General features: G+C 42.6%; 193 protein-coding genes, 6 tRNA genes, 9 pseudogenes and 3 CRISPR repeat arrays (2 of these 211 running past the window's edge). Of the genes and pseudogenes, 88 read left to right on the top strand and 120 right to left on the bottom strand.

Annotation, left to right across the window (positions count from 1 at the left end):
• Positions 1-412 carry the beginning of a type VI secretion system Vgr family protein gene (locus tag B0X70_RS09760; protein ID WP_217471399.1) on the bottom strand. It extends 1,565 nt beyond the left edge of the window, so 412 of the gene's 1,977 nt are visible here — the first part of the coding sequence; the start codon lies at positions 410-412; its stop codon lies beyond the left edge, outside the window.
• Positions 413-1,023: 611 nt separating this feature from the next.
• On the opposite strand from B0X70_RS09760, the gene B0X70_RS09755 reads away from it, so the two are divergent.
• Positions 1,024-1,287: a hypothetical protein gene (locus tag B0X70_RS09755; protein ID WP_241509783.1), complete on the top strand. Its 264-nt coding sequence runs from the start codon at positions 1,024-1,026 to the stop codon at positions 1,285-1,287.
• Positions 1,288-1,440: 153 nt separating this feature from the next.
• Here the strand turns inward: B0X70_RS09755 and flgL are convergent, their stop codons facing one another.
• From flgL to flgB, 11 genes are all read right to left on the bottom strand, one after another.
• Positions 1,441-2,406 carry a flagellar hook-associated protein FlgL gene (gene flgL / locus B0X70_RS09750; RefSeq protein WP_036807445.1) on the bottom strand — a complete coding sequence of 322 codons (966 nt, stop codon included), beginning with the start codon at positions 2,404-2,406 and terminating at the stop codon, positions 1,441-1,443.
• Positions 2,407-2,480: 74 nt separating this feature from the next.
• On the bottom strand, positions 2,481-4,124 hold the full coding sequence (gene flgK, locus B0X70_RS09745; RefSeq protein WP_217471398.1) for a flagellar hook-associated protein FlgK: 1,644 nt from the start codon (positions 4,122-4,124) through the stop codon (positions 2,481-2,483).
• 126 nt (positions 4,125-4,250) lie between these two features.
• Positions 4,251-5,192, bottom strand: a complete 942-nt coding sequence (gene flgJ / locus B0X70_RS09740; protein WP_418889056.1) for a flagellar assembly peptidoglycan hydrolase FlgJ — start codon at positions 5,190-5,192, stop codon at positions 4,251-4,253.
• Positions 5,192-6,301, bottom strand: coding sequence for a flagellar basal body P-ring protein FlgI (locus B0X70_RS09735; protein ID WP_046395434.1), 1,110 nt, complete (start codon positions 6,299-6,301; stop codon positions 5,192-5,194). Before B0X70_RS09735 ends, flgJ begins: the two co-directional genes overlap by 1 nt.
• 12 nt (positions 6,302-6,313) lie before the next feature.
• Positions 6,314-7,066 (bottom strand): flagellar basal body L-ring protein FlgH, encoded by a 753-nt coding sequence (locus tag B0X70_RS09730; protein WP_246593483.1) that lies wholly within the window; start codon positions 7,064-7,066, stop codon positions 6,314-6,316.
• Between the two features lie 74 nt (positions 7,067-7,140).
• Complete coding sequence (gene flgG / locus B0X70_RS09725; protein WP_036807432.1) at positions 7,141-7,923, bottom strand: flagellar basal-body rod protein FlgG; 783 nt, start codon at positions 7,921-7,923, stop codon at positions 7,141-7,143.
• A 23-nt stretch (positions 7,924-7,946) separates the two neighbouring features.
• Positions 7,947-8,702, bottom strand: a complete 756-nt coding sequence (locus B0X70_RS09720) for a flagellar basal-body rod protein FlgF (protein WP_036807430.1) — start codon at positions 8,700-8,702, stop codon at positions 7,947-7,949.
• An 18-nt stretch (positions 8,703-8,720) separates the two neighbouring features.
• Complete coding sequence (gene flgE, locus B0X70_RS09715) at positions 8,721-9,935, bottom strand: flagellar hook protein FlgE (RefSeq protein ID WP_105395760.1); 1,215 nt, start codon at positions 9,933-9,935, stop codon at positions 8,721-8,723.
• 27 nt (positions 9,936-9,962) lie between these two features.
• Positions 9,963-10,652 (bottom strand): flagellar hook assembly protein FlgD, encoded by a 690-nt coding sequence (gene flgD, locus B0X70_RS09710; protein ID WP_217471396.1) that lies wholly within the window; start codon positions 10,650-10,652, stop codon positions 9,963-9,965.
• Between the two features lie 12 nt (positions 10,653-10,664).
• Positions 10,665-11,069, bottom strand: a complete 405-nt coding sequence (gene flgC, locus B0X70_RS09705) for a flagellar basal body rod protein FlgC (RefSeq protein ID WP_036771447.1) — start codon at positions 11,067-11,069, stop codon at positions 10,665-10,667.
• 5 nt (positions 11,070-11,074) lie between these two features.
• Complete coding sequence (gene flgB / locus B0X70_RS09700) at positions 11,075-11,488, bottom strand: flagellar basal body rod protein FlgB (protein WP_036775736.1); 414 nt, start codon at positions 11,486-11,488, stop codon at positions 11,075-11,077.
• A 238-nt stretch (positions 11,489-11,726) separates the two neighbouring features.
• Between flgB and flgA the strand changes: the two genes are divergently transcribed.
• The 6 genes and pseudogenes from flgA to B0X70_RS09670 all read left to right on the top strand — a co-directional run bounded on the left by flgA (position 11,727) and on the right by B0X70_RS09670 (position 16,001).
• Positions 11,727-12,386 carry a flagellar basal body P-ring formation chaperone FlgA gene (gene flgA / locus B0X70_RS09695; protein ID WP_214038951.1) on the top strand — a complete coding sequence of 220 codons (660 nt, stop codon included), beginning with the start codon at positions 11,727-11,729 and terminating at the stop codon, positions 12,384-12,386.
• Between the two features lie 125 nt (positions 12,387-12,511).
• Positions 12,512-12,814, top strand: a complete 303-nt coding sequence (flgM, locus tag B0X70_RS09690; protein WP_036807414.1) for a flagellar biosynthesis anti-sigma factor FlgM — start codon at positions 12,512-12,514, stop codon at positions 12,812-12,814.
• 11 nt (positions 12,815-12,825) lie between these two features.
• Positions 12,826-13,266, top strand: a complete 441-nt coding sequence (locus B0X70_RS09685; protein WP_036807411.1) for a flagellar protein FlgN — start codon at positions 12,826-12,828, stop codon at positions 13,264-13,266.
• A gap of 338 nt (positions 13,267-13,604) precedes the next feature.
• Positions 13,605-14,735, top strand: coding sequence for a hypothetical protein (locus B0X70_RS09680; RefSeq protein ID WP_217471395.1), 1,131 nt, complete (start codon positions 13,605-13,607; stop codon positions 14,733-14,735).
• 52 nt (positions 14,736-14,787) lie between these two features.
• Positions 14,788-14,925, top strand: a pseudogene (locus B0X70_RS09675) (IS630 family transposase); the annotation flags it as partial.
• A gap of 359 nt (positions 14,926-15,284) precedes the next feature.
• Complete coding sequence (locus B0X70_RS09670) at positions 15,285-16,001, top strand: YrpD family protein (RefSeq protein WP_052739623.1); 717 nt, start codon at positions 15,285-15,287, stop codon at positions 15,999-16,001.
• Positions 16,002-16,296: 295 nt separating this feature from the next.
• Here B0X70_RS09670 and B0X70_RS09665 read toward each other — a convergent pair.
• A pseudogene (locus B0X70_RS09665) lies at positions 16,297-17,311 on the bottom strand (hypothetical protein); the annotation flags it as partial.
• 387 nt (positions 17,312-17,698) lie between these two features.
• Between B0X70_RS09665 and B0X70_RS09660 the strand changes: the two are divergent.
• Positions 17,699-19,024 (top strand): hypothetical protein, encoded by a 1,326-nt coding sequence (locus tag B0X70_RS09660; RefSeq protein WP_052739674.1) that lies wholly within the window; start codon positions 17,699-17,701, stop codon positions 19,022-19,024.
• A 518-nt stretch (positions 19,025-19,542) separates the two neighbouring features.
• Here B0X70_RS09660 and B0X70_RS09655 read toward each other — a convergent pair.
• The 15 genes from B0X70_RS09655 to flhB form a co-directional block, all read right to left on the bottom strand.
• Entirely contained in the window at positions 19,543-21,033 is a 1,491-nt protein-coding gene (locus B0X70_RS09655) for a hypothetical protein (RefSeq protein WP_217471394.1), read from the bottom strand.
• 48 nt (positions 21,034-21,081) lie between these two features.
• Entirely contained in the window at positions 21,082-22,578 is a 1,497-nt protein-coding gene (locus tag B0X70_RS09650; protein WP_217471393.1) for a hypothetical protein, read from the bottom strand.
• A gap of 68 nt (positions 22,579-22,646) precedes the next feature.
• Entirely contained in the window at positions 22,647-24,128 is a 1,482-nt protein-coding gene (locus B0X70_RS09645; RefSeq protein WP_217471392.1) for a hypothetical protein, read from the bottom strand.
• A 1,041-nt stretch (positions 24,129-25,169) separates the two neighbouring features.
• Positions 25,170-26,645, bottom strand: a complete 1,476-nt coding sequence (locus B0X70_RS09640; protein WP_217471391.1) for a hypothetical protein — start codon at positions 26,643-26,645, stop codon at positions 25,170-25,172.
• A 54-nt stretch (positions 26,646-26,699) separates the two neighbouring features.
• A complete protein-coding gene (locus B0X70_RS09635; RefSeq protein ID WP_110087455.1) occupies positions 26,700-28,163 on the bottom strand; it encodes a hypothetical protein in 1,464 nt (487 codons plus the stop codon).
• 48 nt (positions 28,164-28,211) lie between these two features.
• Positions 28,212-29,687 (bottom strand): WD40 repeat domain-containing protein, encoded by a 1,476-nt coding sequence (locus B0X70_RS09630; RefSeq protein ID WP_040152413.1) that lies wholly within the window; start codon positions 29,685-29,687, stop codon positions 28,212-28,214.
• Positions 29,688-29,759: 72 nt separating this feature from the next.
• The gene (locus B0X70_RS09625) at positions 29,760-31,253 is read right to left on the bottom strand and encodes a hypothetical protein (protein ID WP_217471390.1); all 1,494 of its coding nucleotides are present in this window, start codon (positions 31,251-31,253) and stop codon (positions 29,760-29,762) included.
• Between the two features lie 68 nt (positions 31,254-31,321).
• Positions 31,322-32,785 carry a hypothetical protein gene (locus tag B0X70_RS09620; protein ID WP_181150200.1) on the bottom strand — a complete coding sequence of 488 codons (1,464 nt, stop codon included), beginning with the start codon at positions 32,783-32,785 and terminating at the stop codon, positions 31,322-31,324.
• Between the two features lie 32 nt (positions 32,786-32,817).
• Positions 32,818-33,261, bottom strand: coding sequence for a hypothetical protein (locus B0X70_RS09615; RefSeq protein WP_217471389.1), 444 nt, complete (start codon positions 33,259-33,261; stop codon positions 32,818-32,820).
• 18 nt (positions 33,262-33,279) lie between these two features.
• Positions 33,280-34,848, bottom strand: coding sequence for a WD40 repeat domain-containing protein (locus B0X70_RS09610; RefSeq protein WP_217471388.1), 1,569 nt, complete (start codon positions 34,846-34,848; stop codon positions 33,280-33,282).
• A gap of 180 nt (positions 34,849-35,028) precedes the next feature.
• The gene (locus B0X70_RS09605) at positions 35,029-35,472 is read right to left on the bottom strand and encodes a hypothetical protein (RefSeq protein WP_217471387.1); all 444 of its coding nucleotides are present in this window, start codon (positions 35,470-35,472) and stop codon (positions 35,029-35,031) included.
• A gap of 820 nt (positions 35,473-36,292) precedes the next feature.
• On the bottom strand, positions 36,293-36,712 hold the full coding sequence (locus B0X70_RS09600; protein WP_105399066.1) for a hypothetical protein: 420 nt from the start codon (positions 36,710-36,712) through the stop codon (positions 36,293-36,295).
• Between the two features lie 375 nt (positions 36,713-37,087).
• The gene (locus tag B0X70_RS09595) at positions 37,088-37,453 is read right to left on the bottom strand and encodes a hypothetical protein (protein ID WP_040152400.1); all 366 of its coding nucleotides are present in this window, start codon (positions 37,451-37,453) and stop codon (positions 37,088-37,090) included.
• Between the two features lie 368 nt (positions 37,454-37,821).
• Entirely contained in the window at positions 37,822-39,903 is a 2,082-nt protein-coding gene (gene flhA / locus B0X70_RS09590) for a flagellar biosynthesis protein FlhA (protein WP_217471386.1), read from the bottom strand.
• Positions 39,896-41,047, bottom strand: coding sequence for a flagellar biosynthesis protein FlhB (gene flhB, locus B0X70_RS09585; protein WP_036807372.1), 1,152 nt, complete (start codon positions 41,045-41,047; stop codon positions 39,896-39,898). The genes flhA and flhB overlap by 8 nt, the downstream gene beginning before the upstream one ends.
• A 305-nt stretch (positions 41,048-41,352) precedes the next feature.
• Between flhB and B0X70_RS09580 the strand changes: the two genes are divergently transcribed.
• The 3 genes from B0X70_RS09580 to B0X70_RS09570 all read left to right on the top strand — a co-directional run bounded on the left by B0X70_RS09580 (position 41,353) and on the right by B0X70_RS09570 (position 44,050).
• On the top strand, positions 41,353-43,020 hold the full coding sequence (locus B0X70_RS09580) for an S-type pyocin domain-containing protein (protein ID WP_217471385.1): 1,668 nt from the start codon (positions 41,353-41,355) through the stop codon (positions 43,018-43,020).
• Positions 43,017-43,484, top strand: a complete 468-nt coding sequence (locus B0X70_RS09575) for a DUF6392 family protein (RefSeq protein WP_046397165.1) — start codon at positions 43,017-43,019, stop codon at positions 43,482-43,484. The genes B0X70_RS09580 and B0X70_RS09575 overlap by 4 nt, the downstream gene beginning before the upstream one ends.
• 107 nt (positions 43,485-43,591) lie before the next feature.
• Entirely contained in the window at positions 43,592-44,050 is a 459-nt protein-coding gene (locus tag B0X70_RS09570; protein WP_046397163.1) for a DUF6392 family protein, read from the top strand.
• 266 nt (positions 44,051-44,316) lie between these two features.
• Here the strand turns inward: B0X70_RS09570 and B0X70_RS09565 are convergent, their stop codons facing one another.
• Positions 44,317-44,568 carry a DUF2442 domain-containing protein gene (locus B0X70_RS09565; RefSeq protein ID WP_046397162.1) on the bottom strand — a complete coding sequence of 84 codons (252 nt, stop codon included), beginning with the start codon at positions 44,566-44,568 and terminating at the stop codon, positions 44,317-44,319.
• Between the two features lie 5 nt (positions 44,569-44,573).
• Positions 44,574-44,741: pseudogene (locus B0X70_RS09560) on the bottom strand (DUF4160 domain-containing protein); the annotation flags it as partial.
• A gap of 87 nt (positions 44,742-44,828) precedes the next feature.
• Between B0X70_RS09560 and B0X70_RS25105 the strand changes: the two are divergent.
• A pseudogene (locus B0X70_RS25105) lies at positions 44,829-45,000 on the top strand (IS982 family transposase); the annotation flags it as partial.
• Positions 45,001-45,390: 390 nt separating this feature from the next.
• On the opposite strand, the gene B0X70_RS09555 reads toward B0X70_RS25105, so the two are convergent.
• The 4 genes from B0X70_RS09555 to B0X70_RS09540 form a co-directional block, all read right to left on the bottom strand.
• The gene (locus B0X70_RS09555; protein ID WP_217471383.1) at positions 45,391-45,813 is read right to left on the bottom strand and encodes a cupin domain-containing protein; all 423 of its coding nucleotides are present in this window, start codon (positions 45,811-45,813) and stop codon (positions 45,391-45,393) included.
• Positions 45,814-46,434: 621 nt separating this feature from the next.
• Entirely contained in the window at positions 46,435-48,285 is a 1,851-nt protein-coding gene (locus B0X70_RS09550; protein WP_217471382.1) for a type I polyketide synthase, read from the bottom strand.
• Positions 48,278-49,840 carry a biotin/lipoyl-containing protein gene (locus tag B0X70_RS09545; protein WP_217471381.1) on the bottom strand — a complete coding sequence of 521 codons (1,563 nt, stop codon included), beginning with the start codon at positions 49,838-49,840 and terminating at the stop codon, positions 48,278-48,280. The genes B0X70_RS09550 and B0X70_RS09545 overlap by 8 nt, the downstream gene beginning before the upstream one ends.
• A gap of 9 nt (positions 49,841-49,849) precedes the next feature.
• On the bottom strand, positions 49,850-51,847 hold the full coding sequence (locus tag B0X70_RS09540; RefSeq protein WP_217471380.1) for a dehydrogenase E1 component subunit alpha/beta: 1,998 nt from the start codon (positions 51,845-51,847) through the stop codon (positions 49,850-49,852).
• Between the two features lie 1,462 nt (positions 51,848-53,309).
• Between B0X70_RS09540 and B0X70_RS09535 the strand changes: the two genes are divergently transcribed.
• A complete protein-coding gene (locus tag B0X70_RS09535; protein WP_217471379.1) occupies positions 53,310-54,716 on the top strand; it encodes a carbohydrate porin in 1,407 nt (468 codons plus the stop codon).
• An 80-nt stretch (positions 54,717-54,796) separates the two neighbouring features.
• Positions 54,797-55,096, top strand: a complete 300-nt coding sequence (locus tag B0X70_RS09530; protein ID WP_217471378.1) for a type II toxin-antitoxin system RelB family anti-toxin — start codon at positions 54,797-54,799, stop codon at positions 55,094-55,096.
• 76 nt (positions 55,097-55,172) lie between these two features.
• Here the strand turns inward: B0X70_RS09530 and B0X70_RS25945 are convergent.
• Positions 55,173-55,429: pseudogene (locus tag B0X70_RS25945) on the bottom strand (IS982 family transposase); the annotation flags it as partial.
• Positions 55,430-56,221: 792 nt separating this feature from the next.
• Here B0X70_RS25945 and B0X70_RS09525 point away from each other — a divergent pair.
• The 6 genes from B0X70_RS09525 (at position 56,222) to B0X70_RS09500 (ending at position 74,961) form a co-directional block, all read left to right on the top strand.
• Positions 56,222-56,392, top strand: coding sequence for a hypothetical protein (locus tag B0X70_RS09525; RefSeq protein ID WP_160297016.1), 171 nt, complete (start codon positions 56,222-56,224; stop codon positions 56,390-56,392).
• A gap of 294 nt (positions 56,393-56,686) precedes the next feature.
• The gene (locus B0X70_RS09520) at positions 56,687-57,505 is read left to right on the top strand and encodes a 2OG-Fe dioxygenase family protein (protein ID WP_217471377.1); all 819 of its coding nucleotides are present in this window, start codon (positions 56,687-56,689) and stop codon (positions 57,503-57,505) included.
• Positions 57,506-57,598: 93 nt separating this feature from the next.
• A complete protein-coding gene (locus B0X70_RS09515; RefSeq protein WP_246593481.1) occupies positions 57,599-70,063 on the top strand; it encodes a hybrid non-ribosomal peptide synthetase/type I polyketide synthase in 12,465 nt (4,154 codons plus the stop codon).
• Positions 70,060-71,325, top strand: a complete 1,266-nt coding sequence (locus B0X70_RS09510; protein WP_046396348.1) for an MFS transporter — start codon at positions 70,060-70,062, stop codon at positions 71,323-71,325. Before B0X70_RS09515 ends, B0X70_RS09510 begins: the two co-directional genes overlap by 4 nt.
• 28 nt (positions 71,326-71,353) lie before the next feature.
• Positions 71,354-74,548 (top strand): non-ribosomal peptide synthetase, encoded by a 3,195-nt coding sequence (locus tag B0X70_RS09505; protein ID WP_217471376.1) that lies wholly within the window; start codon positions 71,354-71,356, stop codon positions 74,546-74,548.
• Between the two features lie 50 nt (positions 74,549-74,598).
• On the top strand, positions 74,599-74,961 hold the full coding sequence (locus tag B0X70_RS09500) for a nuclear transport factor 2 family protein (RefSeq protein ID WP_228999632.1): 363 nt from the start codon (positions 74,599-74,601) through the stop codon (positions 74,959-74,961).
• Positions 74,962-75,095: 134 nt separating this feature from the next.
• Here the strand turns inward: B0X70_RS09500 and B0X70_RS09495 are convergent, their stop codons facing one another.
• Entirely contained in the window at positions 75,096-75,263 is a 168-nt protein-coding gene (locus tag B0X70_RS09495) for a hypothetical protein (protein ID WP_217471375.1), read from the bottom strand.
• Positions 75,264-75,318: 55 nt separating this feature from the next.
• Complete coding sequence (locus B0X70_RS09490) at positions 75,319-76,104, bottom strand: class I SAM-dependent methyltransferase (RefSeq protein ID WP_217471374.1); 786 nt, start codon at positions 76,102-76,104, stop codon at positions 75,319-75,321.
• 267 nt (positions 76,105-76,371) lie between these two features.
• Here B0X70_RS09490 and B0X70_RS09485 point away from each other — a divergent pair, with 267 nt between their 5' ends.
• Positions 76,372-76,533: a hypothetical protein gene (locus tag B0X70_RS09485; protein WP_165603293.1), complete on the top strand. Its 162-nt coding sequence runs from the start codon at positions 76,372-76,374 to the stop codon at positions 76,531-76,533.
• A gap of 34 nt (positions 76,534-76,567) precedes the next feature.
• Here the strand turns inward: B0X70_RS09485 and cheZ are convergent, their stop codons facing one another.
• From cheZ to flhD, 12 genes are all read right to left on the bottom strand, one after another.
• Positions 76,568-77,218, bottom strand: a complete 651-nt coding sequence (gene cheZ, locus B0X70_RS09480; protein ID WP_036807333.1) for a protein phosphatase CheZ — start codon at positions 77,216-77,218, stop codon at positions 76,568-76,570.
• Positions 77,219-77,227: 9 nt separating this feature from the next.
• Positions 77,228-77,617, bottom strand: coding sequence for a chemotaxis response regulator CheY (gene cheY, locus B0X70_RS09475; RefSeq protein WP_036807331.1), 390 nt, complete (start codon positions 77,615-77,617; stop codon positions 77,228-77,230).
• 69 nt (positions 77,618-77,686) lie between these two features.
• Positions 77,687-78,739, bottom strand: coding sequence for a protein-glutamate methylesterase/protein-glutamine glutaminase (locus B0X70_RS09470; protein ID WP_036807330.1), 1,053 nt, complete (start codon positions 78,737-78,739; stop codon positions 77,687-77,689).
• Positions 78,732-79,628: a protein-glutamate O-methyltransferase CheR gene (gene cheR / locus B0X70_RS09465; protein WP_217471373.1), complete on the bottom strand. Its 897-nt coding sequence runs from the start codon at positions 79,626-79,628 to the stop codon at positions 78,732-78,734. The genes B0X70_RS09470 and cheR overlap by 8 nt, the downstream gene beginning before the upstream one ends.
• Before the next feature lie 6 nt (positions 79,629-79,634).
• Complete coding sequence (locus tag B0X70_RS09460; protein ID WP_217471372.1) at positions 79,635-81,269, bottom strand: methyl-accepting chemotaxis protein; 1,635 nt, start codon at positions 81,267-81,269, stop codon at positions 79,635-79,637.
• A gap of 53 nt (positions 81,270-81,322) precedes the next feature.
• A complete protein-coding gene (locus B0X70_RS09455) occupies positions 81,323-83,017 on the bottom strand; it encodes a methyl-accepting chemotaxis protein (protein WP_217471371.1) in 1,695 nt (564 codons plus the stop codon).
• A 167-nt stretch (positions 83,018-83,184) separates the two neighbouring features.
• On the bottom strand, positions 83,185-83,682 hold the full coding sequence (gene cheW / locus B0X70_RS09450) for a chemotaxis protein CheW (RefSeq protein ID WP_036775781.1): 498 nt from the start codon (positions 83,680-83,682) through the stop codon (positions 83,185-83,187).
• 59 nt (positions 83,683-83,741) lie between these two features.
• The gene (gene cheA / locus B0X70_RS09445; protein ID WP_036807318.1) at positions 83,742-85,769 is read right to left on the bottom strand and encodes a chemotaxis protein CheA; all 2,028 of its coding nucleotides are present in this window, start codon (positions 85,767-85,769) and stop codon (positions 83,742-83,744) included.
• A gap of 15 nt (positions 85,770-85,784) precedes the next feature.
• A complete protein-coding gene (gene motB / locus B0X70_RS09440; protein WP_036775783.1) occupies positions 85,785-86,768 on the bottom strand; it encodes a flagellar motor protein MotB in 984 nt (327 codons plus the stop codon).
• Positions 86,765-87,652 carry a flagellar motor stator protein MotA gene (gene motA / locus B0X70_RS09435; RefSeq protein WP_036807312.1) on the bottom strand — a complete coding sequence of 296 codons (888 nt, stop codon included), beginning with the start codon at positions 87,650-87,652 and terminating at the stop codon, positions 86,765-86,767. The genes motB and motA overlap by 4 nt, the downstream gene beginning before the upstream one ends.
• Before the next feature lie 136 nt (positions 87,653-87,788).
• A complete protein-coding gene (flhC, locus tag B0X70_RS09430) occupies positions 87,789-88,370 on the bottom strand; it encodes a flagellar transcriptional regulator FlhC (RefSeq protein WP_036807309.1) in 582 nt (193 codons plus the stop codon).
• Between the two features lie 3 nt (positions 88,371-88,373).
• Complete coding sequence (gene flhD, locus B0X70_RS09425) at positions 88,374-88,724, bottom strand: flagellar transcriptional regulator FlhD (RefSeq protein ID WP_036775787.1); 351 nt, start codon at positions 88,722-88,724, stop codon at positions 88,374-88,376.
• Between the two features lie 2,955 nt (positions 88,725-91,679).
• On the opposite strand from flhD, the gene B0X70_RS09420 reads away from it, so the two are divergent.
• Complete coding sequence (locus B0X70_RS09420; RefSeq protein ID WP_157297572.1) at positions 91,680-91,817, top strand: hypothetical protein; 138 nt, start codon at positions 91,680-91,682, stop codon at positions 91,815-91,817.
• Between the two features lie 461 nt (positions 91,818-92,278).
• Here B0X70_RS09420 and B0X70_RS09415 read toward each other — a convergent pair whose 3' ends face one another.
• Together B0X70_RS09415 and cspE are read right to left on the bottom strand one after the other, a co-directional pair.
• Positions 92,279-92,977, bottom strand: a complete 699-nt coding sequence (locus B0X70_RS09415; protein ID WP_036807306.1) for an MgtC family protein — start codon at positions 92,975-92,977, stop codon at positions 92,279-92,281.
• Positions 92,978-93,428: 451 nt separating this feature from the next.
• Positions 93,429-93,641, bottom strand: a complete 213-nt coding sequence (gene cspE / locus B0X70_RS09410) for a transcription antiterminator/RNA stability regulator CspE (RefSeq protein ID WP_010847246.1) — start codon at positions 93,639-93,641, stop codon at positions 93,429-93,431.
• Positions 93,642-94,124: 483 nt separating this feature from the next.
• Here cspE and B0X70_RS09405 point away from each other — a divergent pair, with 483 nt between their 5' ends.
• Positions 94,125-94,631: a YlaC family protein gene (locus B0X70_RS09405; protein ID WP_036807788.1), complete on the top strand. Its 507-nt coding sequence runs from the start codon at positions 94,125-94,127 to the stop codon at positions 94,629-94,631.
• A 144-nt stretch (positions 94,632-94,775) separates the two neighbouring features.
• A tRNA-Asn gene (locus B0X70_RS09400) sits at positions 94,776-94,851 on the top strand.
• A gap of 138 nt (positions 94,852-94,989) precedes the next feature.
• On the opposite strand, the gene B0X70_RS09395 is transcribed toward B0X70_RS09400, so the two are convergent.
• A complete protein-coding gene (locus B0X70_RS09395) occupies positions 94,990-96,066 on the bottom strand; it encodes a hypothetical protein (RefSeq protein WP_036775791.1) in 1,077 nt (358 codons plus the stop codon).
• A gap of 696 nt (positions 96,067-96,762) precedes the next feature.
• Between B0X70_RS09395 and B0X70_RS09390 the strand changes: the two genes are divergently transcribed.
• The 7 genes from B0X70_RS09390 (at position 96,763) to B0X70_RS09360 (ending at position 100,344) form a co-directional block, all read left to right on the top strand.
• Positions 96,763-96,838: transfer RNA gene (locus B0X70_RS09390), tRNA-Asn, on the top strand.
• A gap of 243 nt (positions 96,839-97,081) precedes the next feature.
• Positions 97,082-97,157: transfer RNA gene (locus B0X70_RS09385), tRNA-Asn, on the top strand.
• Positions 97,158-97,400: 243 nt separating this feature from the next.
• Positions 97,401-97,476: transfer RNA gene (locus tag B0X70_RS09380), tRNA-Asn, on the top strand.
• Positions 97,477-97,735: 259 nt separating this feature from the next.
• Positions 97,736-97,811: transfer RNA gene (locus B0X70_RS09375), tRNA-Asn, on the top strand.
• 219 nt (positions 97,812-98,030) lie between these two features.
• Positions 98,031-99,083, top strand: coding sequence for a dihydroorotase (pyrC, locus tag B0X70_RS09370; protein ID WP_217471370.1), 1,053 nt, complete (start codon positions 98,031-98,033; stop codon positions 99,081-99,083).
• Between the two features lie 200 nt (positions 99,084-99,283).
• Positions 99,284-99,538: a biofilm formation regulator BssS gene (gene bssS, locus B0X70_RS09365; RefSeq protein ID WP_036775794.1), complete on the top strand. Its 255-nt coding sequence runs from the start codon at positions 99,284-99,286 to the stop codon at positions 99,536-99,538.
• A gap of 203 nt (positions 99,539-99,741) precedes the next feature.
• A complete protein-coding gene (locus tag B0X70_RS09360; RefSeq protein ID WP_110090313.1) occupies positions 99,742-100,344 on the top strand; it encodes a response regulator transcription factor in 603 nt (200 codons plus the stop codon).
• A gap of 62 nt (positions 100,345-100,406) precedes the next feature.
• Here B0X70_RS09360 and trhO read toward each other — a convergent pair whose 3' ends face one another.
• Positions 100,407-101,465 carry an oxygen-dependent tRNA uridine(34) hydroxylase TrhO gene (gene trhO / locus B0X70_RS09355; RefSeq protein ID WP_110086826.1) on the bottom strand — a complete coding sequence of 353 codons (1,059 nt, stop codon included), beginning with the start codon at positions 101,463-101,465 and terminating at the stop codon, positions 100,407-100,409.
• 252 nt (positions 101,466-101,717) lie between these two features.
• Positions 101,718-101,954, bottom strand: coding sequence for a DinI family protein (locus tag B0X70_RS09350; protein ID WP_036807294.1), 237 nt, complete (start codon positions 101,952-101,954; stop codon positions 101,718-101,720).
• 283 nt (positions 101,955-102,237) lie between these two features.
• Here B0X70_RS09350 and B0X70_RS09345 point away from each other — a divergent pair, with 283 nt between their 5' ends.
• Together B0X70_RS09345 and B0X70_RS09340 are read left to right on the top strand one after the other, a co-directional pair.
• On the top strand, positions 102,238-103,179 hold the full coding sequence (locus B0X70_RS09345) for a Kdo(2)-lipid IV(A) acyltransferase (protein WP_217471369.1): 942 nt from the start codon (positions 102,238-102,240) through the stop codon (positions 103,177-103,179).
• A gap of 724 nt (positions 103,180-103,903) precedes the next feature.
• The gene (locus tag B0X70_RS09340) at positions 103,904-105,442 is read left to right on the top strand and encodes a peptide MFS transporter (RefSeq protein ID WP_214038930.1); all 1,539 of its coding nucleotides are present in this window, start codon (positions 103,904-103,906) and stop codon (positions 105,440-105,442) included.
• Positions 105,443-105,507: 65 nt separating this feature from the next.
• Here the strand turns inward: B0X70_RS09340 and B0X70_RS09335 are convergent, their stop codons facing one another.
• From B0X70_RS09335 to B0X70_RS09310, 6 genes are all read right to left on the bottom strand, one after another.
• Positions 105,508-105,831 (bottom strand): HigA family addiction module antitoxin, encoded by a 324-nt coding sequence (locus B0X70_RS09335; RefSeq protein WP_046394395.1) that lies wholly within the window; start codon positions 105,829-105,831, stop codon positions 105,508-105,510.
• Between the two features lie 16 nt (positions 105,832-105,847).
• Positions 105,848-106,135, bottom strand: a complete 288-nt coding sequence (locus B0X70_RS09330) for a type II toxin-antitoxin system RelE/ParE family toxin (RefSeq protein ID WP_046394394.1) — start codon at positions 106,133-106,135, stop codon at positions 105,848-105,850.
• Positions 106,136-106,202: 67 nt separating this feature from the next.
• Complete coding sequence (locus tag B0X70_RS09325; RefSeq protein WP_214038929.1) at positions 106,203-106,910, bottom strand: helix-turn-helix domain-containing protein; 708 nt, start codon at positions 106,908-106,910, stop codon at positions 106,203-106,205.
• 56 nt (positions 106,911-106,966) lie between these two features.
• A complete protein-coding gene (locus tag B0X70_RS09320) occupies positions 106,967-107,302 on the bottom strand; it encodes a tRNA-binding protein (RefSeq protein WP_040152347.1) in 336 nt (111 codons plus the stop codon).
• 144 nt (positions 107,303-107,446) lie between these two features.
• Complete coding sequence (locus B0X70_RS09315) at positions 107,447-107,803, bottom strand: hypothetical protein (protein WP_214038928.1); 357 nt, start codon at positions 107,801-107,803, stop codon at positions 107,447-107,449.
• A gap of 210 nt (positions 107,804-108,013) precedes the next feature.
• Positions 108,014-108,847, bottom strand: coding sequence for a MurR/RpiR family transcriptional regulator (locus B0X70_RS09310; RefSeq protein ID WP_036775810.1), 834 nt, complete (start codon positions 108,845-108,847; stop codon positions 108,014-108,016).
• A 303-nt stretch (positions 108,848-109,150) separates the two neighbouring features.
• Here B0X70_RS09310 and B0X70_RS09305 point away from each other — a divergent pair, with 303 nt between their 5' ends.
• The 9 genes from B0X70_RS09305 (at position 109,151) to B0X70_RS09265 (ending at position 122,562) form a co-directional block, all read left to right on the top strand.
• The gene (locus tag B0X70_RS09305) at positions 109,151-110,662 is read left to right on the top strand and encodes a CoA-acylating methylmalonate-semialdehyde dehydrogenase (RefSeq protein ID WP_110090317.1); all 1,512 of its coding nucleotides are present in this window, start codon (positions 109,151-109,153) and stop codon (positions 110,660-110,662) included.
• 16 nt (positions 110,663-110,678) lie between these two features.
• Positions 110,679-112,613, top strand: coding sequence for a 3D-(3,5/4)-trihydroxycyclohexane-1,2-dione acylhydrolase (decyclizing) (gene iolD / locus B0X70_RS09300; protein WP_246593480.1), 1,935 nt, complete (start codon positions 110,679-110,681; stop codon positions 112,611-112,613).
• 363 nt (positions 112,614-112,976) lie between these two features.
• Entirely contained in the window at positions 112,977-113,963 is a 987-nt protein-coding gene (iolG, locus tag B0X70_RS09295) for an inositol 2-dehydrogenase (RefSeq protein ID WP_217471367.1), read from the top strand.
• A 125-nt stretch (positions 113,964-114,088) separates the two neighbouring features.
• On the top strand, positions 114,089-115,798 hold the full coding sequence (locus B0X70_RS09290; RefSeq protein WP_217471366.1) for a solute:sodium symporter family transporter: 1,710 nt from the start codon (positions 114,089-114,091) through the stop codon (positions 115,796-115,798).
• A gap of 404 nt (positions 115,799-116,202) precedes the next feature.
• Positions 116,203-117,336 (top strand): Gfo/Idh/MocA family protein, encoded by a 1,134-nt coding sequence (locus B0X70_RS09285; protein WP_217471365.1) that lies wholly within the window; start codon positions 116,203-116,205, stop codon positions 117,334-117,336.
• A 75-nt stretch (positions 117,337-117,411) separates the two neighbouring features.
• Complete coding sequence (locus B0X70_RS09280; protein WP_214066672.1) at positions 117,412-119,316, top strand: bifunctional 5-dehydro-2-deoxygluconokinase/5-dehydro-2-deoxyphosphogluconate aldolase; 1,905 nt, start codon at positions 117,412-117,414, stop codon at positions 119,314-119,316.
• A gap of 43 nt (positions 119,317-119,359) precedes the next feature.
• A complete protein-coding gene (gene iolE, locus B0X70_RS09275; protein ID WP_217471364.1) occupies positions 119,360-120,250 on the top strand; it encodes a myo-inosose-2 dehydratase in 891 nt (296 codons plus the stop codon).
• A gap of 47 nt (positions 120,251-120,297) precedes the next feature.
• Positions 120,298-121,125: a 5-deoxy-glucuronate isomerase gene (iolB, locus tag B0X70_RS09270; RefSeq protein ID WP_217471363.1), complete on the top strand. Its 828-nt coding sequence runs from the start codon at positions 120,298-120,300 to the stop codon at positions 121,123-121,125.
• A gap of 639 nt (positions 121,126-121,764) precedes the next feature.
• Entirely contained in the window at positions 121,765-122,562 is a 798-nt protein-coding gene (locus tag B0X70_RS09265) for a PhzF family protein (protein WP_217471362.1), read from the top strand.
• A gap of 80 nt (positions 122,563-122,642) precedes the next feature.
• A CRISPR array of direct repeats spans positions 122,643-123,151; the repeat unit is 28 nt; unit sequence TTTCTAAGCTGCCTGTGCGGCAGTGAAC.
• A gap of 129 nt (positions 123,152-123,280) precedes the next feature.
• Here B0X70_RS09265 and cas6f read toward each other — a convergent pair.
• The 8 genes from cas6f to B0X70_RS09225 form a co-directional block, all read right to left on the bottom strand.
• Positions 123,281-123,835, bottom strand: a complete 555-nt coding sequence (gene cas6f / locus B0X70_RS09260) for a type I-F CRISPR-associated endoribonuclease Cas6/Csy4 (protein WP_217471361.1) — start codon at positions 123,833-123,835, stop codon at positions 123,281-123,283.
• A gap of 9 nt (positions 123,836-123,844) precedes the next feature.
• On the bottom strand, positions 123,845-124,855 hold the full coding sequence (gene csy3 / locus B0X70_RS09255; RefSeq protein WP_217471360.1) for a type I-F CRISPR-associated protein Csy3: 1,011 nt from the start codon (positions 124,853-124,855) through the stop codon (positions 123,845-123,847).
• Positions 124,856-124,878: 23 nt separating this feature from the next.
• On the bottom strand, positions 124,879-125,847 hold the full coding sequence (gene csy2 / locus B0X70_RS09250) for a type I-F CRISPR-associated protein Csy2 (RefSeq protein WP_217471359.1): 969 nt from the start codon (positions 125,845-125,847) through the stop codon (positions 124,879-124,881).
• Positions 125,844-127,181 (bottom strand): type I-F CRISPR-associated protein Csy1, encoded by a 1,338-nt coding sequence (gene csy1 / locus B0X70_RS09245; protein WP_217471358.1) that lies wholly within the window; start codon positions 127,179-127,181, stop codon positions 125,844-125,846. The genes csy2 and csy1 overlap by 4 nt, the downstream gene beginning before the upstream one ends.
• 476 nt (positions 127,182-127,657) lie before the next feature.
• Positions 127,658-130,945 carry a type I-F CRISPR-associated helicase Cas3f gene (cas3f, locus tag B0X70_RS09240; protein ID WP_217471357.1) on the bottom strand — a complete coding sequence of 1,096 codons (3,288 nt, stop codon included), beginning with the start codon at positions 130,943-130,945 and terminating at the stop codon, positions 127,658-127,660.
• The gene (gene cas1f / locus B0X70_RS09235; protein ID WP_214066664.1) at positions 130,942-131,922 is read right to left on the bottom strand and encodes a type I-F CRISPR-associated endonuclease Cas1f; all 981 of its coding nucleotides are present in this window, start codon (positions 131,920-131,922) and stop codon (positions 130,942-130,944) included. The genes cas3f and cas1f overlap by 4 nt, the downstream gene beginning before the upstream one ends.
• A gap of 209 nt (positions 131,923-132,131) precedes the next feature.
• Positions 132,132-133,179: direct repeats of the CRISPR family, unit length 28 nt; unit sequence TTTCTAAGCTGCCTGTACGGCAGTGCAC.
• A gap of 101 nt (positions 133,180-133,280) precedes the next feature.
• Positions 133,281-134,888 carry a transposase gene (locus B0X70_RS09230; RefSeq protein WP_217471356.1) on the bottom strand — a complete coding sequence of 536 codons (1,608 nt, stop codon included), beginning with the start codon at positions 134,886-134,888 and terminating at the stop codon, positions 133,281-133,283.
• On the bottom strand, positions 134,885-135,301 hold the full coding sequence (locus B0X70_RS09225) for a transposase (protein ID WP_256448187.1): 417 nt from the start codon (positions 135,299-135,301) through the stop codon (positions 134,885-134,887). Before B0X70_RS09225 ends, B0X70_RS09230 begins: the two co-directional genes overlap by 4 nt.
• Before the next feature lie 80 nt (positions 135,302-135,381).
• Between B0X70_RS09225 and tnpA the strand changes: the two genes are divergently transcribed.
• Entirely contained in the window at positions 135,382-135,810 is a 429-nt protein-coding gene (gene tnpA / locus B0X70_RS09220) for an IS200/IS605 family transposase (RefSeq protein WP_217471354.1), read from the top strand.
• 46 nt (positions 135,811-135,856) lie between these two features.
• Here tnpA and B0X70_RS09215 read toward each other — a convergent pair whose 3' ends face one another.
• The 13 genes and pseudogenes from B0X70_RS09215 to B0X70_RS09160 all read right to left on the bottom strand — a co-directional run bounded on the left by B0X70_RS09215 (position 135,857) and on the right by B0X70_RS09160 (position 146,923).
• Positions 135,857-137,056, bottom strand: a complete 1,200-nt coding sequence (locus B0X70_RS09215; protein WP_217471353.1) for a transposase — start codon at positions 137,054-137,056, stop codon at positions 135,857-135,859.
• A 90-nt stretch (positions 137,057-137,146) separates the two neighbouring features.
• A complete protein-coding gene (locus B0X70_RS09210) occupies positions 137,147-138,316 on the bottom strand; it encodes an RNA-guided endonuclease InsQ/TnpB family protein (protein ID WP_217471707.1) in 1,170 nt (389 codons plus the stop codon).
• Between the two features lie 768 nt (positions 138,317-139,084).
• Entirely contained in the window at positions 139,085-139,516 is a 432-nt protein-coding gene (locus tag B0X70_RS09205; RefSeq protein WP_217471352.1) for a hypothetical protein, read from the bottom strand.
• Positions 139,517-140,841: 1,325 nt separating this feature from the next.
• Complete coding sequence (locus B0X70_RS09200) at positions 140,842-141,738, bottom strand: phage tail protein (RefSeq protein ID WP_217471351.1); 897 nt, start codon at positions 141,736-141,738, stop codon at positions 140,842-140,844.
• Positions 141,739-142,043: 305 nt separating this feature from the next.
• Positions 142,044-142,280 (bottom strand): tail fiber assembly protein, encoded by a 237-nt coding sequence (locus B0X70_RS09195; protein ID WP_415186272.1) that lies wholly within the window; start codon positions 142,278-142,280, stop codon positions 142,044-142,046.
• A gap of 219 nt (positions 142,281-142,499) precedes the next feature.
• Positions 142,500-143,060, bottom strand: a complete 561-nt coding sequence (locus B0X70_RS09190) for a tail fiber assembly protein (protein ID WP_246593479.1) — start codon at positions 143,058-143,060, stop codon at positions 142,500-142,502.
• Positions 143,014-143,286 (bottom strand): annotated as a pseudogene (locus B0X70_RS25100) (ExeA family protein); the annotation flags it as partial. The pseudogene B0X70_RS25100 and the gene B0X70_RS09190, both read right to left, overlap by 47 nt.
• A gap of 271 nt (positions 143,287-143,557) precedes the next feature.
• On the bottom strand, positions 143,558-143,926 hold the full coding sequence (locus tag B0X70_RS25095; protein WP_246593478.1) for an AsmA family protein: 369 nt from the start codon (positions 143,924-143,926) through the stop codon (positions 143,558-143,560).
• Entirely contained in the window at positions 143,910-144,383 is a 474-nt protein-coding gene (locus tag B0X70_RS09175) for a recombinase family protein (protein ID WP_217471350.1), read from the bottom strand. Before B0X70_RS09175 ends, B0X70_RS25095 begins: the two co-directional genes overlap by 17 nt.
• A gap of 338 nt (positions 144,384-144,721) precedes the next feature.
• A complete protein-coding gene (locus B0X70_RS09170) occupies positions 144,722-145,783 on the bottom strand; it encodes a DUF6528 family protein (protein ID WP_110090328.1) in 1,062 nt (353 codons plus the stop codon).
• Positions 145,784-145,918: 135 nt separating this feature from the next.
• Positions 145,919-146,128 (bottom strand): annotated as a pseudogene (locus B0X70_RS25090) (glycoside hydrolase family protein); the annotation flags it as partial.
• The gene (locus B0X70_RS09165; protein ID WP_036807224.1) at positions 146,109-146,312 is read right to left on the bottom strand and encodes a phage holin family protein; all 204 of its coding nucleotides are present in this window, start codon (positions 146,310-146,312) and stop codon (positions 146,109-146,111) included. The gene B0X70_RS09165 and the pseudogene B0X70_RS25090, both read right to left, overlap by 20 nt.
• 227 nt (positions 146,313-146,539) lie before the next feature.
• Positions 146,540-146,923, bottom strand: a complete 384-nt coding sequence (locus B0X70_RS09160) for a hypothetical protein (protein WP_214066654.1) — start codon at positions 146,921-146,923, stop codon at positions 146,540-146,542.
• 132 nt (positions 146,924-147,055) lie between these two features.
• Here B0X70_RS09160 and B0X70_RS09155 point away from each other — a divergent pair.
• The 3 genes and pseudogenes from B0X70_RS09155 to B0X70_RS09145 form a co-directional block, all read left to right on the top strand.
• A pseudogene (locus B0X70_RS09155) lies at positions 147,056-147,181 on the top strand (RNA-guided endonuclease TnpB family protein); the annotation flags it as partial.
• Positions 147,182-147,518: 337 nt separating this feature from the next.
• Positions 147,519-147,779 (top strand): type II toxin-antitoxin system RelE family toxin, encoded by a 261-nt coding sequence (locus tag B0X70_RS09150; protein WP_036807218.1) that lies wholly within the window; start codon positions 147,519-147,521, stop codon positions 147,777-147,779.
• 68 nt (positions 147,780-147,847) lie between these two features.
• A complete protein-coding gene (locus B0X70_RS09145; RefSeq protein ID WP_046396441.1) occupies positions 147,848-148,207 on the top strand; it encodes a helix-turn-helix domain-containing protein in 360 nt (119 codons plus the stop codon).
• A gap of 220 nt (positions 148,208-148,427) precedes the next feature.
• On the opposite strand, the gene B0X70_RS09140 is transcribed toward B0X70_RS09145, so the two are convergent.
• The 6 genes from B0X70_RS09140 to B0X70_RS09115 form a co-directional block, all read right to left on the bottom strand.
• Positions 148,428-149,192: an antitermination protein Q gene (locus B0X70_RS09140; protein WP_217471349.1), complete on the bottom strand. Its 765-nt coding sequence runs from the start codon at positions 149,190-149,192 to the stop codon at positions 148,428-148,430.
• Positions 149,192-150,166 (bottom strand): DUF7146 domain-containing protein, encoded by a 975-nt coding sequence (locus B0X70_RS09135; RefSeq protein ID WP_105397266.1) that lies wholly within the window; start codon positions 150,164-150,166, stop codon positions 149,192-149,194. Before B0X70_RS09135 ends, B0X70_RS09140 begins: the two co-directional genes overlap by 1 nt.
• Entirely contained in the window at positions 150,166-151,404 is a 1,239-nt protein-coding gene (locus tag B0X70_RS09130) for a DEAD/DEAH box helicase (RefSeq protein ID WP_217471348.1), read from the bottom strand. Before B0X70_RS09130 ends, B0X70_RS09135 begins: the two co-directional genes overlap by 1 nt.
• Positions 151,404-152,183 carry a hypothetical protein gene (locus B0X70_RS09125; protein ID WP_246593477.1) on the bottom strand — a complete coding sequence of 260 codons (780 nt, stop codon included), beginning with the start codon at positions 152,181-152,183 and terminating at the stop codon, positions 151,404-151,406. Before B0X70_RS09125 ends, B0X70_RS09130 begins: the two co-directional genes overlap by 1 nt.
• A gap of 250 nt (positions 152,184-152,433) precedes the next feature.
• Positions 152,434-152,673, bottom strand: coding sequence for a hypothetical protein (locus B0X70_RS09120; protein WP_246593476.1), 240 nt, complete (start codon positions 152,671-152,673; stop codon positions 152,434-152,436).
• Between the two features lie 77 nt (positions 152,674-152,750).
• Positions 152,751-152,978 (bottom strand): helix-turn-helix domain-containing protein, encoded by a 228-nt coding sequence (locus B0X70_RS09115; protein ID WP_036807203.1) that lies wholly within the window; start codon positions 152,976-152,978, stop codon positions 152,751-152,753.
• Positions 152,979-153,104: 126 nt separating this feature from the next.
• Between B0X70_RS09115 and B0X70_RS09110 the strand changes: the two genes are divergently transcribed.
• The 17 genes from B0X70_RS09110 (at position 153,105) to B0X70_RS09030 (ending at position 160,023) form a co-directional block, all read left to right on the top strand.
• Positions 153,105-153,707 carry a helix-turn-helix domain-containing protein gene (locus B0X70_RS09110; protein ID WP_036807200.1) on the top strand — a complete coding sequence of 201 codons (603 nt, stop codon included), beginning with the start codon at positions 153,105-153,107 and terminating at the stop codon, positions 153,705-153,707.
• Between the two features lie 399 nt (positions 153,708-154,106).
• Positions 154,107-154,310 (top strand): hypothetical protein, encoded by a 204-nt coding sequence (locus B0X70_RS09105; protein WP_036807197.1) that lies wholly within the window; start codon positions 154,107-154,109, stop codon positions 154,308-154,310.
• 82 nt (positions 154,311-154,392) lie between these two features.
• On the top strand, positions 154,393-154,584 hold the full coding sequence (locus B0X70_RS09100) for a hypothetical protein (RefSeq protein ID WP_036807194.1): 192 nt from the start codon (positions 154,393-154,395) through the stop codon (positions 154,582-154,584).
• A complete protein-coding gene (locus B0X70_RS09095) occupies positions 154,577-155,299 on the top strand; it encodes a hypothetical protein (RefSeq protein ID WP_040150849.1) in 723 nt (240 codons plus the stop codon). Before B0X70_RS09100 ends, B0X70_RS09095 begins: the two co-directional genes overlap by 8 nt.
• A complete protein-coding gene (locus B0X70_RS09090; protein ID WP_052105719.1) occupies positions 155,300-155,722 on the top strand; it encodes a hypothetical protein in 423 nt (140 codons plus the stop codon).
• Between the two features lie 15 nt (positions 155,723-155,737).
• Positions 155,738-155,929, top strand: a complete 192-nt coding sequence (locus tag B0X70_RS09085; protein WP_052105718.1) for a hypothetical protein — start codon at positions 155,738-155,740, stop codon at positions 155,927-155,929.
• A gap of 19 nt (positions 155,930-155,948) precedes the next feature.
• On the top strand, positions 155,949-156,317 hold the full coding sequence (locus tag B0X70_RS09080; protein WP_046393844.1) for a hypothetical protein: 369 nt from the start codon (positions 155,949-155,951) through the stop codon (positions 156,315-156,317).
• Positions 156,318-156,450: 133 nt separating this feature from the next.
• On the top strand, positions 156,451-156,816 hold the full coding sequence (locus B0X70_RS09075) for a hypothetical protein (RefSeq protein ID WP_044467095.1): 366 nt from the start codon (positions 156,451-156,453) through the stop codon (positions 156,814-156,816).
• A 13-nt stretch (positions 156,817-156,829) separates the two neighbouring features.
• Complete coding sequence (locus B0X70_RS09070; RefSeq protein ID WP_036807182.1) at positions 156,830-157,075, top strand: ANR family transcriptional regulator; 246 nt, start codon at positions 156,830-156,832, stop codon at positions 157,073-157,075.
• Between the two features lie 39 nt (positions 157,076-157,114).
• Positions 157,115-157,336 carry a hypothetical protein gene (locus B0X70_RS09065; RefSeq protein ID WP_040150845.1) on the top strand — a complete coding sequence of 74 codons (222 nt, stop codon included), beginning with the start codon at positions 157,115-157,117 and terminating at the stop codon, positions 157,334-157,336.
• Positions 157,333-158,085 (top strand): ORF6N domain-containing protein, encoded by a 753-nt coding sequence (locus B0X70_RS09060; protein WP_040150843.1) that lies wholly within the window; start codon positions 157,333-157,335, stop codon positions 158,083-158,085. The genes B0X70_RS09065 and B0X70_RS09060 overlap by 4 nt, the downstream gene beginning before the upstream one ends.
• A complete protein-coding gene (locus B0X70_RS09055; protein WP_052739605.1) occupies positions 158,085-158,726 on the top strand; it encodes a hypothetical protein in 642 nt (213 codons plus the stop codon). Before B0X70_RS09060 ends, B0X70_RS09055 begins: the two co-directional genes overlap by 1 nt.
• 67 nt (positions 158,727-158,793) lie before the next feature.
• On the top strand, positions 158,794-159,015 hold the full coding sequence (locus tag B0X70_RS09050; protein ID WP_036807767.1) for a hypothetical protein: 222 nt from the start codon (positions 158,794-158,796) through the stop codon (positions 159,013-159,015).
• Positions 159,012-159,323 (top strand): hypothetical protein, encoded by a 312-nt coding sequence (locus tag B0X70_RS09045; RefSeq protein ID WP_052739470.1) that lies wholly within the window; start codon positions 159,012-159,014, stop codon positions 159,321-159,323. Before B0X70_RS09050 ends, B0X70_RS09045 begins: the two co-directional genes overlap by 4 nt.
• Positions 159,313-159,495: a hypothetical protein gene (locus tag B0X70_RS09040; protein ID WP_036807169.1), complete on the top strand. Its 183-nt coding sequence runs from the start codon at positions 159,313-159,315 to the stop codon at positions 159,493-159,495. The genes B0X70_RS09045 and B0X70_RS09040 overlap by 11 nt, the downstream gene beginning before the upstream one ends.
• Positions 159,492-159,827, top strand: a complete 336-nt coding sequence (locus B0X70_RS09035; protein WP_105397256.1) for a hypothetical protein — start codon at positions 159,492-159,494, stop codon at positions 159,825-159,827. The genes B0X70_RS09040 and B0X70_RS09035 overlap by 4 nt, the downstream gene beginning before the upstream one ends.
• Positions 159,817-160,023, top strand: coding sequence for a helix-turn-helix transcriptional regulator (locus B0X70_RS09030; RefSeq protein WP_036807163.1), 207 nt, complete (start codon positions 159,817-159,819; stop codon positions 160,021-160,023). The genes B0X70_RS09035 and B0X70_RS09030 overlap by 11 nt, the downstream gene beginning before the upstream one ends.
• On the opposite strand, the gene B0X70_RS09025 is transcribed toward B0X70_RS09030, so the two are convergent.
• Positions 160,024-161,235 (bottom strand): tyrosine-type recombinase/integrase, encoded by a 1,212-nt coding sequence (locus B0X70_RS09025; protein WP_217471705.1) that lies wholly within the window; start codon positions 161,233-161,235, stop codon positions 160,024-160,026.
• 173 nt (positions 161,236-161,408) lie between these two features.
• Positions 161,409-161,496: transfer RNA gene (locus B0X70_RS09020), tRNA-Ser, on the bottom strand.
• A gap of 184 nt (positions 161,497-161,680) precedes the next feature.
• Between B0X70_RS09020 and tusE the strand changes: the two genes are divergently transcribed.
• Positions 161,681-162,010, top strand: coding sequence for a sulfurtransferase TusE (gene tusE, locus B0X70_RS09015; RefSeq protein WP_036807764.1), 330 nt, complete (start codon positions 161,681-161,683; stop codon positions 162,008-162,010).
• A gap of 13 nt (positions 162,011-162,023) precedes the next feature.
• On the opposite strand, the gene yccX is transcribed toward tusE, so the two are convergent.
• Positions 162,024-162,302 (bottom strand): acylphosphatase, encoded by a 279-nt coding sequence (gene yccX, locus B0X70_RS09010; protein ID WP_036807158.1) that lies wholly within the window; start codon positions 162,300-162,302, stop codon positions 162,024-162,026.
• Between the two features lie 220 nt (positions 162,303-162,522).
• Between yccX and hspQ the strand changes: the two genes are divergently transcribed.
• Positions 162,523-162,843 carry a heat shock protein HspQ gene (gene hspQ / locus B0X70_RS09005; RefSeq protein WP_036807155.1) on the top strand — a complete coding sequence of 107 codons (321 nt, stop codon included), beginning with the start codon at positions 162,523-162,525 and terminating at the stop codon, positions 162,841-162,843.
• 39 nt (positions 162,844-162,882) lie between these two features.
• Positions 162,883-164,471: direct repeats of the CRISPR family, unit length 28 nt; unit sequence TTTCTAAGCTGCCTGTACGGCAGTGCAC.
• Between the two features lie 422 nt (positions 164,472-164,893).
• On the opposite strand, the gene B0X70_RS09000 is transcribed toward hspQ, so the two are convergent.
• Positions 164,894-165,307 (bottom strand): CoA-binding protein, encoded by a 414-nt coding sequence (locus tag B0X70_RS09000; protein WP_036778840.1) that lies wholly within the window; start codon positions 165,305-165,307, stop codon positions 164,894-164,896.
• A 121-nt stretch (positions 165,308-165,428) separates the two neighbouring features.
• On the opposite strand from B0X70_RS09000, the gene B0X70_RS08995 reads away from it, so the two are divergent.
• Complete coding sequence (locus B0X70_RS08995) at positions 165,429-165,887, top strand: methylglyoxal synthase (RefSeq protein WP_217471346.1); 459 nt, start codon at positions 165,429-165,431, stop codon at positions 165,885-165,887.
• Positions 165,888-166,010: 123 nt separating this feature from the next.
• On the opposite strand, the gene helD is transcribed toward B0X70_RS08995, so the two are convergent.
• A complete protein-coding gene (gene helD / locus B0X70_RS08990) occupies positions 166,011-168,065 on the bottom strand; it encodes a DNA helicase IV (protein WP_217471345.1) in 2,055 nt (684 codons plus the stop codon).
• Positions 168,066-168,279: 214 nt separating this feature from the next.
• Here helD and B0X70_RS08985 point away from each other — a divergent pair.
• Positions 168,280-168,999, top strand: a pseudogene (locus tag B0X70_RS08985) (YccS family putative transporter); the annotation flags it as partial.
• Between the two features lie 59 nt (positions 169,000-169,058).
• Here B0X70_RS08985 and B0X70_RS08980 read toward each other — a convergent pair.
• Positions 169,059-169,661, bottom strand: a complete 603-nt coding sequence (locus tag B0X70_RS08980; RefSeq protein ID WP_036778848.1) for a TfoX/Sxy family DNA transformation protein — start codon at positions 169,659-169,661, stop codon at positions 169,059-169,061.
• Between the two features lie 247 nt (positions 169,662-169,908).
• On the opposite strand from B0X70_RS08980, the gene sulA reads away from it, so the two are divergent.
• Positions 169,909-170,490 carry an SOS-induced cell division inhibitor SulA gene (gene sulA / locus B0X70_RS08975; RefSeq protein ID WP_217471344.1) on the top strand — a complete coding sequence of 194 codons (582 nt, stop codon included), beginning with the start codon at positions 169,909-169,911 and terminating at the stop codon, positions 170,488-170,490.
• A 562-nt stretch (positions 170,491-171,052) separates the two neighbouring features.
• The gene (ompA, locus tag B0X70_RS08970) at positions 171,053-172,153 is read left to right on the top strand and encodes a porin OmpA (protein ID WP_040152877.1); all 1,101 of its coding nucleotides are present in this window, start codon (positions 171,053-171,055) and stop codon (positions 172,151-172,153) included.
• Between the two features lie 127 nt (positions 172,154-172,280).
• Here ompA and matP read toward each other — a convergent pair whose 3' ends face one another.
• Entirely contained in the window at positions 172,281-172,736 is a 456-nt protein-coding gene (gene matP / locus B0X70_RS08965; protein ID WP_040152875.1) for a macrodomain Ter protein MatP, read from the bottom strand.
• Between the two features lie 207 nt (positions 172,737-172,943).
• Between matP and B0X70_RS08960 the strand changes: the two genes are divergently transcribed.
• Together B0X70_RS08960 and fabA are read left to right on the top strand one after the other, a co-directional pair.
• Complete coding sequence (locus B0X70_RS08960; RefSeq protein ID WP_217471343.1) at positions 172,944-174,674, top strand: AAA family ATPase; 1,731 nt, start codon at positions 172,944-172,946, stop codon at positions 174,672-174,674.
• Between the two features lie 84 nt (positions 174,675-174,758).
• On the top strand, positions 174,759-175,277 hold the full coding sequence (gene fabA / locus B0X70_RS08955) for a bifunctional 3-hydroxydecanoyl-ACP dehydratase/trans-2-decenoyl-ACP isomerase (RefSeq protein WP_036807145.1): 519 nt from the start codon (positions 174,759-174,761) through the stop codon (positions 175,275-175,277).
• Positions 175,278-176,402: 1,125 nt separating this feature from the next.
• Here the strand turns inward: fabA and rmf are convergent.
• The 6 genes from rmf to rlmKL all read right to left on the bottom strand — a co-directional run bounded on the left by rmf (position 176,403) and on the right by rlmKL (position 184,422).
• Complete coding sequence (rmf, locus tag B0X70_RS08950) at positions 176,403-176,570, bottom strand: ribosome modulation factor (RefSeq protein WP_071647033.1); 168 nt, start codon at positions 176,568-176,570, stop codon at positions 176,403-176,405.
• A gap of 243 nt (positions 176,571-176,813) precedes the next feature.
• On the bottom strand, positions 176,814-177,386 hold the full coding sequence (pqiC, locus tag B0X70_RS08945; RefSeq protein ID WP_217471342.1) for a membrane integrity-associated transporter subunit PqiC: 573 nt from the start codon (positions 177,384-177,386) through the stop codon (positions 176,814-176,816).
• The gene (pqiB, locus tag B0X70_RS08940; protein ID WP_217471341.1) at positions 177,383-179,032 is read right to left on the bottom strand and encodes an intermembrane transport protein PqiB; all 1,650 of its coding nucleotides are present in this window, start codon (positions 179,030-179,032) and stop codon (positions 177,383-177,385) included. The genes pqiC and pqiB overlap by 4 nt, the downstream gene beginning before the upstream one ends.
• Positions 179,033-179,052: 20 nt before the next feature.
• Positions 179,053-180,300 carry a membrane integrity-associated transporter subunit PqiA gene (gene pqiA, locus B0X70_RS08935; protein WP_217471340.1) on the bottom strand — a complete coding sequence of 416 codons (1,248 nt, stop codon included), beginning with the start codon at positions 180,298-180,300 and terminating at the stop codon, positions 179,053-179,055.
• A gap of 85 nt (positions 180,301-180,385) precedes the next feature.
• Positions 180,386-182,299: an ABC transporter ATP-binding protein gene (locus B0X70_RS08930; RefSeq protein WP_105397248.1), complete on the bottom strand. Its 1,914-nt coding sequence runs from the start codon at positions 182,297-182,299 to the stop codon at positions 180,386-180,388.
• A gap of 5 nt (positions 182,300-182,304) precedes the next feature.
• Entirely contained in the window at positions 182,305-184,422 is a 2,118-nt protein-coding gene (rlmKL, locus tag B0X70_RS08925; protein WP_217471339.1) for a bifunctional 23S rRNA (guanine(2069)-N(7))-methyltransferase RlmK/23S rRNA (guanine(2445)-N(2))-methyltransferase RlmL, read from the bottom strand.
• A 100-nt stretch (positions 184,423-184,522) separates the two neighbouring features.
• On the opposite strand from rlmKL, the gene B0X70_RS08920 reads away from it, so the two are divergent.
• The 3 genes from B0X70_RS08920 (at position 184,523) to B0X70_RS08910 (ending at position 188,732) form a co-directional block, all read left to right on the top strand.
• The gene (locus tag B0X70_RS08920) at positions 184,523-185,638 is read left to right on the top strand and encodes a YcbX family protein (protein ID WP_217471338.1); all 1,116 of its coding nucleotides are present in this window, start codon (positions 184,523-184,525) and stop codon (positions 185,636-185,638) included.
• A 273-nt stretch (positions 185,639-185,911) separates the two neighbouring features.
• On the top strand, positions 185,912-187,195 hold the full coding sequence (locus B0X70_RS08915) for a glycosyltransferase (protein WP_082300974.1): 1,284 nt from the start codon (positions 185,912-185,914) through the stop codon (positions 187,193-187,195).
• A 241-nt stretch (positions 187,196-187,436) separates the two neighbouring features.
• The gene (locus B0X70_RS08910; RefSeq protein ID WP_217471337.1) at positions 187,437-188,732 is read left to right on the top strand and encodes a glycosyltransferase; all 1,296 of its coding nucleotides are present in this window, start codon (positions 187,437-187,439) and stop codon (positions 188,730-188,732) included.
• Between the two features lie 386 nt (positions 188,733-189,118).
• On the opposite strand, the gene B0X70_RS08905 is transcribed toward B0X70_RS08910, so the two are convergent.
• The 4 genes from B0X70_RS08905 to pepN all read right to left on the bottom strand — a co-directional run bounded on the left by B0X70_RS08905 (position 189,119) and on the right by pepN (position 194,322).
• The gene (locus B0X70_RS08905; protein WP_036778877.1) at positions 189,119-189,664 is read right to left on the bottom strand and encodes a cell division protein ZapC; all 546 of its coding nucleotides are present in this window, start codon (positions 189,662-189,664) and stop codon (positions 189,119-189,121) included.
• A 191-nt stretch (positions 189,665-189,855) separates the two neighbouring features.
• A complete protein-coding gene (gene pyrD / locus B0X70_RS08900; RefSeq protein WP_040152856.1) occupies positions 189,856-190,866 on the bottom strand; it encodes a quinone-dependent dihydroorotate dehydrogenase in 1,011 nt (336 codons plus the stop codon).
• A gap of 368 nt (positions 190,867-191,234) precedes the next feature.
• Positions 191,235-191,504 (bottom strand): CCDC90 family protein, encoded by a 270-nt coding sequence (locus B0X70_RS08895; protein ID WP_040152855.1) that lies wholly within the window; start codon positions 191,502-191,504, stop codon positions 191,235-191,237.
• A 205-nt stretch (positions 191,505-191,709) separates the two neighbouring features.
• The gene (gene pepN, locus B0X70_RS08890) at positions 191,710-194,322 is read right to left on the bottom strand and encodes an aminopeptidase N (protein WP_217471336.1); all 2,613 of its coding nucleotides are present in this window, start codon (positions 194,320-194,322) and stop codon (positions 191,710-191,712) included.
• Positions 194,323-194,668: 346 nt separating this feature from the next.
• On the opposite strand from pepN, the gene pncB reads away from it, so the two are divergent.
• The 5 genes from pncB (at position 194,669) to B0X70_RS08865 (ending at position 202,068) form a co-directional block, all read left to right on the top strand.
• The gene (gene pncB / locus B0X70_RS08885) at positions 194,669-195,883 is read left to right on the top strand and encodes a nicotinate phosphoribosyltransferase (protein WP_217471335.1); all 1,215 of its coding nucleotides are present in this window, start codon (positions 194,669-194,671) and stop codon (positions 195,881-195,883) included.
• Between the two features lie 207 nt (positions 195,884-196,090).
• On the top strand, positions 196,091-197,491 hold the full coding sequence (gene asnS / locus B0X70_RS08880) for an asparagine--tRNA ligase (protein WP_217471334.1): 1,401 nt from the start codon (positions 196,091-196,093) through the stop codon (positions 197,489-197,491).
• 337 nt (positions 197,492-197,828) lie between these two features.
• Positions 197,829-198,974 (top strand): porin, encoded by a 1,146-nt coding sequence (locus B0X70_RS08875; RefSeq protein WP_040152848.1) that lies wholly within the window; start codon positions 197,829-197,831, stop codon positions 198,972-198,974.
• Positions 198,975-199,479: 505 nt separating this feature from the next.
• A complete protein-coding gene (gene ompC, locus B0X70_RS08870) occupies positions 199,480-200,655 on the top strand; it encodes a porin OmpC (RefSeq protein WP_269468760.1) in 1,176 nt (391 codons plus the stop codon).
• A 222-nt stretch (positions 200,656-200,877) separates the two neighbouring features.
• On the top strand, positions 200,878-202,068 hold the full coding sequence (locus B0X70_RS08865) for an amino acid aminotransferase (protein ID WP_217471333.1): 1,191 nt from the start codon (positions 200,878-200,880) through the stop codon (positions 202,066-202,068).
• Positions 202,069-202,214: 146 nt separating this feature from the next.
• Here the strand turns inward: B0X70_RS08865 and B0X70_RS08860 are convergent, their stop codons facing one another.
• From B0X70_RS08860 to B0X70_RS08845, 4 genes are all read right to left on the bottom strand, one after another.
• A complete protein-coding gene (locus B0X70_RS08860; protein ID WP_036807099.1) occupies positions 202,215-202,862 on the bottom strand; it encodes an MBL fold metallo-hydrolase in 648 nt (215 codons plus the stop codon).
• Between the two features lie 45 nt (positions 202,863-202,907).
• Complete coding sequence (mepK, locus tag B0X70_RS08855) at positions 202,908-203,456, bottom strand: peptidoglycan L,D-endopeptidase MepK (RefSeq protein WP_217471332.1); 549 nt, start codon at positions 203,454-203,456, stop codon at positions 202,908-202,910.
• 113 nt (positions 203,457-203,569) lie between these two features.
• Positions 203,570-205,318 carry a L,D-transpeptidase LdtD gene (gene ldtD / locus B0X70_RS08850; protein WP_217471331.1) on the bottom strand — a complete coding sequence of 583 codons (1,749 nt, stop codon included), beginning with the start codon at positions 205,316-205,318 and terminating at the stop codon, positions 203,570-203,572.
• A 333-nt stretch (positions 205,319-205,651) separates the two neighbouring features.
• A complete protein-coding gene (locus B0X70_RS08845; RefSeq protein WP_110086808.1) occupies positions 205,652-206,326 on the bottom strand; it encodes a TetR/AcrR family transcriptional regulator in 675 nt (224 codons plus the stop codon).
• A gap of 153 nt (positions 206,327-206,479) precedes the next feature.
• Between B0X70_RS08845 and B0X70_RS08840 the strand changes: the two genes are divergently transcribed.
• Complete coding sequence (locus B0X70_RS08840) at positions 206,480-207,793, top strand: FAD-dependent oxidoreductase (protein WP_036778908.1); 1,314 nt, start codon at positions 206,480-206,482, stop codon at positions 207,791-207,793.
• Positions 207,794-208,476: 683 nt separating this feature from the next.
• Here the strand turns inward: B0X70_RS08840 and B0X70_RS08835 are convergent.
• From B0X70_RS08835 to B0X70_RS08780, 12 genes are all read right to left on the bottom strand, one after another.
• Positions 208,477-209,592, bottom strand: a complete 1,116-nt coding sequence (locus tag B0X70_RS08835; RefSeq protein ID WP_217471330.1) for an ATPase, T2SS/T4P/T4SS family — start codon at positions 209,590-209,592, stop codon at positions 208,477-208,479.
• 13 nt (positions 209,593-209,605) lie between these two features.
• Positions 209,606-210,703, bottom strand: a complete 1,098-nt coding sequence (locus tag B0X70_RS08830; protein WP_036778911.1) for a type II secretion system F family protein — start codon at positions 210,701-210,703, stop codon at positions 209,606-209,608.
• Positions 210,704-210,709: 6 nt separating this feature from the next.
• Entirely contained in the window at positions 210,710-212,266 is a 1,557-nt protein-coding gene (locus B0X70_RS08825) for a GspE/PulE family protein (protein ID WP_217471329.1), read from the bottom strand.
• A 22-nt stretch (positions 212,267-212,288) separates the two neighbouring features.
• Positions 212,289-212,831, bottom strand: a complete 543-nt coding sequence (gene pilP, locus B0X70_RS08820; protein WP_044467156.1) for a type IV pilus biogenesis protein PilP — start codon at positions 212,829-212,831, stop codon at positions 212,289-212,291.
• Positions 212,818-214,086 (bottom strand): type 4b pilus protein PilO2, encoded by a 1,269-nt coding sequence (pilO2, locus tag B0X70_RS08815; RefSeq protein ID WP_246593475.1) that lies wholly within the window; start codon positions 214,084-214,086, stop codon positions 212,818-212,820. Before pilO2 ends, pilP begins: the two co-directional genes overlap by 14 nt.
• A gap of 51 nt (positions 214,087-214,137) precedes the next feature.
• Positions 214,138-215,748, bottom strand: coding sequence for a PilN family type IVB pilus formation outer membrane protein (gene pilN, locus B0X70_RS08810; protein ID WP_040152836.1), 1,611 nt, complete (start codon positions 215,746-215,748; stop codon positions 214,138-214,140).
• 4 nt (positions 215,749-215,752) lie between these two features.
• On the bottom strand, positions 215,753-216,094 hold the full coding sequence (locus B0X70_RS08805) for a toxin co-regulated pilus biosynthesis Q family protein (RefSeq protein WP_036778921.1): 342 nt from the start codon (positions 216,092-216,094) through the stop codon (positions 215,753-215,755).
• A gap of 102 nt (positions 216,095-216,196) precedes the next feature.
• The gene (locus B0X70_RS08800; RefSeq protein WP_105395977.1) at positions 216,197-216,721 is read right to left on the bottom strand and encodes a hypothetical protein; all 525 of its coding nucleotides are present in this window, start codon (positions 216,719-216,721) and stop codon (positions 216,197-216,199) included.
• Between the two features lie 67 nt (positions 216,722-216,788).
• Positions 216,789-218,375 (bottom strand): prepilin-type N-terminal cleavage/methylation domain-containing protein, encoded by a 1,587-nt coding sequence (locus B0X70_RS08795; RefSeq protein WP_040152834.1) that lies wholly within the window; start codon positions 218,373-218,375, stop codon positions 216,789-216,791.
• A 108-nt stretch (positions 218,376-218,483) separates the two neighbouring features.
• Positions 218,484-219,281, bottom strand: coding sequence for a prepilin peptidase (locus tag B0X70_RS08790; RefSeq protein WP_217471327.1), 798 nt, complete (start codon positions 219,279-219,281; stop codon positions 218,484-218,486).
• A gap of 174 nt (positions 219,282-219,455) precedes the next feature.
• Positions 219,456-220,022, bottom strand: a complete 567-nt coding sequence (locus B0X70_RS08785) for a type 4 pilus major pilin (RefSeq protein ID WP_217471326.1) — start codon at positions 220,020-220,022, stop codon at positions 219,456-219,458.
• A gap of 677 nt (positions 220,023-220,699) precedes the next feature.
• On the bottom strand, positions 220,700-222,508 hold the full coding sequence (locus B0X70_RS08780) for a Hint domain-containing protein (RefSeq protein WP_217471325.1): 1,809 nt from the start codon (positions 222,506-222,508) through the stop codon (positions 220,700-220,702).
• Between the two features lie 1,319 nt (positions 222,509-223,827).
• On the opposite strand from B0X70_RS08780, the gene B0X70_RS08775 reads away from it, so the two are divergent.
• The 8 genes from B0X70_RS08775 to B0X70_RS08740 form a co-directional block, all read left to right on the top strand.
• Complete coding sequence (locus tag B0X70_RS08775; RefSeq protein WP_036807066.1) at positions 223,828-224,277, top strand: contractile injection system inner tube protein; 450 nt, start codon at positions 223,828-223,830, stop codon at positions 224,275-224,277.
• A 188-nt stretch (positions 224,278-224,465) separates the two neighbouring features.
• The gene (locus tag B0X70_RS08770) at positions 224,466-225,551 is read left to right on the top strand and encodes a phage tail sheath family protein (RefSeq protein ID WP_036807064.1); all 1,086 of its coding nucleotides are present in this window, start codon (positions 224,466-224,468) and stop codon (positions 225,549-225,551) included.
• A 12-nt stretch (positions 225,552-225,563) separates the two neighbouring features.
• Positions 225,564-227,030 (top strand): phage tail sheath family protein, encoded by a 1,467-nt coding sequence (locus B0X70_RS08765; RefSeq protein ID WP_217471324.1) that lies wholly within the window; start codon positions 225,564-225,566, stop codon positions 227,028-227,030.
• Positions 227,031-227,089: 59 nt separating this feature from the next.
• A complete protein-coding gene (locus tag B0X70_RS08760) occupies positions 227,090-228,271 on the top strand; it encodes a phage tail sheath family protein (RefSeq protein ID WP_036807746.1) in 1,182 nt (393 codons plus the stop codon).
• 13 nt (positions 228,272-228,284) lie between these two features.
• Positions 228,285-228,743 carry a phage tail protein gene (locus tag B0X70_RS08755; protein WP_036807057.1) on the top strand — a complete coding sequence of 153 codons (459 nt, stop codon included), beginning with the start codon at positions 228,285-228,287 and terminating at the stop codon, positions 228,741-228,743.
• Positions 228,740-228,919 carry a DUF5908 family protein gene (locus B0X70_RS08750; RefSeq protein ID WP_217471323.1) on the top strand — a complete coding sequence of 60 codons (180 nt, stop codon included), beginning with the start codon at positions 228,740-228,742 and terminating at the stop codon, positions 228,917-228,919. Before B0X70_RS08755 ends, B0X70_RS08750 begins: the two co-directional genes overlap by 4 nt.
• On the top strand, positions 228,906-229,589 hold the full coding sequence (locus B0X70_RS08745) for a CIS tube protein (RefSeq protein WP_217471322.1): 684 nt from the start codon (positions 228,906-228,908) through the stop codon (positions 229,587-229,589). Before B0X70_RS08750 ends, B0X70_RS08745 begins: the two co-directional genes overlap by 14 nt.
• Positions 229,586-230,686, top strand: partial view of a phage baseplate assembly protein V gene (locus tag B0X70_RS08740; RefSeq protein WP_036807050.1) — the 5' portion only. 501 nt of this gene lie beyond the right edge of the window; the window shows 1,101 of its 1,602 coding nt (coding positions 1-1,101); its start codon is at positions 229,586-229,588; the stop codon falls past the right edge of the window. The genes B0X70_RS08745 and B0X70_RS08740 overlap by 4 nt, the downstream gene beginning before the upstream one ends.

The following is a 230,686-nucleotide window of genomic DNA, read 5'->3' as shown; positions in this document are numbered from 1 at the left end:
ATCGCAATTTATAATAGAATTCTCTGATACCATTTTCTTTCAATAATATTTCAATAATCTCGGTAACAGATTGATGCTGAAAAATACGGGAATTAACTCGTAATCCCGCACGCCATAAAGCAGGTTGAATGGTCAAGGCATAATAACTGCGATGACGACCTGTCCTGCTTTGTTCAAACTGAGTCACAATTCCAGTTATACTGCGTTCTGGTTTTCCATCGCGATAAACAGTCAATGTCGCAACATTATCCAGAACATCAGCGAAATTAATATCCGGATCAGCGCTGGTTAATGTCGCCTTCAGACAAAATAACTCTGACAGCGCTTCATCTAGAGTAAACTCCACCACAGCAAAAGTTTTCTCCGGAAGAGAGCCAACAGTAAGTGTAAAAATCAATCCTGAATCTGCCATTACATTCCTCCTGATCCCGTGAGGTTGAGGCTCTGGGAATTAAATAGATCATGTAAAACAACCATAATTTCACCCTCTTTTACTTAAATGATTACCGAACATATTCACCGGCAGATTCATTAACCAAACTTTTCCCTGTTCAACATATGAACGGGAGGGTAGGAAATGGAAGAAATAATCAACTTATTTTTTTGAAAAAACGACATTTTATTCTAATAAAAAGAAGGGGTTTTGGTATAAAATTTCAATATATTGAATGGGTTACGTTAAAATGAATTATAATGATTTTATTAACCAAAATTGCTGGCCTGAATCAGTAACAAAAATAAAAGAGAAAACAAAATTAGCGTAATATTTCAAACAACAATATATTTTTTTATTTATTAGATTGGAATTCAAATACGATAAATTCATTTATCTTATTCCTTTTACATCACTGATAAATTTCAATATTTAACTGTTATGGGAAAGTGTTAAGTTAAATTTCGCAGATAAGATTATCTGTACTATATGTAACATAATAATCGTCATGATAAGGAAACAATAAAATGAGACTGATATATATAAACCCTAATCAAACTTTTGAGCTTTATACTGGTGGGAATATAATAATGCCTACTACTCATCATCCTAGTTTCAATATAGAAAATAGAGGTCCCGCACCAATTAGAGCCGTAAATTACTGGGCGCCTCCATTCGGAGATTACAATCAGTATGCTTTTATCGATATTCAACCCGGTGAAACTAAATTTTTCCGCAGAGTACCTAATGCGGTTTACTTCTACAAAGTTGTAGTTATTAATCTCAGTAACTACCAACACGCAGAAGCGGTAATTACTCAGTTTCTCCCCGTTCATCCATTGGCGGAAGTTTAAATTTCAACAATATATTTTTAATATGAAAATTTCTATTTCATTATCTATTTAACTGAAAATATGTAGGATATTTAATTGTCACAATTAAATACATTCAATTGGAAAAATCGCTGGCCTGAAAACCAGCGATTAATATAAATGAGGAAAACCGAATTAACGAAATATTTCAAACAACGACATGCCTTTCATATCGGTAAATGTCTTATACGATGCTTGAAGTACGGCTTGTTGTTGATAATAATTCGAAATCGCTGAGTTCCATTCTACGTCAACCAGTTGGCTCAAACGGCTTTTATTCGCCAGGCTGCGTTCCGCCCCCAAGCTATCTAAGTCTTCTATTTCTCTCAGTTGTAAACCCAATACCGATTCCACCGAAGAGATATTATTCAACGCGTTGCGAGCGCCGCGGTTAGCCTTATTCAACAATTCCAGCGCATCATCACGACTCTTTTGATCTGCTTCGACAAATGGTGTTTTTAATGACTGAATCGCCATGTCTATGGTTTTAAATATATCAGATTCACTCGGGCTGCCATCCGGCTCTTTGATCGGATTACTGGTAGACGAGAGAAAGACTTGCTCTCCGGTATGTCCAATAATCATAGAGCGGTTGCTATCCACTTTCTGCGTCATTTCCTCAGAACCGCCTCGATAGCTAACTGTACCGCTGGTACTCTCATCAAAAGGTTTCACATCCGTTTTATAACCGGCAAAAATATAGCGGCCATTACCATCGGTGGTGTTACCCAAATTCACCAGTTGTTCTTTAAACCCGGTCAGTTGAATAGCCAACGAGTTACGATCTTCATCACTCAATACGCCGTTTACTGTGGCGACCAAACTTTCATGAATATTTTGCACCACCCCGACAGCTTTGGATACCACACTCAATTGCATGGAAATCGCGTTCTTAGCAAACGAGCGAGCCGTTATATATTGCTGGTTCTGAGATTCAGCTTGAGCGACCATGACCCCCTGAGATGCCGCCATCGGATCATCGGATGGATTTATCACCCGCTGACCACTGGATAGCTGCGCTCCCTGCTGCATCCATTTCGACTGAGCTGTAGTGATATTCGTCATTTTCTGATCGTATAATATATTGGTACTTACGCGCACAATTTCATTCCTTTTAAATATTCAGCTAAATGCCTAAGATATCTCAGGCTATTTTTTATTAAATGGCACGTTTATTAGCGACGGAGATCCAAAATGGCATTAAATAACGTTGTGGCAGTCTGGATAACTTGAGCATTCGCCAGATAATATTGCTGTAAGTTTTGTAATGCGCCATATTCTTCATCTACGTTGACGCCGGAAACCGCCTGCTGTTCAGCGTAAAGTTGTTTAGTAATATTATTCTGAGTTTCTAAATCAACATTCGCCGTGCTGGTCTGGTTACCAATGGTGCTGACCATCGAAGCATAAGCACCAGAAAATGATGCTTTCCCCTCTACTAATTTTTTGTTCTGCAATTCAATGAGTTTTTTGGCATTGACGTTATCACTCGCCCCACCATCTTTAGCACCGGCAGCCGCCAATTGCGACGCGTCTTTAATATTAACCGCCATACTGCCAATAACACCGTTGACCGCTTTCAATGTATATCGGTCATGCTCTTTTGCATTGGTTGGATCAATTTCAACTTTTAATCCATCAAATTCCAGTGTATTACCTGTTACTTTGGCGGCAATATCCGCCTTATCAGAGGCACGCTGAATTTTCCAATTAGCCCCATCGTAACTAATATGGTAATCACTGGCTTTTATCGCTGAGGTATCTGTATATTCCACTTTAAAATCAGCAGAACCTTTATTTCTACTATTGGCAACCACGTCCGGGTTATTAAATGTGAAGAAATCTTCACCCGGTTTGCCTTTTAAATCAAAACCAGCACGGTGAACCTGATTAAATTGATCGCCCAATACCAACGCTAATTGGTTTAACTGGTTACGGGAATTATCCAGCACTTCACTACGCGCCCGTAATGTGCCGCTTAATTGCCCTTTATCAATGAATTTTTCATCAATTTCAACAACATCGCCAAAACCACGATCATAACCTAATGTAATGCGACTGCTATCCGCATTAGATGAAATCGCTTCTACTCGGTAAGCAGTTGTTCCCTGAACCAGGGTCAATCCCCCCGCAAAAGAGACATTGTAAGAATCGCTATCCTGCTGAATCACACTCACGCCAACCAGTTTATTCAGTTCATTGACCAATTGATCACGCTGATCCAATAATGCATTCGGCTCAGCACTGCCACCGCCTCTCATACGGGTAATTTCACCATTGAGTTTAGCAATTTGCTGCGCATAGTTATTAATAGATTCAGCCGAATTAGCTATTCCCCGATTAATGTTATTTTCCATTTTACGCAGGAAGGCATCCGCACTTTGCAACTGGTTTACCAGCCCCTTTGATTTACCAATTGCTGTCGTTCTGGCTGCATCATCTTCCGCATTACTGACAACATTTTGTAAACTGGTAAAGAAGTCGTCAATGGTGTTTGACAGGTTATTCGCTTTGTCTGCCAGCAAATTATCAATCTGGGAAATTTGCTGAGAATAAGTGGTTAATGTACCTTGTTTCGCCTGAGCCTCAGACAGTTGTTGATTAATGAATTCATTATATTGACGGTTAATACTGGTGACAGTAACACCATTTCCGATATAGCCAACGGACGTCATCGTGCCGCCGTTTTGATTGACAACTGTCGATTGCCGGTTATAACCAGGAACTTTGGAATTTGCGAGGTTATTACTCACGGTTCCCAGAGCAATTTGAGCCGCTTGAAGGCCACTCATCGCAGTATTAATAAGACTGTTGGACATCAGAAGATCCTTTTACGTTTTATTTATGTCTCCGCTGGTGGCGGCAAACAATCTTTCAGCTAAAAACAAAGTCTGAACTGCTTTAATTTATCGGCTGAACTCAATAAAACTTGAGCAAAATAGCGATCAGAATAGTTTACTCAAATCGTAGGTATAGGCTTTCACCGCCCGCTCTCCGGCACCTTTTAGCTGTTGAATAACTGAGACCAGTTTTTTCGCATATCCGGGATCGGTCGCATAACCTGCCTGTTGTAAGGAATAAGCCCCTTGCTCCGGGGTAACAGAGCGGGCAACGTTGGCGTAACGGGGACTTTCTGTCAGTAATTTGACGTAATCCTCAATCGCTTCCACGTAAGAGCCATAAACACGGAAGTTATCCTTCATTTTCTGAGGCTCGCCGTTGATATATTCTGTGGTCAGGATATTAGTTACCGGCCCTTTCCAACCTTTACCCGCTTTAATACCAAACAGATTATGACTTGGCTTGCCATCAGCGGTCAGAATCTCTCTTTGCCCCCAACCAGACTCTAATGCGGCCTGAGCAATAATCAGTAAATGAGGAATACCACTACGTTGGCTAGCTATCCGGGCTGGGGTCGAGAGTGTAGAGACAAAATTCGTACTGTTCAGCGGCAGCGGTTTAGGCGTCGTCTCGGGTTTTGGTACCGTTCGACGGATAAATTGCTCAAGCGCCTGCCTTGGCAAGGTTTGCAAAACTTCGTTATCCAGCGTCATGGGTATCTTACCCGCCATTTCGCCAGGAGTAGTTTTAGCGCTAGAAAGTTGCTTGAGCATCATATCGGCAAAACCTACCCCCTTCTGAGCAATATTCTGCGCGATTTGCTGATCGTATATCGAAGTATAGAGACGGGTCTGTTCACTGCTCAACATGCCATCTTTAGGCAGAGCTGAACGCATGCTTTTCAGCATCATCTGAACAAAAAGCCCTTCCATTTGTTGGGCTACTTGCCGTAGCCCCTGTTGTGGATCTTTTGCCAGATTGGATTTTAACGTGTTAACCGACTGGACATCATAAGCCGCACCGGGCAGAGTTAATAAATCATTCATCAAATGATCTCCAGTTTCGCCCGCAGACAGCCTGCGCTTTCCATTGCCTGTAAGATTGACATTAAATCATTCGGGGTCGCACCCAATGCATTCAATGCTTGAATAACATGGCTCAAACTTGCACTGGCGTTAACCTGCTGCAACGCGCCATTTTGTTCACGGACAGCAACAGCGGGATTACGGGTGACAACGGTACTGCCACCGGCTAACGGTGTATTTGGCTGACTAACAACCACCTGATTATCAACAATGACAGAAAGATTCCCTTGAGCAACCGCGCAGCTATCCAGCATGACATTGCGGTTCATCACGACAGAGCCGGTGCGAGAGTTGATAATTACTTTGGCATCACCGACATCAACGCGAAGGGTCAAGTTCTGCACATGAGAAAGGAATTTGACCTGCTCACTTTTATCTCTCGGCATACGCAATTGTACTGTGCGGGCATCCAGCGGCGTTGCTGTTCCCGCTCCGCCCATACGATTGATGGTATCGCTGATTTGCTGCGCCAGTGAGAAGTCTTCGTTATTTAATTGAAGATTCAGTATGCCATTTTCACCAAACTGCGTAGGCAATTCGCGTTCAATCACTGCACCGTTACTAATCCGACCACCCGCGAGCTGATTGACTTTTACACTGCTTCCCCCTGCGCTGGCGCCGGCGCCGCCAACCAAAATATTCCCCTGCGCCAGAGCATAGACCTGATTATCGACACCTTTTAACGGTGTCATCAGCAAGGTACCGCCACGTAAGCTTTTAGCGTTCCCCAGCGAGGAAACCACTACGTCAATATTCTGTCCGGCACGGCCAAACGGCGGTAATTTCGCGGTGACCATCACGGCAGCCACGTTTTTCAACTGCATATTGGTTCCCGGAGGAACGGTAATCCCCAATTGGGATAACATGTTGCTTAAACTTTGGGTGGTAAATGGCGTCTGAGTCGTCTGGTCACCGGTTCCATCCAATCCAACCACTAATCCATAACCAATCAACGCATTTTCCCGTACTCCTTGTACCGTGGTGAGATCACGGATACGTTCTGCTGATGCCGTCGTTGTCACCAGAGTCAGCAATACAAGAAGAAGGCTGACAGCAAATTGTTTTATCATAACCATCCCCTGTTAAAATGGTGCGACATTCAGGAAGAAACGCTGTAACCACCCCATGTGCTGCGCTTCATTAATATAGCCGTTTCCTACATATTCAATGCGGGCATCCGCGACCTGATTGGAACTGACGGTGTTATTAGCATTAATTGTCCGTGGGTTAACGACACCGGAGAAACGAATAAACTCGGTTCCCTGATTGATAGCAATCTGCTTTTCACCGACCACATGTAAGTTACCGTTTGCCAGTAACTGATCGACCGTTACGGTAATCGTTCCTCGGAAGGTGTTATTCGCATTAGCGCCGCCTTTCCCACCGAAAGTATTATCGGCTTCCATATCCAGATCGGTTTTATCTCCACCAATTAACCCACTAAGAAAACGGGGAGTCAGTGCTGCGGAAAACGTGTTTTTTCCATTACGGCTGGCGTTGGCCGAAGAGTTCTTACTGGCGCTGACATTTTCCTGCAATGTAATCGTCAGGGTATCGCCAATATTTCGGGGTCGGCGATCTTCAAATAGCGGCTGATAACCATAATAAACCGGCTGTACTACTTGAAAAATAGCGCCATTAGGGACTGGCGCGGTTGCCGCAGAAGGTGCTGCGGTGGTTGCTCCCTCAACCAGGGGTTTTTGCGGTATATACGCACAGCCCGTTAGTGACAATACCGCCAATGCTATACTACAACGCCATTTATGCGCCACATTTTTCCGTAAATGGCGGAACTGACAAACAGCGCTGGTCTCGGCAACAGCCATTGTATCCATCTTCGATACTCTTTATTTATCCCTGAATAACGGGGAAACTGAGTGTTTCCCCGCGGTTCTGATTGACGATTAGGTTATAACTGAGTCAGTTTTTGTAGCATCTGATCAGACGTCGACACCGCTTTAGTGTTAACTTCATAAGCACGCTGAGTCTGAATCATGTTGACCAATTCTTCTGCGATATTGACGTTAGATGTTTCGACATATTTATGCTGGAGCAACCCGGCGCCATTGATTCCCGGTGTATTTTCAATCGGTACGCCAGAGCTGCTAGTCTCTACATAAAGGTTTTCACCAATACTTTCTAACCCACTGTCATTGATAAAGGTTGTCAGGGTAAATTGACCTATTTGCTGAGATGCGGATTGCCCCTGCACTTTCACACTGACAATACCATCACTGCTAATGGTGAGGTCCGTCGCATTATCAGGAATGGTAATGGTAGGGAAGATCAAAAAACCGCTAGCGGTCGTCAACTGCCCGTTTTGATCTTCCTGAAATGAACCGTCACGGGTATAGGCGCTGGTACCATCAGGTAACTGAACCTGAAAGAAACCCTTTCCTCTAATGGCAACATTATGGCTGTTATTAGTTTCAGATAAGTTTCCCTGACTATGTATACGTTCTGTTGCTACCGGGCGCACCCCAGTACCTATCTGTAAACCAGAAGGTAAGCGGGTTTGCTCCGATGACATCGCCCCTGGTTGACGAATGTTCTGGTAAAGCAGATCTTCAAAAATGGCACGCTGGCGTTTAAAACCATTGGTGCTGACGTTCGCCAAGTTGTTGGCAATCACATCCATATTAGTTTGCTGAGCATCCAGCCCAGTTTTAGCAATCCATAATGATCGGATCATCGGTTTTATCCTCTGTGTCTAAATCAACTTATTGCTAATAGCTGATTAGCACGTTGTGCATTTTCATCTGAGCTATGGATGACTTTCATCTGCATTTCAAAACGGCGGGCATTGGCAATCATACTCACCATGCTTTCCATTGGGTTGACGTTACTCCCTTCAAGCACACCGGGCATTAATTTCACCTCATCACTGGCTGGCAAGGCATCACCCTGTAACCCTTGCGCCTGTTCCGTCATGTGAAAGAGACCATCATCACCGCGGACTAGCTGATCGCTCTCCGGTTTCACCATTTTCAGTCTGCCAATTTGCCCCAACTGTGTTGGCGGATCACCAGGAATCAGTGCAGATAGAGAACCATCCGTCGCCAGGGTTAACTCAGCCTGCGGCGGAATATTTATCGGGCCGTTGTCCCCCATCAACAAGTTACCTTGAACAGTTAACTGACCTTCCGCTGAAATCTGAATACTGCCGTTACGCGTGTAAGCCTCAGTACCATCTTCAAGCTGAACCGCCAGATATCCCCCCTGTCCAATCGCCACATCCAACGGACGAGAGGTATAGTTCATCGGCCCCTGACGATTGTCAGAACCGGGCGTTGAAGCCACAACCAAAGTTCGGGTGTTAAAGGCGGCCCCTTCAACAGGCACCGCCCGCAAAGCAGCCAGTTGCGCCTTAAAACCCGGCGTCGATGCATTCGCCAGATTATTTGCCGTCACCGCCTGATGCTCTAGTGTCTGACGAGCGCCGCCCATTGCGGTATAAATGACATGATCCATAATGCTATCCTGAAACTATTAGCGCATACTGACCAGCGTTTGCAGGATCTGATCTTGGGTTTTAATGGTTTGCGCACTGGATTGGTAGTTGCGCTGCGCCACGATCATATTAACCAGTTCCTGGCTCATATCGACGTTGGATGCTTCCAGCGAACCACTGAGCAATTTGCCAAAACCGCCAGAATCCGCAATGCCGACAACCGGGTTGCCAGAAGCCCCCGTCTCTACCCAAACGTTGTCTCCCTGCGCTGACATCCCCTCCGGGTTAGCAAAATTAGCCAGAACGATCTGACCCAATAACTGGGATTGTTTATTGGAATAGGTGCCGACAACGCTACCATCTGACTCAATACGGTAGCCACTGAATTCACCTGCGGTATAACCGTCTGTCTTGAGTGTCGATATGCTATCAGCATCAATTTTCTGCTGCTTACTGCCATTAAAATCAATAGTGATATCAGCAGCATTAGAACCATTCAGAGAGGGAACATTAAATGTAAACTGATTATTGTCACCAATTAGTTTACCGTTGCCATCAAATTTCAACGTCCCCAACGAAGCGGCTTTAGCGCCCTCTACCGCACTATCCTGAGCATGAACCTGCCATTCATTATCGTTCGTTTTCACAAAGAAAACCTTGATATTATGTGGGTTGCCCAGGCTATCAAAGGTGGTGACACTGGCAGGATAGTTATAGGAATCCTTATTTTCTGGCGAGAAAGCATCTGTCGGTTTTTTATGCATCGAATTAAGGTTGGTTGTCATCGTAACCTTAGTTGTCGCCTTAGCCGCCAACATACCTTGAGGTATTGTAATCGGCTCTGGATTAGCCCCTTTCTGAATCTCCGGCGCGCCGCCATTGATACTGGCTGCGGGATAGCCGGTCAATTTCATGCCTTGCATGTTGATAATATTACGGTTCTCATCCATCTTGAATTGACCATTACGGGAATAGTAGATCTTACCATCACCGCCTTGCATACGGAAAAAACCGCTTTGAGTGATCGCCAAATCAAGTGGGCGATTGGTCGTCGTCGGCGTACCATCTTTAAAATTCTGATTAACACCCGATATTTTTACCCCCAGCCCCACCTGAGAACCGGCAAAAATGTCAGAAAAAGCAACCGTGCTGGATTTAAAACCATATGTCGCCGCGTTAGCGATATTATTACCAATAACATCCAAATTACCTGCCGCAGCATTCAAACCACTTACTGCTTGTGAAAAAGCCATATTATTCTCCGTTAAAATTCTTGCTGGTTAAAGAATCTGACGTATCTGATCCATTGTGACGGCCCCGATCCGCCCTAAATCTAACTTAGCGCCATCCGCGTCACGAGTAACCCCCTTCACCTCCGCGTGCCTCAGTTGCTGAAATACGCTCGGACTGCCTTGATAGCTGGCTGTAATGGTGAATTTATAAGCGGATTCCTCAGCTACAGCGCCATCTTCTTTTATGCCATCCCAAGTGAAATTATGAACACCCGCTTCCAACGCGCCGAGATCAATTTGGCGTACAACCCCGCCTTGCTTATCAGTGATGGTGACTTTTACACTATCCGCCGGTCTTGCCAGCTCAATACCATATTGTGACGTGCTGACGCTGCCATTTTCCTTTGAACCCACCAGGATGGTATCCCCAGGGATCATCACGCCTCGCCCAATCAGAGCCGATGCCTGTACAGGCTGATTATTATTTATCTGACCGACAATAGACCCCAGTGTGGTATTCAGCTTTTCGATTCCTTCTAGTGTGTTAATCTGCGCCAAATGGGAAGTCAGCTCATTGTTCTTCATCGGGTTAGTTGGGTCTTGATTTTTCATTTGCGCGATCAGCAATTTCATGAAGTTGCTATTCAGCTCTTCGCTATTCTTTTTCTTGCTGGTGGATGCTGACTCCCCAACAATCATGTTATCCAGAGATCCATTTACTGAACCGGTAATGGCCATGAGCTGCTCCTGTTATTGACCTAACGTCAATGTTTTCAACATTATCGATTTAGTTGTATTAAGCACTTCAACGTTGGCTTGATAACTACGGGAAGCGGAAATGGTGTTAATCATTTCTCCGACCACATCAACGTTTGGCATCCGCACATACCCCTTCTCATCGGCCAACGGGTGTCCCGGCTGATACTCAAGGCGAAAAGGAGTGGGATCATCAACAATTTCACTGACTCTGACGCCGCCGGTTTCCTGCCCTGCCGGTGCGGCAACACGGAAAACCACCTGTTTAGCCCGATATGGCTGACCATCAGGCCCCGCAACGCTATCGGCATTTGCCATATTGCTGGCGCTGACATTTAATCGTTGGGATTGAGCTGATAATGCCGAGCCGGCAATATCAAAAACACTGAGTAAAGACATTACCCTTATCCTTGCTGTAAGACTGACATCATGCTTTTAACCTGAGAGCTGGTCGCAGTCAGTTCAGCCTGATATTTCAAGCTGTTATCCATAAAATTGCTGCGTTCCATATCCATATCTACCGTGTTGCCATCCATCGCTGGCTGATAAGGCACCCGATACAGTAAGTCCATTTCCATTCTCTTCTGAGGCTGAATAGGAATATGCCGATCGGATGTCAGCGTCAGCCCGATCCCGTTTCCGGTGACCCGACCGTGTGCAATGGTTTTTTTCAGTTGTGTGGCGAAATCAATATCCCGCGCTTGATAACCGGGCGTATCCGCATTAGCGATATTAGCGGACAATATTTCTTGCCGCCGAGATCGCAATGACAGGGCTTCCTGCTGAAAATGAAAGGCTGCATCTAATTTATCGAGCATATTCCTCCCTCTGATGTGACTGACCTGTGTTGTGAACTTTTAATCGCGCTTTTCACGATCGCGAAATTCGCAGTAAACAGAATAAACGCAGAAGGAAAAGCCTATCGGGTGAATAGACGCTAATTGGATTGCTATTTATCCCATTGACTGATATTCGATGCAGGTACACTTACACGCGACTAAATATACGCGACTAAACAGCAGCGTATTGACCGACAGAAATAATGAGAGCGAGAAGATGCACGCTATAAACATTATCGGGCTGTTCGCATTTTTCTTTATCACTTCGATGGCATGGGGCAATAATTTACCCCAAGCTATAGAGCACTATTTCCAGCAGATACATAAGGATAATCATCACAAAGTTTCTGTTAACATCAGAACCCCTGAACAACAATGGCCCCAGTGTGAACGGCCAGAAATTCAACCCGCTATCGGTGGTCAAAACTGGGGAAATCTCTCCTTACCTGTTATCTGCCATCAACAACGCAAATTCATTCAAGTCGCTGTCAGTGTGACAGGAAATTATCTGGTTACCCGCCGAACCATCTCACGTAATGATGTTTTATCAGAGGACGATTTTCAGGTCAGAAGCGGATTACTGGAAAAATTACCCCATGATCTGGTTATTAACAAAAATGAAATAAAAAACAGCATTACAATACGTAACATCCCGGCAGGACAAGTCATTACACGTAATATGTTACGCCGTCCGTGGACGGTACGGTCAGGCCAGAGTGTGGTGGTGATCATTCAGGGGAATGGCTTTCAGATACGGAATGAAGGGAAAGCTATTAATAACGCCGCCATTTCTGATAAAGTCAGGGTTCGAATGAATTCAGGGCATGTTATAACCGGCCAGGCATTAGAAAACGGCAGTGTAAAAATCATGTTATAAGTTACTAAAGTTTTCTTTCACTGTGCCGATATAACCAGCAGAGCACGATTTGCAGGTATGCAAATGGCATGTAACCTGCTCCGATCCATAGGTGAACCTATGCCTGGCCATAAAGGATAATAATTATGAGTATCGAACGCACTCACCCCTTATTAGCTATCGCTGCCGTTCAACAGCGACCAACTAATGAAAGCGCCCAGGGCACCCGCAAAACCTCCGGCGTTACCTTACAAAGCAGCGATGCACAAGTAAAACTGAGCGAAGCACAAACAAAACTGGTTCAACCGAGCAGCCAAGATATCAATATCCAAAAGGTGCAAAAGTTGAAAGAAGCTATTGCTCAAGGAACCTTAAAAATGAACAGCGGTAAAATCGCAGATGCCTTGCTCAAAGAAGCCGCCGAAAACTTTCAGTACGACAAGAAATAATTGAACCCGCTATGGAAGCACTACAACAATTACTCGAACAGCAAGTGACCTATTTGACTTCGCTGACCCAAACTATGGCAGAAGAACAGCGTATTCTGTGCGAGGGTTTTATTGAAGCACGAGATTTGCACCAGATAACAGAACGAAAAAATTTTTTGTTATCTGCGCTTAGCCATTCAGAACAGCAACGTCTTAATTTGAGCAAAGCATTAAACATCATTGCGCCTTATGACAAGCAACCTTTGCTTGCCACATTATGGCAACAGATCGGCAAAGCGGTTACCCAGGTTCGTGATTTAAATACCCATAACGGCCTGCTATTAACCCAACATCTTGAACTAAATAGCCAAGCTATCGCTTTTCTAAAAAGCCACCATAGCCCTTCGCTTTATGGCTCAGACGGCCAAGCTGCCCGTCACTCTGCGCTTTCCGGCCATAGAGCTCAGGTTTAATTCAGCGCATTACCGCCCATTGCGGTAGTGCCGCTTTTTATTGTTGATAGTACTTGTAAGCGCCGCTTTCCTGTTTAATCCGAACTCCTTAACTGCTCACGGAATGGAATCCTCCAGCATAAATAACTCAGACGAAATGTATTGTGAAACTGTTGTTACAGTCGGGTAAGAAAAGATTAGCAAAAATCACCATTTGTAAGTCAATGTAATAATTGAACAACTATAATGTTTTGCGTGTTACAAAAATATATTGCAGAATAGGGATAAACGACAACGGGTATTGACAATATAATTTTTAACTACGCAATATACGAGTTTCAACTTCAGGAACAATATTGATGCACAAGCAGCTAAAAAAAAGAAAATCGAGCGGACAACAGATACCAAAAACACCTCAGCAACAATTCAAAGCTTACTGGAAGTCCATCGAAAAATACCAATTGAAGATCGCCAAACTACAACAGCAGCAAGATGCGTTGTTCATCCGCTTTCAACAGGAGGTTTTACCGATAGAGCATCAATATATACAATCTAAATATGATAAAACGGCACGGTTGCTTTCATTTGCCGATAAAAAATCGCTGGGGAAAAACCAACGGGGAGAATTATTTTTCTGGATAGAAGAAGAACTTGATGAATTATGTCATTACCCCTTTAACGAAAACCTTGATCTCAATAAGTTGACCGATTACTTTTCCAATCTTAACGCATTAAAAGAACACGAAACTCCGACGCCAGAACAGATGGCTGATATCCGGCAGACTTTTGGTGAATATTTTGATTTTAATGAAGAAATATCTGATGAAGAATTACTTGATATGATAAAAAATCCCGAAAAAATGCGTGCCACCATAGAACAGCGTTTTCAACGGGAATCAGAACATTTCTACGATGAATATGATGCAGAAGAGACCTCTGACTTCGACCCTGCGGCAGAAGACCAGAAAAAACTGGATTCTTTGTTTAAATCGCAGGAAGTGAGCCAAATGTATAGAAAAATAGCCAAGTTACTGCATCCGGATCGTGAACAGGATTTAGATGAGAAAAAGAAAAAAAACCAATTGATGGTACAGTTATCACAAGCCAAGAAAGATAATGATGTCTGGACGATAATAAACATGTACCACACGTACATTGATCCAACTTTCAGTTTTAACAGCCGAGATATATCCGACATTAATAAATTGCTCAAAGCACGTATAGACATATTAGCCAATGAGCTTAATCAGCTAAAAAAATCTGATTCGTTACCGGGCATAGTTTGGAGCACGCTGGGAGGTAACACATCGAAGATAATAGAAAATAACCTCCGCGAACACTGCAAAAAATTGCGACAAAATATAGAAAACGAAACCCAACAGCGCGAAAGCCTGCGCTCACTTACTGTACTAAAAAGCCACCTTGCGGAACGACGTGATGCCTTTGAACTTCAGCAGGAGATTATCGATTATTTTTTCAAACAATATTGAATCCGCTGAGTCTGACAGAAATTTCGACTGGCGTGCCACATATAGGCTCAACGCGGAACAGCAACGGGCCTTTATGGAAACCTACGGGAAACTGAAGCAGGAAACCGGAAACAATGAGTCCATTCTGTTCACTGATGGCGTCCATCCCACGCAAGGGACGAAACTCGCTTATGGCTGGATGTGCAAAGGCTATAACGCATTTTCCTGTGGCGGGAAAGATGCCTATTATAACAACTGACCGCCTCTCTGAAAAATTGCACTTGTTAGTCTAATCCGCCAATTTTATATTTTTCTTCAATCTTCTAATCTGAAATAAATTTAAAACACTTATTATTGTTAAGCTATATTGTCCCCAATAGAAAAAAACGTTCCATCGGTTTTTTATTAAATTTATATCAATAAAAAAACCATTAAACTTAAATCTAGAGTTCAAATTAACTACTATTTTGAAGATTTATAATGTAGAGTTATACGTGTAGTGTAAAAATATATAGAAAAGCATTTTTTCTTTTCTCATTTCATTTAATTTTAGTAATATAGGAGTCTTTCATGACAAATGAAAAATCTCTTTCAGAGATTAATACACATGAAGAGGACGTATCTGAAATATCTGAATTTGATACTACCGAAACCCAACCCATATATCTTCGTGAGGAAACTATAGTAGGTATCGGAGGAAGAGCTAATCTTAATAGTAATGGAAATATTTTAACAACGAAAATTACTCTACCCGTGATGAAAACTCAGTATGCGTTTTACGTATATGACGGAACACCATATATCTATGCCAGTTTCTCAGGAGAGATTGAATCAAATATTGGTTTTGAATATAACCCTACATATGATGTTTGGCAGCCAATTATGTCCGTAGAAGGGTTTGGAAGTGGATCTTTTACTGAAGGCTCAGAAGAGTTTAGTGATATAAATGGTTTTTTACCCGGCAAGGAAGTACAATTGACGGTATATAGATATTTAAATGGCGCAACCAGAGCAATATATCAGGGTTCCTCCAATATAGGCTATATCGGTAGGGCTATTTTAGAGATTCCCAAGACTAATATAAATTCGAAACAAATAAATAATTGGAAGTTATTCTCTACTGTCACTGGTAATAGAATTAAAGTTGATAGACAATATCAGGTTAAATTTAGTGATATTGTGATAGATAATACCGTTCTTAAACCTGTGATTTATGCAACAAAGCAAGCGTCGGTTTATGTAACCCACGGTAAAGCGACAATTACAATTCAAAAATCAAAAGTATGATAGTGTCATGATTAATCTTTAATTTAAGCCAGTTCCTAGTGCATTAAGGAACTGGCTATTTTGGGTTTTTACCGACATTGTGAAGAAAATATACTTACAACGCCCTATTCCTCCCAATTACACTGCCGCAGGATTTCTCTGATTATACCCCTGTCATGTTTGATTAATTTATCTTAGATATTATCATGCACTTATTTTCCATATTTGAAGGTGAAAAGCGAAATAATTACTAGATCCCCATATTCTGTTGTGTGCCACCGATAGAAAATAATATCCAGTTTAGTGATTATAGTTATCATTTAACATTTTCAAAAACATAAACTGCACCGGTTTCGGACTCAGAACCAAGCTTGATTGGACCTGCGCCAACAACCAAACTCGTCCCCGCCTTATTCAGGCCGACAGCCCCACCAAAACCACTTAAATTGTCGGAAGGGTCCAAAATCTCCATAGGTGTTTCCATATTCCACTTATTATTTAGGCAGGTATATACATACACCCTGGAATACGCCCCCACTACCAAGCGATCTCCTGCATCATTCAGTTCGAGAGCACGGCCAAAATACGTTACGTCACTTGCAGGAGCCGAAAACTTAATAGGATTTTCTTTATCCCAGATCCCATTCGTGCGCTTATACAAATAAACCTCCCCATCTGTGGAGTTATAAAACTCTATCCCCACCGCTAAGCGATCTCCTTCTGCATTCAGGCTAAAAGCCCTACCCACTGATAGGTTATTTTCAGGGACCTTGAACTTAATGGGGTTTTCTCCATCCCAGATCCCATTTGTGCGTGTATACACATAAATCATGGGAGCGTAATCACGCACTGCCAGACAGTTTCCCGCAGCACTTAGGTGGGCAATCCAGCCAAACTCATAAGAATCCGAAGGGATCGGAAGCTGAATGGGGTTTTTTGTATCCCAGACGCCCTTCCTGCGCGTATACACACAAACCCGCCCTCGGTTATCAGCGAGATACGGCGACATGTTTCCCAACGCTAGGGTATCTCCCGCCGCATCCAGACAGACATCCCATGAAGATCTTTGATATTCATCTTCAAAAGCTTCAAACACAATCGGCTTACTTATATTCCACTCACCACTCTTCCGGCGCGTATACACACAGACTTGATTATTCGTCCCAACCGCTAAACAGTCTCCTGCCGCGTTCAGGCTAACAGAAATGCCAAAACGCTCATTCTCTTTCGGGAAAGGAGAAACAATTCGCGTCATCATGGTGCGTCTCTAAACCCAACAACTGTGCGATCTCTATCCACTCCCGCCTCGATAAACTGAAAAAATCTGTAAAACAAAGCAGTACAGGGAGCGTCATAAAATACTAAAATCGACACTTTTCATATGATGGTCTGACATCAACTTGGTATACAACCAAACAACAGGTCAGTACCAGAGCAAAAATTTCATTTGCAATTATTGCAAGCCCGGACTGATGGAATGCGAGTCGTTACAACTTGTGTATTTGGCATACCTTAATTTATTCTCAACTAAATAGAATAGTATTACGCATCAACTATAACATGATAATAGTTTTATTAACTATAATATTACATCTTTAATTATTTAAAATGTTATTAAAAGATATTTAAAATAATATACAAGAAAGTAGCTATTGATTTTAATTCAATAATCGCGTTCTTTAACAAAAATACACTTTAAATTTATCAAAAGGTTTTTTATGTCTAATTTTAATTTCGGCCCTGTTATTCCCCTTGGCAGTGTTTTTCCTCCGGGAAGTACGATCAATCATGGAAATGGCTGGACAACAACGACAACCCCCGTTTTTCCTGGGGTTCCGGGTGGCGGGCATAGCATTACTCATTATACAGGTATCTATAATAAACCAACACAGCCTCCAACCTATAATTGGACACCACCCATTAATAGACCCTGGGGACAACCTGGAACTCCTTATAAAGACGTAGACCATTACTTTAGAGAAAACGATCTTGAAGTTATTGATAAAAAATTAACCAATGTAACAAAAGAATTAGAAGATTCTGAGAAAAACGTTTCTTATGATTTTGACGACTCTCTTCTAAAAGCGGAAATGTTGTTGGTCATATTAAATAAATTAGCTCCTAAGAACTCCTCCGAAGCACTAAAGAAAAATGTTGCTGATTTCAAGTTATTGATTGAGCAAAAGAATAATTTAAAAAAATATATTAAAAATCAAGAGTCTTTTAGACAAGAAAAAATAAAAGATCTGGCTATTAAAAAGATATCTTTTAATGGTCATAATATGGGAAACTTTCTAAAATATGCAAACTCTAATAAGAAACATATTTTTACAATTGCATTCATTGAAAGTGCAAAAGCCGTGCTTGGATATCAGGGAGATTGGATCGGGGTTTGGAATGAATACGTTGTAGCACCAGCGATGGATTTATATAATGCAAAACATGAACTCATTAATGTATTAAACAAAATAACACCGGCAAAAGAAGAGATCAAAACAAATACTAAAAAATTATTGACTACAGATAATAGCATGAGTGGGTTGGGAATGTTTTTTCATTTTACAGGAAAATCAGGTCGAGAACTCACGCTCTCTGAAATCGGTGTGCATGATAGAATTCGTATATTAATGCAGAAGCCAAATGCATTTGGAAGAACAGAAGGGAGTATTCAATCTCGTTTTATTTCACAAATCCAGAATGGTGAACGAATTGATTTTAAAAATGGTTATGATTTTGCTAAGGAATCAAAAATACCAGGTATCGACCCTCTGTGGGCTATTGGAGGTGCAACGATTAGTGGAAATTTGATAAATATTAAGGCAGAAAACGCAGGTGATAAATATAATATATCCGGTGTAATAAATTATAAACTATATGATAATTTTACTGATCCATATGATACATTTAACTGGAAGACGGAAGATATCAATTGGGGTGGAGAGCCATTTGAAATTACTGGAGAATGGCAGGAAAATGTAAATTTTCAGATCGAAAAAAATATTTATGAAAATAAAATCAAACCATTAATTAAACAGAATAAATAATAATATTCTTATGTTCGCGCATTAAGTGCGCGACCTTATGCCAAATACCCAATTAAAAAAGGTACTGATAGATAACCTGAGGAAAAACGTGACTGAATATTGCAATAATAGTCATTAATAATGATATCAATATAGTTTTTTTGAAATCTCTTCCTAGTATAAAAAAATAATTAACCAACATAGATAGCATAAAAAAAATAACAAATATCGACAAAAAAAGAGCAACCAGCATTTTATATATACTCAGTTTAAAAATTTTCTGTAATATTATCATAAATGAGATTTATTATCAGTGCTGAGAACATGGTCAATTGTAAATATTCAATAAATGTGAGATTTATCGCAAAAAAGTGGGATTTGAGTTGAAAGCCTGCCTCTTAAAGATTTATTTGCTGTTATGAATGATCCGATTTCTGACTCATTAGCCAGTTCTTCGCAAAAAACGCGATAACAACGGGAATGGTGCATGCGTGATCAGGCACATCCAACTTAGAACTTAGTATTAGCAATTATGGGCATCATTTGACATTTTCAAAAACATAAACTGCACTGGCTCTGGACGCAGAACCAATCTTCCTTGAAATTACACCAATAGCCAAACTCGTCCCCGCCTTATTTAGGCCGACAGCCCCTCCAAAACTATTTAAATTGTCTGAATTGCCTGAAGGATCCAAAATCTCGATAGGTGTTTCTATATTCCACTGATCATTCAGGCAGGTATACACATACCCCCTGGAAGCCGCTCCCACTGCCAGGCGATCTCCCGCATCATTCAGCTCGATAGCGCGGCCAAAATACGTTACATCACTTGCAGGAGCCGAAAACTTAACGGGATTTTCTTTATCCCAGATCCCATTCCTGCGTTTATACAGATAAACCTCCTCATCGGTGGTTTTATAAAACTGCGTACCCACCACCAGACGATCTCCCTCTGCATTCAGGCTAAAAACTCTGCTGAAACTAGATGATTGACCTTTAGGGTGAGTGAACTTAATGGGATTTTCTCCATCCCAGATCCCATTTGTGCGTGTATACACAAAAATCGTGCTTATTGTGGGACCAGAAGAAGAATCGAAGCAATGCACCGCCAGACAGTTTCCCGCTGCACTCAGGTGGGCCATTCCGCCAAACTCATAAAAATCCGTAGGGATCGGAAGCTGAATGGGGTTTTCTGTATCCCAGATCCCATTCCTGCGCATAAATATACAGAACGGAGAGTAGAATTGGCCCCCTGCCACCAGACAGTCTCCTGCGGCGCTCAAGCTGACATTCATACCAAAGTATTGAGCAACCCGCGGAAACACAATGGGATGTTTTGTATCCCAGACGCCATTCGTGCGCGTATATACACGAACCACAGAGAGCGAACTGTTTCCCAACGCCAAGCAATCTCCCACCGCATCCAAACTGACATCCCATGAAGATCTATGAGATTCATCTTCAAAAGCCTCAAACACAATCGGCTTACTTATATTCCACTCACCGCTCTTCCGGCGCGTATACACACAGACTTTATCGTTCATCCCAACCGCTAAGCAGTCTCCCGCTGAGTTCAGGCTAACAGAAGTGCCAAAGTATCCATCCTCTTTGGAGGAAGGAGAAACAATTCGCGTTATCATAGTACGTTTCAAACCCAACACCTGCGTGATCTCCATCCGTGCGCCCCGCGATAAACTGAAAAAATCCGCAAACTGAATCTGCCGAGCGGCATCCAATTTCAGATATCCTCCCCCATCAAACGAGAGTCCCCCTTCTGGTTTCAGTGATAGCGCCAAAGCGTCTTGATTAGAATTTAACCCGCTAGAATGCTGGGTGTTGAGGGTCAGTTTTCCTTTGCCATCTCGTTTCAGTCCTGTGGTTGGGCCATCACCCTGAGCGCCATCAATGATTTCATATGCTTTATATGCTTCATCAATCAAATGGGAAAAGGCTTCCGGCATAAGCCGAACGCCAGACTTAAAACTCGCTTTCAATGAGTCAACGGTATTAATTTCTTTATCAGTCATCATATTTCCTCAAAAGCCACATTAGACAGTCACCTGTCTTCTATACGGTCATCATTTGATATTCTCAAAAACATAAACTGCACCGGCTTTGGGCTTAGAATCGACACTCTCTATCGTTGCACCAACAGCCAAACTCGTCCCCGCCTTATTCAGGCTAACAGGTCCACCAAAACCATTTAAATTGTTTGAAGGGTTCAAAATCTCCATAGGTGTTTCCATATTCCACTTATTATTCAAACAGGTATACAGATATACCCTGTAAGACGCTCCTACTGCCAGACGATCTCCCGCATCATTCAGTTCGAGAGAGCTACCAAAATATACGCCACTTGCAGGGGCCGAAAACTTAATGGGATTTTCTCTATTCCAGATCCCATTTGTGCGCGTATACAGATAAACCTCCCCATCCGTGGATTTATAAAACTCTGTACCCACCACCAGACGATCTCCCTCTGCATTCAGACTAAAAGTCTGGCTAAAACTAGATGATCCACCTTCTGGGTGACTGAACTTAATGGGGTTTTCTCCATCCCAGATCCCATTTGTGCGTGTATACACAAAAATCGTGCTTATTGTGGGACCAGAAGAAGAATCGTGACAATGCACCGCCAGACAGTTTCCCGCGGCACTCAGGTGTGCAATCCAGCCAAACTCATAAAAATTCGGAGGGAGCGGAAGCCTACTGGGGTTTTCTGTATCCCAGATCCCATTCCGACGCATAAATATACGGAACGGAGAGTAGTGTCTGGCCCCACCCACCAGACAGTCTCCTGCGGCGCTCAAGCTGACATTCACACCAAAGTATTCACTTCCAGTCGGAAACACAACGGGATGTTTTGTATCCCAGACGCCATTCGTGCGCGTATACACGCAAACCTTCCCGCGGTTATAAGTGGGATACGGCAACATGTTTCCCAACGCCAGGGTATCGCCAGCCTCATCCAGACAGACATCCCATGAAGATCTATGATATTCATCTTCATAAGCTTCAAGCACAATCGGCTTGCTTATATTCCACTCACCACTCTTCCGGCGCGTATATACATAGACTTTATTAATCATCCCAACCGCTAAGCAGTCTCCCGCCGCGTTCAGGCTAACAGAGTGACCAAAGTTCTCATTCTCTTTAGGGAAGGGAGAAACAATTCGCGTTATCATAGTACGTTTCAAACCCAACACCTGCGTGATCTCCATCCGCTCTCGCCGCGATAAACTGAAAAAATCCGCAAATTGAACCTGCCGATCGGCATCCAATTTCAGGTATCCTCCCCCATCAAAAGAGAGTCCACCTTCTGGTTTCAGTGATAGAGCCAAAGCGCCTTGATTAGAGTGTAACCCGCCAGAATGATGAGTGTTGAGTGTCAGTTTTCCTTTGCCATCTCGTTTCAACCCTGTGGTTGGGCCATCACCCTGAGCGCTATCAATGATTTCATATGCCTTATATGCCTCATCAATCACATGAGAAAAGGCTTCAGGCATAAGCCGAACACCAGACTTAAAACCCGCTTTCAATGAGTCAACAGAACTAATTTCTTTATCAGTCATCATATTTCCTCAAAAGCCACATTAGACAGTCACCGTCACCTGTCTTCTGTTTTCTGTCTTCTGTATGGGCATCAATTGATATTTTCAAAGATATAAACCGCACCGGCTTTGGATTTAGAATCAACACTTTCTGACGTTGCCCCAACAACCAAACTCGTTCCCGCCTTATTCAGGCCAACAGGTCCACCAAAACCATTTAAATTGTCTGAATTGCCTGAAGGGTTCAAAATCTCCATAGGTGTTTCCATATTCCACTTATTATTCAGACAGGTATACACATACACCCGGGAAACCGCTCCCACTGCCAGACGATCTCCCGCGTCATTCAGTTCGAGAGAACCGCCAAAATATACGCTATTTGCCGGGGCCGAAAACTTAATGGGATTTTCTGTATCCCAGAGCCCATTTGTGCGCTTATACAAATAAACCTCCCCATCTGTGGATTTATAAAACTCTATCCCCACCGCTAAGCGATCTCCTTCTGCATTCAGGCTAAAAGCCCTACCCACGAATAGGTTATTTTCAGGGACCTTGAACTTAATGGGGTTTTCTCCATCCCAGATCCCATTTGTGCGTGTATACACATAAATCATGGGAGCGTAATCACGCACCGCCAGACAGTTTCCCGCAGCACTTAGGTGGGCAATCCAGCCAAACTCATAAGAATCCGAAGGGATCGGAATCGGAATGGGTTTTTTTGTATCCCAGATCCCATTCCGGCGCATAAATATACGGAACGGAGGGTAGGGTTTGCCCCCACCCACCAGACAGTCTCCCGCAGCGCTCAAGCTGACATTCACACCAAAGTATTCAGGTCCTATCGGAAACACAACGGGATGTTTTGTATCCCAAAAGCCCTTCGTACGCGTATACACACAAACCCGCCCTTGGTTATAAGTGGGATACGGCGACATGTTTCCCAACGCCAGGGTATCGCCAGCCGCATCCAGACTGACATCCCATGAAGATTTATAATATTCATCTTCATAAGCCTCAAACACAATAGGTTTGCTTATATTCCACTCACCACTCTTCCGGCGCGTATACACACAGACTTGATTATTCATCCCAACTGCTAAACAGTCTCCCGCTGCGTTCAGGCTAACAGAAGCGCCAAAACGCTCATCTTCTTTAGGGAAGGTAGAAACAATGCGCGTTATCATGGTGCGTTTCAAACCCAACAACTGCGTGATCTCCATCCGTGCTCCCCGCGATAAACTGAAAAAATCCGTAAACTGAATCTGCCGAGCGGCATCCAATTTCAGATATCCTCCCCCAGCAAAAGAGAGTCCCCCCTCTGGTTTCAGTGATAAGGCCAAAGCGCCTTGATTAAAATTCAACCCGCCAGAATGCTGGGTGTTTAGGGTCAGTTTTCCTTTGCCATCTCGTTTCAGTCCTGTGGTTAGGTTATCACCCTGAGCGCCATCAATAATTTCATATGCCTTATATGCCTCATCAATCAAATGGGAAAAGGCTTCAGGCATGAGCCGTACACCAGACTTAAAACTCGCTTTCAATGAGTCAACGGTATTAATTTCTTTATCAGTCATCATATGTCCTCAAAAGCCGTATTAGGCCGTCACTGCCATCGGTTTCTGTTAATGTTTTATCCACTTCGTTAAAGTCGATGGAATTAAGTGACGGCACTGACTACGAAATACACCACAATTAATGCCTTCACACCTTTTAGCTCGATATCCTGAGGTTTGGCGCTACTTAACTTCACTGACTACCTCAGGTATGTTGCTATCTTCTAAAAACACATCCCAGATAACACTGATTTGATATTTAAGTTGAATATGTCATTAACTTTTCGTATAGCACAATCTGATATTATTAAGCATTATAGAAATGTAAGTTTTTGCCAGTTATTTAATAAAAAATTAATTGTTCCTATAAAATTTCACATGAAAATATATCGCTTAAATAACAATTCAAGAACTATAATTACCGCAACAACCATAAAGTTAATTAGATTAAAATCAATCCATTAAAAAATACACCAAAAAAAACAACAAAATAATCAATAACATAATAAAGCATATTTATTTAAAGATAATCTTTTTATTATCATTCAATAAATGTATTTCATTTTAATTTTCAAAGAAAACTTAGCACATATTCAAACAATATCAAAATCATAATTACCCATGTTAAATAATTCTCAATCGCAAATAAAACCAATATAAAGACAAGAATAATGGTTAATAAATAAATTTAAAACTCCTCATAAACACAATTACCACTAAATTAAAACAATATAAAATCACCCGAAATGATAACACCACATCCTTTTAAAACATGTCCCTGTTATGTTTAATTAATTTTTATTAGATGTTATCATGTGTTTATTTTCCATGTTTGAGGTAAAAAAACAAAATAATTGTTAGATTGTTCTGTTCCATCAATAACTCTACAAAAAACTAAATAAGAGAACAATTGAATTAATTAATCATGATGCTAACACATTCTTTTAACGAAAAACGCCGTAAACCTTCATCTAATGCGGACGGGAATATAAGGCGGAAAGTCCAAGGACTTTAAAAAGCAATCCGACATCTCCGAATTAATATCCAGTTTAGTGATTATAGTTATCATTTGACATTCTCAAAAACATAAACTGCACCGGCTTTGGATTTAGAATCAACATCTTCTGACGTTGCCCCAACAACCAAACTCGTCCCCGTCTTATTTAGGCCGACAGCCCCACCAAAACCACTTAAATTGTCTGAAGGATTCAAAATCTCCATAGGTGTTTCCATATTCCACTTATCATTTAGGCAGGTATACACATATACCCTAGAATACGCCCCCACTACCAAGCGATCTCCTGCATCATTCAGTTCGAGAGCGCGGCCAAAATACGTTACGTCACTTGCAGGAGCCGAAAACTTGATGGGATTTTCTTTATCCCAGATCCCATTCGTGCGCTTATACAAATAAACCTCCCCATCAGTGGAGTTATAAAACTCTATCCCCACCGCTAAGCGATCTCCTTCTGCATTCAGGCCAAAAGCCCTACCCATTGATAGGTTATTTTCAGGGACCTTGAACTTAATGGGGTTTTCTCCATCCCAGATCCCATTTGTGCGTGTATACACATAAATCATGGGAGCGTAATCACGCACCGCCAGACAGTTTCCCGCAGCATTTAGGTGGGCAATCCAGCCAAACTCATAAGAATCCGAAGGGATCGGAATCTGAATGGGGTTTTCTGTATCCCAGATCCCATTCCGGCGCATAAATATACGGAACGGAAGGTAGTGTTTGCCCCCACCCACCAGACAGTCTCCCGTGGCGCTCAAGCTGACATTCACACCAAAGTATTCAATTCCAATCGGAAACACTACGGGATTTTTTGTATCCCAGACGCCCTTCCTGCGCGTATACACACAAACCCGCCCTCGGTTATCAGCGAGATACGGCGACATGTTTCCCAACGCCAGGGTATCTCCCGTCGCATCCAGAGAGACATCCCATGAAGATCTATGATAGTCATCTTCAAAAGCCTCAAACACAATCGGCTTACTTATATTCCACTCACCACTCTTCCGGCGCATATACACATAGACTTGATTATTCGTCCCAACCGCTAAACAGTCTCCTGCTGCGTTCAGGCTAACAGAAGTGCCAAAGCGCTCATTCTCTTTGGGGAAGGGAGAAACAATTCGCGTTATCATGGTGCGCTTCAAACCCAACACCTGCGTGATCTCCATCCGCCCTCGCCGCGATAAACTGAAAAAATCCGCAAATTGAACCTGCCGATCGGCATCCAATTTCAGATATCCTCCCCCAGCAAAAGAGAGTCCCCCTTCTGGTTTCAGTGATAAGGCCAAAGCTCCCTGTTCAGGGTTTAACCCGCCAGAATGCTGAGTGTTGAGGGTCAGTTTTCCTTTGTCATCTCGTTTCAGCCCCGCGGTTGGGCCATCATCCTGAACGCCATCAATGGTTTCATATGCCTTATATGCTTCATCAATCAAATGGGAAAAGGCTTCCGGCATGAGCCGCATACCAGACTTAAAACTCGCTTTCAATGAGTCAACAGAACTAATTTCTTTATCAGTCATCATATTTCCTCAAAAGCCGTATTAGACAGTCACCGTCATCTGTCTTCTGTATGGGCATCATTTGACATTTTCAAAGATGTAGACTGCACCGGCTTCGGACTCAGAACCAAGCTTGACTGGACCTGCGCCAACAACCAAACTCGTCCCCGCCTTATTCAGGCCGACAGCCCCACCAAAACCACTTAAATTGTCTGAAGGATTCAAAATCTCCATAGGTGTTTCCATATTCCACTTATCATTTAGGCAGGTATACACATATACCCTGGAATACGCCCCCACTACCAAGCGATCTCCTGCATCATTCAGTTCGAGAGCGCGGCCAAAATACGTTACGTCACTTGCAGGAGCCGAAAACTTAATGGGATTTTCTCTATCCCAGATCCCATTCGTGCACGTATACAGATAAACCGTCCCATCAGAGAGTCCATAAAATTTCGTACCCACCGCCAAACGATCTCCCTCTGAATTCAGGCTAAAAACCCTGCTAAAATTAGATGATTCATGATCAGGGCGACGGAACTTAATGGGGTTTTCTGTATCCCAAATCCCATTTGTGCGTGTATACACATAAATCGCGGAAATGTAATCATCACACACCGCCAGACGGTTTCCCGCAGCACTCAGGTGGGCAATCGCGCCAAACTCATAAGCATCCGAAGGGGCCGGAAACAGAATGGTTTTTTTTGTATCCCAGATCCCATTCGTGCGTATAAACATACGGAACGGAGAGGAGTATTGGCCCCCAGCCACCAGACAGTCTCCTGCGGCGTTCAAGCTGACATTCTCACCAAATTTTACAGCAACCCGCGAAAACACAATGGGATGCTTTGTATCCCAAACGCCTTTCGTGCGTGTATATACATGAACCACTTCTTGCCATATCTCTCCCAACGCCAGACAATCTCCCGCCGCATCCAGACCAACACGCCATGAAGATAGAACATATCCAGGTTCAGTATCCTCAAACACAATCGGCTTGCTTATATTCCACTCACCACTCTTCCGGCGCGTATACACATAGACTTTACGATTCGACCCAACCGCTAAGCAGTCTCCCGCCGCGTTCAGGCTAACAGAGCTACCAAAGTACTCATCCTCTATGGGGGAAGGAGAAACAATGCGCGTTATCAGAGTACGTTTCAAACCCAACAACTGCGTGATCTCCATCCGTGCTCCCCGCGATAAACTGAAAAAATCCGCAAACTGAATCTGCCGAGCGGCATCCAATTTCAGATATCCTCCCCCAGCAAAAGAGAGTCCCCCCTCTGGTTTCAGTGATAAGGCCAAAGCGCCTTGATTAGAATTCAACCCGCCAGAATGCTGGGTGTTGAGGGTCAGTTTTCCTTTGCCATCTCGTTTCAGTCCTGTGGTTAGGTTATCACCCTGAGCGCCATCAATAATTTCATATGCCTTATATGCCTCATCAATCAAATGGGAAAAGGCTTCAGGCATAAGCCGCACACCAGATTTAAAATTCGCTTTCATTGAGTCAACGATATTGATTTCTTTATCAGTCATCATATTTTCCTCAAAAGCCGTATTAGACAGTCACTGTCTTCTGTATGGACATCATTTGACATTCTCAAAGATATAAACTGCACTGGCTTCAGACGCAGAGCCAACCTTCATTGAAATTACACCAACCGCCAAACTCGTCCCCGCCTTATTCAGGCCGACAACCCCGCCAAAACTATCTAAATTGTCTGAATTACCTGAAGGGTCCAAAATCTCGATAGGTGTTTCTATATTCCACTGATCATTTAGACAGGTATAAACATACACCCTGGAAGCCGCCCCCACTGCCAGACGATATCCCGCATCATTCAGTTCGATAGCGCGTCCAAAATACGTTACATCACTTGCAGGAGCCGAAAACTTAATGGGATTTTCTGTATCCCAGATCCCATTTGTGCGCGTATACAGATAAACCTTCCCATCAGTAGGGTTATAATAATCCGTATCTCCCCCCACAGCCAGACGATCTCCTTCTGCATTCAGGCTAAAAACCCTGGTAAAACCACGTAATTCACCTTCAGGGACCCTGAACCTAATAGGGTTTTCTCCATCCCAGATCCCATTCGTACGTGTATACACATAAATCGTGCTTGAATAACCATACACCGCCAGACAATTTCCCGAGGCACTCAGGCGGGCCATCCCGCCAAAATCATAAGAACCCGTAGGAATCGGAAGCTGAATGGGGTTTTCTGTATCCCAGATCCCATTCCTGCGCATAAATATAAGGAACTGAGAGTAGTATGTTCCCCCAGCCACCAGACAGTCTCCTGCGGCGCTCAAGCTGACATTCATACCAAAGTATTGGGCAACCCGCGGAAACACAATGGGATTTTTTGTATCCCAGACGCCATTCGTGCGCGTATATACACGAACCACAGAGGGCGAACTGTTTCCCAAAGCCAAACAATCTCCCTCCGCATCCAGACTGACATCCCATGAAGAGAGATAATATTCTGTCGCATAAGCCTCAAGTACAATAGGCTTGCTTGTATTCCACTCACCACTCTTTCGACGCGTATACACACAGACTTTATTGTTCATCCCAACCGCTAAACAGTCTCCTGCTGCGTTCAGGCTAACAGAAGTGCCAAAGCGCTCATTCTCTTTGGGGAAGGGAGAAACAATTCGCGTTATCATGGTGCGCTTCAAACCCAACACCTGCGTGATCTCCATCCGCCCTCGCCGCGATAAACTGAAAAAATCCGCAAATTGAACCTGCCGATCGGCATCCAATTTCAGATATCCTCCGCCATCAAAAAAGAGTCCCCCTTCTGGTTTCAGTGATAAGGCCAAAGCACCCTGATTAGAGTTTAACCCGCCAGAATGCTGAGTGTTGAGGGTCAGTTTTCCTTTGTCATCTCGTTTCAGCCCCGCGGTTGGGCCATCACCCTGAGCGCCATCAATGATTTCATATGTTTTATATGCTTCATCAATCAAATGGGAAAAGGCTTCCGGCATGAGCCGCACACCAGATTTAAAACTCGCTTTCAATGAGTCCACAGTACTAATTTCTTTATCAGTTATCATAATTTCCTCGAAAGCTGTATTAAACAGTCGCTGCCATCCGTTCTCTGTTCTCTGCTTTCTGTCCTCCGTCTTCTATTTGACATTCTCAAAGACATAGACTGCACCGGCTTCAGATACAGAACCAACCTTGGCTGAAACTGCACTAACAGCCAAACTTGTCTCCCACCTATTCAAACTGACAGCCTTACCGAAACCATTTAAATTGTCTGAATTACCTGAAGGGTCCAAAATCTCGATAGGTGTTTCCATATTCCACTGATTATTTAGACAGGTATACACATACACCCGGGAAGCCGCCCCCACGACCAGACGGTTTCCCACATCATTCAGTTTGATAGCGCTGCCAAAATACGTTACGTCACTTGCAGGAGCCGAAAACTTAATGGGACTTTTTGTATCCCAGATCCCATTCGTGCGCGTATACAGATAAACCTTCCCCTTAGTGGGGATATCATAATCTACCCCCACCGCCAGACGATCTCCCTCTGCATTTAGGCTAAAAATCCAATTAAGATTGAGTGAACGATTTTTAGAGGCAATGAGCTTAACGGGTTTTTTTGTATCCCAAACTCCATTCGTGCGGGTATACACATAAACTGTATTGACTTGAGGATAATAAGAATAATCGGCGCTATACACCGCCAGGCAGTTTCCCGAGGCACTCAGACAAACCCTGGTAAACAAGTCAGACGAGATAACCAACTTAATGAAGTTTTCTCTATCCCAGATCCCATTCGTGCGTGTGTATATATAGGCAAAAGAAGAGTCGCCCCCCACCGCCAGGCAATCTCCTGTGGTGCTCAAGCTGACATTCACACCCCCAGAGTCTCTATATTGCTCTTCCATCAGAAACACAATGGGACTTTTGGTATCCCAGACGCCATTCGTGCGCGTATACACACAAACCTTCGCTTTTCGAGCGTCAATTAAATATCCCACCGCCAGGCAATCTCCCGCCGCATTCAAACTGACATCCCATGAAAAACTACGATATTGAGCTTCATCATCCTCAAACACAGTGGGCGCACTTATATTCCACCCACCCTTCCGGCCCGTATATACACAGACTTTATTATCCATCCCAACCGCTAAGCAGTCTCCCGCCACGTTCAGGCTAATAGAAGTGCCAAAGCGTTCATTCTCTTTAGGGGAAGGAGAAACCATACGCGCCATCATGACACGTTTAAAACCCAACAACTGCGTGATCTCCATCCGCTCCCGCCGCGATAAACTGAAAAAATCGGCAAACTGAACCTGCCGATCGGCATCCAATTTCAGACGCCTTCCTCCATCAAAAGAGAATCCACCTTCTGGCTTCAGTGATAGAGCCAAAGCCCCCTGTTCAAGGTTTAACCCGCCAGAAAGGTGAGTGTTGAGAGCCAGTTTTCCTTTATCATCTCGTTTCAACCCTGCGGCTGGGCTATCCCCCTTACTGCCATCAATGATTTCGTATGCCTTATACGCCTCATCAATCAAATGGAAAAATGCTTCCGGCGCGGGCGGAACACCGGACTTAAAACTCGCTTTCAATGAGTCAACGGTACTAATTTCTTTATCAGTCATCATATTTCCTCAAAAGCCGTATTAAACAGTCGCCGTCATCTGTTCTCTGTTTTCTGTCCTCTGTCTTCCTTCTATTTGACATTCTCAAAGACATAGACTGCACCAGCTTCAGACACAGAACCAACCTCGGCTGAAACTGCACCAACCGCCAAACTCGTCTCCCACCGATTCAAACTGACAGCCTTACCGAAACCATTTAAATTGTCCGAATTGCCTGAGGGGTTCAAAATCTCGATAGGTGTTTCCATATTCCACTGATTATTTAGACAGGTATACACATACACCCTGGAAGCCGCTCCCACTACCAGATGGTTTCCTACATCATTCAGTTTTATAGCGCTGCCAAAATACGTTACGTCACTTGCAGGAGCCGAAAACTTAATGGGACTCTCTGTATCCCAGATCCCATTCGTGCGCGTATACAGATAAACCTTCCCCTTAGTGGGGACATCATAATCTACCCCCACCGCCAGACGATCTCCCTCTGCATTTAGGCTAAAAATCCGATTAAAACTGGATGAGTTATCTTTAGAGGCAATGAACTTAATGGGATTTTCTCTATCCCAAACCCCATTCGTGCGGGTATACACATAAACTATGTTGGAAATATACCCCGCCAGACAGTTTCCCGAGGCACTCAGACAAGCCGTGGTAAAGTAAGATAAATGAAAGGGGTTTTCTGTATCCCAAATCCCGTTCGTGCGGGTATATATATAGGACCTGGAGACGCCGCCCACCACCAGACAGTCTCCTGCGGCGCTCAAGCAGACATTCGCACTAATAGAGTATGCATTTTGATCTTCCATCGGAAACACTATGGGATTTTTGGTATCCCAGACGCCATTCGTGCGCGTATATACACAAGCCCTCACTTTTTTAGCATCCATGTAGTATTCCACCAGGTATCCCACCGCCAGGCAATCTCCTTCCGCATTCAAACTGACATCCCAATAACTACGAGATTGAGCTTGATCATCCTCAAACACAGCAGGAGCACTTATATTCCACTCCCCCTTCCGGCCCGTATATACACAGACTTTATTATTCATCCCAACCGCTAAGCAGTCTCCCGCCGCGTTCAGGCTCACAGAAGTGCCAAAATGTTCATTCGCTTTAGGGGAAGGAGAAACCATACGCGCCATCATCGCACGTTTAATACCCAACAACTGCGTGATCTCCATCCGCTCCCAGCGCGATAAACTGAAAAAATCCGCAAACTGAACCCGCCGTTCGGCATCCAATTTCAGACGCCTTCCTCCATCAAAAGAGAATCCACCGTTTGGCTTCAGTGATAGGGCCAAAGCCCTCAGATCAAGGTTCAACCCACCAAAATGATGCGTGTTGAGGGCCAGTTTTCCGTTGTCATCTCGTTCCAACCCTGCGGTCGGGCTATTCCCTTTACCGCCATCAATGATTTCATATGCCTTATATGCCTCATCAATCAAATGGAAAAAGGCTTCAGGCGCGGGCGGAACACCGGACTTAAAACTCGCTTTCAATGAATCAACAGAACTAATTTCTTTATCCGTCATAATATGTCCTCAAAAGCCGTATTAGACAGTCACCGTCATCTATTCTCTGTCTTCTGTTCTCTGTCATCTGTCATCTGTTTTCTACCTCCTGTGCCCGCATTCAATAACAACTTGGCAATTTGTTTCTGCGTCTCCTCAGGAAGCAATTTAAAAGCTTGGGCCGAAACCGCTACAGTCCCATCCACCGACAACACCCCAGATTTATCTAACATCAATCCCCCATCGAGCTGTAGCTTTAACGCAAGCCCTTTCGGTTCCAACGAGATGCCATCACCAACCTTAACCGCCAAACGGTTGTCGATAACCTGCAACCCAACTCCCGGATGATAAGTTTGATCACTATCCCGCCAACCAAAAAGCTGTCGCCACAACATGGCCCAGTCAATCAGTGAATAAAATGCCGCCTCAGTCGGGATCTTGCCAGGGGCGAAGTGAGCACTAAGCTGGCTAACCGTTTCATCTGTTATCTCTTTTGCCATCGTTTTTTCCTCATTCAGCTAGTCGTAAAGGTAAACTTTCCCTTCTCCACTCTTCCAGCCACTGGCGCCAATCGCTAACGTATTGCCGTCACCGCTAAGACAAATGCCGGCGCCAAATTTATGGTTTAATTCCCCATCCACTGCCAGTAATCTGCCCTGCATAATCCATTGTTCATCCTGATAGCTAAACCACCATCCTGCACCGGTTTGCACACCTGTGTTATCTTTACCAACAGGTGTTGACACCACCAGTATCTGACCGTCGCCACTTAAAGAGAGTTCGCTGCCAAACCTTTCCCCGGCAGTCACCGCTTCTCTCAGTATCCCCATAGCTTGCCATGCATTACGGTAACGCTGGTACAAATAGACCGCACCAACATTATTCTTCTCTCCCGGACACCCTACCGCTAAAATATCGCCGCTATCGCTCAGGCTAAGACTGGCGCCAAAACTGTCATTGCTGATGGTTAAAGGCGAAGTCAGCGAATTGAGTGGCGGTCGCGGCTGCCAATATTCCCCGTGACGATGAAATACCGTCACTTCACCATTACCATTACGCCCTGTTGCCGCCACTGCTAAGGTTGAACCATCGGCACTCAAGCTCAGTTTGACGCCAAACATATCGCCCTGTGCCGGAGAAGCTAAGGTCAGACGCTCACCAAGCTGTGACCATTTCTTCCCGTCATACTGATAAAGATACACTGCGCCACAATTAGTCAGTGAACCCGATCCCCAGCCATAAGCACCTACTGCTAATAGGGTGCCATCTGCGCTCAGGCTCACAGAACAACCGAAATGCTGCTGAACGTTCGCCTCACTAAGCCAAAGTTTGGCCGATTTCTCCCACGCGCCATTTGACAATTTGCGATAAATAAACACTGAACCATGCCCGCCATCACTGTTGCGGTTATCAATGCCCACCGCGAGAACATTACCGTCTCTGCTCAGGCTGAGCGCTCTGCCGCCATAACCACTAACGTAATCAGCGAATTGCTGCCGCCAACCGTTATCGGTATAAGAAAATAGATATACGGGTTCCTTTCCTTCTGCCCCACTAAGCGCGATAGTTTTCCCATCGCCGCTGACACTGACAACAGAACCAAGGTTTTTATTGTCACCGTTGGCCGGCAAGTCAAATGCGGGCAACTGCACTGTACTCGCTGCCATCTCCCCAGCATGGATCAGCCAACGGTAAAGTTCTCTTTGTTGTTCTTCCGTAAAACTCTCAAACAATTCCAGCGACAATTTAAAGTCGGGACGTAACCCCAATTCGCCATTAATAAACTGTAAGCCGCTGTTCTTATCAATATTGACAGCAATTTCACGGTCTTCTCCGATATGCACCCCATCACCGGGATTCACTAAGAGTAAATTCACTTCATCTAGATCCCGGTTAAATCCTGCCCCTGGATTATTATCGATCTGACCTGGGTCCAGCCCAGCTAAACGCCGACCTTCCGCCGCTATTTGCACCAATTGAGTATAATTTTCACTTTTCGGCATGGAATATAATTTAAACCAGGATTTAACTTCCTCTTTATCCAACAACTTATTCTCGCTGAATGTAAATATCTTGTTGTGAGCCATTAATACCTCCAATGCAGAATGACAAATAAATTAACATTGTTACACGCCGTTCTATTCTTTTATTTTCGAGATAAACAATATTCTGGCTTTATCCCCCTCTTAATGTTTCTCTTCATTCTAATTGGCCGCTTTATCGGTAAATTTTGCCGAATCGTCTGGCGTGGCGATATATTTACCCCCCTAACCGGGCATTCCTTCTCTGGGTACAAACAGCACCTCTGCGGCTTTTAACTGTTCGTAGTCTTTCTTACTCCAGAAGAGTTCTTTATCGGCAAACTTCGCCAAATCGTCGGGCGTGGCAACATGTTTAATCCCCACACCACGTATTTTCTCTGCTGGTATAAACAACACCCTCACAGCTTCCATCTGTTTGTAGGTTTTCTCATTCCAGTAACCTTCTTCATCGACAAATTTCGCCAAATTATCGGGTGTAGCGACATGTTTAACGCCCAGACCAGGTGGAGTTTCTCCCGCGGGTGTAAACAACACTTCCGCAGTTTTCATCTGTTCATAGGTTTTTTCATTCCAGAAGAGTGATTGATCGGCAAACTTCGCCAAATCACTGGGTGTGGCAACATGTATCACGACAATATCTTCTTGATATAACGGCGGTTCGGTGGACATAATGTTCCCCCTATTAATAATGTCAGACCTTGGTTATGTGTTATATACCCGTCATCTTTCAAGCTGCCTCTTTGTTGGCTGCACTCGCTCACCCCGGTCACATAGTTTGCTATGCTCCCGGGGATTCACTCCCTTGCCGTCGCGATGCAACTTGAAATCCATAGGGTATAACTGAAACTGCCCTCGGCAGACTCGCTTCCGATAACACTTATTTAATATTCAACTTGACTACGTTATTCGTTTTTCGTGTGAAACAATCAGATATATTTAAGCATTATATAAAAGTGAATTTTTGCCAGCCATTTAATAAAATTTTAATTACTTTTTTTTAAAAATCTCACATAAAAAAGTATCGTTTAAACAATATCCCACTGGTATCGCAATAACTATTTTAATTCAATTAGATTTAAACTAATCAACCAAGGATTCTATTAGAGCAAACATAATAATCAATGGCACTTATAAATGTTACATATTTATGCCAGGCTATTTCATTGCTACATAATAAAAATATTTTACAGATTAAACCAAATACAATAATTAAAACTGATTTTTTAATATAATCAACAACCCATTTAAATGGAGAAATTTATAGATAATTATAAAGAATTAAAAATATAGAGATTTAAAATTAACAAAATATAAAAATAGAGTTCATCTTCCTGATTTATATATTTGATAATAGGACTGGTAATATGAAGTCTGAGAGTTACCTGACGTTTTATTTAAGATTTTAAATCTATACCAAAACCGGTAACTCTCAATTTTTCAAGGTGCTGTATCAGCTCAAGTTGCGCTTAATACACATGAAATTAATCGATCATTTCCCAAATATCTTGGTTTTGGCTGGTATTCCATCTGAGAATTTTGTACCACCCCAATCTATCTGATTAGGCGGTATACCGAACTTTTTCCATGTCAAATTAACCGGTACTCCAAGTATACATGCAGCAATAAATCGATGTTGACCATCCATGATATGGGTAAGCCCTGTCCGACTATTATGCCAGACAACAATTGATATTGGATTTCCCTTTGTTTTGAAGTTTGCTATTTTTTCGTCAACAACTTTTTGAAAAACTTCTGCCTGAGCGGGTAGTGGTACGGAATTCCCAATATCTCTTCGTCCTACAGGGCTGCCTTTTAATATTGATGTGTCATATGTCCCCTCATTTCCTTTTAGTTGAGGTCCGTTTGCTGTTTTTCTTAATGTTACGGGATTTAACATATTTTTATACATATTTAACTCTCATCCTTTTGAATTGTTTAGGGCATCCGATATTACTGAATTTTCCTTTTTCGTCACCCAATTTTGTGTATTATTTTTTATCTTTCCTTTATCATTCTTTTATTCAACATTCGACTATTTAGCCCGTTATTTATTATTCTCACTCCGTATGATTTGATCTGTTTTTGAGCTATTTAGAAAATTTTTTAATATCAGCCAGGATATAAAATCATCATTTATTAATTTGAAGTAAAAGGCATATTGGAAATAAATAAAATATAGATTATATCCATTATTTATATCAACATAGCGTAAAACCAGCACAATTAATGCACTGGTTTAGCGATAAAGTATTTTAAATAAAATCATCAATAATAGTGAATAAAATTACTGAGCTATTCCTGTTATACGATTTTTACTGACTCTAATTTTTAAAATCTTACTTTGAGCAAAGGCGTCATAAGCAATATTATCATGTCTTACACTGGTTTTATCAATCCCTACACATCCCGAATCATCCGAGTTTAAGCTCACAAACCAATACCAATTATAACCCCAGTTATCTACAGAAAAAGCATAAACTAATTTTCCTGTATAATCACCGTCAGCAGGCAGGTATTTTAAACAAGTAAAATCGCCTGGAACAGCTTCCTGCTCTATTTTATCAGCCGATGCTTTTTCAGCTGCTACTCCTGTTCCAGCAATTAAAGATAAAAACAATCCTGCAAGAACACTCACTTTTTTATTTATCATAACAACCCCTTATTCATATTAATTAACTTTGCCAAACTTCTGCTAGATATTACCTATGCAATATCCGTTCATCTATATTAAAATAAGGAAAATACTGATAACTTAACTCAATCAGAAGGAGACCATAAAAATCAATTAATAATGATTAGAAAAGTGATAATTATCACAATGAGATTTTAGTTAATTATTTTATTAAGCCTATTTATCCACTTCTAATTTTGCCTCTGTCATAATTAAGCTAATATTAAACTAGGGGAACCCGGCATTGATATTATTCATTTTAATGATTAAAAATGACTATTAATATTGGAAGATGATTATAAGTGGGCCATTTTTTAAATGACCCACAATTAATTCTATTGATACAACTACCCGTTACCACCAATGGTCGCTGTCATACGAATTTGACGGTTATCACTGATTTCAAGATTAGATAAAACCACTAATTGAGGCAAAGTTCTACGCAAGAAACGCGACAACAGCGGGCGTAATGCATGATTAACCAACAGTACCGGAGGCGCGCCCAGCATTTCCTGACGTTGTAGTGCTTCCGTCGCCTGTCGTTGTAAGTTATCCGCCAATCCCGGTTCCAGACCTCCGCCATTTTGTAACGCCTGAATTAACAAACGTTCAAGGCCAGCATCCAATCCGATTACCTGAATTTCCTGCGCACCGGGGAACCACTGCTGAGCTATTGCTCGGCCAAGCGCGATTCTAACCAAAGATGTCAATTCATAGGGATCAGTTTGCCCTGGCGCATGTTCAGCCAAAGTTTCAATAATCGTCCGCATATCCCGGATGGGTACTTGTTCGGACAACAGATTTTGCAGCACCTTATGCAAGGTTGTCAGATTAACAACATCAGGAATAAAGTCTTCCGTCAGTTTCGGCATCTCCTGACTGACTCGCTCAAACAGTTGTTGCGCTTCCTGACGACCAAATAACTCATTCGCATATTGCGTCAACAGGTGATTCATATGGGTCGCAACCACCGTACTGGCGGCAACCACCGTGTATCCCTGAACCTGAGCTTGTTCTCTGAGGCTGTCATCAATCCAAACCGCAGACAGGCCAAAAGCGGGATCTTTCGTGATATCACCTTGCAATTCCCCTACGGCTCCACCGGGATTAATCGCCAGCCAGCGCCCCGGATGCGCTTCACCGCGACCAATTTCTACCCCTTTCATCAGAATACGGTAGCCCGCCGGAGCCAGTTCAAGGTTGTCTCGGATATGAACAACCGGCGGTAAGTATCCCATCTCTTGGGCAAATTTCTTACGAATGCCGCTGATTCGCCCCAATAACTCACCATTCTGCCGAAAATCAACCATCGGGATCAGACGATATCCCACTTCCATACCCAAAGGATCTTCAAGCTGAACATCAGACCATGAAGCCTCCGATGCCTGTTGTTGCTCTTCTATTTTTGGTTTCTCTGTATTTATCGTCGGCGTATCAGTACGGCGATATAGATACCAGCCAAGACCTGCCAACGCCACAGTAAATAACAAGAAAACAAAGTTTGGCATTCCCGGTACCATACCCAATAATCCGAGAACACCGGCACTCAACATCATTACTCTGGGATTGTTGAACAGTTGAGTCACCATCTGCTGACCAACATCCTGATCCGTTGCTACACGGGTAACAATCACACCGGCCGCAGTCGAAATAATGAGAGCCGGTAACTGGGCAACCAGACCATCACCAATGGTTAACAGGGTATACGCTTCTCCCGCATCCCCCAGACTCATACCATGTTGGGCCACACCAACAATTAAGCCGCCAACGACGTTGATAACTAAGATCATCAATCCCGCAATCGCGTCGCCGCGCACAAACTTACTGGCGCCATCCATCGAACCATAAAAATCCGATTCTTGGGTCACTTCCGCCCGGCGTTTCTTCGCTTCGTCTTCACCAATTAATCCGGCATTTAAATCGGCATCAATTGCCATTTGTTTACCTGGCATGCCATCTAGCACAAAACGGGCGCCCACTTCAGCAATTCGCCCTGCACCTTTAGTAATGACCATAAAGTTAATCAATACCAAAATGATAAATACCACAATCCCGATAGCGAAATTGCCACCAACCAGAAAGTGACCAAATGCTTCTACAACGCGCCCCGCCGCCGCAGAGCCAGTATGCCCTTCCAATAGAATGATACGGGTTGAAGCTACGTTAAGAGATAAGCGTAATAACGTGGAGAACAGCAAAATGGTCGGAAATGCGGCAAAATCCAGCGTACGCCGGGTAAACATCGCCACCAGCAATACCATGATTGATAGTGCTATGTTAAATGTAAACAGCAAATCAAGCATGAATGGCGGCAATGGCAATACCATCATCGACAAAATCAAGAGGATCAATACCGGCCCGGCAAGCATTTGCCATTGCGAGCCTTTCATATTGCCCGGTAAACGAAGTATAGAGGCCAGATTAGCCATGACGATTATTTTCTCCAGCAAAATCCAGTGCTGGCGGCACTGGCAGATTTTCAGGTTTCTTCGGCTTCAAGCCGCCTTCCCGTTTCCAACGTTTCAGTTGATAGACCCAGGCAATGACTTCCGCGACGGCTGCATAAAGTGTCGCGGGAATATGCCCGCCGACTTCACTGTGACGATAAAGTGCTCTGGCAAGCGGCGGCGCCTCAAGTAATGGAATGCGGTTCTCTGTACCTATTTCCTTAATACGTAAAGCAATTAGCCCCGCCCCTTTCGCCAATACTTTTGGCGCACTCATCGCTTTTTCGTCATATTTCAACGCAACAGCATAGTGAGTTGGGTTGGTGATAATCACATCCGCTTTCGGTACATCCGCCATCATACGCTGACGGGCAGCCGCCCGTTGTTGCTGACGGATACGCGCTTTAACATGTGGGTCCCCCTCTTGTTCTTTAAATTCATCCTTTATTTCCTGCCGGGTCATTCTCAGTTTTTTCAAATGGCTGTATATCTGGTAAACAACATCAAAAGCCACCATCGGTATCAACATGAAAACAACCACATAACCGGCGAAGATCAGCATTTGCATAGCATCATCCAGCGCCAACAGTGGCGGTTGAGCTATCAGCCTCAACATGTCGGGCCAATTCATCCAAAGAAACAGAGCGGCGCCAATGCCGACAAATCCCGCTTTAAGTAGTGCTTTGAATAATTCCGCTAACGCATTCATTGAGAAAATACGTTTCAGGCCAGAAATGGGATTTAATTTTTTCGCATCAAATTTGATGGATTTGGTACTGAACACTAATCCACCCAATAGCGCCGGGGCACTTAATGCAACTAACACTAATCCAGCAAAAACCGGCAACAAAGCCAAAACAGCCTGTTGCAGCAACCTGCCAATCTGTTGAACCATCTGTTTATCATTGCTGACCATACTGTGATCAAAGTTAAACCCTTCAAACACCATCAACGACAATTCATGCGTCATGGACTGACCACTCATCCAGAGCAAACTTAGGCCACTGGTCAACATCAATATAGAACTCAGCTCTCTGGAGCGGGCTATCTGCCCCTCTTTTCGAGCTTTTTCCCGCTTATGGGGCGTGGGTTCTTCTGTTTTCTCAAGATCGCTATCTTCGGCCACGGCTTTCCTTGTCAGATTCCTAAACGCTATCGCTCAGAAAATATGGAATCAAATAGCGGTTAGCATGACAAAAGAGAAAAAATCCGATGGCTGGAACAATGAGAAATTTGACCGGGTATTTGCGGGATAGAGCTAGCCGCAAAAAATTCGATTTTATTTTCATTAATTTCTGAACTTTTCTATATCTCTTTAACTCAAATATATTGCATTACTGATCAATTATTACCTTTTAAGTTGTAACGATACGATAATTATTTTAGTTAAACAAAAGATTAATGTGGTTAGTCAAAGGGGAAGTGAAGCAGATGGCAATAGGGTATTACCTGCTCGTTGGTGACAAAACCACCTGCGGCGGACAGATTATTACTGGTGATCACACCATGACATTTAACGGGCGAGCAACTGCGCGTGAAGGGGATAAAGTTACCTGTGGTAAACATCCCGGCACTTACACGATTGTCGGCGGCATATCCGACATGTTTGATATGGGGCAACGATTAGCCGGCACACTGGACAGTGTGAGTACCTGCCCTTGTCGGGCCAGGTTTATTAACTCGGTTATGGACAGCTACGAGAAGCAGGAACAACCTCGTCAACAACCTGCTCATATGACAGCGCAGAACTTCTCGTCACCGGTGAAGGAAGCGACAACAGTTCAGCACACGCCTCCACCGGTGACACAGGCACCTCCTCCACCGATCCCGGTATTTGCCAAATCTCGTCAGCGAGGCAAAGGCTGTACCGATGCCGGTACAGAAACAGAACCGGCAAATAATTTCGGTAGGATGGCGATATATCAGGTTCAATCATCACCCGCGCCAGTCACGGAACCAAAGCCTGAACAGCCTCCGCAAGGCAAGAAACACCCACCAGAACAGGATAAGCCGCAGGATAAAAAGTTACCTTGGTATAAACGGTGGTTTAGCGACAGCAAAGATAAGGCCGAAGCCGCTGCGACTGCTGTAGCTGCAACGACTCGCAGCGCGGTGGCGGATGGCGAAACGCTGGTGATGCGTTACATTGGCGGTGGCACTAGCAGTGCCGGGCGCTGGCTGGCGGCGCCGAATCCATTGACAGTCGGACTAATGGGGCTGTTTTATTCATCGGGACTAAATGAAGGTGAGGAGGATTACTTAAACGAATATCATCTTAGTGAAATTGCCAGTCAGTATGGTAAAGCACCGACCCGTGTCCGTTTTCGCTGGATCAGAGATGAAGAAAGCGGCAGGATGACAGTTCAGGGGTATCACGTCAGCCCGGAAAGTGGTCTGGATAAAGTGCCGGTTCATATGATGAAACTGAATCCGGCCACCGGTAATTATGAGTTCTGGGAACCAGGAGAACACCGGCCAACGATTTTATGGACACCAAACGAGCAGGAATTCAAAGTTCCACCCCATACCGGGAATGAGGAACAGCCATTTATTCCGTCGCAGATAACCGTATTGCCGATCCCGGATAAAGTCGGCAGCGATATTGAATCGTTGCCAATGCCGGAAGAGAAGGATTTTCGGGATTATATTCTGATACTCCCCATCCCAAATATGCCACCGGTGTATGTGTATTTGAGTAAGCCGCCGGTGAAATTGTTTGAAGTGGATTTATATAGAAACTTTACTGGGAGACTAAGGAATGGAACACATGCAGATCATATGCCTTCGGCTGCTGCGGTTCAGGCTTACTGGAAAAACCTTTATCCAGAACTGAAACCCAAGCAACTGGAAAGATTATCAAAAAATGTAGCAGCCATAATTATTCCTGCTGATGTCCATAGAAAACTCAGTGCGACCTATGGGGGACGTAATACCCCTGAGCAAATACGACAGGATGCCAGTGACTTACGGGGAGCTGTCGATCGAGATTTTAATACGATAATGCCAGCATTACAGGAATATGGTGCAACAGAACGTCAACTCGAAGAAGCTAGAGTAAAAATGCATAAACTAAATCAGGAACAGAGGTTATACAAATGACAGTAAATATAGAATCATTAATAAACAGTTTGGGGAAAACGTATCAGGAAGTCTTTGATGCGGGACTCATTCCCTATAAAACCAAGCCAACAGGAAATTTTGGCACTGAATATATATCTCTAGATATGGTTAAAGAAGGTGTTTATCTTGCTTTTAAACGGAAGGATAAAATTTTATTTGATGTGACACTTACTCTACTAGATAGTGATAAACCATCATATACATTTCCAAATGAGTTACCATCACCGCTGATCTCACATATGTCACGTCAGTGGATCCATGAACAATTCGGATTGCCTGAAAAGTCAAAAGAACCAAAAGTGATAATGAAAGAAGAGTTTGGATGGGTTGATTTGTACACGATACTAGATTTTCGTATACCAACTAACATGCAAGTTGATTATGATCTATTAGAGCGCGTTAAAGAAGTGACATTTCTACCCACCTCAGAAGTACGTTGGTAATCAATAAAAGAAGTGGTTTTTCTTGAAGAGCCAATTCATTAATCAACAACTTAAAAGGTTAAATTGAAGATGAATTGGCTTAATTAAGAAAAGAGGTTATATAAATAATGGCGATTAACATTGAAGCATTAATTAATAGTTTAGGTAGAACTTATCAGGAAATCTATAGTGAAGGATTAATTCCTTATAAGAATAAGCCGAGTAGTTTTCCAGGTGATCCTGATATTCATATTGATATGGTGAAAGAGGGGATTTTCTTATCATTTGAACGGAGTAGTAAGATACTAAATGAAATTACATTAAGGCTACTTAGAGAAGATAAAACTTCTTTTATATTTCCAAGTGAATTACCATCACCATTAAAACCTTCTATGGATAGAAGGTGGATTGAAAAAAATTTAGGGGCTCCGATTAAATCAATACCACCAAGGGAAATTTTAAAGAGGCAATTTGGTTGGATAGATTTATATCGTTTTACAGACAAAATCAGTATGAGAATTTCTTATGATTTACGTGAGCAAGTCAAATCAGTGACATTCCTACCTACTTCAGAAGTGTGTTGGTAGTCAATATAAAGAGGAGATTTTTCTTAAGAGTCAATGCATTAATTAATAGTTTAAAAAATTAAACTGAAAGTGAATTTGAATTGACTCAATCAAAAATGGAATAAGCAATTAAATTTTGGGCAGAAAAAAAGCACCCTCCCCTCAAACTATGCTCGCCATTTTTCATCCGCAAATTGTATTTTAGTAAGTCCATCAATACCTTCTAGAAAATAACTAAAACGCTCGCTTTTACCAATATCCAAACGCAAGCAATGCAAACAGTTCAATCATATATTCTCCCTTAAGTGGGATTTGAGCTTTTTATAGAGTGCGTCGGGCGCCAGATCAGCATCATTCGGCCAGCACACTGCGCCACACTCATCAACACGCGCTTGGGCAAAGAATTTCTGCTCTTTCAGTGGCTCGAACATGGGTCCGAACAACCGATCTGCGATGCACACTTCTCCATAGGTGCCATCATCGAACGTCACCGCCAAGGTGTATTCTGGCTTTATTTCCACTTTCGTTACTCTGCGCATGATAATCACTTCAGCGGTTCAATCTTGTTGAGAGGCTGATGCTGTTCAGCCAGTTGCCAGTCATTCAGCAGATCCTGCCTGTGCTCAACCGCCCATTCGATGACCATAGCCTTTGCTCGTTTGGGCAATGAGCCTTCCATAACCTCCAAAGTTTCAATTGAGATAATAGCCTCATATTCACCGTAGCACTGAGATTGACACTACTCAACTATTAAATACGGGATATAAATATCGAGAAAGGGAATCCCTTTAGTTGGTTCATCAATCCCCAAATACGGATACCCAATATTTCTCAGATAGAACATTCACGACACTGTAGTGTGCAAGGATTAATGTTAAATGTGTTAGAGGGACAGATAAATTATTGTCACAAAGAGAACAAAGTCACTGAATATTTCCTGCTTAGAAATGGATATGTTAGTAACGGCTTAACCAGAACTCAGGTTATTTAAGCTATTTCCCATTCCGAAACTCATTACTACCACTCATTGAAATTATTTTCCAATTTAAATATTAGATTAAAATAATTTCAATAGTCATTTCCATCTTTATCATTACAAAAAACATTATCTCTAATATATTCCTCCATTTTATTTTCAGTAAATTTCATATTTCATAGGCTAGTACCTGATCCCCTTCATGAGATGCTCATATATATTAATTGAAAAAATATTATATCATCCTTTTATCACTCAAATTACTTATCCTGATCTATAATTATCTTCATGAATATAATCTTAGATACTTTATCTCTGGCAGAATATCATGGCATTCACGCAACTCACCAAGCACTAGCACATGTTTAATTCAATTTATCCCAAGTTAAACCTTTAATTCTTCTGGGGTTCCTTCCCTATATGGCACCAGCGTCGTCCTATCTCGCGAATCAACCGCACAATGATTATTACCGACAACAAGCATAACCAAATCGCTAGTTGCTTTAATCGCGTGATCTATTTGTCCATTCACAAAATAACAAACTCCAGGCTCTATTTCATGCTTTTCACCCGCATAAATAACATAACCCGTTCCTGATAGTACAAATAAGATATGATGCCCTAAGTGAGTATGATTCTGCATCCCTTCATCTTTGCTGAAACGAATTAGATCAGCACCAAAGCCATCAAACGAAACTAATCCCTCGCCCGTTCCCATGCTGTTTACCATTTTATGACTTCTAGCCATTGTATCGACAACGAGATGTTCACCGTTCCAGTGACAAAATCTATTTTTAATAAATTCCATATTACTTTCCTTTTATCTCTATAAATAAGATTTTATTTTAAAGTAACTATCATCTCTCTTTATTAATTGAAATAACACTATCTCTCTATCAAATAAATAATATTTCCCAGTAAAATTTCAATCATCACCAAATTATATCGATAAAGAAACCAACTGGTTATTAACAATATATCAAACAGAAATATGTAATTCCATAGTAGTATTTTACAAATATTCACTTTGTGATAACAATCACTGAAAAACGATTATTTTAAATATCTTTGTAGAAGATAACCTAAGTTTAAAATAATACCAACCAAAAATTAGGTTAATTACATTATTAAGCCAGGACAATAATGAAACTAATTAAATTAACCTTAACCCTCACTAAAAATAACTATTTTAAAGATGTATAAACGCAATTTCTTTATTTTAGTACAGCAACTAAAATATTCATTATAAAAATACCCTTTAACTGCTTGAGCATCGTTTTAATTAAATACTAATTTCTTAGCCAAATCCGCCGAGGCTCCTCTTTCAATGCAAATCGGAACATAAGACAAACAAAACAAACCCCACAACCTCTTTCGAGATTGTGGGGTTTCCACTATGTTCTCTGGTTTTTCTGTTCCGCTTCACTGCCTACTGTTTTGCAACCACAGTTTCATTGTGCGGTAACCAGTAATGCCGATGTTCAAAAGCATATTTGGGCAACCGAATACGCAACGGTTTCTGCCCGGAAGGCCAACAGGTACGCCAATCTACATCCTGACCTTGTAACCATAAGAATCGAGAGTCGTCCTCTGCCATATGAAGCCATTGATCTTCTTTAGTTGACGTAGACGAAGCAAAATCCCGTAGCTGCCTCAGCAGATCCTGACGTGATGTGGCAACAAACAGCGCCCGATGGGGTAACGCTGCCCTACCAAACTGTAATGTCCAGCTAACCGCTGGCAGCTCAATGTTTTCATCGTTCTCAATAAAATCCCCTAGCATAGCCACCATTTTTTGTGACGATGCCTGGCTATTAGCCGAAATGGGATAATAATACCCCTCCAAATTGGCTTTAATCTGTTGCGGCGCTTGCGTTGGCGCCTCCTCCAGAATGACGTGGGAATTGCTGCCACCCAATCCGAAAGAGCTGAGTCCAGCGAAACGCTTTTGCCCTGCCCCTACCCGCCAAGGATTTTCCTCTGTCGCCAGTTGTAAGCGCGAATCCACACTATCAATTTCAGGGTTCAAGCGCTGAAACGCGGCACAAGGCACAATGGATTTATGCTGCAACATTAATAAAACTTTAACGATACCTGCTAACCCCGCAGCACCTTCTAAATGCCCAATGTTGGCTTTTACTGAGCCGATATAACAAGGTTGTAGCGTTTCTCTTGATTCATCGCGATTAAAGATCTCATTAAGCGCATTGAACTCTATGGGATCACCCAATGAGGTTCCTGTTCCATGTGCTTCAAGGTAACTGATTTGCTCCGCAGAGACGCCAGCCTGTTGCAAGCAATCCTTGACCAACGCAATTTGCTGTTCAGGATTAGGTGAAGTCAGTGAATTAGCACGCCCGCCATGATTGACCGCCGATGCCCGAACGTATCCATAAATAGGATCTCGATCCTCTAATGCCTGTTTTTGCGTTTTCAAGAACAGACACACGGCCCCTTCACCACGGACAAAACCATTAGCATCTGCGTCAAAAACCCTGCAACAACCATCTTTAGATAACATTCCCGCCCGGTAATAAGCAGCCATGTTGAATGTGTTGCTCAATAGGTTAACACTGCCAACTATCGCCTGTTGGCACTCCCCAGAACGCAATGAATTCACCGCGAGCGTCAGTGCTGTCAATCCACTTGAACACGCAGTATCAATTTGTAAACTCGGACCAATAAAGTTGTAATAAAATGACAATCTGTTAGCCAGCAGGCAATTCAGTGTCCCTGGCGTTGCATAAGCATTTGCCATCGCCATATCAGCCGCAACCAGTTCACGATAATCATTACTGCACGAGCCAATAAAAACACCCGTCTTTGATCCTGAATAGCCAAGCGGATTAGCACCACTATCTTCGATCGCTTGCCAGGTCAGCTCCAACAGCATTCTCTGTTGCGGGTCCATCATAGCCGCGACTCGTGGGGAAATGCCAAAGAATGGCGCATCAAAACCATCAATACTCTCAAGCAACCCGGCTTTTAAGGCTTTTTTCGGCAATGGAATGACGTAAGGTTTTCCAGATGCAAACCGCTGCTCTGGAATCTCTTTTATTACACTGTGTCCGGCTCTTAAGATCTCCCACATTTGTTCCGGTGAATCTTCCGCCCCAGGAAGTCGGAAAGCCATGCCCACAATAGCAACAGGCATCTGTTTCGTATCACCCACACTACTTACTGAGGGAGTAATGGAACTTAAATGTTCCAACAAGGCAGATTTAGCTATCCGTTGTTCATCCGGGCTAAGCGAATGATATATGTGGTGCAAATTATCCATGCTTTCCTCCTTCTATGAGGCGCTGTAACCTTAATGCTGCTTCGCCATCAAGACCTCGCATTGCATTAATAAAGTCATCTAAGGAATGTTTATTCTCAGTCAGTTCAGTTTTGGCTGTGTCAAGATATTCAATCAATCGATGTGGCGAGCTATAACGCCAGAACAGCGTTGGCGATAATTTTCGACGAAAATGCACTGACATCCGCTCTGCAAGTTTGACTGCCTTGAGCGAATCAATACCTAAATCAGCCCAAGTGCGCTGCATCATTGATTCAGTAAAATCTTCATCCCAATTTAGGAAATCCGCCAGCAGCGTACGTAACTGCCCGGCAATCGATTTAACCGGTTTAACTTCTATCTGATGCGCAACCGATCGTGATCCAGACAGAGTACGAACCTGAGCAATAATCTCAGTCAGAAACTCAGACGCCTCTACCCCATTAAGCAGATAGTGATTAAATGCCAGAACGAGGTTCATCTCTTTGTTGTGAGGAGCGCCAATGAACAATGTTGACTGGGAAGGCGGCACAATAACCGGTACGGCAAAGGTGGCGCCATCGTTGCCGGTATATGAGACCATCATAGGAACATCAACATCGACAGGCAGTTTTTCCGCATCTGGATCAAGTACGCTATTTAGATGCTGTCTGAACTCAAAAAAGTCCATTGTCTGTGTTTTCGGTACCTTTAATGAACTCAAATCGCCTTTTTCATCCAGAAAAGCAATACCCAGGTTGATATCCGTATAAGTGTGATAGCGCTCTTGATCAAGCGGTCTTGAACGCAACATTGGGAATTTTTTCAATGCCTGAGAAATCGCATAAGTGATGACCTGAAATGGCGTTATCCACTCTTGCTGCCCGGAAGTCTCCGTTAAATGATGAATGGCGTTATCAACAAGTTCAATCGATAAGGGTTTAGCTGCCCAGCACGGCTGTACGGCAGCACTATTCAGCCGTATTGCACGATTAAGACGCTGCTGATCTCTTGACAGAAAACCGACATTGCTATCTTCTGCATTGCTTTTTTCTGATGGCCTGGTTTCTTCTGATATCTTAGTTTCGCGGTGCTGTTGAAGGTAATCATCTATATGGCTTGGCAATAATGTGCCATATTTTTCCGCCAGTTGATTAAGAATGCGCGGCTCAATTTGGTGTTCTTGTGCGTATTGACGGGTTTTTGGCGGAATACGCGCAGGAGGAGCAGATACCTCAGGAACAGCCTCTACTTGCTCTACTTTTTCTACTTCCTCCACTCTCTCCACTTTCTCCGGCGGAGGCGTTAACTCTTCACTGACCGGGGAAGGCTCTGCCGCCTCACCGACGGCCCTGATGACTGCAATAGGCGCTCCAACAGGGATAATATCATTTTCCGCAGCCAACCATTTTTCCAAGATCCCTTCAACATCAGACTCAATGGTAAAGGCAGCCTTATCCGTCTCCATTTCATAAACAGGCTCATCACGCTTGACATGATCTCCCACCTGCTTAAGTAACTGGATGATGACGACTTCCGTGGTTCCTTCTCCCATCGGGGGAATAAACAACTGTGCCATAAGTTCTCCTTAGCTCATTACCGCATAGACGGAAGCTAAAATGTCATCCGTGCCGGGTAAAACAGCTTTCTCTAAACAAGGATTAAAAGGAATATGAATATCTTCACGCGTCACCAGGCGCGGAGGGGCCAGTAAAGAGAAGAAATTGTCATTCTCATCCAAAAGATCAGCAATAATAGATGCCCCAACACTGGCCGTCCGGGTATCCTCTTGCACAACGATAAGCCGCCCGGTTTTGCGCAAAGATTCCGCAATCCGTTGTTTATCCCAAGGTACCAGACTACGCAATTCAATCACTTCAATGTCAATATTGTCTTTTTCCGCTTGAAGAGCCGCCATCGTCGCAAGCTGAATAGTATTTCCCCAAGCAACCAGTGTAATATCCTTTCCTGCCCTGACGATATTTGCCTGCCCAAGCGACACAGGCGTCACCAACCGACGCTCATGGCGCTCTCTCATAAGGTGTTTAGGAATCAAGATCAGACTCGGCATGTCCAGACTTAACGCGGTACGGAACAATGCGACGGTATCAGCCGGTGTCGTTGGCACCATAACATTAATACCGGGAATATGCGCCAGGATACCGTCCGAGCTTTGGCTGTGCCATATACCGCCTCCTGGGAGATAAGCGCCATAAGGCGCATATATCACCACCGGACAGCGCCATTTTCCTACCGTTCTCCAACTTAAAGTGCCAAGTTGCGACTGTAACTGATTGAGACCTAACCCAACAAAGTCAATAAATTGCAGTTCGACAATCGGACGCCAACCACAGGCGGATAACCCAACAGATGAGCCAATAATCGTGGCTTCTGAAAGGGGAGCATTCATAACGCGATCAGGATAGCGAGTGGATAAGCCACGGGTGAAACCAAAAACACCCCCTTTAGGGTCTTCAATATCCTCACCAAATATCAGCACTTTCGGATTCTGGCTCAACGCCTCGTCCAAGACCTGATTCACCGCTTTAAACTGCGTCTCTTCGGCTTCCATCTCAGCATATACAACAGGAGCGCTTTCACGATTACACAAATAGGTACTGACACTTGCCGGATCAGGCTCTTCCTCGTGATAAACACGCTCAAATATTTCCGCGACATCAGCTCTAATGCGCTCTTTTTGTTCAGCCAACGCTTGCTCAGTAATCGCCCCCTTTTCTTTTAAATAGGCGACATAATTTTCAATAGGGTCCTGTAGTGTTTCCAGTTCATCTTGGGTACGGTACAGTTTGTGAGAATCTGAATTGGAATGAGAATCCAACCGATCCATACGACAAACCAATATGCAAGGCGTTCGCTCAAATCGCGCCTTATTGAATACCTCTTGTGCGACAGGAAACAAAGTTTCCGGCTTGCGGGCATCAACACGGCGAATCCAACACTCGTTAAATATTCCCAATCGATACGGAGCCATCTTCTCCGTTGAGGTACTAATACCCAATTTATTATCGGAAACCACAAAAACGACTGGCAAACGCCTTTCAACCGCAAAGCTGACCGCTTCATAAAATTCTCCCTGCCGGGTCGCCGCATCGCCGACACCGCACACGACAAGCCCATTTTTATTGTCCAACGCGCTTGCCCAAGCAGCGCCAGCCGCAGGAATACATTGGGTTCCCGTCAGGCTGACTACCGAGAAGATATTATGCTCTTTGGAACAAAAATGATTCGACATGGTGCGGCCGGCTGAGTGAGAAGTGCCCTTTCCCATCAGCTCCCTTGTCATTTCAGTAATAGACATACCACGCGCTAATACTAATGCCCGATCACGATAGTAAGGAACCAGCACATCATTCTTTTCCATAAGCTGCGGCAGTACTGCCAGCCCTTCATGTCCAGCAGCCGATACATGGAACCAAGCTCGGCCTTGTCGTGTGACTATCGCACTACGATTATCAAATTCCCGTGACAGCAGCATGTCATAAAGTAACTTTTGTTCATCCAGACAGTTATCCATTGAAGGGCTGTGTTCCTTAAGAGGTACTTCATTGATCTGTACGTCTATCACTCTCTTTTTCCTCACAAATAGTTAACGTGGTAGTTGTCGTTATTGCGCTTAATGCTTGATAAAAAAGCGAACACGGGGTAGTCCCGTTCATGATTACTTGAGAGACTATAGATCCCGATAAAAGAAGCGAACGTAGGGTTATTGCCTACACGAATTGCAAAAGATAGAGGTATACGGTCACAATTTTTAATTACGTTTATACCCGTCATCTTTCAAGTTGCCTCTTTGTTGGCTGCATTCACTCACCCCGGTCACATAGTTTGCTATGCTCCCGGGGATTCGCTCCCTTGCCGTCGCGATGCATCTTGAAATCCATAGGGTATATACACCTAACATGGGGGGAAAAATTATCTCCATAACCATAAATGGTTCCGGCTGTCATGGTATTCCCTAAATTTTTAGCATTGTCCTGAACATAATGTGACACCATTTAAAAAACTCCAACCGATGAACAACAGCCATTCGTTAAGAGCAGGGCCAACAAACATCGGCATTTCCATGATTACAATACAGTTAATACAATACAACTAATACAATTAAAAAACAGGCTCTTACCAGTTCTTTAAAACCCTGTCTTTAAATCCTGCAATGATAAGACATAGGAATAATTCATTACTTTGCTAAATTATTTTAGTGATCAGATTTTTTCGACAAGCTCTTCATTAGGTATTTTTATGTTTAACCAAGACATAGCCTCAATAATAACACGTATTATATCAATCGAACTTGAGACTTTATGTTCACATTAGAATTCATTATGTTTTGTGATGAATATCAATAATGACCTCCTCATATCAAACAATAGATAAAGCTGAATTGACGAAATCATCCAGCATCAATCCTGATATTTTATTAAAATTTAGCTTATTATCTCCTATGTTTTATCATAAAAAAAATTGTAGTAATGCGGGAATGATCACAAAAAGGGCACCAAAAAATTTAACTATATGATTATTATGAATTTATCATCCCAAACAGCGCTGATATTATAATGCAATTAGTAGGATATCAACATATAAAAATATATTTCATAACCCTTTGAATATATTATCAATCATTCAAATAATAAATTAAAAAAATGATAATAAAGAAATATCATTTTCACACTTTGTAAAATGATTAATTCATGGGATTATTTCCACGTCAAAAACTCTTTCTCATTTTTAAATAACAACAACTTTGATGGTCCTCTTGTTTAACATAGATAAACAACTCCACCACTTTCACCATGCCAATCATTCCTGTCGATCTTGCAAACTCAAACCAGAACCCACAGTGGTGAACATTCATCCCACCGTTACTTATCTTTCTACCGAATTTGCGTATTCGATCACAATAGCTTTATCCGGTAAGTAGACTTGATTGCGATCTGCTAACCAACTCAATTATCTTCTAATCTAGAAAACCAGCTTGATAATTTAACTACGATATAATAACCAATATCCTAAAAGAACAGAATATCATGAAAAATCTTCGCTATTTGATTGTCACACCAGGATTGATGTTTGCAACTTCTGCCCTTGCTTCACCTGCTAATAGCATCGAAGCACGCCTTGATGCGCTTGAGCAGCGATTACAACAAGCAGAACAACGAGCCGCCCAAGCGGAAGCACGAGCTACAATCGCAGAGCAACGCGCACAGCGACTGGAACAGCACGCTATCGAGACCAAACAACAGGCTACTCAAGTAGCACAAAGTACCACTTCGCTGGAAAATAAAGCTTCATCAACCAGCAACTTGAAACTGAATGATTTTGGCGATCTAAAATTGTACGGCGATGTGGAATTTAATCTCGACGGCGCCAGCCGAACCGGTCAGCTTACCTCACTTAAAACCAACGGTAATAAAGACTGGAAACCTGGCGACAAAGAACGTTGGAATGTTAATGGCCGCATTTTGGTCGGACTGGACGGTTACCGCCGCGATCAAAACAACAATTTTGCCGGCTTTCGAGTGCAACCGTTGGCAGACATGACCGGCAAAATGAATCTCGACGACGCCGCTTTCTTCTTCGGCAATGAGAAAAACTGGCAGGTAAAAATCGGGCGTTTCGAAGCTTACGATATGTTCCCACTCAACCAAGACACTTTTATTCAGTATTCTGGTAATACCGCCAACGATTTGTATGCCGATGGTTTCGGCTATATCTACATGATGAAGGAAGGACGTGGCCGCAGTAACAGCGGCGGCAACTTGATGTTGAGCAAATATGTCGGCAATTGGTATTTCGAACTCAATACTTTACTTGAAGATGGCACTTCGCTATTCCGAGATAGCACCTACCACGGCAAGACACTGGAAAATAAAAAAAATGTCGCCTATTTGCGCCCGGTAGCAGCCTGGAAAAAAGATCAATTTAGTGCAGCCGTAGCAATGGAAAGTAATATCGTCAATAACGCCTATGGCTACCAGAATAACCAAGGGCAATGGGTCGATCAATCCAGACGCAATGGTTACGGCCTGACACTCAGTTGGAACGGTCTGGAAACCAATCCTGATGATGGCATTGTCGCTAACCTGAATACCGCCTATCTGGATGCCTCAGATGAACACAATTTCACGACCGGAATTAATGTGATGTGGCATCGTTTCGAACTGGGTTATATCTATGCCCACAACAATATTGAAACGTTCAATACCGACAATATGACCGCGCGTATTAATCATCCATTCAGCGAACCGGGTAAATACGATATAAATACCATCCATATGTCATATCAGATTCCTAGTATTATGAATATGAAGAACTTTAATCTCTATCTTGGCGCCTATGTCTCCATGCTGGAGGCGAATGATAACAACAAAATTGCCAACAGTAATAATGACCGACGCTACGGCGCACGCGCCAGATTTAAATATTTCTTCTAAGTTAATGATTATCAAGAGCCAAGTTGTTAGTTTTATCTTTCCGAGTACCGTAAACATCTTGCGAAACGGGAGAAATAATCATGGCTACTTACAGAGAACTGTTGGCTAAAGAAAGTCCTGAAATGCAGGCACGAGTCGCGGAACGGGTTGAAGAAGCCAGTATCCAGATCGCCCTTAGCCAACTGCGTGATGAGCTAAAAATTTCACAAACAGAATTAGCCGCTGTTATGGGTGTCAAACAGCCTTCCGTTGCTCGGATGGAACAAGCTGACAATGATCCAAGGCTACCAACACTTAAGCGCTATGTGAAAGCATTGGGCGGTGAATTAAGCCTTGAGGTGACTCTTCCAACAGGTAAGCGCATAGCTTTCCACCTTTAAGGAAGAAAGCTCGCTCTGCGGACTTTCTTCAGTTTATTGACAAAGTGCTGGTCTTTTATCCAGCACTTTAGTTTAATTAATCTCGGTTTCGTTTAAAAATAGCGATATCACAATCCCATAAATTCGAGCTCAGTTTTTTAGGTTGGAATGTATAAGCAATTAGTCCGGCGACAATTTCCAATAAAAAACCCAGAGAGATAACGCTTTTGCCTTCATATTACTACGGACATGAGTGATTAATGTTATTCCTTCTACTCTCAGCTCATCGCACAAGGCTTGTGACAAATCCTTATTTCCTTAGGTCAACTTAACCGCCAAAAGTTCACCACAATCAAAAGACACATCAATAATATATTACATTCTTCACCTTGATTATATATTTTAGCATTATATTTAATCTAAAAAAATAAAAGCAAATAACATAGAAACATATTTACCATTAATTAACTTATTGAAAAAGTTAATAATTATAATATAAATATGTTTAAAATATATTATCTGTAATTAAACATACAAATTTCAGTATTATTACTCAAATTTTCATTATAATTACTCATATGTCTTAAAGCCCTATTTTGATCCATGCTGAGTACCAATATTAAGACTAAAACTCGTAAAACAGATAAATGGAAGATAAAATTTAACGAGTACCGTTCCTACAAGGATAATCAGACAAAGCTCGTATTAATAGAAATCAAATCCACGTTTTCTTTTGAAGATAGCAAGAAGCGATTGATATTTGAAAAATTGGCAATCTATTTATATTCAAACAATATAAATAGCAGAATTTTATTACTAACAAACTTTTACCAACTAAACTGGCACTGGATAGTCCATTAATTTCTTGAGTTGATGATATACCAGATTTAAAATCAATTAAAAATAATATAACATTCTAATACCTCTTTATATGTAAATTTTTTTTGCCAAATTAAAATAAAAACCCAAGTTGACATTGTATACTTTGCGATCTATTTTCTAATTAAATTTTAGTGAAAATATTTTTATTGTTGGGCTGTTTATGTGATTGGCAGAAGCTACAGTGAAGGCGTTTTACCCACGAAAAAATGGTTAAAATAATGATGTTTAATAATGGGTTATAATTTGCGAGTCATGAAATGATCGGTGAAGAATTTAGATAAAAAAATTGACTTTACTAATCCTTATGCGCTGCTAGCTAGGGATGATAAAGGAAAGATGAATGTCAAAGTATTGTCGGAGGATGCTATTGTTTCACCCGGCAAGAAAGACAATACTATTGAGGTCATTAATTCACTCAAAAAACAGTTATTATAATTAGTAGGTTTGTCTAATGGCCTATTTATTTAAAATTATCTCTCTCATTTATCTAGTAATATTCTTTACTATCTGATTTGTCAGAAATTGATTAATTGATTTTGTAGATCGAAAAAAAGCATGGCAATGTTGTTGTACTTAACTATGCGGAACTTCGATATTCTTATTTATAGGTGTTTTTTCAAATCATAAAATATAACTAAATAATTTTTTGATGTAACTGGTTCTTCCTAAGATATCGTAATTAATTCAATACGATGTCATTTTAGTTTACCCTAATAAAGAGATATTACAATGGGCTGGAATATATTTACTAATGCACCAGATAGTTACCATCTTACCTCCGCACATATCCGCAATAGCTTGCACCAACAAGGTTTTGCTACTTTCAATGCTGCCGATCTTGACCTTTCTGACAGTGAAAAAATCGATCTTATCTCTCTCTGTGAATTATCGAAGTCACTGCCGTTAGATCGATTTGGTGAAGGCGGTCGTCACCGCAGTTATTGCGAAGGAGTGTGGAGCTGGGAAACAGAATCTATTGATTGGAAAACAGGTTATCCGCAGCCCGATGGCAGCGTAGAGATTGATTATCATCAGGGAAGTGAATATCAGCCTGAATTTGGCGGTGTAGTACGCAAATTTCTGCGCATGTCTGACGAGATACTTAATAAAGGACTACTTAATAAACTCATTTGGCACGATCTGAGTCTAACCGGCATGGCAGAGCATTATTCCCGTTTGCTATGTGGTGTACATCTGATCCGAATGCAGGCGCTACCGGGTAAACCGGCAAAAATTACACCTAACTGTTTCCACCGTGATGGTCAACCGTTCACCGCTGTACATTTGATTGAACGTTGCAATGTCGAAGGCGGTGCAACACATATCGCGCCCCCTTATTATGCTAATTGCCAGCTTGAAGCAGTACCTGCTCACGAAATAACTCGCTTTCTCCTTAATGATCCCCTTGATAGCTACATCATCGATGATGCGGCGATTTGTCACTACATCAATCCCGTAATTTGCGATGAAAACGCCAGTGTTGGAGTCCGTACTATCATTCTGATTGATTTCACCCCACTCGAACAGAGTGACAGGTGTCCCCAGTAGCGCTTTTGCTATGAAAGTGGCTGGCAATCAAGGGTGATAGTTTTTACGGCAATCATTAAGCTGCAAGAATCTTTTTATCTTAGGAAAAATTTTGTGAGTAATTATTCAAACACCTTATCAAATGTTCCATTCTTATTACCAACACCAGCTCAACGCAGGCTATGGCTTATTAGCCAAGGAAATATGGACTCAGCATTATATAACGTGCCATTTTCGCTACGTTTACGTGGTACGTTAGATAGAGAAGCGCTTGAACAAACTATTATTTTTATGATTGAGCGTCATCCGGCATTGCGTTCACAATTTCATGTTCTCAATGGTGAATTGCAGATAACATTAAATCCGCAGTGGCCTGAATTACGTACCAGTGATCTCAGCGATTATTCCCAAGAAGAGCGCGAAACCAAAATACAGTCAATCTGTGATAGTGAAGCCAGACATTGTTTTAATCTCAGCAGTGATTTGCCTTTTCGTTGTTTATTGCTTCGTCGGCAAGAAAACGATCATCAGTTGATATTTACTCTTCACCATATTGTATTTGATGATTGGTCTACTCACGTTTTTCTTAATGATTTTAGCCATGCCTATAACCGCTATAAAGTAAGTCAACAGCCTAAGTTGGCGACGATCATCTACCCACATGTCAATGATTCTGTAACAGATATTCATATGAATAGCGCTCGTCGGCAACGCTTACGCAGCTATTGGGGAAAACAGCTAACAGAATTGCCTGAACTACATAAATTACCTACAGATCGGCCACGGCTATTAGAACAACGAGGACGTGGCGCGGTATATCAGAAGTCACTTCCTTTATCTCTCGTTGGACGTATTTCTAAAATCTGCCAACGTTATGGATTGACGCCTTATATGGTGGCGATTTCCGCTTTTGCAGTATTACTGAATCGTTATTCACACGATGAAGACATCGTTATTGGTAGTCCATTTGCGAATCGTCACAATATTGATGAACATGTCCGTCTTGGCTTTTTTATCAATTTATTACCGTTGCGTTTTCGTTTTAACGAAGGGATAAGTTTCAGTGATCTTTTGGTTCAAGCGCGCGATACATTGCTTGATGCCTATGAAAATGCTGATTTGCCATTTGATGAGATTGTCGATGTGGTACAGCCCCTGCGTTCTCTGAGCCATCCCCCTGTTTTTCAGATTATGTTTGATTATTTGAAAAGTCCGGGACAAGCATTACAACTAGATGGGTTAGCAACAGAAGTACAATTTATCCATTCTAGCACCGCTAAATATGATTTAACGTTATCGATAGAAGAATCCCCAAATTCACTACTTTGTCTGGTTGAATTTGACACCGATTTGTTTGATAACCTCACCATTACTCGCATGGTGAATCACTATGAGAAATTGTTAGATTCCTTGTTAAGTGAACCTGAGCGTTCTGTCGCCAGATGTAGCATGTTGCCGCCAGAAGAGCTGGAGACATTGGCTCTCTTCTCCCGGCCGGCAGAACCTCTACCTGTATTGGAATTTATTTCAGTGGCTGAACGCATCAAGTCACAGGTACGCAATAATCCAGATGCACCAGCTATTGTTTGGCATGATCAACACTTCACCTATGCTCAACTGGACGAATACGCGCAATGCCTGCTCGCGAAGATGCGCCAGTGCGGCGTTGAACCGGGTAGCCGGGTTGCAGTATTTATGAGCTACCGGCCAGAAATTGTCATCTCTTTTTACACTATTCTCTCTGCCGGTGCGGTTTATGTGCCGTTATCCCCCTCTGATCCTCGCTTCGCCGATAAGATAAATGATGCACAACCGGTATTGATCCTCTCCAGTGAACAGGATGCTGTTGGTTTGCTTGATTTTCGTGCCATCGTGCTGGAAGTTGACGGGCTGTTTCGTCAACCAGCGCCGCCGGATGTACAGCCAATCTGGCCAGTTCAGGAGAGTGATTCCGCCTATGTTATCTACACTTCTGGTTCAACCGGTAATCCAAAAGGGGTGGAGGTAAGCCACGGGAGTCTGCATGCATCGTACCATGCCTGGCGTCACGACTATCGTTTCACCCAACCCGGTGAGCCGGTATCGCTACAACTTGCCGCACCGATTTTCGATCTCAGTATAGGGGATTTCAGTCGCACTCTGGGCTGCGGTGGATGCTTGGTGATGTGTCCGCGTGAGTGGTTGCTAGATGCCCCTGAAATGCACCGCTTGATGATGAGCGAAGGCGTGACCTTCGGTGATTTTCCTCCTGTGGTACTGCGTCAATTAATTCAATTCTGTCAGGATAATGGGAAACGTCTGGATGGATTATCAACACTGGTGTGTGGAGCTGATGTCTGGTTCGGTCATGAGCTGCATGCAGCACAAGCGCTGTGCCGCCCGGATACGCGTATTCTAGGTTCTTACGGTGTGACGGAAGCAACCATTGATAGCACTGTTTTTGATCCGGAAACACATCCATTGGAAACCGGGCGAGTCATTCCATTAGGCAGGCCGCTGGCTAGCTGTGAGCTGTTCATTGTTGATAAACACCTGCAACAGGCGCCAATCGGCGTTAGTGGTGAATTGTTGATTGCTGGCGTCACCGTAGCGAAAGGATATCTCAATAATCCTCAACTCACGGCAGAGAAATTTATTACCGGCAAATTCGATAGCCAGGGCCGTTTTGTGGTAGATGCTAGTGGTACGCGTTTTTATCGCACCTCAGATGTTTGCTGTTTCCTAGCTGACGGCACTATTGATTTCATGGGACGCAGTGATCATCAGATTAAAATTCGCGGTTTTCGCGTCGAATTAGGCGAGGTGGAGAGCGCATTATTGGAACACGCAGATGTGCGCCAGTGTGCGGTTGTCGCCAGTAATGACAGTACAAATAATAAAATGTTGGTCGCCTATGTTGTGTCATCGGCTGATACTGACACGTTACGTGGTTATTTGTCCCTACGGCTACCCGGCCATATGATGCCGCGTGCCTTCGTGTTTCTCGATAAATTACCAACCACCCCCAACGGGAAGGTTGATCGTAAGCGCTTGCAGGTTCCAGATTTTTCGCTGCCAGAAAATCAGGAATCTATGACAGAACCAGCTAACGCCCGCGAAGAACAATTGCTGGCATTATGGAGAACGGCGTTAGGGGTTCAGGTCATCGGTACGGAAGATAATTTCTTCTATTGTGGCGGCAATTCATTAATTGCTGCCAATCTGATTACACAGATCAATAAGACATTTGATGTTCAGCTTAAGCTTTCCGCTATTTTTAATCATCCGACTATCGTCGAGTTGGCCTCGTTACTGGACAGTGTTGAAAAGGATAGCTCGGAACAACATGTTACTGTACAGCACGTTTCGCAGGTCAGTGATTTACTCTCATTCGGTCAGCGCAGTTTGTGGTTGATTGCGATGCAACAGCCGGATGATTGCAGTTACAACGTGCCTTTTACATTGCGTCTGCATGGTAATCTGCATTTTAGTGCGTTAACGCAGGCATTGAATGACGTAGTGCAACGTCATGATGTATTGCGTACCACATTCTCCAGTCAAGTCAGCAAAGTAAGCGGGCCAGATGGAACATCCAGTTTTGAACCCAGTTATCAGGTTGCGTCTGAATTAACGCTACCTCTGCGCCAACAAAATATCTCCGGCGGCGAGTCTGCGCTGGCATCGAAGTTACGAGAAGAAATGATGGCAAGTTTCGATCTCGCCAATGGGCCACTCATCCGAGCGGTACTGTTTACGCTGTCCCCGCAAGAGCACGTGCTTTGTATTACTCTGCATCACATTATTTCCGATGGTCGTTCGCTGGCAATACTTTTTGATGAGTTACGGCACTGCTATCAGGCACGTCTGGCAAGTAAAGCCCCCACTCTGCCCGTGTTAGAAGCAAACTATGGGCATTTCATTACCTGGCAACGCACTCGACTGACTGAACCGGCGGTACAACAACAGCTTCATTTCTGGCGTCAACAATTGGCGGATGCGCCAGCGACTCTGATACTGAATGATATGGTTGCACCAACCGACGAAGCGGCGGCAATAAGTTGTGTTATTCCCCATGTGTATGTTGAAGGTGTAGAGAAACTGGCTCGCGAGCAAAACTGTACACCGTTTATGGTCTGGTTGAGTCTGTTTGCACTCCTGTTGCGTCAGCAAAGTGGTAAGCGGGATCTTATAGTCGGCACACCGGTGTCGCTGCGCACCATACCTGCATGGGATGCGCTGATTGGCTACTTTGCTAATACTTTGCCGGTACGTATCAATAGCCGTGAGTTGCAAACTTTTCAGCAACTACTGATGCACACGCGACAGGTTAGTCTCGACATTCTTGAAAATCGTGATTTGCCGTTCGATTATTTGGTACAAACACTTAATTTGCCTCGTGTGGCGGGTAAGAATCCTGTTTTCCAAACTATTTTTTCCTGTGAATTGGATCAACCCAATAATGCAACATTGGGAGACATGAAAGTTTCAGATGTCGAGTTGGGGGATTATCGCGCCAAAATTGATTTGGAACTGGCTATTAACCGTGTAAATGGTCAGGTTTACGCACACTTTATGGCAATGCCGGGGGGGTTATCTGCCGTTACTCTGGGACGGATGAGTGAGCATTTGCTGGCTATGTTGCCGCAAATCATTGAAAAACCAGATACGACATTGGCTGATTTGTTGACGGTTAATGCTGGCAGTAGTGCTCAACCAGAGCTCATTGTTGATAAGCCACAGGGACTGTTTCAGTTGTTCCAGCAAAGCCTACCCCAGTATGGCGGGCATGTGGCGCTGGAAAGTGATGAATTGAGTCTGAGTTATCAGCAGCTTGATATATTAACGACATATGTGGCGCAGCAACTACAACAAGCAGGTGCAGGCCGTGGCGATCGAGTTGGCATTTTGATGGGGCACCATCCACATAATGTCACGGCAATGCTGGCAATTAACCGGATCGGTGCGGTGTTTGTACCACTGGCTCCTGACAATGCCGAACCAGCAAATCGGTATGTAATTGATAATGCAGAAATAAAAGCGATATTGTGCCGAAATGAAACCGCGCCTCTGTGCCAGCGTCTTGGTCTGGCGGCAATTAATATCGATGAGTTAGATATAGCCAATGCACCTTATATGACTAACGCACCTTATACAACTACGGCGGCTATCTGTCAGCCGGATGATTGCGCTTACGTTATTTACACTTCGGGATCGACGGGTAAACCGAAAGGTGTTGCTGTCTCCCACCGTAGTGTCTGCCATAACATTCTGGCAATCCGCGATGAGCTGAGGCTTGAACCTTCTTCTCGCATAGTGCAGTACTCTTCCCCCGTGTTTGATGTGATGTTGGGAGAAATTTTTCCGGCGCTTGCAACAGGCGCTTGCGTGGTCTTCGGTAATAAACAGCAACTGTTGCCTGGCAGTGAGCTGACAGAGTGGCTGGCGCATAAACAGATTACGCATATGTGGATTGTACCTTCCGCGTTGGCGATAGTGCCGTTAGTACCGCTGCCCAATCTCCAGGTGCTTATCGTAACTGGTGAGCCTTGTATGCCCGAAGTCGCCCAGCGCTGGTCTGTAGGGCGCAGGCTGATGAATGGATACGGCCCTACTGAATGTGCGATTGTGGTATCCCTTACCGATTATCATGCCGCAGGACAAAATCTGGTGCTGCGTCCAATGGGCGATGTTCGCTTCTATCTGCTTGATGAACAGAGAAAACCTGTGGCACCGGGGGAATTGGGTGAACTTTATTTAGCGGGAACCTGTGTTGCACAGGGCTATCTGGGGATGGATGAAAAAACCGCTGAGGTGTTTTTACCCGATAGTTTTGCACCACAATTAAAGGCTCGCATGTATCGTACCGGCGACATTGTGCGCCAACGCATGGATGGTGCGCTGGAGTTTGTTGGTCGAGTTGACCGTCAGGTAAAAATCCGTGGTCATCGAATTGAACTGAATGCTGTACGGGCCGTCCTAAGTGCGTTACCGGGTGTACGTCAGGCCGAAGCGCTGGCGATCACCGATAGCCAAGGCAATAAAGAGTTGGCGGGATACATTGTTGGCGAAACCAGCCGTAGCGAGATCCTGAGCGCATTACGCCGACAAGTTAGTGAAGTGATAGTGCCGACAGCGCTGTTCTTTCTTGATGCACTGCCTACCGGCATTACGGGCAAAGTCGATTTGAAAGCGTTGGCTGAAATGAAACTGACGCGTGCCGGTCAGCATCAATCTTCCCCTTTGCCAGCCAAAGTTGTGTCATCACTTAGTCGCGTTGAGGCTATCTGGCGTGAACTGCTGGAGAGAGATGAGATCGATTATGACGAAAACTTTTTCGATGCCGGCGGCCACTCACTACGGGTTATGGCGCTATTCCAGCAATTGAATGAGGCGTTTGGCAGCGGCTTATCCGTAACCGATATTTTCGCTCATCCCACCATTCGACAACAAGCTCAACTACTGGACACGCTATCGCAACAAAAAACACCTGTCGCAGTCACACCATTGATAGTCACTGAAAAGACAACAACACCAACGTTGGATGTTTCGACTCAGGATAACAATGCTATTGCGATTATTGGTATGACTGGCCGTTTCCCACAAGCGCCGGATCTCGACACTTTTTGGCAGCGGTTGTTGGCGGGTTATGATGCCAGTGTGGCGTTATCTGACGAGGAATTGTTACAACGTGGTGTCGATCCAGCGCTATTAAATCACCCACAGTTTGTCAGACGCGCACGTTTACTAGAAGGTTGTGCCGAGTTTGATGCACGCTTCTTTGGTTATTCATCACGTGAAGCACAGGTGATGGACCCACAACAGCGGTTGTTTCTTGAGATGGCATGGGAAACGTTGGAATTATCCGGCTATGGCAATGATAGTACACCGCGTTCGGTGGGGGTCTTTGGTAGTAGTGGCTTCAACTATTACCTGCTGGAAAACGTCATGCCAAATAAAGACCGGATGCACCTCGATCCCGGTCAGTGGCAAATAGGTAATGATAAGGATTTTATCGCCACACGTGCTGCTTACAAACTGAACCTTAGCGGACCGGCTGTCAGTATCGGCACCGCCTGTTCGTCATCACTCACCGCTATTCACTTAGCCTGCGAAAGCTTACGGCGCGATGAATGTGATATGGCGTTGGCTGGTGCTGTAGCGCTGGACCCGCAACAAGTTGGCTTTGTCCATGTCAGTGGTGGAATTATGTCGCCAGACGGCCTTTGCCGGCCATTTGACGCTGCGGCCAATGGTACAGCCAGCGGCAGTGGCGGTGGAATGATATTACTAAAACGTCTGTCCGCTGCTTTGGCAGATGGCGATACCATCCATGCGGTAATTAAAGGTTCTGCTGTCAATAATGATGGTGCACAAAAGGTGAGTTACACAGCACCAAGTATTGACGGCCAATCCTCAGTGATCAAAGACGCGCTGCGTAATGCCGGGGTATCGCCTGCCAGCATCAGTTATATCGAAGCACATGGTACGGCAACCACTTTAGGCGATCCGATAGAAGTGCGTGCGCTGACTCAGGCTTTCCTGGAACTGTCTGATAGTGAAGTGTTGCCTGTAGGGAGTTGTGCAATAGGTTCTGTGAAAGGAAATATAGGACATACTGATGCGGCAGCCGGTATCGCGGGAGTCATCAAAACCGTGTTGGCGCTGCGTCACCAGACTTTGCCGCCAAGTATTCACTATCATCAACCCAATCCTGCAATCCACTTCGAACAGACCCCGTTTTCCGTGATCGATATCGCATGCCCGTGGCCGCAAACCAGTAAGCCACGTCGTGCCGGTGTAAGTTCTTTCGGCATTGGCGGCACGAATGCGCACCTTATTCTGGAAGAAGCTCCGCGTCAGCAAGATACCCGTATATTAGATGACGAGCGCTGGCATCTGCTGCCGATTTCAGCGAAAACGCCGCAAGCGTTGATTCAGCAAGGGGAACGCCTGGCAGTAGCACTGACTACCGGTAATCAGCCATTAGCGGATATTGCCGGGACTTTGCAGCAAGGACGCAGCACTTTCAGTGAGCGTGCTTTTGTGATGGGAAAAGATCGGGAGCAATTAATCAATCAACTACGCCAGCTATCGCCGCAGACGGTTAGTCGCAAACAACAGCATCGGCCGGTGATTTTTATGTTTCCGGGACAAGGCAGTCAGTCTATTGAAATGGGCCAGTCGCTCTATCTGCGTGATGGTGTATTCCGCCAGCAATTTGATCGCTGCGCCGAACTGCTACAGCCACACATCAAACTGGATATCAGGCAGTTAATTTATCCGCAATCGGAACGTGACAATGCTATCAGTCGGTTAAATGCTACACGTTATACCCAGCCTGCCCTGTTCACTGTTGAGTATGCTCTGGCCCGCCAGTTACAAGCTTGGGGTATTACACCTCAAGCAATGATTGGTCATAGCCTCGGTGAACTGGTTGCGGCCTGTGTTGGGGGTATGCTCGAGCTGGAAGATACACTGGCATTGGTAGCAAATCGGGCTGCAATCATGCAGCGTCAGCCCACAGGGGCAATGCTGGCAGTACAGGCATCATCTGCACGCATGGTTTCACTGGCGCCAGAGTGTGAATTTGCAGCGATCAACGGGCCTGAGCAGTGTGTGATAACCGGCAGCCATGACAATATCGCTGTACTGGAAGCACAGTGCGACAAGGCAGGTATTTCTTGCCGACGACTAACGACATCCCATGCATTTCACAGTTCATTGATGGATGCCGCCGCACAACAGATGCGGGAATTCAGCGCAGGCTTCACGCTACAATCCGGCACCATTCCGATGATATCCAACATCAGCGGCAGTTGGTTCAGTGAACAGGATCGCGACAATTCTGGTTATTGGGGAGATCATCTGCGTCGGCCGGTACGCTTCTATGATGGTATTCTTACGTTGCTGAACCGTTATGACAATCCAATCCTGCTTGAAGTGGGTCCGGGGAGTGCGCTGACCAGCATGCTGAAAGATCTACAGCAGACAGGCCAAGCTCAGATACTGACCACGATGCGCCGTACTCATCAGCAGAAATCGGATGAAGAGGTGCTGCTTAATGCCATCGGGCAGTTGTGGCAGCAAGGAGTCGCTATCGATTGGGCTGCATTTGGTCATCCACACAAATTACATCGGGTTATGCTGCCAGCGTACCCCTTCCAACGCCAACATCTCTGGTTGGAACACCCTGTCACTACATCAGCCGCCGTCATAAGTACACAACGGAGAAAATTACCGACTTTCACACAGTTATCGGATAGAGAGGGAGTCACACAGTTTACTTGTAAGCTAGATGATCATGTCTGGTTTATTGATGAACATCGCATCTTCGAAGGGCAAGGCGTATTACCGGGCACAGGTTGCCTGGAATTAGTGCGTCGTGCTTTTCACCAATTGCAACCCGGCGGCACGGTTACTTTCAGTGAAGTTTACTTCCCCTCGCCGTTGGTATTATCGGCAGGTGTTGAGCGTCAGATACGCATCAGCTTGACCGCCATTGATAACGGCTTTGCTTTTACGCTGGAATCTCGCGGTGATGGTGATGACATGTGGCAACTCCATGCAAACGGCAATGTTACTGCCGTATGCTCTCCACCAGCAGAGATTGTTTCACCTTATGAGTTACGTCGGAATTTGCAGCTTGAAGAAGTTGCAGAAGCATCGGAGCGTTTCAATCAAGCATTTGCTGACTATGGACCGCGCTGGCAATGCATTGCAGGTGTGTGGATGGGTGATCGCTGTGCGTTGGCGCAGTTGCGACTCAATCCGGCATTTATCGATGATTTGCCTGATATTGCATTACATCCGGCTTTACTCGATTTAGGCACGGTATTCTTACATGCCTGTCTGTTGCCGGGCGATGCTTCAATACCGTTCCATTATGGTTCGCTGACGCTGCATCAACCATTATGCGCCGAATTTTACAGTCTGGCGGTTGAGACGGCACCTCGGACTTATGACATAACGCTATTTAGTTGGGATGAGAACCAGAATTGCAAGCAGGTGCTGGTTGAAATTCACGGTTACAATTTACGTCAGATCAACTCCGCGCCACTCCAGCCAGTGCGTGAGGCGAATGTAGCACGGTGGTGTCGTTATCCTCGATGGTTGCCGAAGCCGCTGGGCGAAGCAAAGCAGAATCGTGCGCCGTGGCTGATTTTTGGCGCCCAAGCCGCTGGACTGAGTGATTTATGGGAAACAGCGACGCCCGGTAGTATTGTTGTTGAAGATGCTGATCAATTTCTGCAACAGGATACTTACCGCTTTAGTTTGCGTCAGGATCAACCCGAAGATTATCAACGACTGATAGATTGCCTGATACAGCAACAAGTGCTGCCAGAACGTATTATCTGGTGCTGGACTGCGACAGGGATTTCTCAACCAGAGGCCGCGTTTGAACAACTGGCGGCTGCGATTAAAGCACTTACCGGTCATCACAAGGTTTTTAATATTACTCTGATTTCCCGTGGCCTACAGGCAGCCAGAGTGCTGGAAGCCTGTCATGCCGCCCCCGCGCTTGGCTTGCTGGGAATATTGACAGCCGAATATCCGGGATGTTCTGCACGTCATATCGATCTGGATGATGACACTTTTGCTACATATCAATCGCTGATTGCAGAACTGTATACAGATATGCAACCGGAAGAAGCAACAGAAGGAATACCGGTTACCAGCATTACGCTTAAACAGGGTGAGCGTGAATTGCAGACATTTACTGAGCTTGATGAGATACCTCGCCGACAAATTCTGCGTGATGGCGGTGTTTATCTAATTACTGGTGGACTGGGGGGTATCGGTCAGTTACTAGCACGTCACATCAGCAATAAATGCAGCAAGGTTAAACTCGGTATTTTGAGCCGCCGGGAAACTAATGCGGCAAATGAAGCTTTACTCGATGTGTTACGGAAATCGGGTGCTGAAATCATGATGTTACGCGCTGATGTTGCTGACGGTGTGGCATTAAATGAAGCATTGGCACAGATGCGGGCAAAATTTGGCGCTATCAACGGTGTGATTCACTCCGCGGGTATTGAAGCCAGTGGATTGCTGGAGCATGGCACGTCACAGGACTGGCGCCATGTGATGGCGGCAAAGGTGAGTGGTACCCAGCAACTGATGACAGCGATTAGTCAGGACCCTCTCGACTTTGTTCTGTTGTGCTCTTCACTTGCCTCATTGGTAGGTGGCATTGGTCAGGCAGACTACGCGGCGGCGAACCGTTATCTTGATGCCGTGGCGCACTACTGGCGACAGCAGGCTATACCGGTAACGTCAGTTAACTGGGATACCTGGGCAGAAGTAGGGATGGCCGTGGATTATGCTGCCCGCCGTAAAGAAAGTGTGATTGGTCTCAGTAATCAAGAGGGCTGCGCTATTTTCGATCTGGCTATCGCCGGAATGGAAGCACAGATCATTGTCAGTAAATTTACTACTGTTCAGCACGCGCAATTACAGAATTCATCGGCGATATCTGATTCCGCCAGCCCAGAGGAAGCGGTTCGTCAATTGTGGTATGAGCTACTGGGTGAAGAGACGATTAACCTGGAAGATGATTTCTTCGAACTGGGTGGCCATTCACTGTTGGCAACACAGATGATCTCCCGTTTGCGTGATCATTTCCAACACTGTCTGACGCTGGCGGAGTTTCTCGAACAGCCGACAATGGCACGTGTTGTCCGTTCTCTATCTGACGATAAAAAGAGCCAAGCTCCTGAGAATGCCCATATCCGCTACTGTCTGGTGCCAATTAATCACGGCGGTAATGGTAATTACTCACCCCTATTTTGTGTGCCGGGTATGGGCGGCAATGTTACCCAATTTATGCCTCTGGCCGCGGCGTTACCACGAGAACTGCCATTTATCAGTATGCAATATTTGGGGCTTGATGGAAAAACTGCGCCGCATCAATCAGTGGAAGAGATAGCAACGCATTACATTGCCTGTTTGCGCTCGGTACAGAAGCAAGGGCCATATCATATCGGCGGTCATTCATTAGGTGGCAAGGTGGCTTATGAAATGGCACGGCAGCTTCATGCTGAGGGAGAAAGCATCGGTTCTCTAATACTACTCGACTCCGCCGCACCACCCTATGCACCGGTTCCATATCAGGAAGATGCTGATATCGCCAAAGTTATTCTTGGTATTTTTGCTTACTACACTGACCGACTGGAAATGATCGACAGCCTGGACGACGACGAAATGCGTGCATTACCACGTGAAGCGTTACTGAGCTATATCCAAGAGCAACTAAAACGTTTTTCGTTGATTCACGCACAGAATGATATGAGCTCGATTAGCGGATTGTTCAATGTCTATCGGGCCGCATCGGATATGTCCCCGAAATATCGTCCAATACCCGTACAGTCGCCAATTCCTATGCTGTTAATAAAAGCGATGGAACCCTTACCGAAAGGGGTTGTTGTACCAGAAATCCGGGAGACCAACGCCTGGGGTTGGGAGAAGTTCTCCAGCCTGCCCATTCGCATCGCAGAAGTGCCGGGGAATCATTATAGCTGTCTGATGGAAGAGCACGTGGCACATGTATCGCAGGCGATAATCCATCACTTTCCGTTGATCATAAAAGGGGGACAGGTATGAGCGATTCTTCCCCAACGGTTCACTTTCCTGAAAACCGACAGCATAAACGCCGATTGGCCGTCATCCTAATGACGTTGGCTGTGGATGCTCTGGGTATCGGAATTGTCCTTCCCGTTTTACCCGATCTGTTGCGGGAGATTGCCCCGCAACCACCGGAAGCGGGTGTGCCGTTAATCGGGTTATTTGTCTCACTATATGCTTTTGCACAGTTCCTTTTCGCCCCACTGTTAGGAACGCTTAGCGACGCTTGGGGACGGCGACCGGTACTGCTTGCAACACTGTTTGGAACAGCGTTGAGCTATACGCTGGTGGCAACCGCACCGTCGCTGGGATGGCTGGTGGCCGGTATATTTTTTTCGGGTTCCACTGCCGCCAGTACTTCCGCTGCATCGGCTTACGTAGCAGATGTTACGCCAGAAGCACAGCGAGCCGCACGTTTCGGTCTGGTCAGTGGTGTTCTCGGCTTCGGCATGGTCGCCGGGCCTGCCTTTGGTGGGTTATTAGGCATGATTACACCTCGCCTTCCGTTTGTAATTGCTGGCTCACTGGCAGCAGTGAACGCTATTGCCGCCATGTTTGTTCTGAACGAAAGTCTGACCAAGGAGAACCGGCGTTCGTTCGACTGGCGCCGGGCCAATCCTTTGGGCAGCTTGAAACTACTGGCGACAGATGGGGTGCTGAGACGATTGGTTTATGCTTCGGCTCTTGGCATGGTGGCTTACGGTATTTTTCTGGCCTGTTTTGTCTTACTCAATGAAATACGTTTGGGCTGGGGACCACGTGAAAACGGTCTGGCTCTCACCGGACTCGGCATCGGGATCATCATAACGCAAACTTGGTTGTTAAAAATGTTCGTGGCGCACTGTGGCGAATACCGCACAGCGATCATCGGTTACGGACTCTACATGCTGGCGTTTATCGCTTATAGCCTGGCCGTATCACCCCTTATTGTTGCGGGTGCAATTGTTTTACATGCATTGGCGTTGATCAGCGACTCAACACTTCGTGCTTTGATTTCATTGCGTGCAGGCAATGAGCGACAAGGGGAGTATCTGGGAGCGCAGAACTGTATGTTGGGTCTGGCGATCACGGCTTCACCTCTGTTGGGTGCATTCTTGCTGCATTTTTCATCTCGTCAGGGACAACCTCTCTATTTTCAAGGTCTTCCCTTTGTTATTGCTGTCATTGTTTGCTTCTGCGCCATATTGATTTTGCTACGTGGTTCTCAGGCAGACATTAAATTACGCGGTTTGTATAAATAAAAAGATCACCAGCCTGTGAGGATTAATTATGAAACAACATCAAGGAACCTATTACCCCCTGACCGCAGCACAGCAGGAAATTTGGCTAGCTGAACAATTAAATGTAAGCGCAGGAATTTATAATACGGGTTGTTATATTGATATTTCAGGCGCTATCGATATTGAGACACTTAACACGGCATTGTCCCAGTTGATAGATGAAGCTGAATGTTTACGGGTGATAGTTGTGCAACACCCACAAGGGCCACAGCAACAGATCGTTACCCATCTGCAATGGAGCTGCCCACTTATTGATCTATCTAACCATGTGGATGCGTTAACAGAAGCTGAAATCTGGATGAAAGCTGAATTGGTGCGGCCGATGGAGTTAACACAGGGGCCGTTGTTTGGCTTTGCGCTGCTAAAAATCAGTGATGAACACCACTTTTTGTTTATTCGTGTCCATCATCTGGCTAGTGATGCCTTTGGCACTACGTTGCTAATTCAACGGCTTGCTGAACTGTACACCCAGAAATTTACTGGCGCTGATGAGCTGGAAAATCCTTTCGGTCCCCTTAGCGATCTGTTGGCTTTTGATGAAGAATACCGCCGCTCGGAAAATTTTCAACATGACCGTCAATGGTGGTCACAGTATATGGCAGGCCGGAGTGAGCCACAGAGCCTTGCCGTAGGGGCAAAGCCCGGTCAGTTCGCCGACTTAGGTTCGTTTAGTTGCACCCAGTGTGAAATCCCGGCAAAGGTCAACGACATTCTGCATACTCTGAGTGAAGAGAGCGGAAGCAGTATGGCACAAATTATTATTGCTATCGTTGCTTCCTGGATTTCTCGTATGACCGATAAGCAGGATATTACTTTAGGTATGCCAGTAACCGCGCGTTCAGGGCGTGCGTTACGTAGTATTCCAGGTATGATATCTAATGTATTACCTCTGCGTCTGACAATAGATCCTGCTCATTCCATAGGCGACATTAGTAAACAGGTCAGCCAAGAAATCCGCCAGTTACTCAAACACCAGCAGTATCGTTCTGAAGATATCTATCGTGATTTACAGCGAAATGGTTCTGCCCCCCGCTTGTTTGCGCAGAATATTAATGTGATGCTGTTTAACAGCAATGTAAGCTTTGCGGGTAACTTTGGGCGTACCAAAAATTTGTCCAGTGGGCCGGTAGAAGACCTCTCTGTGACCATTTATTATCATGACGAAGGCGGCAATTTGCAGTTTACGCTCGATACCAATGATAACCTCTACACTCCCCACGATATTAACCTTCAAAAATCTCTTTTTCAGCATTTCATCACTGAATTGCTGGCAGATATATCACGCCCCATTGGTGAACTGACATTGCCAGATTGGCACCTAGGAGAGAGCCTATTACCTGTACGGCGCACAGAATCAAATAATGAGGAAACACTGACCTCACGCTTTGAACAACAAGCAATTGCAATGCCGAATAATGTGGCGCTGACTTATCAACAGGAGAATGTGAACTATACGGTATTGAACCAACGTGCTAACCAACTGGCACGCTATCTGGTATCCCGACAAATAGGCCCGGAACAGCGTGTTATGGTCTGCTTACCACGTTCTATTGAGATGATGGTGACACTACTGGCTATCATCAAGGCGGGTGCTGCTTACGTGCCAGTGGAGGCGGATTATCCGCAAAGTCGTCTTGATTTTATGATTGACGATGCTAAACCCGCTTGTGTGATCACCACCCATGAAATTGCGCAACGTCTGGCAACCCATACCCCCATATTATTACTGGATGATACCGAGTTGATCGCCCATCTGGAAATGCAGAGTGTTGCTGATCTGTCTGATAAAGAGCGCTTGCAACCGCTGATTTCAGCGCATCCCGCTTATATCATTTACACCTCTGGCTCCACCGGTGTGCCCAAGGGCGTGGTAGTGACTCATCACAATGTGATGCGTTTGCTACAAAGTACTCAACGCTGGTTTAATTTCTCTGAAACTGATTGTTGGACAATGTTTCACTCTTATGCTTTCGATTTTGCTGTCTGGGAGTGTTGGGGAGCATTGTTGAATGGCGGAAGACTGGTAATTGTTCCCTGGGAAGTTAGTCGTTCACCTACAGATTTTTTGCAGCTTTTGGTTAGCGAAAAAGTGACGGTGTTAAACCAAACGCCCTCAGCATTTCAGGCGCTGATCCATGCTGATCGCGAAGCCCCTAAGCTTGGGCGGAGTTTGGCGCTGCGCATGGTAATTTTTGGCGGAGAAGCGCTGAATGCCCATATCCTGGGGGAGTGGTATCAAAGACACGCTGATAACGCACCTCAATTGATCAACATGTATGGTATTACTGAAACCACTGTACATGTGACCTATTTCCCTCTTTCACGTGAAGTCATTGCTCAGCCTGCTTCAAGCCTTATTGGTGAACCTATTGATGATCTCAGTATCTATATTCTTGATGAGACTCAGTGTCCGGTTCCGGTAGGTTTTGTGGGTGAGATATATGTGGGCGGCGCAGGAGTAGCGCGTGGTTATCTGAATCGTCCTGAACTTACTGCTGAACGCTTCATTGCTGATCCTTTTGCCGGCACAGATGCGCGTATGTATCGCACGGGTGACCTGGCAAGATTGCGTCGGGATGGGGTATTGGACTTCCTTGGCCGCACTGACGATCAGGTTAAAATCCGCGGCTTCCGTATTGAATTGGGCGAAGTGGCGGCAGCGCTAAATGCACACCCTGATATCGTGCAGTCCGAGGTCATTGTGCGTGAAGATGAAGGTCAACAGAAGCGATTGGTGGGTTATGTCATTGCTCATCAGGGTATTACCCTTGAACCACAGCTAATACGGTCCAGTCTAGCCACACGCTTGCCCGAAGCGATGATTCCAGCAGCAATAGTGCAACTTGATCACTTCCCGTTAACCATTAATGGAAAGTTAGATCGTAAAGCGTTGCCGAAACCCATGTGGAACAGTGCAGTAGTCAATGAAAATGAATCTTCCAGTCCACAAGAACTCGCGCTTTGTCGTCTGCTTGCCGAGTTGTTGGGATTAGAAAATATCTCTCCAAAGGACAATTTCTTTGAGCTTGGCGGCGAATCTTTGGTTGCAATGCGGGTAATAGCAAGAGTGCGTAGTGACTTCGGCGTTGAAATCACGTTGCGCGATCTATTTAACGCACCGAGGGTCAGCCAACTGGTGCAACGATTGAACGTTTTGCAGCAGGAAAATGAAGTCGTCAGCTAAGCCTAAATAACACGATTATGTCGGTAAATAAATAAAACAGAGGACAAAACATGATGAACCGAATAAATGAATTAACCGCAGAACTTCTTATCTCAATGAATCAGTATGACCTTAAACGACTGGATAATATTTTTTCCGAAGATATTTCACTTTATTATCCGGGTATTCCTCCAATGGTAGGTAAAAAGATGTCGCTTATTTTTCTCAAGAAACTGTTCTCAAATTTTGAATATTTACATTTTACGCAAACTGGTTTCATTGCTAGTAATAACCAAGCTTGCGTTATTTGGGAAAATGAAGGGCGTCGTAAAAATAGTGATATTTATAGCAATATGGGCGTGACATTAATCGAAATTATGGACGATAAAATAACTCTCCTCAGCGATTACTTTAAATTTGAAGTACCTCATTAAGTAGGATATCGCTGTAATAAAAACTTGGCGCTCTCTGGATGTTGTATTTGGTTTAGATATTATCGCTACGCTTTTATTTTATTAATCTGGCTTCCAAGGAGAAGGTGAAACGGCGGCTATAAGCTGTTTCACCTTTAGTAATAGTTGCTACATGTAATGACATGGATGGCAACAACCTGATTATCATATTTAGCAATTTGCCAATAAATTAACTTCTCCATAATACTGACAGGCGTTTCATTCAGCGCTGCCGACATAAAATCAGCCACAAATGGCAGATAAACGTCTTGCAAGAGTGCCATATTTCCTTGATATCTTCCTCAGTTGGTATAGAGAAGCTGATCGCTATTTCTGACATTATTCATTTCCAGAATTAACCCGCTTAACAACCATAAACAGTTGGCTTTCATATAAAATTTCCAATTTTCCCTCAAATTGATATTTATCCACCAGCATTTTTAATCTTCCGATAAATAACTCACCGTGGGCAGCTAAAGCACGTTGCACTTGAGTCGATGAACGACTCATCCCGATAAATGCTTCGCCGGGAATAGGCATACTCCAGCGGGTATTGAGTGTAATATGGAGGGCATTTTCATGCAGGAATGCAGTATTCAATTCCTGCGCATAATCAAAATTCCGATAATGACGGCTATAGTTAGGGCCTAATTCTTCCAGAAGATTTTCATACTCATTCAAAAATTCACTATGCCGGTAATCTCGGTTATTTTGCAGGATCGCTATGATGCCATTCTCTGCCAAACTGTTTCTGACAAGATTTAACACCGTTGCCCGATCCATCCATTGAAAAGATTGTGCTGCCATGATTAAGTCAGGATTACCCACATTGGCGAGATGCTGTTCAGCACTGCCATGTAACCAATTGACCCACGGCAGTTTCTGTTTACCGGTGTCGATCATATCCTGCGAAATATCAATGGCAGTGTAGTGGTGTTGCTGACCAAGCAGATTTGCCAGCCCTTCGAGAGCAATGCCAGTTCCGGCACCAATATCGACAACAGACAATGCCCTGTCTTTAGGCAGCCAATGGCAAATTTCACGGAAAAGTACCTGCGGGTAACGAGGGCGGTAGCGATCATAACCTTTAGCCAAACCATCAAATTTTTCTTTATGCTGTGTCATATTATCCTCTGCTCCTTCTCTATTGGTGATGGATTTTCTGGCAATTGATTAAATTAAGTGTAACGCTTGTGAGAAAAATGAGAGGTTACTCCAATACTTGTACAATCGGGAACTTCCACCATATAGATTAAGAAATATTGTAAGCTGTCAATGTTATGAATAGAGGTGAAGCTATTCTTATCATCAAACAAAAATTTGCCCCCGCTCAATCTAATCGATAATACGTTATTATTTATGATCCCATTAGCTGCAAGGATTACCCATCGGATGGCGAGCGAAAACTCCCGTGGCCTGAAAGGGGGAGCAAAATTGCGGGTACATCTGCGCACTTTTGGCAGCAAATATCGTTGGACACATAACCCACCGTCTGACGATGAAAGTCATTTGACCTCTTTATATCGTGGTCAACAATTTCCAGAAAATCTTTAATCCTGAGTGGCAGGTTTACCCCTGCCACGTTTATTCAGAAACCTAAGCTATCCAGTAGATCATCAACTTGAGCCTGATTAGCGATAACACCCACGCCATTTTGATTCACCTGCGGACCATTTAGCAAACTGTCTGTCTCTTTCTTGGTTTTTATCACTTGATCAGCCGGCATGTTTTCCATTAATACCATCACTAACTGTTTTTCTATTTCCTGAATAACATCCATCATCCGCTTAATAACCTGACCGGTAAGATCCTGAAAATCTTGCGCCATCATGATCTCTAGCAGTTGAGCGTTAGTGAATGCGGTATGTTCAGGTACCGTATTGAGGTAATTCCGGGTATCCATAACCAATGAACGTGCCACAGGCATCTCAACTGGGTTTTCAAACCACTCATCCCAACGTTTTTTCAGTGATATTGCCGATGACTCTAATTCATTCTGACGAGGTTGCGCCGCTTCAACGCAATTAAGCGCCCTTTCCGCCGCCTGCGCTGTCATCTGTACAACATAGTCCAAACGTTCTCTCGCATCAGGTATTGCCTCAGCCGCCTGAGCAATAGTTTTATCCAATCCCAACTCACGTAAACTATCACGCAACATGCGCGTAAGCTGGCCGATACGGCTGATAATTTCACTGGCGCTAATGGTCTCATCCCTTGGCATGACTGGATTTACTCTCATTATCTCTCCTTAGAGGCCCAGTTTTTCAAATATTTTGTTGAGCTTTTCTTCCAGAGTAGCTGCGGTAAAAGGTTTAACAACATAACCACTGGCCCCAGCTTGTGCGGCGGCAATGATGTTTTCTTTCTTCGCTTCTGCTGTCACCATCAAAACCGGTATCTTAGCCAATTGGGCATCTTCACGAATGACTTTTAGCAACTCTAAACCATCCATATTGGGCATATTCCAATCGGAAATAATAAAGTCAAAGTGAGATGAACGAATTTTAGCCAGGGCTTCTGCCCCATCTTGAGCCTCTTCTACATTATTAAAGCCCAACTCTTTTAAAAGGTTACGAACAATGCGACGCATGGTTGAAAAATCATCAACCACCAGAAATTTCAGATCCTTATTCGCCATAAAAACTCCTTGAAATTATTTACCAGTCAGCACAGAGCCGCTAAAAAAATTAAATTTATCCGACAACCGTTAAATACGGACAGCCTGCCCTAAGCTTATTTTTGCCAGCATTTTCTTACTTATTTTGTGTATGTCCATCACCTCATCCACCGCCCCCATCTGTATTGCCGCTCTCGGCATACCAAATACCACACAACTTGCCTCATCCTGCGCCAATGTGTACGCTCCTGCTTGTTTCATCTCCAGTAAACCTGCCGCGCCATCACTGCCCATGCCGGTCAGCAACACACCGACAGCATTTCTCCCGGCAAATTTAGCCACTGATCGAAATAACACATCTACAGACGGACGATGACGATTAACAGCCGGTGCATCGGTGATTAGAATCTGGTAATCAGCACCATTACGGCACAGTTCCATATGGCGATCACCCGGAGCAATGTAAGCGTGCCCCGGCAAAATCCGTTCACCATTTTCAGCCTCTTTTACGGTAATTTGGCTAAGTTTATTCAACCGTTCAGCAAAGGAACGAGTAAAACCAGGCGGCATATGTTGAGTAATAAGCAGTGCCGGGCTGGTGACAGGTAACGGTTGCAACAAATTCTTTATTGCTTCTGTTCCGCCAGTAGAAGCACCGACTGCTATCAGTTTTTCACTGGATAACAGAGGCTTAAAACTTAAAGGCACAGAATTTATCGGTGTAGCTATTGGCACAGATAATTTAGCCTGTGCTGCTGTCCGTATTTTCTCCGCAATAAGCTCACTGTAAGCCAACATGCCTTCACGAATACCCAATTGAGGTTTGGTTACAAAATCAACAGCACCAAGTTCCAATGCCCTTAATGTGATTTCAGAACCTTTGGCTGTCAGAGAAGAGATCATAACCACAGGCATTGGCCGTAAGCGCATTAATTTTTCCAGAAAATCAATACCATCCATGCGCGGCATTTCAACATCCAGCGTGAGTACTTGTGGATTATGCTTTTTAATGAGATCACGTGCTACCAGTGGATCTGGCGCACAAGCCACTACCTCCATATCCGGGTGACTATTGATGATCTCTCGCATGATTTGACGCATAAGCGCTGAATCATCGACACAAAGAACAGTTATTTTATTCATGACCTCTCCTTGCCCGGCCTACACCGTAAACGGTCTGTCCTTGCAAGTAGAATTCCCGGCTTATTTGAGTGACATTTTCAGAATGCCCTGCAAAGAGCAATCCATCAGGTTTTAACAAAGCAACAAAATGACGCAGTATCCGTTCCTGCGTCTTTTTATCAAAATAAATCATAACATTACGGCAAAAGATGGCATCAAACTTCTCTTCAAACGGCCAATGGGGATCTAACAGGTTTAGACGCTGGAATGTCACCATGTCAGCAAGTTGGGGCCGGACACGAGCATAACCTTCATAAGATCCAACGCCTTTAAAAAAGTAACGCTTTCTCTGTTGATCAGTCAGTTGACGCAATTCATCCAATCGATAAACCCCTTTGCGGGCTTTTTCCAGTACATGGGTATCAATATCACTGGCAATAATCTTTACCCGCTGAAAACGCTCTCCCAACACATCGCTTAACGTCATTGCTATCGAATAGGGTTCTTCTCCTGTCGATGCCGCCGCACTCCATACCCGGTACGATCCACTCTTCTTACTTGCATGTTTAGCTAACAGAGGAAAATGATGAGCTTCCCTGAAAAAAGCCGTCAGGTTAGTTGTCAACGCATTGATAAATTCTTGCCACTCCTCACTCTCACTATTGATGTCGTTTTCAAGAATGAACAAGTATTGCCCAAAATCACGTATTCCAAGGGTACGCAAACGCCGAATTAAACGGTTGTAAACCATCTCCCGTTTATGTGCGGCCAGCACAATACCCGCACGTTGATATATAAGCTGGCAGATGCGCTCAAAATGCGCATCTGACATGGTATAACGCTGAATCATGTGATTCAGTGGCGAAGGTGGCAAATTACTTGTCGCTGAAGCAATTAAATTTGATTTCATCTGGCCTCAACGAGTCTGACTGACTGCCCCTTCGCTATCCGCAGACCTCAGCGTCAGTGAAAGTTCATTTTCAAGCCTATTTTCTGAATTATCTGGTAACTCAAACTGTGCCACTATTTGCACCAAAATATCTGCCTGATCTTCAAGTGCCGCCGCTGCCGCGGCTGACTGTTCAACCAATGCAGCATTCTGCTGAGTAACCTGATCCATCTGGGTAACAGCTTGTGCTACCTGATGAATACCCCGACTTTGTTCATCCGATGCCGCAGCAATTTCAGCCATCAGATCCGTGACCTGGTTTACAGAAACGACCAATTCATTCATGGTTTTTCCTGCATGGCTAACTAATTCGGAGCCTTGGCTTACCCGTTGAACGGATTCACTAATTAATGTTTTAATCTCTTTCGCTGCTTCGGCACTTCGTTGAGCAAGATCCCTCACTTCACCAGCAACAACAGAGAAACCTCGACCTTGTTCCCCTGCCCGTGCGGCTTCTACCGCTGCATTCAGCGCCAGAATGTTGGTCTGAAATGCAATGCCATCAATAACGCTGATAATAGCGCTGATTTTCTGTGAGCTATTGGCAATTGCATCCATTGTTTCCACAACATCAACGGTCAGTTCGCCGCCTTTAGAGGCTGTTTTCGATGCAGATACCGCCAATTCACTGGCCTGGCGAGCATTTTCCGCATTCTGACGTACAGTTGCTGTCAGTTGTTCCATACTGGCGGCGGTTTCTTCCAGTGATGCAGCCTGCTCCTCAGTACGGGAAGAGAGATCAGTATTACCCTGAGTAATTTCCTGAATACCGCTATACATTAAGTTAGTATTCTCTTTTACCAAAGTAATGGAATTAACCAGTGAACGTTGCATTTCGCGTAATTTTAGGAACACTTCACCAATTTCATCTTGAGTGAAAACAGAAACTTCTTTATTGAGTTTCCCTTCCGCAACATTCTGAAAGTGACTACGCATATTGGCAAAAGGTCTGAGAAGATTCTTTTTTAACCACCAATGAGCCGCCCAAGCAACAACCAGTACCATTAAGATCGCACCTGCAAACATGGCAACTGAAATTCGGTAATAAAGACGTCCATCTTGAACGGCGGTTGTAATCTCCTCGCCGATATACTGCATATAATGATTGAAATCAGACTCAAGTTGCTGCTGATACTTTTCTGTCGGCTGGTTTAAGAAAGCATCATAATTACCACTTTCTAAAAACGCCGAGAGTTCTCTAAGCGCTCTGATATATTCCTTATAACTGGTTTCTACCGAGGCCAGTAATACACTACTGCCGTCTTCTTCATTTAATTTAGGCAGCGCAATAAACTCGGCAAAATGCATCTCAGCCCTATCCAAGGTCTCCTTAACATTAACGACCATACTCTCAACATGAGCTTCAGATTGTTGCAGCGTTTTCCCTACAGCGATTCGATTAAGTGTATTACGCGATTGTAGCAAAGCTGCCCAGCTCAATCCTAAGGTATCCCTCTTCTGTGTTCCCAGATCAATTCGTTCAATATAGGATTGATCTGCGTGAATGATTCCAAGTGATAAACCACTTGAGATTATCTGCATTACACAAAACATCATCAGTAACAGATATAAACTGGTTGATATACGAAGCCTGCCTAACATGTAATCACCTCTGTTAACGGCTGCATATGCAGCCGTGGTTATCGCTTAGTGTTTTAAAATGTTTCCCAATTAGCTTGCTCTTCCACATTGTTGACTTTCTTCAACACCGGTGGATTCGATTTAGCAGGAGGAGTCTTAGCCACAGGCAAATGCTCAGCTTTTGTTTCAGACTGAGGCTTCTCGTCAAGATTCGGTAATTGGAATAGAGAAACCAGTTTCTTCAATCCAGCCGCTTGATCTTCCAGCGCAGTCGCAGCCGCAGCGGATTGCTCAACTAAAGCCGCATTTTGCTGTGTGACACGATCCATTTCGGAGATAGCCAGACCAACCTGAGTTATTCCTCTGCTTTGTTCATCGGATGCAGATGCAATTTCACCCATAATGTCAGTGACGCGGGTTACTGAACTGACAATGTTATTCATTGTTTCACCGGCGCTCTCAACCAGAACTGAACCTGTATCCGCGCGGCTTACTGAATCTTCTATTAATGCTTTGATCTCTTTTGCCGCCTCAGCACTACGCTGTGCGAGATTTCGCACCTCTCCTGCCACAACAGCAAAACCTCGGCCATGTTCACCGGCACGTGCGGCTTCCACGGCGGCATTCAACGCCAAGATGTTAGTCTGGAACGCAATAGCATCAATAACACTGGTAATATCGGAAATCTTCTGAGAGCTGCCGGCAATTTCACGCATTGTCTGTACAACATTCGCCACCACTTTCCCACCCTGGCGGGCAACTTCTGAAGCACTATCAGCCAGGTTACTTGCCTGACGAGCATTTTCTGCGTTTTGACGCACAGTTGCGGTCAATTGCTCCATACTAGCGGCGGTTTCTTCCAAAGAAGCAACCTGTTCCTCAGTACGCGAGGAGAGATCATTATTTCCAGCGGCAATTTCACTGGTTCCGTTATAAATACTTTCGCTGCTCTGACGAACACTAGTAACAGTAGTGATAAATTCTTTTTGCATATGTTTCAGACCAATGGCTAACGTACTCATCTCATTTCTGCCTGAAACAGTAATATTTTGGGTCAAATCACCGGTAGAAAGCGCCTTGATGTTCTCCAGTAATTTATTTAGCGGATTGATCAAACTATGCTTGATGCTAACCCAACTGAAAATCATGGCTGAAACCAGAATCAGCATGATAATACCCAACATAATCATCGCATTTCTGTAGGAGATATTGGCATCAAAGACAACATCAGAATAGAGATGATCGTTTTGGGTCAAATAGAAGTTATATTCTTCCTCAAAAGCACTCTGATATTTACCCGTTGGCTGGTTGAAAAATTCTACCGCCCGATCATGTTCAATCAGAACAATGAGTTCATGTAATGCTGAAATATAAACATCGTAGGATTTTTTAAGGCGATTAAGGCTTTCTGATTCATGAATAGGCAATTTAGCGGTCTGTTCGTATTGCTCAAAACGCTGTTCCGCTATAGACAAGTTACTTCTGGCATCAGTCAGTAACTGTTCTAACGTGTAGTAATTATCGACACCCTCATCTTTTTTCATCATGTAGCGAATGCCAGCACGGTTCAAACTGTTACGGGCCTGCAACAAATTAACCCAAGTGTCACTTAAAAATGTCTGCTGTTCACGCATTTTATCCAGTATTTCTAGATTTTCTTTGTTACTTTTCAACTCATGGAAGAAAAGCCCTCCGGATATAAATTGCAGAGCACCAAATAATATGATGACCGCCATCAGCCCGGTCACTATTTTCATTCGGTTAAACATGTTTTCCCTTTTTACAATAGATCAGCATGGCTCTGTTATCGGCATCACCAAAGGAAACTTTACTGGTTGAATAAAAGAAATTTGAATATTTTTTCTAATCTGGACTTAACAGGAATATAGATAGAAAGTAACTGCCATCTGTCGACGATGGCAGTCACATTTTATGATTAGTTTTTTGCTACTGAATCTACCAACGCCATCTCTTCACTATTAAGCAGTTTCTCGATATCCACTAAAATCAGCATGCGATCATCAAGTGACCCCAATCCTGTTAGATATTCGGTAGATAATGTTACTGCAAATTCAGGCGCCGGACAGATTTGCTCAGCTTTGAGCGATAAAACATCCGAAACACCATCAACTACAATACCAACCACCCGGTTTAACAGATTCAAAACAATAACAACGGTATTGTCATTATAGGTAACTGTTTCCTGAGCAAATTTAATTCTCAGGTCAATAATAGGCACAATAACGCCACGTAGATTGGTTATTCCTTTAATGAAAGCCGGAGTATTCGCAATACGAGTAACCTGATCATAGCCCCGAATCTCCTGTACTTTCAGTATTTCGATACCATACTCTTCGTCACCTAGGGTAAAAACCAGATAGCCTTCCCCGGCAGTTTCTCCCGACAATTTATTAAATGCTTCTATGGACGACATGATCTTACCTTTTACTGTGAGATTGACGATTTTCTTTGGGGATGCTCCCCATTCAGTGCTTATTTTTTAGCTTTGCTGAGCGCCAATTGGTCATGATTGAGTTGCTGCAAGGCAGAAACATCAATAATCAACGCCACACTGCCATCTCCCATAATTGTGGCAGCAGAGATCCCGGGCACTTTGCGATAGTTACTTTCGATATTTTTCACAACCACCTGATGCTGACCAACTAATTGATCAACCAGTAAGGCATAACGACGGCCGGCACTTTGTACAATCACAACAATCCCTTGAGTCGGATCTGTTTTTGCCTCAGGAATATCAAAAACACGGTATAACTTAATCAGTGGCAAATATTCTCCTCTGACATGCAGTAATTTTTCATCACCAGCCAGTGGATAAATATCTTCTTCCTGCGGTTGAAGAGAACTGACTACCGCGCTCAATGGCAAAATAAACACTTCGTCATTCACTTTCACTGACATACCGTCAAGGATTGCCAGTGTCAGAGGCAACAAAATCCGCGTCACTGTCCCTTTACCGGCCTGGAAGTTAATCTGGATTTGACCACCCATTTCCTGAATATTTCGCTTAACCACGTCCATTCCTACACCGCGGCCAGATACATCTGTCACAACCTCAGCCGTGGAAAAACCAGGCGCGAAAATCAACATGGCAACTTCCTCGTTACTCATGTTTTCACTAACTGATAGCCCTTGTGATATCGCTTTAGCCAGAATCTTTTCGCGATTTAGCCCGGCGCCGTCATCCACGACTTCAATACAGATATTTCCTCCCTGATGTTCAGCAGAAAGTGTCAAGTTGCCTGTTTCAGGTTTACCCACAGCAAGCCGAGCTTCTGGTTCTTCAATACCATGATCCAGACTGTTACGGACTAAATGAGTCAGCGGATCAATAATCCGTTCGATTAAACTCTTATCCAACTCAGTGGAACTGCCAACCAAAGTGAGATCCACTTTTTTATTCAGCTTACTAGCCAGATCCCTGACTAAACGCGGGTAACGACTGAACACATATTCCATTGGCATCATGCGGATAGACATCACAGATTCTTGCAAGTCTCTGGAGTTTCTCTGTAACTGAACCATGCAATTTAGCAAATCACCATGTGAAGTCGGTTCAAGAGCGTTACAGTGCTGAGCCAACATAGATTGGGTAATGACCAGTTCACCAACCAGGTTTATCAGTTGATCAACCTTTTCAACCGCAACCCGAATACTGGAAGATTCTGCCCGTTGACGTGGCGATCCAGCCGGTGGTGTCGGCGCAGGACGCCCGACAGGCGGTGCTGAACCTTTTTCCGACGTAGTTGTTTTAACGACTTTAGCTGTATCCTGATTTTTAACTTTGTCTTTAGGTTCAGCTACCGGCAAAAAAGTGATCTGTTCCGGTTCAATAACAAAACAGAGTACTGCGGTGATATCGTCCTCTGTGGCTGATGTTACCAATGATGCTTCAACACTATCCCTAGTCTGTTCTGCATCATAAACCTCCCCCAGATTACTCAGCTCATCAAGCATCAAAGAAACTTCACGCTCTTTCAGACCAGAAAGGTGAACCCGAACTCTACCTTGCTGGTTTTCAGTCGCAGCAGGCTCCGATTTTAATTCCGGCTCAGATTCAGGCACCTCTGGCGTCACCGCATCTATGATAGACTCAGCCCCGCTTTCATTCTCTTCCTGTACTTCCAATGCAAGCTGGCGCAAAGTCTCACAGATGTAGGTAAACGCACTTTCATCCGGCTCCTGAGAACTTTTATAGGCATCCAACTGTTGCTGCATAATATCTTTCGCTTCTAAAAACAGGTTGATAATATCAGTCGTCAGACTCATTTCATCTCGTCTGGCGCTGTCCAGCAAATTTTCCAAAACATGCGTGGTTTGCTGTAGCTTGATAAAACCAAAAGTCGCAGCGCCACCTTTTATTGAGTGAGCACTACGAAAAATAGCATTCAATTGCTCCTGATCTGGTTCATCAGGATCGAGCTGCAATAGATGCTGCTCCATATCCTCCAGCAATTCGTCTGCTTCATCAAAAAAGGTCTGATAAAACGCGGTAATATCCATTGTTACTTTGTCACCTTAATCGGTATCACGATTAGGTTCAGCATTTGGTGATGCTGGCTGAACTGATACTGTGATTTCATTGGACTGTTGTGTTGGCCTGCTTTCAGCCGAATCCTTTCCAATCACCTCGTGAATTTCCTGACTATCATTAATAATCAAGGAATCGCTGCCGGTGTTTTGCTGTTCAATCCGCTCTTCCGCTTGTTTATTGAGCACTAAAATACTGATGCGACGGTTAACCGGCGCGCTGGCATCTTCTTGTTTCAGGCGAACTGTTGAAGCCATGCCAACCACCCGCAATATCTTTCCTTCATCCAGCCCACCTACCAACAGCTCTCTCCTTGACGCATTCGCCCGATCTGCGGAAAGTTCCCAGTTACTGTAACCACGTTCTCCATTGGCATATTTCAAGTCATCGGTATGACCGGATAGGCTGATTTTATTGGGAATATCGTTCAGAATTGGTGCAATAGCCCGTAAAATGTCACTCATGTAACTTTCAACTTTTGCACTACCAACCATAAACATTGGCCGGTTTTCCCGGTCAATAATCTGGATACGCAACCCCTCATCCATCATGTCAATCAACAGATGTGGACGTAATGCTTTAAGGCGAGGATCAGTAATGATCAATTGATCAAGTTGCTCACGCAGCCTATTTAATTTGCGAGCCTCATCATTAGCTTCAACGACTTCAACCTGACGCAGAATATCGCCTTCCTGATGAAGCACATCTTCCCCCCCTCCCGGAATAGGATTGGAGCTATCACTGCTACGCTCCCCTTTATTGATTGCAACTTGTAACGGAGTACGGAAATATTCTGCAATTCGGGTCAGTTCTTGCGGGCTGGAAATTGCCAGCAGCCACATAACCAGAAAAAATGCCATCATGGCGGTCATAAAGTCAGCATAAGCAATCTTCCATGAACCACCATGATGTTTGATGCCATTTCTTTTACGTCTTTTTACTCTAATGACAGAGACGTTACGCGCCTTCATGCTTGTTCTTCAGTTTCTTGCTGGACTGGTGCTTTTACCCGGCGAACATGTTCTTCCAACTCAGTGAAAGAAGGACGATCTGTGAGGTACAGTGTTTTACGGCCAAATTCAACAGCAATTTGCGGCGCATAACCATTCAGACTGGATAACAATGTCACTTTAATACATTGCATCATTTTAATGTGTTCACCGCTGCGTTGACGCAACAATGTCGCCAGCGGAGAGATAAAACCATATGCCAGCAAAATACCAAGGAATGTCCCAACCATTGCATGAGCAATCAGCACACCAAGCTCTCCTGCCGGGCGATCTGCCGAACCCAAAGCATTAACAACCCCCATAACAGCAGCGACAATACCAAAAGCAGGAAGAGAATCTCCAACCATCGTCAAACTGGTTGCCGGGATCTCACTTTCCTGTTCATAAGTTTCAATTTCTTCATCCATCAAAGCTTCAATTTCATGAGGATTCATATTGCCACTCACAATCAACCGCATGTAGTCAGTGATAAAATCCATCAAATGCTTATCCTTAAGCAAACGCGGATACTGGGTGAAAATATCACTTTGCTGAGGATGTTCGATATCTCGCTCTAATGCTAAGACACCATGCATACGGGATTTTGCTAGCAACCGGAAAAGCAGCGCCATCAGATCCATATACATCACTTTGTTATATTTAGATCTACGCATTACCTTTGGCAAAACCCGCAATGTTGCCTTAATCGCTTTTCCGTTGTTACCCACAATAAAAGCACCGATACCAGCACCAGTGATAATTAAAAATTCAGCGGGTTGATAAAGTGCGCCTAAATGACCACCTACAATCAGGTAACCACCGATTACCGCACCAAAAACTACGATATATCCTAAAAATACTAACACGCGATATCCTTTAGCTAGGTTGGTGAGCGGATGGGAAGTTGAACAGTCTGAATCCAGAATGGTTGCGGTTTCAATACAGGTTACAGGAGAAAATGTACTAATCTGTAACCTGTAGGAATAATTTTCCCATTTAAATTCACACTGCGTGCTGAGCAAGTCCATCCAGCAGTTGTGAATTAGTATCGGCAGACTGAGAGGAAAGTTTACGTTTTTTTACTGCACGTGATGGCGGTTGGCAAAGGCTGCAAACAAAGCTATTCACAGGTTGATGAGCATGAGTAATAAAAGTTCCACCACAGGTACGGCACTGTGAAGGTTGCAACATGCCACTGTCGACAAAACGTACCAGAGTCCAGGCACGAGTCAACGCCAAAACCGGGGCGTCTCCTTCAACAGGAGGACATTGTTCAAGATAGAGTCGATACGCTTTAACAACAGCTTCTACACCTTCACAATAACCACTCTTGAGTAAAAAACGGTAGGCATTATAGAACATCGATGAATGAATATTCTGTTCCCACGTCATAAACCAATCTGTTGAAAAAGGCAGCATCCCTTTGGGCGGGGGACTCCCCCTCAATTCTTTATAAAGCTTAATTAATCGCCCTCTGCTCAATTGTGTTTCACTTTCAAGCATCTGTAACCGTGCCCCCAAAGTGATGAGTTCCATCGCCAACTGTATATCCTTAGCTTCTTGAACTATACTTTTCTCGGCCATCTCTTATGCTCTTTTTTTCACTGACGTATCGTCTTTCGAAGATAACTTCTGAAACAAATGAGTAGATAACAAAATGCCTGTATGTATTTGTTGTAAATCATCCACACGAGATTCCCTAGTAAGCTGCTGAATAGTTTCACTGTCTTCGAACCGGAAATTACAGACTAATTGATTAGTCTCAGCGAGCTTGACCAACTGAGGTAATGTCAATTCAGACAACGTATCAGCCATAGAATCGCTAATACCTAAACGGAACATCGCTGATGCTTTTTCATGGTTAATTAATCGCTGAGCTAAAAGCAAATACGATAAATTTATGTCATAAATATGTTTGAGCAATTCAACCGTACTCATTTCTCTATCCCGTCCGATTACATTAAAAAATCAGTTAAGTGTTCGAAAAACCACTCGTGACAAAATTCCTAAAATAGCTTAGGGATTAATAATCTCTTACATAACTAAAATATACTGGCTTAGTCAGAGTAGTAACCATCCTTTGTATTACTTTTGATTCATCCAACTTCAAAAATATTACGGTAGTGAGCTACAAAAGTATTATTGCGTTACCTGATATAACATTTTTCATTGGCGATTAAGAATATTCTTAATACGGAACAACTTTACTCCTGAATCATCAATTTATACAACGGAAAGAGAGCGCAATTTTAAATACTATGTGACATAACTCACAAAAACAAGGGCTTTTAATATGCATTTAATCGATGAATTGCTCATTAAACATTCAAACAATTAAATAAAATCCGAATTCTCAATTTTAATAAGTTAAATTATCTAAATAAAAATATTAGATATATTTTTTGATTTTATACGATCTATTAAACTTATAAATTTAAAATAACGATAAAAAATCCTATCCTGAGTCAAACTAACACCCAAAAAGACAGTTTTATCCTTGAGTAACAAGTGTAAACAATAATCTTATTCTGAGATCCGGTATCTCCATTTGTACGATAAAGCAGATTAATTTTATGTAAAATTTAGTTGCAAAAAAGATACTGGTATGATCACTTTTCGTTTAGATTTGTGCTTTTTTCAACCAAAAGACTTAACTAAAAATGTATACCACCACATGCAGATAACACTAACCATACAAAAATAGCATAAAATACAGTAAGATAATGAATAAAAAAACAACTATAACAACATTTTATTGATTGCATAACAATCAATATCCAGCATAGAGATAGCCAGAAAAATCGGTCTATTTCGACTCCTGACAACCCAAACAGCGACAAAAAACATTAGAAAAATTTATCAAAAATCATACCTCATAATATAATAATACGCAAAATCCTTAGATTGATTACTTTATCTTTTTTATCTTAAATCTTCGTTCTTCAAATTAATAATTAATTAAATTTACACATTATCAATATATATATTTTAAAAACATTAGGCATTTTAAACGGATTGAATGTGATTTATTACCCTTAAAATCTGCTTTAAAATTCCATAGGAGATAAAATTCCAGCAATAAAATTTTCAAATTACAAAAATATATAACTTTACTAAATATCCATCATAAATTAAATTACCACCATTTATATAATACAAGAAATGGATAGTTTACAGATTAATATTTAAATAAAACACACATACCATTTCCGAACTCACATACTCCTATAATACAAACCAAATGAAATATTAAAAGTTATTTTTTTCATCTTTCATTATTTCATGTGGCATTTACGATCACCATCCCAAAAACATTATTTTCACATATAAAAACCTAGCTAATGACGTCATTAATGTATATCACAAACATCATTTTATTGTATGATAAGAATAGATAAAATAATTAATTGACATTTATTGCAAAAATAATTATCAGAAATAGAAATAAAAGCCAATATCATTTCCAACCAAGATAATGAAATTAATAGTTATTGGTAACAGAAATACCCTGATATTTCATGAAAAAATGTAACAAATAGGATTTTGATAAGAAATTTACTTACCCATATAAATAGTAGTGATAATTTCCAAGTAATTATAATTATTCATCAAACATGACAGTTAATGCAACAACCGATTACAACCTAACCTAATCACAGAAAATACTCTCAGAATAAAGGCGCTAAACCCAATAGTTCATCAAACAAAAATGGAATATAGCGATCGAGAATCATTATCAATTATGTAATCAATAACACTGGAAATGCTCCTGTTTTTTGGACAAAACACATCCTTTATACGAGCAATATATGAACAAGAAATATTTTAGAAGGTAACAATTCAATACACTAATCTGGCAGAAATAAAACTCGACAAACAGAATTATTAACTAAAAAAATAATAAATACAAATATATATATCTATACAACCTAAAATGCCCCAAGCTAGCTCCTCCAACACTATATAATACCCAATATTTTTAATACCTCATTTATAATGTTCTCCTCAGGAACTGTTCAATCCATTTTATCCCGATATAAAAAAGCCAAGAAATATCATTCATCAGATCTTGTACTAGTAAACGAATATTTTGTACCAGAAAGAATGGAATAAAAGCTCTGCTAATCAACATTGAAAAAACATTACCAAAGTTCAAACTTGCCGTTATATTCAAGCACTTGATAATACTCGCTCTCTTCTCTTAACTACCCCCTCATTTACCCCCTTAAGTTCTTACCAAGACTGGTAATACCTATCGCTTTTTTGCACTATCTGTACCTTAGCTAACAAAAACTCCTACATCAGCTGATCTCAATACCATAACATCATTAATGTTATCATCAAGAAACCAACCGTATACCCGTTCTTTCACAACACAAGATTTTTACGATGCGCAGTTTAAATACCAATTTGATTTCATTTCTCAAGATTTCAGTAGCCATCAGCTCTGTTTGTTAGAATGCTAAAATAACTTTGAATTCTAACCCTATACCACGACAAATCCTGACACTAATAGTCGTGTTACCCTTGGTAAGAACTCTTACTACCACTCCACTCTCTCTTAATACAGAAATAACAGAAACTACTCCCATCTCTACTGGCTCAAGGAAAGTTAGTAACTCCTGTAATATCATCACTCTTTCATCACCATAAAGATGACCCGCGTTTTTACTTTATCATCGGATAAATATCGAACTATTAAATTAATGCCCTAAAATCTTGTCTGGTGGTAACCACTGGCTACTTCCATTATTTTTCCACGGCATTCTTCATCAAGCAGAATTATTATCTATTTTACTCTTATATAAGAACAAACTAAGATCATTTCTTCTACTTAACCTTTGAAAATAATTGATATTTTCACTGAAAATTCTGAGCAGTAACGAGCAACTGATGGCAAACCAAATTAAATATCAACTCATCAATTTTTCTGTACCCGCGAATGATACCTATATCAGGTTTACCACGACTAAATTCTGGCATGAGGATAGCAATGTTAACAATCCATCCAGCAACAATGACCAAGGCTAAAAATACTGCATCGAACGACTTTTACTTGGTGAAGTCATTAATCAACAATATCATCCAAAATTATTACTGGTATAAAACAAAGTTGTAATCAACCTAGCTTACGACCAAACGTAATCTGAAATCTACAGTCAACGATAGATTTAATTGTAACAATAGTAACTGTTTGACCAGGAACGGCAAAACTACAATGCAATACTGTCACCACTGTTCTAATCAAAATCTGAACAGTTTTGTGTTGTAATTTATCCTTTCCAAAATCACTAGCATATAAATAAAAGCATTACAGGCGAAATATTCACCTTAATTATTCGGAAAATAGTGCTAAATGGTTTCTTAATTACACGTTGCCTAACCGGGAAAACACACCATAGGCAACGCTTGTTTGCTTCTTATGACGAAACACCATTTGTCAATGGTGATTCTGTATCAAACTAGTGATTACTGTTTTGTACAAAAGATTTTCAGATCGGTGGTTCAGAAGCCATTTTCCAGTTTATTGAGCTAACACTCTTTTCCAGACTTATACGACAAACAATTGCTTCTATCTCTTTTTGCTCCGCCAGTGTTGCTAACACTTCAGCACGCACTTCAAATTTTCCAGGCTGAACCCTATCAGCGAAACTCAGTGATTGTAACCTCACAGCTACTCCATTGAGAGCCTGTAATACCAAAGTTCTCACCAGAATTTCGTCATCACTGTCACACACTATGTGAATTTTATAGCACTGTACCTGATCAATGGCCTGCTGCTTGGGTTGTAAATTAATACGTTGAGCGGCTTCACGTAACAATATATTTGCGCAAAGAATGATCGCAGTTGCTATCGCGGCTAGCCAATATTGCCCAAGACCACACAGCACACCAATTCCAGCCGAGCACCACAGGGTTGCTGCGGTATTTAATCCACGAATATTCATGCCTTCGCGCATAATGACACCAGCACCAAGGAAACCAATGCCTGAAACAACTTGCGCAGCAATACGACCGGCGCTATCGGGTGAAGTTGTTATTGAACTAAGGATAAAAACCGCTGCGCCGGTCGCAACTAATGCATTAGTTCTTAAACCTGCCATACGTTGGCGCCATTGGCGCTCAGCACCAATTAATGCACCAAAACACATAGCCGATAATAAATGAAAGACAAAAGGAGTTATTAACATGACATTCTCCATACAACCAAATGGATAAATAATCATGTGCATTTATTTTGCACACAGAAATGTATGCTGAATGTTTAATTCAGCCCTATTTTCTGTCCATACCTGGAGGTAACAAAGCGTAAATATATAACAGCATAATAAAAACCCAATATACTATCTTGGTTACTTAACTAAGTACCAGATAACGCTATTTTTGAGTAAGTACAGCTCAGATATTTTGAGTGGTACTGCCCGCTTTATTTGGCAAGCAGCAAATCGGAAGGGATAAACAGCTTGCCGTTTTATTGTCTATTTAACTGAAAACTTTGACTGTCCAATGGCTATCTCTCCAATAAAATTTGCACGAAGTATAATCAGGAGTAATTAATAAGTAAAGAAAGATATGACTCTAACCAACAAAAAGCCCACCGCTATAGAAAATAGCGACAGGCTTAAAAAATCATCCAAGCAATCAGATAGCTGTTACGTTTGCTGCTGCTGGACCTTTAGCACCATTTTCAATGGTGAATTCTACGTTCTGGCCTTCTGCCAAAGTTTTGAAACCGTTACCCTGAATGGCAGAGAAGTGAACGAATACGTCTTTGCTACCGTCAGCTGGGGTGATGAAACCGAAGCCTTTAGACTCGTTGAACCACTTCACTTGACCTTTCATTTTGTCAGACATTGTGACTTTCCTATATATCAAAAAAATTTTGCCACCATTGGGCATGTATTGGCCAGTTATATCAGCTATTACTTATGGAGGCACTAAGAAGGAAACGCGTCAACAAAGGCTATCTGAGGATAACACTTACACATAACTCATTAACTCAAGATGTCGTACATAAAGTAGGTCTGTTTATCAGGCCGGCTGCATTAACTCATGATAGAAAAGGAATAGCAACCTTTTTATGCATTGGTTTTTTAAAAAAAATATTTATGCTCATTATTAGAACAACAATTTAACAAATAGAGTTACTCGTTATAAATTTTTTTGATTTATTCAACCATTATCTTAATGAAAGCATTAACGTTAATCTCAGTCAATAACAGTTGGCAGATTAAAATAAGACAACTGATCTACGTAAGATTACCTGCCCCATGCTAACCTTAAAGACAAATAGTTATGAAAGCATTTCTCTTTTTCTTTGCTTTATCAGGTCAATATATGAATATCATTAAGCAGATACTGATTCAGGATCTTGAACGAATCAACATTGAAGAGCAACGTGATGGTAAACCTCGTTTTAACAGCCAGTTTATCAGTAACCATCCTTACCTTTGCCTGGCTATGCTTGTATCCTACCTGCTTCTCGCGGCACTTATCTGGTACGCCCCATATTTTAGTTTATTTTCACTGCTAGCTTTTACAGTACTCTTCATTATTATGTCAGCGGTTTTATTATTCGAAATCAAACCAGTGTATCGGTTTGATGATATCGGCGTACTTGATCTACGGGTATGTTACAACGGCGAATGGTTCGTCAGCGAAAAAATCTCAGATTGCGCAATCAAAGAGCTTTGTTCTCATCCCCATGTTCCATTAGCAATAAAAGATGAAATCAAACGTATTATACAAATGAAAGGTGAAATTCATTTTTATGATGTTTATATCATAGCATTTCCTGAACAATCACATATAACAACATCGTTACCGATCATGGGTAGTCGATAATGAACAAAGGTACTCAATTTCAGCAAAATAGCACGGTTATAAAGCAATGCGCTCATATGACAAACAAATAACAAAATAGTACGCTTTTTTGCGTTGACAATGTTTCCATTGATCGCTAATATCCGCCCCGTTCCCAAGAACGATTCCTCCATAGTTCAGTCGGTAGAACGGCGGACTGTTAATCCGTATGTCACTGGTTCAAGTCCAGTTGGAGGAGCCAAATTTAAGTCTAGAGATGCTAAAGAGGATCTCTAGTGTGCATGAAATAGCTAGAAAAAGTAGTTAACATGCAAAAAGCCCAATGTGAATTGGGCTTTTTTCTATGTAAACAGCCACACATTCGTGAGCACCAAGCCAGTTAGTCCAAAACTACCTTGTAAGTTTTCTCTTTAGATTTATGCAATATATTCGCTTCACCAACAAATGATATTTCGTAATGAATTTTCACCAGGCCATTACCTATATAATTAAAGAAATCAATTCCACCCGGTTGACTATCGGCATTTTTTTCAGGATTAATTACAGCCAATTTGAAAACATTATCTTCACTACTTTGTAAAGAATCTATCTTTAATACCAACTGCCCTGCATCCCGATCGTCAGCAGAATATCCTCTTATATGTACTGTACCTTTTTTCAATTGCTTGTCTTTAAGTTTAATATCGCTAACCGAAATATTGATGTCATACTCAATAATACTTTCACCAATTGGTCGGCCCCTACTTTCATCATACTCTTCAATGTAAGGTACTTCCAAATCGCGATGGACCTGAACCGTCTCAGAACCTTCATCAAGTTCTACAAGTACACGTTGAACAGCCGAAAATCTAGCAGTACCGCTTTCACTAATAGTATAATAAAGGCTATCATGCTTACCTTCAGTAAGGAGAGCATTTTTTACAGGCAAACTACGAATATCACCACTATTTTGTACACCAGGAACAACTTCAACATTGTTATTATCAAAAACAAATTTCAATTCATGTTTATCTAATATATTGGAATCAGTGAAAAGTACTTTAACTCCTGCTTTTATATCATCACCACTAATGACATTATCATAATGCGCTGGATATACAGGTGCTACCAATCCTACTGATTTCAATTTAAATCGATTCAGAACCGCTTTCGCTACCACACCACCACTCGCATCCGTGACTTCAGCCTCAAAACCAATTGTAGCGTTAACCTTCTGATCTGTTTTAATTTTTACTAATATTTCAAATGCTCTACTAACAGGATTGAATGCGTTATCGCTACTTACAACTTCATATTCGCCCTCATTCAAACCATTCACTACAATTTTACTTTTGTAAGTATCTAATGGTACAGAACCATCATCATCCTGTAGAACGACATATAATCGCAATGGAACGTTAAACCAATCTTTATGTGAAACCCAGTTAGCGACATCAGTATTAATTAAAAACTTCATGACTTTTCCTCATCTGTTTTATATAAATCACCAGAAAATTAGCCACTCTTTTCGGGGAGAATATTATTTGCTTATTTTATATTTAAAACTAATTTCACCTCCTCACCAACTATTTAATTTAAGATGTTTTCTGAAATAGTTTTTATTCATTTCATTTATATGTACATACAAATATATTATTAAATTGATAATATTTTAGTGCACTAGAAGTAAATGAAATTTCATTATCAATGGCAAACCCTTTAATATTCGATCTGGCGTGGATTAAATCATGATTGCCAAATCAGAGCTTAGATAACAAATTACTTTTTCAGTTAATAAGTATAAACGATAAAATCCGATAATAAATATCAAAATACAATAAGCGATCTGTTAAAACAGATAAAATAGGAAAGTTACCATTAAATATAAAAAAACCATAAATAACCCAAAAATAAAATTATCTGATATATATTTGATTATATTTTCAATGCTCATGACTAATTATTTTATAAATAGAAAATATAGATGATATTTTCACCATATAATTATCATAGACAAACATCAGTTAATTCTCATACTTCTTGAACTGAAAAATTCAATCGACTAAAAAATATCACCTTGAACACCGGTTAACCAATCAAACTCAATTTTCACTTTTCCCCTTTGACAAGCCCAAAATACCCAGATATTATTCGCCTCGTTGTCAAGGACAATTCCTCCATAGTTCAGTCGGTAGAACGGCGGACTGTTAATCCGTATGTCACTGGTTCGAGTCCAGTTGGAGGAGCCAAATTCATAAGAAGCCCGCCCAGTGCGGGCTTTTTGCATTCCTAAATTCCACCATTTTCTTACAACATAATATAATAATTCTGATCAACCTGCTTCCTATAGCATACATCTCCAGCAAATACCCCTTATTCGGCATAAAAACAGATCAATAAGTTTAGTTTGTCGGCAAACAAACCATTTTTGTTATTTTCCGCTTTGACAAAGCAAAAACATGCCGTTAATATGCACCCCGTTGTTAAGGAGTTCCTCCATAGTTCAGTCGGTAGAACGGCGGACTGTTAATCCGTATGTCACTGGTTCAAGTCCAGTTGGAGGAGCCAAATTCATAAGAAGCCCGCCCAGTGCGGGCTTTTTGCATTCCTAAATTCCACCATTTTCTTACAACATAATATAATAATTCTGATCAACCTGCTTCCTATAGCATACATCTCCAGCAAATACCCCTTATTCGGCATAAAAACAGATCAATAAGTTTAGTTTGTCGGCAAACAAACCATTTTTGTTATTTTCCGCTTTGACAAAGCAAAAACATGCCGTTAATATGCACCCCGTTGTTAAGGAGTTCCTCCATAGTTCAGTCGGTAGAACGGCGGACTGTTAATCCGTATGTCACTGGTTCAAGTCCAGTTGGAGGAGCCAAATTATGAGAATCCCGCTTAATGCGGGATTTTTGCTATTCTGACCTCTCTACTTAATTCTCCACTACTATTTACTCACAACATAAGCAAAATAATTCTATTCAACTCACGTTTTCAGAATAAAATTCCATCAATCATCAATTGATTAGCATAAAAATACAACAAAAAGTGCATTTTGACAGCAAACAAACTATTTTTATTATTTTCTACTTTGACAAAGCCGAAACATATCACTAATATACGCCTCGTTGTGAAGGAGTTCCTCCATAGTTCAGTCGGTAGAACGGCGGACTGTTAATCCGTATGTCACTGGTTCGAGTCCAGTTGGAGGAGCCAACTTCATTTCCTTTTTTACCCTCATATTTTATTTTTCCCTTTGTTATAAGAAAATCCACCTCTGATTACCCTAACCTAATTGATTTAGCTGGTAATTTCGCTAAAAATTATATTCATTAATAGCTATTCGACCATTTTAGCTTTATCATCCATTCCCGGCCTGAATATGCTGAACTCAGCATCTTTCGTTCCTATCATATATACTGGAGCCGGTTTCTCATGACCACTGAATCATACACAATAAAAATCCGCCGCCCTGATGACTGGCACATTCATTTCCGTGATGGTGAAATGCTAAAAACTGTCGTTCCCTATACCAGTCATTACTTTGGCCGAGCTATCGTCATGCCTAATCTGCTTTCGCCGATTACAGAAGTGGTCAGTGCCAAAGCCTATAGGGATAGAATATTGGCAGCCATTCCCGAAGGACATAACTTCCAACCTCTTATGACCTGTTATCTTACTGACACTACTGAAAGTTCTCAGATAGAAATAGGTTATAAAGAAGGCATTTTTACCGCCTGTAAGCTCTACCCTGCCAATGCTACAACCAATTCAAGTCACGGCGTCTCTGATATAAAGAATATTTATCCACTATTAGCAGTGATGGAAAAATTGGGGATGCCTCTGCTCGTTCACGGTGAGGTTACTGCTTCTCATATTGATATTTTTGATCGAGAAGCCCGTTTTATTGAACAAGTTATGGAACCACTACGTAACCAGTTTCCAGCATTGAAAGTTGTGTTTGAGCACATAACGACCACAGAAGCTGCACAATATGTGCTGGAAAGCGATGACAATCTGGCAGCGACATTAACTCCACAACATCTCATGTTCAATCGCAACCATATGCTGGTTGGCGGGATTCGTCCACACCTGTACTGTCTGCCTGTGCTGAAACGTAATGTGCACCAAGAGGCTTTACGGGCAGCCGTCGCCAGTGGCTGTGATCGCTTCTTCCTGGGCACAGACTCGGCACCACATGCACAACATAGAAAGGAATCCTCCTGTGGTTGTGCCGGCGTTTTTAACGCACCATCAGCGTTACCTGCTTATGCAACCGTGTTTGAAGAGATAAATGCATTACAGCATTTTGAAGCCTTCTGTTCACTTAATGGCCCTAAATTTTACGGGCTGCCTGTCAATGAAGGCTTTATCGAACTGACTCGCAAACCTTCTACCATCATTGAACATATCGATTGCAATGAAGAAAGACTTATTCCATTTTTAGCTGGCGAAGATGCCCGTTGGGATGTGAAAGTAGTAGATTGATATAACATGGGGATAGTCATTATCCCCATTAATTTACATAGTTATCAATACACCAACAAATTGACTCATAATTCCTAACAAAAAACCTTCTTACTTTCATTAAAAAGCATATACTAACTAATGACTCATTCGAGAATGAGGTAGTTTGCTCTTAGTCAATGATATTAATAAATAATGCAGTGATCTGATTAGGAGGTTTTATGGGCAGTAAAGATGAGGTTATTCAAACGCATCCTGTTGTAGGTTGGGATGTGAGTACCGTTGATACATATGATGCAATGATGCTACGCCTTCACTATTTGTCCTCCCAAGATCAAACACCAGAACATGTCATGGTAGATCGCACCTTATGGTTGACAACTGACATTGCAAAGCAATTGATATACATCCTCCAGGCAGGAATTGAAAAGATCGAATCTTCAGAATACAGCGATCTAAACCATACGAAACATTAATAATCTTAAACCCGGACACCCGTATAAATGGGTGTCCGGCTAGGAGACACATCAATTCATCTCAAAGATTTTGTCTGGAATACCATATCACTATATAATAATTTCGGATTAAGTTAACTTAACCATCACAATTGCCGAGTTGACTACTAATATATGGGGCGTTTATTGTGAGTTTGGCCAAACAGGAACAGGGATGTACAATAATGAAAATCTTAGTTGTTGAAGAGTGCTATTATACCCGTTCAGGTATCAGCGAATTTTTAAAGCAGAGCGATAATGCTGAAAATCTTGAAATCGTTGACTCGCCTTCAATCAACGAGGCTATAGATATTGTAACTCATTTTTCTCCTGATATCGTTCTGGCTAATTTGACACACTATTGCCATCATGCCAGTTACTGTTCCGATTTACAGAAATTTATTACTCTTATAGATAACACGCGTATATATATATACCTTAATAGCGCTTATCCTTATTGTGACAATCATATTGCATTGAAGGATAATGCTTTTATTCTGGCAAAGAAAAATCTTACCTATCTGCTTAATAAAATTAGCAAAACTACATTGCAGGAAATTCAGAGACATAAAGCGACAGTCGACCAATGTTGCTCTATCTTCAGTCCTCAAGAGCATAAAGTTATCGATTACTGGATGAAAGAAACGCCTAATTACAAGATATCACAAAAGTTAAAGGTCAGTAGTAGCACAGTCTATTCCCATAAAAGACACATTACTGAAAAGATGAATGTGCGTAATAGAATTGAACTCTGCTTTATTTACAATGTATTTAAATATCTCTATTAAAGTCTCCTTTAACTAAATCGAATAAGCTGGCACATTGCTCTCTGTGCCAGCGATTAATCACATTATTCAACAGACTGTATTGAAGTACTGCTCAATCCATCCTGTAGGCGATGCCGGGATTTATTAAATATTTTAGCTCCATTTTCACGACCGGCACGGCGAGAACGCTGTTCGGTTTCCGGTAACCTTATTTCTTCTCTGCACGCTTCGCTACAACAGCCTTCAAATTTAGTCGCACACTCTTGGCACTGAATAAACAACAAGTGGCAACCCTCATTCTTACAATTAGTATGACTATCGCAAGACGCACTACATTGATGGCAATGAGCAATCACCTCATCTGAAATACGCTCTCCCATCCGCTCATCAAAGACAAAGTTTTTACCAATAAAACGTACCGGTAATCCCTGTTCCCTCGCTTTACGGGCATATTCGATAATACCGCCCTCTACGTGATAGACGTTTTTAAAGCCATTGTGCAACATATAAGCACTGGCTTTTTCACAACGAATACCACCGGTGCAGTACATTACAATATTTTTATCCTTATTATCCTGCAACATTTCCACCGCCATTGGCAGTTGTTCACGGAACGTATCAGAAGGAATTTCAATTGCATTTTCAAAATGCCCGACTTCATATTCATAGTGATTGCGCATATCGACAAATAGCGTATCAGGATTATCCAGCATCTGGTTGACCTGCTCTGCTTTAAGGTACTCGCCGGTTCTTGATGGATCAAAAGTTTCATCTTCAATCCCATCAGCCACTACGCGGTCACGTACTTTCATACGCAGAACCCAGAAAGATTTCCCATCATCATCCAGAGCAATATTCAGCCTCAAATTATTCAATGCAGGATCAACGCTATACAATAACGCCTTGAATGCTTCCAAATTATGAGTTGGCAGACTTATCTGAGCATTGATCCCTTCTTTCGCAATATAAACCCGGCCAAATACTGAGAGGTCGGTAAATTGTTGATACAAGCTGTTACGAAAAGCCAGAGGATCTAAGATATTAAAATATTTGTAAAAAGAGATGGTAGTACGAGGTTGGGTCTCCGCCAACATACGTGCTTTCAGCTCTTTATTAGAAATGCGGTTGTGTAACACTGGCATGGTGTACTTTCCTGAATTTCAAGTCATAAAATAGGGATGTATAAGTGATAGCCTCCGCTATCAAGCGTAATATGATAACGAAAATGATTTTCAACGAGTAGTCATTTGTAACGCAGCGATAGGAAATCAGTGGTAAAACGGGAGGCGCCCCTCCCATTAGTCGAGCATGCAGCCCTTTGCACACAAGTAATAGGATAGATAAGTCAAACAGCCGACAGCCCGCAGGTTTAACTGGCAGTAACTTAATCCTTATCAGGGCTGGAACCAATCATCAGCGCTTTCCCATGTCTCCTGTAGAATCTCTTCAACGGCTTTCCTGTCATCAAGATTGCCGCCACGAACAGATAGCCCATCATGGCTTGCCAGCTTTACATTGGTTTTAATATCAGGCCATCGACGTCTAAGACGGTTATCCAGTTCTTCAGCAAGCGCAGGGACAGCACCTTTTGGCAGTTTTTTAGACTTATCGATAGTGACTTCTACATGCATAATTTTTCCCTCCACAAACAACACTGTTTATATAAACAGTAATATTATCTACATGAATTGTAAATAGCTCTGTAAAACTATTTTAATTTTTATTTATCAGTAAATTATGAACTATCATTCTTTCACCAATGGCAACACGGGATAATAAATAAGCACACCACCATCGACTAAAATTGAGATCATAAACATTTCACGCTTGAAAACTTCGATATCCCGTTAAAAAATGTCACAATAGAGGAACTGTTTTTTCCATCTTATTGGAACTATAAAAACCCGAGAATCCATGATACAAGCACCTTCTTTTCAACGTTCACTACTTCATCCCCGTTATTGGCCTACCTGGTTTGGTATCTGTCTGCTTTACTTACTGGTTCTGCTCCCCTATCCCGTTATTTACTGGATAGGCACTCGTCTGGGCAGGTTTTCTATGCGTTTTCTGAAAAAACGCGCCAAAGTTGCCGAAAGAAATCTTGAGCTATGCTTTCCTGATATGTCACAGGAGAAACGCAATGCGTTATTAATAAGAAACTTCGAATCCGTCGGAATGGGAATATTTGAAACGGGTATGGCCTGGTTTTGGCCTGACTGGCGGATAGAACGCTGGTTTAAAGTGACCGGGCGAGAAAATATTCAGAAAATTCAAACTACCGGGCAAGGAATTATTGTTATTGGTATCCACTTCCTGACGTTAGAACTCGGCGCCCGTATTCTCGGTTTGCTCAATCCAGGCATTGGCGTCTACCGCCCGAACGATAATCCGGTTATGGATTGGCTACAAACATGGGGACGACTGCGCTCCAACAAATACATGTTGGATAGAAAAGATGTCAAGGGCATGATCCGCTGCCTAAAAAACGGCGAAATTGTCTGGTACGCCCCCGATCATGATTACGGCCCGCGAAAAAGTGTATTTGCACCGTTATTTGCTGTTGAACATGCTGCAACAACCACCGGCACTTCAATACTTGTACGTCTCGCTGATCCGGCAATGATCCCATTTACCCCCCGTCGTCTGCCTGACGGAAAAGGTTATGAACTGATTATTCAACCGGCAGTAGCAGGATTTCCAAAAGACGATGAAGTGAAAGCGGCTGCCTTCATGAACAAAGTCGTAGAACAGGAAATTTTACAAGCACCTGATCAATACATGTGGTTACATCGTCGTTTTAAAACCCGACCCAAGGGTATGCCTTCTCTGTACGGGCAAGCTGATAAAGTCCATTAAATTCATTAACGGCTGCTTCTCAGCCCAAGAAGCAGCCATAATCGCTTTCTCATACCATACAACCCAATAATTGACTATACCCGTCATCTTTCAAGTTGCCTCTTTGTTGGCTGCACTCACTCACCCCGGTCACATAGTTTGCTATGCTCCCGGGGATTCGCTCCCTTGCCGTCGCGATGCATCTTGAAATCCATAGGGTATATCTCATTTCAACGCTGAGGTTATACTTTTTAATTTATTTCTAATTTTTATATAAAAAATAAGGAGTAATCTAATATTTCCGAATAAATACTAAGTTGACAATCAAATCACTTTACTTTTCCTACCTTTCACTATTACCGTTAATATCTAGCCCTTAAAAAGATGTCTTATATATTATAGTTATTACTTAATTTATTATTTTAAAATACTTTTTCCATAAAAATACATTGAATATAAATAGAAGTAAGTCAATAGGCTTCATCCTCATTTTAACCTATCAATTATGAGAAATGAGATTTATATCAGATTTTGCTCTGAAAAGTGGAATATAAGTAAGAGATATCCTACTTGTTAATAAAATTGACCGGAAAATATGTTAAAAATATATTAACAAGACATGACATCATTTAATGAAAACGTGGCTTTTTTGTTTGCTCTAAACCTAAATTTGAAAGAGCTTTTTAAAAGCTTTATTTGTCACACACACCGCACTCCTGGAGTGTAGTCTTATAGGAAAACTTAGATGCAATCTTCCATTGACAATACAAAAACCAGAACTTTTTTTGGGCATCCTTACCCATTGAGTTCTTTGTTCTTCACAGAAATGTGGGAACGTTTCTCTTACTACGGCATTCGTCCACTGTTGATCTTATTCATGGCTGCAACCATCTATGATGGTGGTATGGGTATTCCCCGTGAACAGGCCGCTGCCATTGTCGGTATCTTCGCAGGTAGTGTTTATCTGACCGCACTACCCGGTGGTTGGCTGGCGGATAACTGGTTGGGTCAGCGTCAAGCAGTCTGGTATGGTTCGATCATTATTGCATTAGGGCATCTGTCTATCGCTCTTTCCGCTTTCTCGAGTCATCACCTGTTTTTTATCGGTTTACTACTGATCGTATTAGGAACAGGGCTGTTTAAAACCTGTATCACCGTGATGGTCGGCACACTGTATAAAAAAGATGATCCACGCCGTGATGGGGGTTTTTCCCTATTCTACATGGGGATTAATCTCGGTTCCTTTATCTCTCCATTAATTACCGGCTTATTAATTCAAGACTATGGCTGGCATTGGGGTTTTGGTATTGGTGGGCTAGGAATGCTAGTTGCCCTACTGATATTCCGCTTCTACGCGGTTCCCCTGATGCGCCGTTACGACAAAGAGGGTGGATTGGATTCAAACTGGGATCGCCCTACAGTCAAACGTAAAAATGTCGGCAAATGGGTTTTGACCGCTATTCTCTCTATGATGGCGATCATTGCCCTACTTGCCCTCGGTATTATTCCATTTAATCCAGTGGCCGTGGCCAGCACGATGGTCTATGTCATCTCATCCTGTGTAATACTTTACTTTATCTATCTGTTCCTGTTTGCTGGTTTGAGTGGTAGTGACCGTTCCCGTCTGTTAGTTTGTTTTATTCTGTTAGTATCCTCTGCCTTCTTTTGGTCTGCATTCGAGCAAAAACCAACCTCATTTAACCTGTTTGCCAATGATTATACTAACCGCTTAGTGATGGGATTTGAGATCCCAACAGTATGGTTCCAATCAATCAACGCACTATTCATTGTCCTACTGGCCCCCATATTCAGTTGGCTCTGGCCTGCATTGGCCAAAAGTAATATTAACCCAAGCAGTATCAGTAAATTCATTATTGGTATTCTGTTCGGTGCCGGTGGTTTTGGTTTGATGATCCTAGCGGCCCAGAATGTATTAGCAACAGGTGAAACTGTTTCTCCACTCTGGCTGGTCGCAAGTATTCTGTTGCTGACACTCGGTGAACTGTGCCTTAGCCCAATTGGACTCGCAACGGTGACGATACTGGCCCCATCCCCAATGCGCGGTCAGGTCATGGGCTTATGGTTTTGTGCAAATGCTTTGGGTAATCTGGCTGCTGGCCTGATCGGCGGGCATGTACGCGCGGATCGACTGGACAGCCTGCCTGATCTGTTCTCCCGTGTATCTTTGGCTCTAGTTATTTGCGCAGTCGTATTGATGATGTTAGTTGTCCCTATTCGTCGCTTGCTTAACAATGCTGATAAATCAGAAGCAAAAGCTCAATAATATCGATAATCAGCATAAAGCCATCTTATGATTCAGATGGCTTTATGCCCTTAACAACAAATCCATCAATGCACTGCCGTTATGATTGATGGCTTAACTATCTGTTTCACATTCAATGACTCCGCTTGATATGCATGATTACGCACATCCCATAGTTCAACGGCATGCTGAATATTCAGCCAAAACTCTGCGGTGTTCCCCAAAGCCGCTGCCAATTTGATCGCCATAGGAACGGTCAGCGAACCTTTATCATGCACAATCCTACTTAATGTATTACGGTGAACACCCATAGCTTCCGCAAGCATATTAATTTCAATATTCAAAGGCGCCAGAAACTCACTCACCAATATTTCACCCACTGTCGCAGGGCGACGTTTTGTATTTCTCATTATTATTTCCCTCAGTTTAATAGTTATGAGGATCCAGATATGTATCAACTGCAATACCATCAATCCATTGAAAAATAAGCCTGTATTGCCTGTTTACTCTTATTGAGCACCATCCCCTTAAATAACCATTTAAATGTTCAAAATGGTTTCCCGGAGGGATTCTTAAATCAGCTTCTTTAACCGATGCATCCAGAATTTGTAGTTTTCTGTATAACGCACGCTGTAAAGATGCAGGTATGCATTTGTGCGGTAAATCCTGTTCGTAAAATCTTTCTAGCCATCTATCCTTGAATTCAACAGCCATAACATCCTCGTTGTTTGTATATTACGCACAATCATATTGTGCATCAAGTCATAAAATGCTGAAAATATCATTTGGCTTTACGCAACCTGGCTGGAGTACAACCATAATGTTGACTAAATGCAAAGGTAAAAGCTGACTGGGAGGCATAACCAGACAGAAAAGCAATGTCAGCCAGAGTCCTATCACTGTAAGCCAACAAGTTATAGGCAAATTCCATCCGACATGTTTTCAAATAAGCCATTGGACTCATCCCTGTCGCCATAAACAGTTTACGACGCAAGGTACTGGCAGATACTGCGCAAATATCAGCCATATCCATCACCGTCACTTTCTCATGCAGACGCCCAACAAGCCCCTGACGCAGTTTGACTATCAACGTTGAAGACGAGCCTACTTGTGGTAGTTGAGCAAGCAGCAAACGGGCAGCATCAGCGTGATTAGCGGGTGGCTGAGGGTAATCATGCAACCACTTAATAAGAGCAAGGGCAGAATCAGGTAAGGGTTGCCAGAAAGAATCACTATGTAATTGATTAAACAGTGCCGAAGGCAACTCCAGCACCAATTGCTGATTTTCACCACTAGCGAAAAAGCTGTGTTTCGCATCCGGTGGGATCATAACAACATTTCCAAAACTAACGGTACTTTGTTGTCCTTCTACGTTTAACTCAAGTTGTCCGTTATAGCCAAAAACGAACTGCCATAACCCTTGGTGGCTATGGCTAATTGTTTCAGCAGAATACTGGCGTAAATGTAATGAAGGTAATTGAACAGCCATATTTATTGTCGCTGATTAAAATACACTCCATTTATTCGACAACAAAATAGCTTGGTTTACAATAACTTATGACCATTCGGGACAGGAAGAGTAAATTCTGCGATCACCACCGCACCATTTTCATCCATACTGCCGGTTAACAACACCTCTGATTTAACACCAGCAATCCGTTTTGGTGGAAAATTGCATACACAAAGAACCTGACGGCCAATTAATTGTTCAGGTATGTAATGCACAGTTATCTGGGCGCTTGAACTTTTAACGCCCAACTCGCCAAGATCAATTTGTAATTTATAGGCAGGTTTGCTGGCTTTAGGATTCAATTCTACTGAAATAATTGTGCCAACCCGCATATCGACTTTCTCAAAGTCAGCCCACTCGATTTGTTCCATATATTCTTCTCCTTTAGTGCGAAGTGATTATATTCACATGCTATTGGAGAAAATTCTTTCGAAAGAGCGTCAATAATTGTCGACAAACTGCCTATTTTTTCCGACAGGTCATTCACTTCACTATCGAGTTGCTTTAAGTCACGGTTATTCCCGATCAAAAAAGTTATCTCTGGTCATACCGTTATTCTCTTTAATACGCGCAGCACGTTCAATATCCTGACGGATTTTCTCATTGACACGATCATTAAACTCTCGACTCTTCCGATTAGATTCATCTTCTCGTAACTGCCTTGCCAGTTCCCGTTTCTCCGCCGCTTGATTATCTGCAATGAGTTCATTCACATCCCAATGCTCGGATTTAAGATTTTCCCGTTTTTTTAAATACTCCTCAGATGGCTTATTATCAACTGGAATATCACTTTTATAATCAAAATTTGAGGCAAATGCCTGGAAAGAAATTGCAGATAAAACAGCAAAAACGTAACGCGATCCTTTAATCATCCTATTGTCCCTCTTCAAAACCATAACTTCGCACAACCATTAAATAATTATTGCCAATAGGAATCAATAGCATTTAGACACAACAAGAGGATTATCCACATCAGGTTTATATTTTATTGAAATTGAGCTTCTAGCAACCCGTTAGAATTAACCCGCCAAAATATGCGGGCTATGAGTCATTAATAAAATTAATCCAGAAATACAAGATAATTAAATCGGGTTTCCTTGCCGATAAGCCAGAGCAACTGCCAAAGATTGCACTAAACACAACGTAGCAGACTGAGAACGGAATGCATCCACCTGTGCTTCTTTAACCACAAAACAAACATCACTAAAACTAGCAAGCGGGCTAATCTGGCTATCGGTAATCACAATCTGTTTTGCCCCGGCTTTCGCCGCCCGTTCACTGACCATCAGGGTTTCTTCTGCATAAGGGGTAAAACTGATTGAAACGACAACATCTTTTTCCCCAATTAAATTAATCTGCTCCCTGAACATTCCTCCCAAACCATCCACGAGTAAAGGGCGACATTCCAAGTGGTTCAATGCATAAGAAAGATAAGCCGCCACACTAAAAGAACGGCGCAGTCCAATAATGTAAATATTCTTAGCTTGAGCCAATAAGTCTACGGCATTCCTTAAATCTTCAGGGGCCGTCCTGGCAGCTAGCTGTTGCATAGCCTGCACATTTGAACGAGCAAATTCCTGCAAAATATGCTGAGGATCTTCCGGCGGCTCCTGTTCGCCATCCAATTCCCGAAATAACCTGGCCCGGTCTGCATAACTGGCGGTTTCTTCCACCATATGCATGCGGAATAGCTGTTTCATTTCATTAAAACCACTGAAATCAAACGCATTAGCGAAACGAATTAATGTTGATGGAGGAACATCAGCTTCTTTGGCAATCACAGCAACAGTATCAAAAGCGACACTATTGGTATTATCCAGCACATATCGAGCTACTTGTTGCAGGCGTTTACTCAATTCACTATAGCGTGAACGGACTTGTTCTTGAAACTCATTCAGATTCGATGCGACAGACATAAATCCCCCATAAAATTTATCGCCAGCAATTGTAATCGTTTTGCAGTATAAGCTGAATCATATTTCATTTTTATAGTTAAAAATGAAACACATAATCCATTCATTGTAATGATTTATTATTATCACTATATTGATTAACATCTAATTAGTCACCTAATTATCGGTAATTCATAAAAACTTTACTCTGATCACACTAATTGCCTTTTATTCCAAATCATATTGAAAATAAAATAAATATTTCATATACCTATTATCAAAGTTTCTGATTCAGTACTAACATCAAATCCGCAAAAGAGGCTCAGAATGGAACAAGTACAGAATTACGTTAATGGGCAACTCATTCCTAGTCATAGCACCCGCTTTTCTCCAGTTTTTAATCCAGCGACGGGAAAACAGATACGCCAGGTAACATTAAGCACAGCCCATGAAGTTGAACAAGCAATTGAAGCCGCTCATCAGGCTTACAGTGAATGGTCTAAGGTTTCACCTCTCAAACGTGCTCGTGTCATGTTCCAGTTCAAGACATTGCTGGAAACCAATATAGACAAACTGGCGCGATTGATTTCAGAAGAACATGGAAAAATCTATTCAGATGCCATCGGTGAATTAACTCGCGGTCTGGAAGTGGTTGAGTTTGCCTGTGGCATTCCTCATCTACAAAAAGGTGAACATTCAGCTAATACCGGAACAGGTATAGACAGCCATTCATTAATGCAGCCTTTAGGCGTTTGTGCCGGCATTACCCCTTTCAACTTCCCGGCAATGGTTCCTATGTGGATGTTTCCTATCGCATTGGCGACAGGGAATACTTTCGTATTGAAGCCTTCAGAAAAAGATCCTTCTCTCGCGATTGAATTAGCAATACTACTTAAACAATCCGGTTTACCCGATGGCGTATTTAATGTTGTCAACGGCGATAAAGAAGCCGTTGATGTACTACTAACAGATCCACGTGTACAAGCTGTCAGCTTTGTTGGCTCGACTCCTGTCGCTGAATATATCTACACTACCGCCTCAGCTCACGGGAAACGCTGTCAGGCTCTGGGTGGTGCAAAAAATCACTGTATTCTGATGCCAGATGCCGACCTTGATATGGCCAGCAATGCTATTACAGGCGCGGCTTTTGGCGCAGCCGGCGAACGTTGCATGGCATTGTCTGTTGTATTGGCGGTTGGGGATGAAACGGCAGATGCATTAATTGAAAAATTACGTCAACAGATCAGCAAAATGTCTGTCGGTCCCGGTATTGTCGCAACGAAAGAAAACGATATGGGACCCGTTATCTCTGCCCAACACCAAGCTAAAATCTGTGATTACATCGATAGTGGCGAAAAACAGGGGGCTAGTCTGTTAATTGATGGCCGTCAACTCAAGGTTTCGGGTTATGAAAATGGCTATTTTATTGGCCCGACGCTGTTTGATAACGTCACGCCAGAGATGAAAATCTATCAAGAAGAGATCTTCGGCCCCGTTCTATCAATTGTCCGTGTACCCGATTATGCCACCGCATTAACATTAATTAACGTCCATCAATATGGTAATGGTACCGCGATATTCACCCGCGACGGAGAAACTGCTCGCCAGTTTAGCGAAGATGTACAAGCAGGTATGGTAGGCGTCAATATCCCCATTCCGGTACCAATGGCCTTCCACAGCTTCGGTGGCTGGAAACGCTCAATTTTTGGTCCGCTTAACGTTCACGGTAATGATGGCGTTCGCTTCTACACCCGCATGAAAACCGTTACCAGCCGCTGGCCAGCAAGTATCAGGTTAGAACATCATTCCAGCAGTTTTGTGATGCCAACAATGGAATAAAATGGAGTTCTGTAATATGAGCAAATCAACAATGACAACGGCTCAAGCATTAGTGAAGTTCTTGAACCAACAATATGTGGAAGCAGACGGAGAACAATATCCATTTATCAGAGGAATCTTTACCATTTTTGGTCACGGTAATGTTGTTGGATTAGGGCAAGCGCTGGAGCAAGATCCCGGGCACTTAACCGTTTACCAAGGATGCAATGAGCAAGGTATGGCCCATATCGCCACAGGTTTTGCTAAACAGAAAAAGCGCAAACAGATTTTTGCCGTAACTTCATCTGTTGGCCCTGGCTCCGCCAATATGGTAACCGCTGCGGCAACTGCCACTGCTAATCGCATTCCTCTGCTGTTATTCCCCGGCGATCTCTTTGCCTGCCGTCAGCCTGATCCAGTCTTACAACAGGTTGAACAGTTCCATGACTATACTATCAGCACCAATGACTGTTTCCGCCCGATTTCTCGTTATTGGGATCGTATCTCCAGACCAGAACAGCTAATGAGCGCTATGATTAATGCGATGCGAGTTCTAACCGATCCCGCTGATGCCGGCGCCGTCACAATCTGTTTGCCACAAGATGTTCAAGGGGAGATTTGGGATTTTCCTGACTATTTCTTTCAAAAACGAATTCACCGCATTGAGCGCCGCCCTGCTTCCATCGCCATGATTAACGATGCCGTGGCGCTCATAAGCCGCAAGAAAAAACCCTTGCTCATCTGCGGTGGCGGAGTGCGCTATTCAGAAGCACATAACGCTTTCCGTCAATTTGCAGAACACTTCAATATTCCTTTTGCTGAAACACAGGCAGGTAAAAGCGCCGTAATTGCCGACCATCCCCTAAATTGTGGCGGTTTAGGCACAACAGGCTGTCTTGCGGCAAACCTGATCGCCAAAGAAGCCGATTTGATTATTGGCGTTGGCACCCGGTTTAGTGATTTCACCACGGCATCCAAATCGCTATTTCAGCATCCAAAAGTCGAATTTCTTACTATCAACGTAGCGGAATTCGACGCCTGTAAGCTGGATGCAATCCCCGTTGTATCAGACGCCCAAACAGGGTTAAACGCTATTGCAAAGCAGCTTACTCAATTGCATTATCGCAGTGGCTATCAAGATGAGATTCATCAAGCGCGAGAGGCATGGCGCAAAGAGTTAAATCGTCTGTTCGATATTGAATATCAGGAAGATTTCACACCAGAAATTCCCGGCCATCTTGATGATAAATTGGAAGAGTACAGCCAGACATTACAAACCCGCCTGCCACAAACCAGAGTATTGGGATTATTAGACAAATATCTGGAGCCAGAAGCGATTATTGTTGGCGCATCAGGCTCCCTTCCTGGCGATTTACAGCGATTATGGCAACCCAAACAACCGGATACCTATCATCTTGAATATGGTTATTCCTGTATGGGCTATGAGATAGCCGCTGCTATTGGCGCTAAACTAGCCTGTCCCAACCAACCGGTTTATGCCATAGTCGGTGATGGCGCTTATATGATGCTTCATTCAGAGCTACAAACCGCAGTACAGGAAAATATCAAAATCATCGTGTTGCTGTTTGACAACGCGGGATTTGGCTGCATCAATAATCTGCAAATGAGCCAAGGGATGGGGAGTTTCGGAACAGAAAATCGTTATCGTAACCCAGAAAGCGGCAACATGGATGGCAAACTGATTAAAGTCGACTTCGCCAAAAATGCAGAAAGCTACGGCTGCAAAAGTTACCGAGTCCACGATGAGCGACAACTGCTTGACGCATTACAGAAAGCCCAAAAACAGACCGTACCGGTACTCATAGATATCAAAGTGCTGCCTAAAACGATGACGCATGATTATGAATCATGGTGGCGAATAGGCACAGCACAAGTAGCGAAAAATCCAGCTATAGAATCTGCCGCAAAGAAAATAAAGGAGATGGTTGCAACCAAAGTACGCCAATATTAAAAAGTGATGGCCTGTAAGACAGCAGGCCATTTTCCCTTTTCTAATCATTTTAATACTAGTTTTGAAATTATTATTCCAAAAACGAATGACTTTTTCTCTTCCCTCAACCTCTATGACCAAACGTAGCAACCACCTAGTCTAATGCATATTATAATTTGTTTTTAAAAGATAAATACCCCAAATCATCCAGCATAAATCTTACTTTACGTGATCTAATTAACACAAATTTAATATTGTTATTAACAAAATGCTACGCCGCACTCAAAAATATAATTTCCAAATATTTAAAAATTGAAATAAATGTTTTATTTGATATATTTTAAAGTATCTCATAAGCAGATACCTAGGTATCAAGGAGCATCCATGTTCAACATTGCATTATTTGGCGCCGGACGAATTGGGCAAGTACACGCAGTGAATATCACTCATCATAAAGAAACTTCTCTTTACTCCGTTGTCGATCCACATCAGAAAAGTGCTGAACTTTTAGTACAGAAATATCAAACAAAAAGACAAACTATTGAACAGGCAATGTCCGACCCTAAAATAGATGGCGTTCTTATCGCCTCAGCAACAGATACACATGCAGACCTGATCGAACTCGCAGCAAAACATCATAAAAAAATCTTCTGTGAAAAACCGGTTCATCTTGATATTGAACGTGTTCGTCATTGCCTTGAAACCGTTAAACAGTATCAGGTTCCCTTATTTGTTGGCTTTAACCGTCGTTACGATCCGCAATTCCGCCGAGTAAAAACACTATTTGACGCCGGCGCAATAGGAAAAGCTGAATCTCTGCTGATTATTTCCCGTGATCCCTCACCTCCTTCTGCTGAATATGTCAAAGTTTCTGGTGGTATGTTCCGGGATATGACAATACATGACTTCGATATGGCACGTTTTATTATCGGTGAGGAACCCTGTTCGATCTACGCTCAAGGCAGCAATCTGGTTGATCCAGCTATTGGGCAAGCGGGTGATATCGATACCGCCTTTATCGTTATGAAATTCCCATCAGGGGCAATGGCAACCATTACCAATAGCCGTCGTTCCGGGTATGGCTATGACCAACGGATTGAATTACATGGTGAAAAAGGGCTGCTTAGCGCAGGTAATATTAAAGAAAACAGCGTTGAACTCTGGGAAAACAGTGGTTGTTTAACAGCCAAGCCAGAGCATTTCTTCCTGCAACGTTACCGGGAAGCCTACATTGCTGAATGGGGCCATTTTGTCGATGTCATGGCTGGTCGCGCCACGCCAGAATGTAGTGGCGCCGATGGCGAACAAGCACTTTATCTGTCTGATAAAGCGCTCGAATCTCTGCAATTAGGGAAAGAAATCAAATTATAAAACAGCCCTACATCTCTAACTAAAACTAACTGACTTACATTTATTTTCATCATAAAAACGGGAAAGGCCGCTTTCCCGTCAGCATATTGCTGCCTGAAAACAGTCAATCAGGCTTGGAGGATAGTATGTTAGCTTTTCTCTCATTTATTGGTTTTACCCTATTAGTGGCTGGCTTCGCTTATTACAAAACCCATAATGCTCGTCTGACAGAATCTACTGAAGGCTATTTTCTTGGCGGACGATCTCTCACAGGTGTTTATATTGGTAGCTCTATGTTATTGATGAACCTGTCCACAGAGCATTTAATCGGTTTGAATGGATTAGCATTCCGAGCCGGATTTATCGTTATGGCTTGGGAAGTGATAGCCGCTATAACAATCGTTCTATTTGCTATTTATTTCCTGCCTAAATATCTGAAACTCGGTATTTCAACCATCCCGGAATATCTTGAACGCCGATTTGATAAAAATACGCTGCTTATTACCTCCATTCTTTTCCTGGCTATGTATATCATTTCACTACTCCCCATTGTGCTGTATACCGGCGCAATTGCATTAGAAAGTCTATTCCAGGTTTCCAATGTATTCAGTATTGATAAGACTACGGCATTATGGGTTATGGTTTGGGGCGTTGGTGGATTAGGTGCGGTTTATGCCATCTTTGGTGGTATTAAAGCCATTGCCGCCGCAGATACTATTAACGGCATTGGCTTAATCGTTGGCGGGTTAATGGTAACCATTTTTGCCCTACTCTATGTCGGCAATGGCAATGCCTGGCAAGGATTAATTGAAGTTTATCAATCTAATCCTGATAAATTTAACTCCATCGGCAATGAAGATTCTCTAGTTCCTTTCTCCACGTTATTTACCGGCCTAATTGTTTCCAATATGTTTTTCTGGTGTACCAATCAATCCATTGTTCAGAAAGCCCTTGGTGCAAAAAATCTAGCGGAAGGACAAAAAGGCGTGATGTTGTGTGCTTTACTTAAACTCATTATGCCATCTATTATTATTCTACCCGGCATTATTGCTTTCCATATTTTCAAAGGACAAATAGATAATCCAGATAACGCTTATCCAGAATTAGTCCATCTAATTCTGCCGGAAGTATTGGTTGGTTTCTTTGCCGCTGTGGTCGTTGGCGCCGTATTTTCCACATTCAGTGGCGGACTTAATTCATCCGTGACACTGTTTATCGTCAATATTTACAAACAGCGAATCAACCAAAATGCCACCGAAACTCAAACAGTCGCTATGAGTAAATATTTAGGGATCGGATTAGCGTTAATCACCATGATCGTCGCACCATTAGTCGCTAATGCACCGGATGGTCTATTCTATCTCATTCAACAATTACAGGGGATTTTTAACGCGCCAATTCTCAGCGTGGTATTAGTCGGCCTGATGACTAAACGAGTACCGCCTATTGCTGCTAAACTTGGCCTATTATTCGGTATGTCTGCCTATATTATCTGTAATTTCATTTTAAAAATTAACCTGCACTTTTTTCACTTGGTTGGCATTTTATTTGTTCTCAATGTTATTTTCATGTTGGCTATTGGCTACTTTTTTCCAGCTAAACCATTTGAAGATATTTATACCGAACAGGTAAATATTACGCCGTGGTCTATGGTGAAACCAGTTGCATGGTTAATTACACTCTGTTCAATTTCTATGTACGTATTTCTCGCACATAATGTTCCCAAGGTAATCATGATTATTTATTATTTGTTTGCTGCGTTAATACTATCTTATGCGCTATACCAGATAGGTAAAACACTATTCAGGAAACTTGTAATAAATAATACGCCCCAAAAGCCGAATAAAGATAATTAGCTAACTTTATTACCCCAACATTATTATTAGAATAACCTACAACCAGGATTTCCCTGTATCCCATATTCGCAAGAGGAAATCCTGGGAGTATAGCGATTCTTTTTGCTAACTAATTCCATATATACCAAGCCATAAATGGAACAAAAATTCTAAAATTCTATTTTTTCAGCTCTTACCTCTGAATGGTACCTAATTAATCAGAAAATTAACCCTATATAACGCGACGTTAGCTAAAAAATCCTTATCAGATCACAACTTGAAATTAATATTTTCATTTTTGTTGAAAATGAAATAAATGTTTCCTATAACAGATGTACGACAACAACCAAAGCTAACTGGCAAACACTAAAAAATTGACTGCAACAACAAACGACCTATCCGCTTCTATTTGGAGAAACAGCTATATGGAAGAGATTCGTATCGGCCTAATCGGTACTGGTTACATCGGACGGACGCATGCCATTGCTTACGCACAAGCACCTACTGTTTTCCCTCTGGTAGGCAAACTAGTTTGTGAAATGGTAGCGGAAGTTTCTGCTGAACTCGCCGCAAAACGGTCTGAACAATTAGGTTTCCGGCGCTTTACTGACAATTGGCGCGAATTAGTATCAGATCCCGATATTCATGTTGTTGATATCTGCTCACCAAATTTCCTTCATAAAGAGATGGCTCTCGAAGCAATCAAACATGGCAAGCATGTTTATTGTGAAAAACCACTGGCACTAAACTCAACTGATGCACAATTAATGGCCGCAGCCGCCAAAAAAGCCGGCGTGAAAACATTAGTCGGTTTTAACTACATAAAAAACCCCACCGCACAACTGGCTAAAGAGATCATTTCGAATGGTGAAATTGGTGAAGTCATTCACTTCTACGGCACTCATAACGAAGATTATATGGCTGATCCATTCACCCCTGTTCACTGGCACTGTTTCAAAGATAAAGCTGGATTAGGTGCATTAGGGGATCTTGCTGCTCATATCATCAATATGGCGCAGTACCTGATTGACGATATCGAAACTGTTTGCGCAGACATGGCCACTGTCATCAAACAACGCCCGAAAAAAACCGGCTCTAGCATTATGGTTGCGGTAGAAAACGAAGATCAAGCACATGCTATGGTGCGTTTCAACAGTGGGGCAATGGGTGTTATTGAAACCTCCCGTGTTGCCTGCGGCCGCAAAATGGGTTTGAGCTACACCGTTACAGGAACAAAAGGCGCTTTGAGCTTCACACAAGAAAGAATGGCCGAACTGAAACTTTACCGTCACGATGAACCGGCAAACCGCCAAGGCTTTAAAACCATTCTTATTGGACCGGAACATCCTGACTATGCGCCATTCTGTCACGGCGCAGGTCACGGCATCGGCTTCAATGATCAAAAAACAGTGGAAATCAGAGATTTGATCAATGGCATCGCCAGCAATAAAGAAATATGGCCAGATTTCACCGAAGGCTGGAAAGTCTCCCGTATTCTGGATGCCATTGCTCGTTCTTATCAAGAGCAACGTTGGGTGAATGTCACTGAAATTAATTAATTCTTCTTATCAACACTCCGTTGTCGGAGCTCATCATAGCAACACTTGATGTTGTACTTAATAAGGAATGGTTCAATGGAGCAGCAAAAAAAATTTGATGTCATCTGCATGGGACGAATCGCCGTTGACCTTTACGGCCAACAAATCGGAGCTCGTCTGGAAGACATGGGAAGTTTTGCAAAATATCTTGGCGGTTCTTCCGGTAATGTCGCCTATGGCGCCGCTCGCCAGGGGCTTAAATCCTCCATGCTAGCCAGAGTCGGTGATGAGCATATGGGACGTTTCCTTAGGGAAGAGTTACAAAGTGTTGGCTGTGATACCAGCCATCTAACTATCGATAAAGAACGCCTTACGGCACTGGTGCTGCTAGGAATCAAAGATAAGACAACGTTTCCCTTGATCTTCTATCGTGATAACTGCGCTGATATGGCAATTACCCGTGACGATTTCAGTGAAGAATACATTGCATCAGCCCGTTGTCTGGCAATCACCGGAACACATCTTTCTCATCCTAACACTCGCGATGCGGTGCTGACGGCCCTCAACTACGCCCGCCGCAACCGTGTGAAAACAGTCATGGATATTGATTACCGCCCGGTACTTTGGGGATTAACTTCTCTGGGAGACGGTGAAACACGTTATATCGCATCGGAACAGGTAACAGCTCAGTTACAGGAAGTATTATCGCTATTTGATCTCATTGTCGGCACAGAAGAAGAGTTCCATATTGCCGGTGGTTCCACAAATACCATCGAAGCACTACGCAACATTCGTAAACTCACGTCTGCTGCATTGGTTTGCAAACGAGGATCACTGGGATGCTCTGTTTTTACCGCTGAAATCCCTGATAATTTGGATGATGGCATTACCATACAGGGTGTTCGTGTCGATGTGCTTAACATACTCGGTGCAGGGGATGCTTTTATGTCCGGCTTATTACGCGGCTATCTTAATAACGAAGGTTGGGAAAAAGCCTGTACCTACGCTAATGCTTGTGGCGCATTAGTTGTTTCTCGTCATGGGTGCGCCCCGGCAATGCCAGATAAAACAGAGCTTGATAACTATCTATCACGCGCCAATCAAATCCTACGCCCTGATTTGGATGAAACACTTAACCACCTCCACCGTATCAGCGCCCGTAAAAATCAATGGGACGAACTGTGCGTAATGGCCTTTGATCATCGTATTCAATTTATCGAATTAGCCCGACAAGCGAATGCCAGTATCAAGCGTATTTCATCATTAAAACAACTTCTATTGCGCGCCAGCCGAGAAGTTGCCACAGAAGCAGGATTACAAGGAAAAATAGGCCTGTTATGTGACAGCACTTTTGGTCAGGATGTTTTAAACGAAATTACCGGTCAAGGTTGGTGGATAGGCCGCCCAATTGAGCTACCTGGCTCTCGCCCGCTTTGTCTGGAACATGGCAACATCGGTTCCCAACTTATTGACTGGCCGCTTGAACACATCGTCAAATGTCTGGTGTTTTTCCATCCAGAAGACGCTCACCCACTCCGTCTGGAACAAGAGAAAAAAGTTCGGGAAATTTATGCCGCATGTTGTAAATCTGGTCACGAACTTTTACTGGAAGTGATTCTACCTGCGGAAATGAAACACTCAGATGAGTTCTATATTCGCGCACTTAGACGCTTTTATAACCTTGGCGTTAAACCGGATTGGTGGAAACTCCCACCTCTCAGTTCTGAAAGTTGGGACAACATTAACTATCTCATCCAGCAACGAGACCCCTATTGCCGTGGCGTCGTTATTCTTGGTCTTGACGCTTCACAAGAAGAGCTGGAAATGGGCTTTAATGCCGCAGCCGGCAAATCTATCGTCAAAGGTTTTGCTGTCGGAAGAACCCTATTTGGTCAACCATCCCTAAAATGGCTAAAAAATGAGATTGATGATAACCGCTTGATCCAGAAAATAAAAACCAACTATCACAACCTGATTAGCCTATGGCGTCAGCGCGGATAGCAACATAATAAAATTATTTTATTCAATTAGTAGGAGCACCATCATGGCTGTTCAACTTGGTATCAACCCTCTAACCTGGACTAATGATGACTTACCCACTCTCGGCGCAGACACACCACTGGAAACCTGCTTAACAGAAGGTCGCCAGGCGGGTTTTACTGGTTTTGAATTGGGCAATAAATTCCCTCGTCAGGCCAACGTATTGGGTCCCATTCTTGCCGCCCATGATCTCATGCTGGTATCCGGCTGGTACTCTGGCGAATTACTCACCCGTTCAGTAGCGGAAGAGATTAAAGCGGTACAATCTCACCTGACCCTGCTACGCGAACTGGGAGCTAATGTCATGGTCTTTGCGGAAGTGACAAACTGCATTCACGGCGATCAAAATAAACCAGTCCATCTTCGCCCTCAATTTCCAGCTAACCGCTGGCAAGAATATGGTGAAAAATTGACTGAATTTGCCCGTTACACCCAAAAACAAGGTGTTCAGATTGCTTATCACCACCATATGGGAACTGTCATCGAAACTGAGAAAGATGTTGATCATCTAATGGAAAATACCGGAGATGAAGTTGGATTGTTGCTGGATACCGGTCATTTAACCTTTTCTGGCGCTGATCCACTAGCTATCGCAGAACGCTGGGCAAAACGCATTAATCATGTTCACTGTAAAGACATCCGCCCTGATGTACTTAACGATGTGAAAAACCGTAAAACCAGCTTCCTTGATGCGGTGCTGAGCGGTGTATTCACAGTACCGGGAGATGGTTGCGTTGATTATCCGGCAATTTTCCAAGTGTTGAAAAAACAGAATTATCAAGGCTGGCTGGTAGTTGAAGCAGAACAAGATCCCGCTATTGCTCACCCATTCACCTACGCAACGATGGGTTATAACAATTTACGCAAATTTGCCAGAGATGCCGGATTGTTTTAATTAATCACAACCTGATTCATGCAAAAATAGTACTGAGGGTAGATAATATGTCAAAATTATTATCAAAATATCATCCACCGGATCAAAACAAACGAACTCAACATATCACGCCGGAATCAGCAAACTGGAAGTATGTCCACTTCGATGTTTATGAATTGGCTTCGGGTGAAAAAATCACCTTACCCGCATCAGAAAATGAAACCTGTCTGGTTTTGGTGGCAGGCAAAGCCACAGTGACTACGCCACATCAACGGTTTGAGCATATTGGCGATCGCATGCAGCCATTTGAACGCAAAAAACCTTATGCCGTTTACATCACTGCGGGGGAATCTGTTGAAATTATTGCCGATACCGCTCTTGAACTTGCGGTATGCCAAGCGCCGGGTAAAGGAAGCTACCCGACTCGACTGATTACGCCACAGGATATTGACGCAGAACAACGTGGCAATGGCTACAACCGACGCTATGTTCACAACATCCTACCGGATAATAAACCTGCTAATAGCTTGTTGGTGGTTGAAGTCTTTACCAGTGAAGGCTGTACCAGCTCCTACCCTAGCCATAAACACGATACCGACAATACGCCACAGGAAACCTATTTGGAAGAAACCTATTACCATCGCCTGAACCCTTCTCAAGGGTTCTGCATGCAACGTGTCTATACCGATGACCGTTCACTGGATGAATCAATGGCTGTTTACAATAAAGATGTGGTAATGGTGCCCAAAGGCTACCACCCAGTGGCAACCATTGCCGGTTACGACAACTATTATCTCAACGTAATGGCCGGACCAACTCGTAAATGGCTATTTACCTGGGAAAAAGACCACCAATGGGTTAATAGTGAAGAATATGCACAAAAGCACAACAATTGATGCATATCGAGAAGAAAAAAGGTTGCTTTTTTAGCGCACTCAATCGAGTGCGCTGCTGCCTGTACGGCAGTGAACACAAACCAATACCGGGAGTTTTTAGCTCGTATTTTCTAAGCTGCCTGTGCGGCAGTGAACAAGAAGAATCAAGGTTTAACCCGAATGCTATCGTTTCTAAGCTGCCTGTGCGGCAGTGAATCGGAGCATTTGTCTTTACTGGGATCGTCAACATTTCTAAGCTGCCTGTGCGGCAGTGAATATAAGTTGATCGAACGGGCTATTGGCATGGTTTTTCTAAGCTGCCTGTGCGGCAGTGAATAGTTAGATACTACCTTTAATTTACTGATTATTAAAGAACATAATGATAAAAAGCAGAAAAACCCTTTTTATTAGCACAATATAATATTATATAAAAATCAACAAGTTAAAATTAACCGCAAAAAAAGGGTAAAAATAGGGTCGCATATCTGGTTAATGCAATGATATCCAATGCTTCAGAAAACCAACTAAATATCCTAAAACTGAGCTACTTACTCTTTTTACGATCACATATAGTTGTATAAAATAGCGGGCAATTTTTTTATAAAAATTAAGAAGATTGATCCCTTTTTCATGACTAATTCTATTTTAAGAGAGATACAAATGACTTCGCTACCCATTTATCATGTCGATGCATTCACCGATAGCCCATTCTCTGGTAATCCAGCCGCTGTTGTTATATTAGATAATTGGCTTCCAGATGAAACTCTATTATCTATTGCTATGGAAATAAATCTCTCTGAAACTGCTTTCCTAGTCGATAACCACCTACGTTGGTTTACACCAAAAGTTGAAGTTGATTTATGTGGGCACGCAACATTAGCGACAGCTTGCGTAATGGTTGAACATTTATCTGTTACTAATAACCCTATCGTATTTCAAACTCGCTCCGGGAATATTGCCGTTTATCATGACAACGGTACTTATACACTTGATTTACCCAGAGCTACTTACAAAGAAGAGTCCGCTCTACAAGCAGATATCGAAAATGCATTAAGTCAGAAAATATCCGAGCTTTTTGTCTCTCATAATCGCTACATTTGTTTACTCGAAACCATAGAACAAGTTTTAAATACAAAACCTAATTTTGACAAAATAGCCACTCTGCCTTTGCCAGGAGTTGTCATAACAGCACTAGGTGAACAACAAATTGACTTTGTTTCCCGATATTTCGCACCTGCTAAGGGTGTACCAGAAGATCCAGTAACCGGATCATCACATTGTGTATTAGCCCCATTTTGGAGCGACCGTTTAAATAAACAGAGATTGTATGCACGCCAATTGTCAAAACGCAGTGGAGACATTATGTGTGAATTACATGGAGATCGGGTGCATTTATCAGGCAAAGCCACATTATTTTCCTACGGGCATATCGTTCTCAATTCCCTAAATATTTCTTAAGATACACACGTCAATAAGTATTATTAATACAAAATTTTAAGGAAAAAAAGAGTTCTGCTATTAATAAAGCAAAACTCTTTTTTTTCTGGCTGCCTGTACGGCAGTGAACAACGTTACGAACGGTTTCGCGTGTGAAAAAATTTTCTAAGCTGCCTGTGCGGCAGTGAATACTCTCTATCATTTCTGCTATCCTCTCTGCGTTTTCTAAGCTGCCTGTGCGGCAGTGAACGCTGTTGTTTCTCAGCAAGAGAAAACAATTAATTTCTAAGCTGCCTGTGCGGCAGTGAACAAGCTATCAGCAACTTTACGGCTATCACGGATTTTCTAAGCTGCCTGTGCGGCAGTGAACAGCCCATCACTACAAATCCCGTCCGGTGAACATTTCTAAGCTGCCTGTGCGGCAGTGAACTCCAGCAACGGCCACTATCATGTTGCCTGAATTTTCTAAGCTGCCTGTGCGGCAGTGAACCTTTCGGTGAGAGTGAAATAATCCCTGACAACTTTCTAAGCTGCCTGTGCGGCAGTGAACCCACTATGATATTGTTAGCGAGTACCAAGTCTTTTCTAAGCTGCCTGTGCGGCAGTGAACTGTTAGATACTACCTTTAATTTACTGATTATTAAAGAACATAATGATAAAAAGCAGAAAAACCCTTTTTATTAGCAGCGGCTAATCTCTTAAATAAATCAATAAGTTATAATTAGCCGCTAAAAAAGGGTCAAAACCAAGGGATGGTAGCTGATGAACTTAATCCATACGAGCTAAAAACTCCTGATGTCGGTTTGTCTTGTATTGGCCCTTGTTTGACAAACAACAGAAAACTTTGACCTGATGACAAACTTTTGAGAAACAAGAATGGTAAATGAGTACGTTGCTCTTTGCTGATAGAAATGCGTTGTAAGGCTTGTTCCTCCGTTAACCATCCTTTTTTAATTGAACGACGACGAAGCCGCTCCACGCTACTTTTAACCTGCACTCGGCTGACACAACAGTACTTAGTTTCTTGGGGAATTGGCTGAATATCAGTCATTTCAGTGTAGTCCCGAAGTCCTTTTAACCAAGATAAAGACTGCAAATCATTCAATGCTTCATTTGCACCGTGAATTCTCAGCGTATCCCCCAGTGTTTTTCTCGCACACGGAAAACTGACCCCAATACGTCCGTTACCTACTTGCCCCAAAGCCCGATGCAGTTTAGCAAATAACGCTTCCATCAGACTTTGCTGGCTAAATTCAGGATCGGGAAGAACACGGATTTCAAAGTAATAATCCATCTGATTCCCTTATTCACCTTTTTCACCAAAAACACCGCCACGAATTAGTGTCGCCATAACATAGTGTTGTTGCTCTACTTCTGGCGCTTTTCCTTTAACGACCCAGTTATCTAACAAAGTATAAAAATCCATTTTCACTTTAGGCTGACGATAAGCCTTACCACGACTGGTGACAGAACCATAGGGTTCAACCGCTATTGGGCCAAGACCTAATTCCGTAGCGTCTGGGTACCACGTGTCAATAGTGCGGAGCGCATTACCCACTTTCTGAGAATGTAATGCAGCAATTTCATTTACCTGATACAACACTTTGCTTTTTTTACTGTTGCTATCGAGAACCAATTCTTGAGAAGGGAAAATTTCCTGCCCATGACCTAAACGAACAAATGCCTCAACATTGAAGAATGTTGATCTATCGCCTGCCAATCCTTCTTCAATTTCGACAGCAAGTTCAGCTAAATCACCTTCTACCTTACCAAATTCACGTAAGCTGAAATTTTCGCAATCAAACTCCCACCATTTACCACTCTTACCACTTGCGCGAACCTTAATTTCTTCTGCTCCAACTCGGTTACGCCACAAAAACCGTCCATTAGCCAAGTTCTCTGCATAACGTGCTGCAAGCGTTTTGAAACCATGTTCAGCGATATAGCCGTTAATCACGTTTGCCAGTTCAGCTTGATAATCCTGATCATTACATACTGATGGTATTGAAAGATTGCCTAAGACCCGTAATGTAAAGCTCACTTTCAGAGTATCAGCATCAAAAGGCAATGCGGCAACATCGACACGTTGCAGGTTTGCTTTTTGAATCTCGGCATCCAACTTAGCAGGATCACTAGTTAATGCGTTTTTCAAGCGGTTAGAAATCGTCCCTCGAACAGCTTTTTCCTGAATAGCAATAGGTTTCCATTCACCGTCAATCTGTTTCCAATTTCCAGCAAACATTAAAGCATCTGAGTTAGAAAGTTTACGTTCAAACGCCAGTACAGAAGCCGTTTTAATAGTTGATTTAGACATGTAGATATCCTTCTTTAAATTAATCAGTCGATTATTCTTACTTTCTTATTGGGTTTGGATTGACGGGAAACAGTCTGTTGATTACAACACCTGTATATACCCTCTCCCTCTTGATAGTCATAACACCAGAGTAACTGGCGAATATCATTAATACGGTGCGGGCTTTTCCATTCACCTACCCCATAGATTGCTTCTACAAAACGAAATGGAGTATTAGGATCACGAGTTTTATCTACTTTCCCGGCGGAATATAATGGTGATATCGCTTGATAACCCGTCATCAAGGGGACTAAATATCCCGAAGCAGGTTTGGGGATATATTCCCAATATGCAGGATCACCAATTTCAGGTTGCTTATCATCCTGAGTAGGAATTGCCCGCATTTTAATAGTAGAAAAATCAAGCCAGGCGTCAATCATCTCTGCTTGAGGATTATCCTGTTTTAATTCTTCGTAGTGTTTAGCTAACAATTCAGAGCGATCTAGCAAGGCAAAACCCGGTAATAAACGCCGCATTAACTTACGGGTTGCCAGTTTTTCCTGAGGAAAAGCAATAACATTGACTTTAGTAATTTCAGTGATTATACCACCCGCTAGTCGCTGAGTTGGACATATCTCCAGTAAATATTGTTCCAATTCGTTAGCTTCTGTATCGCCAGCAATTTCACCAGAACATTCTATTAATAAAGAAACTGTCATATGCATACGACCTTCTTCATTAAATGCAGCAGTTTTTGATTCCTTGGTAAGTGGATTGCGAGTTAAAGCAAAGACTTTATCCCTAATAGGATCAGACTGATGAGCATGCAGTTGGTGGTTATGACAAATAACGCCACAATTTTCCAATTTTAAATTATGACTTTGTTGTAGCTTGCGTGAAAGTGCATGAGTAAACCCAAGAAAATGGGTGATTGCCGGAAAACCATAGGTTAAGCCAGTAATCGCATTAGCATTCTCTACTCGAATGTGACGTAAAACAATTAAATAGCTCATAACGGTACCTCTGGCAATTCATCCTCAAATTCACGTAGGCGTTTTTTAAACACAGAGGCCCACTCATTACGTTCAGTCAATCCAAATTCTAACCGTTCATGACGCAATTCGTTGTTCAACCAAAGACCAAAATCGTCAGCAATTTCTTTTTTCCAGTCTCCACCTTCACGTTCAAATTTGAATATTTCATCCTGTTGACAACGATAGGGATCAAGCCAAAGCTGCTGAGAACGTTTTAATTTACAATTCGCACTCCAACCTTTAAATTCAACCTGATCCTGTACACTAGCGACATAGCTAAATAAAATATCAATAATTTCATCAATATATGCCTGACGATTCTGTCGAATTTCTTCCGTACGTTTTTGTGCACGAAATAGATATTGTCGCATCAATCTGACAGTACGATAAGATAACCGAACAAACTGACTACGCTGTTCAAAAATGGATCTGTGCCGTTCCGGCAGCTTGATATTACTTTGCCAGTTAGGAGCAGAACAAGATAAAAGCCAAGCTCGTCCACCTCGTACGCTATTAAGGTAAGAAATATTCTGCGGCTTAGTTCCACCTATATTCTGCACAGCCGTATTGGGATAAATTACTCTAGTTTCAGGATGCCAACGTTCTTCTTTCTTTGCCTTATTAATTTCTTTCGATGATTCACCAAAACGGGCTTCAGCGATACGCTGATACATCGCGTGAGCCAGAGATGACGAAAATAATGGACTTAATAAATGATACTCACCACTCTCATTATTTATCGGGAAATAAAGTTGCTTTGCCAGCTTATGTGAGGAAAGCGTTTCATCTGATAGAGCTTGACGAAACCCATTCACCCAACGTTCAAGTTGCTGATCATTTTCCGCCAATTCAGCTAATACTGAATAATCTCCGCGACTTAGGCACTCCACTAGTGAATCGCCCTGATATTCAGTTTGTAACAATTTTGCGACATCAAGAGCAGCGGCGTTACCCACTGAATCAATTACAGGTTTATACAAAGTTGCAGTAGAAAGATATTTTCCAGTTGTATTTGATGATGTGGCAAAAATACTGCTCCCTCTGGCATCACTATGAGTAAATTTCAGAGCATGTGTCACTAAACTAATCTGCTTTGCCCTGTTAGCGGCATCATCTAACCAATTCCTGACTTCATACTGTTCTTCCAATTCCTTACGCTGTTCAGCGATCTCTTCTCGAACCGACGTCATATCCTCCGAAGAGGTTAGCTTTACCAGTTTCTTTTCCGCCTCTTTATCAAAAGCCTCCAGTTTTGGCTGTTTACGGCTTTTGATATAATCGATAATAAATCGACTCAACCCATTTTCATTCATAGCCTCTTATTTCACCTTATCAATAATGACCATTAGAATGCGCTATCTCTCTAAAACAGAGAGATAGCACTACATTTATTAGTCAATCAGTCTACTGGTTAGCAGAACTTTGACTGATAGTAACAGATACCGTGATTACTTTTTGGCCCTGAACAATACTTGACTCCCTATGGAAATCAGTCACGGAAGGCAAATATATGAGTAGCATGATAACCATACTCAGCAGATTTCCTGCCTTACCGTGTTTCTTATTAGATTTTCTTTTCATCGCTATTTTCCAAATGTGTAACTTACAACCACATCTTACTCGTAGCGACCCCCAAAAATCAATACCTATGTATTCCTGTTCTTTAAAAATAAAAATGGAATTCAATTTTATGAGTATTTATTATATAAATACTACCGTGCAGGTAGCTTAGAAATATGTTTTCCTCTTCTTATAATAGAAACCAACTGCCGTACAGGCAGCGGCGCACTCAACTAGGTGCGCCAAATACCCCTAAAAACGGATGATAACACCATGCGTCTCCGCCATCTTTTTTCCTGAGGCAAATCTCACCAAAGCGTTGGCTGATATCTTTTAGTTCCATCTCATGGGTATCAGCCAGATCTTGGTAAATTGTCTCAGTATCAAGTTCAATCCAAATATTTACACCCGACGCAAACGATAACTCCTGCACATCCTTAAACTTACCATCGTCTTTTATCCCAGCAGGACCACTGTCTGGGGCCATAAATTTCGCCTTTTCACCCTCTTCTTCAAGCCACAGATAATATAATTCATCAGGTTCTGATTGACGAAATGGTTTATGGCGTTGCAATTCTGCACACCATGAAGCCTCTTCTCGCCACCAAAGAGCTGAGCAGTAACCGTGTTTATTATCAGAAACACCTTGAAGCTCTTCCCATAAACGTTGATGCTCAAGATCGACCAAATTTTCAAACGGTGAACTATCTCCAGCATTATCGCGTTCCTTTATTCTCGGCAATGCACTGATTAGTTCATATTGATAAGGTTCCAGTAATTCATGTAAATCATGACTAGCAAAAAGATAATCTTTCGATTCAAACCCTGGGCGACAATAAACCGGATGTTCTAAATTAGTCGCTTTAAGTGCGTTATAGTTTTTCGCCAGAATATGCAAATTGGGAATTCGTGGCTCTTTTTGCCGATGACGTTGAATACGGCCAGCAAGTTGTATAAGAGAGCGCATTGAACTGGGTTCGGCAATGGACCAGTCGTAATCGTGATCCCTCCCTACTTCAGCTACAGAGGTTGCTATTACCACAAAAATATGATGCTTTTCTGGTGTCTCTTCTAATGCTTTGCGAATTTCCGCCACCTGCCACAACGATTCTTCATCGTATCGTGTTAACGTTGAATCCAACCGATGTTCAAGATGAGAACGTATCGCCAAAGGATGCTGGCTGTGATAGACACAATAATGGATACGTACACCTTTAGGGGATGGTATCTGTAATAACCGCTGTGCAACAGCAACCAATGGATCAATATTTGCCATACGGATTAAACCAATAGAGACGGTTTTACCCGATGAATGAGTTTGATGATGCTCCTCACGCAACTTCAATATAGAGTGATGCATCACTTCGGCGATAGTATTAATAACATCATTAACTTCACAACTTTCAGAAATAACCGGTACAAGTTCAGCTTTACGCAATGGCACTATTTTTTTAAGCCTGCCAATACGCTTATTAACGAAAATATTATGCTGTTCCTGAAACTGATATGCATCGACCACATCCTGTTGAGTTGTTTCATATTCATCAAACCAAGCACAACAGATATTCACCGGGGCACCTGGTTGACCACATGCTAATTGATAATCTTGACGTCCAGCCCGATAAGCATTGAACAATGTCTGAATCAACGCAGGAGGTAATGTGGCCGATGAAAACAATACCCGCGAACCTAATAACCCTGCCCAGTTCACTAACCTACATAAAGCAGGCAAGTCGTTAATATCAAAATCATCCGGCTCATCCAACACCAAATCAGAAGTGAGTAACCTCAGCATGGGTGCAATTTGCTTTCCACCACGAATACCCTCAGTGGCGGGAATTAAATGGTCGATGGTTGTCACCAGCACAGGTGCGCTAAGCAATTGATTAAGTTTATTATCTTTACGTAACCAATGACTCAGACGCCCATCATCTAAGCTACCGTCATAACTAACATACTGGTGTTCAGCAAATAACTCTTCCGCGGATATACTACCCACATCAGGCTCAAGCTCCTTTTGACGAAGTTGAAGTTGATGCAACTCTTTCACTGCCTGAGAACCAATAAGCACCGCCAGATCGTCTTCTTCCAAATGCAACCTTTTACGTAATGCATCACCGGTTTGTAACGTTAACGTTCTTAACCCCAAAGCGATAGAGAAACGGCATCCTTGTTTTTCATCAGCTAATCCATACATGATGCGTGCATTAGCAAAAGTTTTACCACAACCAGTAGAAGCCATATTAATGCCAAAAAAACCCTGTTCTACTGAACGTTCACGTAAAGTACATGCAACATCGAACGCCTGATCCTGCCAACGGTATTTTTCATCTTTACTACGTTGTTTAAATCCTTTGTGGCGAGTAATCGCAGGTAGCGTTTTGCGGATATGCGGCAAGCTTCTCCCTAGTAATAAAGCATTCTGCCCAACACCAATATTGTGTTCATCTAACCGTTGTTTACACTTACCAGTGGTTTTATCGGTATTAGCAAATACGCCATAATTAATATCCTGCCAACCCAAAGTTGCAGGCAACGATGAATAATGATGATCGGCCAGCATTAAAATCAGTCGAGACATATGACTGGTGAAACGCTGGTTCAGATTGCCATATTGCGATAATGATGTTGATTGCAGCGCTCTTCGCGCAAATTTTTGTGCTTTCTGACGCCAAGTCTGACTGCGGATAGGTGTACCATTTGGGAATGTCCAGACATCACGTTTATCCTGATTACTCCAGTCCTTCTTATCCATGTTGACTGAGTTCCATGATGGTTCTAACTGCTTAGTCAACCAATTTTCAATGTATTCCAGTTGCGGCTCGTTTGAATAATCACTGTGATAGGAAGGATAAACAGGAAGACGATGATGAGAGAGGATTAGCCAAGCAACAGTGGTTGCCAATGGCGGTAAATCAGTAAAAGGGTTCGTATATTTTTTAGCAATACCATCCTTAACCAAACGGGAAAGAATCTTATCCTCATCACTAGGCTCAATCTGACTTAACGAAGTCAACCACTCCTTATCATTTTGATTATCAACAAATGCCCGAAATAACCGCAGAGATACCCATTCATGTCGATATGGTTGAAACCGCCCATCTCCTCGTAAACCTTGCTGGAACAACGCATTAGCTTTACCAAAATCATGAAATAACCCAGCAACCGCCGCCAATAAGCTTATAGCTTCTACACTATGCCAGTGATTTTCATCCTGACTTTTCAACACATCACGTTGTGTTGTATTTGTAGGTACAACTCCCCGTGAGTTAAAACGTCGCAAATTCCCGACTATCCATAACAGCTCAGTTTGACCACCACTTTTTATCCAATGGCAAGCAACCGCCGTATTACGACGTGCCGTTTTACGCAATAGCTTACGCAAAGTATTTAAACCTTCCAGTGTGATAGCCGTTTGCCAAGTTCTATCACCTTTACGTTCAGCAAATTGATCCAAAATTCGGCGGGTTTCTGTTAGCGCGCGTTTGTTGCATTGAGAGACTAAAAGAATATTCATCGTGCCACCTGACTCAGTTGTTGAGCCGTTGTTTGCAAGGCATCAATCATAGTGTCCAATGCCTCAGCTTTTTGAAACCCACTAATACAGCGTTGGCGAAATTCCTGTTCATCTTCTCCAGCCATTGCGGCAATAAATGCTTGTGGCAATACCAACGCATCTTTAATCAGATCAGCAACATCAAAAACCAAACCACCACGACGGGTTTTACCATGCAACACCGCCAGACCATGTGGTAAACCAATGACCCAAGTTGCAACAGCGGCTAATCCATAAGCCAGATAATTACCATGATCAAGAAAACGGTTTGCTAAATCGACACCACCGCCGCGTTTTGCCCGAACAAAGTCGCCGTAACTCACTGCATTTGCCGCCAGTTTGTATAACGCTTTAGTCATCACAGCTTCTTGAGCCAATAAATCTTTATTATCACGACAATTTGCAAGATTCTGCTCATAACGTGTGAGTAATGACAATAAACTCTCACGATTAAGCATAAAAGAGTTATCTCGCAACATCCGACTACTTAGCCAATGCTCACGAATTTGTGCAATACGAATTTTTTGAAAAGCAATCGCTGCCGCTAATCGTTTTTCGTCATCAAACCAGAAACTCACCCAATCTTGTAAATACTCCGTAGGGCGATATTCACTTTGTGGCGTCAGCCAAGATACATCAACTTCAACCTCATTAGCCGCAAATAGCGGTGTACCTCCACCACCACAAAAACCAACTAAAACACCCGCCTTAGCGAATTCACGCATTGCTGCCTGAGTAATAGAAGTACCCGTTCCCAACATGATAACGGTAGTATTTGCAATTGGGATATTCCAATACAGGGACTGCTTTCCTTCATCAGTGACATACTCAACACGGCCACCATTCACTAATACTCGACAATATTGCAGGTAATAAATATTCGAGCGTTTGGAATGCAAAATAGTTTTAAGGTCACTAGGAGAAAAGTTGTTATCCATAATGTAGAATTACCTAACTAATTAATTTCATTTATGGTAAATATTATGCATAAATTTTACACAAGTAAAACATCACAGAGGTAAATCAAAAAAATTTACAATTCTTTACTAATTCACAGCATAGTACCTTCCCTAAACAGGAATGATTATGCTCTAAGCTATTTGTGTAGCAGCACACTCGATAGTTTAAAGAAGAAGAAAACTTTCTATTTTTAAGCTGCCTGTACGGCAGTGCACAACAAACCGAATCTCCCCAGAGCGCATTTTATTTTCTAAGCTGCCTGTACGGCAGTGCACGCTTTCTTGATGTTGTCCTGATTCTGCCTGATTTTCTAAGCTGCCTGTACGGCAGTGCACTCTTAAGCAACGGCGCAGTGCTGTACTTCTTATTTCTAAGCTGCCTGTACGGCAGTGCACTTCAAGGGCACACTGTGTCTTGACCGGTGGATTTTCTAAGCTGCCTGTACGGCAGTGCACCTGTCGCCAACTTTTTAAGCCATGACATAACATTTCTAAGCTGCCTGTACGGCAGTGCACGATCTGTGGGAAGTCAGCCTTGTCACTTTTCCTTTCTAAGCTGCCTGTACGGCAGTGCACACGCTATATATTAGAAGATACCAAATTGGGAGTTTCTAAGCTGCCTGTACGGCAGTGCACCCGCATTAAAACTAATTTCCCAGTCTATAACATTTCTAAGCTGCCTGTACGGCAGTGCACTAAAATGACTGGCGTTCAGGACATTTTAGACATTTCTAAGCTGCCTGTACGGCAGTGCACGACCAAATCACTCTTCCAGTCGCCAACCCTACTTTCTAAGCTGCCTGTACGGCAGTGCACATAAACGATCTGACTGCCTAGCAGTCTCTGAATTTCTAAGCTGCCTGTACGGCAGTGCACTTGGCGATGAATTGCAAATAGGCCACGACCCCTTTCTAAGCTGCCTGTACGGCAGTGCACATACCTTATCCTGGCCTGAGCAGCCTAACAATTTTCTAAGCTGCCTGTACGGCAGTGCACGCATGTCTGGTTTGCAATATAACGGTCATATTTTTCTAAGCTGCCTGTACGGCAGTGCACGATAAAAGTTGAAGTATCAGGGCTGGCGGAAATTTCTAAGCTGCCTGTACGGCAGTGCACTGCGAACGGTAATAAATCCATCTTCACAATCTTTTCTAAGCTGCCTGTACGGCAGTGCACCCGGGTTTTTACGTAAGTTCAGAGCGCCAAAATTTCTAAGCTGCCTGTACGGCAGTGCACTGTTACATATTAACTTTAACATGCTGATTTTCAAAGAACATAACTACTAAAAAGTGAAAAACCCTTTTTATAAGAGATAATTAATTTACCCATAAAATCAATCAATTACAATTCCCTTCAAAAAAAGGGTAAAAATAAGGTAGCAGCAAAAATATCATCACATACTTAAGTCGTCTGTCGTGACTGCTCCCCGCCGTAAAGAGGGTGTCGCAAAAGGTTAAGGTCACTTTTTCAAGCATCAAGTTAAATTCAATCACTGACTTTGGGCAGCCTGTTATTTGTATGGATAACAGGCTAAAAATAATCCCTAATATCAGAGCCACCGCTCTTGATAAGTTATAGGCCATTGCATGCAGGGAAAACTCCAGCTTTACCGCTGACAATCCCTTACGCCGAAAGCGTTCCAGTCTCTGAATTCCCCGTAATGCCGAAAATACCGGTTCTACCAGGCTCTTCCGTTGACTCAATATCTGTTTTGACTCGGGTCGGGCCATATGCAAACGAAGCGCCTCCCTCCCTTCATCTTCCGGATAACGTTTTATTTTTCTTCCTCCTTTAGCCTTTGTGCAGCCCGCTTTCTGCGGGCATCCGGCACAATTGTCAGCGCTATAAACCCGATAGGGCCGCGTTTTTTCAGTGGCTTTCACTGTACTTTGCAGGGACAATTGGTGATGCGCAGGACAAATATAGCAATCTTGCTCAGCATCATAAGTAAATAATGATTTAGGATAGATTTTTCGTGCACGCTGTCGGTCTGAATTTTCTGCACAAAACAGCAAGATCTGATGTTTCTTCGCCTCAGCAATCACATCGTCATGGAAATAACCGGCATCCAATATCAATTTTTCCGGGTGACCGCCCGAGATAGTGAGATTCTGCGCCAATAACGCGGCCATCACTTGGGTTTCACTGGAGGGATCGACCGTGTGAGCGACGATAAGACGTCTGTTGTTGACTAAAACAGACGGTTTATAGGAAGTTGAAAATCCCCTTCCCCGCTTAAGTTTCTGGACGACGGCTTCGGGTTCTGTTGGATTGATACGCAGTTGGCTGGCATCCTTCCCTTTTTTTTCGCGATTTTCTTGTCGGCGCCGTAATACGCTGGCTCCCTGTTCCAATTGCTTTATGCGTTTTTCTGTCTGCGCTGTGGCAGGGGTGGCCGTGAGAGTATTTTTTTCACGTGAAATCGCTTCCTGAGTTAAAAGGTGGTAATGAGAACAGGCCGCCTCTATCACTGTCCCGTCACCGGCCAGGCACGAGCCGTCCGAATGACTACGGTGCAAAATGGATAAGGTCAGTGCCTTAAAAAACGAGCCCGTCAGGACGGATTGGTGCTGATAAATAAAACGCCCAAGACTGGCATGATCGGGCGTAATTCCCTGACTGACAAAAATACAGCCTAAATCTAAACGCGCAAGTCGTTCAAGTTCTCTGAGCGAGCAGTGTCCTTTCATGATCCCATAAAGCAGGATCCCTATCATGGAGCGTGGAGAATAAGGGGCTCTCCCTGTCGAAGCATAATGGCGTTCAAAAGGGCCCCAATCTTGCTCATCAAGAATGTCAGTAACAATAAATGCGCTACGCTCCCCCATTTGCCTGAGATAATCAGAAAGGGAAAGGGAGCCATCCAATACAGGTAAGTGCTGAGCTTTGACAAACTGACGTCCGGTATGAAGGGAAGGTTCCCGTTTTCGAATGAATAAGGTCATAAAAGATCTGCGCTTAAAAGAAGTACGCAGATCTTAACGGATAATACACGCCTTTTGCGACACCCTCTAAAGAGGGTGTCGCAAAAGGTTAAGGTCACTTTTTCAAGCATCAAGTTAAATTCAATCACTGACTTTGGGCAGCCTGTTATTTGTATGGATAACAGGCTAAAAATAATCCCTAATATCAGAGCCACCGCTCTTGATAAGTTATAGGCCATTGCATGCAGGGAAAACTCCAGCTTTACCGCTGACAATCCCTTACGCCGAAAGCGTTCCAGTCTCTGAATTCCCCGTAATGCCGAAAATACCGGTTCTACCAAGCTCTTTCGTTGACTCAATATCTGTTTTGACTCGGGTCGGGCCATATGCAAACGAAGCGCCTCCCTCCCTTCATCTTCCGGATAACGTTTTATTCTTCCATATGAAAGGTTAAAACCACCGACTTTAGTCGGTCAGCTTTAGCTGAGATACTGTGTTGCATGGGAGGTGCAACATGGATTACAGATACGGTAGTCACACAGTATTTCAGATTGAATACCATTTTGTGTGGGTAACGAAATACAGGCACAAAGTGCTGATAGGTGAAGTAGCAATACGGGTGCGCGAGTTAGTTCGTCAGACATGTGAAGCATTTGAAATCAGGATATTAAAAGGGGTCGTGAGCAAAGATCATGTTCACATACTGGTGAGTAGTCCCCCGACATTATCTCCCTCAGAAATCATGAGGAGACTGAAGGGAAGGACAGCGAGTAAGTTGTTTGAAGAGTTTTCGCATCTAAAGAAACGCTACTGGGGTCAGCATTTTTGGGGCAGAGGCTATTTTTGTGCGACGGTGGGTCAGTTAACGGAAGAGATGATAAAGGCTTATCTGGAGCATCATTTTGAACCAAACCCGGATGATAACTTCAGGATAGACAATTGACGCATCGTTCAGCCGATGCGTATCCGGACTTTCAGTCCGTTAATCACTAACCCACCGACTTTAGTCGGTGGTTGTTGAGTTTTCTTCCTCCTTTAGCCTTTGTGCAGCCCGCTTTCTGCGGGCATCCGGCACAATTGTCAGCGCTATAAACCCGATAGGGCCGCGTTTTTTCAGTGGCTTTCACTGTACTTTGCAGGGACAATTGGTGATGCGCAGGACAAATATAGCAATCTTGCTCAGCATCATAAGTAAATAATGATTTAGGATAGATTTTTCGTGCACGCTGTCGGTCTGAATTTTCTGCACAAAACAGCAAGATCTGATGTTTCTTCGCCTCAGCAATCACATCGTCATGGAAATAACCGGCATCCAATATCAATTTTTCCGGGTGACCGCCCGAGATAGTGAGATTCTGCGCCAATAACGCGGCCATCACTTGGGTTTCACTGGAGGGATCGACCGTGTGAGCGACGATAAGACGTCTGTTGTTGACTAAAACAGACGGTTTATAGGAAGTTGAAAATCCCCTTCCCCGCTTAAGTTTCTGGACGACGGCTTCGGGTTCTGTTGGATTGATACGCAGTTGGCTGGCATCCTTCCCTTTTTTTTCGCGATTTTCTTGTCGGCGCCGTAATACGCTGGCTCCCTGTTCCAATTGCTTTATGCGTTTTTCTGTCTGCGCTGTGGCAGGGGTGGCCGTGAGAGTATTTTTTTCACGTGAAATCGCTTCCTGAGTTAAAAGGTGGTAATGAGAACAGGCCGCCTCTATCACTGTCCCGTCACCGGCCAGGCACGAGCCGTCCGAATGACTACGGTGCAAAATGGATAAGGTCAGCGCCTTAAAAAACGAGCCCGTCAGGACGGATTGGTGCTGATAAATAAAACGCCCAAGACTGGCATGATCGGGCGTAATTCCCTGACTGACAAAAATACAGCCTAAATCTAAACGCGCAAGTCGTTCAAGTTCTCTGAGCGAGCAGTGTCCTTTCATGATCCCATAAAGCAGGATCCCTATCATGGAGCGGGGAGAATAAGGGGCTCTCCCTGTCGAAGCATAATGGCGTTCAAAAGGGCCCCAATCTTGCTCATCAAGAATGTCAGTAACAATAAATGCGCTACGCTCCCCCATTTGCCTGAGATAATCAGAAAGGGAAAGGGAGCCATCCAATACAGGTAAGTGCTGAGCTTTGACAAACTGACGTCCGGTATGAAGGGAGGGTTCCCGTTTTCGAATGAATAAGGTCATAAAAGATCTGCGCTTAAAAGAAGTACGCAGATCTTAACGGATAATACACGCCTTTTGCGACACCCTCTAAACGGCGAGGCTTCCCACTTCTCAGGCCGCCACCGTCGATGCAACGGATTTACGCTGGCCTCCGTGGGCAGAAACGACGAGTCCCGCCGCCTGTAATTCCTGTATGCCCTTGCGCTCGATGTTGAGCGCTGCGTTGATATCACGATCATGTTCGACACCACAGCAAGGACATGGCCAGCTCCGCTTATGCAGCGGCAGTTCTGGCATTTTGTGACCGCAACAGTGACAGGTTTTCGAACTGGCGAACCACTGATCCAGCTTCACCAGATGAACCCCTTTCTCTGCGGCTTTGTATTCCAGTTTCTTGATGAAGCCATGCCAGCCCGCATCGCCGATAGCCCGAGCCAGCCTGGGATTCTTCATCATGTTGGCCGATTTCAGCGTCTCAACAATTATCGCTTGGTTTTCGTCAACCATTGTTCGGGAGAGTTTGTGTTGAAAATCGGCGCGAGCATTCGCTACCCGCTCGTGTACGGCGGCAAGCCTCTGTCGTGCTTTACGGCGGTTGGCGCTGCCTTTTTGTTTCCGGGAGAGGGCCTTCTGTTTACGCCTCAGATTACGGCCGGCATTGATAAGATGACGGGGATTGGCCATCTTATCTCCGCTGGATTTGATAGCGTAGTGAGATAATCCCATATCCAAACCTGTCATCTGGGTTATCAAAGAGGGCTTCTCGGGCGCGGCCATGCCATCATCACAGAGTATCGAGGCGTAGTATTTGCCGGTGGCTGAACGACTCAGGGTCATGCTTTTCACCTCTCCGGTCATTTCACGGTGCAGACGGGCTTCTATCGGCGATAACTTGGGTATTTTTATTGCCCCGTCCAGCACTTTCACCCCGACACAATGATAGCTGGACTGCCTGCCATGCTTGCGTTTGAACGCCGGGAAGCGCGCTTTCAGCTTCGGATGAAAAAAATTGGAAAACGCCATATCGAGGTTAATCACCGCCTGCTGCAAGGCGATGGCGTCATACGCTTTAAGCCAGGCATACCGGCGGGATTTTTTCGCCACTGACAGTAAGGGCTTGAGGTCTTTACGCGGGCTAAGGTTCACCCCGTGGCGTTGATAAGCGTGCTTCTTGATGTGGAGCGCCTTGTTGTATGCGAAACGAACCGCACCGAACTGAGCATTGAGATAATCAGCCTGTTCTGGCGTCGGGTAAATACGGACTTTGGTGGCTCTTAACATCATCAGCGCTCATCGGTATAGTTGATGTATTTTAACCGCTTTTTTTGGCCGTGTCCCCCCGGGCTGCCAATGAGCGTGAGGGTTAATAACCTGAAAGCCCTACGGGCTTTTCGCCTTATATCACCGCCCGCATTGGGCGAGGGTTTACGGCGGATTTTGCTAAGATCTGTGCAGTAAGTGAGAATCGTTGCCTATAAAGCGTTCAATGATGATGAAGCCAATTCACTGAATTCGATTATCAAAAAAAATCAGTACCTCTTAATCTCGCAGCCCCTTTTCAATAGTGACATCATCCAATACGCCAACAGTTGTATTAATTTCACCATGAATTTAAATATTGAAAAGCTCAATATTACCCAATTTACCAAGTCTACAATTTATATTTTCAGCAACATAATTAGCTTGATTAGAGATATAATCTATATCACTGTCATTACGAGATTGAATATAAACATTACAGATAAAAAGTGATTATTTACCGCCACCATTTCAATTAAACCCCTCTACTCATAAATTATTTTATTTTTATTCACCTATCTTATTAGCCAATAATCCTACAATGACTCGCATCCATAACATACCACCATTCTATCAATAGCTTATATAAACCGTTTCAGCAGCCACTCCCACCATTAAATAAAAACATTAGATCGTTTTCTCATGTACTTCATATTCCATTCCATCTGAACAATGGTGGATTATTTCTATGATTAAGGAAATGCCCTGAAAATATCAGAGCATTTTTTAAGTCAAACGCATTGCTTACTATTAGCGCCGTAGTATGGTGTAAGAAAATATCATGTTACGAAGATAATCGTTGTCAACTTTATTATCCATGATTTCACCAGTCTCAAGAATCAATCGATGAGTTGGTTCTTTTGAGCAAAGAATCATGAGCCGCATTTTATCTTTTACAAGCCAGCTATCATTGCTCGCAGGACTAAGCCAGTGAGATTTTAGCAAGATATTACCCTGACTATCACAAGGCATTTCATTAAATTTTACCGTCCAGTTAGCATCAATTTCTGTTTCTTTATTAACAGGACCATTCTCACCTTTAATATCAATAGAACCATAAAATAGGAAATCACCATCAACAAGGTGAACTTTACCGGCACTCCATCTTGAATATCCTAACCCAATGTTTTTAGGGATATTTACCAACGTTTGATATTGAATACCTTTAACTGAATACATCATGTTTCAATCCCCTTTGGTATAGTTACTGTGCGAAAATAGAATTTAACTACTCCAGATTTAACCAATAAATGCAATATTATTACTCTATGAATAAATAATTTCATATCCCTTTAAATAATTCATTATTTTTTCTACTCCATGTTTTTCCTGATATTTTAAAAAGAAAATTTTAAAATATCTATATTGTTTCAGATAAAAACCATTTAAATAAATTAATTCTTCATGTAAAAATCAAATTAATCTTTTGTATTAAAAACACAATAATCTATAACGCCTTATTTTTAATTCTAAAAAACAACATGCATTCCAATTGAAAATGAATTATAAAAAGATTATTTGATATTTATCGCATATAAGGATTAATAAAGTAAACAATTATCAAGCATCAATTTGTAATCATTATCGCCAGAAAATCAAGAAAAATTCACATCCATGTGATTTTATATTGTTTCACTGAGCTATTTAAAATATCAGAGTTTATTAAAAATTATTTATTCCTAAGGGATTTTTACTAATTGTTTTGACATTTCGATACATATAACCAATAAGTATATTGTTCATGAAATTCTTTCCTGAGTTGTTTAGGTAGTCTCTTAGTCAATTTTTCTATTTCTACGCAGTAATAGCTTTCAATCTCATTAGCCATTTTTTTGGATTAGATTTAACTAATCGTTCCGTTAACTCTTTAATCTTATCTTCAACCAGCTCGTTACCGTCTCTTCCCTACCGATAAAATGAAAAAGGAGCAAGTTCTAATGGAGTGAAACTTTTAAGTTTCTCTAAATAAGATTCCAAAATAGCGCTACACCTTATACCACTCATAATTCCATGTATAACAACGGGTTGGATAAGGCTATGTGTAGCAGAATTATGAAACGCTATTTAGATCCATTTTCTCTTTTTTTAGTTCCATTTATTCTTTAATCTCAGACTCACAATGTTTACATTTAATAACGATTGGGTTAATTTTTTCAGCACAAAACGGGCAGTTTACGTAATTCTCTTGATTATCCTTTTTTCTGCTACCGAATAAAGTCATTATTAAGCCACCAAATATTATATTAGTAAGCTAATGAGTATATTTTACATCCAATTATATTTACCACACCACCTTTGCGTTATTAATAAATTCAAAAAACTAACCACTCAGAAATAAATATTAACTTTACAGATAAAACTGTTTGTAATATATCTCACCAAATAACTGCGATGATAAAAATATCATTATTAAATTACGACTATCTGAAATAAAGAAGAGGAATTATTGAATAATGGGAAAGTAAGCTGCTATCACTGTGAACAATAAGGGCCAAATGGCCCTATCATTATGCAGCCTTTACAATATAGTTAAATGCGATATTGCGAGGACGATTCTCTGAGGCTACAGGAACAACCCTTGACGCCAGGAATCCAAAGCCATATGGGGTATCCGTGTCAGAGACATTTAATGATTTGAAACTGCCATCTGAAGCTATTCCAAGAACTTGACTAGCATAAATAGCCCCTCTTGTTGCCAAATGATAGTTTGGTGCTATCATGCCGGCGAATGAACCCTCAATATTTCTGATGGCATCCCCCTGAGAAGTTAAAATTCTACGGCCACTATCAACACCTCGTTTATCATCCCAACCTCGAATAAATTCCCCTCTTAAATCGGGCAATTTACCGTCAGGATAAGCTTCTGCTAACTTTGGGTACTGTAATTTATCAAAAGCTGAACCGTTACAAGTAAAATAGCCAGTAGGTGGATGAGGCAATGGCCAAGGAATAGGAGAACCAACAGGAACTTCACTGATTGTTTCAATTCGATTATCTGTATATTCACGTAATGAATTTACTATTTCCTGAGCAAGCTTTTGTGTGACTCCCAATGTATCACTATTACCAATCACATTTGTAAGCTGAACAACACCTTTTTGTGTTAATGAAGCGTTGGGAATGTCTGTTGCAATTTTTTGTTCTAATGCTTGATTTAATTGTGCAGTAAGCTTGGCTATATCCCCATTATCCAAAACCTCAGCGCCAGATCGTTCCGCAATAAAATTAGCCACAACAGATGATATTATTGAGGATTGGCGTAATACCTTATTTAACACATGAGTAGAAACATTCTCTGGTGGAAACCCCGTCTGTAAATTCTGACTTTCTTCATATTTTTCTTGACTCACTACATTAGCATCATCACTAATAGAAAATGCTTTAAAATCATTTTTTTGGTTCATATACCTTCCTTAAATTAAATAATTCTATTTCGCAATCAATATATTTAAATCAATATAAAAACAATCACCTTGCAACTCATGCCAATCAAAGTCTAGTTTAGAAAAATAATAAAGTGTTGTTCTTATTCCTTATAAGGTTAACTAATTTTGTATAATTGATTACAATAAGCAATTCAATATCAAGAAGTTACTAATCTCTCCCTTCTTTCATTTCTTACTACAATTTTTCTATTTCAAGTTATAGGCTGAATCTCTTTCAATATCCTAAATAAAACATCAACAAAACCATTGTATGAACGACCTGTTTATTCAAGCCATCGATTGTTCCGGCTACTGAACATCAGACGCTTGCAGAACGTCAACACGAATAAATTTTTCCATTCGAATAGAGAGGCTTTCACTGTTGCTGTGGAGACGTCTAAATCAACAGAGTGCTGTAGCAATGAGAGTGTTTCATTTGCTTGTTGTAACAATGCTGCTTGCTGTTGTTTTGCATCGTTGATTTGATGAAATTTTAAGAGGTCTTTATCTTGAGGTTTTATTGTTTCAACTTATCGAGCGGAGGAGAGATTCAAATAACAACACTAATATATTGATAAATAACAATTAAATTAATAATAAAAATAAAACTATACATATTACTATACACAAAAAAATCTCATTACTAAATATGACTATCTGAAAGAGAAGAGAGAAATTATCGAACAATGGGAAAGTAAGCTGTTATCGCTATGAACAATAAGGTCCTCACGGCCCTGTTTTCACTTCGGCACTTCCGGCCACTGCACATCAGGCGCTTGATTCACATCTACACGAATCAGCAACACTCTGTACTTTTTCCATGTCAGTAAAGCGGATTTTTCTGCTTCGGTAGCGATATCTAAATCAACAGCATCTTGCAATAATGCAATGGATTCATTCGCGTGTCGTAACAGAGCTACACGCCGCTGCTCCGCTTGTTCAATCTGATTTGCTTCCAGAGCGACATTATCAGTGACCCATTTTGTACCATCCCATTTATCAAAATTGGTAGCCGGTTGCTCGAAGGTCAGAGTTTCAGGTAATTCACCCAGTTCAGTGATTTCCCGTTGAGTACGTGTTAATGTGTCGTAAGTGATTTTTCCGCGATAATCCGGGACGATTTCCCAACGGCTTTTATCTACACTGCGGCAAACAGCTTCGCCGTCAGACTTCGGTAACTCAGGAGCATCAGGATAAGCTCCTGCTGATAGACTAACTCCAAGCATGACGTATTCAATATCTGAAGCAATAAATTCTCGAAAGCACGGACTCAACCAGCTTGGCGGTGATCGGTTTTTCACCTGTCTGGTATCCTGCTTCCATCGCCAGCTTCAGATGCAATTGCACCTGCAATGGAGTCCGGAGTTTCATCGCCAGCAGGTCGACAGCCTCAGTGGTCAGGATATATTCCAGCTTACCCTTACCGGTGCTGGTTTTCAGCAGCCACTGGATGTATTCACGCTGGCTGCCGGTGATCCCGTCCAGCGTAAAAATATCGGTACGATAACCAATGTCCCTGCCTGCCGGTGTATGCGTCAGCCAGTCAACCTTCAGGGACTGCATCATATTCTGGAATACATGGCTTTTGGCCACCGGACCGTTATCGAGATACAGCATTTTCGGGCGGCCCTGGAAAGGAAAACTAGGTCTGACTTTTAGCGCCGTGGCATTAAAGAGAAAGCGCAGCGCTGACTCCGCATCTTCACCGTACACACCGGTATTCCAGGTAAGCGACACCGCTCTGGTCATCCACCACGCTGAACAGCATCAGTGTGGGTTCGCCCCGCGCAGGGTCTACCTAGTCAGGCCGCTCAATATGTTTGAGGTCGGACGGTGACATATCAAACTGCCAATTACTGTTTTCAGCCTGAAATCTTACCGCCGGAGGCTCCCGTGACAGGCGGGGCTGCTCCAGACGCCAGCGGGAAAGCCAGCGATTGACTGTCTGTTTTCGAAGTAAACCTTTGGGACTTCTGATCAATCCCTGAACAATCTCCACACCATGCTCTTCCAGCAACTGTATTGCCCGTCCGGTCGACAGATAGCGGCCAGATTTGTTAGTAGTACGTAATTTCAGTGCGGCAATCAGTTCACAGTAATGTTCCAGTTCGGACGATGGCAGAACCCGGGGCTGACCATGATCGCTAGTGCTACACCAGCTGCTCATAATTTTCCAGAGTCCGGTAGACTGACGCCCGCCCAATCCCGAGCTGGCGGGCAATTGCCGTAGCGCCCATCTTCTCAGTGGTGTACAGGCGATATACCTCAGCAGGATCTATTGAGGGCTTTCTTCCGCGATATACGCCACGGGCTTTCGCCGCTGCCGTTTGCGTGTCTACAGGCTGTTCCGTTGCCCTGAGTGTTACGCCCTGCTGATTAAGGGCATACACGATATCCTGCAGGTCCTTAATGCTGCGAGCCAAGCGATCCACGCGGGTCACCATCAACGTATCGCCGGGGCGCAGGAATTCCAGCAACAGCTGCAACTCACTCCTTCCGGTTCGGCTGCTTCCACTGGCTTTTTCTGAACGAATGATTTCACAACCAGCAGCACGGAGTGTTTGTGTTTGCAGGGTGAGATCCTGGTCGCTGGTTGAAACGCGGGCATAACCGTAAAGAGCCATAACTGAGAACTGTCTCGTTTAACTCTAGATGATAAAAACGTCACACCAGGATGAGACAAAAACAACCCAAATGAGACAGAAAAACTGTCTCACTGAGCTGTGCGTTTTGGGTGTACCTGTAAAATACAATTTAGCCAGTTCACAGGGCTAAGATATTTCAAATGCATCCTCACAGAATTTCTATCTGAGCCGTTACAATCCCCCCCTTATGTGTTTTAATTTCTGAGAGGGAAGATGCACTTCCATTAGTCTCACTATCTTCCTTCAGGAAGACAATATGTATTAACAGGATTATTTTTTCGGAGGAATGTCACTAAAATAATTCAGTGCGCCAGTATCTACAGATCGGGCATCCAGTTTTTGTCAAGCAAGCGTGCCTTATAGAAAGATACTGCTGAAGATGGGGAGAAATTTATTTTATTTTTGCCCGTAATGTCAAAGTCGATGATATCGTCCACTTTTGTTGAAAAAATAAGATGAGTTCCCTCATGAAAATAGTTATCGTCAGTGGTAAACCATGGTGCTGCATGCGCAATAGTTAAAAAATTCTCCTGATCAATAAAACCAGAGACGGCTTTTATTCCACCTTTCTTCAGAATAACTTTTTTTTCTTTCGCGGTTTTTTCGAGTCCCTGAGATATTTTACTGTCAATTTCATAGAATGGCTTGAACTCATCAAGTGTGATTTTTCCGCTAGGAACATTATCTAACTTAGTGGAATCAAATAAAAAGCACCTTTCCCCTGTCGATAAGAAGTACATTCCCGATTTTTCACCATAAACCTGATAAATATCATGAACTCCATCTTCCCAGTCGGCATTCTCGCTGCACTTGTTATAAACTTTACATCTTAAGTAGTAGTCACTTATATCATAGCTGGCCTCTTCAGTTAGTACAGGTTTTTTATCTTTCACCTGATAAGTGTATTTCTTGATAGTTGTGTAGCCACCTGCATAAAGTTTATGAGCATTTTCATCATAACTGAGAGCATGAGCATGAGCTAATTTGTACCACGGGACCTGCTCTTGTGGGATTTCAACATTGTTTCCCCCAGCGGGTAAGATGCCCAGCCATCCATATGAGTCCGCTATCACAACATTTCCATCAGGGAGTGAGTGTGCTGAATGTATGTTTGTTTGATAGCCTGTTATTTCCTTGTGAAATAACACTCTCTTCTCCTTTGAAAGTTCGAATATAATTACACCATTACTTGTCGTGGATAATATTGATTTTTTTCCGTTGTATAAGATGGGTTTTATTTCCGTCATATACTGAACGTTGGGTGATTCCCATACAACATCCTTATCAGTAAGCGTTAACTTTTCTCCACAAATATTGAGTTTATATATTTGTATTTTGTTTTTTTTCCTGTTCCCAACAAGAAGCGACATGTTATCCATATATTCTCCTAACCTCAGGTTTATTTCAGATAAACAATGGTATAAATCATACCATTCAGATTATTGACAAAGTGCTGGTCTTTTTATCCGGCACTTTGTTTTAATTAAGTTCCGTTCACTAAACGGAGTATGTGTGGCGGTTAATTTCATTCCTTTTTTGACAGGTTGACCATCAATGTGGGTTATGCCACGACAAATTGTCCAGATACCACCAGCATCTTGATATACTGATAGCCAATTGCCTTCTTTCTCGTCTAAGAACTGTGACAATATAGCCGTAGCACTCGCCCCGGAGAGCGCAAGACCAATAACGGCAGCACTTAATTTAATCTTGGTCTTTATTATTTCTGCTCTCCCGCTTTAGCTGGAATTCTTTTCGCTTGTAATGCCAATTAATTGAAAAGGTTCCAACAGTACAGATAATGCCGATAATAAGTGCCCAGTCGTTCAATGACAGCGCTCCAAGCATAGCCGTTAGCATCCCCCAACAATAAGCTGACGGACTTGTGTATTTGTCCATGAGTTTCATATTTCCACCCCCGTTGGGGATTAAGACCCCGTTAAACGGGCGTGAAAAGAAAAAGGCCGCGAATAATCGCAGCCTAGAATGAGTTATTCGAAAAAACTGGAGTACTAAATTTGAACTATATAAATCACCGGATTTAGACTATGAGTCGATAGCGTGAGTACTACAAGGTCAAGTTGGGTAATTATATAGGGGTTAAATATTCTTCAAAACTAACCGAAATCTCCACCCTATATCACCCAGCATAAATACCGATGATAAGAACACCCACAAACATAAGCACTAACATATAAAAATTGTTGTGGTGATATCACTGTCCAGCAACTGATAACAAGAGAAAGTGAATACCATATTGACACCATAAAGATCTTCTCTAGCAAAACACGGTAATGCCCTGAGGCTTGCATTTTTTTCAACAACCTATTGCCAGACACGGATGCAAGTATCGATAAGCCTGTGATTAAAAATCCTAATAGTGTTGCAGATACTTGCGCAGCAACGGTTGCGGCTGAACGAATAGTAGCGTCATCAAGACCTATAAACCAACCTTTGTACCACGTAGTAATAGTGAGGGTAAATGCGATAAATATACATATTTTTATATAATATTTCATATCTCCCCTCCACGTTAGCAAAAACCGCCGTAAACCCTTACCCAGTGCGGGCGGGGATATCAGGCGAAAAGCCCAGAGGGCCTTAGGGCTAGCGACTCCGACGTCTCCTGACTGAATGGATATCTGCCGGTAAACCGCGATATCAATGCGGCGCTCAACATCCAGCGCAAGGGCATAACAGAATTACAGGCGGCGGGACTCGTCGTTTCTGCCCACGGAGGCCAGCGCAAATCCGTCATAAAGACGGTGGCGGCCTGAGAAGTGGGAAGCCTCGCCGTTTTTTACGGCGGGGAGCAGTCACTGAGTTATATCAAAGTTCCTTAAAGTAATTCTTGATACTAAAAAGAGAGAAGCAAAAACAATCATAAAAATGCTACTGCCTTGAACACCACAACTGTATACAAATACAGCATCACCTATAGAGCAGACTGAAAAGAAGATTTTACCTATCAATAAGAAAGGCCACGCAATGCGCGACCTGAAAACAATATCGCATTTTAATCGCATTTAAATCGCATTTTATTGACACAATACGATTGAAATCGTATTATCTAATCATCCCAAGCGGATAGGCTCTTTAACAAATGAGGAAACGATGGTTACGGTTCAATGGACGAGGAAGGCACGAAAACAGTTGCTTTCAATCGATACCAGATACCGGAAAGCTATCAATGAGAAGGTTAACCAGCTTGAAACTTTCCCCGCAGTGACGTTGGACATCAAGAAGCTTCATGACCTTGATAACCAATACAGACTACGGGTTGGTGAATACAGGATAATCTTCGAAATCACTGACGGCGAGCCGGTTATCTGCTCGATAATGGCAGTCAAACGGAGAACATCGACAACGTACTAGGCGGGGTAATAACCCGCCATTTCCTCATTATTAAATTCACCGCGACTCTTGGCCACCCGGATGAATACATGAAAATGCAATACATAAATGATGAAGCAGGAAAACCTCAATATGTTGTCCTGCCAGTAGCTGAATACGAAAAACTTCTCAGCACAAAGGAAGATTGGGAGGATGTGCCATACACTCCGTCAAAATATGATGATGTGACCGTGCCTAACGGCGTCGTGTCCATTATGGTTGATCAGGATGTTTCTATTCTGGCAGCCTGGCGCATCTATCGTGGGCTGTCTCAGCATGAGGTAGCTGAAAAACTCAACACAGCTCAATCAACCGTGTCTCAATGGGAGGCTTCGGATCGACCACAGAAGCGCACACGAGAAAAACTGGCTGCATTATACAACTGTACTCCAGAACAACTAATTCCGTAACCCAACGGCCCCGCTCAGGGGCCGTTTACTTTGGCTGAAAGACAAAAAGCCATGCTATGCACAGCCATCTAGTTGTAAACCTTGAGTTTGCTACTGGTAGAAATAAAAAAACCCGCTCATCGGCGGGCCTGAATGTTCGTTAGTGAGCATAGCTACAATTTCCCACTGTTTATAGACAATAAACCAATTGCGGACAAAATGCAAACTGTCTATATGTTTTTTATTGTGTCACTTTACTGAATTCAGATGCTGCTCTACTCTCCTCAATATAGCATTTCGCCACCAGCTTTTCATAGAATGGCTTCCAGTTCCTTCTCCATGTCCTTTCGTTTAAATCGGGCAGGAGAGCCTTAATTGCTGTATATGCCACTGAGGACGGTACGCGGCTATAACCGCGACCAGAACAACGCTCACAGATTTTAATTACTGGCGCGCCCGTCGCTTTCGTCGCTTCATGATCAACGACTTTCCCGGTACCGTTACAACGACAACGGCTGGATACAATCCCTTTGCCATTACAAGGAGAGCAAAGTTCATCTACACGCTCAGTTTCTACCCGTTGCTCTATCACGTCCTTATACCCTGCGTACTTAATCACATCACGCTGAACTGATATCAGCCCGCGTCCATTGCAATGTGTGCATGTGCTGGTTGTAGCGGCTGACCGGGAATATTCCTCAAAAGCCATTTTTGCCAAGATCACCAGGCATTTTCCTAACTGGCGCCCACCCGCTTTGGTAATAAGTTTGGGTACCTGACGTTTGGCATACAAAGTCAGTTGCTCAACGGTCCGTATGGTATCTGCATTGCTGACGCCGTGTTTACCCAAGAACGCCGCCATTCCAAATGCAGCCTTAGATTCGGCCATGCCTAATGCCGCCATCACATCAGTACCGGTGATCCGGTCTGTTGATGTACATTTCGGTGAACTATTGACGACCAGTCCTTTCGGGCTGAAATGTTTTAATGCTGATTCGAGTTTCATTATTCCACCCACTTCTTAAAAGATAGCTCACGTACTTCATCACCGTTAACAAGTACGTCATTGAAATCACCATAATCAGGCCAGCGAATACTGACCGTTTCTACATCGTTTTTGGCAACGAGATTGCCCCTGGCACACTCAAATGCGGCCGCGTGCCCAGTCGCTGAATGCAGGTCCATATCAGCGAAAATAATTAAGTGCTTAACCCCACTCGGTACCCGGAACTTCCCCATGAATCCCGCGTTCATAGTTGGCCAGGTGTTGCAACCGTATATCTGTTTACATGACAAAGCCGTTTCTATGCCTTCAGTGATCCCTAATGTTGATGAAACTGGAAACATGCGGATAGCAACAGAGCCTGTGTGCTTTAAATAATCATCAGACTGTAGGGAATAGGTCTGTTTGGCGAGATCCATATTGGCTTTTTTGTCACCCTCTAATAACGTCCTGTGCAAGTAACAAAGCGCGCCTTTATCGTCCGTAGCCAGAGAATACATGGCCTGAAAAGCTTTCGTTCCCACGGGCTGATGATTGCAATACCTGACCTGCTCGACGGGTAAACAGTTAATCCCCCGGTTGCGCAAATAACTTTCGGCTGACGTTCCGCGCAGGTTCACCAGTGTGGAATACTTCCTAATCACCTTGTCACGAAGTAATGACCGGTCATCTTTATTGACAAAAGATTGAGCGCTTTCAGGCTGACGGAGATACATATTGCCAATAATTTCATCAACTTCTGCTGCCTGCGCTTTAAAATCCTTCTTCTGAGTCAGTGCAAGTAATTTCCAACCGTCACCAATATTACAGACGCAAATAAAGGTTCCGCGACCGCCTTTATCATCACAGCGATATTTTCCTTTCTGACCGCAAATCGGACACTTCCCTTTGTAATGCTTTTTCCCTGTAATGGGTGGCAAGTCGTAATATTCAAAAACTTTCGACCAATTGCCGATCACTGCATCCGTTGTTTTCATCAGTTATCTCCCTGCGTGGCTGAACTGAGTTGTTTTTCCTCCTGGCTTTTTATCCACGAAATCAGTTTCCATTTGATGAAATTGTTCACTTCCGGGGTGATCTCTACCGGATGGTCATTTAAACCATCGCGCCACTCACTGAACTTGCTTTTAAAAGTATGCGCACACCAGCCATCAGAGATAGGCTTGCCTTGGTTAGCTCGCTGGCGCTGGTAATACTTGATTTGGAACCACCAGCTTTGACGCTCTGCCTTGCTATAGACGCGATCCTTGCCGTTAAGCTCTTTCAGCCCTCGAGAACGATCCACTTCCACATCTTCACCACTCAGAGGCTTAAAACCACACTTAGGGCAAACATAAACACCTACCGGCTTCATAAAGTGACAACTGGGGCATTCCTTCGGTAGCTTTTCAGCTTTGTCGCTATCAATGCTGCGGGAGCTGTCTTTCATGCCGTCGCTTTTAGAGGACAATGCGTCATACTCAATATCATCGGGATAGCCGAGTCGGTGAACACTTCCACTGTGATCGAATATCATGCAGGTTTCTTTGCCGGGCGCAGTACGTAATCCGCGGCCAAGACATTGCACCCATCGGATTTCTGACTTGGTAGGCCGGGCATAGATGATGCACCGGACATCACTGTCAAACCCCGCAATCAGCGTACCGACACTAACTAATATTTTTGTTACACCCTGCTCAAACCGATGGATGATGATCTGTCTTTCTTCCGGGGGTGTTTCAGCAATGATGACCTCAGCATTGACACCCGCTTTATTAAATTCTACCGTGATAAAATTGGCGTGGGCCACGTTGACGCAAAAACAAATCGTCGGTCCATCGTTGCCGTTCTCCAGCCAGTTCCTGACGATATCGCCCACCAGCGTTGAATCCCCCATAATCTCGGCTAGCTGGTCCTCTTTGTAATCCTGCCCAAAATCATCACTGGCGGTCAGCTTTACGCCTTTCAGGTCCGGTTTGGTGGGGGCATAAAATTCATAGGTGCTTAGTTCGCCTTTAGCGATAAGCTCTTTCATCGTGGTGGGTTTCAAGAACTGTTGATAGTAGTTTCCCAGAAACGAAGAAACTGTATTCGCCCTTCGTAATATACTTTCCGCTTCAAGATTTCGGTCTTCCTTTATCAGCGTGATAGCGACATCAACAAGTTGGTGAGTACCACATAAGGTTGCGAATAAGTCGGTATTAGTGACATAATCTCTTTGAGATGGAATGTTCATTATTTCATCTCCTTTGCAAGAACCGAATCAAACGTGCTCGCCAAAATATCGCTGTTCGGTTTCTTGCCCCCTTTGATTTTCAGTTCTTTTTTCCACTCATTGATAATCCGCTTACTGTCCTCAGTGTGTTCACACGCAGGCATATCGTTGTATTGACGCTCATAGTTAATTTTGTGGAAATAGGGATTAATGATTACAGGCGCAACGATACCCACCGCGTGTTTGACATCTTCGTCAGTCGGTACACGGTCGAGGTATTTTTTAAAGATTAATTCTCCTGTATCCACCAGGTGGTCAGTGATTTTTTTCAGTTGCTTAACTGCGCGAAAAACCCCCTTCACGCTGTCGTTATTCGCTGACGGCATGGCTTCACCCTCGATCATCTCCCCGTCAATGAACAACGGAATACTGTCGATGAATGCCCCACGACTGAGGAATTTATTCACCTCGGCTGTCGTGATAATCGGATAGGCTTTAACTAACCCGAACAGCGTCACCGCCATTGGCTCGTCATGCCATGAACTTTTGCCTTTTCCGTTTCGGATGGCGGCAATCAATGCGTCCTGATGCTTGAGGCTCAACAGGTCATAATCACCAACTACGATGTAGTGGGTGCTCAGTGCTTCCAGATCCACCGGTTTTGCATGGCTGTTGTGGGGTTTGTGAGGTTTGTGTGTTTTCCGGGCTGGCGCGTTGGCCTTAACCATAGCAGCGGCCTCAGATTCTGACATGCCAGCAGCGACTAATTCAGCAACAGCTCGCGCAGGCTTCCGGCTCACGAGAGCACAATGTTTTTTGATAATCTTTTCTGCTTTTTCGTTTTTGATAATCATTCTCATTTGTCCTAAAAAAATAAGGGGGTACTTATTTAATACTTTTCCGTGCCTGCCACTTTTTTTGGCTTTTTACCCACTTTGATAATCATTCTCATTTGACTATTTTTCTCATGTTTAGCCCTAGTGATCCCCTAACCACCGATCCCACAGCCAGAAGACACAACCTTTTCCGTACTGCCTGATACCACTGCGATCATCCTGCCGCCTCAGATTGGGGCTGGTTCTCTGGCAGTGCTTTAAGCGGCTTCTCGGTATAACCCTGACTCACTCTTGCATATTTCCTGACAAACTCCCTTAACCAGATATTCGCATGACGCCGTGCCGTGTTATCTTTCCGATATGAAATTGGTTCCTCATCCCAAGCCGCTTGATAAACCTCGGCATACTTCACCGTGATTTTTGCCCGTGTAGCCGAATCAAGACTCAGTAACATCTCCTGTATTCACTTGCCGTCATCAAGAAAATATTGAGATGGCATTGATACTTGAGCGTAGGAATTAGGGAACATGGTTAATAATTTCCAGGTGGTGGGAATACCTTTGGCAGATCTGGGCGTAATTCGTGAGGCTGAACTTCGCCTTTTGTAAGGTCCACAATGTCAGGAACAGATGAGACAGAAACACGCTTCTTCCCATGCAACCAAGCGCTAACTAATGACTGTCTACACCCTAATGCATTGGCAAGTATCGTTTGATTACCCACAATTTTTATAGCCTTTTCTACCGCAAGATTTTTCATACTCCATCCTCTCGTTAACTCCATAGTGATATTAATATCACCAAAAAGATAAATCAATCACTATAGTGTTTTTGCAAAGATATCACTTTAGAGATAGAATTAACAAAACTTATTGAAGAGGTGGGTATGACATTCGCGAAAAGACTAAAAGAGGCAATGAGAAAGAAAGACTTCACACAGTCTTCTCTTGCCAAAGAAGTAGACATGGCTCAGTCCATGATATGGAAGTTAACCACAGGAAAAGCGCAAAGCACTACTAAAGTTGTTGAGTTGGCTAGAGTTCTCGGTGTACGCCCAGAATGGCTTAGTGATGGCAGTGGTCCCATGCACCCAGATAACTCACCCACCTCAGTTGTGGTAAAGTGCACTAAATCGTTTCCTGTAAAAATCTATGATGCCGATAGTGATACAGGGGATACAATTATGATTCCGGGATTCTTTGAATCATCTGACGCGTACAGAGCGTATAGAATCACCCAAAATACTGGCTGCGCAGAAGCTCCAGAAGGTTCTTTAGTTGTAATCGATAGATCAGAAAAAGCAGCTAACAATGATTTGGTATATGCGCGCATAGGAGAAAACTACTCTGTATATCGTTTTGTACAAGGTGGTGCTTTCGGCTTTCTATCGGTTGATGACGCTAGGGTACCATTAACTCCTATCAGTCCTGATGTTGAATTAGTGGGTGTTATTGTATACCTGTTCCGCGATATGAAACGAAGACGATAATAACCCCGTTCAATTTCGATTGTTGTAGCATAAATCCCTGGGTGCGTTCGCAATAGGTCTGGCATTCCTTCCCCTTAAGATACTGTTTAGACGCACAGTATCTTGATTTTTAACTAAATCATTACAATTATCAAGATAAAAAAACATTTTTTGTTTTTTTAAAAATTCCTTTTATTTCAATGTTATAAAATAAAAAATAACTTTTTATTACTATAGGTCTAGAATAACTAGAACTATAGTGATAGATTAAATACCACCAAGGTGATAGATTTAATCACCAGAAGAAACAGAAGTAGTTGAATGAGCAGGAACGACAATAAACACACCGAGGTATGATTATTATGTTCAAGAAGACTTTTATTTTTTCAGCAATAAAACGCTACAACATGGAGGTAGATCATGCGTAAACCAATTACTTTAGACGATGCAAAATACCGCTCAGGTTTGGCTTGTTCACTTTATGAAGTCATTACGAGTATGGCTGACAAAGAAAAATGTTCAGGCGAGTTGTGCGAACTAATTGCTCTTGTGTGTGATATTAACTATGAAGTCAATTGCTCCCTTGAATCCGCACTGGGAACAGACAAGCTTAATTTGGACTGAACTGATTTAAAGACGGCTCTGGCACCGATACCAATCAAATACCAGAGCCTGAACAGAATAAACACTTTGAGGCATGATTACTATGTTCAAAACAGATAATACCACAAAGACTTTTATTTTTGCAGTCACAAAACACGCAGATACTGAACAGCTCATTGTTAAAGTTAAATATGTGGCTGAAAGTTATCAGCAAGCCAAATATGCGTTATCTGAAATGCTATCAGGGTATTTCATTGTCTGGATGGGGCAAGTAAATGAGGTGAAGCATGCTTAATACAATATTATCTTCACCACAGACTACCAATATAACTCCAGCTAAAATTATCTGGGAAAGCTACATTGCACTCCATGATCAATTTGTAGCCGTGGTTAATAGCCAGCCAAATCTTGCTGATAATGATAATTTCTTTAATGAATTAGTTAAGCTTAAAAATATTTACGATAAATTTGATGCCTCATCGAAAAACAAAGGCAGACCGGACTGTCTTTTGCTCTTAGAAGTAATTAAACAGCTTGCCAGTTTAATTGACATTGCGAATATAGATGTAATAAATGAATCAACAAAAAAAGAGGATATTATGTTTGATTTAGAGACCTCTTTCTCAGGCGTGGAGATAAAAACAAAACAGATAGAAGTACTTCTCCAAATATGGCAAGAATCATATGGAAAAGAATGTGATGAATCTTATGCCATCGGTGCGTTACAAGATCTGGTTTTTGGGCTACTAAAAGAAACAGAAACGATGGAGACGCAGATAAAAACGATTAAAGGTCAAAAGAAACCTAAAATAGAAAATAATGAAATCAATATCAGTAAAATAAAACTTAAAGATTTATTAGATAAATCTGAACATCTTGAGGCATTAATGATACCTGTTAGTAAAGCTGTTACTGATGAGGCCAATACAGACACCGCAACATTAACAAATCTCGCTTCTAGTCTGGCAAGCGATATTGCACAAGAAATAAGAATACTGGAAGGAGCTTAAATGATGAAACTAGAAAAAATCGATTATTCCCGCTTTGATGACGATGATGGCGGTATTGATGATGCATTCAGCATACATACATTACCTGTCTATGTTGTTAGTCGTCATGGCCGTTCTTACAAGCGTCGGAGTCGTAGTAGTGCCATTAATAAGCTAGCGAATATTATGACGCAAAAAGTATTTAAACGGGCCGGACGCGAAACCAATTACCCAGCCCAGCCAATAATTGGTGAAAACAATGTAGTGAATTGGACAATAGGAGAATTACTACCTGAGTATATCTCATGTCAAAAGAGAGCGGTACGGCGAATAAGATTACTGCTTAAGCGTCGAAAAGAAATAGATGCACTACGCAAAAAATATATTAACGCTTTCTGTGAATATGAGCGATTAAGAAAAGAATTTATTAATGCTACCAAGTAGCTAATGAGATTAACCATGTTTAAGATAATCATCACAACCAAAAACTATCGCACAGGACGAGTAACAAAAGAAACCTTCCGCAACAAATATAAAACATATCGAGGAGCTGAAAAAGCTGCTCAAGGGATACGTCGGGTTTGTATGCCAGATAGCAAAACTATTATTGAAACAGTTGATGCTGAGGTCGTGGAAGTTAAACGTACTTAATTACATAGAGGGATAAATAATGTCAGAAAATAAAAAACACGTACACGCTGAATTAATGTTGCAATATGCACAAGATGCTTTGAGAACAGATAAGCCGTATGAGCTTTGGGAAATTTTTGATGCCGCAGATGGAACGTGGGAAGATATTTTTCATCATCCGCATTGGCATCCAGATTTTAAATATCGCCGCAAGCCTGAGATGATAATAGTCGGCAAAGTCAACTTTCCTAAACCTGTTGATTATGAGTTAAAGGAAGGTGACAAATATTATACAGCGACAACTTCAGAAAGAGGTGATATAAATTGGTTCACATGGTGTTCTGATAATATTGATTATTATTACTTAAATTCACGTCTTATTCACTTAACAGAAGAATCTGCTAAATAACATTGTGACGCATTAATTAAAATAAACAGGGGGGAGTTTTAAATGTAAAATATTGCCAATTATATAAGTTAGTTAAATTTTAACTACAGCTTGATTGCTGAGGACTCCTACACCCTATAAAAGGAGTAGATCTATGAGGAATCAAACATTAATTGAACGATACAGAAATCGTTTAATAGCAGCAAAACTCGATGCAATGTTAAAGAAGACCAATAGCTATTGTATCGCTGTTAGTCTTCATGATGGCTCTATGTGCACTGTTGAATTGTCGGAAGAGATATTAAAGAAAACTTTGCATGTATTTTTCGAATTTCCTGCTTATAACGAATATACACGATGTAAAGCGGATAATTATATTTTAAATAGTTACAGTGATTGTTTATCAAAACATGGTGATAGATTAACGGGTGAAGGAAATGATTTTATGCGTGCTCTTATTAAATTAATTTCAGAAAGAGCTAAACACGGCGGATTTTCACCAGAATATACCTTTCAGTAAATAAGGACTCCTAGTGAATATTACCCATTTTAATTTCTCACAAAGAGCTATTCAAAGTGAGCGTGAAGAAAAATATGAAACAGCGGCTATTTTTTGGAACAAAGTCGCTGAACACGCCAAACACCAAGTTAACCGTGAATGGGCTGAATATCGTGTTGAACTAAATTTAAAACGTCATTCATTACAAGGGCGCTATGAACAATGGCAGGAAGATTATAAACAGCGTCGCAAAAGAGAGAGAAGCGAAACAACTCGCTGATGCTCTAAAGGTCCACATTGATAAAGCGGAGGGGATGTAATGGCGAAAAGGAGAAGAAGTAAAACACAGCAAGGATTTGAAGGCATGACAATACCTCAGCTCCTTCAAATAAAAGAAGGGTCCACAGATGGGTATGTCAATTCCCAAAAGTTCATTGAATCTTATTCGACGCATAACGGAGACATATTAATGCCACTTAATCGCTCCATGCGCCGCCATGCCAAGAAAATGAAAATTGAAATTAAGGAAATGAAACAATGAAAGAATTAATCACCATCAATAAAACCCAAATGCCTGTCGTGGAATATCAAGGTCAGCGCATTGTGACGTTCTCAATGATTGATCAGGTTCACGAGCGACCAGATGGAACAGCTAAAGCCGCATTCAACAGAAACAATCAGCGCTTTGTGTGTGGAGTGGATTATCAAATCTTAGGTCAGGACGATATACGTACCAACCTCCCTGACGGGTTATTTTCCAAGTTCGCCCCCAACGGCATTGTGCTTTTTGAGTCTGGTTATCTGATGTTAACCAAGCCATTCAATGATGATATTGCGTGGCAGGTTCAACGTGAACTGGTCAACAACTATTTCCGTAAACCGCAAACGGTACTGAGCGAGACTGAAATGATTGCCAGGATCGCCAGTCATGCCGCCCAACAACAGCGCCAGATTAACCGCATTGATGAGAAGGTTGAACAGGTTCATGAAACCATTGAGCAAATCAAACACGGAGCTATTCCCGTAGGCTGGATTGGGTTCTCTCTGGCTGCGACTGAATCAGGATTAACCAATGCCAAATGCCGTACCTTGGCCGAACAGTACAACGTACCAACGGACAGCATCATCATCATGACACCAGACGGACAACCTCGCCCGATGAAAATCATATTTAAAGAGGACTTTATGAGCGCATTCCGTCTGATGATGGGTGAAGCTGAACAACGTAAATCCAAATGGTATCACCCAAAAATGGGGCTGTTCCAAGTTATCGGTTGGGAGGGTAGGTAATGAGCAAACATCACACTAAGCCAGCAGGGGTAATCATGGGCGCAATAAAGCAACACACTGAAACAGCATTTGATTACGGCAAGTATGGCGTCATTGTCATTACTGAGGCCGCGAACACCAAAGTCATGAGTTATGCGGAGGCATTGGTATCGTTGGACGCGGGTCAATATGACAATGATTTATTACTGGGCTTTGAATTGATAGTGGCTATTCTTCATGGCTGTAAAGCGGGCTTCTATGCACCAACCAGTGAACAGCGGTTAATGTTGTGGCGCTGGGTTGTGTCAGTCTCGTTTGTACAAGAGCAAATAGACGGAAACAGCACTTGTGAAGTTGATAACGGCAAGGGAGGCACTGATACCGCAGCCATCTACGATAATGGTACAGCGGCAATCACGATATACCCATTAGCAGAGCGCATGATGTTAGCAACCCATATTGAGGGGATCGCCTTTGAGAAGTCCGGTAGCGAAGACGGGGCGGATATGGCGGTCAGAATGTACATGTCTTTTATCAATATACAACCAGAGATCGGCAATCGGCTATCTGATAAAGGGCGCGAAGGGCTTTCTATCTTGCACGATGAATTAATCAAAGCGGCAGAGGCTGGCGAGTTTAACACCATGCCGATTATTCATTGACAGGAGGATCAGATGATAACGAAAAACTTTCATCTTAATGCGCTGGCAAACAATAGGAGTCATTGCGATGAAAATCGAATACTTAGACAAGGGTAACATTGCACAGATCGTCGTTGCCAGTTTCATCACTGAACGCCGCAAGCATAACCGTTGTGTCGATGCCGCCCTGTTAATGGTACCCGTTCGTGCTTCGTCTGTCGGTTTCCTATTAAGGAAAACTACTATCACTGGCAAAACAACGCACGTATTGCGGGCCTACAAAATCATTTGCAGGGAGAGCGAACAGTGACGGAAGAGCACAACCAGATAGCAGATACCGATGATGAACTGATCAGGACGACATTCCATATCGACGATGGCAGGGACTATACACAGCAGATCATCCACCGCATGAAACGTAATTTTTATATCCACGAGGGCAAATGCCCTCCTCTGACACCAGCGCCACAGGTAGTAAATGGAGAGCCGGGTACTGATATCGTTCAGTTACATTCTGGTGAATTTGTCGGCACTGGCGTTATGGTGAATTACTGCCCTTTTTGCGGACAAGATATAGATACCGTCAGTCACCAGAGGAAAAGTGATCATGAGCAATAATAAAATCACAATGGGAATAGATGAGCTTCTTGAAAATGAACAAGTATTAAATATCGTTTCCAAAAGCCTTGGATATTCAAAAGAGCAATTTATTAAAGAATTACACAAAGCTCAAGCCGATGGTCTCGACTATATCAAATTCGAGGCCGATAACACCGAGGAAAAAGCATGATCAATAACTCATTCCACTTAACCCAAGTAATAGCCTCGGCATGGGGTGATCCATCCGATATCACCGATGCTGTTTGGGATGCCGGTTACAGAAAAGCCGATAGAGCATCGGAAGAGATGGTATTACTGACACTTAAGGTCATCAAGAACTCTCATTACAGCGATATTGCATATGAGTATTGGCCCAAAGATTTAGAATCCGTACTTGCTGCTGAACTGAACTTCCTGATTGATGATCTTACCTGGAGCGATGAAACCACTCCGGCAACAGTGGCAAGGATAATTTTGGAGAACGGTTATATTAGAAAAGGGAGTGATGTATATGTCAAATAAGCTAATTAGATTAAATGAGGTTTTAAATAGAACGGGTTATAGCAAGTCATGGACTTATAAATTAATAGATAAAGGGGAGTTCCCTAAACCAGTTAAAATTGGTCCTCGTTCAATTGCCTTTATAGAGTGTGAAATCAATGAATGGATTGCGCAGCGTATTAATAAATCCCGCTGCTCAATTGAAGATAATGCGTAGTTAGTCATTTTTAAAGCGACTATTAATAATATCTTTCCCGTATTCTAGGGAATTCATAAAATCAGCGTACCATTGAAGCATCTCTCTGCGTCCATCCAGATAAAGGGCATGGTTATACGTGCCCCTGATGCTATTTTTATCAACATGAGCAAGCTGCAATTCTATCCATTCAGATGGGAAGCTATGCTCATGTAATATGGTGCTCATTGTGTGACGGAATCCATGTCCCGTAGCTCTGCCGCCATACCCCATGCGTTTCATCATAACATTTATAGCCATTTCACTAATTGGCTTTTTATAATCCGTTCGGCTAGGGAATACATGTTGATAGTCACCACTAATTGGGTGCAACTGCTGGAACAAAGTCACTACTTGATCAGATAAAGGAATACAGTGCGGCCTGCGCATTTTCATTCTTTCGGCAGAAATTTCTACCATTCGCTTTTCTAAATCCACTTCGCTCCATTCCAGATTTCTTAATTCACCAGGGCGCAATCCTGTAAGAATCAAAATTCTCAATGCATGCCTAACTACTTGGCTGCTCATATGCTTATCAATGGACTTTAAAAATTCTGGGAGTTCATCAATTTTTAAGTGAGGATAATGCTCTCTTTTATGGGGGATAAACGCACTGGCAAGATCGGGGGCTGGATTATATTCAGCTCTACCTGTAATAACGGCGTATTTCCATACCTCACCACAACGCTGACGGACTTTTTTTAACTTCTCAGTTGCCCCGCGTTTTTCCAATCTTGAAAGAACATCCAATAATTCCAGTGGTTTTATGTCTGCTATTGGCCTGTCTCCAATATAAGGAAAGACATCATTTTCAAATGCGCTCATCATGTCAGAGCGATACCCTACCGACCATCTATCTTTGCGTTTTTCGTACCACTCGCGAGTGATTTTCTCAAAAGTATTTTCTGACGTGATGATATTTTCTCGTTTTTGCCGCTTTCTGGCTTCGGAAGGATTAATTCCACCAGCAACCATTGAGCGGCATTCTGCCGTTCTTCTTCTGGCTTCCGTTAAAGGTACCTCCGGGTAAGTACCTAAAGAGATCATCTTCTGCTTATCATCAAAACGATAGCGGAATCGCCACCCTTTAGAGCCGTTCGGTTCTACCAATAGTGAAAGCCCGTTTCCATCAGACAACGTGTAAGGCTTTTCTTCCGGTTTGGCTTTCTTGATAGCCATGTTTGTTAGCTTCATCATCTCACCAATGTGTATAGGAAAATTTGTACAGGAAAAACTATACACAAAACTATACACAAATTCCTGTTGATTTTAAGAGATGCCAAGAGCCTTTAAGATACTTGTTTTTCCTATACTCTTTGATTTTATTGAAGAAAATAGACTTTAAGATATGTTAGTAGAAGTGTAATTGGCGGAGGAGGAGAGATTCGAACTCTCGGATGGTTTCCCATCGGCGGTTTTCAAGACCGCTGCCTTAAGCCGCTCGGCCACCCCTCCGCAATGGCGTGCACTATAAACAGCACCGAGAAAGATGTAAAGTCTCCTTCTGTTCGATTGCCGTAAATTTACTCTTTTTCATGGTCGTTGGCTTATTTTATCCGCATATGTGCATCCTATCCTTGGGTACGGAAGTGATTTTTGCTAAATTACGGCTACTTTTCTTTGATGGTTATTAATGATTATGTTGGTATTCGAAGGTCAAGAAATCGAAACCGATGCGCAAGGTTATCTGAAAAACAGTAGTGACTGGCAGGAAGCAATAGCTTTACTCCTCGCCGAACAAGAAGAAATCACTTTGACTGAACAGCATTGGGAAGTCATTCTTTTTATCCGGGAATTTTATAAGGAGTTTAATACATCCCCGGCTGTCCGTATGTTAGTAAAAGCAATTGCACAAAAGTATGGCGAAGAAAAAGGCAACAGTCGCTATCTTTACCGCTTGTTTCCCAAAGGACCGGCAAAGCAGGCAACTAAAATTGCCGGGCTGCCGAAACCGGTAAAATGTATCTAATCAATAATCTAGCTCAGTGGCGGACGCTAAAATCTGCAACATCCTCCACTGCGCAGGTGTGAAAGGAAAGGTTATCTATTCGTGCTCCCGGTGGACCACCCTGCTCCAACCAATGGGTTAATTTATTTAGTTGTTCACTGTCACCATAAGCTACGATTTTGACACTGCCGTCATGCAAATTACAGACATAACCTGTCAGCCTATTAAATTTCGCCCAACGAAAAGTTTGATAGCGAAACCCAACTCCCTGAACCCGGCCATAAACATAAATTGTTATTCCAGATTTAATCATAATTACCCCTATCAACCCAATCACCTTGCGGTATCGCTCACATATATAGTTAAGCACACGACTGTTGGTTGTGTTTTATATTTACTACAGCTAACCTGAAATAGATGAAGTCACACTCACAATTAAAGCAAAAAAAGGCTTCAACCACCGGGTATGCTCTTGTAATTCACCTTACTGCCCTTATATCAATCTCAATGCAAGATCTTCTTTGGAGGTGACTATGATTATCGCCAGCAAATTCGGTATCGGCCAACAAGTACGTCACAAGCTTCTTGGTTATTTAGGAGTCATCGTGGATATTGATGTGGAATACTCTCTGGAACAACCCCAAGAGGATGACATTGCATCCAATGCTACCTTGCGTTCCGCTCCCTGGTATCACGTTGTGATGGAAGATGACAACGGTCAACCTGTACATACTTATTTGGCTGAAGCGCAATTAGCCTATGAAACATCTGATGAACATCCAGAGCAACCTTCTCTAGATGAACTAGCAGAATCTATCCGCAATCAGCTACTGGCCCCAAGGCTGCGCAATTAATCTCCCATTTATACCTAAACAACCTAAGGCAGTTATCGTGTTTTAAGCTGCCTGTACGGCAGTGCATGGCCGTTTTCATCCCTAACGCGAACATGAACATTTCTAAGCTGCCTGTACGGCAGTGCACCACTATCCTTGATAATTATTAGTTTACTCAATTTTCTAAGCTGCCTGTACGGCAGTGCACACCATGACGTACTAGCAGCTAGTGCATATTTTTTTCTAAGCTGCCTGTACGGCAGTGCACTGGGCTGAGTTGAGCATGTCGAAAGCCATCCTTTTCTAAGCTGCCTGTACGGCAGTGCACGGTGTTTGGATGTACCATTTCTCAGCATCCTTTTTCTAAGCTGCCTGTACGGCAGTGCACCAGTAGTACCATAACCGTTGCTGGCACGCAGCTTTCTAAGCTGCCTGTACGGCAGTGCGCGAGCAGGTTATTATAATGATTGGTATCAAGTATTTCTAAGCTGCCTGTACGGCAGTGCACTTGATGAAAGCGCAGCAAGCCTACATTGATTTTTTCTAAGCTGCCTGTACGGCAGTGCACCATCACCGATATTCCCCACGCCAAAAATACCATTTCTAAGCTGCCTGTACGGCAGTGCACAGGATGGGATGATAGTCGGGGAGTCGATCCGGTTTCTAAGCTGCCTGTACGGCAGTGCACTTACCGTTGCCATTTAATCACCCAACAAATTTTTTCTAAGCTGCCTGTACGGCAGTGCACCGGTGGGGCAAAAGTCACTTCTGGTACATTCTTTTCTAAGCTGCCTGTACGGCAGTGCACGCTTCAAGAGAAATATCGCCCCCGGTCACTTCTTTCTAAGCTGCCTATACGGCAGTGCACAGTATGACTCGTGCTTATACTATTCCCGCTCATTTCTAAGCTGCCTGTACGGCAGTGCACATATTGCACTTGAAAATTCAGGATGCCGATAATTTCTAAGCTGCCTGTACGGCAGTGCACTCTGTGACGCTGACTGTTAGCTCCCCAAGCGTTTTCTAAGCTGCCTGTACGGCAGTGCACACTATATCTTAATGACCACCCATAGGTATTTATTTCTAAGCTGCCTGTACGGCAGTGCACAGAATCTGAATAATACGCGTACCTCCCATAGATTTCTAAGCTGCCTGTACGGCAGTGCACCACGGAACGAGATAATGCACTTGAATGTGATTTTTCTAAGCTGCCTGTACGGCAGTGCACTTATTCTTAACAATAATAGGCCACGAATCGGCTTTCTAAGCTGCCTGTACGGCAGTGCACATAAAAAACAATTTGAAACATGGGATGAAATATTTCTAAGCTGCCTGTACGGCAGTGCACTGTGACTGCTTTATCGTCGTATTTATCGAGAGTTTCTAAGCTGCCTGTACGGCAGTGCACGTATGCACCGAGCGCGGCTCGCGTCGGTCGCTTTTCTAAGCTGCCTGTACGGCAGTGCACTGTCAAAATGAAGGTAAACAATTTCTATCTCTTTTCTAAGCTGCCTGTACGGCAGTGCACAGGCCGTTTGGTCAATAGCAACTGACGATAAAGTTTCTAAGCTGCCTGTACGGCAGTGCACCGGTTTCTTCGGCGTTCGGCGCATTGCGTAATTTTCTAAGCTGCCTGTACGGCAGTGCACTGTTACATATTAACCTTAAGTTGCTGACTGTTAAAGAATATAATGATAAAAAATGAAAAAACCCTTTTTTTAGGCGATACTTAATTTTTCTTTTAAATCAATAGGTTATTTTTTAATGATAAAAAAGGGTTAAAACTGGGGTACAGCAAAAACACCTATCTTATAGCAATAAAAGTGTAGATTCTGGCAAAACTTAGCAACCATAAGAACAACCAAAATTGCCTTAAAATATTGTAATAACTGTAAAAATAGATTTTATAAGATGTCTAGAACAGTAAACTCAATATTCAACTTAAACATTATTTGAACACTTGGAACCCGGGCACCATTTCTCATCCAACGCCTTAAGTTTGTATTAGATATTGGTGCCAGGCTCCCTTCGTCCATTGATTAGAAACTAAGTAACTACAAACTGAAAAATATTATTTTTCGAGTCCCAGTCTCGGAATTTCAATTTTTGGGCAGCGATCCATAACAACTTCCAGACCTGCTTCCTCTGCTAATACTTTTGCTTGCTCATTAATAACACCAAGTTGCAACCAGAGCACTTTTGCTTTGATATCTATAGCTTCTTGCGCAATGTCATATGCAGCTTCCGCATTACGAAATACATCAACTATATCAACAGGTTGTGGAATATCTGCCAGTTGTGCATACACTCGTTGCCCAAGCAATGTTTGTCCGGCAAGCTTCGGGCTGACAGGGATCACCTGATAGCCTTGTTCCAGTAAATAAGCCATAACTTTATAACTTGGACGCGTAGTTTTTTCACTTGCTCCTACCAGAGCAATAACTTTTACTCGTTTTAGTATGTCTGCAATTTGCTGGTCACTCATTTACTCTTCCTCAAAATTCGGTGTTTTACTTTGTTTATTTATTACAATGTATATGATAAACATTGTTATCAATTGAGCTAACTACGTTCGAAAACACAATAACGATTACTAAAGGCATCTCATGGAATTGACAACTCGCACAATGGCAATCACTAAAAATATAGCGCTTATTGCACATGACCACTGTAAAATTTCGCTATTAACTTGGTCCAAAAAACATAAGAATTTACTCAAGAAACACCATTTATACGCTACCGGCACAACCGGTAATCTGATTCAGAACGAAACCGGATTACCCGTTACCAATATGCTTAGTGGCCCAATGGGTGGAGATCAACAAATTGGTTCTCTAATCTCAGAAGGGAAAATTGATGTGTTGATATTTTTCTGGGACCCGCTTAATTCCGTACCTCATGATCCTGATGTAAAAGCACTGCTGCGCCTTGCTACAGTATGGAATATCCCCGTTGCAACTAACCTGGCGTCTGCGGATTTTATTGTTAGTTCTCCTCTGTTTTCTGAATCAGTAAGTATTCAAGTGCCTGATTATCAAAATTATTTAAATGAACGTCTGAAATAAGTCTTTGCAACATATACCTACAACTACACGTTTTCTCCAAGTCAGATACTAGGAAAAAACAAGAGTGAGATTTCCAGCAAAGGTATCCCATGATAGCCCTGAATATTTCAGCCAGGCAAAACCTCAAGGTTTACGTTGAACAGGCACATTTAGCCGCTCTAATTGACGCACAAATACTGATGGATTCTTCTTATCCTGCATCAACCATACCTGCTTCTTCGCCCGTGTTAATGCAACATACAAAAGGCGACGCTCCTCCGCATCCGGAAAATCTTCCAGCGGCGGCAATAAAACCCGCTCCATCACCGATTCCCTTGCCGGTGCAGGAAAACCATCTTTCCCCTGATGCAAGCCAAGAATAATGACATAATCCGCTTGTCGTCCTTTGGATGCATGGACAGTCATAAACTCTATTTTCAATTTAGGCCAGCGAGTTGCTGCTTTTTTCAGTAATTCAGGTTTCAAATAGTGATAACGTGCTAGTAATAAAATCGTTTCCTGCTCAGTGACATAGCCACTCATTTTATTCAATAAAGATTCAAGCTGATCTTCTGGCAGAATGACAATTGATTTTTTATTATCCTTAATCAAACTATTTAGTGGCTTACTTAATTGATTTGGGTTTTGTTGCACAAACTCGTTTGCAACCTCACCAATCCTATCATTAAACCGATAAGAGATATCCAATACACATTCAGCATCTTTACCAAAATAATCAGCAAATACGGTAGTCAACATCGGTTCCGCACCACTGAAACGATATATTGCTTGCCAATCATCCCCTACGGCAAGCAGACAGCTTTGGCTGTTTTGTGCTCGCAATGCAGCGAGCAATTTGGCCCCTAATGGTGAAATATCCTGAAACTCATCCACCAGAATATGCTTCCACGGGCTGATAAACCGCCCTTTATCCAGAATATTCACCGCCTGATGGATTAACCCTGAGTAATCAACAGCACCTTCTGTTTTTAATTCAGATTTCCACGCTTTTAATAAAGGCCCCATCAGGCGAATACATTTTTGAAACCGATCCAGATACTCTTCCTGAGCTTGCTCTATCATCGCCTTCTGGCTACCACCATGTATACGCATCAAACCCAACCAACGCTCAAGCCGGTCTGACAAACGGTTAGCAAGTTGTTCATCGTGCCAAAATTCACCTTCCGGCACTTCCCATTTCAACTCTTCCGTCAGACATTCTCGCCAACCTTTGGCTTGCGCTTTCTTTTCACTGCATTGTTGTTGCCAGTGTTTAATCAAAAAATCTCTTCTTTTTTGCTCATCAGTTTCCAGCTCGCTGATTTTGGGTACTTTATTACTTCCTTGCTGAATAATATGCAACGCCAGATCATGAAACGTTTTTACTTTAATATCATTCACACCAAGACGGATATGAATCCGTTCATTCATCTCACTTACAGCCTGATTATCAAACGCTAACAATAATATCTGTTCGGGAATTACCTGTTGGCGAAGTAATAACCAACCCGCTCTCGCAACTAACACCGATGTTTTTCCACTCCCTGCGCCAGCAAGAACCAGAATTGAATTTTCACCGTTAACAACAGACAAACTCTGAGAAAGATTTAACGGAGATGTTTCTACCCGCTGAAAGAAGTCACGATGTTGCTCCAACATACGTTCTGTCCATTGCAGATTCATCTTTTCAACAAGCTTCTCGCCATTCTCAAGCCAGCTCAAACATGTTTGATACCCTTCCCGGCAATTATCAAATTGTTCCAGACGTTGTAACGGCAATGGTAAAGCCTGAAACGCTGCCTGAATCCGCTGTTGCAACTGGAATAAATCCGTTTTTTTAAACCAGCGATTCTGTTGGTCAATTCTGTTGATTTCACTAACCTGAGTTGCCAGCACATTAGCACTAATATCACTCATTTCCTGGCTCCATTTCTGCCATTCACCAAGCAGATAATGGTAAAAACGCTGAGTTTGCTGCCATTCAGTGCCATGAAGACGAACTGCTTGTCTATTGGGCAGTTCAAACTCTAACTCCCCCCAGACAATACCTCGTTTACACTGAATATTAATTAGCTGGTTAAATGGGATAAGGTATTGATGCTTTTCACCACTGACTTCAATACCCGCATTCAGCAAACGCACCCGATTATAAGGATGCTGAGCAAGACGTTGGCCAATTTGTGTTGCTTTAAGTTCCATTATTGAGCGCCATACCTAAAAAATAGTTGAATTATGTCTTATAAGCGTTTTTTATCACTAATAAACCTTTTATCATAATGTTACTTATGACCGTTATTATTACCTCAGGGGTATTTTGTGCTAACTGTTTTCCGGTCCGCACCGTTTTCTTTATAACAGTCATTTTCTCTATTATAACCGTATCGTGACTGCTCCCCGCCGTAAAAAACGGCGAGGCTTCCCACTTCTCAGGCCGCAACCGTCTTTACGACGGATTGACGCTGGCCTACGTGGGCAAATTGTTATTTCTGGCGTATTATTCTTCACCTTCCGCAATACCCAGTATGCACATGCAACTCTGTTTATCACATTACTGGTACTATTATGCTTCAACTTGTTAGCGGTAAATTTCATCTGGCAAGACTGGAAATTCCGCCAGTTATCACAAGTGATAAATCGGACGATGAACACCAATTGTCGCTACCTTGATGCCATTTTAGCTCAATATTATCAGGGAAAAGATAACGGATTGAACTATCAAATTGCCCGCCGTGATGCCCATAATAGTGACGCAGAACTGGCATCCGTTATTTCAAACATGTCTGCCGAGCCGAAAAGTGACCAGACTGTTCAAGAAAGGGCATTCCGGTTATTGTGCCTAAATCACACCATGCTAAGTTACATCTCTGCGCTGGAAGCACACCGAGATAAATTGGATAATAAAGTTATTCTGGACATTCTTAATGATGCTGTTTGTTATGTCGATACAGCATTAAAACCGGCATTAATAGATGATGATAGAATTAAGCAAATACCTGTCAACATAGTGAAAAAAATTGAGCAAGCTCCGGCAGAAAGAAATAACAAAGAGCAACTGGTATTGCAACAAACTGGTTTATTAATAGGATTGTCACCTGAAATTGTAAATATCATTAAAGAAATTAATCAATTATAACCAGATTGATATACTGGGGCAGTTGACTGCCCCTTTCATTAGCTATTCTCGATAAAGATCTAACAAGCCAGTTCCTTGTGCCAACGTAATAAATCATTACGGATCTGTACCGGTAAAACGGCTGAATGACATCCTTCAATTGCACCAGCCAAAGCAAGCAATAAATTAATATTAGATTTTCTTTTATATTGATGCAGTTTTAAATAACTGGCTTTCGCACCTAACAACCGTAAATCTTCAACTTTACATATTCCAACTTTCCATAACTGGCGTTCTAAAGACATTCCAAGATTAGGCAAATCCTTCAAGCGCTCCGGCATTTTCTTTTTACCCGCCATTTCAATAAATGAGTAGTGATAAGCCAAGTACGCATATTGAGATAACAACTCTTGATCTTGCCAAAGTGATTCAACCACTTGGTAATAACGCAAAGTTACAGGCACTCCCTTTTTCGAGTAAATATAGTTTTTCATTCCTCTGGCTTTAAATAATACTTCAGCATGTCCATTTCCTCGTAAATATAATTCTCCATCAGCAATAATAGCGAACATAATCCCATCAGATAACAGGCTGTAACCGCCAAACTGTGGCTTCCTTGTCAATGTTCCAAACGACGAAAAACCATTTTTGAGTTGAGTAAAACGTACCTCAGACAAAAACATACAGATCACTCCATGAGTTTTGTGCAAATAAATCTCTTATCCATAGATTTGACCCAGTTATTAGTAAAATAAATAACAGGAACAAGCAATTAAAAACATACGCAATTCAATTTTCCCTGCCAATGGTTAAATGAGTTTACAGCCATTTACAGTCAATATTTGCGAAGCTCTTTGAAAAAATAGACTTGATCTTAGCCTGATATGAAGATACTGTATATTAATACAGTTAATCGTGGCAAGGTTCATTATGGGCATTCAATCATCCTGGGTTTACCCTTCTAAACATCAGTCAACCAAAAAGCAGCTATCACTCTCTTCACCTACACAAGATAATTCAGCCAAAAGAGAGGGAGTAGTGAAAGAGGGTAAAGAGGGTAAAGAGGGTAAAGAGGGTATAGTGAGTGAATTGATTTATAGTGATAACCAATATAGCGATAACCAAGCTATCATTAATCGTATATTGCTACCTTTGTTACGCCAATCAGGAAATGAGGCTCGCTGGTTGCTATGGGTTAGTCCACATAAGAAACTAAGCCGTCAATGGTTAATTAACTCTGGATTACCTTTAGATAAAATTGTCCAATTAAATCGCATCAGCTCCATTACAACGGTGGAAGCAATGGAAAGAGCATTAGCGAGTGGTAATTATAGCGTGGTCCTTGGCTGGTTACCAAAGTTATCAGAAAAGGATACCGTAAAATTACAGGCTGCGGCACAAAAAGGTAACGCACTGGGCTTTATTATGCGCCCACAAGATGTAAATAAAGAAACCAACTGTGCTGAATCGCGAGCAGATTTACTAAAAATCCATTCCATTTACTATCATTGACCAAAACTAGGAATTATCGCAATATTTATAACACAAAATAACCAATCCAGACCGAAAATCACTAATCACAATTAAAATCAATTAACTAAGGCAAGATTAGTTGTAAAGAATAGTAAATTTTTTAAAAAAATTATACATTACCTTTTAAATTTTTTACTCTATTAATCAAGGGACACTTGTAACTTTTTAACTTCGTTGTAGACTTTACACCATTAAAGGTTACTGCACTTAGTACCCTTGTATTGTTTAGTCTATCGGTTTTATGAAAAAGTGCAGCATTCCTCTAACTGAGTTTTTAATCAATATGGCTCGACAGCCTATCTTAGTAGATATTAAAAGATGCTAAAATTAGTGCAAGCCATTCTTATGGATGAATAGTGAACATAGAAACGCGCAAAATTCAAAGTGTACACACAATAATGGTACCGGAGAATTTGAGCACAATTCAGTGCTCGCTTTTATTACAAAGAATGGCAAATGAAAGCCTAATGGGATAGGCAGTAAGCAAAAAGGCTTCCAAAGCCAATTGCCTATTGGGTGATGATAATAACGAGGCGTTAAAATGAAAAAGACAGCTATCGCGATAGCAGTGGCAGTGGCCGCTTTCACAACTGCAACGCAAGCAGCTCCAAAAGACAACACTTGGTATACCGGTGGTAAGTTGGGTTGGTCCCAATACCATGACGTAAACTTCTACGGCAACGGTTATACCAGTGCGATCGGTAATGGCCCTACTCATAAAAACCAATTGGGTGCGGGTGCTTTCTTAGGTTATCAAGCCAATCCATACCTGGGTTTTGAAATAGGTTATGACTGGTTAGGACGTATGTCTTACAAAGGCAGCGTCAATAATGGCGCCTTCAAAGCCCACGGTTTCCAATTGGCAACCAAACTGAGCTATCCAATTATGGATGACTTGGATATCTATACTCGCTTAGGCGGTATGGTTTGGCGGGCAGATTCCAAAGCAAATTACGGCGCAACCAATACTCATCTGAAAAATCATGACACCGGTGTTTCTCCATTGGCGGCCATCGGTGTTGAGTATGCGATAACTAAAGACTGGGCTACTCGTCTGGACTACCAGTGGGTTAACAATATCGGTGACGCAGGCTCAGTAGGCGCACGTCCTGATAACGGTCTGTTAAGCGTTGGTGTTTCTTACCGTTTCGGCCAAGATGAAGCAGCAGCCCCAGTTGTTGCTCCAGCTCCGGTTGTTGCTCCAACACCAGCTCCAGCACCCGTTGTTGAAAATAAGCGTTTTACCCTGCGTTCTGACGTGCTGTTCGAATTTGCAAGTTCTGAGCTGAAAACCGAAGGTAAACATACTCTGGATCAACTCTATACTGAGTTAGCAAACATCGACCCAAATCAGGGCAAGGTGCTGGTTTTAGGCTACACCGACCGTATCGGTAAAGACGCTTACAATCAGAAACTGTCTCAAAAACGCGCTCAAAGCGTAGTTGACTATCTGGTATCTAAAGGTATCCCTGCCGGCAGCATCAGCGCAGAAGGCCACGGTAAAGCAAATCCAGTCACCGGTTCAACCTGTGATAAGGTTCGCAAACCTAACCTAATCAACTGCCTGGCGCCAGATCGTCGCGTAGAGATCGAAATTCAGGGCATTAAAGAAGTTGTTACTCAAGCAAAATCCGCTCAATAATAGCCTTTCTTGGTTATAATTAATCATCAAAAGCGCAGAAAACCTCATTGCCAAATGGGGTTTTCTTTTACTTACAGTGAATCTACTTTAAGGAGCTTATTGCGATATCAATCTATAACAACTGAAATTATTCTTTCTTACCCAGAATAGCTTCCAAGTCGTGTTTCAAGCTAGACATCTGATTGGCATATTTTTCTTTCCGTTCAGCATCTTCAATTAACTGGATGATAGTTTCTGACAGTGTATTACCCCGTCGCTGAGAAAGCGCAGATAAGCGATTCCACACGGGAAAATCTAAATCGATGGATTTCTTACGAGTATGCTGATGTTCCGCATTAAAATGCCGTTTACGCCGAGCGCGGATAGTTTGTTTCATTCGGTTGGATAAATCAGGATTCATATGTTGCTCAATCCATTTCAGTACCCTTACCGGTTCACTCTCAAGTTCAATGAGTTTATCAACTGCTGCATGAGCCGCACTGCTTTCAATATATTTAGTAATTAGCTCGCCTTCTTGATGTTTTTTCATCAGATAAGCCCATTTCCAGCCACATTCCAAATTTTCCAGTTGTTGATATTTCATCTTACTTTCTCAGTGACAGCGTAACCAAAAATAAGCATAACAACTATTTTAGTAAATTGCTTATAGCCAAACCGATTAATCTCTGCTTTTTGATCAAATTATGTTTTACATAAAGTGTCTACAATAGCAAACATTCAAGCATGTTGGTTTATATCTTAATCTTGTATAATCGGCACTTTCCTACTTTACAATATATAGCTGATCATTTTGACCACTAACAAACTAGACTGGCAGGCATTACTGCCGAATTGCACGCCTTATGATGCGCTCTTTCATTCTGCTTCCCAACAGGCACCTGCCAGTATGGAAGCCGTTCAATCACGGCTACATAGTGGTTTGCAGCTTTTTTGCCGGATGGATTCCGGCCAGCCTTTTATGCTATTGAAAGCTGAAGAATGTGATACTTATTTGTCAGCGTTAGCTGAGTCTATCCATCCATTACTCACAAAAGAACTTCCCCAAATTGGTGGCAATTATCACATCCAGCAACAAAAAATTAGCTGGCAACCATCAACAGAAGGCCATTTCACACCTGAGTTACGCGTGGCTTATCGTGAATGGATAGAAGCAGAGCAATTATTTGGCTGTTTCCACTCTCACAACGGAGAAATTCACTTACAACCTGGTCTGATTCATCAGGTAAATGGCGGTGTACTTATTCTGCCATTACGTACCCTACTTTCTCAGCCATTAATGTGGGTTCGCCTGAAACAAATGATTATTCAGCAACGCTTTGAATGGTTGTCTCCGGATAGCAACAAACCGTTACCATTACCTATCCCCTCGATGCCATTAAAGCTACGTCTGATTCTGGTTGGAGATCGTCTAAACCTTGAAGAGTTTCAGGCAACAGAACCTGAATTAGCCAAAAGCGCTCTGTATGGTGAATTTGATCTGGATATGCCATTTCATAATGAGCAGGATTTAAGCCTGTGGTGCAATTATATCAATGGACTTATTCAACAATGGCAATTACCTCCATTGAATCATAATGCCTGGCCTGAGCTTGTCCAACAAGCAACTCGTTATGTGGAAGATCAATACCACCTGCCTTTGGATATTCTTTGGCTACAGCGGCAACTCACCACCGCCGCACTCTATCAGCAAGAAAATCAGATTACAGCTCAATCTATTAAACAAGCAGAGGAGAATCGCCGCTGGCGTCACAACTATCTGCCAGAACGCGGTTTAGAGGAAATTCATCAAGGCCAGATTCTTATCCGCACCCAAGGCATGGTCATTGGCCAAATTAATGGATTATCTGTGCTGGAGTACCCCGGCCACCCTGATTCAGTAGGAGAACCATCTCGCATCACTTGCGTGGCTCATATAGGAGATGGGGAATTTATTGATGTTGAACGCAAAGTCGAGTTAGGTGGCAATATCCATGCGAAAGGCATGATGATTATGCAAGCCTTTTTGATTTCCGAGCTAAAGTTGGATCAACCGCAGCCTTTCTCTGCATCTATTGCATTTGAACAGTCTTATAGTGAAGTTGACGGCGACAGTGCTTCTCTTGCTGAATTATGCGCACTGATAAGCGCGCTTTCCCTGCAACCCATTGATCAACAACTGGCGGTCACAGGTGCAGTAGATCAATTTGGTTACGTTCAACCCATCGGCGGTATTAACGAAAAAATCGAAGGTTTCTTTGAAGTATGCCATCGCAGAGGACTAACTGGTCAACAAGGAGTTATCCTACCAGAGGCGAACATCCGTCATTTATGTCTCAATCAAGCCGTTGTAAATGCGGTAAAAGATCAAAAATTCCATTTATGGTCAGTAAAACATGTTTCTGAAGCGCTGCCTTTATTAACAGGTATCCCTTATTATGATCAACAAGAAACACACTTGTTAGCTATGATACAAGAACGTATAACACAGGCGAATAATCAAGAACGGCCTAAATTCCCGTGGTTTCTTCGCTGGTTGGGTTAATTCAGAATGTCTGATCGGAGTTGTTCAGCGTACAAGTGTACTCTATTATTTACCCTACATTAAATATAAGGCTATCTGATAATTATGGTTGATAAACGTAAATCCTACACAAAAGAAGATCTTATCGCATCTGGGCGTAGCGAGTTATTTGGAAAAAATGGGCCTCCATTACCATCTGGTAATATGTTAATGATGGATCGCATCATTGAAATGACAGAAAACGGTGGTACCTACGATAAAGGTTACATAGAAGCCGAGCTGGATATTACCCCCGATTTATGGTTTTTCGACTGCCATTTTATTAATGACCCGGTAATGCCCGGCTGCCTTGGCCTTGATGCCATGTGGCAATTGGTTGGATTCTTCCTTGGCTGGTTAGGTGGAGAAGGCAAAGGCCGCGCCCTTGGCGTTGGCGAAGTTAAGTTCACCGGCCAGGTATTACCAACGGCGAAAAAAGTCACTTACCGTATCAACTTTAAACGCGTTATTAACCGTAAATTGATTATGGGACTGGCTGATGGTGAAGTGTTAGTAGATGGTAAAATCATCTATACAGCAACGGATTTGAAAGTGGGCTTGTTTAAAGATACCAGTGCTTTCTAATCAATAATCAGTAACATATCGAAAAGGAAGGTGACTAGCTAATTGCTTTTCACCTTTTTCGCTAAAAGCACACCACCAAGCAAACAGCACATTATTTGAAAAAAATATTTGCTTGAAAAATACTTGGTATTGTTTTTGCTCTTCAAAGGCAATTCCAGTTATATCTTAGAATATGAGATTCAAAATCTAGCTCCAACCTACCTCGGCCAAGAATAGCACAAAACCACATCTCAACAACCTGCAATATAAGCATCTAGTTTATTGCTGGCTAATTAGCATGCAATTGACAAATTGTGCTATGATCAAATTGACCTGATATATCAAATAAGCTCAAAAAGCATATTAGTAACAGGCAAAAACATCAATAAAATTTATTATTATTAACAAACACAACCAAGGGTAATTTATATGAACATCAGAAAAATACTGCTCATAATCGTAGCATTAACTATTACACCAACTGCCACAGCAATAAATAAGATCGAAGGCACCATCGAAATGATAGAAGCATCTAACAGTAATGGAGATTGCTATGGAAAAATAGTCACTCCTACTCGCGCCCGAGGATTTCGGTGGGTATGTACTTATAGTGCCGGGTCGATACTTTTATCATTGCTTCAAACAGCCTATTCAAGTCATGAGAATGTAGCCATAGCAGTCGGGGAAGATGTGCAATATAGCCCTCTCTATAGGGTTCAAATACGTCATAAATGTTTATCAAACCCTGCTTACTGCAATTATCCCTCTCGTTAGTAGATAAATTACTGAATGGCCGCAATATCAGCCATATTGGAGGTTAAATAGGATGTATGAGCTGGCGGCCATGAATTCTATTTCATCAAATTTCGCAAACGGAATCCCAAAAAGAACAATACAAAGAAATAGGAAACCAACACATTATTCACATTAATTGCTATACATACCCTATTTACTACACTCAGTGTATCAGCATATCCATCATATGATGTTTTATTAAATAGGTTAAATAAATTTACCAACAGGATTCAATCTGACAGATATCTGTAATAAGCAATCAGTCACTGTCAGATTAAATTTGGGATATATACACGTCGATTAAGAAATGGTGGTTTTTTTCTCACCTAACCTATACATCAGTTTGGCAGATTAAGCCATCATCGCCCTGTCTTCCATAGCCTGGCGCCATCCTCCTAACCAATGAGAACGGGCATCTAATGAATAATAGGGACAATGCTCCCTTGAGCGCCCCAAAATACCTGCATGGTACCCTCTCGATAACGCACGTGCTAAACGATCTCGTTTCTGTCTCTTCATGCTTTTATTTACCTCATAAGCTAGATCAAAAGAAAACAGTGGTCATCATTCATCCAACCACAATTTAGAAATACCCCTATAAATTTTGAAAATCAAGTCAAGAAATTCATATTAATGTAATATTTGTTATATTAGTACAGAGAAAATCAATAAGGTATTAATAATAAAGAGAAATTTTTATCCTGCTGATAATACCAATTTTCTCCGAGCGTAAAGGTTTTACACCCGGAGAATGGCTGAGGGTTACGATTGGGAAATTAATTGATTGGTAATAGCTTGCGCCAACTGACCCCATCCTTTTGCCAATGTGCGAACTAAATCATCATATCCATCCTCTTCCTGTTTTAGCTCTATATTAAAGGGCTGTTTAATGACACTTAACTCACGCCCCTGACAAGTTAATGTCCAGTAACCTTGCAAAATCACCTTACCATCATAACGACCATGAAAATTGGTTACTGTTACATCCAAAGTATCTGGTTTATTAACCAATGGTTGGGCAGACACTAAACGCTGTGGCAGCGCTACGGTTAATTCCGCTACCAACACTTGCTGTAACTGCTGTTCAAGTGGACTTGCCCACAAGTGATTCGCCGCACTGATATAACTAACATCACTACTTTGATATACCACACCGGAGGATGACAGATAATCGGACAACATGACTCGTTGTACCCATAATTGGCGATCATGTTGCACAATAGCACTCTTTTGTGATGCTATTGTGACTACCGGCAATTGATAATAAGTTCTTTCTGGCTGACGGCTACAAGCAGAAATAAAAATCACTAAAATTAATGCCACTCTTCTCATCATTTTTTAGCCCTTTTCGGTTCTGGATCTTCAATTGGCTTAGCCTCAAAAACTAACGCATTGCTCTTATTATTCAGCGTTCTCAGCACAGGCCGCAGTTCACTCAACACTTGATCTAATCGCTGCATATTATCCAACATCTTGTTATAAGCCGGTGAGCCAGGTTGGAAACCTTGCATACTGCGGTTAAACTCCTGCAATGTTTTCTGTATGTCTTTTGGCAGATCTTTGGTTTCAGGATTTGCCAGCACTTTATTCAATTCATCAAGAGTCTGCTGTGCTTTTCTGATAGCTTTCTGACTCTCTTCCAAAGTGCGAATAGCCTGATTAAACATTGGCTCAACCGGCATATTATTAATTTTGTCTAACGCTGCAATAACCTTATGTTGAATTTGAGCAAGACCACCACTGATTGTTGGCAATAGCGGATAGCCTGCAATTTCATACGGGCCAACCCACCCTTTTTCATTCGGATAAAAATCCAAATCAATAAACAGTGCCCCCGTTAACAAATTACCTGATTTGAGAGAGGCCCGCAGACCGCGTTTGGTTATGCTATTCAGCTCTTTCTCAACATCAAACCCTTCCCCCAACTCCTTCTCAAAGCGCTCCGGCTCAATGGAGATAAGTACTGGAATACGAAAATCATTATCCAGCCGCTGTCTCATTCCCTCAGAGTAGAACGGTACTTTCGCCACAGTTCCCATACGGATACCACGAAATTCCACCGGCGCACCCGGCTGTAATCCTCGGACAGAATCAGAGAAGAGCAACAGATAATCTTTATGTTTGGTATATAAAGAATCTTGAATGCTTCTTTGGTTATCAAAAAGTTTGTAAGTGGCTTTTTCTTTAATTGGCTCACCCAATTCCCAACCCTTAGGTACATCAAAGCTGACACCACCACCAAATAGCGTTGATAAAGAAGCCATTTCAACACGCACCCCTTGGGAAGACATATCAAGGGTAATACCACTCTCTTTCCAAAAACGCACATTGGTTGTCAGCAAACCATCATAAGGCGCATTAATAAATAGCTGATATCTCATCAAATGCGATTTCGGTTCAAATTCGTTGGTTTCGACAGAACCAACCCGATAACCACGAAACAGCACCGGATCGCCCGGATTAAGCTGACCGGCTTTATCGCTGATTAGGATGACACGGATACCTTTTGCATCAGGCGAGGCCAATGGTGGTGAGTCCAATAAATTAAATTTATCTTCTTCATCACCATTCTTTCCCGGTTGAAGTTCAATAAAAGCCCCGGATAGAAGAGTACCAAGGCCAGATATTCCATCACGACCAATCTGCGGTTTCACCACCCAAAAAGCACTATCACTACGTAATAGATTTTCCATACCATCATTCAGCCGGGCCTTAATAATAACTTGACTAAGATTATCACTCAGCATAACCCTCTCAACCACGCCGACATCCACACTACGGCTTTTGATTTTAGTTTTTCCGGCTTCGATACCCTCCGCGTTGGAGGTTATCAACGTTACCTCCGGCCCTTGGTGGTTGAAATGATAAAACAGTATCCAAGCACCAATAAGTACAGTGACAATCGGTACAATCCAGACTGGCGACCAACTTTTAATTTTATCGATTTTAGCCTGACTCTGGTCTTCAACTTTATCCGTCACCTTGACACTCCTTCATTGCCTTATAACGAATGTTTAACGTTGGTTCTATCCCAAATTAAACGCGGATCAAATGTCATTGCCGCAAACATGGTCAGGATCACAACTAAAGCAAAAATAACTGCCCCCATTGCGGGGTAGACACTCATCAACTTCCCCATACGTACCAATGATGACAATATTGCGATAACAAATACATCAATCATTGACCAACGGCCAACAAATTCAACAATTTCATAAATAAAATGCATTCGGGCGGAATCTCGTTTACCGCGACCTTTGGCATCCCAACATAACCAACCAATTGCCAGCATTTTCAGTGATGGCACCATAATACTGGCAATAAAAATGACTAAAGCTACCGGATATGAACCTACACTCCACAGTAGTATCACTCCAGCCATAATCGTGGAATCACTCTGATTACCTAATGATTCGGTCACCATCATTGGCATGACATTAGCAGGAATATAAAGCATTAAAGCCGTCACTATCAGTGCCATTGTCCATTGCAGACTGTTACGGCGGCGGGCATGTCCACGAGTATGACAACGTGAACAAACTAACTGATCTGCCGGTAAAATAGCTGTACAGCACTGACATAATCGAACCCCCTGCACTAACCCCGCTTTTCCTGCCTGTAACGATATATTCACCTTAGGTGCGAGCGCTATCTGATTCCATAACCAGTGGCGATCCAAACATTGAAATGCTCTCACCTGGAGAAGGCAGAACAGGCAATATGGCAAAAAACTTAAACCTAACCCAATATCACCATAAGCCATTAATTTAACAAAGCTGACTAATACCCCTGCCAGAAAGATTTCAACCATACACCAGCTTTTCATCTGAAATAAAACCCTAGCCAACCAGATTTTTATCTTCTGAGAAATAACAACACTCTGGCATAAGAGAATAATCGCTACCATACAAAACGCAGGCACCAGTTGAACACAGAGTAAAAAGAATGTTCCCACACTGACGTAATTTTCATTAAACATCACCTGAGGGATTTGAGATAAGGTAATTTCACTGCCAATTCCCGCCACACTCATGCTAACAAACGGAAACAAGCAAGCCATTAACAGCATAAATAATGCACTGACTGCATAACCTGTTGGCTGATGTTTAGGTTCTTTCCACCATGTAACTAATGTCGTCTTACAACGAGGACAAACCGCCTTCGTTCCCTGAACCTCTTCTGGCAATGTCACCAGCAAATCACATTGAGGGCACAATACCATTTCATGATGATGGCTACTGGAACACAAGGTTTTTCTCCTGTAAGGAAATTGGGAATATCCACAGAATCATACTCGGAAAAATTCCGCGGTATGATTCTGCTAATTATGTTAACTATTGGTTATTTTTCAATGTTTCCAATTCATGCCAACGATCAAAAGCAGCTTCTAATGCTCGCTCTTTGTCAGACAACTCAGTCAGTATTTTTTGGGTTACTACATGAGGCTGACTAAAAAAGTCAGGATCACTCACTTGAGACTGTAACTGATCAAGCTCTTCTTCCAATTTCTCCAGCAATGATGGTAATCGCTCTAACTCTCGTAATAAATGGTGGCTCATTTTGTTACGAGAATTTTTTGGCGGTTCCTTAATCTTTTCTACTTTAACTTCCGTTTGCAGTTTTTTCCCATTTTGCTGGCGCAACGATACAACCTGTTCGCGCTGTTGCTGAGCATCGTAATAACCACCAACATAATTATTGATCACACCATTACCTTCAAAAATCCAACATTCGGTCACAGAGTTATCAACAAATTGACGATCATGACTCACCAACAATACAGTACCTGTATAATTGTCTACCAGCTCTTCCAGCAACTCTAATGTTTCCACATCCAGATCGTTGGTTGGCTCATCAAGCACCAACAAATTACTGGGTTTCAGAAACAGACGCGCCAGTAACAACCGGTTCCTTTCACCACCAGAAAGCGCTTTAACCGGTGTCATTGCCCGTTTTGGATGAAACAGAAAGTCCTGCAAATAACCCAGAACATGGCGAGGACGACCATTCACCATCACTTCCTGTTTACCTTCTGCCAGGTTATCCATTACGGTTCTTTCCGGATCAAGTGCTATCCGATGCTGGTCAAAATAAGCAATTTCTAGTTTAGTACCACAATGAACACGGCCACTATCAGATTGCAGCTCACCTAACATTAGTTTCAATAAAGTTGTTTTGCCGCAACCATTTGGTCCCACCAGTGCAATTTTATCCCCACGCTGAATTTGCGCACTGAAATTATTGACCAGTTTCTTTTCACCAATTTGATAGTTAACATTTTCCAGCTCAAAGACAATTTTGCCGGAACGGCTCGCTTCTTCCATCTGTATTTTAGCGGTTCCCATTACTTCACGGCGTTGGGAACGTTCAACACGTAATGCTTTCAATGCCCTGACACGTCCTTCATTACGAGTACGACGCGCTTTAATCCCCTGACGAATCCACACTTCTTCCTGAGCCAACTTACGATCAAATTCAGCATTTTGCATCTCTTCCACACGCAATGCTTCTTCTTTGCCTTCAAGAAATTTATCGTAATTACCCGGCCACGACACTAACTTACCACGATCTAAATCGACAATACGGGTTGCCATATTGCGAATAAATGAACGGTCATGGGAAATGAAAACAAGACTACCCTGAAAATCTTTCAGGAAGTTTTCCAGCCATTCAATCGTATCGATATCCAGGTGGTTAGTGGGTTCATCAAGCAGCAAGACTTTTGGTGAACTGACCAACGCCCTCCCTAATGCCGCCTTACGCAACCAACCACCTGAAAGTGAGGAGAGCTTTGCCTCCGCAGGTAAAGAGAGCTGTTTCAATACGTCATTAATACGGCTGTCCAGTGACCATAGCCCACGAATATCCAGCACCTCCTGCAATTCCGCCAAGCGGTTGAGGTTTTTCTGATTCGGTTCTTGCTCCACCAGACGGGAAATCTGATGAAAAGATTTAATATATTCGGCCTGCTCCTGAACACCTTCGGCAATAAAATCAAAAACCGTCCCCTCCACATCACGGGGAGGGTCCTGTTGTAAACGAGAAACAACCAGATCCTGTTCGTAAATAACCTGACCATCATCCAACGTCTGCTCTTTTGCTAATACCCGTAACAAAGTCGACTTTCCAGCACCATTACGACCAACCAGACAAACTCTTTCATTTTCTTCTATATGCAATTCTGCATTATCAAGTAATGGCGCATCACTGAACGACAACCACGCACCAGATAAATTGATCAACGACATAGTAATTATTTTTCCTCACCAGCATGGCGTAATAGCCAGCAGTTGTGAATCTGACGGTTACGGGCAAAATCCTGCGACTGAGTTTTACTGGTGATCTCTTCCGCCACCAAGCCAACTCTTTCCAGCTCAGCAAAATCCATTTTAAAACCTCGTTTATTATTGGAGAACATCAGCGTTCCCCCACGACGCAACAAGCGCTTAAGCTGTCTCATCAACATGATATGGTCGCGTTGTACATCAAATGCATCTTCCATTCGTTTAGAATTGGAGAAAGTCGGCGGATCAATAAAAATCAAATCAAACTGTTCACTGGCCCGAGCCAACCAAGCGAGACAATCTGCCTGAATCAACCGATGCTGACGCCCTGTTAATCCATTAGCCTGTAGGTTCCGTTCAGCCCATTCAAGGTAAGTGCGAGACATATTAACCGTCGTTGTTGAACGCGCGCCGCCTAACCCAGCATGTACTGTCGCTGATCCGGTATAAGCAAACAGGTTCAGAAAATCTTTTCCTTCACTCATTTCACCTAGCATTTTCCGGGCAATACGATGATCAAGGAACAAGCCGGTGTCCAAATAGTCAGTTAAATTAACCCAGAATTTTGCGTCATATTCATTTACCAGAAAGAATTCCCGTTTTTCTGCCATTCTTTCGTACTGGTTTTTACCTTTCTGACGCTGACGGGTTTTAAGTACTAATTGATTTGATGAGAGTCCAAGAACTTGCATCGTTGCACTGATAGCATCGAATAAACGCTGACGCGCTTTATTGGTATCAATACTTTTCGGCGGAGCATATTCCTGAATCACCACTTTATCCGCATAACGGTCAACAGCCACATTGTATTCTGGCAAATCAGCATCATACAGACGATAACAATCAATCCCTTGCTGTTTCACCCAATGAGTTAATTTCTTTTCATTTTTACGCAAGCGGTTGGCATAATCTTCCGCCACATTCATCTCTGATGAGTGTGGTTTATCTGACAACTGATAATTTTTCTGTACGCAATCCAATGGACCATTTTTAGCTTTAAACTCACGTTCAGCCCGTAATTGCAAGCAGCTCAGCAACTCAGGCGATGCACTGAATAGAGACAAACGCCAGCCAGGGAAACGGCTTTTCATTATCCGCCCAAATAAACTGTGTAATGCAACCAATGCAGGTTCACTTTCCAAGCGCTCACCATAAGGTGGATTACTTAACACTGTTCCGGCAGGACCTTCTGATAACGGATTTTCCAGACGACTGGCATCACCTTGCTGGAAAGTTATCAACTGTGCAACCCCGGCTCTACGAGCATTTGACCGAGCCATATCCAACACTCTGCGATCAATATCAGAACCAACAAAACGGGAAGCTGTCTCCTGAAGACCTTTACGAAAGCGGATCTGCGCTTCTGTGGTCACCTCACGCCAAATTTCTTCATCATGTTGCAACCAAGCAATAAAGCCCCAGTGGTTACGATGCAGTCCAGGAGCACGATCAGCCGCCATCATTGCTGCTTCAATCAATAATGTGCCGGAACCACACATAGGATCGATCATCGGAGTACCAATCTGCCAGCCTGAACGTAGAATAATCGCCGCAGCCAGATTTTCTTTCAGCGGAGCCTGACCAGCAAGATCGCGATAACCTCGGACATGCAAACCATCACCACTCAAATCCAATGCAACACTAGCTCTCTCTTTATTCAAAAAAACATTAATGCGAATGTCCGGCTGTTGCTTTGCCACATTGGGGCGTTGATCTAACTTACGAATAAAGCTATCGACAATGGCGTCTTTAACCTTGAGTGCGCCATATTGCGTATTCCGTATCTCTTCATTTGTGCCACTGAAATGCACAGAGAAAGTACTGTCTATAGAGAAAATCTGGCTCCAATCAATAGACTGAACGCCAAGATAGAGATCTAAATCGCTATAGACATTAAATTCGTTTAGCGGTAGCAAAATACGTGATGCCAGCCTGCTCCACATCAGGCTTTTATACATCACTCTGTCATCACCTTGAAAATGAACTCCGCCTTGCACAATTTTGCATGCTTGCGCCCCCAGCATTTCCAGTTCGTTCTTCAATAATTCTTCTAATCCACGCGCCGTGCTGGCAAACAGAGAGTTCATGTTACATATCACCAAAAAGAAAATTGTTACGCATTATAGCTAATCCAGATGACATGTCATAAAGTTGCGTGTGTAAAAAATGTTTCATGGAGATTAACGGATGATCACTCTGTCTCGCCTGTATACCCACCCGGTAAAGTCTATGCGTGGTTTGCAACTTTCCCATGCATTAGTTAGTGAAAGCGGCCTTATATTTGATCGCAATTTTATGATCACAACGACAGACGGGACTTTTATTACCGCCCGTAAATATCCGCAAATGTTGTTATTTACTCCGGCTATGTTAAATAACGGTATTTATCTGCGTGCGCCCAACGGAGAAAATGCCACCGCACTTTACAGTGATTTCCTACCTGAACAGCAGCCCACGGAAGTATGGGGCAACCATTTTACGGCCCTAATTGCACCAGAAACAATTAATCAATGGTTAAGTCGTTTCTTTGATATTCCAGTGCAATTACGCTGGTTAAGCCATAAATTAAGCCGCAGAGTAAAAAAACACCCTAACATTCCATTATCATTTGCTGATGGTTATCCATTTCTACTCATTAATGAAGCTTCATTTCACTTATTACAACAGCGTTGTCCGGCCAGTATTAAATTAGAGCAATTTCGCCCAAATATTGTTATTACCGGTGCGGAAGCATTTGCAGAAGACAATTGGCAATCAATTCAGATTGGCGATGTTATTTTTGATTTACCCAAACCCTGTAGCCGCTGTATTCTAACAACTGTCAGCATTGATAAAGGCATTAAAAATTCCAACGGAGAGCCATTATCGACATTGCAATCATTCCGTACAGCAGAAAATGGTGATGTCGATTTTGGTCAGAATCTCACTGCCCGTTCGAGTGGTATTATTAGAATCGGAGATAATGTCACTATATTAGCTAAAAAAGATCCGCGTAAATATGGCAGTGGCGAAAAAGCTGAAGATATTGATTTACCAAAAATAAATGAGCAATCTGTCACTATTGAATATAATGGGAAAACCTTTACAGGTAATAATCAACAAATCATTTTAGAACAACTGGAACAACAAGGAATTAAAGTACCCTACTCATGTCGGGCGGGAATATGTGGATGCTGTAAACTTTCTTTAATTAAGGGCGAGGTTTCTCCTTTAAAAGCCACAGCGATTAAAAACGATGGACATATTCTAGCTTGCTGTTGTATTCCAAAGAATAACCTTATTCTTAATAATAGCAAAGAATAGGTCTTTAAGTTAGAGTTAAACTAACGTGCCATAAATTGGCACGTTGAACGCCAATTCCTCTATCCCTCCTTCCCATTGTGGCGCTAACACCGCTTAAAAGGGGAGGAAATCAATAAATTTTATAAATCAATCACAACGGTGATTGTTATAACGAATTTATTATTACAATAATGAATTAATTATTACCATAATGAATTTATAACTGCTGTCATAAAATGATTACACTCTAACAGGAGCTTAAGTCACTCAGAAAAAACACCAAAGGAGTAAGTCATGGCACGTATTGTCATTGCAGCGGTCGCAACCCCTGGACATGTCTATCCAATGTTAAAGGTCGCTCAATCACTAATAGCACAAGGACATCAGGTAACCGTATTTACCGGTGCATTATTTCGCCAACAGGTAGAAACTTTAAGCGCGCAATTTGTCCCTTTTGATGAACAGATAGACTTTGACTATCGTCATTTAGAACAGCATTTCCCCGACCGTGCTCAACTTCCTCCGGGAAATGTACAAATGGCACTGGCATTCAAAAATTTCTTCTCAGCTCCAATCCCAGTTCTTGACCGCCAATTACGGCAGATTATCCGTGAACAACAAGCAGATCTGCTTATAGCCGAGAACTGCTTTTATGGCATATTACCCTTGCTACAAGAAGAAAAAACCCATCGCCTTCCAGTGATAGTCATTGGCATAACACCTTTGGCTTACTCTTCGAAAGATTCAATTTTCTGGGGGCCACGTATCCCACCAGCGGTATTACCACCAGAATTGACACATGAACAACTCGTAGATGAAACCAACCAGCAACTCATAGCCGAAGTACAAGATAGCTTCAATGACGCATTAGTTCAGTCAGGAAGCTCTGCGTTAACCAGACCTTTCAACGATGAAGTGATTATCAGTGCTGATCGCTTTTTGCAACTATCAACTCTGGCATTTGAATACCCACGAGAAGGATTGCCTGATACAGTCCATTTTATTGGCCCCCTCCCCAATCCAGCACCGACAGCAACATCACCTCAATTATGGGAAGAAGATGATCCACGTCCATTGGTTATAGTTACTCAAGGTACTATCTCTAATACCGATTTGAATCAGTTAATTCTCCCCACATTACGTGCACTGGCAACATTACCGATACGTATATTGGCAACCACCGGTGGCAGATCGGTAGAAACACTGAGTAAAGATCTACCTGAAAATGCACGCATTGAAGAATTTATTTCATTTGAGCACTGGCTGCCAAAAGCTTCATTGCTAATATCCAACGGAGGTTATGGAACCATCAATTATGCTCTCAGCCACGGGACTCCGTTACTCATTGCAGATGCAGGAGAAGGCAAGCAGGAAGCAGCTTTTCGTGTTGTATGGGCTGGATGCGGAACTAATCTGGATACAGCGCACCCCACTGAATTTCAACTTAAGCAAACAGTGGAAAATATGCTGAGTACAGACTTGTTTAAACAACGTGCGCAAATTGTCCAAAAAGATTACGCAAAACATGATGCATTAGCAGCAATATCCCGTCACGTAGAACAATTAATTCTTGAATAAAGCCGCAGTAACCAAACCCTAGATACCTTCGTCTTTCCTCTCCGTTTTAGTGCTAACACAGACTAAGAGGGGGAGGAAATCGGCATATGTCATAACTTCATAAAAAATAAATTACAGTGATTATTGTCATGATAAATTATTATTACTACAATGAATTTGTAACAGTAATCATGAAATGATCACACCCTGAGTCAGGAGCTAACTAGCGTAATTAAATCAAAACAGTACAAAGGAGTAAGTTATGGCACGAATTGTCATTGCAGCGGTCGCAACGCCCGGGCATGTCTATCCGATGTTAAAAGTAACTCAATCACTGATAGCACAAGGACATCAGGTAACTGTATTCACCGGCGCATTATTTCGCCAACAGGTAGAAGATTTAAATGCAACATTTATCCCCTTCGATGAGCAGATAGACTTTGATTACCGCCACCTAAAACAACGTTTTCCTGATCGAGCGCACCTTCCTCCAGGAAATCTGCAAATGGCGCTAGCGTTTAAAGATTTCTTCTGTACCCCAATCCCATTCCTTGACCGCCAACTACAACAAATCATCCATGAACAGCAAGCAGAACTCCTTATAGCCGAGAACTGTTTCTATGGCATATTGCCACTGCTGCAAAAAGAAAAAACTCATCGCCTTCCAGTGATCATAATTGGCATAACGCCTCTGGCTTACTCTTCGAAAGATTCAATTTTCTGGGGACCACGTATTCCCCCCGCATTACTACCATCAGAGTTGACACATGAACAACTCGTGGATGAGGAAACACGACAACTAATAACCGAAGTTCAGAATAGCTTCAATGACGCATTAACTCAGGCGGGATGCGCTACGTTAACCAGATTTTTCAATGATGAAGTCATTTTGGGTTCTGATCGCTTTTTGCAACTTTCAACCCTGGCATTTGAGTACCCACGAGAAGAATTGCCTGATACAGTCCATTTTATTGGCCCTCTCCCCAACCCCGCTCCGATAACAGAATCACCGCAATTATGGGAAGAAGATGATCCACGCCCATTGGTTATAGTCACTCAGGGCACCATGTCTAATACTGATCTAAACCAGTTAATTCTCCCCACATTGCGTGCACTGGCTACATTACCTGTGCGTGTATTAGCAACCACCGGTGGTAGCTCAATAGAAATACGGCCAGAGAACATACCTGACAACGCATGTATCGAAGAATTTATCTCATTTGAGCACTGGCTGCCAAAAGCTTCATTGCTAATATCCAACGGGGGTTATGGAACCATTAATTACGCCCTCAACCACGGTACACCAGTACTCATTGCCGATACGGGAGAAGGTAAACAGGAAACAGCGTTTCGCGTCGTATGGGCTGGATGCGGTATTAATCTGGATACAGCACAACCAACGGAATCTCAGCTTAAGCAGACAGTGGAAAATATGCTGCGTACAAATTTATTTAAACAGCGGGCACAAATCGTCCAAGATGATTACGCCAGTCACGACGCATTGGCAGCAATATCCCATCACGCAGAACAATTAATCTTCGAAAATCGTGCTAATTAACTTCATTATATCTCCTCCCCATCTCAAAGCTAATGCTATCCAGAGGGGAGGGAATTATTAAAATACTTCTTATCTATTTTTCACACCAACTTCAAACGAGTAAGCTATAGCTATTACTATAACGGACAAGTTTCTGTGATAATAACCAACAGGAAACAGGAAACAGGAAACAGGAAACAGGAAACAGGAAACAGGAAACAGGAAACAGGAAAAGAATAACTTACTCATAATCAGATGAGAAGATGTGAATGCGGTAAAATTTCCTCAGATGATAAAGAACAATTTTCTCAATTAAAAACAGTGATTATCTTCTGTCTTGTCGTTCTATTTTCAAAAAATGATTTTACTCTTTGGAAATCACAGAACAATGGGATCTTAAACCTAAATCAAACCGCGGTGCCATAAATTGGCATACAAACAGGTTCCACAAATGGCATCAATCGATCATTCATAATCTTAATTGGATCGCAAAAACTCATTACCCGATCGGATAACGTTAATTGTGGTTGAGCTAACAGACAAAGGCTCGCGCTATCTCCAGCTTCTACGACCAAGAATACAGCATCTGTCCCGCAATCCTGGAGCCGTACCTGAATTAGCTCGCCTTGTACCGGCTTTTCTATCATGGCAAAACGGGAAAAATACCAGCTTCTTGGCATCTGCGGCTTAATAAAGCGGAAAGCCACTAACGCATTAAGAATTAATTCAGCCCTGGATTCATCTGAAATATTAATTTGGCGTGTCTGTTCTTCAAAACAATAATAAAGCGTCGCATCTTCTACAGAGAACGAAGTTTCTCCCATTGCATAGGGTGTCAGCATCTTCGCAGGAAAACAGGAACGAAAAACCATACCATTAGACAGGTCGAGCATTACACGGTCATGGTCAGTATCAAAATACCAGCGCCATTGGTCATCGGGTTTAATGTTCATGAGTTATCCTTTTATGCCAGAAAAACTTACATCGCCAAACAGATTGTAAATAACTTGCCCGCTATTCAGTGAAATAAGCCCTGCCATAATTAAAAGACACGTGAAGATACAGATAAAATTTAGATGTTCAGAGCAAATATAGATGAGTTGGGGGCAAAAATAAACCCCCAATGATAAATTAACAGCAAGATTTAGATATGATTGACGATATCTTTGATTAATTTTGGACCATGATAGATAAATCCAGAGAAAATCTGTATCAAAGAAGCCCCCGCCGCTATTTTTTCTCTGGCAGAGACAAGTGAATCTATTCCACCAACACCGATAATGGGAATTTTACCGCTTAATTCCTGAGAGAGCTGATGAATAATCTCTGTACTACGCAACTGGACCGGCCGACCACTTAACCCACCAACTTGTTGGCAATAGTTAAGCCCTTCAACTAATCTCTTGTCTAACGTTGTATTAGTTGCAATAGCACCATCGATATTATGACGAATTAAACTATCTGCAATTTGAATCAACTCTTCTTGAGAAAGGTCTGGCGCAATTTTTACCGCAACAGGGACATATTTCTGGTATTTTTGTTGAAGTTCACTCTGTTTATTTTTAATCGCCGATAATAGATCATCCAACGCTTCGCCGTATTGAAGCGTTCTTAAGCCAGGTGTGTTAGGTGAAGAGATATTAATTGTGATATAGCCAGCATGAGGATAAACTTTATCCATGCAGATTAAATAATCATCTTTCCCATGCTCTACTGGCGTATCTTTATTTTTGCCAATATTGATCCCAATAACTCCGCCATATTTTGCCTTTTTGACATTCTCTACCAGGTTATCAACACCAAGATTATTGAAGCCCATACGGTTAATTAACCCTTCTGCTTCAACGATACGGAATAATCTCGGCTTATCATTTCCTGCCTGAGCGCGTGGGGTTACGGTGCCAATTTCAATAAAACCAAATCCCATTGCGCCAAATGCATCAATACAATCGCCATCTTTATCAAGGCCCGCGGCCAGACCGAGGGGATTTTTAAATGACAGGCCCATACAAGTAACAGGCTTCGTCGCAACTGACTGGCGGATCAGGAACTCAAAAGGACTACCGGTAATACGCTTAAGCTGGCGGAAGGTTAATTCGTGCGCCCGTTCCGGATCAAGTTGGAACAACGCTTTCCTGACTAGTGGGTAGCACATAATTCTGAACCTATTAATTAATTTATAAACATTAAATTATAAAAGTAAAACTATACACATTCATGTGCCACTTAGAAATTTTTGAACTAAAAAACGCTCATTTTTAATCCTAAAAATATTTCGGCAGGTAGAGTAACCGAATAATATGGGATGAATCTACAGAAATATGCTAATTAGGCGCAAATCTCTCCTAGATGTTGCGCGTGAAAGTCGGGAAAATGCATTGATATAACAAGAATACACTGGTGACCACAATCGTTGACTTTTTTGCCCAAGATACTTTACTTCTCTCGAACAACTCAAAGGGGGGTAAACCAATGGATGCTCTTTAATATCTTGAGCAATTTTCATACTACAAGTATCAAGCATCAACCAATAAAAATGTATTTCAATGCCGCAATAACAACAGCAATACCAACTGCTAATGTCAGTTTCTTAATCCAATCTAAATCTGTTTTTATAGTACCAATATCGGTTTTAATGCTCTCAGTGGCAACTGTTAGATCTGCTTTGGCGACAACACTTATGTTTTGCAGTTCTGTAATAACTTCAACGATTTTTTCAGACTGCTCATCGTTAAAACCAGACGCTTTGAGTGCCTTAACTGCTGTATGTGTATCCATTGTAAGTAAAGCCATTCTTTTATCCTCTAAAGTTACTGGTTGACCGCCCTTAAATTAACAATAATACAATAGAGACATAAAAATTAACCACATATCAGTTTTACCATGAGATACTGACCACTGCATTTTACTTCCAACCCAATGCTGGCAAGAAGAAATTTATTATCCAGAAGATAAATCGGGCTAATAACCATTAGCCCGATAACCCAATAAATAGTTATCAGCTTTCTAATGCCTTGGTAATTTTTTCAAACAGATCACCAGACAGGTTTTCCAATTCTTTCAACTGTTCCAACGCACTACGCATCATGTTTTGACGTTTTTCATCATAACGTTTCAGGCGAATCAGCGGTTCAATCAAACGAGAAGCAACCTGTGGGTTACGGCTGTTAAGATCAGTCAAAATTTCTACCAGGAATTGATAACCACTGCCATCTTCAGCATGGAATGCAACTGGATTATTAACAAATGTTCCAATCAGAGCACGCACCCGGTTTGGGTTACTGATACTAAATGAACGATGATTCAGAAGATTACGCACATTAGCCAGCACATCTGCCGCCGGGCTACTTGCCTGTAAGCTAAACCATTTATCCATCACCAGACCATCCTGATGCCATCGATCATCAAATTCCGCCATAAGTTGATCACAGCAAGGCAACTCTGCCAGCACCGCACCAGATAATGCCGCCAGTGCATCAGTCATATTGTCAGATTGATGATATTGATTTGATACCACTTTATCAGCCTGCCCTTGATGACCAAAGGCCAGATAATATAGACAGATATTACGCAGAGAGCGCAGAGCAATATCCTGATGAGCGACGCGGTATGCACCGATATTGATAGCGTTATAAACCACCGCAAACTCATCAGCCATTTCCTGAGCCAACGTACGGGTGATTGCATCCAGAACTTCATGAATCGCTTTAGGATCGATAATCGTAAACAGTTCCGCCATCTCACTTTCTGATGGTAAAGTCAGAATATGAGCCGCCAGAGCCGGATCAATTTCTTCATCCAATAATACCGCTCGGAAAGCATCCACCACATGCATTGGCAATTCGATCGGCTGCTTCTGCTGATAACGGATAACGTTCAATTTGATATAGTTTGCCATCAGCGACTGAGCCGCATCCCAACGTGAAAACGCATTGCGAGCGTGTTTCATCAGGAATGCCAATTGCTGATCACTGAATGTGTAATCCAGTTTCACCGGCGCTGAGAATTCCCGTAATAAAGAGGGAACCGGCAGTGACGGCACATCATCAAATACAAACGTCTGCTCTGCATTGGTCACATTCAATACATGGTGAACCGGTTGACCATCATAACGTAGCGGAATAACATGACCTTTACTGTCATATAACTCAATATCCAGAGGAATATGCAGAGGCAGTTTCTCTTTTTGATCAGCGGTAGGCGACGTCATCTGACTGACATGCAACTTATATTGCTGCTTTTCTGCATCATATTCGTCGCGAACTGTCAGTACGGGAGTACCAGACTGGCTATACCAACGACGGAAAAGTGACAAATCCACATTTGACGCATCCTCCATTGCCTGAACAAAATCATCACATGTTGCAGCACTGCCATCATGGCGATGAATATAAAGTTGCATCCCTGCCTGGAATCGCTCTTCACCTAACAAGGTATGAATCATACGAATAACTTCCGCGCCCTTCTCATACACAGTCAGGGTATAGAAATTATTCATCTCAATCACTTTATCCGGGCGAATTGGATGGGCCATTGGGCTGGCGTCTTCCGCAAACTGCGCCGAACGCATCACTCGCACATTATTAATACGATTAACAGAACGAGAGCCAAGATCAGAGTTAAATTCCTGATCACGGAATACCGTCAACCCCTCTTTTAAGCTCAATTGGAACCAATCGCGGCAAGTAATGCGATTCCCGGTCCAGTTATGGAAATATTCGTGGCCAATCACAGCTTCTATATTAAGGTAATCTCTATCAGTCGCAGTTTCAGACTTCGCCAGCACATATTTGGAGTTAAAGACATTCAGCCCTTTATTCTCCATAGCGCCCATGTTAAAGAAATCCACCGCAACAATCATATAAATATCGAGGTCATACTCAAGGCCAAAACGGGTTTCATCCCACTTCATAGAATTTTTCAGGGAAGTCATCGCCCAATCAGCCCGATCGAGATTGCCACGATCAACAAACAGCTCCAATGCAACTTCACGGCCACTACGCGTCGTAAAACTATCGCGCAACACATCAAAATCACCCGCGACCAGAGCAAACAGATAACATGGTTTCGGGAATGGATCTTGCCATTTCACCCAATGATGCCCATCATCGGTTTCTCCCTGCTCAACCCGATTACCGTTTGAAAGCAGATACGGATACTTGGCTTTATCGGCTGTGATACGCGTTGTAAAACGAGCCAATACATCAGGACGATCGAGATAGTAAGTAATGTGGCGGAACCCTTCCGATTCACACTGGGTACAAAGCGCATCGCCAGAAACATACAAACCTTCCAGCGCCGTATTGTTCGATGGATGGATCTCATTAACAATCTTCAAAGTGAACTGAGCCGGCAACTGCTCAATGACTAGCGTCCCCTCCTGTTCACGGTAATGCGCCCACGGTTGACCGTTCACATGAAGACTTTTCAGCGTTAAGTCTTCACCATCCAACACTAATGGCGTTATTTCGTGACTCAGACGTTTTATTTGGCTGATTGCAGTGATTTCCGTGTTATCGGCATCAAGATTAAAATCGAGTTCAATATCAGAAATCGTATAGTCGGGAGCGCGATAATCCCGGCGGTACTTAGCTTGTCGCTGTTGTGTCATAAGAAACCTTTTTGTTTCATGCCTGATGGAATTAATTCAATACCAAGCCTTACGCTGCCATAGAAAGAGGTTGAATTTCAAGAGTGAATAACGCACCTTCTGACGTTAAACATTCATTAAGAACGAGTATGATGTTGTGTAAGGAATATGTTTATTCTTTGGTGCTTGTCATCACCTAATGATCAAATAACATGATAACATTTGACCAAAGGCCCTGTTTAGCTTCGATATTTTGGTGAACTATATGATGTTATGCGACTTCAATAACAAAATAATCCCGGTATACTCTTCCCACTTTATCGATTTAGCTAATACGAATACGCTCCGTGAGGATGCATAACGCGCTATGACACTAGACGCTACCCCAATTATAAAATCACTGCTTGATACTGACGCTTATAAACTTCATATGCAACAAGCAGTGTATCACCGCTACAGCCACATGCCTGTTGTTGCAGAGTTTCGCTGCCGCGGCGATGAAATGCTAGGTGAATATGCCACAGAATTACGCTATCAAGTTAATACGATGGCTGATTTGGCATTAACCGATGCTGAATTTAATTACCTTTCCAGTCTGCCTTTTTTCAAGGCTGATTATCTGGATTGGTTAAAAACTTTTCGTTTTAACCCACAACAAGTCAATATTTCTGTTACAGAGGGTGGCCAATTAGCTATCCGTATTTCAGGATTATGGCATGAAGTCATTATGTGGGAAGTTCCACTACTGGCGCTAATTAGTGAATTAGTTCATCGCTATCACTCACCAGATAATACAGTGGAAAACGCAGTTAATCAGCTACGCAAGTTGATCAAACTGTTTTATCAAAATGCTGAAAATGAAGGAATCGATCTCTCCAATTTCAAACTGATGGATTTCGGTACACGCCGCCGTTTCTCACACTGTGTTCAACACGCTATCGTCAGTGAGCTGCAACAGCATTTCCCTTATTTGATTGGCACTAGCAATTATCAACTTGCACAACAGCTTGGACTCCCTCCGGTTGGCACACAAGCGCATGAGTGGTTTCAAGCTCATCAGCAAATCAGCCCGGATCTGGCTAGCAGTCAACGAGAAGCATTACAGAGTTGGCTGAAAGAATATCCTAACCAGTTAGGTATTGCCTTGACCGACTGTATTACAATGGACGCTTTCCTACGGGACTTTGATGCCCAATTTGCCAAAAGTTATCAAGGCTTACGCCATGATTCCGGCGATCCCGTTCAATGGGGTGAGAAAGCGATCGCCCACTATCAAAAACTGGATATCGACCCAATGACGAAAACGCTGGTCTTCTCTGACAGCTTGGATTTCCAAAAAGCGCTAGCGCTCTATCGTCATTTCCACAACAGAATAAACCTGATTTTCGGTATCGGTACGCAACTCACCTGTAATATTCCAGGGGTTAAGCCACTGAATATCGTCATCAAACTTGTTGAATGTAATGGCAAACCAGTCGCAAAGCTTTCAGACAGCCCTGGCAAAACCATTTGTGAAGATAACGAGTTTGTTAACAGGCTACGCGCAGCTTTTGATATACCTCAGGTTAAACAAGCTTGTTAACCCAAGTTTCATGCCAAAATACTCCTGTGCTGCTGGCAGATAACGCAGCAGCACATCTGAAAAGCGCCTTTCCCCTCTATTTCACCATTTAAATTGATGATTTCCTCTTGTTTCCTGAAACAGGGCAAGTAACATAGAACAAGTTGCCCCTTGTGGGGATATTCAATTTCACAAACCTGAACTGATATATAAAGAAGAGAGAAATCTATGAGCGTAGCGCCTGTAGTCGACGTACTGCAAGGCCGGGTTGCGGTTGATAGTGAAGTCACCGTTTGCGGCTGGATACGTACAAGGAGAGATTCTAAAGCTGGCATCTCTTTCCTCGCCGTCTATGACGGTTCCTGCTTTAATCCATTACAGGCCGTCGTTAATAATAATTTGCCTAATTATCAGGATGAAATTCTGCATTTAACTACCGGCTGTTCTGTCGAAGTAACAGGGACAGTCGTTGCTTCCCCAAGCCAAGGGCAGAATTTTGAACTACAAGCGACCCAAGTCGTGGTGATCGGCATGGTTGAAGATCCTGATACCTACCCAATGGCCGCGAAACGCCACAGTATTGAATACCTGCGTGATGTCGCTCACCTGCGCCCACGCACCAACCTGATTGGCGCCGTTGCTCGTATGCGCCATACTCTTGCTCAAGCATTACACCGTTTCTTCCATGAAAATGGTTACTTCTGGGTTTCCACCCCGTTGATTACGGCTGCTGATACAGAAGGCGCCGGCGAAATGTTCCGCGTCTCTACGCTGGATCTGCAAAATCTGCCGTTAACTGACAAAGGTGAAGTGGATTTCAACCAAGATTTTTTTGGCCGCGAAGCTTTTCTGACCGTATCCGGGCAATTGAACGGTGAAGCATATGCTTGTGCATTAAGCAAAGTTTACACATTCGGTCCCACCTTCCGTGCTGAAAACTCTAATACCAGCCGCCATCTGGCGGAATTCTGGATGCTTGAACCGGAAATCGCCTTCGCCAACCTCAACGATGCCGCTTCACTGGCTGAAAATATGCTGAAATATGTTTTCAAAGCCGCATTGGCAGAGCGCGCTGATGATCTACAATTCTTCGCTGAACGCGTAGATAAAGATGTCATCACCCGCCTGGAAAAGTTTGTCAATTCTGACTTTGCTCAGATTGATTACACCGATGCCATTGAAATTCTGCAAAACTGCGGCCAGAAATTTGAAAACCCAGTCTTCTGGGGAGTTGACCTCTCTTCAGAACACGAACGTTATCTGGCCGAGAAACATTTCCAAGCTCCGGTTGTCGTGAAAAACTATCCAAAAGATATTAAAGCCTTCTATATGCGAATGAACGACGACGGTAAGACTGTCGCAGCAATGGATGTACTTGCACCGGGCATTGGTGAGATTATCGGCGGCTCACAACGTGAAGAGCGTCTGGATATGCTGGATAAACGTATGGAAGAGATGGGGCTTAATAAAGAAGATTACTGGTGGTACCGTGATCTGCGTCGTTATGGCACCGTACCTCACTCAGGGTTTGGACTGGGCTTTGAACGCCTGGTTGCTTACGTGACTGGTGTGCCAAATGTACGTGATGTCATCCCATTCCCACGCACGCCAAGAAGCGCAAACTTCTAATGATTGCGTAAAACAAACATTAAGAAATTATTATATATAAAGCCAGCAAAAGCTGGCTTTTTTTATTCTTCAAATTCAAGATACGATCAAAAATCCCATTCCATTTACATTTTGCAATATATTATTTTCACTTTATTACAAAAATCGTCACTTTGTATCAATTAAATGATAGATAAAGTCTACAGCTAATGAAAAACTGTGCCCCGACTCGGACATCACGATATTTTCATAAATAATTTCAACGAGTTTCTTAAAGGAATTATTTCTGTCAGTAACAGATGTCCGAATAACACCAATGACGGTAATTAACGATAGTAATTAAATGAAGGTAACAATAATGAAGGGTAGTATCTTTTCCGTGGTCATCCCCGTGCTGTTGACTGCTGGTGTAGCAAATGCCGCTGAAATTTATAACAAAAATGGTAATAAACTGGATATCTATGGCAAAGTTGATGCGCGTCATCAATTCTCTAAAATTACCCAAAGCTCAAATAAATCCCCTATCTATAGTGAAAATGGTGATGCAAGCTACATTCGTTTGGGCTTCAGAGGCGAAACCCAAATCAATGACCAACTAACGGGTTATGGCCGTTGGGAATACAATATTCAGGCTAACAAAGCTGAGGAAAACAATTCCGAAGGCAATCAAACTCGTCTGGGCTTCGCTGGTCTGAAATTGGCTAAATACGGTTCCCTAGACTATGGTCGTAATTATGGTGTTCTCTATGACGTCAATGCCTGGACCGACGTACTGCCAGTATTTGGTGCAGACTCCATGTCGCAGGCTGACACCTACATGACTAATCGTGCTACCGGTGTCTTGACTTATCGCAATACAGATTTCTTTGGCTTGGTTGATGGGCTGAACTTCGCCCTGCAATACCAAGGTAAGAACGACGAAGACAGCAACAACCGCCGCAATTCAATTCGTAAGCGCGGTGATCTCATTAAGCCCAATGGTGGTAGTAACGGCGACGGCTTCGGTCTCTCTGTTACTTACGATATAGGCAATGGTATCAGCGTAGGGGGAGCCTACTCCAATGCTGACCGCCCTATTACACATGAAAGGCTCGTTACTTCTGTCGCTCGCGGTGAAAGAGCTAAGGCATGGAACGTTGGCGCCAAATATGATGCAAACAACGTATATCTGGCCGCCATGTATGGTGAAACTCACAATATGACCTCTTTCGGCTACCAAGATTTCGTCTCCGCAAAAACCCGTAATATTGAATTAACGGCCCAATATCAGTTTGATTCTGGCCTGCGTCCATCTCTGGCATATGTTCAATCCAAAGGAACAACTTCTTTCACTCATCAGGACTGGGTAAAATATATCTCTATTGGTTCTTATTATAACTTTAACAAAAATTTATCCACTTATGTGGATTATAAAATCAACTTAGTACATGACAACTTCTACACCAAACATCTCGATGTCAACACAAATAACGCGGTAGGTGTAGGTTTGGTATATCAATTCTAGCCGTCTGATATAAATTAGACAGGTTAATAGGAGAGCCAATTAACATGTTATGGTGCTCACTTAAAGTGAGCACTACTTTTTTCAAGAATAATCATTATTAGGTATCTGTTAAAAAATGGTATATAACACATCGACAAGCATATCAGTAAGTTACATATAAGAGATATGACTGATGAAATAAACATCATATTTTACTCTTTTTATTAAGATAAACAGGTAATTTTCTTCCGCCACTGACTGCTCTCCATTTTTCTCTTTTTTAATAAACTGGACCGACCAGAGCTCAAAAAACAACCTCTCATTTACATTTTGAAACACTTTGTTTCACATTTTTACCAAATTTTCTTTTTTATCGCATTTTGTGAGTGGATAAAAATAACAACCAATGAAACACTTGACAGTGAAACAGACGACACTAAACTCTCACAAATAGTTCCGTAAATTTTTAAAGAATTATTTTTGGCAGTGGCAGGTGTCCGAATAACACCAATGAGGGTAATAATAAATGATGAAACGCAATGTTCTTGCAGTAGTAATCCCAGCTCTGTTAGCTGCTGGCGCAGCAAATGCAGCTGAAATTTATAACAAAGACGGCAACAAACTGGATCTGTATGGTAAAGTTGAAGTCCAGCACAAATTCGCTAACAACAAAAGCGGCGAAGATGGCGATAACTCCTTTGCTCGTCTGGGTATCAAAGGCGAAACTCAAGTTAATGACCAACTGACCGGTTTTGGCCGTTGGGAATACAACATCAAAGGTAACCGTGCAGAAGGTACTGACGAAGAAACTAAAACTCGTCTGGCTTTCGCTGGTTTGAAACTGTCCGACTACGGTTCAATGAACTATGGCCGTAACTATGGTGTGGTTTATGAAGTCAACGCTTGGACCGACGTGTTGCCAGTATTCGGTGGCGACTCAATGGCGCAGACTGATAACTTCATGACTGGCCGTTCTACTGGTCTGTTGACTTACCGTAATACCGATTTCTTCGGTTTAGTTGATGGCCTGAACTTTGCTCTGCAATATCAGGGTGAAAATAGCGAAAACACTGCTAATGGCCGTGTCAACCGTAAAGACAACGGTGATGGTTACGGTTTCGCTGCAACCTATGACGTAGGTTACGGTATCAGCGTCGGTGGTGCATACTCTAACTCTGCCCGTACTTCTGCGCAAAAGACTACTTTTAACGTTATTGAAGAAGAAGGTAAAAAAGACAAACCTACTGGCTCTACTGCCTTAGGTGATCGCGCTGAAGCATGGAACATTGGTGTTAAATACGATGCCAACAACATCTACCTGGCTGCCATGTACGGTGAAACCCGTAACATGACTCGTTTCGGTGGAAAAGTTGATGGTGTAAACTGGGAAAGCGTCGCTAACAAAACCCAGAACATCGAATTGACCGCCCAATACCAGTTCGACTTCGGTTTACGTCCATCTCTGGCATACGTTCAATCCAGAGGTAAAAACCTGTTTGGTGACATTGATCACGATGGGAAAGAATCCGACAATCGCGATCTGGTAAAATATATCTCTGTTGGTAGTTACTACTACTTCAACAAAAACTTGACTACCTATGTTGATTACAAAATCAACCTGTTGGATAGCAATGAATTCACCAGAGACGTTGGTATCAGCACTGACAACGTTGTTGGCGTAGGTATGATTTACCAATTCTAATTACCGTTGGTAAATAGATTTAGCTGAACAAGTTAAACATCATTAAGAGAAAGCAGCGCTTATGTGCTGCTTTTTTAGTCTTATATTTTCCTTCTTTATTCTCACTCCGCAAACTGCCTCACAAGATTATCTTCTTTTTACGACAAATAGTTGGCAAACTGTTTTAGCGGCGTTAACCTGACTACCCTTTTGAGCTTAACTCTGAGCTTTGGAATTACAAACATGTTTGAGAAAATCACAGCAGCGCCTGCTGACCCTATTCTTGGCTTAGCCGATAGTTTCCGTTCTGATCCTCGTACAAATAAAATCAACCTTGGTATCGGTGTCTATAAAGATGAAACAGGAAAAACCCCTGTTCTGAGTAGTGTTAAACAAGCTGAACAATATTTACTGGAAAACGAAACAACAAAGAATTATCTGCCGATTAGCGGCTTAACCGAATTTGGCTGTGTAACTCAAGAATTACTGTTTGGCAAAGATCACCCAGTCGTCACAGATAAGCGCGCCCGCACAGCACAAAGCCCTGGCGGTACAGGTGCTTTACGTATTGCTGCGGATTTCATTGCCAAACAGACTAATGCTAAACGGGTTTGGATCAGCAACCCAACCTGGCCAAACCATAAAAACGTTTTTTCCGCCGCAGGCCTGGAAGTCCGTGAATATAAATACTATGACGCTGAAAAACATGCGCTGAATTTCGAAGGCATGCTAACAAGCCTATCTGAAGTTCAGGCAGGTGATGTTGTTTTGTTCCACGGTTGCTGCCACAATCCGACGGGCATCGATCCCAGCCCGGCACAATGGGCTAAGCTGGCAGAAATGTCTGCGGAGAAAGGCTGGTTGCCTCTTTTTGATTTCGCTTATCAAGGATTTGCCAAGGGCCTGAATGAAGATGCAGAGGGCCTACGCATTTTTGCGAAAAATCACAATGAACTGATTGTTGCCAGCTCTTACTCTAAAAACTTTGGCCTGTACAATGAACGTGTCGGCGCCTGTACCATTGTTGCTAGTAACAGCGATACAGCCGAAAGAGCGTTCAGTCAGGCTAAAGCGATCATCCGAGCGAACTATTCCAACCCACCTGCTCATGGTGCATCTGTTGTCACTACCATTTTGTCAAATGAAGATCTGAAAGCAGCTTGGGAACAGGAACTGACCACCATGCGCGAACGTATCCAGCGTATGCGTCAACTGTTTGTCAATACCTTGCAGGAAAAAGGGGCAAAACAGGATTTCAGCTTTATTAGTAGCCAAAATGGTATGTTCTCATTCAGTGGTCTGACAAAAGAACAAGTAGAACGTCTGCGTGAGGAATTTGGCATATACGCTGTCAGTTCCGGTCGTATTAACGTCGCTGGTTTGACGTTGGAAAACATGGTTCCACTATGTGAAGCCATTGTTGCAGTACTCTAAATTAACATTTGCCTTACTATATTTACCTTACTCTGAAAAGTCGCTGAATTTCAGCGGCTTTTATCATTCAGAAGATTCGACACTCGACACAATTGCGATATTAATCTCATTGAGTACATCAAAATGAAAATAGAACGGGTTGATCATCACCAACCTGGTACTTCATCCTGTAAAAATGGATTAGTCTGGCGCTCATAACCTAACGTCGACATTGGCCCGTGCCCTGGAATAAATTCATAATCATCACCAAGTGGCAGAAGTTTATCTTTAATTGAGTTAATTAACTGCTGGTGATTACCGCGTGGGAAGTCACTACGCCCAACTCCCCCTTTAAACAGAACATCTCCCATATAAATCAGTTTATCCGCATGATTTACAAACACAACATGCCCTGGCGTATGCCCTGGACAGTGCAACACAGATAAATCAACGCCCCCTACTCGTAGTTCATCACCTTCATTTAACCAGCGATCAGGTTCAAATGATGGGCATTCTTCAATGCCAAACATCCGACTCTGAGCTTGCAAGCCTTCAATCCAGAAAGCATCTTCCTGCTGCGGTCCGTAGACCGGCACATTAAAATGTTTAGCGACTGCCGCTGTTGCACCAACATGGTCAAAGTGACCATGAGTCAACAAAATCTGGGTCAATTTCAAACCACGGCGTTCTATCTCGGCGATCAGCTTCTCTGCTTCTCCCCCCGGATCAACAATTGCCGCCTCCTTACTCTCTTCATTCCAAATAAGGGTACAATTCTGCATAAAAGCAGTAACAGGAATAATTTGGTATTTCATTATTTCATTTACTCCATAGTCAAAACAAAATAGTTACTCACCAGATTACCATGTCCTGACGGGACCTGTATCAATATGAACGAAATTACTGTGTGGATAGTATCCTACTCCTCCCGCTTTCATTTTCAGAGCAGCCTTGCAAATACGACTAAGCTCAATACCTTCAATATGAAAATCCATCGCCCGCCCGCGAGTATGGTAACTCTGTCTAGCCACGCCTTTACTTTGCTTGCGCAACTGATTGTTGGTTATTAGTGAACGGTAACCAGAAATAAGTTGTACAGGTTTATTAATCCCCATCATCATTTGCAGCAAATAAATCTGATCAAATAATTTAGGATCGATAGTCTTAACTCTATTTTGACGATAATCTCGAAACAGATGATCCAAGCGGGCCAGCTCTTCTTTGTTGTAACGATAGCCGTCAAAAAATTCGGCTTTAATCGTTTCACCCGTATGTAAGTTGTCAAAACGTAAAATCCGTGGGCGTGGAGTTGCCAGAGTCGCAAAAACATGCCCCGGCAAAAAACTCAAACCTAAAGCAGCAGCCCCCACACAAAGCCACTTACGGCGATTATGATCAATTATATCCATGAAGAAACATCTACTCAGATTATGGAAAAAATAAACCACCAGGCAACTGGTCACTGGTCACTGGTCACTGGTCACTGGTCTATGAGACAACTAATAACAAAAATTAGTTGCATTTAGTTTTGTAAAGGTAACAACTTTGACAAAAACTGGGAACCTTGTCTCACACTATTATCGTAATCATAAATATCGGTACGGTACTGAGGAATCCCCTGTTCATCTACCCAAGCAGTTAAATAATACAAATAAACAGGAATACGCTGTGGAATGTTAACATAAACGGTATTGCCCTGTTTCACGGTATTAGCCACCTTGTTTTGAGTCCACCCCACATCTCCCAATAACATATTCGCTAATTCGGAAGCCTTGTTAATCCGTACACAACCAGAGCTGATCGCCCGAATGTCTTTGTTAAACAGGTTATGGTTCGGCGTATCATGCAAATAGATAGCCTCCGAGTTTGGCATATTAAATTTATAGCGGCCTAATGAGTTAGTCGGCCCCGGAGCTTGCCATATTCGATAAGGAAAGTTAGCAGGCGTAATCACACTCCAATCAATCGTGTAAGGGTCGATGACACTGGCATCAGCACGCCAATTTGAAAAGATAACGTATCCTCCCCGTTGAAAATATCCGGGATCATCAAGCCCTCGTGGCGCGATATCTTTTCTTGCCAGGCTAGTCGGCACACTCCAGGGAGGATTAATCACCACATTATTCAGCACACTACTCATAATGGGTGTTTTACGGCTTGGACGACCAACGATCACTTTCGAGTCCAACACTTCCTGATCATTAAGATAATAATGCAATGAATAATCTGGAATATTGACCATAATTCCTGTAGACACACGGCTTGGGATAATACGCAAACGCTGGATATTAAGCGCTATCAAACCCGCTCTAGTTTGAGGTGAAGTATTTAGCCAATCTCTTGTGCGTTTACCAATTACGCCATCCGGCGCCAACCCTTGCCAACGCTGGAAATTTTTTACCGCAGTCACCAATTCAGGATCGTAGATATGATCTGCTTGAGCTGTCAGTTCACTCAACATCCCAAGGCGAATAAGTATTTCTCTCAACACAGCGACATCAGAACTACTCTGTCCCGGTTTTAGCGCACTTTTATCAGAAAGCTGTGGCCACGGTTTACTATCAGCCAGTTGTTTCATCATCTCCTTGCGCATATTTTCATATTGAGGATGTTGTGGCGCCAATGCTGCAACATAAGCGGCCACATTGTGATCGATAATAGCTTGCTGCCACTGATCCACAACTTCTGATGAAGGTAATACAATTTTGTATGCTGTAATGCTTTTGTACGGTGTAGTGCTGTTATATAACATAGTGCGATAGAGCCAGCTTTGGCCCTGCTGACCGACATCTGAAACAAATTGTAAATAACCTAGCATAGCATCCGATAAGATGAGATCACGTCCCATCTGACTCAATTGAGCATCATTGAGTTCAGTCAGCCATTGACCAAATTGCGGCTGAAAGCCAGCCAATGCGAGTTCTGAAAGTTGTTGTTCAAAGCGTTGAACCGCGATTTTATCTTGCCACAAAGGTTGCATCTGATTGGAAGAGTACAAACTAACCAATTGGTCAAAGAAAACAGGCTTAACTTGCGCTGGTAACCAGCTTCGCACTATTTTACGACGCTCTGTTTCTGAAATTGCAGCAGTTTGAATTTGTACCTGTTCGGGTATGGTTGTCTCAGATATCTTTTCAACCTGCATTTTTGGCAGATTTTGCATATCACCTTCAATAATCCTACTCTGATGATTAGCTAAAGCATATCCAGCTACTATCGATGTGCTACAAATAACCGAAATACACAGTGGCTTTATCGCTCTTTTTACCATATCAACATACCCACCTTCAGAACATTCTCATGAGTTAATTTTAATTATGACAAATTCAGACTCTAATCAAAGAAAAACAACAAGTTATTTACATTGTAAACTATTTATCTGCAAAGGAAATATAATAAGCCATCGCCAGCCAACCCAGCATACAAGAGCAAAAAAGACGCCAAAGCGTCTCGTCTATAATTCAAGGTATGCAAATCGCTTTCTTAATTCAGCAGAGAGACCTACCTGATAACAGGCAGGCCCTCAATTCAACGCCATTCCTACAATAATTTCTGGTTTACTACATCTGATTTACTACATCTGTTTACTACAACAACGCGACTATCATGATGAAGAAGCGCTATCACATGAAGCTGTACCATATGCAGCGAGAAATGACTGAACAGCGATGGCAATTCGCTGAGATTTCTCCTCTGGAGTCGGTAAACCAATACCCAAAGTAGCCTTAAGCCTTGGCGTTCCAATGATGCCATCGATAAACACCTCTGCGGAGATTTTCGGGTCTACTATGTTCAATTTTCCCTCCTTCATCTTTCGTTCCAGATATTCGACAAGAAAATCTACGATCTTTTTGACTCCCTTTTCATAATAGATCTTACCTAACTGCGGAAAACGTTGAGACTCCAACGTTACCACCCGGTAGTTTGCGATCATTGTCTCAGAGAGAATTGCCGTGAGAACTTCCTCTGCAAAAATGGTTAACGCTTTCCCAATATCTGGTTCGCGGTTCATCGTCTTGTCCAGACCGACTTCAACTTCTTCTATTCTTTGCCTGACGACAGCGACTAACAGCTCTTCTTTAGAAGGGAATCGGCTATAATAGGTTCCCTTCGAAGCATTAGCACGTTTCGCCATCTCATTGATACTGGCACCATCAAAACCCCGTTCTGCAAATACTTGAGCAGCAATTTTTAACAGCTCGTTAACTCGTTCTCCTGAAATTCTAGAGTACGAACGGGTTCTTTTGTGATCTGTTTGGGCTTTAGGTGTACTTGTCATGTAAAAAAACCTAAATTTTTATTGGTACCGAACGGTACGGTATACTATTATTAAGACTATAGCAGTAACACGACTGATGGCTGTGATCCTAGCCAGCTATAGTCACCATGATTCTTTCAGAATCACATCGTACTACTTATGGAGAAAAAAGAAATGAACGTTGGAATAATCGGCTCAGGGATTGGTGGTGCATGCCTGGCACATGGCCTGCGTAAAAATGGAATAAAAGTGAAAGTTTATGAACGTGGCTCTGCTACGTCATCCATACTTCCCGGTTATGGCATTTACGTCGATACGTTCGGCCAGCAGGCTATGCAGGAATGCCTACCGGAAACTAACTGGTCAACCTTTAAAAAGATTTCAAAACCTGTCGGCGGACAGACAAGATTCTATGATGAACATCTACATCTTCTTCTCGAAGCACAGAGAAATATTCATAGGGAGGATGGACAAATTATTACCGAAGATCGGATGTCAATCAGCAGATCCGAACTTATAGAAGTATTAAATGAGGGGCTGTCAGATACCGTTCAATGGAACAAAACGTTCGAGCGTTATGAACACATGCAAAACGGTAAAGTCAGGCTTTTTTTCACAGATAAAAGTCACGAAGATGTTGATGTTCTTATCGGCGCAGATGGAAGCAATTCAAGAGTACGCAAGCAGTACCTCCCCGCGATAAAAAGGCTTGATATTGGCGTCACACTCACCGTTGGACGCGTGCGTCTTACCCAAGCTCTTGCTGCCTCATTGCCTCCATATTTGCTGGATGGGTCGCCCAACAATATCGTGCCTAAAAGCTCTGGTGGATTGTTTGTCTCTCTATGGCGTGCTCCGATCAATACCCAAGTAAAGGCCACATCGACAGAAATTGGTGATTTTGTCATGTGGGCCTACGCAGCAGCAACGAATAGCTACCCGAATACGATTACCGATTTTCCCGCGGAATCTCTGTGTGATCTGATCTGTACCCGTATTGCTGGATGGGACCCAAATCTGCATACCCTAATTAAGCAGAGTGATATGGAAAACATCTCTGTGATTCCGTTACGCAGTATGGATCACCTCTTACCCTGGCGTTCCAGCGCTGTCACACTCCTTGGCGACGCTATTCACAACATGACGCCAATGGTAGGAATGGGGGCAAACACAGCGCTTCGAGACGCACTTTTGCTCACACAGACGCTGACTCAGGTAGCATCCGGTCATGAAGATTTAATCAAAGCGATTTCAGATTATGAACAACAAATGCGAACATATGCTAATGAGGCCGTTGAAATTTCGTTACGTACCGCGTTAAATGCAGCCGATCGTTCGATGATCAAGCGAATACTGTTTCGAACTGTACTTCGGGTTGCACAAACTTTACCGCCAATAAAGCGAGTGCTATTCCCGATAACAAAATCTGCGCAACACCAGGGAAAAATAAAATTAGGTACTACACACTCTTTGAGTAGTACGCAATAAGAGGCTTTCACTTTACCTCCAGATAACTTGAATAAACGATTAGCAAAGAATTTGCGGTAATATTGCGTCGGCTCAAGAATAGAGTCTGGTTTTGGTAAACCAGTGATAACTTCTTTTTGAAAAATAAAGACTTGATAAGGTAGAATCGATTATTTACTATCGTATCGGCCAGAATATCTTTGTCTAAAAAATATAATAAAAATCCATGCCCGGATTATCTGGTAGGTTTTTGCCAAATTTACAATGGCTTAAATCTATATTGTCCGGGCTACAAAAAATTAAAGAAGCTATGTATTTTTAAATCTATTAATTTTTTCATTTATAATATCCAGATAATTCATTAGCAATTAATTAAAATAATAAAAAAAACAAACATAATCATATTAATCAACCATTTATACATGTAAAACAGAACAGAAAACCTTATTCTCTTCATATCATTACATTTAATTATCCGAGAGTCTGTACATAATTCACAGTATTTTTACATTTAAAATTCAATTACCATTCTTAACCACAAACATCAATATTCAGCAGCATTTAATTATTTAACCTGTAATATCATTATTTTAAAAACAACAAACATTTAATTAATAGAATAAAATAATAAATTATAGATAAATTTGTTATTATTATTTTTATATTCTCATCATCATTTTCAGAATTATTTGTAACATCGCACTTTAAATACGTGGTTTAAACTCACAATATCCATTACTTTGTAAGCACAAAACATTCATATTGTAACGATCATTCATAAACCCGGAAACTTCACAAATTTCTGACACCATTCTTCCCGGTTCCATTGCGATTTTTTCTATTACCACCACCAAATTCACACTTTTGGCAATCATCCAACCGATAGTATCAGGCGTAAAACCCTGCGCCGCTTCATTTTCATAAATGTAATGCGCCAGTTTTTGTAACCCCTCTTCAGATGAGTTAGCATGCATGGTTGCTACTCCTCCAGGATGGCCGGAATTCCAACTCTTGAGCAAAGTATAAGCTTCACCGCCGCGAATCTCCCCCACTACAATCCGGTCTGGACGCAAACGCATTGTCGTTCGCAGCAAGCGACGCATATCCACATCCTTACTAGTGCGTAACAGCGCCCGATTAGCATTATTAAGCTGTAATTCCATCGTATCCTCAATCGCCACAATACGGTCACTCGGGCATTGCAGGCTGATTTCGTACAAAATAGCATTAGCCAGCGTCGTTTTCCCACTGCCGGTACCCCCAACGATTAGAATATTCTTGCGCATCATCACAGCTTCACGAATTGCCTCAATTGGGTGTTCAAAACTGCGTTTATAACTCGCTATTCCAGATGCCAACCGCATGGCAGCAGCGCCTATCGGCTTAATAATGCCGCTTTTGCGGTAATCAGACAGCGATAATACCACCGGAGAGTGTTTACGAATGGCAATAGTCGGCGCATTTGCCAGCGGAGGCAAAACACCGGCAATCCGAGCGCTCCCCAATGGGAATTCACCTTCAATCAGACCTACATCAACGCCAACATCTGACTTTTGCAACGAAGCTGAAATCAGTAAAATCCGCTCTGCCGCATCCGCCGGAAAATGAGATTGCGCTTCATTCATGCCTTGGTTATGCAATTCAATCCACAGTTTTCCATCAGGATTAATGATGATTTCCACCACGTCTTTGTCATCAAGCGCTCGGAGGATAATCGGCCCGCAAGCTTCTCTCAGCTCATTCAACGCCTTCTCACGACATATGCCGCCTGTTCCTTGAATTTCACTGGTTCCAGCTTCAATATTCTGCCTGATTTTCATCGTTAATCTCGAATTAAACAGATGGCATAGATAACGACTGTTCAATGGCGTTTTCAATGCCCGATACCGCCGTCACCACCAGCATCAACATGCCGCCAATCATAAGAATTGAAGCCAACAGGAAGCCTCGCGTCACTATCTGAACCTTAACTATCGTTTCATCCAACCAGTGCCGTGCAAACTTCGCCATTGATTGATCAAAACCCTGCAATCGTGACAATAACCTCAGATAACTGATCGCCTCGTCATCCGGGAAACGGTAACCGGTATCGCGCAATGCCTCACCAAAACCAGCCCCCATTGAAATATGTTCGAGCGTAGCCGCGATACGCACATACAGCCAGCGGGAACCCGCCTGTTCCAGCAGCAATTCCAGCGCCGATTGCAACATCATCCCTGAACGGATCAACAACGACACATTCAGTATGAACATACTGCCATGAATAGTTCTGTACAGTGACCACGGCGGAAACCGGTCAAGCACTGTTCGCAGTCGCCCCCCCAGAAAAGATAGCGATAACAACAATAAAATGATCAATATCACCAGCAATATCAGCGAATAAAATCCATAATCGTTGACAAATGTTCCCATTAAATAAAGAGTATAAGCCGCACCATCCCAAGTTTCCGGCTTAGAAACAGCAGCCAGTTTGGGCACCAAACTCCCAGCCACAATATGCAGCAAGACACATATCATCCCGATGAGTATAAGTGGATAAATAGATGTGCCAATAACGGCACTGCGGATCTTGCTACCCGCTTCGATCATGGCGATCGCATCCATAAAAGCGCTACGTATGTCGCCGGAACGCTCACCCGCAGCAATCACCGCGACTTCATTGGGACCAATCCATCGCTGTAAACTCTCCGCCAAGGTACTGCCCTGACTGACAGATTCATAGCAACTACTTAACACCAACGCACAACCATTGTTGGGTTTATGGCCTTCGTTGCTGGCGATATTATACATTTCACGTAATGCATCAATCAGCATGATACGATTTTCCAACATCATGATCAGATGCCCGTAAAAACGAATCCGCGCTTTATTACCAAACTGGATCTTCGCAAATCGATAGTTCAGTCTTTCAACAAAATCGGTCATGGACATAGCGTTTCACTCTATTTGATGGATCGCGGGAATAATCGGCCCCATCACACGTTCTGCGGCACGGGGATCGATTATCCCGTCATTTATTTTGCGAATAAGCGCGTCGATCTTACTTAATCCCGCCATCTCCGAGATCCAATATCGAGTCGCTTCGTGATGATGACCCATTCGATAAGCTTGCATTAAGCCGGGGGAGGTGCGTATCACTTCAGCGACTACTGTTCGGCCCAAGGTGCCGCACTGTTTGCAATAGTCACAACCTTCCCCCTGTAGGCAAACCGATTCCGGCTGACAATAAATATTGAGTCGTTTCAACAGACGCTCGGAGACTTCTTGCTCATGCCCTTGCAGGGGAACTTTACAATGAGGACATAACACCTGAATCAGCGCTTGGCTGACTAAACCAATCACCAGACGCGAATCCATTAATAGCGACTCCATCACAGCCTCATCCTGCAAGCGGGGCAAGATCGCTAAAGCATCGTTTGCATGTATCGTGGTCCAAATAAGATGGCCGGTCATTGCGGCACGAAATGCCATCTTTGCCGTCACTGCGTCGCGTATCTCACCGACCATAATCACATCAGGATCGAGCCGCATTGCATCAGCAATTGCCATCGCCCATTCCTGTTCGACAATAATGCTATCACCTCGATCTCCGGTTATAGGAGATTGATTAGCGCCTTCAATTTCATATTCGGGTGGATCTTCAAGCGTAAGCAGATGGATGCCGGCTTGCTCGGTTATCATCTTCTGCATCACAACTTTCAAGGTGGTGCTCTTTCCACTACCGGTCGCACCAGACAAAAGAACCACGCCAGCCCGATGCTCCATAAGTTCTTCCAGTATCTGACACTGTTCGGGCAAATAGCCGAGATCGCTTAAGGTGCACACCGTACCGGGGCTGTCCGCATACAACAATCGCAGCACCATCAACATGCCGCGATCAAGCGGGCGGGTATTAATACGCGCCCCGGAAAGTCCGCACTCGGCCAGAAACTCATCTTTCATTCGCGCGCGCTGCGCCTGCATCGGTTTAAACGTCGGCTCTGCCACGTCACACATACTTTGATAGATAGTCGCGCATAATCGCAACCCTTCTTCCGGCCGCAGTTGGCCTATTGAGCGCAAATAACCATCGATACGGCAACGAATTTCACAATAATTACGGCGAGCAACGATATGCAAATCTGACGCCCGTTCCTCAGTCGCTTCACCGATTAAGCGAATGATATAACGCTGAACATCCGATTCACTCCCTCCTAGTCCATGACTCTCGCTCTTACTGAGACGGTACAATTCCAATATGCTCCCCATGCCACAAGTGACAGTCTGATAGATAAGGCCATGTCTTTTAACCGTCTCTTCATAGGCCAGCACATGGGGATCAAGCCGGTGGGAAGCAGATACGGCAAGTACGCATTGCCCCTTCTGCTGAGGTAACTCAACAAGACATATCAAACTGCGGTTAGCTAACTCTATTTCAAGTACGCCGCTCAAGGCAGATAAAACTTTTGCACCCTGCCTGACCATACACAACAGATCGGAGCATGTTATTTCCATAAATATCGCCACCCATCAGTAATTAACGGCTTAACGGCAGCGGCGGCGCAACCATCAGGTCAAGGCTATCCAGCAACGATGCATCATTGGTAGCCGTAAGACCTACCTCATAGAATCTCCCCTGTTTGGAGAAAGTCACTCCCCCGGTATCAATGCGGACCACTTTATAACCATTCGGCAACTGTTCACCTGCTTTCACATCCATGATGCCGCCTGAACGAAGCCGGAGCGTAGCGGTCAGAGCCCCATTGCGCCCGAAGATTGACTTAACCAGAGGCAGGCCATTATTAACGGCATCTCTTTTATTCACCATTCTGGAAATTTTATCGAATTCAGCCTGAGCATTTGCCCTTGCGGTTTCAGCTTTAAGTAACATCAAATCCGTCTGTAACTTTTCCAGTTGCGCAGCAACGCTGTCAGTGGTTATCGCTGGCAATGCAGGCTTCTGTGCAACATGGCGCTTCGTCTGAACTGCCGGTAACTCAGTAGATGATGTTTGCGCATATGTCAGGGAAAATACCGACACCACAAATAGACTGATTATAAGCTGGCTAATTTTTTGCATAGAAAACTCCACTCAGCTTCCACTCAGGAAAACCATCAGATAACACAATTCTGGCGCTGGTCACTCTCAATCCGGGGAGTGGCTTACCTGAAAACAGTGCATCTGGCGCTAATTGAGAAGTCAGTGTCCAGTTATAAGTCTGCCAATCAGGATTGGCCCACTCGCGTGTTTCGCCTTCTGGCAAAGGGGGCGGAGGCGGTGGTAAAACGGAAGCTCCCTCAGTCAACGTTGGCGGCGGCAAACCTAGCGCCTGAAAATAAGACATCAGCTCAACCAGCGCCTGATCTGACGACTGCAACACATCGTCGTTGTTTTCCTGATCATGACCCTGCGACTGCTCAAACGGTATCAATACCTGTGCCTGCTCCCCACCATTGGAAATCACCGGGCCAGCCCGGAAAATATTGATAGCAGCAACCTGGAAAACATTGATCGGCATCCCATCATGGCGCTGATAACTCACAGAAATCGCATTAGCATCCAACATAATGATTTCAATCTGCCAACCCGCGAGTGATAAGGGAACCTTGGCTAAAGCTTTATTCCATGCAGAAAACTGAGACGCCATTGTCGGTTGCGCAAGCCACGGATGCGGCGGTGGAACTTCCACCACTTCATTGGATAAATCCGGTACCCTTATTTCTGTATTCTGCTTATAGATGTGCCACATCCACCAACCGCCAACTAACAAGAACGCAGTACCTGCGGTCATGGCAAAGACCTTAATTTGGCGCTTCGACATTTCGCCGGTTAAACTCTCAAGCTGACCAACAGACTTTCTCAACGCGGACTGCGGCAACAGTTGCGCCAATGGCACCTCCAACCACGGCGATTCAAACTCCTTCGGCGCATAAATCGCATTCCACACCCCATTGGCGCCCTCTACCAACTGCACCGTATCACGCAATTTCGCTTCGATCTCTTCACGAGTGCCGATCAAATCACGTCCAGCCATTATCGCGCCCTGATGTACCGCTACCAATGCATAATGTCCATCAGGCAAATGAAACGCACCTATCCAGTTAGGTTTATCCACCGCTTTAGCAAGAACGGCCGCCAATGAATAACAACCCGGCACTCCTGACTCCTTTGGTACATACCCGACCTGTATACTTCGTCCAACACGATGCCGGACAGCCAAGGTAAACCCTGCGGCAATCCCATTTCTGCGTATGTGAGAACGTGTTAACACAGTGACAGGCGGTCGCCAGATAATGCCTGCGACCAACGTCTTACCATATAGTTTGATTTGCATAGCGCGCTCCGCGCCCGTTTCAGTCTGGGTCATTTTTCAATCTACCACCATTCAATCTACCACTATAGGAGTAATCATGACTACGATCACATTATGGTTTCTTTTGCCCTGACGGCTCCCACCCAAGAATTGATTATCCGGGCTGCCCAAACCACTACGATCACTGGTATCTGACTGCTGTTCAAATCCTGATAGCACCAGTGTTTCACCTGAATGTAGTCTCACCTTCTGACTGAATGCGCGTAAATCTATTGTCGGCAACTGCACCTGACCGGTCGCTTTCTCGCCAAACTTCTCCAGCCTCTTTAAATCGCTCAAACTAATGTTGTACTGCAACAATATTTGCTTGTCGGCCATTGCATAAGGCAGCATCAACATATTAAAACCCGTCGTCACTGTCGCTGGTTCGATCCCTACTGAAATGCCAACTTGTGGCGTTGAAGTACTAGAAGTTGATGAAACATAACCGGTCTGGGTTGCAACCTGCATCGGTACCGCTTGCAAATTCAGTGTAGTCACCGAAGGTTGAGTCACTATAGAGACTTTACCTTGGGTCGATAATGCCTTGATCAGTAAATTACTGTCACTAAATGGCCCCTTAAGAATATGAATATTGGTACTGATATCCCCCCCCTCGGTAACACCGCTGCCCGCGCCACCCACTCCGATATGAGCGTCTTTATAGGCCAGTGACCAATCAACGCCATACTGATCAGCCCGATCGAACGTCAGGTTAAGGATCTTGACATTAAGCACCACCTGCGTTGTCAATAATTTGTTCTGCTGATCAATATAATCCTTAATTCTATCAAGTACTTCGGGTGAATCAGTTACCACCAATGATGCCGTCGCCATCGACAAAGTTAACTTACCTTCGCCAGGCGTTAGCATATTTGCCACTGCTTTTTGGATCTCATCCATAACCGAACGGGTCAAAGAAGTCGCGAGAGTTTGGGAACTACCGCTGTTGCCGTTACCGCTATCACTTCCATTTAAGCCCCCGCCGAACGTGGCATTGGTCGTCGCTGTCACGCTGGAAGATAATGCATCCGTACCGGGCAATGCATATATTTGAAACACTCGCGTCTCTGTTTTGAAAATATGCACTGCTCCATTGTGTACTTTCCAATGCAATCCTGATGACAAAATGACCGAATCAAGCAAACCTGCCAAGGAGCCATGCCAATGCACGTTTATTTTCATCTCTTCTGGTTGACCGCCCTCAGATATTGACTGCGCGTTCGAATTGACAACAACCTCCTCCTGACCACTCTCTTTCACCTCCGATGCCGAACTGGGAGGAGACACTGTAAACCGTGCATCAGCACTGATCAGCACCGGCACGCCACAGATACGCTTGATCTTTTCCGCAAACTGACTCAACGTCATCGGCTCCGCTTCCTCCAGCGTCAACGTGCAAGAAACAGTTTCACCCTCCTTCTTTGATGGAATCTCCTTAGTTGATACCCAATAACCATGCTCGTGAACATGCACAGCCGTCATGGCGGCAGTATTGCGTAACTCCTTAATAATACTGTTAGCATTTGCCATCTCAGCATCTGCCTGCCGATCAACATTAGAGATTGCTGCACAACTTGCCAGACCAGTCGCTATACAGGGCAACAATATCAATCTGGAAAACGTCAAAAACTGGATATGCATGTTATTACCCCTGAGCCTGTACATGAACAAGCCGCTGTTCCTGATAAATATCGACAACAAAAGGACGATTCGCCATCGTATAGGCTTCGAACAGCTCGCTTACCGCATGGATAAACGTGCCATTAAAACGCAGACCTGCTCGGATAGGGAAATCATAGGAAGCATCCCATACCACTTGGTAGCCAGACCTACTCGCCCATTCTTGTGTAACATCGCGCAAAGTTTGCCCCGGAGTTGCTGTCCACACCGTCGCCACAGGAACGGGTGTACGCATCGGTGCTGCATAAACGGCGACACTTGACATACAGACAAGTACCGTAAAAACATATGTGATTATTTTGTTCATCGATCTTTCCAAAAGAAAAAAAGTAATCCAAACAACCTGTTAACCAAGACTAGCGACCCAAAGAAAGCCCGCTTGCGAAACAACAACGAGTATTTCCAACAACTACAGTATTTCCACCAGCGCACCGTCAGATACAAACTTCCGAACATCATCCGGTAATCGTCTGGCAAGCAGACTCTCTACCCGTTTTCCTCTACCGTCGATGAGTCTGGAACCCTGCTTAAAACCAATCTGATCGGGTTCAGCGCTCCATTTAAGTAATTCTCCGAAAGCGCCATGCAACAACCCATTGTCCCCGGAGAGGATATTTTTGCGGAAAATATAGACATGAGTCCCTGAAATAAATCCCCCCCAGAGACACTGGCTGGCAACGTTGTCACACCAGGCATCGGTATTCACCCACGTCATATGTAGAGTGGTCAATGCCTGTTGCATCTTGCGACTCTTGATCACGCCGACGGAATGATGATTAAGCAATTGCACACCGGCTGAAGCATAGCTACGAAACAGCGCGGCTACATCAGTCTTGGCACGCACTGACTGCACACGCACTTCATACAACAACTCACCAAAAATCAGTTGCATGATAAATACAACGGCAATCCCAACAATCGCTAATGGCCACATTTATGTTCTCCTATTACTCTAGATTGGTTAACGCCAAATCATCAGATGCACAAGATGCTGCTACTCATCAGTTATGACTTCTCAAAATATGGGAACTGTTTTTGGAAGAATGGAACACGCTGGCAATGTTATATTTGCGATGTGGTCCAGCAATGAATGACACTATGCAAATTCTTGTATTCTTTAGATTTACCTTGGAATTCTCTTCGGGATAATCCCCCAGTCCAGATCGTTGAAAAACAAGCGGTAAATCAGATTTTTGGCTGTTGCCATTTTTATCCGCTTCATACACAGCCAACACGCAACGCATACGATGGTTATTAGCAATCGGAGGTGTAGAGACGGTGACTAACACAGGGGCATTTGAATTGTTAAAAAAAGGCTGACGCCGACTGTTTACTTTGCCGTCACCGCTAACATAATAGGCATCTCTCTTACTTGTTATTCCTGACGACATTCCCGATGCAAGCCAATAACCACTGCTGATTACCGCTTGATTTGCCAATAACCGCCTGCCTCCACTAGCATCTCTCCATTCCAAATCTGACTTATCAACATTAATCCCCTGACACACCAACAGTTCTCCCTGTTTACTCATGGAGAGGTTACCTAACGCAGGACACTTGCCACCGACAAGATTTCCAGTTTGAGTGTTGATCACTAAATTATTGCCAACAACGACGTTATTATCTGCATGAATATCACCGGCAGCCAAAGTCCCTTTATTACCGGGATTAGCATTACCATCAAGGATAAACAACGTGCCATGTTCTGGATTGACAACCACTTCACCGTCGCTATTTTGTTCAATATAGGAGGGGTTTCCCTGAGAGCGGGCAGAAAAGGCGATCTTATTCACACCATTAACCATACCGGGGCCTTGCATCGACAGAGTATTCACCTGCTCAAGACTATGACCGCCCATGTTGATGCTGGTTTCCATCCTATTCCACTCTGGATGCCCGCCTATTTTTTGTCGATGAAGCAAGTCGCCCGCCAATGTTCCCGGGCCATAGATTGACGCATCCCGCATGAACGGAGCATAAAAAATACGGCCAATCTCCTTGGGTTGATCATTGAAAAAACCAGAAAAAGATCCAGGCGCATTGACTTGACCATAACTATTCCAATAAGTGGCCGGATTACGATGATCCCGATTTTTATAATCCAAATACAGGCCGCCAACCCCAATCAATTGCGCAATCTTCATCGAATGTTTAGCAACATCGGGCTGTTTTCCATTAGCCATTGCTGGAACGGTATAAATCAACGGATCAATGCGTTTTTTGCCATTAGGCAACATGACAACGCGTAATACGCCATCATATTTCTGACCAAGCGGATTGACCGTATTCTGATCAAGCCCCGGAGGTAAATAGGAGGGCAGCTCTGCCCAATTAATTGGTGCTGGAGTGGGTCCACGACTTAGAGCGACGTAATTATCATTAACATAATCCACCACCGCATCACCAAGATGTTGGATCTGCCCGGCGACAACCTGATTCACCAGCATGTCACTCTGTCTGTTGAGATAAACCACACCAACCACCATCATTGATGCCAGTACTATCAGTGCAACAGTCACTTCCAGCAAAGTGAAACCTGCATCATGGCGGCTTATCATCAATATAGATACAGACTCATCATCATGCATAAATAGTCCTTCTTAATAGTAAGTAAGAAAATCTACTCCATCCGATAAACTATTTACCCCAAAAGCGATCCCGCCAAGGGAACGACACTGCGGCCCACTTATGCCTGGCTACCTATTGAAAAGCGCCATAATCAATCCCGCGACTGCCAGACCCGGGCCGAAAGGTATCTGTGGCGCCGTTTTCATGCTGCATAGTCGCCAAATCGCCAGATAACTTATTAATGTGAAACTTGCTGCCAGCAAAATCATAAATGGAAGCGCTTCCACCCCCAACCAGGCGCCAAGCGCCGCCAGAAATTTAGCATCTCCCATTCCCAACGCATCACGCTGGACCCATTGCCGGGCAATCCACGCCACCAGCCTGAAAAACAGATATCCACAAACCGCGCCACTGACGGCCAAAGGTAATGCCACAAATCCGGCAGAATGCAGATTGAACAACAACCCTAGCCACAGCAAAGAAAGCGTCAGTTGATCGGGCAGCAGCATATGTTCGAAATCAATGATCGCCAGTGCGATCAACATCGAACTCAACACCAACAACCCCAACAACCCGTAACTCCACCCCAGATCCAAAGCCAGTAAAGAAAAAAGTAACGCTACCGCGCCTTCAACCAGTGGATAGCGTATAGAAATCGTACCGTTACAGTATCGACAAAGCCCTTTCTGGTACAAATAGCTCAACAGGGGAATATTATCGCGGGCCGCTAACACGTGGCTGCAACGTGGACAATGGGAACGGGGAAAACAGAGATTAAAGTCGGCAGCCTCGCTATTGATTTCGGAGAAAATCATCATCGGCAAGCGACAAATCACCACATTAAGAAAACTTCCGACACACAACCCTAACAACCCGGATGCCAGAACCAAACACCCGGTAGAAGATTGCAACCACCCTATCATCATGATGATCTCCCGGCAGATTCAGCACACAACGAACCGCATTGGATAAGAGAACAACAACAAAACCAGCGAAACCGGCTTGTTTCCATCACTAAGAAAATGCAGCTTGAAAAGCCTTCACCAAGCCTGCCAAGCCACATATCACATCAAAACAATCCATGTCTTAAAATCAATGTCCTAACTGGCAGAAACAAGCGTCACGGTATTTGCATCATTGGCATTACATGCCGATTCAATTTGCGCCAAAGTCGAATCTGGTTTAATTTCTATGCCAGATTGTTGTCCTTTCCCACTCCCAACGGTCATTTTCGACCAACCTGCAACCCGCAATTTCAGCGAAAGTTGCTGGCAAGCCTCATCAGGCACATTTTGATACTCAATCTTAAAGGTTTGAGCGGTGGCATCGCCCGGAGAAATGATTACCTTGCCATTCCAACTATTAAAAATAATCCCGGTCTTACCATCCTGAGTCATATTGGCGGGAACGACTTTGTAATTAATGGCGATCTTATTATCCAAACTGTCATAGCCTTTGGCGCCATTTTTAATTGACTTCAAATTTGCGGCCATCTGAGTAATATTCGACGATTCGGTTGAGATTTCCGAAGCCCGAAACAACTTACCAATCCCGGCTGCGGCTGCGGCCAATATCACAATGCCGACAATCATCACAACCAATGCTTCAATCAGCGTAAAACCCGATTGACGCCTGGCGCCACGCAGTACATTGACTTTCTTATTCATGCTAATCACTCCAAAATCAAAATAAGAGACGCATTACCACTCACATACTCACCAAATGAAACAAAATATTAACTCAATAATAACACACATAAAAACATTTAAAACACTTTAGTGTTTCATATTGAAATTAATCCTATAGATTACAATTTGAAAAATAAAATTGTTTAAAACGTTCAAAAATCACACAAACGATCGTCAAAAACTATCAAATATTTTAATTTCAATCGTGAATATCGATTAAAATTGATGATATAGCCTATTAAAAAATCAATGAATTTTATTCAGTCAATTAGCTGCAAACAATAAAATATAAGTATTTTTCATATATAAAATTAATTTGTTGTTAAGACTTGCTGTTGTACCGGGCCTGTCACAGATCACATTTTTGTAAAAATGGGACATACAACAGTGTTCAACACTAAGTGCTCTTTGTTAAAGAAAAAAGCCTTTAATTAACCAAGGTTTTTTAAATGCAGATAGCGAATTTTTGCTCGCTATTTATTGAGAAAGGAATAGAGAATTTAAGCTTAAATGAAACGAAATCAACACTAAGCCGATATCTTAAATCGGAGAGTGTGGTTCTTTGACTTGACAAAACTATAATAAGTAAAAGACCACCTCCATTAGGAGGTGGTGCAGTTTAATACTGACAATTAAAATTCAGTCTCTTAAAAAGATCAATTTGCTATCGATACCTTTCTTTGCAGGTTATTATCACCGACTAAAATGCCGCCAGCAAAAAGCAAAGCATCTTCAGGTAACAATTCACTTTTATCATCTGTTTTTTCTAACACGAAATTATATACGTTTAATGGATCAGTGTTTCTCAATTTAACTGAGCTAAGGGTAGTTTGACCATCACGTGTATATATTGTATCACCAGCCTTAAGTTCATCGGCTTTGACTATTCCTCGTAATGTTGCAACAGGATGCGTTGGAGTCAGTGAAACTTTTTCACCATTATTATAAATTAAATCAACAAATTCAGTATCGTGACCTACAATACGGCTTTTCACTTGTAATACACCACCTTGCTTTGTTAGAACTTTATCGCCTGAACGTATATCTTCAACCTTCTTCTTAGAACCATCGGCCATATCTATTAATGTACCTTCAGCAATACAACCATATTGGATGTTAATCGGTGGGTAAATGAATTGTGAATCAGACGGAGTACTTCCGGAATTATCAGTATAAGAGAATGAAACAGGATATGCTGAATCTGCTGTACCATCAGGAGTTGTCAAAATAGTAGCTTGCAAGTCCAGTACATATCTTGCATTATTTTTCCAGCATATTGCCCCGAAATCAGCATATCCGTTCGATTCAGAAAAATTCCATAATAATTTTTCCTTATCATCTATAGTAATCGGTTGTACATGTTCCCAAAATGTCTGTTGGTTAATTTCCCTAAGTTTACATGCACCACCAGTATCAGTGCCGATCAACGACAAATCCACATATAGTGGTAAAAACTCGGTTCCTATAGGGTTCCCACTACCATCAACCAAGATAGGATCATGAAATTCAACATGACCAACTATTTCCATATTAATATGTGTCCTCTCATTTGGGAGACCTGGCGTCATTGGGCCATAATCGCAAGCATCCGGAGCGCCTTTTTCAGGGTTTTTTCTATTTAAACAAACGATTATGGGGCGCATATGCTGCAAATACTCATTATAACCAGGGTCCGTGTTACATATCTCCTTTTTTACATAATCAGGTGCATTAGGTGACGTGTTACACATCTTTTTTGGCACAGTAGAGGAATCAAATATATTTGATTTCATTATAACAGGCCCGTTACTTATGCTTATTCCATTTACTTTTCCCTGATATGTTGAAATAGCGATAACAGGAGATTGATTAGGATTATTGATACCATCAAATACACCATCCACAGGAATAGCTTTTGTTGTATGGCTCCGTACTTGCTTGTTCTCTATACTGCTTGAACCTGATGCGATTGCCCGTAGAGTAGGTCTATCTTTACTCAGTTCATAAATTACCAGTGTATCCTGGAACGATGAAGGGACGGAGGAATCAGGATAATAAAGAGAATTAAAAACTGAAGCTGAAATTGATTTATAATCTTTAGAAGGTATTATTACAGGCTTACCAAAATAGTTTTCTGGTTCTCCTGCCGGCCCTGTATTCGATATGGGTATTTCATGTAATTCCTTATTCTTAATCAGTGCTTCTTGCTTTGCTTTCATAGCATCAATATGTTCAAAAACATCAGGATTTTTCTGTTTTGTAATACCATTGTACTGTAATAATGCTTTATATCCTCTCTCATAAACGGGAATAGTTAAATTGATCAATTGAGGTTCATTAGGTTTCCGAATACTCTCTAGTAGTTGAGATATAGCCTTATTATCTTCGTCAGATAATTTATCTATTATTTTAGTATCCGCAAAGCATGACATTATAGGAGTAAATAACATCATGAAAAGCAACAATATTCTTTTGTATAGAGTCATAATTTCATCCTATAAAAATAAAGTTTTTGCAAACAACGAATTACCCAGGCTTTATTTACGAAAAACCATACATCAATATAATATTATAACAGTTACTACTCACTGTAGCCTTGAAGGGATAGTAAGTAGTATATTAATATCATAATTTCACCTTTACAATTAACTAGTAAATATTCATAATAACTCCTAGTTGTCTATCCTATCAAGCTTATTCTATGTTTTTTATAATAAAGAACGAACTTAAGTATTACTCCAAAAAAAGAGCTTTTAAATAAACTTCAGTACAACCTGAAAACAAATCACTCCTCATATATTACGTGTACTCTATTGCCTCTACCGAGATAAACCCTTAACTATAGAAGAAATAGATGTTAAAGATATATCATACTTACTTATATAATTAATAGTCATTTTTAACAAACCGTCAAGCCTATAGTATTTTCTTGTCATATAAAAAATTTTTACAAAACTATTTATGTATTATTCATTTAAAATGCTGAGTCATTGCCCTAAAATCTACCCTAATAGAAGTTTATTCCAAATAATTAATCCACATTACAAGTACCACATCACTGCATAATGATTTCACAACCTTTTCCTCAACGAATTAGTATCCAACCAAAACGATCTATCCAGTTATACAATCTTTCTATCACCTAACCAAAGCAGGATCTAACTTATTTATATGGTTAATTTGATGATAAACAAGCTAAATCAAGTTTTTCCCTCTATTCGATTCTATTGGTCACGAAGTATTGATAGAGTGAAATTATCAAGAAACAGCATTTGATTTTTTTGTATGAAACGGAATCCTACTCTGGCCATCCAATAATGCGCTTTAAATTCGTTGTCCTTCATTGAGATACTATTCTCTTCCTTGCACAATTGAATATTGCAGAAATTCTGAGATCAATCAGTAATCATTTCTTGATTATAATATGACTACAGAAAATTTATTTTAGCATAAACTATTACCCGAATGTAATATTATATGTCATTGAAAATGATGACATCCGATTTATTTCAAATAAGAATTACAACATTTTTCTTATAAAGAAAAACATTAACATATCCATGAATAACACTATTAATAAATTCATATTGCAAACCCTATCAATTAATGATAAGTATAAAATCACCTACATACTTTCATTATTTATGATTTTTTCTTTAATGAAAAAATTGTTTTTATGAATCATTAAATATTTATAATGAATTTTAGCCTTTGAGTGTCAGGTTATTGCGGTAGCTATACCCATCACCCAACATTAGTAAAAAACCGATAAATATCTTAAATACAAATAATAAAGGAAAAAATCATGGCCATAACTCCAGAACAAATCGCGGTTGAATATCCCATCCCTACTTATCGATTTGTTGTCTCAATTGGTGACGAACAAATTCCTTTTAACAGCGTTTCCGGACTCGATATTTCTCATGATGTCATCGAGTATAAAGATGGCACCGGTAATTATTATCAAATGCCGGGACAATACCAGCCGATTAATATTACTTTGCGTAAGGGAGTATTCTCCGGTGATACCAAACTTTTTGACTGGATTAACTCTATTCAGCTTAATCAGGTAGAAAAAAAAGATATTTCAATCAGCCTGACTAACGAAACAGGCACCGAAATTTTAATGACCTGGAACGTAGCAAATGCATTCCCCACTAAACTAACTTCCCCTTCTTTTGATGCCACAAGCAATGAAGTTGCTGTTCAGGAAATAATACTGACAGCCGCTCGGGTCACAATTCAGGCTCCTTAATATTGAGGATAATTTATATCCACAGCAACGACCTATTCAGGTGTTTATATTGAAGAAAATAATCGCCTAATATAACCAATTATCTATGCGCTAACACATGATGATCAACATTAGCATGGTTCATCCATTCGACTGAATTCATCATTCTACAGTTCGCGCAAAATATCGCACAGTAACCTGGAGGCAATATGCCAATAACCCCAACTTATCCCGGCGTTTATATTGAAGAGGACGCATCACCAGCACTCTCGGTTCGTTCAGGTGCAACAGCAGTGCCTGTTTTTGCCGTTGCAAATGACAATACATTAATACCAGATAATTCCTATGTTCGTGTTAGTAGCTGGTTAGAATATCTCACACTAAAAGGTGAAAATGGGGAATTTGATCCCACCAATAAGCTTGATATCGCACTGCGGGCTTATTTTATTAACGGCGGTGGATATGCTTATCTCGTTAAAACTAAAGATTTAGTAAAGCAAGTTCCGGTACTTGATGACGTTACACTATTGGTTGCCGCCGGAGAAGAGATCACAACTGCCGTCGGGACACTTTGTCAATCAGGCAAAGGCTTATTTGCTATTTTTGATGGCCCACCAGTTGATACCGATATAAAAGACCCAGAAAAAGTACGCCAGCTTTACCCTCCTACCCCTTATGCCGCCGTTTACTACCCTTGGCTGACCGCCGAATGGGGAGAAAAGAAAACCCTGGTTGATATTCCGCCTAGTGCCGTCATGGCCGGTATTTATGCCAGTGTCGATAGCAGCCGGGGGGTTTGGAAAGCACCAGCCAACGTTCCTGTTCAGGGAGGATTACAACCTAAATACCCGGTAACTGATGACCTGCAAGGAAAATATAACCAAGGTCAAGCGCTGAATATGATCCGTACCTTTCCTAAGAGCGGCACACTGGTCTGGGGTGCTCGCACACTTGAGGACAATGATAACTGGCGTTATATCCCAGTTCGCCGCCTGTTTAACAGTGCAGAACGGGACATTAAAAATGCCATGAGTTTCGCAGTGTTTGAGCCCAACAGCCAACCCACCTGGGAACGAGTACGCAGTGCCATCAATAACTATCTGTATAGTCTGTGGCAGCAAGGTGGTTTAGCGGGAAATAAACCAGATGAAGCTTACTTTGTTCAAATTGGCAAAGGTATCACCATGACCGATGACGATATCAAGCAGGGCAAAATGATCGCCAAAATCGGTATGGCGGCAGTTCGCCCAGCCGAGTTCATTATTTTGCAGTTCACTCAGAATATGAACCAGTAAAAGGGGGACAATATGACCACACAAACCTCCTATCCTGGCGTCTATATTGAAGAAGATGCGTCATTAGATCTGTCTGTCAGCCAAGGAAATACCGCAATACCTGTTTTTATTGGGCGTTTTTCGCCGAAAAAAGCAGAAACCCCACCGTTATTACAGATAACGCATATTAATAGCTGGTTGGATTTTACTAATCTATTCAATGTAGGCTGTATTACGTCGATACAAATCACATCAACTAAAATTGAGTCTAAGCCATTGTCTCCCGCTCCTGTTCCCCAAAAAAGCGAAGGCAATGCGGAAGCCAGAAGTGATATGGAAGTCAAAGACGATACACAAGTCAAGGGTAATACAGAAATTGTTCCCACAACAAAGACCACTATTCAGGTAGAAGATGGAGACCCCGGTTACACTTATGTTGTTAATGTCGATACCTACACAACAAGCAGTGACGCCTTAAAACTTTATTTCCAAAATGGCGGTGGACCTTGTTATATCCTACCACTTTCTGATCAGGAATTGACTGGACATGATCTAAAATTAATTCCTGAGTTAATTGAGCAGGCTTTAGAAATTACATTAATAGTCTGCCCTGAAAAGGGTCATGAACCGAATTGGGAATATAAGAATGCGATATATAAATCACTAGATCCTTTATTAAAGGCCGGATATTTTCTTATCGCTGACAGCCAAACTAAAACAAAAATACCTGACGTTAATGTGAAATCACAAACCGCAACTTATTATCCCCCAGTTAAAGTCTCACAACTCATTCAAACGGAAGATAGTGCTATAGCCGTTTTAGGTTATCTGGATGCAGAACACAACGCAGTCGAAAATCTGGCTCAGCTTAAAGAGAAAAACCCGGCTGTCTATCAACAGGCTATTAATAAAATACAGGACACAATAAAATCCAATGGCAATTTTATTCCTGTCAGTGCAGTAATAGCTGGCGTGTATTGTGCTACTGATGCCAGCCGTGGCGTCTGGAAAGCACCGGCGAATGTTGTACTTAACGGGATTAGTGATGTTACTGAAAGACTCACCGATGATGACCAAAGCAGTATGGACCCATTAGGCATCAATGCCATCCGCTATTTTAATAATCGGGGGATTATCGTATGGGGCGCACGTACCCTGCAAAATGATGATAACTGGCGCTACATTCCAGTTCGGCGTTTATTTAATAGCGCAGAACGCGATATCAAGCAGGCAATGCAATTTGCCGTCTTTGAGCCCAACAGCCAACCCACCTGGGAAAGGGTACGTAGCGCCATCAATAACTATCTATATAGTCTATGGCAGCAAGGGGGGTTAGCAGGAACTAAACCAGATGAAGCCTATTTTGTCCAGATTGGTAAAGGTGTCACCATGTCCGACGATGACATTAAGCAAGGGAAGATGATCGTCAAAATCGGTATGGCCGCCGTACGCCCGGCTGAATTTATCATCCTACAGTTTTCGCAAAATGTAGCACAGTAGCTGTCTAAAACGCGGTTTTACGCCGCGTCTATTCAGTCATTGAGGAGACGATAATGATAATGACGAGAAAACAGCCGGGCATCACGATAACAGAACACCAGATATCCCTGAAACCAAATAATGAATTTATCGGCATACCGGTTTTTATCGGTTATACCCGACAGCCCGGAAACGAAAACACTAACGATAAAATCACCATCAAGCTAAACAGCCTGGCTGATTTTCCCCGAACATGGGATAAGTCAGGATTAATGTACTATTCAGTGCTCCACTTCTTTGAAAATGACGGTCAGCAAGCCTATGTGCTGTCACTAGGCAATGATGAGAATCGAAAAGATTTTCAATCGATTATCACCGCTCTACAACAAGACTCAGTTACGAAAGCAATTTCCACAGAAAGCGAAATCACGTTAATTGTCGTGCCCGATATTGCCCACTTTAATGATCCCCGCGTCCAAAAAGACCTTTGGTTACAATTCTGGCAATCAGTACTCGATCTTTGCAAGAGTCGGCGCGGCATTATGGGATTACTGGATGCGCCAGACGATCCAACATTAGCCGCTGACTGTCTGGCTCAGTTTTCCTCAAATGATCGACAATGGGGTGCAGTATATTGGCCAATGGTGAAAAGTGCCTATCAGGAACACGACCAACCTATCGTACTCTCACCTACCGCTGCGGTCGCCGCCATTATTCAGCGTAACGACAACCAGAAAGGAGCATGGACTGCTCCCGCCAACGTCGCATTAGCCAAAGTTATCAGCCCGGTACGTTCTTACATTGAAGCCAATGCACTCTTTAATCCGGACGGCACTTCACTGAATCTGATTCGAAGCTTTCCCGGCAAAGGGATAAGGATCTGGGGATGTCGCACCTTGGACAATACCCCCGGCTCCTCCTGGCGCTATATCCAAATTCGTCGCCTAGTTTCCTATATCGAAGCCCATATGACCCAACTAGGCCAGTCCTTTGTCTTTGAACCAAATAATCCGATCACTTGGATGAAATTTAAAGGTCAGGCTTACAACTTGCTGCGTCAGTTATGGTTAAAAGGCGGATTACGAGGTTCCCAGGAAGATCAAGCATTTGAGGTGTTACTGGGTGTTAACGAGTCAATGAGTGAAGCAGATATTCTGGCCGGAAAAATAATCATGAAAATCACCCTGGCTCTCCTAATTCCAGCGGAATTTATCGAGCTGAGCCTGATATTTGATACTCGTACCGGTGCCGTACCCAGTTAATTAGGGACAAATAATGAATAACCTCTATACCCCGTCGGTATCACACCGTTTTATCGCCAGTTTTCTGTTCAACAATATCCCCAGCCCGCTGGATATTGCCTTTCAGCGAATATCGGGCCTGAGCCGTGAGTTACAAACTACCCAACACAGCCAGGGCGGGGAAAATGCCAGAAATGTCTGGCTGACCGAAAAGATTCAACACGGCAGCCTGCTTCTGGAACGCGGCGTTATGACGGTGACACCGCTCACCCTGATGTTTGATCGCATCCTACGTGGAGAGAAAGTAGTGTATGCCGACATCGTGATCATGTTACTGAATGAACATTCAATCCCCGTAGCAAGCTGGACGTTAAGTAACGCACTGCCGGTTCGCTGGTCCACCGGCGATTTTGATGCCAATAGCAATGCCATTTTAGTGAACTCTCTAGAATTACGTTATCAAGATATGCGCTGGTTAGGAGTGAAAGCATGACTGTTGAAATTAAAGAACTAATTATTCAAGCCAAAGTCACCGATTCAGTGAGTGATCCCGCCTCCCCACAAACATTAGCTCAGGAAGCACTGGATAACGCCCGTCTAATTGAAATCATAAAACGTGAGGTGTTAGACGCATTACGTGAAACAGGGGGCCATTATGAGCCTAATTGAACGAGGTCTATCCAAACTCACCCTGACTGCCTTTAAAGACCGGGAAGGTAAAGTCTCGGTGGGCAGTTTACAGGCCATGTATAACCCCAATGCGATCCAACTCGATTATCAAGCCGGTTATCACCAAGATGAAAGTATTAATAATGCCAGCCAAAGCAGCCGCTATGTGTTATCCCAACCGGCTGGCTTATCATTAGTCCTGCTGTTTGATGCCGCTATACCCGGCAATAACATTCCAGTAGAAACCCAACTGGCGACCCTGAAAGCCTTGTGTACAGTTGATGCCAGCACTAGAGTGCCCCATTTCCTTAAAATCAAATGGGGTAAAATGCGCTGGGAAAACAGAGGCTATTTTGCCGGACGGGCCAGTGGTCTCACTATCAATTACACCCTGTTTGACCGGGACGCTACGCCACTACGAGCCAACGCTACCCTATCTCTAGTGGCGGACGAAAGCTTTGTTATTCAAGCCACGGAACAGCAATTAAAATCACCACCAGTTACTACGGTCAACGTGATCGATATGCTCTCCCTGCCCTTGATTGCCTTAGGTGCCGGAGCTTCTCTAGCGGGTGGTATTGACTATCTCTCCCTCGCCTGGCAAAACAATCTGGATAATCTTGATGATTTTGCCCCAGGACAAACACTGCAAGCACAGGGGGATGTATGAAGATATCCGCAATAGATATCAAAATAAATGGTAAAGTACTCAGCCAATTTTCTATCGTGAGTCTTAAATTAGTCCACCAAATCAATGGAATCCCCTCAGCTAAAATCATCTTAAATACATCTGGCGATGCCAACCATATTTTTGACGACAAGGAGCAGGATGAATTGGCAAGCTGCCGTCCGAATCATGAACTAATCGTGCAACTGCAAAAAACCGTGTTGTTTAAGGGGATCATTGTTCGGCAAACGCTTAAGTTCAAAGGCCAAGACAGTCTGATGACCTTGACGGCAAAACATCCATTACAAAAATTAACAGATGGTCTCCACTCACAGCTATTCAGTCAACAAAGTGATGAAGCCATTATCAGAAAACTATTCAAACAGTCAGGTATACCCGTTACGATAAAACAAGCGCCTCAGCTTAAAACTGAACATGAGCAAATGGTCCAGTTTCGCTGCAATGACTGGAAATTCTTAAAAAGTCGATTGGCTGCGACCAATACCTGGCTGTTGCCCGGTAACGAAACTGTCGCACTGGTGATGCCAGAATCACTTAATCAATCAACCGTGCACACAATCAAACAACGTGCCAGTGATCAAGACATTGTGCTGTTTGAGGCGGATCTGCAATGGGACAATCAGCACAGCCCCAAAGCAGTGAGCGTACAATCCTGGGATATCGCACAACAAAAACTGTCTCAGGCCGCTCAGGCAAAAAACAGCGGGCTTGGCAGCGACCAACTCGCACCAGACAGTTTGGCAACCTTAACCGATCAGACATGGCAATGGGTTTTTAGTTATCCGCAAGATAATGAACAAGCCAAATACCTTGCTCAAGGCATCATGAATAACCTACGAAGTCATAATGTCTCCGGAAATTTTGAAGTAGCAGGAGATAGCCGCTATCAACCGGGGGATGTTCTGGCGTTAAGCGGCTTTGGCCAGGGAATGGATGGTAAAGGTATTATCACTGGCGTCAGTCAGACCATCAATCAGCGGCAAGGCTGGCGCACCCGATTAACTCTGGGCTTGTTGCCGGAAACAGAACCGGCGGTCCCGCAGGTTAAAGAGCTACATGTGGGGATTGTGGAAAAATAC

This window comes from Photorhabdus akhurstii (genome assembly GCF_019090985.1).
Classification (GTDB): domain Bacteria; phylum Pseudomonadota; class Gammaproteobacteria; order Enterobacterales; family Enterobacteriaceae; genus Photorhabdus; species Photorhabdus akhurstii.
The sequence above is the reverse complement of the archived record's forward strand: the minus strand, read 5'-3'. Positions and strand labels throughout refer to the sequence as shown.

What these genes read in the sequence shown, in the direction of transcription:
- B0X70_RS09200 (WP_217471351.1), bottom strand. Translation starts at nt 141,738, where the DNA reads ATGAACCAAAAAAATGATTTTAAAGCATTTTCTATTAGTGATGATGCT.
- B0X70_RS09305 (WP_110090317.1), top strand. Translation starts at nt 109,151, where the DNA reads ATGGAACAAGTACAGAATTACGTTAATGGGCAACTCATTCCTAGTCAT.
- B0X70_RS09680 (WP_217471395.1), top strand. Translation starts at nt 13,605, where the DNA reads ATGCACAAGCAGCTAAAAAAAAGAAAATCGAGCGGACAACAGATACCA.
- B0X70_RS09150 (WP_036807218.1), top strand. Translation starts at nt 147,519, where the DNA reads ATGGTTACGGTTCAATGGACGAGGAAGGCACGAAAACAGTTGCTTTCA.
- tnpA (WP_217471354.1), top strand. Translation starts at nt 135,382, where the DNA reads ATGGATTACAGATACGGTAGTCACACAGTATTTCAGATTGAATACCAT.
- B0X70_RS08760 (WP_036807746.1), top strand. Translation starts at nt 227,090, where the DNA reads ATGACGAGAAAACAGCCGGGCATCACGATAACAGAACACCAGATATCC.
- B0X70_RS09510 (WP_046396348.1), top strand. Translation starts at nt 70,060, where the DNA reads ATGAGCGATTCTTCCCCAACGGTTCACTTTCCTGAAAACCGACAGCAT.
- ldtD (WP_217471331.1), bottom strand. Translation starts at nt 205,318, where the DNA reads ATGGTAAAAAGAGCGATAAAGCCACTGTGTATTTCGGTTATTTGTAGC.
- B0X70_RS09650 (WP_217471393.1), bottom strand. Translation starts at nt 22,578, where the DNA reads ATGATGACTGATAAAGAAATTAGTTCTGTTGACTCATTGAAAGCGGGT.
- cas1f (WP_214066664.1), bottom strand. Translation starts at nt 131,922, where the DNA reads ATGGATAACAACTTTTCTCCTAGTGACCTTAAAACTATTTTGCATTCC.
- sulA (WP_217471344.1), top strand. Translation starts at nt 169,909, where the DNA reads ATGGGCATTCAATCATCCTGGGTTTACCCTTCTAAACATCAGTCAACC.
- flgE (WP_105395760.1), bottom strand. Translation starts at nt 9,935, where the DNA reads ATGGCTTTTTCACAAGCAGTAAGTGGTTTGAATGCTGCGGCAGGTAAT.
- B0X70_RS09565 (WP_046397162.1), bottom strand. Translation starts at nt 44,568, where the DNA reads ATGCGCAGAGTAACGAAAGTGGAAATAAAGCCAGAATACACCTTGGCG.
- B0X70_RS08775 (WP_036807066.1), top strand. Translation starts at nt 223,828, where the DNA reads ATGGCCATAACTCCAGAACAAATCGCGGTTGAATATCCCATCCCTACT.
- B0X70_RS09485 (WP_165603293.1), top strand. Translation starts at nt 76,372, where the DNA reads ATGGCGAGCGAAAACTCCCGTGGCCTGAAAGGGGGAGCAAAATTGCGG.
- B0X70_RS08750 (WP_217471323.1), top strand. Translation starts at nt 228,740, where the DNA reads ATGACTGTTGAAATTAAAGAACTAATTATTCAAGCCAAAGTCACCGAT.
- B0X70_RS09595 (WP_040152400.1), bottom strand. Translation starts at nt 37,453, where the DNA reads ATGATAAATAAAAAAGTGAGTGTTCTTGCAGGATTGTTTTTATCTTTA.
- iolD (WP_246593480.1), top strand. Translation starts at nt 110,679, where the DNA reads ATGAGCAAATCAACAATGACAACGGCTCAAGCATTAGTGAAGTTCTTG.
- ompA (WP_040152877.1), top strand. Translation starts at nt 171,053, where the DNA reads ATGAAAAAGACAGCTATCGCGATAGCAGTGGCAGTGGCCGCTTTCACA.
- B0X70_RS09500 (WP_228999632.1), top strand. Translation starts at nt 74,599, where the DNA reads ATGATGAACCGAATAAATGAATTAACCGCAGAACTTCTTATCTCAATG.
- B0X70_RS09025 (WP_217471705.1), bottom strand. Translation starts at nt 161,235, where the DNA reads ATGAAGCTAACAAACATGGCTATCAAGAAAGCCAAACCGGAAGAAAAG.
- B0X70_RS09415 (WP_036807306.1), bottom strand. Translation starts at nt 92,977, where the DNA reads ATGTTAATAACTCCTTTTGTCTTTCATTTATTATCGGCTATGTGTTTT.
- cheW (WP_036775781.1), bottom strand. Translation starts at nt 83,682, where the DNA reads ATGTCGTCCATAGAAGCATTTAATAAATTGTCGGGAGAAACTGCCGGG.
- B0X70_RS09080 (WP_046393844.1), top strand. Translation starts at nt 155,949, where the DNA reads ATGTCAGAAAATAAAAAACACGTACACGCTGAATTAATGTTGCAATAT.
- B0X70_RS09310 (WP_036775810.1), bottom strand. Translation starts at nt 108,847, where the DNA reads ATGTCTGTCGCATCGAATCTGAATGAGTTTCAAGAACAAGTCCGTTCA.
- B0X70_RS09685 (WP_036807411.1), top strand. Translation starts at nt 12,826, where the DNA reads ATGGAAGCACTACAACAATTACTCGAACAGCAAGTGACCTATTTGACT.
- flgB (WP_036775736.1), bottom strand. Translation starts at nt 11,488, where the DNA reads ATGCTCGATAAATTAGATGCAGCCTTTCATTTTCAGCAGGAAGCCCTG.
- csy1 (WP_217471358.1), bottom strand. Translation starts at nt 127,181, where the DNA reads ATGAATGAAAATGGGTTGAGTCGATTTATTATCGATTATATCAAAAGC.
- B0X70_RS09490 (WP_217471374.1), bottom strand. Translation starts at nt 76,104, where the DNA reads ATGACACAGCATAAAGAAAAATTTGATGGTTTGGCTAAAGGTTATGAT.
- B0X70_RS08800 (WP_105395977.1), bottom strand. Translation starts at nt 216,721, where the DNA reads ATGTGGCCATTAGCGATTGTTGGGATTGCCGTTGTATTTATCATGCAA.
- B0X70_RS09640 (WP_217471391.1), bottom strand. Translation starts at nt 26,645, where the DNA reads ATGATGACTGATAAAGAAATTAGTTCTGTTGACTCATTGAAAGCGAGT.
- pqiC (WP_217471342.1), bottom strand. Translation starts at nt 177,386, where the DNA reads ATGATGAGAAGAGTGGCATTAATTTTAGTGATTTTTATTTCTGCTTGT.
- B0X70_RS09720 (WP_036807430.1), bottom strand. Translation starts at nt 8,702, where the DNA reads ATGGATCATGTCATTTATACCGCAATGGGCGGCGCTCGTCAGACACTA.
- B0X70_RS08840 (WP_036778908.1), top strand. Translation starts at nt 206,480, where the DNA reads ATGAACGTTGGAATAATCGGCTCAGGGATTGGTGGTGCATGCCTGGCA.
- B0X70_RS09100 (WP_036807194.1), top strand. Translation starts at nt 154,393, where the DNA reads ATGTTCAAAACAGATAATACCACAAAGACTTTTATTTTTGCAGTCACA.
- ompC (WP_269468760.1), top strand. Translation starts at nt 199,480, where the DNA reads ATGATGAAACGCAATGTTCTTGCAGTAGTAATCCCAGCTCTGTTAGCT.
- B0X70_RS09320 (WP_040152347.1), bottom strand. Translation starts at nt 107,302, where the DNA reads ATGGAACAAATCGAGTGGGCTGACTTTGAGAAAGTCGATATGCGGGTT.
- helD (WP_217471345.1), bottom strand. Translation starts at nt 168,065, where the DNA reads ATGGAACTTAAAGCAACACAAATTGGCCAACGTCTTGCTCAGCATCCT.
- B0X70_RS09660 (WP_052739674.1), top strand. Translation starts at nt 17,699, where the DNA reads ATGTCTAATTTTAATTTCGGCCCTGTTATTCCCCTTGGCAGTGTTTTT.
- B0X70_RS08785 (WP_217471326.1), bottom strand. Translation starts at nt 220,022, where the DNA reads ATGAATAAGAAAGTCAATGTACTGCGTGGCGCCAGGCGTCAATCGGGT.
- flhD (WP_036775787.1), bottom strand. Translation starts at nt 88,724, where the DNA reads ATGAGTACGGTTGAATTGCTCAAACATATTTATGACATAAATTTATCG.
- B0X70_RS09030 (WP_036807163.1), top strand. Translation starts at nt 159,817, where the DNA reads ATGTCAAATAAGCTAATTAGATTAAATGAGGTTTTAAATAGAACGGGT.
- asnS (WP_217471334.1), top strand. Translation starts at nt 196,091, where the DNA reads ATGAGCGTAGCGCCTGTAGTCGACGTACTGCAAGGCCGGGTTGCGGTT.
- flhA (WP_217471386.1), bottom strand. Translation starts at nt 39,903, where the DNA reads ATGGCTAATCTGGCCTCTATACTTCGTTTACCGGGCAATATGAAAGGC.
- B0X70_RS09000 (WP_036778840.1), bottom strand. Translation starts at nt 165,307, where the DNA reads ATGAGTGACCAGCAAATTGCAGACATACTAAAACGAGTAAAAGTTATT.
- B0X70_RS08980 (WP_036778848.1), bottom strand. Translation starts at nt 169,661, where the DNA reads ATGTTTTTGTCTGAGGTACGTTTTACTCAACTCAAAAATGGTTTTTCG.
- rlmKL (WP_217471339.1), bottom strand. Translation starts at nt 184,422, where the DNA reads ATGAACTCTCTGTTTGCCAGCACGGCGCGTGGATTAGAAGAATTATTG.
- matP (WP_040152875.1), bottom strand. Translation starts at nt 172,736, where the DNA reads ATGAAATATCAACAACTGGAAAATTTGGAATGTGGCTGGAAATGGGCT.
- B0X70_RS09555 (WP_217471383.1), bottom strand. Translation starts at nt 45,813, where the DNA reads ATGGAATTTATTAAAAATAGATTTTGTCACTGGAACGGTGAACATCTC.
- B0X70_RS09160 (WP_214066654.1), bottom strand. Translation starts at nt 146,923, where the DNA reads ATGAAATATTATATAAAAATATGTATATTTATCGCATTTACCCTCACT.
- B0X70_RS09055 (WP_052739605.1), top strand. Translation starts at nt 158,085, where the DNA reads ATGAGCAAACATCACACTAAGCCAGCAGGGGTAATCATGGGCGCAATA.
- B0X70_RS09550 (WP_217471382.1), bottom strand. Translation starts at nt 48,285, where the DNA reads ATGGATAATTTGCACCACATATATCATTCGCTTAGCCCGGATGAACAA.
- flgM (WP_036807414.1), top strand. Translation starts at nt 12,512, where the DNA reads ATGAGTATCGAACGCACTCACCCCTTATTAGCTATCGCTGCCGTTCAA.
- hspQ (WP_036807155.1), top strand. Translation starts at nt 162,523, where the DNA reads ATGATTATCGCCAGCAAATTCGGTATCGGCCAACAAGTACGTCACAAG.
- B0X70_RS09130 (WP_217471348.1), bottom strand. Translation starts at nt 151,404, where the DNA reads ATGAACATTCCATCTCAAAGAGATTATGTCACTAATACCGACTTATTC.
- B0X70_RS09625 (WP_217471390.1), bottom strand. Translation starts at nt 31,253, where the DNA reads ATGATGACTGATAAAGAAATTAGTACCGTTGACTCATTGAAAGCGAGT.
- B0X70_RS09495 (WP_217471375.1), bottom strand. Translation starts at nt 75,263, where the DNA reads ATGGCACTCTTGCAAGACGTTTATCTGCCATTTGTGGCTGATTTTATG.
- B0X70_RS09630 (WP_040152413.1), bottom strand. Translation starts at nt 29,687, where the DNA reads ATGATAACTGATAAAGAAATTAGTACTGTGGACTCATTGAAAGCGAGT.
- trhO (WP_110086826.1), bottom strand. Translation starts at nt 101,465, where the DNA reads ATGCCAGTGTTACACAACCGCATTTCTAATAAAGAGCTGAAAGCACGT.
- B0X70_RS09605 (WP_217471387.1), bottom strand. Translation starts at nt 35,472, where the DNA reads ATGTCCACCGAACCGCCGTTATATCAAGAAGATATTGTCGTGATACAT.
- B0X70_RS08835 (WP_217471330.1), bottom strand. Translation starts at nt 209,592, where the DNA reads ATGAAAATCAGGCAGAATATTGAAGCTGGAACCAGTGAAATTCAAGGA.
- B0X70_RS09210 (WP_217471707.1), bottom strand. Translation starts at nt 138,316, where the DNA reads ATGTTAAGAGCCACCAAAGTCCGTATTTACCCGACGCCAGAACAGGCT.
- B0X70_RS09175 (WP_217471350.1), bottom strand. Translation starts at nt 144,383, where the DNA reads ATGGCTCTTTACGGTTATGCCCGCGTTTCAACCAGCGACCAGGATCTC.
- B0X70_RS09325 (WP_214038929.1), bottom strand. Translation starts at nt 106,910, where the DNA reads ATGGCTGTTCAATTACCTTCATTACATTTACGCCAGTATTCTGCTGAA.
- cheA (WP_036807318.1), bottom strand. Translation starts at nt 85,769, where the DNA reads ATGGATATTACCGCGTTTTATCAGACCTTTTTTGATGAAGCAGACGAA.
- B0X70_RS09040 (WP_036807169.1), top strand. Translation starts at nt 159,313, where the DNA reads ATGAGCAATAATAAAATCACAATGGGAATAGATGAGCTTCTTGAAAAT.
- B0X70_RS09535 (WP_217471379.1), top strand. Translation starts at nt 53,310, where the DNA reads ATGAAAAATCTTCGCTATTTGATTGTCACACCAGGATTGATGTTTGCA.
- B0X70_RS09265 (WP_217471362.1), top strand. Translation starts at nt 121,765, where the DNA reads ATGACTTCGCTACCCATTTATCATGTCGATGCATTCACCGATAGCCCA.
- B0X70_RS08795 (WP_040152834.1), bottom strand. Translation starts at nt 218,375, where the DNA reads ATGCATGATGATGAGTCTGTATCTATATTGATGATAAGCCGCCATGAT.
- B0X70_RS08825 (WP_217471329.1), bottom strand. Translation starts at nt 212,266, where the DNA reads ATGGAAATAACATGCTCCGATCTGTTGTGTATGGTCAGGCAGGGTGCA.
- B0X70_RS08860 (WP_036807099.1), bottom strand. Translation starts at nt 202,862, where the DNA reads ATGAAATACCAAATTATTCCTGTTACTGCTTTTATGCAGAATTGTACC.
- B0X70_RS09335 (WP_046394395.1), bottom strand. Translation starts at nt 105,831, where the DNA reads ATGAGAAATACAAAACGTCGCCCTGCGACAGTGGGTGAAATATTGGTG.
- B0X70_RS09345 (WP_217471369.1), top strand. Translation starts at nt 102,238, where the DNA reads ATGATACAAGCACCTTCTTTTCAACGTTCACTACTTCATCCCCGTTAT.
- flgJ (WP_418889056.1), bottom strand. Translation starts at nt 5,192, where the DNA reads ATGAATGATTTATTAACTCTGCCCGGTGCGGCTTATGATGTCCAGTCG.
- B0X70_RS08875 (WP_040152848.1), top strand. Translation starts at nt 197,829, where the DNA reads ATGAAGGGTAGTATCTTTTCCGTGGTCATCCCCGTGCTGTTGACTGCT.
- pyrC (WP_217471370.1), top strand. Translation starts at nt 98,031, where the DNA reads ATGACCACTGAATCATACACAATAAAAATCCGCCGCCCTGATGACTGG.
- pyrD (WP_040152856.1), bottom strand. Translation starts at nt 190,866, where the DNA reads ATGTGCTACCCACTAGTCAGGAAAGCGTTGTTCCAACTTGATCCGGAA.
- B0X70_RS09340 (WP_214038930.1), top strand. Translation starts at nt 103,904, where the DNA reads ATGCAATCTTCCATTGACAATACAAAAACCAGAACTTTTTTTGGGCAT.
- csy3 (WP_217471360.1), bottom strand. Translation starts at nt 124,855, where the DNA reads ATGTCTAAATCAACTATTAAAACGGCTTCTGTACTGGCGTTTGAACGT.
- B0X70_RS25095 (WP_246593478.1), bottom strand. Translation starts at nt 143,926, where the DNA reads ATGAGCAGCTGGTGTAGCACTAGCGATCATGGTCAGCCCCGGGTTCTG.
- yccX (WP_036807158.1), bottom strand. Translation starts at nt 162,302, where the DNA reads ATGATTAAATCTGGAATAACAATTTATGTTTATGGCCGGGTTCAGGGA.
- pncB (WP_217471335.1), top strand. Translation starts at nt 194,669, where the DNA reads ATGACACTAGACGCTACCCCAATTATAAAATCACTGCTTGATACTGAC.
- B0X70_RS08755 (WP_036807057.1), top strand. Translation starts at nt 228,285, where the DNA reads ATGAATAACCTCTATACCCCGTCGGTATCACACCGTTTTATCGCCAGT.
- cspE (WP_010847246.1), bottom strand. Translation starts at nt 93,641, where the DNA reads ATGTCTGACAAAATGAAAGGTCAAGTGAAGTGGTTCAACGAGTCTAAA.
- B0X70_RS09570 (WP_046397163.1), top strand. Translation starts at nt 43,592, where the DNA reads ATGGCGATTAACATTGAAGCATTAATTAATAGTTTAGGTAGAACTTAT.
- B0X70_RS09035 (WP_105397256.1), top strand. Translation starts at nt 159,492, where the DNA reads ATGATCAATAACTCATTCCACTTAACCCAAGTAATAGCCTCGGCATGG.
- B0X70_RS09110 (WP_036807200.1), top strand. Translation starts at nt 153,105, where the DNA reads ATGACATTCGCGAAAAGACTAAAAGAGGCAATGAGAAAGAAAGACTTC.
- B0X70_RS09050 (WP_036807767.1), top strand. Translation starts at nt 158,794, where the DNA reads ATGAAAATCGAATACTTAGACAAGGGTAACATTGCACAGATCGTCGTT.
- B0X70_RS09140 (WP_217471349.1), bottom strand. Translation starts at nt 149,192, where the DNA reads ATGAAACTCGAATCAGCATTAAAACATTTCAGCCCGAAAGGACTGGTC.
- B0X70_RS09755 (WP_241509783.1), top strand. Translation starts at nt 1,024, where the DNA reads ATGCCTACTACTCATCATCCTAGTTTCAATATAGAAAATAGAGGTCCC.
- B0X70_RS09285 (WP_217471365.1), top strand. Translation starts at nt 116,203, where the DNA reads ATGGAAGAGATTCGTATCGGCCTAATCGGTACTGGTTACATCGGACGG.
- B0X70_RS09115 (WP_036807203.1), bottom strand. Translation starts at nt 152,978, where the DNA reads ATGAAAAATCTTGCGGTAGAAAAGGCTATAAAAATTGTGGGTAATCAA.
- flgK (WP_217471398.1), bottom strand. Translation starts at nt 4,124, where the DNA reads ATGTCCAACAGTCTTATTAATACTGCGATGAGTGGCCTTCAAGCGGCT.
- B0X70_RS09060 (WP_040150843.1), top strand. Translation starts at nt 157,333, where the DNA reads ATGAAAGAATTAATCACCATCAATAAAACCCAAATGCCTGTCGTGGAA.
- B0X70_RS09230 (WP_217471356.1), bottom strand. Translation starts at nt 134,888, where the DNA reads ATGACCTTATTCATTCGAAAACGGGAACCTTCCCTTCATACCGGACGT.
- B0X70_RS08910 (WP_217471337.1), top strand. Translation starts at nt 187,437, where the DNA reads ATGGCACGAATTGTCATTGCAGCGGTCGCAACGCCCGGGCATGTCTAT.
- tusE (WP_036807764.1), top strand. Translation starts at nt 161,681, where the DNA reads ATGTTGGTATTCGAAGGTCAAGAAATCGAAACCGATGCGCAAGGTTAT.
- B0X70_RS09085 (WP_052105718.1), top strand. Translation starts at nt 155,738, where the DNA reads ATGTTTAAGATAATCATCACAACCAAAAACTATCGCACAGGACGAGTA.
- cas6f (WP_217471361.1), bottom strand. Translation starts at nt 123,835, where the DNA reads ATGGATTATTACTTTGAAATCCGTGTTCTTCCCGATCCTGAATTTAGC.
- B0X70_RS09090 (WP_052105719.1), top strand. Translation starts at nt 155,300, where the DNA reads ATGATGAAACTAGAAAAAATCGATTATTCCCGCTTTGATGACGATGAT.
- B0X70_RS08995 (WP_217471346.1), top strand. Translation starts at nt 165,429, where the DNA reads ATGGAATTGACAACTCGCACAATGGCAATCACTAAAAATATAGCGCTT.
- B0X70_RS09505 (WP_217471376.1), top strand. Translation starts at nt 71,354, where the DNA reads ATGAAACAACATCAAGGAACCTATTACCCCCTGACCGCAGCACAGCAG.
- B0X70_RS09360 (WP_110090313.1), top strand. Translation starts at nt 99,742, where the DNA reads ATGAAAATCTTAGTTGTTGAAGAGTGCTATTATACCCGTTCAGGTATC.
- B0X70_RS09075 (WP_044467095.1), top strand. Translation starts at nt 156,451, where the DNA reads ATGAGGAATCAAACATTAATTGAACGATACAGAAATCGTTTAATAGCA.
- iolB (WP_217471363.1), top strand. Translation starts at nt 120,298, where the DNA reads ATGTCAAAATTATTATCAAAATATCATCCACCGGATCAAAACAAACGA.
- B0X70_RS09095 (WP_040150849.1), top strand. Translation starts at nt 154,577, where the DNA reads ATGCTTAATACAATATTATCTTCACCACAGACTACCAATATAACTCCA.
- B0X70_RS08770 (WP_036807064.1), top strand. Translation starts at nt 224,466, where the DNA reads ATGCCAATAACCCCAACTTATCCCGGCGTTTATATTGAAGAGGACGCA.
- B0X70_RS09615 (WP_217471389.1), bottom strand. Translation starts at nt 33,261, where the DNA reads ATGGCAAAAGAGATAACAGATGAAACGGTTAGCCAGCTTAGTGCTCAC.
- B0X70_RS09165 (WP_036807224.1), bottom strand. Translation starts at nt 146,312, where the DNA reads ATGAAACTCATGGACAAATACACAAGTCCGTCAGCTTATTGTTGGGGG.
- B0X70_RS08745 (WP_217471322.1), top strand. Translation starts at nt 228,906, where the DNA reads ATGAGCCTAATTGAACGAGGTCTATCCAAACTCACCCTGACTGCCTTT.
- B0X70_RS09315 (WP_214038928.1), bottom strand. Translation starts at nt 107,803, where the DNA reads ATGATTAAAGGATCGCGTTACGTTTTTGCTGTTTTATCTGCAATTTCT.
- bssS (WP_036775794.1), top strand. Translation starts at nt 99,284, where the DNA reads ATGGGCAGTAAAGATGAGGTTATTCAAACGCATCCTGTTGTAGGTTGG.
- B0X70_RS09600 (WP_105399066.1), bottom strand. Translation starts at nt 36,712, where the DNA reads ATGTATAAAAATATGTTAAATCCCGTAACATTAAGAAAAACAGCAAAC.
- rmf (WP_071647033.1), bottom strand. Translation starts at nt 176,570, where the DNA reads ATGAAGAGACAGAAACGAGATCGTTTAGCACGTGCGTTATCGAGAGGG.
- B0X70_RS09635 (WP_110087455.1), bottom strand. Translation starts at nt 28,163, where the DNA reads ATGATGACTGATAAAGAAATCAATATCGTTGACTCAATGAAAGCGAAT.
- flhC (WP_036807309.1), bottom strand. Translation starts at nt 88,370, where the DNA reads ATGGCCGAGAAAAGTATAGTTCAAGAAGCTAAGGATATACAGTTGGCG.
- B0X70_RS09670 (WP_052739623.1), top strand. Translation starts at nt 15,285, where the DNA reads ATGACAAATGAAAAATCTCTTTCAGAGATTAATACACATGAAGAGGAC.
- B0X70_RS09545 (WP_217471381.1), bottom strand. Translation starts at nt 49,840, where the DNA reads ATGGCACAGTTGTTTATTCCCCCGATGGGAGAAGGAACCACGGAAGTC.
- B0X70_RS09575 (WP_046397165.1), top strand. Translation starts at nt 43,017, where the DNA reads ATGACAGTAAATATAGAATCATTAATAAACAGTTTGGGGAAAACGTAT.
- B0X70_RS09135 (WP_105397266.1), bottom strand. Translation starts at nt 150,166, where the DNA reads ATGAAAACAACGGATGCAGTGATCGGCAATTGGTCGAAAGTTTTTGAA.
- B0X70_RS09520 (WP_217471377.1), top strand. Translation starts at nt 56,687, where the DNA reads ATGGGCTGGAATATATTTACTAATGCACCAGATAGTTACCATCTTACC.
- flgC (WP_036771447.1), bottom strand. Translation starts at nt 11,069, where the DNA reads ATGTCTTTACTCAGTGTTTTTGATATTGCCGGCTCGGCATTATCAGCT.
- motB (WP_036775783.1), bottom strand. Translation starts at nt 86,768, where the DNA reads ATGAAGGCGCGTAACGTCTCTGTCATTAGAGTAAAAAGACGTAAAAGA.
- B0X70_RS09170 (WP_110090328.1), bottom strand. Translation starts at nt 145,783, where the DNA reads ATGGATAACATGTCGCTTCTTGTTGGGAACAGGAAAAAAAACAAAATA.
- B0X70_RS08930 (WP_105397248.1), bottom strand. Translation starts at nt 182,299, where the DNA reads ATGTCGTTGATCAATTTATCTGGTGCGTGGTTGTCGTTCAGTGATGCG.
- B0X70_RS09655 (WP_217471394.1), bottom strand. Translation starts at nt 21,033, where the DNA reads ATGATGACTGATAAAGAAATTAATACCGTTGACTCATTGAAAGCGAGT.
- B0X70_RS09455 (WP_217471371.1), bottom strand. Translation starts at nt 83,017, where the DNA reads ATGTTTAACCGAATGAAAATAGTGACCGGGCTGATGGCGGTCATCATA.
- B0X70_RS09645 (WP_217471392.1), bottom strand. Translation starts at nt 24,128, where the DNA reads ATGATGACTGATAAAGAAATTAATACCGTTGACTCATTGAAAGCGAGT.
- B0X70_RS09205 (WP_217471352.1), bottom strand. Translation starts at nt 139,516, where the DNA reads ATGATGTATTCAGTTAAAGGTATTCAATATCAAACGTTGGTAAATATC.
- flgA (WP_214038951.1), top strand. Translation starts at nt 11,727, where the DNA reads ATGCACGCTATAAACATTATCGGGCTGTTCGCATTTTTCTTTATCACT.
- B0X70_RS09215 (WP_217471353.1), bottom strand. Translation starts at nt 137,056, where the DNA reads ATGACCTTATTCATTCGAAAACGGGAACCCTCCCTTCATACCGGACGT.
- B0X70_RS09145 (WP_046396441.1), top strand. Translation starts at nt 147,848, where the DNA reads ATGAAAATGCAATACATAAATGATGAAGCAGGAAAACCTCAATATGTT.
- pilO2 (WP_246593475.1), bottom strand. Translation starts at nt 214,086, where the DNA reads ATGCAAATCAAACTATATGGTAAGACGTTGGTCGCAGGCATTATCTGG.
- B0X70_RS09065 (WP_040150845.1), top strand. Translation starts at nt 157,115, where the DNA reads ATGGCGAAAAGGAGAAGAAGTAAAACACAGCAAGGATTTGAAGGCATG.
- flgG (WP_036807432.1), bottom strand. Translation starts at nt 7,923, where the DNA reads ATGATCCGATCATTATGGATTGCTAAAACTGGGCTGGATGCTCAGCAA.
- pilP (WP_044467156.1), bottom strand. Translation starts at nt 212,831, where the DNA reads ATGCAAAAAATTAGCCAGCTTATAATCAGTCTATTTGTGGTGTCGGTA.
- B0X70_RS09610 (WP_217471388.1), bottom strand. Translation starts at nt 34,848, where the DNA reads ATGGCTCACAACAAGATATTTACATTCAGCGAGAATAAGTTGTTGGAT.
- fabA (WP_036807145.1), top strand. Translation starts at nt 174,759, where the DNA reads ATGGTTGATAAACGTAAATCCTACACAAAAGAAGATCTTATCGCATCT.
- B0X70_RS09460 (WP_217471372.1), bottom strand. Translation starts at nt 81,269, where the DNA reads ATGTTAGGCAGGCTTCGTATATCAACCAGTTTATATCTGTTACTGATG.
- B0X70_RS09470 (WP_036807330.1), bottom strand. Translation starts at nt 78,739, where the DNA reads ATGAATAAAATAACTGTTCTTTGTGTCGATGATTCAGCGCTTATGCGT.
- B0X70_RS08805 (WP_036778921.1), bottom strand. Translation starts at nt 216,094, where the DNA reads ATGAACAAAATAATCACATATGTTTTTACGGTACTTGTCTGTATGTCA.
- B0X70_RS09290 (WP_217471366.1), top strand. Translation starts at nt 114,089, where the DNA reads ATGTTAGCTTTTCTCTCATTTATTGGTTTTACCCTATTAGTGGCTGGC.
- B0X70_RS09420 (WP_157297572.1), top strand. Translation starts at nt 91,680, where the DNA reads ATGGCAAACCAAATTAAATATCAACTCATCAATTTTTCTGTACCCGCG.
- B0X70_RS09735 (WP_046395434.1), bottom strand. Translation starts at nt 6,301, where the DNA reads ATGATAAAACAATTTGCTGTCAGCCTTCTTCTTGTATTGCTGACTCTG.
- cheZ (WP_036807333.1), bottom strand. Translation starts at nt 77,218, where the DNA reads ATGAGAGTAAATCCAGTCATGCCAAGGGATGAGACCATTAGCGCCAGT.
- cas3f (WP_217471357.1), bottom strand. Translation starts at nt 130,945, where the DNA reads ATGAATATTCTTTTAGTCTCTCAATGCAACAAACGCGCGCTAACAGAA.
- B0X70_RS09350 (WP_036807294.1), bottom strand. Translation starts at nt 101,954, where the DNA reads ATGCATGTAGAAGTCACTATCGATAAGTCTAAAAAACTGCCAAAAGGT.
- B0X70_RS09395 (WP_036775791.1), bottom strand. Translation starts at nt 96,066, where the DNA reads ATGAAGTTTTTAATTAATACTGATGTCGCTAACTGGGTTTCACATAAA.
- flgD (WP_217471396.1), bottom strand. Translation starts at nt 10,652, where the DNA reads ATGGCCATTACCGGTTCAGTAAATGGATCTCTGGATAACATGATTGTT.
- B0X70_RS09330 (WP_046394394.1), bottom strand. Translation starts at nt 106,135, where the DNA reads ATGGCTGTTGAATTCAAGGATAGATGGCTAGAAAGATTTTACGAACAG.
- B0X70_RS09105 (WP_036807197.1), top strand. Translation starts at nt 154,107, where the DNA reads ATGCGTAAACCAATTACTTTAGACGATGCAAAATACCGCTCAGGTTTG.
- cheY (WP_036807331.1), bottom strand. Translation starts at nt 77,617, where the DNA reads ATGGCGAATAAGGATCTGAAATTTCTGGTGGTTGATGATTTTTCAACC.
- B0X70_RS09280 (WP_214066672.1), top strand. Translation starts at nt 117,412, where the DNA reads ATGGAGCAGCAAAAAAAATTTGATGTCATCTGCATGGGACGAATCGCC.
- B0X70_RS08780 (WP_217471325.1), bottom strand. Translation starts at nt 222,508, where the DNA reads ATGACTCTATACAAAAGAATATTGTTGCTTTTCATGATGTTATTTACT.
- pepN (WP_217471336.1), bottom strand. Translation starts at nt 194,322, where the DNA reads ATGACACAACAGCGACAAGCTAAGTACCGCCGGGATTATCGCGCTCCC.
- cheR (WP_217471373.1), bottom strand. Translation starts at nt 79,628, where the DNA reads ATGAAATCAAATTTAATTGCTTCAGCGACAAGTAATTTGCCACCTTCG.
- csy2 (WP_217471359.1), bottom strand. Translation starts at nt 125,847, where the DNA reads ATGAGCTATTTAATTGTTTTACGTCACATTCGAGTAGAGAATGCTAAT.
- B0X70_RS08845 (WP_110086808.1), bottom strand. Translation starts at nt 206,326, where the DNA reads ATGACAAGTACACCTAAAGCCCAAACAGATCACAAAAGAACCCGTTCG.
- iolG (WP_217471367.1), top strand. Translation starts at nt 112,977, where the DNA reads ATGTTCAACATTGCATTATTTGGCGCCGGACGAATTGGGCAAGTACAC.
- B0X70_RS08765 (WP_217471324.1), top strand. Translation starts at nt 225,564, where the DNA reads ATGACCACACAAACCTCCTATCCTGGCGTCTATATTGAAGAAGATGCG.
- B0X70_RS09405 (WP_036807788.1), top strand. Translation starts at nt 94,125, where the DNA reads ATGAATATCATTAAGCAGATACTGATTCAGGATCTTGAACGAATCAAC.
- iolE (WP_217471364.1), top strand. Translation starts at nt 119,360, where the DNA reads ATGGCTGTTCAACTTGGTATCAACCCTCTAACCTGGACTAATGATGAC.
- B0X70_RS09120 (WP_246593476.1), bottom strand. Translation starts at nt 152,673, where the DNA reads ATGTTACTGAGTCTTGATTCGGCTACACGGGCAAAAATCACGGTGAAG.
- B0X70_RS08915 (WP_082300974.1), top strand. Translation starts at nt 185,912, where the DNA reads ATGGCACGTATTGTCATTGCAGCGGTCGCAACCCCTGGACATGTCTAT.
- B0X70_RS08895 (WP_040152855.1), bottom strand. Translation starts at nt 191,504, where the DNA reads ATGGCTTTACTTACAATGGATACACATACAGCAGTTAAGGCACTCAAA.
- B0X70_RS08920 (WP_217471338.1), top strand. Translation starts at nt 184,523, where the DNA reads ATGATCACTCTGTCTCGCCTGTATACCCACCCGGTAAAGTCTATGCGT.
- B0X70_RS09730 (WP_246593483.1), bottom strand. Translation starts at nt 7,066, where the DNA reads ATGGATACAATGGCTGTTGCCGAGACCAGCGCTGTTTGTCAGTTCCGC.
- B0X70_RS08865 (WP_217471333.1), top strand. Translation starts at nt 200,878, where the DNA reads ATGTTTGAGAAAATCACAGCAGCGCCTGCTGACCCTATTCTTGGCTTA.
- B0X70_RS09530 (WP_217471378.1), top strand. Translation starts at nt 54,797, where the DNA reads ATGGCTACTTACAGAGAACTGTTGGCTAAAGAAAGTCCTGAAATGCAG.
- mepK (WP_217471332.1), bottom strand. Translation starts at nt 203,456, where the DNA reads ATGGATATAATTGATCATAATCGCCGTAAGTGGCTTTGTGTGGGGGCT.
- B0X70_RS08790 (WP_217471327.1), bottom strand. Translation starts at nt 219,281, where the DNA reads ATGATGATAGGGTGGTTGCAATCTTCTACCGGGTGTTTGGTTCTGGCA.
- B0X70_RS08905 (WP_036778877.1), bottom strand. Translation starts at nt 189,664, where the DNA reads ATGAACATTAAACCCGATGACCAATGGCGCTGGTATTTTGATACTGAC.
- B0X70_RS09580 (WP_217471385.1), top strand. Translation starts at nt 41,353, where the DNA reads ATGGCAATAGGGTATTACCTGCTCGTTGGTGACAAAACCACCTGCGGC.
- pilN (WP_040152836.1), bottom strand. Translation starts at nt 215,748, where the DNA reads ATGCATATCCAGTTTTTGACGTTTTCCAGATTGATATTGTTGCCCTGT.
- B0X70_RS08830 (WP_036778911.1), bottom strand. Translation starts at nt 210,703, where the DNA reads ATGTCCATGACCGATTTTGTTGAAAGACTGAACTATCGATTTGCGAAG.